This window comes from Streptomyces sp. NPDC001507, from assembly GCF_042894765.1.
In the GTDB taxonomy this organism is placed as follows: domain Bacteria; phylum Actinomycetota; class Actinomycetes; order Streptomycetales; family Streptomycetaceae; genus Streptomyces.
The window spans coordinates 226,696-454,761 of sequence record NZ_JBIAVV010000003.1 but is presented as its reverse complement, the minus strand read 5'-3'; the positions used below and the strand labels follow the sequence as shown (position 1 = coordinate 454,761).

Annotated in this window: 198 protein-coding genes, 4 tRNA genes and 3 pseudogenes (1 of these 205 only partly in view); 109 read left to right on the top strand and 96 right to left on the bottom strand. The window is 71.8% G+C overall.

The window, feature by feature from the left end:
* Positions 1–137: 137 nt before the first annotated feature.
* From ACFY0K_RS12410 to ACFY0K_RS12395, 4 genes are all read right to left on the bottom strand, one after another.
* Positions 138–1,124, bottom strand: coding sequence for an ester cyclase (locus ACFY0K_RS12410; protein ID WP_390639788.1), 987 nt, complete (start codon positions 1,122–1,124; stop codon positions 138–140).
* Positions 1,121–1,492, bottom strand: a complete 372-nt coding sequence (locus ACFY0K_RS12405; RefSeq protein ID WP_256215980.1) for a dehydrogenase — start codon at positions 1,490–1,492, stop codon at positions 1,121–1,123. Before ACFY0K_RS12405 ends, ACFY0K_RS12410 begins: the two co-directional genes overlap by 4 nt.
* Before the next feature lie 371 nt (positions 1,493–1,863).
* Positions 1,864–2,082: a MerR family transcriptional regulator gene (locus tag ACFY0K_RS12400; RefSeq protein ID WP_390639787.1), complete on the bottom strand. Its 219-nt coding sequence runs from the start codon at positions 2,080–2,082 to the stop codon at positions 1,864–1,866.
* Positions 2,079–2,708: an OvmZ protein gene (locus ACFY0K_RS12395; protein ID WP_390639786.1), complete on the bottom strand. Its 630-nt coding sequence runs from the start codon at positions 2,706–2,708 to the stop codon at positions 2,079–2,081. Before ACFY0K_RS12395 ends, ACFY0K_RS12400 begins: the two co-directional genes overlap by 4 nt.
* Before the next feature lie 399 nt (positions 2,709–3,107).
* On the opposite strand from ACFY0K_RS12395, the gene ACFY0K_RS12390 reads away from it, so the two are divergent.
* The gene (locus ACFY0K_RS12390) at positions 3,108–3,692 is read left to right on the top strand and encodes a TetR family transcriptional regulator (RefSeq protein ID WP_390639785.1); all 585 of its coding nucleotides are present in this window, start codon (positions 3,108–3,110) and stop codon (positions 3,690–3,692) included.
* Positions 3,693–3,703: 11 nt separating this feature from the next.
* Here the strand turns inward: ACFY0K_RS12390 and ACFY0K_RS12385 are convergent, their stop codons facing one another.
* Positions 3,704–4,312: a ScbR family autoregulator-binding transcription factor gene (locus ACFY0K_RS12385; RefSeq protein WP_352365628.1), complete on the bottom strand. Its 609-nt coding sequence runs from the start codon at positions 4,310–4,312 to the stop codon at positions 3,704–3,706.
* A 157-nt stretch (positions 4,313–4,469) separates the two neighbouring features.
* Complete coding sequence (locus ACFY0K_RS12380; RefSeq protein ID WP_390639784.1) at positions 4,470–5,291, bottom strand: response regulator transcription factor; 822 nt, start codon at positions 5,289–5,291, stop codon at positions 4,470–4,472.
* Between the two features lie 465 nt (positions 5,292–5,756).
* Here ACFY0K_RS12380 and ACFY0K_RS12375 point away from each other — a divergent pair, with 465 nt between their 5' ends.
* The 4 genes from ACFY0K_RS12375 to ACFY0K_RS12360 all read left to right on the top strand — a co-directional run bounded on the left by ACFY0K_RS12375 (position 5,757) and on the right by ACFY0K_RS12360 (position 9,304).
* A complete protein-coding gene (locus ACFY0K_RS12375) occupies positions 5,757–6,713 on the top strand; it encodes a ScbA/BarX family gamma-butyrolactone biosynthesis protein (protein WP_390639783.1) in 957 nt (318 codons plus the stop codon).
* Between the two features lie 27 nt (positions 6,714–6,740).
* Positions 6,741–7,670, top strand: a complete 930-nt coding sequence (locus tag ACFY0K_RS12370; protein WP_390639782.1) for an NAD-dependent epimerase/dehydratase family protein — start codon at positions 6,741–6,743, stop codon at positions 7,668–7,670.
* A 255-nt stretch (positions 7,671–7,925) separates the two neighbouring features.
* Entirely contained in the window at positions 7,926–8,897 is a 972-nt protein-coding gene (locus ACFY0K_RS12365) for a D-2-hydroxyacid dehydrogenase family protein (RefSeq protein WP_390639781.1), read from the top strand.
* Between the two features lie 122 nt (positions 8,898–9,019).
* Complete coding sequence (locus tag ACFY0K_RS12360) at positions 9,020–9,304, top strand: chaplin (protein ID WP_390639780.1); 285 nt, start codon at positions 9,020–9,022, stop codon at positions 9,302–9,304.
* Between the two features lie 64 nt (positions 9,305–9,368).
* On the opposite strand, the gene ACFY0K_RS12355 is transcribed toward ACFY0K_RS12360, so the two are convergent.
* From ACFY0K_RS12355 to ACFY0K_RS12325, 7 genes are all read right to left on the bottom strand, one after another.
* Positions 9,369–10,235 carry a tyrosinase family protein gene (locus ACFY0K_RS12355; protein ID WP_390639779.1) on the bottom strand — a complete coding sequence of 289 codons (867 nt, stop codon included), beginning with the start codon at positions 10,233–10,235 and terminating at the stop codon, positions 9,369–9,371.
* Positions 10,219–10,734 carry a tyrosinase cofactor gene (locus ACFY0K_RS12350; protein ID WP_390639778.1) on the bottom strand — a complete coding sequence of 172 codons (516 nt, stop codon included), beginning with the start codon at positions 10,732–10,734 and terminating at the stop codon, positions 10,219–10,221. The genes ACFY0K_RS12355 and ACFY0K_RS12350 overlap by 17 nt, the downstream gene beginning before the upstream one ends.
* Positions 10,735–10,858: 124 nt before the next feature.
* Positions 10,859–11,380, bottom strand: coding sequence for a hypothetical protein (locus ACFY0K_RS12345; RefSeq protein ID WP_390639777.1), 522 nt, complete (start codon positions 11,378–11,380; stop codon positions 10,859–10,861).
* A 237-nt stretch (positions 11,381–11,617) separates the two neighbouring features.
* The gene (locus tag ACFY0K_RS12340) at positions 11,618–12,202 is read right to left on the bottom strand and encodes a vitamin K epoxide reductase family protein (RefSeq protein WP_390639776.1); all 585 of its coding nucleotides are present in this window, start codon (positions 12,200–12,202) and stop codon (positions 11,618–11,620) included.
* Complete coding sequence (locus ACFY0K_RS12335; protein ID WP_390639775.1) at positions 12,202–12,702, bottom strand: DUF5949 family protein; 501 nt, start codon at positions 12,700–12,702, stop codon at positions 12,202–12,204. Before ACFY0K_RS12335 ends, ACFY0K_RS12340 begins: the two co-directional genes overlap by 1 nt.
* Positions 12,703–12,843: 141 nt before the next feature.
* The gene (locus ACFY0K_RS12330) at positions 12,844–13,134 is read right to left on the bottom strand and encodes a hypothetical protein (RefSeq protein ID WP_351959221.1); all 291 of its coding nucleotides are present in this window, start codon (positions 13,132–13,134) and stop codon (positions 12,844–12,846) included.
* 230 nt (positions 13,135–13,364) lie between these two features.
* Complete coding sequence (locus tag ACFY0K_RS12325) at positions 13,365–13,604, bottom strand: chaplin (RefSeq protein ID WP_351959102.1); 240 nt, start codon at positions 13,602–13,604, stop codon at positions 13,365–13,367.
* 259 nt (positions 13,605–13,863) lie between these two features.
* On the opposite strand from ACFY0K_RS12325, the gene ACFY0K_RS12320 reads away from it, so the two are divergent.
* The 9 genes from ACFY0K_RS12320 to ACFY0K_RS12280 are packed head-to-tail and all read left to right on the top strand — an operon-like array spanning position 13,864 to position 24,024.
* Positions 13,864–14,715, top strand: coding sequence for a DUF3344 domain-containing protein (locus tag ACFY0K_RS12320; protein WP_390639774.1), 852 nt, complete (start codon positions 13,864–13,866; stop codon positions 14,713–14,715).
* A 57-nt stretch (positions 14,716–14,772) separates the two neighbouring features.
* On the top strand, positions 14,773–15,957 hold the full coding sequence (locus tag ACFY0K_RS12315; protein WP_390639773.1) for a glycosyltransferase: 1,185 nt from the start codon (positions 14,773–14,775) through the stop codon (positions 15,955–15,957).
* On the top strand, positions 15,954–17,375 hold the full coding sequence (locus tag ACFY0K_RS12310; protein WP_390639772.1) for an exopolysaccharide biosynthesis polyprenyl glycosylphosphotransferase: 1,422 nt from the start codon (positions 15,954–15,956) through the stop codon (positions 17,373–17,375). Before ACFY0K_RS12315 ends, ACFY0K_RS12310 begins: the two co-directional genes overlap by 4 nt.
* Positions 17,376–17,377: 2 nt before the next feature.
* On the top strand, positions 17,378–18,688 hold the full coding sequence (locus ACFY0K_RS12305; protein WP_390639771.1) for an O-antigen ligase family protein: 1,311 nt from the start codon (positions 17,378–17,380) through the stop codon (positions 18,686–18,688).
* Positions 18,685–20,391 (top strand): murein biosynthesis integral membrane protein MurJ, encoded by a 1,707-nt coding sequence (gene murJ, locus ACFY0K_RS12300; protein ID WP_390639770.1) that lies wholly within the window; start codon positions 18,685–18,687, stop codon positions 20,389–20,391. Before ACFY0K_RS12305 ends, murJ begins: the two co-directional genes overlap by 4 nt.
* Positions 20,375–21,130, top strand: coding sequence for a polysaccharide deacetylase family protein (locus ACFY0K_RS12295; RefSeq protein WP_390639769.1), 756 nt, complete (start codon positions 20,375–20,377; stop codon positions 21,128–21,130). Before murJ ends, ACFY0K_RS12295 begins: the two co-directional genes overlap by 17 nt.
* A gap of 1 nt (position 21,131) precedes the next feature.
* A complete protein-coding gene (locus tag ACFY0K_RS12290; RefSeq protein WP_390639768.1) occupies positions 21,132–22,271 on the top strand; it encodes a glycosyltransferase in 1,140 nt (379 codons plus the stop codon).
* On the top strand, positions 22,268–22,909 hold the full coding sequence (locus ACFY0K_RS12285) for a lipopolysaccharide biosynthesis protein (protein WP_390639767.1): 642 nt from the start codon (positions 22,268–22,270) through the stop codon (positions 22,907–22,909). The genes ACFY0K_RS12290 and ACFY0K_RS12285 overlap by 4 nt, the downstream gene beginning before the upstream one ends.
* Positions 22,906–24,024: a GNAT family N-acetyltransferase gene (locus ACFY0K_RS12280; protein WP_390639766.1), complete on the top strand. Its 1,119-nt coding sequence runs from the start codon at positions 22,906–22,908 to the stop codon at positions 24,022–24,024. The genes ACFY0K_RS12285 and ACFY0K_RS12280 overlap by 4 nt, the downstream gene beginning before the upstream one ends.
* A gap of 23 nt (positions 24,025–24,047) precedes the next feature.
* On the opposite strand, the gene ACFY0K_RS12275 is transcribed toward ACFY0K_RS12280, so the two are convergent.
* The gene (locus ACFY0K_RS12275; protein ID WP_390639765.1) at positions 24,048–25,424 is read right to left on the bottom strand and encodes a glycoside hydrolase family 26 protein; all 1,377 of its coding nucleotides are present in this window, start codon (positions 25,422–25,424) and stop codon (positions 24,048–24,050) included.
* 173 nt (positions 25,425–25,597) lie between these two features.
* On the opposite strand from ACFY0K_RS12275, the gene ACFY0K_RS12270 reads away from it, so the two are divergent.
* Both ACFY0K_RS12270 and ACFY0K_RS12265 read left to right on the top strand, forming a co-directional pair.
* A complete protein-coding gene (locus ACFY0K_RS12270; protein WP_390639764.1) occupies positions 25,598–26,983 on the top strand; it encodes an ATP-grasp domain-containing protein in 1,386 nt (461 codons plus the stop codon).
* Complete coding sequence (locus ACFY0K_RS12265) at positions 26,983–28,239, top strand: FAD-dependent oxidoreductase (protein ID WP_390639763.1); 1,257 nt, start codon at positions 26,983–26,985, stop codon at positions 28,237–28,239. Before ACFY0K_RS12270 ends, ACFY0K_RS12265 begins: the two co-directional genes overlap by 1 nt.
* Positions 28,240–28,378: 139 nt before the next feature.
* Here the strand turns inward: ACFY0K_RS12265 and ACFY0K_RS12260 are convergent, their stop codons facing one another.
* Positions 28,379–28,630, bottom strand: coding sequence for a chaplin (locus tag ACFY0K_RS12260; protein ID WP_390639762.1), 252 nt, complete (start codon positions 28,628–28,630; stop codon positions 28,379–28,381).
* 257 nt (positions 28,631–28,887) lie between these two features.
* Positions 28,888–29,304 (bottom strand): rodlin, encoded by a 417-nt coding sequence (locus ACFY0K_RS12255; RefSeq protein WP_390639761.1) that lies wholly within the window; start codon positions 29,302–29,304, stop codon positions 28,888–28,890.
* 266 nt (positions 29,305–29,570) lie between these two features.
* On the opposite strand from ACFY0K_RS12255, the gene ACFY0K_RS12250 reads away from it, so the two are divergent.
* Both ACFY0K_RS12250 and ACFY0K_RS12245 read left to right on the top strand, forming a co-directional pair.
* Positions 29,571–29,984: a rodlin gene (locus ACFY0K_RS12250; protein ID WP_390639760.1), complete on the top strand. Its 414-nt coding sequence runs from the start codon at positions 29,571–29,573 to the stop codon at positions 29,982–29,984.
* Between the two features lie 155 nt (positions 29,985–30,139).
* Complete coding sequence (locus ACFY0K_RS12245; RefSeq protein WP_390639759.1) at positions 30,140–30,550, top strand: rodlin; 411 nt, start codon at positions 30,140–30,142, stop codon at positions 30,548–30,550.
* Positions 30,551–30,609: 59 nt separating this feature from the next.
* Here the strand turns inward: ACFY0K_RS12245 and ACFY0K_RS12240 are convergent, their stop codons facing one another.
* From ACFY0K_RS12240 to ACFY0K_RS12220, 5 genes are all read right to left on the bottom strand, one after another.
* A complete protein-coding gene (locus tag ACFY0K_RS12240) occupies positions 30,610–32,520 on the bottom strand; it encodes an AMP-dependent synthetase/ligase (protein ID WP_390639758.1) in 1,911 nt (636 codons plus the stop codon).
* 142 nt (positions 32,521–32,662) lie between these two features.
* Positions 32,663–34,162: a von Willebrand factor type A domain-containing protein gene (locus tag ACFY0K_RS12235; RefSeq protein ID WP_390639757.1), complete on the bottom strand. Its 1,500-nt coding sequence runs from the start codon at positions 34,160–34,162 to the stop codon at positions 32,663–32,665.
* A 156-nt stretch (positions 34,163–34,318) separates the two neighbouring features.
* Complete coding sequence (locus tag ACFY0K_RS12230) at positions 34,319–35,182, bottom strand: ABC transporter permease (protein WP_390639756.1); 864 nt, start codon at positions 35,180–35,182, stop codon at positions 34,319–34,321.
* Entirely contained in the window at positions 35,179–37,824 is a 2,646-nt protein-coding gene (locus ACFY0K_RS12225; RefSeq protein ID WP_390639755.1) for a CocE/NonD family hydrolase, read from the bottom strand. The genes ACFY0K_RS12230 and ACFY0K_RS12225 overlap by 4 nt, the downstream gene beginning before the upstream one ends.
* Positions 37,825–38,443: 619 nt before the next feature.
* Positions 38,444–39,844, bottom strand: coding sequence for an APC family permease (locus ACFY0K_RS12220; RefSeq protein ID WP_390639754.1), 1,401 nt, complete (start codon positions 39,842–39,844; stop codon positions 38,444–38,446).
* A gap of 349 nt (positions 39,845–40,193) precedes the next feature.
* Between ACFY0K_RS12220 and ACFY0K_RS12215 the strand changes: the two genes are divergently transcribed.
* Positions 40,194–41,024 (top strand): hypothetical protein, encoded by an 831-nt coding sequence (locus ACFY0K_RS12215; RefSeq protein WP_390639753.1) that lies wholly within the window; start codon positions 40,194–40,196, stop codon positions 41,022–41,024.
* Positions 41,025–41,079: 55 nt separating this feature from the next.
* Here the strand turns inward: ACFY0K_RS12215 and mmsA are convergent, their stop codons facing one another.
* Genes mmsA through iolC form a run of 5 tightly spaced genes read right to left on the bottom strand, consistent with a single transcriptional unit; the run spans position 41,080 to position 47,182 of the window.
* A complete protein-coding gene (gene mmsA, locus ACFY0K_RS12210; RefSeq protein ID WP_390639752.1) occupies positions 41,080–42,582 on the bottom strand; it encodes a CoA-acylating methylmalonate-semialdehyde dehydrogenase in 1,503 nt (500 codons plus the stop codon).
* A gap of 14 nt (positions 42,583–42,596) precedes the next feature.
* The gene (iolD, locus tag ACFY0K_RS12205) at positions 42,597–44,468 is read right to left on the bottom strand and encodes a 3D-(3,5/4)-trihydroxycyclohexane-1,2-dione acylhydrolase (decyclizing) (protein WP_390639751.1); all 1,872 of its coding nucleotides are present in this window, start codon (positions 44,466–44,468) and stop codon (positions 42,597–42,599) included.
* Complete coding sequence (gene iolB, locus ACFY0K_RS12200; RefSeq protein ID WP_351959078.1) at positions 44,465–45,280, bottom strand: 5-deoxy-glucuronate isomerase; 816 nt, start codon at positions 45,278–45,280, stop codon at positions 44,465–44,467. Before iolB ends, iolD begins: the two co-directional genes overlap by 4 nt.
* A 10-nt stretch (positions 45,281–45,290) precedes the next feature.
* On the bottom strand, positions 45,291–46,172 hold the full coding sequence (locus tag ACFY0K_RS12195; protein ID WP_390640000.1) for a deoxyribose-phosphate aldolase: 882 nt from the start codon (positions 46,170–46,172) through the stop codon (positions 45,291–45,293).
* 59 nt (positions 46,173–46,231) lie between these two features.
* Positions 46,232–47,182, bottom strand: coding sequence for a 5-dehydro-2-deoxygluconokinase (iolC, locus tag ACFY0K_RS12190; protein WP_351959077.1), 951 nt, complete (start codon positions 47,180–47,182; stop codon positions 46,232–46,234).
* Between the two features lie 449 nt (positions 47,183–47,631).
* On the opposite strand from iolC, the gene ACFY0K_RS12185 reads away from it, so the two are divergent.
* Positions 47,632–47,832 (top strand): AlpA family transcriptional regulator, encoded by a 201-nt coding sequence (locus ACFY0K_RS12185; RefSeq protein ID WP_037649824.1) that lies wholly within the window; start codon positions 47,632–47,634, stop codon positions 47,830–47,832.
* 17 nt (positions 47,833–47,849) lie between these two features.
* On the opposite strand, the gene ACFY0K_RS12180 is transcribed toward ACFY0K_RS12185, so the two are convergent.
* Together ACFY0K_RS12180 and ACFY0K_RS12175 are read right to left on the bottom strand one after the other, a co-directional pair.
* Complete coding sequence (locus ACFY0K_RS12180) at positions 47,850–48,893, bottom strand: zinc-dependent alcohol dehydrogenase family protein (RefSeq protein WP_390639750.1); 1,044 nt, start codon at positions 48,891–48,893, stop codon at positions 47,850–47,852.
* A gap of 233 nt (positions 48,894–49,126) precedes the next feature.
* On the bottom strand, positions 49,127–51,385 hold the full coding sequence (locus tag ACFY0K_RS12175; protein ID WP_390639749.1) for an MMPL family transporter: 2,259 nt from the start codon (positions 51,383–51,385) through the stop codon (positions 49,127–49,129).
* 198 nt (positions 51,386–51,583) lie between these two features.
* Between ACFY0K_RS12175 and ACFY0K_RS12170 the strand changes: the two genes are divergently transcribed.
* The 4 genes from ACFY0K_RS12170 to ACFY0K_RS12155 all read left to right on the top strand — a co-directional run bounded on the left by ACFY0K_RS12170 (position 51,584) and on the right by ACFY0K_RS12155 (position 56,113).
* Positions 51,584–52,264 carry a TetR/AcrR family transcriptional regulator gene (locus ACFY0K_RS12170; RefSeq protein WP_390639748.1) on the top strand — a complete coding sequence of 227 codons (681 nt, stop codon included), beginning with the start codon at positions 51,584–51,586 and terminating at the stop codon, positions 52,262–52,264.
* A 159-nt stretch (positions 52,265–52,423) separates the two neighbouring features.
* Positions 52,424–53,374: a PrsW family intramembrane metalloprotease gene (locus ACFY0K_RS12165; protein ID WP_390639747.1), complete on the top strand. Its 951-nt coding sequence runs from the start codon at positions 52,424–52,426 to the stop codon at positions 53,372–53,374.
* Between the two features lie 73 nt (positions 53,375–53,447).
* Complete coding sequence (locus ACFY0K_RS12160) at positions 53,448–53,687, top strand: heavy-metal-associated domain-containing protein (protein ID WP_093508307.1); 240 nt, start codon at positions 53,448–53,450, stop codon at positions 53,685–53,687.
* 155 nt (positions 53,688–53,842) lie between these two features.
* Positions 53,843–56,113 carry a heavy metal translocating P-type ATPase gene (locus ACFY0K_RS12155; protein WP_390639746.1) on the top strand — a complete coding sequence of 757 codons (2,271 nt, stop codon included), beginning with the start codon at positions 53,843–53,845 and terminating at the stop codon, positions 56,111–56,113.
* Between the two features lie 559 nt (positions 56,114–56,672).
* Here ACFY0K_RS12155 and ACFY0K_RS12150 read toward each other — a convergent pair.
* Positions 56,673–57,962, bottom strand: a complete 1,290-nt coding sequence (locus ACFY0K_RS12150) for a citrate synthase (protein WP_390639745.1) — start codon at positions 57,960–57,962, stop codon at positions 56,673–56,675.
* A 178-nt stretch (positions 57,963–58,140) separates the two neighbouring features.
* A complete protein-coding gene (locus ACFY0K_RS12145) occupies positions 58,141–60,429 on the bottom strand; it encodes an ATP-dependent RecD-like DNA helicase (RefSeq protein WP_390639744.1) in 2,289 nt (762 codons plus the stop codon).
* A 74-nt stretch (positions 60,430–60,503) separates the two neighbouring features.
* Between ACFY0K_RS12145 and ACFY0K_RS12140 the strand changes: the two genes are divergently transcribed.
* Both ACFY0K_RS12140 and ACFY0K_RS12135 read left to right on the top strand, forming a co-directional pair.
* A complete protein-coding gene (locus ACFY0K_RS12140) occupies positions 60,504–61,148 on the top strand; it encodes a CatB-related O-acetyltransferase (protein ID WP_390639743.1) in 645 nt (214 codons plus the stop codon).
* Positions 61,149–61,272: 124 nt separating this feature from the next.
* Entirely contained in the window at positions 61,273–61,869 is a 597-nt protein-coding gene (locus ACFY0K_RS12135) for a DUF4328 domain-containing protein (protein WP_390639742.1), read from the top strand.
* On the opposite strand, the gene ACFY0K_RS12130 is transcribed toward ACFY0K_RS12135, so the two are convergent.
* Both ACFY0K_RS12130 and ACFY0K_RS12125 read right to left on the bottom strand, forming a co-directional pair.
* Positions 61,838–62,032, bottom strand: a complete 195-nt coding sequence (locus tag ACFY0K_RS12130) for a DUF397 domain-containing protein (protein WP_390639741.1) — start codon at positions 62,030–62,032, stop codon at positions 61,838–61,840. The two genes, ACFY0K_RS12135 and ACFY0K_RS12130, sit on opposite strands and share 32 nt — an antisense overlap.
* 6 nt (positions 62,033–62,038) lie before the next feature.
* A complete protein-coding gene (locus ACFY0K_RS12125; RefSeq protein ID WP_390639740.1) occupies positions 62,039–62,878 on the bottom strand; it encodes a helix-turn-helix domain-containing protein in 840 nt (279 codons plus the stop codon).
* A gap of 180 nt (positions 62,879–63,058) precedes the next feature.
* On the opposite strand from ACFY0K_RS12125, the pseudogene ACFY0K_RS12120 reads away from it, so the two are divergent.
* Positions 63,059–63,462, top strand: a pseudogene (locus ACFY0K_RS12120) (ATP-binding protein).
* Between the two features lie 24 nt (positions 63,463–63,486).
* Positions 63,487–63,807 carry an amidohydrolase family protein gene (locus tag ACFY0K_RS12115; protein WP_390639999.1) on the top strand — a complete coding sequence of 107 codons (321 nt, stop codon included), beginning with the start codon at positions 63,487–63,489 and terminating at the stop codon, positions 63,805–63,807.
* Here the strand turns inward: ACFY0K_RS12115 and ACFY0K_RS12110 are convergent.
* Entirely contained in the window at positions 63,755–64,690 is a 936-nt protein-coding gene (locus ACFY0K_RS12110; protein ID WP_390639739.1) for a LysR family transcriptional regulator, read from the bottom strand. The two genes, ACFY0K_RS12115 and ACFY0K_RS12110, sit on opposite strands and share 53 nt — an antisense overlap.
* A gap of 140 nt (positions 64,691–64,830) precedes the next feature.
* On the opposite strand from ACFY0K_RS12110, the gene ACFY0K_RS12105 reads away from it, so the two are divergent.
* The 9 genes from ACFY0K_RS12105 to rbsD all read left to right on the top strand — a co-directional run bounded on the left by ACFY0K_RS12105 (position 64,831) and on the right by rbsD (position 74,236).
* Positions 64,831–65,208 (top strand): YybH family protein, encoded by a 378-nt coding sequence (locus tag ACFY0K_RS12105; protein WP_390639738.1) that lies wholly within the window; start codon positions 64,831–64,833, stop codon positions 65,206–65,208.
* A gap of 123 nt (positions 65,209–65,331) precedes the next feature.
* Entirely contained in the window at positions 65,332–66,114 is a 783-nt protein-coding gene (locus tag ACFY0K_RS12100) for a VOC family protein (protein WP_390639737.1), read from the top strand.
* A gap of 131 nt (positions 66,115–66,245) precedes the next feature.
* Entirely contained in the window at positions 66,246–67,139 is an 894-nt protein-coding gene (locus ACFY0K_RS12095) for an MBL fold metallo-hydrolase (protein ID WP_390639736.1), read from the top strand.
* Positions 67,140–67,212: 73 nt separating this feature from the next.
* Positions 67,213–67,980, top strand: a complete 768-nt coding sequence (locus ACFY0K_RS12090) for a DUF5995 family protein (protein WP_390639735.1) — start codon at positions 67,213–67,215, stop codon at positions 67,978–67,980.
* Between the two features lie 362 nt (positions 67,981–68,342).
* Positions 68,343–69,386, top strand: a complete 1,044-nt coding sequence (locus ACFY0K_RS12085; protein ID WP_351959055.1) for a LacI family DNA-binding transcriptional regulator — start codon at positions 68,343–68,345, stop codon at positions 69,384–69,386.
* Complete coding sequence (locus tag ACFY0K_RS12080; protein WP_390639734.1) at positions 69,383–70,918, top strand: sugar ABC transporter ATP-binding protein; 1,536 nt, start codon at positions 69,383–69,385, stop codon at positions 70,916–70,918. The genes ACFY0K_RS12085 and ACFY0K_RS12080 overlap by 4 nt, the downstream gene beginning before the upstream one ends.
* Complete coding sequence (locus ACFY0K_RS12075) at positions 70,908–72,854, top strand: substrate-binding domain-containing protein (RefSeq protein ID WP_390639733.1); 1,947 nt, start codon at positions 70,908–70,910, stop codon at positions 72,852–72,854. The genes ACFY0K_RS12080 and ACFY0K_RS12075 overlap by 11 nt, the downstream gene beginning before the upstream one ends.
* 93 nt (positions 72,855–72,947) lie before the next feature.
* Positions 72,948–73,850, top strand: a complete 903-nt coding sequence (locus tag ACFY0K_RS12070; protein ID WP_351959052.1) for a ribokinase — start codon at positions 72,948–72,950, stop codon at positions 73,848–73,850.
* Complete coding sequence (gene rbsD / locus ACFY0K_RS12065; protein ID WP_390639732.1) at positions 73,847–74,236, top strand: D-ribose pyranase; 390 nt, start codon at positions 73,847–73,849, stop codon at positions 74,234–74,236. Before ACFY0K_RS12070 ends, rbsD begins: the two co-directional genes overlap by 4 nt.
* Positions 74,237–74,337: 101 nt before the next feature.
* Here the strand turns inward: rbsD and ACFY0K_RS12060 are convergent, their stop codons facing one another.
* The 3 genes from ACFY0K_RS12060 to ACFY0K_RS12050 all read right to left on the bottom strand — a co-directional run bounded on the left by ACFY0K_RS12060 (position 74,338) and on the right by ACFY0K_RS12050 (position 76,871).
* Positions 74,338–75,201 carry a hypothetical protein gene (locus ACFY0K_RS12060; RefSeq protein WP_390639731.1) on the bottom strand — a complete coding sequence of 288 codons (864 nt, stop codon included), beginning with the start codon at positions 75,199–75,201 and terminating at the stop codon, positions 74,338–74,340.
* 112 nt (positions 75,202–75,313) lie between these two features.
* On the bottom strand, positions 75,314–75,727 hold the full coding sequence (locus ACFY0K_RS12055) for a sensor domain-containing protein (protein WP_093502760.1): 414 nt from the start codon (positions 75,725–75,727) through the stop codon (positions 75,314–75,316).
* Between the two features lie 148 nt (positions 75,728–75,875).
* On the bottom strand, positions 75,876–76,871 hold the full coding sequence (locus ACFY0K_RS12050; protein WP_390639730.1) for an ArsR/SmtB family transcription factor: 996 nt from the start codon (positions 76,869–76,871) through the stop codon (positions 75,876–75,878).
* Positions 76,872–77,386: 515 nt separating this feature from the next.
* Here ACFY0K_RS12050 and ACFY0K_RS12045 point away from each other — a divergent pair.
* Positions 77,387–79,345, top strand: coding sequence for a glycoside hydrolase family 15 protein (locus tag ACFY0K_RS12045; RefSeq protein WP_390639729.1), 1,959 nt, complete (start codon positions 77,387–77,389; stop codon positions 79,343–79,345).
* A gap of 32 nt (positions 79,346–79,377) precedes the next feature.
* Here ACFY0K_RS12045 and ACFY0K_RS12040 read toward each other — a convergent pair whose 3' ends face one another.
* From ACFY0K_RS12040 to ACFY0K_RS12005, 8 genes and pseudogenes are all read right to left on the bottom strand, one after another.
* Positions 79,378–81,486: an FUSC family protein gene (locus tag ACFY0K_RS12040; protein ID WP_390639728.1), complete on the bottom strand. Its 2,109-nt coding sequence runs from the start codon at positions 81,484–81,486 to the stop codon at positions 79,378–79,380.
* A 230-nt stretch (positions 81,487–81,716) separates the two neighbouring features.
* Positions 81,717–82,067: a hypothetical protein gene (locus ACFY0K_RS12035; RefSeq protein ID WP_390639998.1), complete on the bottom strand. Its 351-nt coding sequence runs from the start codon at positions 82,065–82,067 to the stop codon at positions 81,717–81,719.
* A gap of 238 nt (positions 82,068–82,305) precedes the next feature.
* Positions 82,306–82,698: pseudogene (locus ACFY0K_RS12030) on the bottom strand (DNA polymerase III subunit beta); the annotation flags it as partial.
* Between the two features lie 84 nt (positions 82,699–82,782).
* Positions 82,783–83,544: an HNH endonuclease gene (locus ACFY0K_RS12025; protein ID WP_390639727.1), complete on the bottom strand. Its 762-nt coding sequence runs from the start codon at positions 83,542–83,544 to the stop codon at positions 82,783–82,785.
* Positions 83,541–84,941 (bottom strand): AAA family ATPase, encoded by a 1,401-nt coding sequence (locus ACFY0K_RS12020; RefSeq protein WP_390639726.1) that lies wholly within the window; start codon positions 84,939–84,941, stop codon positions 83,541–83,543. The genes ACFY0K_RS12025 and ACFY0K_RS12020 overlap by 4 nt, the downstream gene beginning before the upstream one ends.
* 90 nt (positions 84,942–85,031) lie before the next feature.
* Positions 85,032–85,865: a sugar phosphate isomerase/epimerase family protein gene (locus ACFY0K_RS12015; protein ID WP_390639725.1), complete on the bottom strand. Its 834-nt coding sequence runs from the start codon at positions 85,863–85,865 to the stop codon at positions 85,032–85,034.
* A complete protein-coding gene (locus ACFY0K_RS12010; protein ID WP_390639724.1) occupies positions 85,862–87,013 on the bottom strand; it encodes a dihydrodipicolinate synthase family protein in 1,152 nt (383 codons plus the stop codon). Before ACFY0K_RS12010 ends, ACFY0K_RS12015 begins: the two co-directional genes overlap by 4 nt.
* Complete coding sequence (locus ACFY0K_RS12005; RefSeq protein WP_388596361.1) at positions 87,010–88,167, bottom strand: Gfo/Idh/MocA family protein; 1,158 nt, start codon at positions 88,165–88,167, stop codon at positions 87,010–87,012. The genes ACFY0K_RS12010 and ACFY0K_RS12005 overlap by 4 nt, the downstream gene beginning before the upstream one ends.
* A 251-nt stretch (positions 88,168–88,418) precedes the next feature.
* Between ACFY0K_RS12005 and ACFY0K_RS12000 the strand changes: the two genes are divergently transcribed.
* A complete protein-coding gene (locus ACFY0K_RS12000) occupies positions 88,419–89,465 on the top strand; it encodes a LacI family DNA-binding transcriptional regulator (RefSeq protein WP_390639723.1) in 1,047 nt (348 codons plus the stop codon).
* Positions 89,466–89,723: 258 nt separating this feature from the next.
* Here ACFY0K_RS12000 and ACFY0K_RS11995 read toward each other — a convergent pair whose 3' ends face one another.
* Positions 89,724–90,221 (bottom strand): hypothetical protein, encoded by a 498-nt coding sequence (locus tag ACFY0K_RS11995; protein ID WP_390639722.1) that lies wholly within the window; start codon positions 90,219–90,221, stop codon positions 89,724–89,726.
* Positions 90,222–90,615: 394 nt separating this feature from the next.
* On the opposite strand from ACFY0K_RS11995, the gene ACFY0K_RS11990 reads away from it, so the two are divergent.
* Both ACFY0K_RS11990 and ACFY0K_RS11985 read left to right on the top strand, forming a co-directional pair.
* A complete protein-coding gene (locus ACFY0K_RS11990) occupies positions 90,616–91,551 on the top strand; it encodes a GNAT family N-acetyltransferase (protein WP_390639721.1) in 936 nt (311 codons plus the stop codon).
* A 17-nt stretch (positions 91,552–91,568) separates the two neighbouring features.
* Positions 91,569–92,369 carry a sugar phosphate isomerase/epimerase family protein gene (locus ACFY0K_RS11985; RefSeq protein ID WP_390639720.1) on the top strand — a complete coding sequence of 267 codons (801 nt, stop codon included), beginning with the start codon at positions 91,569–91,571 and terminating at the stop codon, positions 92,367–92,369.
* Between the two features lie 145 nt (positions 92,370–92,514).
* On the opposite strand, the gene aroA is transcribed toward ACFY0K_RS11985, so the two are convergent.
* On the bottom strand, positions 92,515–93,765 hold the full coding sequence (aroA, locus tag ACFY0K_RS11980) for a 3-phosphoshikimate 1-carboxyvinyltransferase (protein WP_390639719.1): 1,251 nt from the start codon (positions 93,763–93,765) through the stop codon (positions 92,515–92,517).
* Positions 93,766–94,187: 422 nt separating this feature from the next.
* Between aroA and ACFY0K_RS11975 the strand changes: the two genes are divergently transcribed.
* Positions 94,188–95,981, top strand: coding sequence for a glycoside hydrolase family 3 protein (locus tag ACFY0K_RS11975; RefSeq protein ID WP_390639718.1), 1,794 nt, complete (start codon positions 94,188–94,190; stop codon positions 95,979–95,981).
* 102 nt (positions 95,982–96,083) lie between these two features.
* Positions 96,084–96,701 (top strand): hypothetical protein, encoded by a 618-nt coding sequence (locus ACFY0K_RS11970; RefSeq protein WP_390639717.1) that lies wholly within the window; start codon positions 96,084–96,086, stop codon positions 96,699–96,701.
* A 224-nt stretch (positions 96,702–96,925) separates the two neighbouring features.
* On the opposite strand, the gene ACFY0K_RS11965 is transcribed toward ACFY0K_RS11970, so the two are convergent.
* The 3 genes from ACFY0K_RS11965 to ACFY0K_RS11955 all read right to left on the bottom strand — a co-directional run bounded on the left by ACFY0K_RS11965 (position 96,926) and on the right by ACFY0K_RS11955 (position 101,991).
* The gene (locus ACFY0K_RS11965; protein WP_390639716.1) at positions 96,926–97,318 is read right to left on the bottom strand and encodes a hypothetical protein; all 393 of its coding nucleotides are present in this window, start codon (positions 97,316–97,318) and stop codon (positions 96,926–96,928) included.
* A gap of 103 nt (positions 97,319–97,421) precedes the next feature.
* Positions 97,422–101,174: an ABC transporter ATP-binding protein gene (locus ACFY0K_RS11960; RefSeq protein ID WP_390639715.1), complete on the bottom strand. Its 3,753-nt coding sequence runs from the start codon at positions 101,172–101,174 to the stop codon at positions 97,422–97,424.
* 115 nt (positions 101,175–101,289) lie between these two features.
* A complete protein-coding gene (locus ACFY0K_RS11955) occupies positions 101,290–101,991 on the bottom strand; it encodes a hypothetical protein (protein ID WP_390639714.1) in 702 nt (233 codons plus the stop codon).
* Between the two features lie 219 nt (positions 101,992–102,210).
* Here ACFY0K_RS11955 and ACFY0K_RS11950 point away from each other — a divergent pair, with 219 nt between their 5' ends.
* A complete protein-coding gene (locus tag ACFY0K_RS11950) occupies positions 102,211–103,935 on the top strand; it encodes an MOSC domain-containing protein (RefSeq protein ID WP_390639713.1) in 1,725 nt (574 codons plus the stop codon).
* Positions 103,936–104,381: 446 nt separating this feature from the next.
* On the opposite strand, the gene ACFY0K_RS11945 is transcribed toward ACFY0K_RS11950, so the two are convergent.
* A complete protein-coding gene (locus tag ACFY0K_RS11945; RefSeq protein ID WP_390639712.1) occupies positions 104,382–105,263 on the bottom strand; it encodes an NAD(P)H-binding protein in 882 nt (293 codons plus the stop codon).
* A gap of 47 nt (positions 105,264–105,310) precedes the next feature.
* On the opposite strand from ACFY0K_RS11945, the gene ACFY0K_RS11940 reads away from it, so the two are divergent.
* On the top strand, positions 105,311–105,682 hold the full coding sequence (locus ACFY0K_RS11940) for a MerR family transcriptional regulator (RefSeq protein ID WP_390639711.1): 372 nt from the start codon (positions 105,311–105,313) through the stop codon (positions 105,680–105,682).
* A 305-nt stretch (positions 105,683–105,987) separates the two neighbouring features.
* Here the strand turns inward: ACFY0K_RS11940 and ACFY0K_RS11935 are convergent, their stop codons facing one another.
* Complete coding sequence (locus ACFY0K_RS11935; RefSeq protein ID WP_390639710.1) at positions 105,988–106,470, bottom strand: hypothetical protein; 483 nt, start codon at positions 106,468–106,470, stop codon at positions 105,988–105,990.
* Between the two features lie 114 nt (positions 106,471–106,584).
* On the opposite strand from ACFY0K_RS11935, the gene ACFY0K_RS11930 reads away from it, so the two are divergent.
* The 8 genes from ACFY0K_RS11930 (at position 106,585) to ACFY0K_RS11895 (ending at position 117,628) form a co-directional block, all read left to right on the top strand.
* A complete protein-coding gene (locus tag ACFY0K_RS11930) occupies positions 106,585–107,430 on the top strand; it encodes a serine hydrolase (RefSeq protein ID WP_390639709.1) in 846 nt (281 codons plus the stop codon).
* 110 nt (positions 107,431–107,540) lie between these two features.
* On the top strand, positions 107,541–108,596 hold the full coding sequence (locus ACFY0K_RS11925) for an esterase-like activity of phytase family protein (protein ID WP_390639708.1): 1,056 nt from the start codon (positions 107,541–107,543) through the stop codon (positions 108,594–108,596).
* Between the two features lie 115 nt (positions 108,597–108,711).
* Positions 108,712–111,039 carry a glycosyltransferase family 39 protein gene (locus tag ACFY0K_RS11920; RefSeq protein ID WP_390639707.1) on the top strand — a complete coding sequence of 776 codons (2,328 nt, stop codon included), beginning with the start codon at positions 108,712–108,714 and terminating at the stop codon, positions 111,037–111,039.
* A 134-nt stretch (positions 111,040–111,173) separates the two neighbouring features.
* The gene (locus tag ACFY0K_RS11915) at positions 111,174–111,980 is read left to right on the top strand and encodes an endonuclease I family protein (protein WP_390639706.1); all 807 of its coding nucleotides are present in this window, start codon (positions 111,174–111,176) and stop codon (positions 111,978–111,980) included.
* A 125-nt stretch (positions 111,981–112,105) separates the two neighbouring features.
* On the top strand, positions 112,106–112,828 hold the full coding sequence (locus tag ACFY0K_RS11910) for a hypothetical protein (protein ID WP_390639997.1): 723 nt from the start codon (positions 112,106–112,108) through the stop codon (positions 112,826–112,828).
* Between the two features lie 9 nt (positions 112,829–112,837).
* Positions 112,838–116,767, top strand: coding sequence for a DUF6531 domain-containing protein (locus ACFY0K_RS11905; RefSeq protein WP_390639705.1), 3,930 nt, complete (start codon positions 112,838–112,840; stop codon positions 116,765–116,767).
* An 83-nt stretch (positions 116,768–116,850) separates the two neighbouring features.
* Positions 116,851–117,387 (top strand): SMI1/KNR4 family protein, encoded by a 537-nt coding sequence (locus ACFY0K_RS11900; RefSeq protein WP_390639704.1) that lies wholly within the window; start codon positions 116,851–116,853, stop codon positions 117,385–117,387.
* Positions 117,388–117,457: 70 nt separating this feature from the next.
* The gene (locus ACFY0K_RS11895) at positions 117,458–117,628 is read left to right on the top strand and encodes a hypothetical protein (RefSeq protein ID WP_390639703.1); all 171 of its coding nucleotides are present in this window, start codon (positions 117,458–117,460) and stop codon (positions 117,626–117,628) included.
* Positions 117,629–118,105: 477 nt separating this feature from the next.
* Here ACFY0K_RS11895 and ACFY0K_RS11890 read toward each other — a convergent pair whose 3' ends face one another.
* The 3 genes from ACFY0K_RS11890 to ACFY0K_RS11880 form a co-directional block, all read right to left on the bottom strand.
* Positions 118,106–119,797, bottom strand: a complete 1,692-nt coding sequence (locus tag ACFY0K_RS11890; RefSeq protein WP_390639702.1) for a thiamine pyrophosphate-binding protein — start codon at positions 119,795–119,797, stop codon at positions 118,106–118,108.
* Positions 119,794–120,762 carry an agmatinase gene (gene speB, locus ACFY0K_RS11885; protein ID WP_382721970.1) on the bottom strand — a complete coding sequence of 323 codons (969 nt, stop codon included), beginning with the start codon at positions 120,760–120,762 and terminating at the stop codon, positions 119,794–119,796. Before speB ends, ACFY0K_RS11890 begins: the two co-directional genes overlap by 4 nt.
* Before the next feature lie 67 nt (positions 120,763–120,829).
* Positions 120,830–122,287 (bottom strand): sodium:solute symporter, encoded by a 1,458-nt coding sequence (locus tag ACFY0K_RS11880; RefSeq protein WP_390639701.1) that lies wholly within the window; start codon positions 122,285–122,287, stop codon positions 120,830–120,832.
* 124 nt (positions 122,288–122,411) lie between these two features.
* Between ACFY0K_RS11880 and ACFY0K_RS11875 the strand changes: the two genes are divergently transcribed.
* A complete protein-coding gene (locus ACFY0K_RS11875) occupies positions 122,412–123,953 on the top strand; it encodes a PucR family transcriptional regulator ligand-binding domain-containing protein (protein WP_390639700.1) in 1,542 nt (513 codons plus the stop codon).
* A 65-nt stretch (positions 123,954–124,018) separates the two neighbouring features.
* Positions 124,019–124,807, top strand: coding sequence for a phosphatase (locus ACFY0K_RS11870; protein ID WP_390639699.1), 789 nt, complete (start codon positions 124,019–124,021; stop codon positions 124,805–124,807).
* A gap of 100 nt (positions 124,808–124,907) precedes the next feature.
* Here ACFY0K_RS11870 and ACFY0K_RS11865 read toward each other — a convergent pair whose 3' ends face one another.
* The 5 genes from ACFY0K_RS11865 to ACFY0K_RS11845 all read right to left on the bottom strand — a co-directional run bounded on the left by ACFY0K_RS11865 (position 124,908) and on the right by ACFY0K_RS11845 (position 129,669).
* On the bottom strand, positions 124,908–125,240 hold the full coding sequence (locus ACFY0K_RS11865; protein WP_390639698.1) for a hypothetical protein: 333 nt from the start codon (positions 125,238–125,240) through the stop codon (positions 124,908–124,910).
* 146 nt (positions 125,241–125,386) lie between these two features.
* Entirely contained in the window at positions 125,387–126,388 is a 1,002-nt protein-coding gene (locus ACFY0K_RS11860) for a cation diffusion facilitator family transporter (RefSeq protein ID WP_390639697.1), read from the bottom strand.
* A 5-nt stretch (positions 126,389–126,393) separates the two neighbouring features.
* A complete protein-coding gene (locus ACFY0K_RS11855) occupies positions 126,394–127,266 on the bottom strand; it encodes an acyl-CoA thioesterase (RefSeq protein WP_382721981.1) in 873 nt (290 codons plus the stop codon).
* Positions 127,267–127,301: 35 nt separating this feature from the next.
* Positions 127,302–128,459: an acyl-CoA dehydrogenase family protein gene (locus tag ACFY0K_RS11850; RefSeq protein ID WP_390639996.1), complete on the bottom strand. Its 1,158-nt coding sequence runs from the start codon at positions 128,457–128,459 to the stop codon at positions 127,302–127,304.
* 610 nt (positions 128,460–129,069) lie between these two features.
* Positions 129,070–129,669, bottom strand: coding sequence for a TetR/AcrR family transcriptional regulator (locus ACFY0K_RS11845; protein ID WP_390639696.1), 600 nt, complete (start codon positions 129,667–129,669; stop codon positions 129,070–129,072).
* An 87-nt stretch (positions 129,670–129,756) separates the two neighbouring features.
* On the opposite strand from ACFY0K_RS11845, the gene ACFY0K_RS11840 reads away from it, so the two are divergent.
* Genes ACFY0K_RS11840 through ACFY0K_RS11825 form a run of 4 tightly spaced genes read left to right on the top strand, consistent with a single transcriptional unit; the run spans position 129,757 to position 135,492 of the window.
* Complete coding sequence (locus tag ACFY0K_RS11840; RefSeq protein WP_382721985.1) at positions 129,757–131,373, top strand: carboxyl transferase domain-containing protein; 1,617 nt, start codon at positions 129,757–129,759, stop codon at positions 131,371–131,373.
* An 11-nt stretch (positions 131,374–131,384) separates the two neighbouring features.
* Positions 131,385–133,382: an acetyl/propionyl/methylcrotonyl-CoA carboxylase subunit alpha gene (locus ACFY0K_RS11835; protein WP_390639695.1), complete on the top strand. Its 1,998-nt coding sequence runs from the start codon at positions 131,385–131,387 to the stop codon at positions 133,380–133,382.
* Positions 133,379–134,326: a hydroxymethylglutaryl-CoA lyase gene (locus ACFY0K_RS11830; RefSeq protein WP_390639694.1), complete on the top strand. Its 948-nt coding sequence runs from the start codon at positions 133,379–133,381 to the stop codon at positions 134,324–134,326. Before ACFY0K_RS11835 ends, ACFY0K_RS11830 begins: the two co-directional genes overlap by 4 nt.
* Positions 134,327–134,331: 5 nt before the next feature.
* Complete coding sequence (locus tag ACFY0K_RS11825; protein ID WP_390639693.1) at positions 134,332–135,492, top strand: acyl-CoA dehydrogenase family protein; 1,161 nt, start codon at positions 134,332–134,334, stop codon at positions 135,490–135,492.
* Positions 135,493–135,514: 22 nt separating this feature from the next.
* Here ACFY0K_RS11825 and ACFY0K_RS11820 read toward each other — a convergent pair whose 3' ends face one another.
* A complete protein-coding gene (locus ACFY0K_RS11820) occupies positions 135,515–137,179 on the bottom strand; it encodes an MFS transporter (RefSeq protein ID WP_390639692.1) in 1,665 nt (554 codons plus the stop codon).
* Positions 137,180–137,287: 108 nt separating this feature from the next.
* Here ACFY0K_RS11820 and ACFY0K_RS11815 point away from each other — a divergent pair, with 108 nt between their 5' ends.
* From ACFY0K_RS11815 to ACFY0K_RS11795, 5 genes are all read left to right on the top strand, one after another.
* The gene (locus ACFY0K_RS11815; RefSeq protein ID WP_390639691.1) at positions 137,288–137,854 is read left to right on the top strand and encodes a winged helix-turn-helix transcriptional regulator; all 567 of its coding nucleotides are present in this window, start codon (positions 137,288–137,290) and stop codon (positions 137,852–137,854) included.
* 56 nt (positions 137,855–137,910) lie between these two features.
* The gene (locus tag ACFY0K_RS11810) at positions 137,911–138,441 is read left to right on the top strand and encodes a PaaI family thioesterase (protein WP_351958061.1); all 531 of its coding nucleotides are present in this window, start codon (positions 137,911–137,913) and stop codon (positions 138,439–138,441) included.
* 145 nt (positions 138,442–138,586) lie between these two features.
* On the top strand, positions 138,587–139,129 hold the full coding sequence (locus ACFY0K_RS11805) for a DUF4262 domain-containing protein (protein ID WP_388596317.1): 543 nt from the start codon (positions 138,587–138,589) through the stop codon (positions 139,127–139,129).
* A gap of 90 nt (positions 139,130–139,219) precedes the next feature.
* Entirely contained in the window at positions 139,220–139,909 is a 690-nt protein-coding gene (locus tag ACFY0K_RS11800; RefSeq protein WP_390639690.1) for a hypothetical protein, read from the top strand.
* A 325-nt stretch (positions 139,910–140,234) separates the two neighbouring features.
* The gene (locus ACFY0K_RS11795) at positions 140,235–141,332 is read left to right on the top strand and encodes a hypothetical protein (RefSeq protein ID WP_388711933.1); all 1,098 of its coding nucleotides are present in this window, start codon (positions 140,235–140,237) and stop codon (positions 141,330–141,332) included.
* Positions 141,333–141,470: 138 nt separating this feature from the next.
* On the opposite strand, the gene ACFY0K_RS11790 is transcribed toward ACFY0K_RS11795, so the two are convergent.
* Together ACFY0K_RS11790 and ACFY0K_RS11785 are read right to left on the bottom strand one after the other, a co-directional pair.
* Positions 141,471–141,887 carry a hypothetical protein gene (locus ACFY0K_RS11790; protein WP_390639689.1) on the bottom strand — a complete coding sequence of 139 codons (417 nt, stop codon included), beginning with the start codon at positions 141,885–141,887 and terminating at the stop codon, positions 141,471–141,473.
* Positions 141,888–142,120: 233 nt separating this feature from the next.
* Positions 142,121–142,309: a hypothetical protein gene (locus tag ACFY0K_RS11785; protein ID WP_390639688.1), complete on the bottom strand. Its 189-nt coding sequence runs from the start codon at positions 142,307–142,309 to the stop codon at positions 142,121–142,123.
* A 320-nt stretch (positions 142,310–142,629) separates the two neighbouring features.
* On the opposite strand from ACFY0K_RS11785, the gene ACFY0K_RS11780 reads away from it, so the two are divergent.
* Both ACFY0K_RS11780 and ACFY0K_RS11775 read left to right on the top strand, forming a co-directional pair.
* On the top strand, positions 142,630–143,253 hold the full coding sequence (locus tag ACFY0K_RS11780) for a DUF6000 family protein (RefSeq protein ID WP_390639687.1): 624 nt from the start codon (positions 142,630–142,632) through the stop codon (positions 143,251–143,253).
* Positions 143,254–143,328: 75 nt separating this feature from the next.
* Complete coding sequence (locus ACFY0K_RS11775) at positions 143,329–144,003, top strand: hypothetical protein (protein ID WP_390639686.1); 675 nt, start codon at positions 143,329–143,331, stop codon at positions 144,001–144,003.
* Between the two features lie 397 nt (positions 144,004–144,400).
* Here the strand turns inward: ACFY0K_RS11775 and ACFY0K_RS11770 are convergent, their stop codons facing one another.
* Positions 144,401–145,378 carry an Lrp/AsnC family transcriptional regulator gene (locus ACFY0K_RS11770; protein ID WP_390639685.1) on the bottom strand — a complete coding sequence of 326 codons (978 nt, stop codon included), beginning with the start codon at positions 145,376–145,378 and terminating at the stop codon, positions 144,401–144,403.
* A 132-nt stretch (positions 145,379–145,510) separates the two neighbouring features.
* On the opposite strand from ACFY0K_RS11770, the gene ACFY0K_RS11765 reads away from it, so the two are divergent.
* Positions 145,511–146,206 carry an SDR family oxidoreductase gene (locus ACFY0K_RS11765; RefSeq protein WP_390639684.1) on the top strand — a complete coding sequence of 232 codons (696 nt, stop codon included), beginning with the start codon at positions 145,511–145,513 and terminating at the stop codon, positions 146,204–146,206.
* A gap of 17 nt (positions 146,207–146,223) precedes the next feature.
* On the opposite strand, the gene ACFY0K_RS11760 is transcribed toward ACFY0K_RS11765, so the two are convergent.
* Complete coding sequence (locus tag ACFY0K_RS11760) at positions 146,224–146,529, bottom strand: hypothetical protein (RefSeq protein ID WP_390639683.1); 306 nt, start codon at positions 146,527–146,529, stop codon at positions 146,224–146,226.
* A 63-nt stretch (positions 146,530–146,592) separates the two neighbouring features.
* On the opposite strand from ACFY0K_RS11760, the gene ACFY0K_RS11755 reads away from it, so the two are divergent.
* Positions 146,593–147,000, top strand: coding sequence for a hypothetical protein (locus tag ACFY0K_RS11755; protein ID WP_390639682.1), 408 nt, complete (start codon positions 146,593–146,595; stop codon positions 146,998–147,000).
* Here ACFY0K_RS11755 and ACFY0K_RS11750 read toward each other — a convergent pair.
* Entirely contained in the window at positions 146,985–147,230 is a 246-nt protein-coding gene (locus ACFY0K_RS11750) for a hypothetical protein (protein ID WP_390639995.1), read from the bottom strand. The genes ACFY0K_RS11755 and ACFY0K_RS11750 overlap by 16 nt on opposite strands.
* 104 nt (positions 147,231–147,334) lie before the next feature.
* Positions 147,335–147,556: pseudogene (locus tag ACFY0K_RS11745) on the bottom strand (2'-5' RNA ligase family protein); the annotation flags it as partial.
* Between the two features lie 197 nt (positions 147,557–147,753).
* Here ACFY0K_RS11745 and ACFY0K_RS11740 point away from each other — a divergent pair.
* The 6 genes from ACFY0K_RS11740 to ACFY0K_RS11715 all read left to right on the top strand — a co-directional run bounded on the left by ACFY0K_RS11740 (position 147,754) and on the right by ACFY0K_RS11715 (position 154,847).
* Complete coding sequence (locus tag ACFY0K_RS11740) at positions 147,754–148,803, top strand: ABC transporter substrate-binding protein (RefSeq protein WP_390639681.1); 1,050 nt, start codon at positions 147,754–147,756, stop codon at positions 148,801–148,803.
* A gap of 50 nt (positions 148,804–148,853) precedes the next feature.
* Positions 148,854–149,690: a siderophore-interacting protein gene (locus ACFY0K_RS11735; RefSeq protein ID WP_390639680.1), complete on the top strand. Its 837-nt coding sequence runs from the start codon at positions 148,854–148,856 to the stop codon at positions 149,688–149,690.
* A 145-nt stretch (positions 149,691–149,835) separates the two neighbouring features.
* Complete coding sequence (gene desA / locus ACFY0K_RS11730; RefSeq protein ID WP_390639679.1) at positions 149,836–151,278, top strand: lysine decarboxylase DesA; 1,443 nt, start codon at positions 149,836–149,838, stop codon at positions 151,276–151,278.
* Positions 151,262–152,539 carry a lysine N(6)-hydroxylase/L-ornithine N(5)-oxygenase family protein gene (locus ACFY0K_RS11725; protein ID WP_390639678.1) on the top strand — a complete coding sequence of 426 codons (1,278 nt, stop codon included), beginning with the start codon at positions 151,262–151,264 and terminating at the stop codon, positions 152,537–152,539. Before desA ends, ACFY0K_RS11725 begins: the two co-directional genes overlap by 17 nt.
* Positions 152,536–153,081: a GNAT family N-acetyltransferase gene (locus ACFY0K_RS11720; protein WP_390639677.1), complete on the top strand. Its 546-nt coding sequence runs from the start codon at positions 152,536–152,538 to the stop codon at positions 153,079–153,081. The genes ACFY0K_RS11725 and ACFY0K_RS11720 overlap by 4 nt, the downstream gene beginning before the upstream one ends.
* Positions 153,078–154,847 (top strand): IucA/IucC family protein, encoded by a 1,770-nt coding sequence (locus ACFY0K_RS11715; protein WP_390639676.1) that lies wholly within the window; start codon positions 153,078–153,080, stop codon positions 154,845–154,847. Before ACFY0K_RS11720 ends, ACFY0K_RS11715 begins: the two co-directional genes overlap by 4 nt.
* Before the next feature lie 59 nt (positions 154,848–154,906).
* On the opposite strand, the gene ACFY0K_RS11710 is transcribed toward ACFY0K_RS11715, so the two are convergent.
* Positions 154,907–156,478 carry a beta-N-acetylhexosaminidase gene (locus tag ACFY0K_RS11710; protein ID WP_390639675.1) on the bottom strand — a complete coding sequence of 524 codons (1,572 nt, stop codon included), beginning with the start codon at positions 156,476–156,478 and terminating at the stop codon, positions 154,907–154,909.
* A gap of 141 nt (positions 156,479–156,619) precedes the next feature.
* On the opposite strand from ACFY0K_RS11710, the gene ACFY0K_RS11705 reads away from it, so the two are divergent.
* Positions 156,620–157,483 (top strand): DUF4429 domain-containing protein, encoded by an 864-nt coding sequence (locus tag ACFY0K_RS11705; protein ID WP_390639674.1) that lies wholly within the window; start codon positions 156,620–156,622, stop codon positions 157,481–157,483.
* A gap of 67 nt (positions 157,484–157,550) precedes the next feature.
* Here ACFY0K_RS11705 and ACFY0K_RS11700 read toward each other — a convergent pair whose 3' ends face one another.
* A complete protein-coding gene (locus tag ACFY0K_RS11700; RefSeq protein WP_390639673.1) occupies positions 157,551–159,116 on the bottom strand; it encodes a purple acid phosphatase family protein in 1,566 nt (521 codons plus the stop codon).
* A 165-nt stretch (positions 159,117–159,281) separates the two neighbouring features.
* Between ACFY0K_RS11700 and ACFY0K_RS11695 the strand changes: the two genes are divergently transcribed.
* Together ACFY0K_RS11695 and glmS are read left to right on the top strand one after the other, a co-directional pair.
* A complete protein-coding gene (locus ACFY0K_RS11695; protein ID WP_352359318.1) occupies positions 159,282–159,539 on the top strand; it encodes a hypothetical protein in 258 nt (85 codons plus the stop codon).
* A gap of 30 nt (positions 159,540–159,569) precedes the next feature.
* On the top strand, positions 159,570–161,387 hold the full coding sequence (gene glmS / locus ACFY0K_RS11690; protein ID WP_390639672.1) for a glutamine--fructose-6-phosphate transaminase (isomerizing): 1,818 nt from the start codon (positions 159,570–159,572) through the stop codon (positions 161,385–161,387).
* A 129-nt stretch (positions 161,388–161,516) separates the two neighbouring features.
* Here glmS and ACFY0K_RS11685 read toward each other — a convergent pair whose 3' ends face one another.
* A complete protein-coding gene (locus ACFY0K_RS11685; protein ID WP_390639671.1) occupies positions 161,517–162,083 on the bottom strand; it encodes a GPR1/FUN34/YaaH family transporter in 567 nt (188 codons plus the stop codon).
* 154 nt (positions 162,084–162,237) lie between these two features.
* Entirely contained in the window at positions 162,238–162,765 is a 528-nt protein-coding gene (locus tag ACFY0K_RS11680) for a universal stress protein (protein ID WP_352367381.1), read from the bottom strand.
* Between the two features lie 325 nt (positions 162,766–163,090).
* On the opposite strand from ACFY0K_RS11680, the gene ACFY0K_RS11675 reads away from it, so the two are divergent.
* The 4 genes from ACFY0K_RS11675 (at position 163,091) to ACFY0K_RS11660 (ending at position 166,174) form a co-directional block, all read left to right on the top strand.
* Positions 163,091–163,468: a hypothetical protein gene (locus ACFY0K_RS11675; protein ID WP_390639670.1), complete on the top strand. Its 378-nt coding sequence runs from the start codon at positions 163,091–163,093 to the stop codon at positions 163,466–163,468.
* A 377-nt stretch (positions 163,469–163,845) separates the two neighbouring features.
* Positions 163,846–165,018 (top strand): GlxA family transcriptional regulator, encoded by a 1,173-nt coding sequence (locus tag ACFY0K_RS11670; protein ID WP_390639669.1) that lies wholly within the window; start codon positions 163,846–163,848, stop codon positions 165,016–165,018.
* 355 nt (positions 165,019–165,373) lie between these two features.
* Positions 165,374–165,976, top strand: a complete 603-nt coding sequence (orn, locus tag ACFY0K_RS11665; RefSeq protein WP_351497616.1) for an oligoribonuclease — start codon at positions 165,374–165,376, stop codon at positions 165,974–165,976.
* A gap of 125 nt (positions 165,977–166,101) precedes the next feature.
* Positions 166,102–166,174: transfer RNA gene (locus tag ACFY0K_RS11660), tRNA-His, on the top strand.
* A gap of 158 nt (positions 166,175–166,332) precedes the next feature.
* Here ACFY0K_RS11660 and ACFY0K_RS11655 read toward each other — a convergent pair.
* The gene (locus ACFY0K_RS11655) at positions 166,333–169,344 is read right to left on the bottom strand and encodes a protease pro-enzyme activation domain-containing protein (protein WP_390639668.1); all 3,012 of its coding nucleotides are present in this window, start codon (positions 169,342–169,344) and stop codon (positions 166,333–166,335) included.
* A gap of 382 nt (positions 169,345–169,726) precedes the next feature.
* Between ACFY0K_RS11655 and ACFY0K_RS11650 the strand changes: the two genes are divergently transcribed.
* The 4 genes from ACFY0K_RS11650 (at position 169,727) to ACFY0K_RS11635 (ending at position 173,237) form a co-directional block, all read left to right on the top strand.
* Positions 169,727–170,542 carry an alpha/beta hydrolase gene (locus ACFY0K_RS11650; RefSeq protein WP_390639667.1) on the top strand — a complete coding sequence of 272 codons (816 nt, stop codon included), beginning with the start codon at positions 169,727–169,729 and terminating at the stop codon, positions 170,540–170,542.
* A complete protein-coding gene (locus ACFY0K_RS11645) occupies positions 170,539–171,366 on the top strand; it encodes an SDR family NAD(P)-dependent oxidoreductase (RefSeq protein ID WP_390639666.1) in 828 nt (275 codons plus the stop codon). The genes ACFY0K_RS11650 and ACFY0K_RS11645 overlap by 4 nt, the downstream gene beginning before the upstream one ends.
* A gap of 68 nt (positions 171,367–171,434) precedes the next feature.
* Entirely contained in the window at positions 171,435–172,268 is an 834-nt protein-coding gene (locus tag ACFY0K_RS11640; protein ID WP_390639665.1) for an alpha/beta fold hydrolase, read from the top strand.
* Positions 172,269–172,361: 93 nt separating this feature from the next.
* A complete protein-coding gene (locus tag ACFY0K_RS11635; RefSeq protein ID WP_390639664.1) occupies positions 172,362–173,237 on the top strand; it encodes an alpha/beta fold hydrolase in 876 nt (291 codons plus the stop codon).
* A gap of 4 nt (positions 173,238–173,241) precedes the next feature.
* Here the strand turns inward: ACFY0K_RS11635 and ACFY0K_RS11630 are convergent, their stop codons facing one another.
* Both ACFY0K_RS11630 and ACFY0K_RS11625 read right to left on the bottom strand, forming a co-directional pair.
* Positions 173,242–176,025, bottom strand: a complete 2,784-nt coding sequence (locus ACFY0K_RS11630; protein ID WP_390639663.1) for an AAA family ATPase — start codon at positions 176,023–176,025, stop codon at positions 173,242–173,244.
* An 85-nt stretch (positions 176,026–176,110) separates the two neighbouring features.
* Positions 176,111–178,825 carry an ATP-binding protein gene (locus ACFY0K_RS11625; RefSeq protein ID WP_390639662.1) on the bottom strand — a complete coding sequence of 905 codons (2,715 nt, stop codon included), beginning with the start codon at positions 178,823–178,825 and terminating at the stop codon, positions 176,111–176,113.
* 149 nt (positions 178,826–178,974) lie between these two features.
* Between ACFY0K_RS11625 and ACFY0K_RS11620 the strand changes: the two genes are divergently transcribed.
* Together ACFY0K_RS11620 and ACFY0K_RS11615 are read left to right on the top strand one after the other, a co-directional pair.
* Positions 178,975–179,550, top strand: a complete 576-nt coding sequence (locus ACFY0K_RS11620) for a TetR family transcriptional regulator (protein ID WP_351958089.1) — start codon at positions 178,975–178,977, stop codon at positions 179,548–179,550.
* 90 nt (positions 179,551–179,640) lie between these two features.
* Positions 179,641–180,435: an SDR family NAD(P)-dependent oxidoreductase gene (locus ACFY0K_RS11615; RefSeq protein ID WP_390639661.1), complete on the top strand. Its 795-nt coding sequence runs from the start codon at positions 179,641–179,643 to the stop codon at positions 180,433–180,435.
* A gap of 139 nt (positions 180,436–180,574) precedes the next feature.
* Here the strand turns inward: ACFY0K_RS11615 and ACFY0K_RS11610 are convergent, their stop codons facing one another.
* From ACFY0K_RS11610 to ACFY0K_RS11590, 5 genes are all read right to left on the bottom strand, one after another.
* Positions 180,575–181,630 (bottom strand): LacI family DNA-binding transcriptional regulator, encoded by a 1,056-nt coding sequence (locus ACFY0K_RS11610; RefSeq protein WP_351958091.1) that lies wholly within the window; start codon positions 181,628–181,630, stop codon positions 180,575–180,577.
* A gap of 95 nt (positions 181,631–181,725) precedes the next feature.
* Positions 181,726–183,183: a GH1 family beta-glucosidase gene (locus ACFY0K_RS11605; RefSeq protein WP_390639660.1), complete on the bottom strand. Its 1,458-nt coding sequence runs from the start codon at positions 183,181–183,183 to the stop codon at positions 181,726–181,728.
* Positions 183,184–183,374: 191 nt separating this feature from the next.
* A complete protein-coding gene (locus ACFY0K_RS11600; protein WP_390639658.1) occupies positions 183,375–184,295 on the bottom strand; it encodes a carbohydrate ABC transporter permease in 921 nt (306 codons plus the stop codon).
* A 14-nt stretch (positions 184,296–184,309) separates the two neighbouring features.
* Positions 184,310–185,302: a carbohydrate ABC transporter permease gene (locus ACFY0K_RS11595; RefSeq protein WP_093502632.1), complete on the bottom strand. Its 993-nt coding sequence runs from the start codon at positions 185,300–185,302 to the stop codon at positions 184,310–184,312.
* Between the two features lie 214 nt (positions 185,303–185,516).
* Positions 185,517–186,833, bottom strand: a complete 1,317-nt coding sequence (locus ACFY0K_RS11590; protein ID WP_390639657.1) for an extracellular solute-binding protein — start codon at positions 186,831–186,833, stop codon at positions 185,517–185,519.
* Between the two features lie 626 nt (positions 186,834–187,459).
* Here ACFY0K_RS11590 and ACFY0K_RS11585 point away from each other — a divergent pair.
* Positions 187,460–188,884 carry a GH1 family beta-glucosidase gene (locus ACFY0K_RS11585; protein ID WP_390639656.1) on the top strand — a complete coding sequence of 475 codons (1,425 nt, stop codon included), beginning with the start codon at positions 187,460–187,462 and terminating at the stop codon, positions 188,882–188,884.
* A 133-nt stretch (positions 188,885–189,017) separates the two neighbouring features.
* Positions 189,018–189,197, top strand: a complete 180-nt coding sequence (locus ACFY0K_RS11580) for a hypothetical protein (protein WP_351958096.1) — start codon at positions 189,018–189,020, stop codon at positions 189,195–189,197.
* A 30-nt stretch (positions 189,198–189,227) separates the two neighbouring features.
* Here ACFY0K_RS11580 and ACFY0K_RS11575 read toward each other — a convergent pair whose 3' ends face one another.
* The 4 genes from ACFY0K_RS11575 to ACFY0K_RS11560 all read right to left on the bottom strand — a co-directional run bounded on the left by ACFY0K_RS11575 (position 189,228) and on the right by ACFY0K_RS11560 (position 193,746).
* Entirely contained in the window at positions 189,228–189,731 is a 504-nt protein-coding gene (locus ACFY0K_RS11575) for a hypothetical protein (RefSeq protein ID WP_390639655.1), read from the bottom strand.
* A gap of 260 nt (positions 189,732–189,991) precedes the next feature.
* Entirely contained in the window at positions 189,992–191,476 is a 1,485-nt protein-coding gene (locus ACFY0K_RS11570; RefSeq protein WP_390639653.1) for a cellulose binding domain-containing protein, read from the bottom strand.
* A 132-nt stretch (positions 191,477–191,608) separates the two neighbouring features.
* Positions 191,609–193,039, bottom strand: a complete 1,431-nt coding sequence (locus ACFY0K_RS11565; protein ID WP_390639652.1) for a sensor histidine kinase — start codon at positions 193,037–193,039, stop codon at positions 191,609–191,611.
* Complete coding sequence (locus tag ACFY0K_RS11560; protein WP_390639651.1) at positions 193,036–193,746, bottom strand: response regulator transcription factor; 711 nt, start codon at positions 193,744–193,746, stop codon at positions 193,036–193,038. Before ACFY0K_RS11560 ends, ACFY0K_RS11565 begins: the two co-directional genes overlap by 4 nt.
* 98 nt (positions 193,747–193,844) lie before the next feature.
* On the opposite strand from ACFY0K_RS11560, the gene ACFY0K_RS11555 reads away from it, so the two are divergent.
* Positions 193,845–194,378, top strand: a complete 534-nt coding sequence (locus ACFY0K_RS11555) for a hypothetical protein (RefSeq protein ID WP_390639650.1) — start codon at positions 193,845–193,847, stop codon at positions 194,376–194,378.
* A gap of 172 nt (positions 194,379–194,550) precedes the next feature.
* Here ACFY0K_RS11555 and ACFY0K_RS11550 read toward each other — a convergent pair whose 3' ends face one another.
* Both ACFY0K_RS11550 and ACFY0K_RS11545 read right to left on the bottom strand, forming a co-directional pair.
* Positions 194,551–195,420, bottom strand: coding sequence for a spermidine synthase (locus tag ACFY0K_RS11550; RefSeq protein ID WP_390639649.1), 870 nt, complete (start codon positions 195,418–195,420; stop codon positions 194,551–194,553).
* Between the two features lie 36 nt (positions 195,421–195,456).
* Positions 195,457–195,837, bottom strand: a complete 381-nt coding sequence (locus ACFY0K_RS11545) for a hypothetical protein (protein ID WP_390639648.1) — start codon at positions 195,835–195,837, stop codon at positions 195,457–195,459.
* Between the two features lie 255 nt (positions 195,838–196,092).
* Between ACFY0K_RS11545 and ACFY0K_RS11540 the strand changes: the two genes are divergently transcribed.
* Complete coding sequence (locus tag ACFY0K_RS11540) at positions 196,093–197,589, top strand: hypothetical protein (RefSeq protein WP_390639647.1); 1,497 nt, start codon at positions 196,093–196,095, stop codon at positions 197,587–197,589.
* 219 nt (positions 197,590–197,808) lie between these two features.
* Here ACFY0K_RS11540 and ACFY0K_RS11535 read toward each other — a convergent pair whose 3' ends face one another.
* Positions 197,809–198,405 carry a histidine phosphatase family protein gene (locus tag ACFY0K_RS11535; protein WP_390639646.1) on the bottom strand — a complete coding sequence of 199 codons (597 nt, stop codon included), beginning with the start codon at positions 198,403–198,405 and terminating at the stop codon, positions 197,809–197,811.
* A gap of 223 nt (positions 198,406–198,628) precedes the next feature.
* Between ACFY0K_RS11535 and ACFY0K_RS11530 the strand changes: the two genes are divergently transcribed.
* The 7 genes from ACFY0K_RS11530 (at position 198,629) to ACFY0K_RS11500 (ending at position 205,133) form a co-directional block, all read left to right on the top strand.
* A complete protein-coding gene (locus ACFY0K_RS11530) occupies positions 198,629–199,582 on the top strand; it encodes a phosphatase PAP2 family protein (RefSeq protein WP_382722108.1) in 954 nt (317 codons plus the stop codon).
* Positions 199,479–200,654: a hypothetical protein gene (locus ACFY0K_RS11525; RefSeq protein ID WP_390639645.1), complete on the top strand. Its 1,176-nt coding sequence runs from the start codon at positions 199,479–199,481 to the stop codon at positions 200,652–200,654. Before ACFY0K_RS11530 ends, ACFY0K_RS11525 begins: the two co-directional genes overlap by 104 nt.
* Positions 200,645–202,234 (top strand): hypothetical protein, encoded by a 1,590-nt coding sequence (locus ACFY0K_RS11520; RefSeq protein ID WP_390639644.1) that lies wholly within the window; start codon positions 200,645–200,647, stop codon positions 202,232–202,234. The genes ACFY0K_RS11525 and ACFY0K_RS11520 overlap by 10 nt, the downstream gene beginning before the upstream one ends.
* Positions 202,231–203,568, top strand: coding sequence for an AAA domain-containing protein (locus tag ACFY0K_RS11515; protein WP_390639643.1), 1,338 nt, complete (start codon positions 202,231–202,233; stop codon positions 203,566–203,568). Before ACFY0K_RS11520 ends, ACFY0K_RS11515 begins: the two co-directional genes overlap by 4 nt.
* Before the next feature lie 408 nt (positions 203,569–203,976).
* Entirely contained in the window at positions 203,977–204,339 is a 363-nt protein-coding gene (locus ACFY0K_RS11510) for a hypothetical protein (RefSeq protein ID WP_351958108.1), read from the top strand.
* A gap of 115 nt (positions 204,340–204,454) precedes the next feature.
* Positions 204,455–205,069: a bifunctional DNA primase/polymerase gene (locus tag ACFY0K_RS11505; protein ID WP_388718383.1), complete on the top strand. Its 615-nt coding sequence runs from the start codon at positions 204,455–204,457 to the stop codon at positions 205,067–205,069.
* A tRNA-Lys gene (locus ACFY0K_RS11500) sits at positions 205,060–205,133 on the top strand. Before ACFY0K_RS11505 ends, ACFY0K_RS11500 begins: the two co-directional genes overlap by 10 nt.
* A gap of 61 nt (positions 205,134–205,194) precedes the next feature.
* On the opposite strand, the gene ACFY0K_RS11495 is transcribed toward ACFY0K_RS11500, so the two are convergent.
* Positions 205,195–206,409: a M6 family metalloprotease domain-containing protein gene (locus tag ACFY0K_RS11495; protein WP_390639994.1), complete on the bottom strand. Its 1,215-nt coding sequence runs from the start codon at positions 206,407–206,409 to the stop codon at positions 205,195–205,197.
* A 372-nt stretch (positions 206,410–206,781) separates the two neighbouring features.
* On the opposite strand from ACFY0K_RS11495, the gene ACFY0K_RS11490 reads away from it, so the two are divergent.
* Positions 206,782–208,659, top strand: a complete 1,878-nt coding sequence (locus ACFY0K_RS11490) for a putative bifunctional diguanylate cyclase/phosphodiesterase (RefSeq protein WP_390639642.1) — start codon at positions 206,782–206,784, stop codon at positions 208,657–208,659.
* On the opposite strand, the gene ACFY0K_RS11485 is transcribed toward ACFY0K_RS11490, so the two are convergent.
* From ACFY0K_RS11485 to ACFY0K_RS11475, 3 genes are all read right to left on the bottom strand, one after another.
* Positions 208,629–209,726: an LLM class flavin-dependent oxidoreductase gene (locus ACFY0K_RS11485; RefSeq protein WP_390639641.1), complete on the bottom strand. Its 1,098-nt coding sequence runs from the start codon at positions 209,724–209,726 to the stop codon at positions 208,629–208,631. The genes ACFY0K_RS11490 and ACFY0K_RS11485 overlap by 31 nt on opposite strands.
* 609 nt (positions 209,727–210,335) lie before the next feature.
* Complete coding sequence (locus ACFY0K_RS11480; protein ID WP_351958112.1) at positions 210,336–211,067, bottom strand: aspartate/glutamate racemase family protein; 732 nt, start codon at positions 211,065–211,067, stop codon at positions 210,336–210,338.
* A complete protein-coding gene (locus ACFY0K_RS11475; RefSeq protein WP_390639640.1) occupies positions 211,064–211,864 on the bottom strand; it encodes an aspartate/glutamate racemase family protein in 801 nt (266 codons plus the stop codon). Before ACFY0K_RS11475 ends, ACFY0K_RS11480 begins: the two co-directional genes overlap by 4 nt.
* A 160-nt stretch (positions 211,865–212,024) precedes the next feature.
* Between ACFY0K_RS11475 and ACFY0K_RS11470 the strand changes: the two genes are divergently transcribed.
* Both ACFY0K_RS11470 and ACFY0K_RS11465 read left to right on the top strand, forming a co-directional pair.
* Positions 212,025–212,978 (top strand): D-2-hydroxyacid dehydrogenase, encoded by a 954-nt coding sequence (locus ACFY0K_RS11470; protein ID WP_390639639.1) that lies wholly within the window; start codon positions 212,025–212,027, stop codon positions 212,976–212,978.
* Between the two features lie 20 nt (positions 212,979–212,998).
* Positions 212,999–214,405 carry an amidase gene (locus tag ACFY0K_RS11465; protein ID WP_390639638.1) on the top strand — a complete coding sequence of 469 codons (1,407 nt, stop codon included), beginning with the start codon at positions 212,999–213,001 and terminating at the stop codon, positions 214,403–214,405.
* Between the two features lie 195 nt (positions 214,406–214,600).
* On the opposite strand, the gene ACFY0K_RS11460 is transcribed toward ACFY0K_RS11465, so the two are convergent.
* A complete protein-coding gene (locus ACFY0K_RS11460; protein ID WP_351958116.1) occupies positions 214,601–215,095 on the bottom strand; it encodes a DUF3830 family protein in 495 nt (164 codons plus the stop codon).
* 47 nt (positions 215,096–215,142) lie between these two features.
* Here ACFY0K_RS11460 and ehuB point away from each other — a divergent pair, with 47 nt between their 5' ends.
* The 6 genes from ehuB to ACFY0K_RS11430 all read left to right on the top strand — a co-directional run bounded on the left by ehuB (position 215,143) and on the right by ACFY0K_RS11430 (position 219,423).
* On the top strand, positions 215,143–216,081 hold the full coding sequence (gene ehuB / locus ACFY0K_RS11455; RefSeq protein ID WP_390639637.1) for an ectoine/hydroxyectoine ABC transporter substrate-binding protein EhuB: 939 nt from the start codon (positions 215,143–215,145) through the stop codon (positions 216,079–216,081).
* Positions 216,078–216,794 carry an ectoine/hydroxyectoine ABC transporter permease subunit EhuC gene (ehuC, locus tag ACFY0K_RS11450; protein ID WP_390639636.1) on the top strand — a complete coding sequence of 239 codons (717 nt, stop codon included), beginning with the start codon at positions 216,078–216,080 and terminating at the stop codon, positions 216,792–216,794. Before ehuB ends, ehuC begins: the two co-directional genes overlap by 4 nt.
* Positions 216,791–217,441: an ectoine/hydroxyectoine ABC transporter permease subunit EhuD gene (gene ehuD, locus ACFY0K_RS11445; RefSeq protein WP_390639635.1), complete on the top strand. Its 651-nt coding sequence runs from the start codon at positions 216,791–216,793 to the stop codon at positions 217,439–217,441. Before ehuC ends, ehuD begins: the two co-directional genes overlap by 4 nt.
* A complete protein-coding gene (gene ehuA, locus ACFY0K_RS11440; protein WP_390639634.1) occupies positions 217,431–218,213 on the top strand; it encodes an ectoine/hydroxyectoine ABC transporter ATP-binding protein EhuA in 783 nt (260 codons plus the stop codon). Before ehuD ends, ehuA begins: the two co-directional genes overlap by 11 nt.
* Before the next feature lie 268 nt (positions 218,214–218,481).
* On the top strand, positions 218,482–219,240 hold the full coding sequence (locus ACFY0K_RS11435; protein ID WP_351958121.1) for an IclR family transcriptional regulator C-terminal domain-containing protein: 759 nt from the start codon (positions 218,482–218,484) through the stop codon (positions 219,238–219,240).
* Positions 219,241–219,349: 109 nt separating this feature from the next.
* Positions 219,350–219,423: transfer RNA gene (locus tag ACFY0K_RS11430), tRNA-Lys, on the top strand.
* A 55-nt stretch (positions 219,424–219,478) separates the two neighbouring features.
* Here ACFY0K_RS11430 and ACFY0K_RS11425 read toward each other — a convergent pair.
* The 6 genes from ACFY0K_RS11425 to ACFY0K_RS11400 all read right to left on the bottom strand — a co-directional run bounded on the left by ACFY0K_RS11425 (position 219,479) and on the right by ACFY0K_RS11400 (position 226,097).
* On the bottom strand, positions 219,479–220,435 hold the full coding sequence (locus ACFY0K_RS11425) for a DUF4331 family protein (protein ID WP_390639632.1): 957 nt from the start codon (positions 220,433–220,435) through the stop codon (positions 219,479–219,481).
* Between the two features lie 58 nt (positions 220,436–220,493).
* Complete coding sequence (locus ACFY0K_RS11420; RefSeq protein WP_390639631.1) at positions 220,494–222,152, bottom strand: long-chain-fatty-acid--CoA ligase; 1,659 nt, start codon at positions 222,150–222,152, stop codon at positions 220,494–220,496.
* A 106-nt stretch (positions 222,153–222,258) separates the two neighbouring features.
* Positions 222,259–222,732 (bottom strand): DUF3592 domain-containing protein, encoded by a 474-nt coding sequence (locus tag ACFY0K_RS11415; RefSeq protein ID WP_390639630.1) that lies wholly within the window; start codon positions 222,730–222,732, stop codon positions 222,259–222,261.
* A 129-nt stretch (positions 222,733–222,861) separates the two neighbouring features.
* On the bottom strand, positions 222,862–223,467 hold the full coding sequence (locus ACFY0K_RS11410) for a lytic polysaccharide monooxygenase (RefSeq protein ID WP_351958126.1): 606 nt from the start codon (positions 223,465–223,467) through the stop codon (positions 222,862–222,864).
* A gap of 139 nt (positions 223,468–223,606) precedes the next feature.
* On the bottom strand, positions 223,607–224,737 hold the full coding sequence (locus tag ACFY0K_RS11405) for an SPFH domain-containing protein (RefSeq protein ID WP_390639629.1): 1,131 nt from the start codon (positions 224,735–224,737) through the stop codon (positions 223,607–223,609).
* A gap of 64 nt (positions 224,738–224,801) precedes the next feature.
* On the bottom strand, positions 224,802–226,097 hold the full coding sequence (locus ACFY0K_RS11400; protein ID WP_390639628.1) for a peptidoglycan-binding protein: 1,296 nt from the start codon (positions 226,095–226,097) through the stop codon (positions 224,802–224,804).
* Positions 226,098–226,283: 186 nt separating this feature from the next.
* Here ACFY0K_RS11400 and ACFY0K_RS11395 point away from each other — a divergent pair.
* Both ACFY0K_RS11395 and ACFY0K_RS11390 read left to right on the top strand, forming a co-directional pair.
* Positions 226,284–226,357: transfer RNA gene (locus ACFY0K_RS11395), tRNA-Lys, on the top strand.
* A gap of 471 nt (positions 226,358–226,828) precedes the next feature.
* Positions 226,829–228,066 carry the 5' portion of a glycosyltransferase family 2 protein gene (locus tag ACFY0K_RS11390; RefSeq protein WP_390639627.1) on the top strand. The gene runs 721 nt beyond the window's last position, so 1,238 of the gene's 1,959 nt are visible here — the first part of the coding sequence; it begins with the start codon at positions 226,829–226,831; its stop codon lies off the right edge, out of view.

Genomic DNA, 228,066 nt, shown 5'->3' with positions numbered 1-228,066 from the left:
CCCGTCTTTTTTTCGGGTGCATTTTTTGTGGCGGGGGTCGTGCGTCGGCCCCCTGGTGTCGGGCGGGGGGGGGGGGGGGGCCCGCCCCCGCCCCCCCCCCCCCCGGGGGGGGGCCGCCCCCCGCGGCCGGGCGCGGCTCAGGCCGCGGGCTTGCCCGCCGGAGTCAGCGGGCCGACCGGCTTGCCGCCGGACTGGAGGAACTTCTGCAGGGCGAAGTTGTCGACGATGCCCCAGCGCTCGGCGATCCGGTCGCCCTCGAAGCGGAACCAGATGATCGCCTGGTGCTGCACCTGCAGTCCGGTCGGCTGGATGCCGATGAACGGGCCGGTGTGGCGGCCGTGCATGACCCAGCGGATGGCGGCCTTGTCGCCCATCGATATGAAGTCGAGGATCTCGTACTTGATGTCGCTGAACGCGGACTGCTGGATCCGGATGGTGTGCTTGAACGCCTCCGGGCCGCGCATGGAGTCGTCGTGGCTGCCGTGGTTGCGGAAGTCGGCGGTGAGGTAGCGGTCGGCGGCCGCCAGGTCGCCGAGGTCGAGGCCCTCGTGGAAGACCTTCTCGATCAGTTCCTTCTGCTGGTCCGCGGTGAGCGTGGTCGGCATGGGTGGGTTCTCCTTGGCTGAAGTGAGCGTGTTTCCTCGGGTGTCGAGGGTCTGCCGGTCGACCTGGGTCACTCCCCTGGGCACGGCGCCGGTCGTCCACACGATCCGCAGCCGCAGCCGCTCGAACCGCCAGCCGCCGGGGGTGCGCCGGGCCGTTCCGGTGAAGCGGCCGCCGAGCTGGAAGTACCGGGTGGGGTCCGGCGGCAGCGGCGAGCCGTGGTGCACGTGGGAGGCGATCAGGCTCCAGCTCAGTTCGGCCCGGTCGCCGTCGACGTCGACCTGGGTCTCCGAGCCGTGGTGGTGGGTACGGCCCCAGCGCGCCATGATCTCGGTGGTGAAGCCGGCCACCCCGGCGAGGCCCCGGTGGCTGCCCACCGGGAACGTCATCTCGATGTCCTCGGTGAACAGGGACCTCGCCCAGGTCTCGTCGAAGCCGCCCTCGTCGAGGCCGGCCAGATAGCGCCCGGCCAGGTCCGTGAGGCTCAGCACGTCGGTGAGCCGGGCGACCTCGGCCGTCATGACACCCGGCGCGCTTCGGTCCGGGCGTCCGTCGCGTAGATCACGACGTCGTCGGGGCCGTGCACGACGGCCTTGCCCTCGCCGGTGAGCGCGTCGCCGTCGTGCCGCGCGGTGATGTCGATCTGGATGTACGCGGCCCGGTGGCCGTTGGGGCTGATCTGGGTGACGTCGAGGTTGAAGTCCTCACGCAGGGAGAACTCCAGCGAGTCGTCGCCGGTGACGGTCCAGGCGCCGGTTCCGGTGCTCTTGCGCGTGGTGACCGAGAGCGAGCCGTCCGGGGCGAAGGCGACGGTGTACTCGTCCACCTCGCCGTCGTGCGTGACCGTACCCGTCCATTGTCCGACGGGTGTCCAGGTGGAAACAGGCATCGACCACACTTCCTCAAGTCGGGGCGGAGGGAAAACAAAAAATCCGCGCCCCGGTCGGGGCACGGATTCGGGATGGACGCCACGGGCTCGAATGCAGAAGCCCGCAGGAAGCGCCGCCGCCGTCAGGGCATGGGGGCGCCGAAAAGAGTGTGACACCTCTGTTCGGATGCGTCAACTTCCCTTTGAATGAAGCGAGTTGATAATCAGGGCGGGTAACCGAAGAAGCCCCCGCGGCCGGGGGGACGGGCCGCGGGGGCTGCTTCGCACCGGATCCCCGCACGGATCCGGTTTCTTGCGGGTGATGGTCGGTGAATTCCACGCGGCAGCGCGGAGTTACTCGAATTCACTGCGGCCGCGGGGTCTCGCGCCGGCTATTCGGTCTCGCTTCCGCGCGCCAGTGCGAACAGTTCGTCGAGGTCGTACTCGGCCCGCCGGGGGCCGCCGTGGCGGGTGAGTTTGCCGCGGCTGGCCCATTTGCGGATGGTCGCCTGGGTGACGCCCATCGCGAGGGCCGCCAGTTCCGTCGGAACCGTGCGCGGCTTCGCCGCCGCGGACGACGTCCCGCCGTCACCGTCTCCCGTGCCCGTCATGTCGTCACCGCCTCCCGCGCCCGGTTCGCGACCAGCAGCCACTGGCGCGGCGGCAGCGCGTGCCCGGCGTCGCAGGCGACCTGGTCCGGCACCCGGTCGCCGCCGTCCGCCGGCAGGATGCCGTAGAGCGTTCCGGCGCACTCCGGCCGGGTGCAGGCGCCGAGGGCGAACCGGCGTACCGGGCCGGGGCCGAGCAGGTGGCCGAAGTCGGTGAGGAGTCCGGCGAGTTCCTCGTCGAGGTCGGCGCCCGCCGGGTGCCCCGCGAACCAGGGCAGCTGCCCGCGCAGGAACCCGACCAGCGCGGGCACCCCGCGACCCGCGGGCCGGGCGCCGGTGCGCTCGTCCACGACGAGCCGCGCCCACAGCGCCATGACCTCGGCCGCCCGGGCCCGCAGGGCCAGCGCCCGCTCGTCGAGCACGATGCCGACGGTGGCACGGCTGCCGCTCACCCGCTCGCGCAGCACCGGCGCCCCGGGCGCCAGCGCCTGGTCGCTCTCCCGGTACAGGTCGAGCAGGGTGCGCAGGCCGCCGTCGATCCGGTCCAGGCAGCGGACGCAGATCCGTCCGCAGCGCCTGCGGCAGTCGCGGCTGACGTGGTCGTCCGTGAGTCGCTCCGGCTCTTCCATTCGGATCCCCCGAATCCTCGGTCCGTGTGGAACTGCGTCCAGTCTCACGGGGGCGGCCGGCCGCTTCAACGGACGGCGGTTCAGGCTTCCCACAATCCTCCGCAGCTCTGTCAGCGGAGTGTCAAACCTGTGTCAACTGGCCGGATTTGAGCCCTTTTACAAACAGACCTGTCTGATTGAGGACGCGTCCGGGACTCCGCTCACCGCGCATGTTTCCGGACATCCACCCCTGCCGCCAGGGACGTTGGGATCCTGTGGAGATCATGCGGAGGTGGACCACGACCGGGGTCCTCCCGCGAAACAGGCATGGTTGTATGATTCTTACCACCATTGGCACCGGTGCCCGCAGGGAGTGCACGTACCGGGCACACTGCTGGCAGGGAAGGCGGGTACGACCTGATGCAGGCGCGATCCGAGCACACGCGTCAGGCTCTCGTCCATGCCACCGCCGAGCTCATCGCGGACGGTCGGCTGTCCGACGCGGGACTGGTCAACATCTGCCGCCGGGCCGGGGTCAGCCGGGGGGCGCTCTACCACCACTTCGCCTCCACCACCGCGCTGACCGCGGCCGTGTACGAGGAGGCGAGAGCGCGGGTGGAGGCGCTGACCGAGGAGGCCTTCGCGGGGCCGCCGGCGGACGCGCCCAAGCGCTTCCTGTTCGCGCTCGGCGAGGCCATGCGCACCGAGAAGGTCGTCCGGGCGGGCATGCAGCTGGCCGCGGACGGCTCGGCCGGACCGCCCCGGCTGCGCGACGACCTGCTCGCCGCGGTCCACGAGCGGGTGGCGGAGGCGCAGAAGGAGTCCGCGGAGCAGGCCGAGGACCTCGCCGACCTGGCGGTGGTGATGGCCGCGGGCATCGAGACCCTCGGGCACACCGACCCCGGCTGGTGGGACGGCGAGATCACCCAGCGCCTGTGGCGGCTGCTGCGCCCGCTGTTCGACCGGGACCGGCCGCCGGGCCGGGGCGGCGAGCGCAGGATCTGAGAGCGGGCCGGTCACTCCTCGGGCGGCGTCGTGCGCAGCCGCCCGACCAGGCCCGGCGTGGCGAGTCCTGGCAGCAGGAACTTCCACAGGACGCTGGTGCGTTCGGGCAGGTCGGCGCGGCCGGTGTAGGCCTGGGACATGATCTGCAGTCCGGTGAAGGAGCCGACGATCAGGGAGCTCACCTCGCGCACGTCCACGCCCGGCAGGATCTCGTCCCGCTTCTCGGCCTCCTGGAGCAGCGTCAGGATGGTGTCCATGGACTGCTCGTACGTGGTCTGCGGCGGGCAGTCGAACGACGTCTGCTCCGTCGTCAGCCGCACGCTCGCGCGCAGCACCGCGTCGTGCTGCAGGCGCCGGGCGAACTCCAGGGTCAGGTCGATCACCGACTGCAGCCTGATCGGCCGTTCGGGCACTTGCAGGGCCTCGGCGTGGGCCTGCACCAGGGCCAGCGCGATGGCTTCCTTGGAGGGGAAGTGGTGGTAGAGGGACCCTCGGGTGAGTCCGGTGCGGGCCAGGATCTCGTTGGTGCTGGCGGCGTCGTAGCCGCGCTCGTCGAAGACCTGGGCCGCCGCCTCCAGGATCGACCGCCGTGACCGCTTGCCGCGTTCCTGCTGAGCCATGCCAGATCCTTACGCTCTCCCGCTGAATTCAACAGACTGGTCTGTATCGTAAGCCGCACAGGCGGCCTACGGTCAGTACCGCGGCGGGAGTTGTCAGAAAGCGGTTCCCAGGCCGTGCGCCGGGACCGGGCGTGACCTGGGATAACGCGGGAGAGGGCTAGGGACTGCCGATCCGGAAACCGACCCCCCGGACGGTGACGATCCAGGCACTGGAGCCCATTTTTCCGCGCAGGGTGCCCACATGGGTGTCGACCGTGCGGCCGCGCGGCGACCACGCGTCGTCCCACACCTGGGCCATGATCTGACGGCGCGGGATCACCGTGCCGGGCTGCGAGGCCAGCAGGTGGAGGAGGTCGAACTCCTTGCGGGTCAGGTCGAGGGGCCGCCCGTCGAGCATGGCCGTGCGGGCGCCCGGATCGATGCGCAGCGGCCCGTGGGTGACGACCCGGCCGGCCGCCGGCTCGTCCGCCGGCCGGACCCGCACCCGGCGCAGCACCGCCTCCATCCGGGCCAGCAGCTCCCGGAAGCCGTACGGCTTGACGAGATAGTCGTCCGCACCGGCCTGCAGGCAGAGCACGCAGTCGAGTTCCGAGCCGCGCGCGGTCACGGCGATGATCGGCAGGTCGCTGACCGCCCGGATGCCGCGGCACACCTCGAGGCCGTCGAGGTCGGGCAGGTCGAGGTCGAGCAGGACGAGGTCGGCCTCGCGGTGGCCGCGCAGCGCCTGGGCGCCGGTGGTCGCGCCGTGGGTGGCGTAGCCGTGCCGGGCCAGCCCCTGCAGGAGGGGGTCGGCGGCCCGCGGGTCGTTCTCGACGACCAGGACGTGCAGCGCTCCCGGGCGGGGCGCGCCGTACGCGGGGGCCGGGTGGGCCGGGCGTGCTGCCGAGTGGCCGGCCGGGTGACCGGCCGGGACGAGCGGGCCGTGCGAGCGGTGGCGCCGCGGCGACGGCGCCACGAGGTCCGCGTACTGGCGGTTCATCTGCTCCCCCTGAGGCACATCCACGTCATCTCGGACTGCGGGTTCACCACCAGACCGTACCAAACAGACTTGTCTGATTGTCAACTGCCCAGACCGAGAGGCGCGCCGCCCGCGCCACCCTCTAACGCCCCCGTCGTGAGCTGCGATTTCGTCGGAATACCGGACAAGTGGGAGGTCAGACTCCGTTAAGTCGCCCCACGGAAAGACTTGACCAAGAGCTACGTATCTCCGATGAACCATACAACCTTGTACGTTTCATGATGACAATACCGGCATAACGGACCGTTGACATCGATGGCAAGCCCTCAAGCCCTCCCGACTCGCCCAAGAAATGGCTTCGCCCCTTGCAGAACCGGACCGACCTGTCTGTATCTTGTGGGGCAGAACGTCGGCCACGGGGGGTGACAGCCGGCGTACGGCTTGTTGCCCCCTCCTTCCCGTCACACCGACACAGGAGCGCTGCACATGCCGCACCTCACCGACCGGGCCATCGCCCCGAAGCCCCTGCTTCCCGGACTGACCACCACTGTGCCGCGTGAGTACGTCCACCGCGCGGCGGTCTCCGAAGTCCTGCTCACCGGCTGGGAGCGCGACGAGTCCCCGGGCGCCGACGGCTTCGACGGCTTCGTCGTCCGGGCCCAATGGCCGCGCAGCCACGCGCTGTTCGCCCCCGACGGCGGATACCAGGACCCGATGCTGCTGATCGAGTCGATCCGCCAGATCGGATCCCTGCTCGCCCACGCCGAGTTCGACGTGCCGTTCGGCTACCAGTTCCTCATGTCTGACATGTCCGTGGCAGCCGAGCCCGACCTGCTCGTCGCGGACGCGGTCCCCACCGACGTCGAGATGCACGCGGTCTGCCGGGACGTCGTCCGCCGCGCCGGCCGGCTGCGGGAGATGCGCTACGACGTCACCGTGGTCCGGGAGAACGGGGCCCGCGCCACCGCCTCGGCCGCGTTCCGCTGCATGAGCCCGGACGTGTACCGGCGCATGCGCGGGGAGCGCCCCACCACCACCGACCGCACCCCGCCGCCGGCCCTCGACCCGGCCGCCGTGGGCCACGCCACCGCCCGGCACGTCGCGCTGTGCGAACCCGCGCCCGGCACCCGGGGCAGATGGGAACTGCGGGTCGACACCGCGCACCCGACCTACTTCGACCACCCGGTCGACCACATACCCGGCATGTTCCTCCTGGAGGCGGCCCGGCAGGCCGCGCACGCCCGCACCGGGGCACCCTGCGCCCTGCTGCTCGGCACCCGCAGCGAGTTCACGCGGTACGCCGAACTCGACGCGCCCTGCTGGATCACCGCCGACCCCGAACCTCACGGCGACCGGGGCGACCTGCTGGTGCGGGTGCGCGGCAGCCAGCGGCAGGAGACGGTCTTCACCGCCGAACTCGTCCTGCGGCCCCGTGTCCGCTGACCCCGACCGCTCCCCGGGAGTCTCCCCGTGCCCATCCTTCTCATCACCGGCGCGTCCGGGTTCGTCGGGGCCCACGTGACGCGCGAGGCACAGCGCCGGCGGGCCGAGCTCAGGCTCATGAGCCACCACCGGTCCCTGCCGCGGTCCTGCTCCGGGGCCCGGACCGTGCACGCCGACCTCACCGACCCCCGCTCGCTGCGCGGGGTGTGCGACGGGGTCGACGTACTCCTGCACTGCGCGGCACAGATCGGCGGCAGTGCCGCGGCCAACGAGGCGGTCAACGCGCGTGGCACGGCAGCGCTGGTCGCCGAGGCGCGGCGGGCCGGAGTGCGCCGGATCGTCCAGCTCAGCACGGCGTCGGTGTACGGCCGCGGCACCTTCCGCGGTCACCGGCCCGAGGAGCTCACCCGCAATCCGGGCTCCGTCACCTCCCGCACCCGCGCGGCGGCCGAGGACGCGGTGCTCGCGGCCGGCGGCGTGGTGCTCCGGCCCCATCTGGTCTTCGGAGCGGGGGACCTGTGGGTCGGCCCGACCCTGGCACGACTGCTGCGGGTCCTGCCGGGAGTGGTGGCCGGCTGGCTGTCACGGGCGTCGGTCATCGGCGCGCCTGACCTGGCCCGGCTGCTGGTCGCGACCGCGCTGGCGCCGGACGGGGTCCTGACCTCGCGGGTCTACCACGCCGCGGATCCGGCTCCGGTCACCGTGGGCAGTGCGCTGCGGGCGGTCGCCGGCTGTGCGGGGATCGACTGGCCGCGTGACAACCTCACCGTCGAGGGGGCCAAGGCGATCCTCGCGGCGAAGGGGGTTCCGCCGGGCACGCTCGACATCCTCACGACGGACCACTTCTTCGCGGCCGACGCGCTCTGGGCGGATCTCGGTCAGCGGCCGGGGGGTGGCTTCGAGACGTGGTTCGGCCGCGCCGAACCGTGGTACCGCTCCATCCTTGCGACGAACTGACGTTCCGCCCGGCACCCGCTGCGCCCGGTACCGGGTCCGGTGGCCCCACCCACCGGACCCTTTTGCGCCGCCCTGGTTTCCGGGCGGCGTTTTTTGTGCGAGGAATCGCTGTGCGCCAACGGGCGTGCCAGGACGCGTCGTTGGGCGGCTGCGGGTGGATTTCGGCTGGTCGCGCAGTTCCTCCCCCAGCCTTCGGCCGGGGGTACCCCCAGCGCCCCTGACGGGGCGCGTTGGAGTCGCCGGTACGGTGAAGCAATGCTTCTTCGCTGTGCTGTGATCGACGACTTTCAAGGGGTGGGCGGGGAGTTCGGGGACTGGGCCTCGCTCGCCGGTCAGGTCGAGGTGGTGTCGCTGCGGGAGCATCCCGCGGACGAGGACGAACTCGTCGCGGCTCTCGCCGGCTTCGACATCGTGGTGACCCTGCGCGAGCGCGTCGCCTTTCCCGGTTCGGTGCTCGGGCGGCTCCCCCGGCTGCGGCTCCTGATCGCCTCCGGGATGCGCAACAGCGTCATCGACTACGCGGCCGCCGAGGCACACGGGATCACGGTGTGCGGGACGCAGAGTTCCTCGGCGCCGCCGGTCGAGCTGACCTGGGCGCTGCTGCTGGGACTGGCCCGTGGGCTGGTCCAGGAGAACGCGGCGCTGCGGGGCGGCGGGCCCTGGCAGTCCACCGTCGGCGCCGATCTGCACGGGCGCCGGCTCGGGCTGCTCGGCCTGGGGAAGATCGGCGGCAAGGTCGCTCAGGTGGGGCTCGCCTTCGGCATGCACGTCAGCGCCTGGAGCCAGAACCTCAGCAAGGAGCGCGCCGAGGAGGTCGGCGTCGGTCTCGCGCCGAGCAAGGAGGACCTGCTCGCCACCAGCGACTTCGTCTCCGTCCACCTGGCGCTCGGCGACCGCACCCGGGGGCTGCTCGGCGCCGCCGAACTCGCCCTCCTCAAGCCCACCACCTACCTCGTCAACACCTCCCGCGCGGCGATCGTGGACCAGGACGCGCTGCTCGCCGCGCTGCACGAGGGCCGGATCGCGGGCGCCGGCGTCGACGTCTTCGACACGGAGCCGCTGCCCGCCGGCCACCCGATGCGCACCGCGCCCCGGCTGCTGGCCACCCCGCACCTCGGTTACGTCTCCCACGCCAACTACACGACGTACTACGGCCAGGCCGTGGAGAACATCCGGGCCTTCCTGGCCGGCGCCCCGGTACGGCGGCTGCCTCAGGGAATGTCCTGACTCCGGCCCTTGGAGTGATCGTCCGCTGATCGGCGTGACCAGCCGCAGGTCGGGGCGTTGAACGGGGAGTGCGGCGGCTGGTCCTGCCGCCGCACTCCCCGAGCAACAAGAAGGAGAACGTGATGTCTCGCATCGCGAAGGCCGCCGTCGTAGCCCTCGGCACCGGCGCTGTGGTGATCGGCGGGGCCGGCCTGGCCCTGGCCGACGCGGGTGCCAACGGCGAGGCCGTCAGCTCGGCCGGCGTAGTGTCCGGCAACGTCATCGAGGTCCCGGTCAACATCCCGGTGAACGTGTGCGGCGACACCGTCGACGTGATCGGTCTGCTGAACCCGGCGTTCGGTGGCGCCTGCGGCAACGGAGGCCACCTCAAGAGCGGTGACGGCAAGAACGGCGGCTACGGCTCCTGAGCCACCACCCGCGAGGAGCCCCGGCGCCCTGGGCGCCGGGGCTCTTCCCGTGTCCGGGGCCGGATCAGGCGTACCGGTAGATCCGGCTCACGTCCTCCAGCGACTCGGGGGTGACGTCCCACGGCGGCAGCTTCCCGCCGCGGGCGACGATCCGGTCGTGCTGCGGGTCGCCGGGGCCCGGCGGCTGCGCCGGCAGGTAGCGCCGCCCGCGGTGCCGGGACTTCCAGCGCTCCCACTGGAGGTCGACGAAGGCGTGGTGGAACCAGAAGACGGGGTCGTTGACGGAGGCGCCGCCGAGCATGGCCCCGCCGACCCAGCGGTGCACCCGGTTGTGGTTGTGCCAGGACGCCTTGCCGCTGCCGGTCCCCCAGCCCTCCAGCCGGTTGCGGAATCCCCGGGTGACCGTCGAGTCCCACGGCGGGACGTCGTAGGCGGGGTCGGCCAGCGCCCGGTCGAGTTCGGCCCGCGCGGGCAGGTCGATCGGATCGCGGGCCCGGCCCAGGTCCCGGGCGAGGAACTCGCCGTCGGTGAAGCCCTCCGTGATGGTCCAGTGCCCCGCCGCATAGGCGAACGGGCCGGTCATCACCTGCTGGTCGCGGGCCCGGCCGTTGCCACCGAGCAGATCCTTCGTCCACGGCACACCGGACGCCGAACGGTCCCTCGTCCAGTCCCAGTACGGCACCGTCACCGACCCGTCGACCCGGCGCAGGGCCTGCTCCAGGTCGAGCAGGAAGCGGCGGTGCCAGGGCAGGAAGGAGGGCGCCATGTGGGCGGCGCGCAGTCCGTCCTCGCCGTCGGGGGTGTAGTACTCGATGTGCGTCCGCACGAACTCGTCGTACTCGCCGCGCCGTTTGACCTCCAGGAACGCCTTCACGAGCCGCCCCCGCTCGGCGGCCGTCAGCCTGCTGACGTCCTTACGCACGTACGCCATGGTCTCCCCCCATGTGCATGTGGCCAGGCGCCGGATCGCGCAGCCGCTGCCCGGGACCCATCTCGTCGACGGCCCCGCGGGTCGCCGCCAGCGGGGTCGGGTACGAGCTGTAGTGGTCCACCATGCTGAGCCAGCTGCCGTCGGCCCGCCGCATCAGATGCAGCGGCCGGCCGTCCACGGTGACCTGCCACTCGCCGCCGTCGACGGCCCGCTCGGCCGCCGGTACCAGAGCACCCCGGATGCGGCGGCCCCGGTAGGTCTCGTCGAAGGAGGTGCCCGCGGGCGCCCCGGCCAGGGGCGCGGGGCGGGAGGCGGCGACGACCGGGGCGAACGCCAGGGCGGCCACGGAGGCGAACAGCCCCCGCGTCAGCTCGCGCCGCGTCCGTCTGCCCGTCCCGGCTCTGCCCGGCTGCCCGGCTCCCGGCTCCGCGCCCACCGCCACACCACCGACTCCGACTCCGACTCCGACTCCGACTCCGACTCCGACTCCGACGACCATGCCCACTCCTCGTACGGTTCACCGACCACTGTCGGTACCGGTAACCGTCCAAGGGGGCGCCCGGTCACCACCGCGCCGCCGTCCGGCGCGGGACCGGGCCGAAAGGGCCGTACCCGAGGGGGGTTTACCGGCCGGTGCCGGAGCCGGCGCCCAGCTTGCCGCCGACGACCGTCTGCAGGACCGGGGCGAGCACCCCGACCTCGGGCATCTTCAGGTGCGGCACGCCGTAGTGCTGCGGGTCGGGCGCGCTGAGGGGCGCGTCCAGCGCCAGACCGGGGGTGAGGGTGCGCAGGTCGGAGGCGGGGAGGTCGATGCCGACGTGGTCGAAGCCGGCGCCGAAGGCACGCGGGAGCGGCACGCTGAGGCCGACGCCGGGCAGCTGGCCGTTCATCGGCACCCGCGGCAGCGCGCCCTCCGGGATGAGCCGGCCCTCGACGTAGCGGGGCCCCTCGGGGACGCCGGGGATCAGCAGCGGCAGCTCCATGCCGAGCTTGGGCATCTCGATGCCGAGGGACTTCTCGACACCGTCCAGCGGCACGGGGACGGGGACCCCGTCGGTCGCGGCGGCGGGCGTGGCGGCCGCGCCCATGGCGACGGCGACGCCCGCGACGACGACGGCAAGGGTTCCTCGGGTGGTCGGCTTCATGTCAGGTACGGGCCTTTCGGGATACGAGAGGAGCGACGTCCGTACCGGGTAACGAGCCGGAATCGGCATCAGTTCACAATTCGCCCGGGTGCAGCATTAGTCGGCTGTACGCCAGTCCGCACTCGTCCGCTCCTCCGGAAATACGCCCCTCCGGTATTCCGCTCCTCCGGTATTCCGCTCCTCCGGTAGTCCGCTCCTCAGGTAGTCCGCTCCTCCGTTATTCCGGCGTTCCGTTGTTCAGCTCGTCCAGAAGTCCCACCATCGGGTCAGGACGAGCATGCCGACGACCCCGGTGTGCAGCACCGGCAGCAGCCAGGTGAACTCGCCGAGGAACTCCCGCAGCGGGCGCGGCGCGGGCAGGAACCGCCGGCGTACGGCGAAGGCGGTGACGTACCAGAACAGGACGATGGTGGCCACCCAGGCCTGGCAGCACCACAGGCACAGCGCGCCGATCCGGTACAGCGACTCGAACTGCAGCCAGGACACGAATCCGACGCCGAAGGCGCAGCCGGCGTCGAAGGTCAGCCAGTACCAGGCGGGGAAGCGGGCGCCGGCCAGCAGGCTGGTGCCGACGCAGATCACCACGGCGTAGGCCACCAGGCCCAGCATCGGGTTGGGGAACCCGAACGCCGAGGCCTGGGCACTCTTCATCACGCTGCCGCAGGACACCACCGGGTTCAGGCTGCACCCGGGCACGAAGTGCGGGTTCTCGAGGAGCTTGAACTTGTCGAGGGTGATGACCCAGGAGGCCAGCAGCCCGGCCGACCCCGCGACCAACGTCAGCAGCGCGAACCCCCGCCCGGCCCCCACGGCCTGGGCCATCAGCCGCGCAGGCTGCGGGCCGGCAGGACAACGTGCGCGGCGGCGGTCAGGGTCTCCTCGGCCCCGGCGAAGTCCCGCAGCGCCTCGGGGTCGACGGGCCTGCCGGGTTCGCCCTCGGGCCACGGGCGGGTGGTGAACACCAGGTAGGCATACCCGCGTTCGCCGACCGCGGCGAGCCACTCCGCCGGCGCGGGGCACTGGGCGTTGAGCGGGGCCAGGCTGAGGACGGCCTGGCCGGCCTCGACGAGCAGGGTGACGGGCAGGCTGGGCCGGGCGGTGCCGTCGACGAGGTCGCCGCCCACCGGCAGCCCGTTGTTCGCCAGCAGCGCCTCGACCGCGGCCGCGGTGGCCTCGGGACCGCCCTCGGCGTCACCGAGGGAGTAGGCCAGCAGATAGGGCATGTCGCCGCCGTCGGGGGCCTCACCGCTCCAGGCCAGCACGACGAGCGTGCCGAGGTCGGCGAGGCGGAGCGGGCGGGTTTCGCTTGGGGTTGAGGTCACCGCGCGACCCTACCGACGGGCCGTGCGGCGGCCGGGTGCCCGCTCACCCGGTCGGCGGACGCCCGCCGGACGGGCCACACGAACGAGGGACACCCCTCGGTGTCCCTCGAACACTCCCGGCCCGGCCCGTCCCTCGCCGGCTCAGCCCTGCAACGGCAGGCCGCCCAGCAGCGGGTTGTGCTGGTTGAGGGCCCCGGCCGCGGTCTTGACCGTGTTGAGCGGGGAGCGCTTGTTCTCGGTGTCGAGCGCGTTCGACTGGTGCCGCAGCGGCATCGCCTGGTTCAGGTCCAGGCCGTCCTTGGTGATCGTGTTCACCGCACCGTTGAGGCTGGTGGGCGTGAGGTCGGCGGTGTTGTAGGCGAACGCGGGCGCGGCGACGCCGACGAGGGCCACGGAACCTGCGGCGACGGCGACGGCCTTCAGCGACTTCATCATGTTCCTTTCTTCGGCGACTTTCGGCAACGCAAGCCGCCCGGGGGAATCCGACGTCATGTCCAACGACGTCCCGGCGGACCGGAAACCCCGTTTTCGGAAGACATATGAGATCCCGAAGGCGCCGGCCGGGCCGGGCGCGTCCGGTGGACGGCCGGGAAAAACACCGGCCGGCCGTCCGCACGCGGGGTGCGCGGGCAGACGGCCGGCCGAAGGGAACAGTCGCTGCGTCAGCCGTTGACGCAGGTGTTGGCGAAGCCGGGGTTCAGCAGGCCGATCACGTCGATGGTGTCGCCGCAGACGTTGACCGGAACGTGGATCGGAACCTCGATCACGTTGCCCGACAGCACGCCCGGGGAGTGGGCGGCGGCGCTGCTCGCGCCGCTGTCGGCGACAGCCGCAGCGGCACCGCCGGCGACGGCCGCGACGGCAGCGGTGGACAGGACCAGGCCCTTCGCGATACGCGACATGGAGAGGTCTCCTTGGGGTCGAAACAAACATACGGGCGGATGCCCAGCGCTGTGTCAACGCCTGGCGCCGCCCCGGGTTGTGCCGCCACACGAGTGATCTCCGGGGAGCCGCCTTCACGACTCCGACACACTTGCACGGTTTTGACGGATTAATACGGATAGCGACTAGAGTTGCGAACCTCCCGACTTACCCGTATTGACATCACATCAGACTGTTCCGCCCACCCCTCCGCTCCCCCCTGAAAGAACGAAGCCGGTCATGCGCAATCTCCTGGGCCCGCTGCTGTGCCGTGCGTCGGCGAGCGCGCTCGTCCTCGCCCCGGTCCGGGCACCGGGCACCGCCCGGACGACGGCCGAGCCCGCCCCCGAGGCTCCGCGCATCCCCTACGCCGAGCGCCACCACGCGCTGCCGCGCGGCGGTTTCGCCCGCGCGGGCAACGCGTCCGTCAGCTGCCGCACGACTCCCGGCGAGCCGTCCGAGCCGCCCCGCCAGGCCGCCCGGGAGGGCCAAGTCCCCTCGGTGAACGATGACTTCGACATGTCCTGCATCGGCGTCGACGGCGACCTGCCGGCCGGCGGCGCCTACGAGGAGTTGCCCGCCGGCACGGTCGTGGGCCACCGCGCGGGCGGCGGCGCCGACGCCTTCCAGGCCTCGGCGGAGGTGACCGAGCGGGTCTGTTCCAGCGGCTCAGGACTGTGGACGGTCGGCCTCCGGGACGGCTTCGACTCCCGTGACGCACGGGCCGAGGTACGGCTGAACGGGCTACACGCCCCGCGTGGCGCCGGTGGACGGGCGGGTCTCGTGGCATACAACGGCGGCCGGGGCGGCACCGGCGACTCGCTCACCTACACCACCGCCGGCCACGCACCCGTCCCGCTCCAGGACTCCGCCGACCCGGCCGACGACGTACTCAAGACCACGATCAACGAACCCGGCCCGGTACGCGCCCGGCGTGAGCCCGCGTACGCCAGCACGCTCGGCGACGACTCGGATGTGTTCGATCCAGGTACCGGTCTCGCCCACGGCGGTGACCAGCTGACCTTGCGGCTCGTTTCCCAGCGCGACGCGGCGTGGGCGGGCGCGCTCTTCGCCGCCGTGGACGCGCGGTAGTACGCCGCGTCCCCGCCCGCAATCCCGAGCGCGCCCCCGTGAGCGAGGAATCCGCGTATGCACCGATCAGTCACCGACCCTCGGCCACGGGTCCTCCACCTGGCGCAGCCCGTCGAGGGCGGAGTGGCCCGGGTCGTCCTGGATCTGACGAAGGCCCAGCTCACGGCCGGTCTGCGGGTCACGGTGGCCTGCCCCGGTGGTGAACTGGCCGAGCGCGGGCGGGCCCTGGGCGCCGAGGTGCGCGGGTGGCACGCCGACCGCTCCCCGGGCGCCGGTCTCCCGGACGAGGTACGCCGCCTCGGCCGGCTGCTCGACGAGGTACGGCCCGCACTGGTGCATGCGCACAGCGCGAAGGCGGGCCTCGCCGGACGGCTCGCCGTGCGCGGGCGCGTCCCGACCCTGTTCCAGCCGCACGCCTGGTCCTTCGAGGCCGTCGGCGGCGCCACCGCCGCGCTGGCGCTGCGGTGGGAGCGGTGGGGCGCACGCTGGGCGCACCGGGTGGTGTGCGTCAGCGAGGCCGAGCGCACGACCGGCATGCGCGCCGGGATCCGCGCCCGGTACACGGTCGTCCCGAACGGCATCGACACCGAGCACTTCACCCCGGCAGGCCCGGTCGGCCCGGCCGGCCCTGGAGAGCGGCCCGCGGGGGCTCCCCTGGTCGTCTGTGTCGGGCGGCTGTGCCGGCAGAAGGGCCAGGACGTGCTGCTGCGGGCCTGGCCCGAGGTGCTGCGCCGGGTGCCGGACGCCCGGCTGGCCCTGGTCGGCGACGGACCCGACCGGGACGCGCTCCGCCGGCTCGCAGCCTCGGTCGCCGCCCCGGTCCGCGCCGACTCGGTCGAGTTCGTGGGCCCCGTCGCGGACGTCCGCCCCTGGTACCGGGCCGCCGACCTGGTGGTGCTGCCCTCGCGCTGGGAGGGCATGGCGCTCGCCCCGCTGGAGGCGCTGGCCTGCGGGCGGCCGGTGCTGGTCACCGATGTCGACGGCGCCCGCGAGAGCCTGCCGCCCGGCCACGCGGCGCACTGCCTGGTCCCGCCGGGCCGGCCCGGCGCGCTGGCCGGGGCCGTCGCCGCGCTGCTCCTCGACCCGGAGCTGCGTGCCTCGCTCGGCGGCCGGGGTCGCCGGCACGTCCTGTCCACGCACGATGTGCGGCGCACGGCGGAGGCGGTCGCGGTGCTGTACCGCGAACTCCTCGGCGGGCGGCCGCTGGTGTCCTTCGAGCGCAGGGAGTCCATCCACTCGTGACCGCGGAAAGCACCGTCCCCTCCCCCGGCGCCAAGCCCCGGGACCACGGACTCTCGCCCGTCTCCGTGCTGCCGCCGCGCACCGCCGGCGGCTTCCGGTTCCCGCTGCGGCGGCCGCCCGTGCGGCCCGCCTCCCCGGCGCCGCTGCTCGCCGCCGACCTGGGTGCCGCGCTGCTCGGCGCGGCCGCGCTCGACGAGGCCGTCCACCGGCCCGTCCTGGTCGCCCTGCTGGTGGCCGGGGCGATACTGCTGCGCCCGCAGACCGTCCGGCGGATGACCGGGATCCTCGACGAACTCCCCGCCGTCTGCGGCCGGATCGCCGTCGTCTGGCTGGGCCTGGCCGCGGCCGTCGCCGCCTGGGACCCGGACCGTGCGCTGTCCGTCCGCGTCCTGCTGCTCGGCTTCGCCCTGCACGCGGCGGCGGCCGGCGCGGGCCGCGGCCTGGTGCACTGGCGGCGCCGCCTCGCGCTGCTGCGCCGGCCGCGCGCCGCCCTGGTCGTCGGCCCGGCCGCCACCGCCCAGCGGGTCGCCGCCGCCGTGCTGCGCCACCCGTCCTGCGGAGTGCGCCCGGTGGGCGTCGTCGCCGAACACCCCGAGGGCGCCGAGGGCCTGCCCGTGCTGACCACCGGTGAGGAGGTCGAGCGTGCCCTCATCCAGAACGGGGTCCGGGCCGTCCTCACCGTCCACCCCGCCGTCCGCACCGAACAGGGCCCGCTGCTGCGGGCGCTGGCCGAGTCCGGCTGCGTGGTCTGGGAGGTCGACGCGGACTCACCGGCGTACGAGATGCGCGACCAGCTCGCCGGCTTCTCCTGCCGCCGCCTGGAGATGGGCTCGCGGCGGCGCGGCAGCGTCGGCAAGCGGGTCCTGGACATCGCCGTCTCCGGGGCGGCGCTGGTGCTGGCCGGGCCGCTGCTGCTGGTCTGCGCGACCGTGCTGCGGATCACCGACGGGCCCGGAGTCGTCTTCCGGCAGGAGCGGATCGGCAAGGACGGCCGCCCCTTCACCCTGCTGAAGCTGCGCACCCACCGTCCGGTCGACGAGCACGAGGCCGCCACCCGCTGGAGCGTGGCCGGCGAGATCCAGATGAGCCGATTCTGCCGCTTCCTGCGCCAGACCTCCCTGGACGAGCTGCTCCAGCTGTGGAACGTGCTCTGGGGCGACATGAGCCTGGTCGGCCCGCGCCCCGAACGGCCCTTCTTCGTCGGCCAGTTCAGCCAGACCTACCCGGGCTACGCGGCCCGCCACCGGATGCAGACCGGCATCACGGGACTCGCCCAGATCAACGGACTGCGCGGCGACACCTCCATCGAGGACCGGGCCCGCTTCGACAACGCCTACATCGACAACTGGTCGCTGTGGCAGGACGTCTGCATCCTGCTGCGCACCGCGGCCGCGCTCGTGCGCTCGACGGGGAGCTGAGAATGAGCTTCGCACTGTCACCGGCCCGGCCGCTGCGGCTGCCGCCGGTGCTGGCCGCGGTCGCCGTGCTCGCGGTCCTCGCGCTGCCGCTCGCCCCGGGCGGCGAGGAGGGGGGTGCGGGGCCCGCCGACGCGGTGTCCGCCCTCGTGGTGCTGTACGCCGCGCTGCGCACGCTGCGGGAGCGGCGGCGCCCGCTGTCCGCCACGACCGTGGCGGTGCTCGGCATGCCGGTGGTGGGGCTGGCCGTCGCGGCGATGGGCGCGGCCTCGCCGGGCGCCGGGCTGACCGGCCTCGGCCGCTACCTCCAGGTGTTCGTCCTGGTCCCCGCCGCCGTGGTGCTGCTGGTCCGGGACCGTGCCGACTTCCGGCTCCTTGCCTGGTCGTTCGTGGGGCTCGCGGTCTGGCAGGGCGCGGTCGGGGTGCACCAGTACGTCACCGGCACCGGGGCGTCGTACCAGGGCGAGGAGATCCGCGCGGTCGGCACCTTCGGGCCGCAGGACGTGATGGGCATGGCCACCGTCGTGTCGTTCGGTCTGGTCTGCGCGCTCGGGCTGGCGCTCGGGCGTTCCCCGGTACGGCAGCGGGTGGCGGCGGGCGCGTGCACGCTCGGGCTGCTGCTGCCGCTGGCCGTCTCCTTCAGCCGGGGCGCCTGGATCGCCACGGTCCTGACCTGCGGTGTGCAGCTCGCCCTGGCGGGGCTGCGGCGGGCGCTGAAGGTGGCGGCGGTCGCGGTCGCGGCCGGCGTGGTGCTGGTGGGCGGCTTCGGGGTGGGTACGGCCATGCTCCAGGAGCGGCTCAGCAGCATCGGGCAGGTCACGGACGCGCCGGACCAGTCGGTGGTCGACCGGTACACGCTGTGGGCGGCGGCGACGGGCATGTGGCGGGAGCACCCGGTGACCGGCGTCGGCCTGAAGAACTTCCCCGCGTACCGGGACTCGCACGCCTCGCTGGCGCTGTCGTCCGGGAGCGACACGGAGGGGGCGGGGGCGGCGTACCGGAAGCAGCCGCTGCTGTCGCCGCACAACATGTACCTGCTGGTCCTCAGCGAGCAGGGGCTCCTCGGGCTGCTCGCCCTGGCGGGCAGCTGGCTGGCGCTGCTGGCGTGCGGGCTGCGGGGGCTGTGGCGGGCGCGCGCGGGGGACGGGCTCGACTGTGCGCTGGTGGGGTGCGGACTGCTGATCTGGCAGCTCGTCGATTTCGCGTACGCCGACATCGGGGGGCCGTCGACCGTGCTCACGGCGGTGGTGTTCGGGGCGGTGGCTTGGTGGGCGTTGGTGGGGGCGGACCATGCCGAGGAAGCGGCGGCGCGGTGACTGCGACGCCGGGGGTGGAAGGGTCGGATGTCGCCTGCGGGTCCGATGTGGCTGGTCGCGCCCACGCGGCGGAGCCGCACACGTCACAGCCCCGCGCCCCCGAACAGGGAGTTGTCGAGGCCGAGCCTGAAAGTGCGCCCCCTACGCGTGGATTCCTCGCCAAGGCCGCTTTCGGTACCGCCGCCTTCTCCGTGCTCGGGTCGCTGCTCGGGCTGATCCGCGACCAGTCGCTCGCGCGGCTCTTCGGGGCCGGGCGGGACACCGACGCGTTCCTGGTCGCGTGGACCGTGCCCGAGTTCGCGGCGACGCTGCTCATCGAGGACGGGCTGGCGTTCGCCCTCGTGCCCGCGTTCAGCGTGGCGCTGGCCCGGCGGACGCAGGGGGCGCCGGGCGATCCCGTACGGGCCCTGGTCGCCGGCACGCTGCCCAAGCTGGCCCTGGCCTTCGCCGGCGTCGGCGCCCTGCTGATCGGCGGGGCCCCGCAGCTCGTCGAGGCGCTCGCGCCGGGGCTGCGGGACCCCGGCCTCGCCGTCGGCTGCACCCGGCTCACCGGCACCTGCGTGCTGACCTTCGGGCTGGCCGGATACTGCAGCGCCGCCCTGCGCGCGCACCGGCGGTTCCTCGCCCCGGCCTCGATCTACGTCGCCTACAACGCCGGGATCATCGCGGCGATGTTCGCGCTCGGCGGCCACTGGGGGGTGCGGTCGGCGGCGTTCGGGGTGGCGGCCGGGGGCGCCCTGATGGTCGCCGTACAGGTGCCGTCGCTGCTCGGGCAGTTGCGGCGCAGGCCCAAGGCGCGGGAGGAGGGCGCGGCCGCCACCGAGGAGCGGCCGCTGAACGTGGCGCTGATGGCCACCGTGCTGCTGTTCGCGCTGTGCCGGCAGTCGCAGGTGCTGATCGAGCGGTTCCTCGCCTCGCACCTGCACTCCGGGGCCATCTCGCACCTCAACTACGCGCAGAAGGTCGCGCAGATCCCGATGACGATGTCGATGATGCTGTGCACGGTCACCTTCCCCGTGGTGGCCCGGGCGCTGGCCGAGGGCGACACCGAGCGGGCCCGGAGCCGGGTCGAGCGGGACCTGTCGGTGGCCGCGAGCGTGGTGCTGCTCGGCACCGCCGTGGTCGTGACCTGTGCGCCGCAGCTCGTCCAGCTGCTCTTCCAGCGTGGCGCGTTCACCGCCGTGGACACCGCCGCCACGGCCGCGGTGATGCGCGTCTACGCGCTCGGGCTGCTCGGGCAGACGCTGGTCGGGGTGCTGGTCCGCTCGTACTTCTCGGCGGGCCGCGCCTCCTGGTACCCGGTGGGCGCCATGGCCGCCGGGATCGTGGTGACCTCCTGGATCGGCGCCCTGACGGTCGGCGCGTACGGCGTCACCGGCATCGCCGCCGCCAACGCCGCCGGCATCACCGCCACCGCCGTGCTCCTGCTCGCCGGGACGGGCCCGCGCAGCGTCCCGATCCGTACCCGGCGGGTGCTCGCCGAACTGAGCCGGCCGGTGCGGGCGGCGGTCGCCGCGACCGCAGTCGGGCTCTTCGCCGCCGCGCGGCCGGCGGACCCGTTCACCGGTCTGGCCGCCGGCGTCACGGCCGTCACCGTCGTCTTCGTCCTGCTCGGCTGGGCCCTGGGCGCCCAGGGTTTCGCACCCGCACTCCGTTCCGTAGCCACCGTCACCCGAAGGCTCGCGCATGCCGTCTTCCATTGAGTCCGCCGCGAGGGCCGGACGCCTCACCGGCCCCGTCCCCTGGGTCGCCATGTACCACTCCGTGGGCGACTGTTCCGACGACCCGTACCGCGTCACCGTCTCCCCCGGGCGTCTGGAGAAGCAGCTCGGCTGGCTGCGCCGGCGCGGGCTGCGCGGGGTGTCGGTGGCCGGGCTGCTCGCCGCCCGGGCCCGCGGCGAGGGGCGCCGGCTGGTGGCGCTGACCTTCGACGACGGGTACGCCGACTTCCTCGACCACGCCCTGCCCCTGCTGGACCGCTGGGGCTGCGGCGCCACCCTCTTCGTGCTGCCCGGACGGCTCGGCGGCGACAACGGCTGGGACTCGCTGGGCCCGCGCAAGCCGCTGCTCACCGCGGACGGCGTCCGGCGGGCCGCCGGCAGCGGGGTGGAGATCGGCTCCCACGGGCTCACCCACGTCGACCTGACGAAGGCCGACGCGGCGACCCTGCGGGCCGAGACCGCCGACAGCCGGGCGCAGCTGGAGGAGCTGGTCCAGTCCCCCGTCGAGGGCTTCTGCTACCCCTACGGCAGCGTCGACCAGCGGGCCGTCGACGCCGTGCGGGACGCCGGATACGGCTACGGCTGCGCCATCGACCCGGGCCCGCTGGGCGGCCCGTACGCCCTGCCCCGCGTGCACGTCGGGCAGAACGACCACGCCGGGCGCCTCTTCCTGAAGTACCGGCTGCACCGGCTGCGCCGCCGTCCCGTCCAGGGGCTGTGAGATGAGGGCCCTCCACGTCATCACGGGCCTGGGGACCGGCGGCGCGGAGCAGCAACTGCGGCTGCTGCTGCGGCACCTGCCGGTGGCCTGCGACGTCGTCACGCTCACCAACCCGGGGCCGGTCGCGGCCGGGCTGGCCGCGGACGGGGTGCGGGTGGTCCACCTGGGGATGGCCGGGAACCGGGACCTGGCCGTGCTGCCCCGCCTGGTGCGGCTGATCCGCCGGGGCCGCTACGACCTCGTCCACACCCACCTCTACCGGGCCTGCCTGTACGGCCGGATCGCCGCGCGCCTCGCGGGGGTGCGGGCCGTGGTCGCCACCGAGCACTCGCTCGGCGACTCGCAGCTGGAGGGGCGCGAACTGACCGCGGGCGTGCGGGCGCTGTACCTGGCGGGTGAGCGGCTCGGGCGGTCCACGGTGGCCGTCTCGCCGACCGTCGCCGACCGGCTGCGCCGGTGGGGGGTACCAGGGCCGCGGATCGAGGTGGTCCCGAACGGCATCGACCTGGACCGGTTCCGCTTCGACGCGGACCGGCGCCGGCGTGTCCGCGACCGCCTGGGCATCCCGCAGGACGCCTGGGTCGTCGGCGCCGTCGGACGGCTCGCGCCCTGCAAGCGGTTCGGCGTCCTGGTCGAGGCCCTCGCGGCTCTCCCCGCCGACTGCAGGCTGCTGCTGGTGGGCGGCGGTCCGGAGGAGGACGCCCTGCGGCGCACCGCGCGGGCGGCCGGGGTCGCCGGCCGGGTGCTGTTCGCCGGCGAGCGGCCCTACACCTCCGACGACGCCCAGGACCCCGACCTGCCCGCCCTCACCTCCGCCATGGACGTGTTCGCCTCGCCCTCCACCGAGGAGGCCTTCGGGCTCGCGGTCGTCGAGGCGCTGGCCGCGGGGCTGCCGGTGCTCTACAACGCCTGCCCGGCCGTCGAGGACCTGCCGGCCGCCGCCGCGCCGGGCGCCCGCCGCGTCACGGGCGGCGCCGCCGCCTACGCCGCGGCGCTGGCCGCCGCCCGCGCCGCCGGACCCGGCCCGCGCGGCGCGCCGGACGCCGCCCGTCACTACAGCATCACCCGCAGCGCCGCCCAGCTCATGGACGTCTACGCGGCCGCACTCGCCACCACACCCCAGGGAGCCAGCACGCCATGACCGAGAACACCGTCCGAGCACCCCGCCCGTTCCCGCGCGCCATCCCGCCCTGGTCGCTGCTGGCGGCCGGGGTCCTGGCCGGCGGGCTGCTGGGCGGCGCCTACGGCGTGCTGACGCCGCCCAGCTACACGGCGACCGCCTATGTCATCGCCGTCACCGCCGACAAGTCCGACACCGCGTCCGCGCAGGGTTTCGCGCAGGCCTACGGCCGGGTCGCCACCCAGCTCGCGGTGCTCGGGGACGCGCAGATGTGGGCCGGGGTGCCGCTGAAGACGCTGCAGAACAGTGTGCAGGCGGAGACCTCGCCGGACGCGCCGATGGTCGCCGTCTCGGCCAGCTCGCCGCACGCCCTCCAGGCCACCGACATGGCGAACGCGGTGGCCCGCTCGCTCATCCAGCACGCCAACGACACCAAGAGCGACACCAACGTCGAACTCCTGCAGTTCTCCCGGGCGCCCAAGCCGACGGCGCCGACCTCCGCGTCCTCGAAGGTGACCGCTCTGGTGGGCGCGAGCGCGGGCGGGCTGCTGGGCGGTCTCGCGCTCCTGGTGCGCCCCAGGCGCCGGCCGGCGGAGTCCGCGCTGCAGGCCTCGGTGCCCGGTCCGGCCGTCGCCGCCGACGTACACGGCCAGCTGTGACCACGACGGCCCACCCGACGCTCGCCGCGTACACCACCGAACTCGTCACCGACGAGGACACGTTCGCCGGGCTGGCCCCGGCCTGGGGCCGCCTGTACCGGCGGTGCGGCACGGCCACCCCGTTCCAGAGCCACGCCTGGCTGCACTCCTGGTGGCGCTCCTACGGAACCCCCGGCCGGCTCCGCCTCGTCCTGGTCCGCTACGGCGGTGAGCTGGTCGGCGCGGCCCCGCTGACGCTGGTGCACCGGCCGCTGCCCACGCTGGTGCCGCTCGGCGGGGCGATCTCGGACTACGCGGACGTGCTGCTCGCCGACGCCGACGACGGCCGGGTGGCGGACGCCCTCACCCGGGAGCTGGCCGAGGCGGCCCGGACGGCGCTGATCGACTTCCGCGAGGTGCGGCCGGGCGGCGCGGCGGAGCGGGTCTACGACCGCTGGCGCGGCCCGTGCCGGAAGGTGCCGGACTCGGTCTGCCTGGAGCTGCCGGCCGTGTCGATGGACGAACTGGTCGGCAGGCTGCCGTCGAGCAAGGCCCAGCGGGTCCGCGCCAAGCTGCGCAAGCTGGGCTCGCTGGGGGTGCGCCGGGACGTCGTGCCGCCCGACGGGGTGGACGCGGCACTGCGCCGCCTGCTCGACCTGCACCGGCTCCAGTGGCAGGGGCGGAAGGTGACCACCGAGCACCTCCAGTCCCGCTTCCAGGAGCATCTGGTGCGGTCGGTGGGGCCGATGGTGCGGTCCGGGGACGCGGTGGTCACCGAGTTCCGGCTCGACGACGAGGTGGTCGCCGTCGACCTGACCCTGCTGGCGCCGAGTCTCGCCGGCGGCTACCTGTACGGGGCGCATCCCCGGCTGCGGGAGCGCAAGGCGGACGTGGCGGTGATGCTGCTGGACGCCTGCACCCAGCACACCGGCAACGGTGAGCGGGGGGCGCTGAGCCTGCTGCGCGGCGACGAGCCGTACAAGCACCACTGGCGGCCCGAGCCGGTCGTCAACCAGCGGCTGCTGCTGGCCCGGCGGCGCACCGCCCCGCTGCTGACGGCGGCGCTCTGCGACGCCGCCGCCCGGCAGCGGATCAAGGAGGTGCGGCAGCGGTGGAAGGAGCGCCGGCAGGAGTAGCGGACGCCGGGCGCACCCGTCCGTCAGTAGAGGCTGAAGCAGAGCTTCCCGCCGAGCCAGTACTCGATCCAGGCGCCCAGCTCCATCGACGTGCAGGAGGACGTGGGCGTGGCACTCGGCGTGGCGGCCGGGCTCGGGGTCGGGGACGGGGTCGGGGTCGGGGTCGGGGTCGGGGTCGGGGTCGGCCTGGGGGTCGCCGGCGTCGGGGTCGCGGTGTCAGTGCGGCCGAAGAGGGCCTCGCGGTAGACGTGCGCGGAGCGCGGGTTGACCGAGCACTGCCAGACGCCGTGCGGGCAGTAGTCGGTCAGCGTGTTGTACAGCGGCTTGTGCTGGTCCATCCAGGCGAGCATCCGACGCATGTACTCGGCGTTGTCACCGTTGCGGAAGAGGCCCCATTCCGGATAGGAGACCGGCTTTCCGTGGGCCTTCGCGAAATCGACGTGCTGCTGGAGTCCGTAGGGCTCCCGCACCTGCTGGTCGAAGGAGAGTCCGGCCGGCTGGTCGTACGAATCCATACCGATGATGTCGACCGTGTCGTCCCCGGGATAGCACTGTGTCCACGGAACGGCGTCGCGGCCCCGGCTCGACGTGAAGTCGAACCGGAACTTCTGGCCCGGCACCGCGCGCATGGTGGTGACGATCCGTCTCCAGTACGTCTTCCAGGCCTCCGGGTCCGGCCCGCAACGATGGGTGTAGGTGATGCCGTTCATCTCCCAGCCGAGCACGATGACCGTGTCCGGGACCCGCAGGTCCACCAGCCGCTCGGCCAGGGCCCGGAAGTGGTGATCGAACGCCCCGGCCGCGCCCTGCCGCAGCAGCGAGCGGACCTCGTCGTCCCCGATGCCCTCCTCGTTGCGCTCCTGCATGGGCACGTTGAGGACGAGCGTCCGGTCGGCCCTCCCCCGTCGCCAGTGCGCCCAGACGTCCAGGAAGCCGGGGGCGCCCTCGATGTCGGCCCAGCGGTTGCCGGGCAGATACGTGTGCGCGACCTTCAGTTCGGTGCCGCCGAGCCAGCTGCTCAGCTGGGCCATGCGGGCGACACCGAGCGGGCCGGAGTCGAGGAACGCCCCGAAGGCGGGGGGCGTCGCCCTGGCCGGTGCACCGACCGCCGGTGCGTCGGCGGCCGGGGTCGGGGTCGGCAGGGGTGCGGCGGATGCCGGGACGGACGTCGTGGGCGTCGGGGGGGCTGTCGTGGGTGCCGGGACGCCTGTCGCGGGTGCCGGGACGCCTGTCGCGGGTGCCGGAGCCGGTGGGCCGGTGAACCGCGCCGCCCCCGCACCCGCGGCGAATCCCGGGCCGGTCGCCAGGGTCGCCGAGGCGACGGCGACGGCGACGGCCGCCGCGGCCACGGCCGGCCGGTACCACCGGAACCGCGTTCGCTCTCGCCGTTGTGGGGTCATGCCTGCTCCTTTCTCCATCGTTGCTCGTCCGTCCACTCGTCCGTTCGCAGCACTCCTGAGTAAGCGCCAATTACTGACACTCAGTCATATCAATATGAATTCCGCCAGTGCGGCTGCGGCTTTCGGGTGCCCCGGACGACCGCACGGGTGAACCGACGCAAAGGAAATGGTCCGTGTCGCTGCTAGACATCCGGGTTCCCGCAGTTCTGCTGCGGATCGACCGGAACCCCTTCCACCACGGCACCCTGGGGGCCGTGCGCTCGCTCGGCAGAGCCGGGGTGGAGGTCCACGTGGTCGCCGACTCCGCGGGCAGCCCGGTCCGCCGGTCCCGCTTCGTACGGCGGCTGCACCCGCCGCCGGCGCCGGGCGCGTCGCCCGCCGAGATCGTCGCCGTGCTGCGCCGGGTGGCGGCGCGGATCGCCCGCCCGGCCGTGCTGATCCCGATGGACGACGCGGGCGCCGTCGCGGCCGGCCGGTTCCGCGCGGACCTCGCGCCCGCCTACCTGCTCCCGCAGCAGCCCGGCACCCTGCCCGAACGCGTCGCCGACAAGGCCGAGCTGGCCGAGGTGTGCGCGGCGGCCGGCATCCCGCACCCGCCGACGCTGGTCCCGGACAGCGCCGAGGAGACCGCCGCCGCGGTCCGGCGGCTCGGGCTGCCGGTGATCGCCAAGTGGAGCCGGCCCTGGCTGCTGCCGGCCGGGTCCGGGCTGCGCAGCACGGTCGTGGTGCGCTCGGCGCGGGAGGCGGTGGAGCTGTACCTGCGCAGCGAAGAGGCGGGCAGCAGGCTGCTGCTGCAGGAGTTCCTGCCGCCGGGCCCGGACCGCGACTGGTTCTTCCACGGCTACGCCGACCGCACCGGGCAGGTGCGCGCGGGCGGCCCCGGCCGCAAGCAGCAGGCCTGGCCGCGCGGCGCCGGACTGACCGCGGTCGGCCTGTGGACGCCCAATCCGCAGGTGCGGGCACTGGCCGAGCGGCTCATCGGCGAGCTGGGCTTCCGGGGCATCTTCGACCTGGACTTCCGGCGCTGCGGCAGCACCGGCCGCTACCACCTCCTCGACTTCAACCCCCGTCCGGGCGCCCAGTTCCGGCTCTTCGCCGACAGCGCCGGCCTGGACGTCGTACGTGCCCTGCACCTGGACCTGACGCACCGGCCGCTGCCGGACGGGGTGCCGCTGGCCGGGCGGGCGTTCGTGGTGGAGAACTACGCGCCGCTGAGCGCGCTGCGGCCGGCGCCGCGTGGGCGGGAGCTGGCCTGGTCCGCGCCGGACGACCGGGGTCCCGGCCTCGCGATGTGGGCGCTGTGGGGCCGGCACGTGGCGGGCCGGCTGCTGGACCGGCTGCGCGACGGGACCGCCGACCGGGCGCCGCACCCGCACGTACCGGTGGCCCGCCAGGCCGGGGAACCCCTGGTGCCCGCCCCCCAGGCCGCGGAGCCCCTCGTGCCCGCCGCCCGGGACGAGGAACTCACCGGGGTGGCCGGTGTCCCCGCCGCGCCCGGCGTCTCCACCCCCTCCGGTCAGCCCGACCGGTCCGACGACGAGAAGGCGAGCAGCTGCTGATGTACGACCTGCTGGTGGTGGGAGCGGGCCCGTACGGCCTGTCCATCGCGTCCCACGCCGCCGCGGCGGGCCTGAACGTGCGGGTCTTCGGCCGTCCGATGGCGTCCTGGCGCGACCACATGCCCCGCGGGATGTTCCTCAAGTCCGAGCCCTGGGCCTCCAACCTGTCGGACCCCGAGGCGCGTTGGCGGCTGGACGTGTACTGCGCGGGCCGCGGCGTGACCGCCCGGCACGGGCAGCCGATCCCGCTGGAGATGTTCGCCGAGTACGGCCTGTGGTTCGCCCGCAACGCCGCGCCTCCCGTCGACGAACGCATGGTCACCCGGGTCGCGCCGCACACCGGCGGCTTCGCGGCGACGACGGCGGACGGCGAGGTGCTGCGCGGCCGGACGGTCGCCCTCGCCGTCGGCGTGCTGCCGTTCGTGGAGATCCCCGCGGCCCTGCGCGGCCTCTCCCCCGACCTGGTCACGCACAGCAGTCACCACGCCGACCTGGGCCGCTTCCGGGGCCGGGACGTCACGGTGGTCGGCGGCGGCCAGGCGGCCCTGGAGACGGCGGCGCTCCTCGCCGAACTGGGCAGCCGGGTAAGGGTGCTGGTGCGCGCGGGCAGGCTGTTCTGGAACGAGATGCCGCCGCCCCGGCAGCGCCCCTGGTGGCAGTCGGTCCGCGCCCCGCTCAGTGGACTCGGCCCCGGCTGGCGGAACTGGTTCTACTCCGAGCGGCCCGGCCTGTACCGGCGGCTCGCGGAGCCCACCCGGACCCGGATCGCGGCGAGCGCCCTCGGCCCGGCCGGCGCCTGGTGGGTGCGGGAGCGGGTGGAGTCCGGGGTGGAGGTGCTGCTGGGCCGCGAGGTGACGGCGGCGCGCGCCTCGACGGGCGGGGTGCGCCTGGACACCGCGGTGCGCGGTGGCGGGGTGGGCACCCTGGAGACCGAACACGTCATCGCGGCAACGGGGTTCAGGGCGACTCGCGGACGGCTCGGGCTGCTCGCCGACCACCTGCGGACGACCCTGGTGACCGGGGCCGACGGGGCGCCCGAGGTGGGCCGCGACTTCGAGGCGTCGTATCCGGGGCTGTTCCTGGCCGGTCTGGTCACGGCGGCGGGCTTCGGTCCGGCGATGCGCTTCGTGCACGGCGCCGGCTTCACCGCCGGGACGCTGGTGCGCGGGGTGCGGCGGCGGCTGCGCTCGGGGCCGGCCGGCTGGGGCGTCCCGGCCGGGCGGCGGGAGTCCGCGCCGGACGCGGTGCGCGGCTGACGGGCGGGTGCCGGACCTCGCGGGCTTACGGCACCGCCCTCCTGGCCGAAGAGCCGGCCCCGGAACGCGGATGCGAAGGATCGGCGTTCCGGGGCCGGCCGTGCCACAGCCGGGAGGGCTGGTGCGCCGTGTGACGTCGTCAGCTGTTGGCGCAGACGCCGGCGAACGCCGGGTTCAGCAGCGCGATGACGTCGACGGTGTCGCCGCAGGCTTCGACCGGGACGTGCACCGGGACCTCGATCACGTTGCCGGAGACGACGCCCGGGGAGTTGGTGGCAGCGCCCTCCGCACCGGCGGAGGCGAAAGCGGGGATGGCACCGCCCAGCGCCAGGATTGCGCCGGCGACCACAGCAGCGGTCTTCTTCATGAACTTTCCCTTCTCTGCGGTCATGCCCGTATGTCGGCCGAAACCGAGCGAGCACAGCATGAACGGCTCGCACCATGACCGGCAGGCTGTAGAACGAGGAATAGACGGCGGAAGAAACTACGGAACGTACTCCTTCGATCAATTCACTCGAACGCCCGCCGCGAATTGACACGGAGAGAGGAAACGCTTCTCCTTGCGGCGGGAATTTCGGGAGCACGACGAAAGCCCGCCCGGGCGGCGCGGTCACGCGCACCGCCCGGGCGGGCTTCACAGGACCGGGGTCACTGGTTGGCGACGCCGTTGGCCGCGAGGACCGCGATGTCGTCCAGGATGTGCGACGCCGGCTCGTCACCCTTGGCCTGGGTGGAGTTCTCGGCGCACTGCTGGTTCTGCGGCGCGGACAGGACCGGGATGTCCTGGGCCACCCCGACGGCGGCGATGAGGCCGAGGATGCCCTGGGCGTTCGCCTTCGCGGGGAGGCCGACGCAGAGCTTGTTGAGCGAGCCCTGGACCAGGGTGGCCTGCGGGCTCATCTTGCCCTTGGTCACCGAGTTGCCGAACGCCTCCTTGGCGTCGTTGCCGCTCGCGGAGGTGGTGCCGTGGTCGTTGCCGGTGGCAAGCGCCTGGGGGGCTGCCGCCGCCGACACACCTACGACGGACACGGCGACCGCCGCCGCGGCCATTGCCTTCTTCAGCATTTCGCTTTTCCTTTCCCGGCACTCAGGCCAAGACGGACGTTCCTGTCCGGCATCAACCGCCCGCGTCCGGAATGGTTGCGGCACCGGGCGCCACGTCACCCGTTCGGACCGGCGGCCTCCCGGAATTCCCCGGAAAACCGGGCCTCCCCGCAAACGGGCGATTTCCCGGCGTGGGCCGTTGGAGTGAAGCGGAGCAACCAACCGGAGCTCGCGCAGTTGACCAGTGCGCTCCGGTGGACGGGGTGTCCTCAGAAGGGAACTGACAAGTGATCAAGAAGGTTCTGGCCGCCGCCGCAGTTGCAGCCTCCGTCGTCGGCGCCTCCGCTGCCGCCGCCTCGCCGGCCCTGGCCACCGGCAACGACACCGGCACCACCTCCTTCAGCGGCAACGACGCCAAGCAGGCGTTCGGCAACTCCGCCACGTTCGGCAACATGAGCCCCCAGCTGGCGCTCATCCAGGGCTCCTTCAACAAGCCCTGCATCGGCCTCCCGGCGAAGCTGAACCTCCAGGGCCTGGTCGGCCTCGGTGCCGTCGGCGTCCTGCAGGACGTGCCGATCCTGTCCGCGCCGCAGAACCAGCAGTGCGTCGAGAACTCCACCCAGGCCAAGGGCGACGAGCCGCTGTCGCACATCCTGGACGACATCTCCGCGCTGTCCGCGAACGGCACCGGCAACAAGTAGTCCGGAAGCACTCCGGGCCCCGGTTCGAGGGCACACCGGTCGACTGATCGGACTGCACTCCGCCAATCGGGGCATACCACGCAACTTGGGCGAATCCGGGTAGGTTGACGATCACGCAGCTCCTCCCCGGAGCCCGCCTCTCGAAGGGAACAATCATGAAGAAGCTGTGGGCGACCGCGGCTGTCGCCGTCACCGTCGCCGGTTTCGCGGCCACGGCCGCTCCCCAGGCCCTGGCCACCGGCAACGACACCGGCACCACCTCCTTCAGCGGCAACGACGCCAAGTCGGAGTTCGGCAACTCGGCCACCTTCGGCGACCTGAGCCCGCAGCTCTCGCTGGTCCAGGGATCGCTGAACAAGCCGTGCGTCGGCCTCCCGCTCAAGGCGAACCTGCAGGGCATCGCCGGCGCCCTCGCCCTCGGCATCGCCCAGGACGTGCCGATCCTGTCCGCGCCGCAGAACCAGCAGTGCGTGGAGAACTCCACCCAGGCCAAGGGCGACGAGCCGCTGTCGCACATCCTGGACGACATCTCCGCGCTGTCGGCGAACGGCACCGCGAACCAGTAGTCCCCGGACGCCGCGGGCGGCGGGCCACCGGTTCCCTCCGGTGACCCGCCGCCTTTTGCTCACCTGCGGTACAGCGCTTCGATCTCGGCCGCGTAGCGGGCCGTCACCGCGTGCCGCTTGACCTTCAGGGACGGCGTGAGCAGGCCGTTCTCCTCGGTGAACTCGCCCTCCACCAGGGCGAACGCGCGGATCGACTCGGCGCGGGAGACGGCCCGGTTGGCGTGGTCGACCGCCTTCTGCACCTCGGCCCGCATCCGGTCGTCGCGCACCAGCTCCGCGAGCGGGGTGTCCGGCGGGAACTTCCGTACGGCCAGCCAGTGGGCGACCGCCTCGGGGTCCAGCGTGACCAGCGCGGCGACGAACGGCCGGTTGTCGCCGACCACGAGGCACTGGCCGACGGGCGCCCGGCTGCGCAGCCGGTCCTCCAGGACGGCCGGGGAGACGTTCTTGCCGCCGGAGGTGATGAGGATGTCCTTCTTGCGGCCGGTGATGGTGAGATACCCGTCCGCGTCCAGCGCCCCGAGGTCTCCGGTCCCGAACCAGCCGTCGTCCGCCAGCACTTCGGCGGTCGCGGCCGGGTTGTTCCAGTACGACCCGAACACCACCGCACCCTTGATCAGCACCTCGCCGTCCTCGGCGATCCGGACGGCCGTCCCGGGGATCGGCTGCCCCACCGTGCCGGGCCGCGGGGCGAGCGGCGGCACGATGGTGGCGGCCGCGCTGGTCTCGGTCAGGCCGTAGCCCTCGTAGACGACGATGCCGGCCGCGTGGAAGAGCAGGTTCAGGTCGCGGTCGAGGGGCGAGCCGCCGCTGATGGCATACCGCATCCGGCCGCCGAGCTCCTTGCGGATACGGCGGTAGACCAGCAGGTCGTACAGCGCCCAGGCCGCGTACAGGCCGGGCCCCGGCCCCTTTCCCCGGCCGAGGAACTTCTCCAGGTGAGCCGCGGCGAACCGCACCCCGATCCGCTCGGCCCGGTCGAAGGACGCGGCCCGCCCGATCTTCTCCGCCGTCACCCGCCCGGTGTCGTGGATCTTCTCGAAGAGGTACGGCACCCCGACCAGGAACGTGGGCCGGAACTCCCTTAGCGCGGGCCGGAGTTCGTCCGGCCTGACGCTCGGGAAGTGGCCCATCTCGATCCGGCCCAGCAGGCAGGCGATCTGGAGCGTACGGCCCAGGATGTGGGCGAGCGGCAGGAAGAGGAGGGTGGACGCGGTCCGGCCGGTGACCGCCTGGAAGACGGGGTGCAGCAGCTCGACCGTGTTGGCCGCCTCGGCGTGCAGGTTGGCGTGGGTGAGGACACAGCCCTTGGGGCGGCCGGTGGTGCCGGAGGTGTAGCAGACCGTGGCCGTGGTGTCGGGGGTGAGGCCGCCGCGGCGCTTGGCCACCTCCTCGTCCAGGACGTCGCGGCCGAGGGTGGTCAGGTCGGCGAGTGCGCCGGCGTCCAGCTCCCAGATGCGCGGCGGGTGTGCGTGGGAGGCCGTGCCGGTGGTGACGGTGGCGGTGTTCTGCGGGGTCTCGGTGACGACGTGGCGGGCACCGGAGTCCCGGACGATCCACTCCACCTGCTCCGCGGAGGAGGTGGGGTAGACCGGGACGGTCACACCTCCGGCCGCCCAGACGGCGAAGTCGAGGACCGTCCACTCGTAGCGGGTGCGGGACATGACGGCGACGCGGGCGCCTGCGGCTAGGCCGGCGGCGATCAAGCCCTTTGCCGTGGAGGTTACTTGGGCGGCGAACTCGGCTGCCGTGACGGTGCCCTCTCGGCGGCGGATGGCTGTGGCATGGGGTTCCTCTGCCGCGTTGGTGTACGGGAGGTCGGCGAGGGAGCCGGTGGTGAGCGGGGCGGCGAGGGGCGGGCGGCGCGCCTCCCGCACGACCCCGGCCTCGTCCCTGATGACCTCGACCTTGCCGCGGTCGGCCAGGTCGGTTCGTCGACGTGCCCGTCTGAGGTCGCTGCGTACGCTCATGGGGCGTCAACTTACTCGGAAGTAAGGGGAGGTCAATGGGTGCGGACGGTTGGGTTTCGGGTGCGGGTGGGTGGGGGCTGAGCGCGCAGTTCCTCCCCCAGCCTTCGGCCGGGGGTACCCCCAGCGCCCCTGAAGGGGCGCTTCAGTCCGCGGCGCCGGAGAGTCCCGCCTCCCTGATGGCCGTGGCCAGGTCGGTCACCTGCTTGTCCTCCGTCGTCCTTGCCAACGCCGTTGCCCAGGAGCGCAGTTTCGTCGGGCTCGGTGCTCCCGGGATGTCGTACTCGCCGTCTGCCAGGGCGTCCGCGAAGTAGGCCGCCACCGCCGCCACCTGGAAGCGCGGGGAGGCCGACCAGATGTCGTCGTGCAGGGCGTCGGTCTCGATCGCGCCCGTGTTCTCGTGCGGGGTGCGGGTGTCGGGGGCGAGCCAGCGGACGGTGGCGGTCGCCAGGTGGCCGTCGGTGCCGGGGTAGGTGCGGACGGCGTAGAGGGCGGTGACCGTGTGGCCGGGGCCGACCTCGCCGCCGTCCACGGTGTCGTTGCGGAAGTCCTGGTCGGCGACCTTGCGGTCCTGGTAGCCGATCAGGTGGAACTCGGCGACCGTGTGCGGGTCGAAGGCCACCTGGGCCTTGGCGTCCCGGGCCACCAGGTCGATGTTCTGCGGGAGTTGACGGCAGAAGACGTCGGAGGCGGTCGCGGTGTCGGAGACGTACACCGTGTGGCCGTCGCCCTTGTCGGCCAGGCGTTCCATGAGGGCGTCGCCGTAGTCGCTGCCGACGCCGACGCCGAACAGGGTGATGCCGTACTCGCGGCGGTCGCCGTCGATGCGCCTGAGGATGGCGTTCGGGTCGGTCTCGCCGTCGTTGGCGAGGGCGTCGGAGATCAGGACGACGCGGTTGGTGGCGTTCTTGCGCAGGCCCTCGACGGCGGTGGCGTAGCCGGTCTCGACGCCCTCGCCGAGGTTGGTGGAGGAGAGGGGGGCGAGGCGGTCGACGGCGTCGTGGATCTCGGCGCGGTGGCCGCCGAGGCGGGTCATCGGGAGGTCCGTCTCGGCGTGCTCGCTGAAGGTGACGAGCGCGACCGAGTCGTCGTCGCGCAGCCGGTCGGTCATCGTGTCCAGGGACTTCTTGGCGAGGTCGAGGCGGCCCGGTTCGCCCATGGAGCCGGAGACGTCGATGACGAAGGTGAGGGCGGCCGGGGGGCGTTCGCCGGCGTCGTCGGCGGCGGGGCGGGTGGCGAGGCCGACGCGGACCAGGGACCAGTTGGGCCTGCTGGTGCGGGCGCCGTCGACGGTGACCGTGAAGCCGTTGTGCTCGGGGGTGCGGTAGTCCTGGCGGAAGCTGTTGACGAACTCCTCGGGCCGGACGGTCGAGGGGTCGGGGCGGCCGCCGTCGGCGAGGGTGCGGCGGGCGTAGCCGTAGGAGGCGGTGTCGACGTCGAGGGCGAAGGTGGAGAGGTGGTCGGAGGGGGCGGCGGTCTCGTCGCCCGCGGCCCGGGAGGGGGCCGGGGCCCCGGTGGCGATCGTGTGGTTCGAGTCGTTCGTGTGGTTCTCGGCCGCGCTGCAGGCGGTGAGCAGCAGGGCGCTCGCGGCGGAGGCCGCGAGGAGTGCCGCGCGCGCCCGTCGTCGGGTCCGGTGTCGGTTCATGGCTGTGCCCCCTGTGCCGGTCGGAGTCGACTTCCTGGCTTGTCGTCGACTGTGACGGCGCAGGGGGCCGGAACGTGCGCCCCGATGCGTTGCGGATGGATCTCGAAGCGGCCACGGACCAGGGGTTTCGAGGCCGGAGGGAGATCGTCCGGTGACCTAGGAGACGATGTCCTTGCGGGCGAAACCCCGGAAGGCCAGGGCGAACAGCACCAGGGCGTACGTTATCGAGACCGCCGTGCCCTGGATCATGCCGGACCACTCCAGGTGGGGTTGTACGGCGTCCGCCCAGGCGTACTGCCAGTGGGCGGGCAGGAAGTCACGCCAGTCGCCGAGGGCCGTCACCTGGTCGAGGACGTTGCCGACGATGGTCAGGCCGACCGCGCCGCCGACCGCGCCGAGGGGGGCGTCGGTCTTCGTGGAGAGCCAGAACGCCAGCCCCGCGGTGACCAGTTGGGACAGGAAGATGTACACGATCACGACCGCGAGGCGCTGGGTGGCGGTGGTGGTGTCGAGTGCGCCGCCGGTGGGGATCTGCAGGGGCCCCCAGCCGTAGGCGACCGTTCCGACGGCCAGGGCGACCAGCGGCAGCAGGACCATCGCGGCCAGGCTGAGGCCGAGCGCGACGACCAGCTTGGACCAGAGCAGCCGGGCCCTCGGCACGGGGGCGGCGAGCAGGTAGCGCAGGGAGGACCAGCTGGCCTCCGAGGCGACCGTGTCCCCGCAGAACAGGGCGACCGGGATGACCAGCAGGAAGCCCGCCGACACGAACAGGTTGACCGCGGCGAAGTTGGCGCCGGACGCGGTGGCCGTGTCCAGGAGGGTGACCTGGCCGTTCTGCCGGCCCGGCTGACCGCCGATCGCGAACGCGATCAGCAGCACGACGGGCAGTGCGGCGAGGATGCCGCCCATCACCAGGGTGCGGCGCCGCTTGAGCTGGCGGACCAGCTCGACGCGGAGCGGCAGGGTGCGGCCCGCCCGGTAGCCGGAGGCGACCGCGGCCCTCTCGGTGAGCGTGCTCACGCGGAACCTCCGATCAGGGTCAGGAAGGCGTCTTCCAGACGGCGGTGCGGGCCGACCGACGCCACCGGCACGTCGAGCCGGACGAGTTCGGCGACCAGGCGCGGGGCGCTGCCGCCGGGCTCCATGCGGACGAGGAGGCCGTCGGCCGTGCTGGTCACGGAGGCCACGCCGGGCAGCGCGGCCACCTTCTCCACGACCGGCTCCTCCACCGGGGTGCCGGTGCCGACGAGGATGGTGTCGCCGGTGCCGACGATGTCGGCGACCGGTCCGGCCTGGACGAGCCGCCCGCGGTCCATCACCACGAGGTGGGTGCAGGACTGCTCGACCTCGGCGAGGAGATGGCTGGAGACGATCACCGTGCGGCCGGCGGCCGCGTAGCGGATCATCACCTCGCGCATCTCGCGAATCTGCGGCGGGTCGAGGCCGTTGGTGGGTTCGTCGAGGATCAGCAGGTCCGGCAGGCCGAGCATGGCCTGGGCGATGGCGAGGCGCTGGCGCATGCCCTGCGAGTAGGTGCGGACCGCGCGGGCCAGCGCGTCGCCGAGGCCGGCGATCTCCAGCGCTTCGTCGATGTGGGAGTCCTCCGGCGGGCGTCCGGTCGCCTGCCAGTACAGCTCCAGGTTCTCCCGGCCCGACAGGTGCGGCAGGAAGCCGGCGCCCTCCACGAAGGCACCGACCCGGGAGAGGACGGGTGCGCCGGGGCGGATGGCGTGGCCGAAGACCCGGACCTCGCCGCCGTCCGGCTTGATCAGCCCCATCAGCATGCGCAGGGTGGTGGTCTTGCCCGCGCCGTTGGGACCGAGGAGGCCCAGCACCTGGCCCTTCTCCACGCGGAAGGACAGCTCCTTGACCGCGTACCGGTCGGTCGAGCCCTTGTAGCGCTTGCTCAGGTCCGTTATCTGGAGCGGGACTTCGGCGAGCGCCGGGTCGGCGGCGGGGCCGCCGGTGCGGCGGCGGCCGGTGAGCAGCAGGGCCAGGGCGGCCAGCGCGCCGGCCGCCGGCAGCCACCACACCCAGGCGGGCAGCGGCGCGGCGGCCGTGTCCACCTGGGGTGCCGTCGGCACGCTCAGGGGGCTCTTGAGGGAGACGGTGTAGGTGGCCGGGGCGGTCGGGGAGGCGTAGCCGAGGTCGGTGGAGGCGAGGACCAGGCGCAGCCGGTGGCCCTTCTGCACCTCGTGGTCGATGGCCGGGAGGGTGAGGGTGACGTCCTGGCCGGACTTGGCGCCCTCGACGCGGATCGAGGCGACCAGTTGGGAGGGCAGCACCTGCTGGGTGCCGTCGGGGCCGACGTCGTACACCTTGCCGAAGAGCACGGCGTCGTCGGTGGTCGAGGTGAGGTGGACGGTGGCCGTGGGGGTGCCGGTGATCTGCAGGGAGTCGGTCATCGGCGCCGAGTCGAAACGGGCGTACTGGCCGGGGAAGTCGAGGGAGACGCCGACGCCGAGGGAGGAGAGCTGGGCGAGGCCGCCACCGCCGAGGCCGGGCAGCGCGGAGACGCCGGGCGGGCTGGCGCCGGCCGGGTTGGCGACGCGCTGGGTGCCGCCCTTGAGGGCGATGTCCTTCCGGTCGCTCTCAAGGCCGGGGTAGCTGCCGGCGGTCGCGCCGCGCAGCAGGGCGGCGCCGTCGGTGGAGTCGACGCCGCCGGTGCGGGTGATCCGGAACGCCGGCCCGGTGTCCGTGTTCTTGTCGCCCTTCAGATACCGGTCGAACCACGACGTCACCCGCCCCTCGACCCGGCTGGTCTCCAGGTCGCCGCCGTCGTGGCCGCCGGCGATCCAGTCGACGTCGACGGGGGCGCCGTTGGCCTTGACGGCCTTTGCCGCGGCGTCGGACTGGGAGAGGGTGAAGAGGGAGTCGGTCTGCCCCTGGAAGAAGAGCGTCGGCACCTTGATGCGGCTGCCGACGGCCGAGGGCGACCGCTCTTCGAGCAGTTTCACGGCCGCCGCGTCCGGCTTGCCCGACTCGGCGACCCGGTTGTACATCGCGCACAGCTCGGGCTGGAAGTTGGCGCAGCCGCCGCCGGTGTTGAAGAAGATCCCGGCCCAGAGCTTCTTGAAGACGCCGTTCGGGAACAGGGCGTCCGCGAGGTTCCAGTACGTGATGGAGGGGGCGATCGCGTCGACGCGGGCGTCATATCCGGCGGCGAGGAGGGAGATCGCGCCGCCGTAGGAGCCGCCCGCCATCCCCACGCGCGGATCACCGGGCTTGTCGAGCTGGACCTGGGGCTGCTTCGCCAGCCAGTCGATGAGCCTGGAGACGTCGGCGACCTCGCCCTTCGGGTCGTTGAGGCCGATCTTCCCGGTGGACCTGCCGAAACCGCGGGCGGACCAGGTGAGGACCGCGTAGCCGTCGCGGGCGAGGTCCTCGGCCTCGGCGCGCATGTCGTCCTTGCTGCCGCCGAAGCCGTGGGCGAGGAGGACCGCGGGGCGCCGGCCGGTGCCGGACGTGGTGAAGAACGAGGTGTCCAGATGCACCCCGTCCACTGCCATGACCTTGTCGGTCCGGTGCACCGGGGGCGGGGCGTCGGAGGCGACGGCCGTCCACGTACCGGCGCCGGCGAGCACGACGACGGCGGCCGCGGCAGCCACCAGCCGCCGCGGCCGCCCGAGCAGTGCTCGCAGGCCGGGGGGTCGAAGATCCATGCTTCAACGGTACGGGCCCGCACCGGCATCCGATGCCGACGGTGGGCTGAACAGTGGGCCATCCCGGAGGAGTAGGAGTACTCCGCCATGTACTTCGAGTGCGGTACACCGCGCCAGCGGCGCCGCACCGACCGGTGCTGGTCCCGCCGCCCCACCCCATCCCGCCGCAACGGCGATCAGCCACGACGGCGGACTCCGGCGGTGCCGGACCGGACGGTGCATCCCCGCGGGCCGGTGGGGGCCGATCGCGCAGTTCCCCGCGCCCCTTGGGTCGGCCGGGCGGCCCCGCGCTCACAACCCACCGCCGCCCCACCCCATCCCGCCACAACGGCGGACTCCGGCGGTGCCGGACCGGACGGTGGGTCCCCGCGGGCCGGTGGGGGGCGGTCGCGCAGTTCCCCGCGCCCCTTAGGTCGGCCGGGCGGCCCCGCGCTCACAACCCACCGCCGCCCCACCCCATCCCGCCGCAACGGCGATCAGCCACGACGGCGGAGTTCGGCGGTGCCGGACCGGACGGTGGGTCCCCGCGGGTCGGGTGGGGGGCGGTCGCGCGGTTCCCCGCGCCCCTTGGGTCGGCCGGGCGGCCCGGCGCTCGCAAGTCGCCGCCGCTGCGGAGTTGCTAGTGGGGCGTCACGTCGTCCGGGATGGAGACGAGCCAGTGGGTTGCCTTGCGGGGGCGGAGGTAGAAGGCCCAGTAGAGGGTGGCGGCGGCGGTGATGCCGCCGGTCCAGAGGAGGTAGGTCGTCTCCTGCTGGGTGAGGATGTAGCCGAGGACGGCGATGAGGAGGATCGGCATCGTCGGCCAGAGGGGCATGCGCCAGGCGGGGGTGTGCTTGTGGTGGCCTCGGCGGGAGAGGAGGGCCGCCACGGCGACCAGGAGGTACATGCCGGTCACCGAGACGCCCGTCACGCCGTACAGGGTGTCGAGGTTGACGAAGCAGAGGAGGGCGCCGGGGACGCCGACGGCGAGGGTGGCGACCCAGGGGGAGCCGAAGCGGCCGAGGCGGGACAGGGCGCTGTTGACCGGGGCCGGCCAGGCCTTGTCGCGGGCCGAGGCGAACAGGACCCGGGAGTTCTGGATGACCATGACGATGCCCGCGTTGATGATCGCGAGGGCCACGCAGAGGCTGACGAAGGTGCCGACCGCGGAGTTGGACCAGGCGGTGACCATGGAGCTGATGTCGCCGCCGGTGAGGGCCTTGAGGTCGGTCGCGCCCATGGTGATCGCGGCGACCGGGACGAGGATGATCACCGTGGAGATCGCGAGGGTGGCGAGGACCGTACGGGCGACGTTGCGGCGCGGGTTCTCCAGTTCCTCGGAGAGGTAGACGGCCGTGGAGAAGCCCTGGGTGACGAAGAGGGCGATGGCCAGGCCCGAGACGACCAGCATGGCGGTGACCGTGGTGGTGTGGCCGCCCGTGTCCGCGACCTGCATGGAGGTGAGGCTGCCGACCCCGCGGTGGCTGTGGGAGAAGCCCAGCACCGCCACCACGCCCGCCGCGATGACCTCCAGGACGAGGAAGATGCCGGTGATCCAGGCGTTCGCACGCAGGTCCAGGAGGCCGGCGAGGGTGGCGAGGAGCATCACTCCGGCGCCGGTCATGGCCGGGTCCAGGTGGACGATCGGGGTGAGGTAGTCGGCCGTGCCCATCGCGATCACCGGCGGCACGATCATCACGACGAGGAGGGAGAGGACGAAGACCAGCCAGCCCGCGAGGCGGCCGGCCATCGTGGAGACCATCGCGTACTCGCCGCCCGCGCTGGGGATGAGGGTGCCCAGCTCGGAGTAGCAGAAGGCCACGGCGATACAGAGGAGCGAGCCGATGGCGATGGTGAGGGCGGTGGCGGTCCCGAGGGAGCCGAAGAGGTCGGGGACGACCACGAAGAGCGTGGAGGCCGGTGTGACGCAGGAGAGGGTGAGGAGGGTGCCGCCGACCACTCCGATGGAACGCTTGAGCGTCTTGGGGCTGTCGGGCGCCGTTGCGGCGGCGGTCTCGACAGGGCGGAGCGTGTCGGTCATGCGGCAGTTCCGATCGACTGGAGCGGCGAGAAGTTTCGGCCAGGAGCGCTATCGCCTCCGGCGGCTCGTCTCTTACGTCCTGCGTCCGCTCCCGGTTGCGATGCATGGAACCCCGACGAAAACCGTCACGTCAATGGCCGTTAACCTACGGAATCCGTAGATCCATTCGCTGTATTCCGCGAATACGGCGATACGAGGTAGGCCGTTCCACGCTGTCGGCCTCTACGAGAATCGCAGCGCGGGCGTCAAAAAAACGTGAGGACGTCCGGTATCCGGACCTGTCAGTGTGTCCCGTTAGAGTCATCGACAGCAGAACTCACAACCGAATCACAGCAATGGGTGGGGACTCATGAAGCTGAAGTACACCGCTGCCTGGGTGGGGTTCACGGCGGCGGCGACGGTCGCCGTGTCCGCGTGCGGCTCCGGCGGAGTGAAGACGGCCGCCTCGGCCGTGGACGGCGCGGACAAGATCATGGCGGCGCTCTCACGCGCGACCGACCGGACCGACCAGCTGGGCTCGGCGAAGGTGAGGATGAGCACCGTCATCGGCGCGGGCGCCCCGGTCACCATGAACGGCACCTTCTCCTGGGGAGACGGCCTGGCGATGGACGTCCTGATGGACACCAAGTCCGCGAAGATGGAGGCTCTCCAGCACAGCTCCACCATCCGGACCCTGTTCGTGGACGGCGCCTACTACTACGACGTCGACCCGCAGGCCTCCGGCCCGCTCAAGGGCAAGCAGTGGATGAAGATCGACGCGTCGGCCCTCTTCGGCGACAAGGGCGCCCAGGCCTTCAGCGGGAACAGCGCGGGCAACCCGGCGGCCACGCTGAAGTACCTCAAGTACGCGAAGAACGTGAAGGACTTCGGCACGGAGACCGTCGACGGGCAGCGCACGACCCACTACCAGGCCGTCGTCGACCAGGCGCAGATGGGGAAGTTCAAGGACGCCTACGGCAGTGACGGCATGACCGCGATGACCGGCGGCGGCTCGATGACGATGAATCTGTGGCTGAACGCCAAGGATCTGCCGGTCCGCCTGAAAGAGCGGATCGGCAAGATGACCGTGACCATGGACTTCGAGAAGTTCGGCGCCACCACGCCGGTGAAGGCCCCGCCGGCCGCCCAGACCGGCGACCTCACCCAGGTGATCGAGGATTACCGGAAGAAGCAGGGCTGACCCCGGACACACCGGTGCCCCGCTCCTCCCGGGAGGGGCGGGGCACCGTGCCTGGTCAGTGGTTGCGCGGGAAGCCCAGGTCGACGCCCGCAGGGGCCTCGGAGGGGTCCGGCCAGCGGGTGGTGACGACCTTGCCGCGGGTGTAGAAGTGCGTGCCGTCGTTGCCGTAGATGTGGTGGTCGCCGAAGAGCGAGTCCTTCCAGCCACCGAAGGAGTGGTAGCCGACGGGGACCGGGATCGGCACGTTGACGCCGACCATGCCGGCCTCGATCTCCAGCTGGAAGCGGCGGGCGGCGCCGCCGTCCCGGGTGAAGATCGCGGTGCCGTTGCCGAAGGGGGAGGCGTTGATCAGGGCGACACCCTCCTCGTACGTGTCCACGCGCAGGACACAGAGGACGGGGCCGAAGATCTCGTCCTGGTAGGCCTTGGCGGTGGTGGGCACCTTGTCGAGGAGCGAGATGCCGATCCAGTGGCCGTCCTCGAAGCCCTCGACCGTGTAGCCGGTGCCGTCCAGGACGACCTCGGCACCCTCGGCGGCGGCGCCGGAGACGTAGGAGGCCACCTTGTCGCGGTGGACGGCCGTGATCAGCGGGCCCATCTCAGAGGTGGGGTCGTTGCCGGGGCCGATCTTGATCTTCTCGGCGCGCTCGCGGATCTTCTCCACCAGCTCGTCGCCGATCGCGCCCACCGCGACGACCGCGGAGATGGCCATGCAGCGCTCGCCGGCCGAGCCGTAGGCGGCGGAGACGGCCGCGTCGGCCGCCGCGTCCAGGTCCGCGTCGGGGAGGACCAGCATGTGGTTCTTGGCGCCGCCGAGCGCCTGGACGCGCTTGTGGTTGGCGGAGGCGGTGGTGTGGATGTAGCGGGCGATCGGGGTCGAGCCGACGAAGGAGACCGCCTTGACGTCCGGGTGCTCCAGGAGCCGGTCGACGGCCACCTTGTCACCGTGGACCACGTTGAAGACGCCGTCGGGCAGCCCGGCCTCGGCCAGCAGCTCGGCGAGCTTGACCGACGCCGACGGGTCCTTCTCGGACGGCTTCAGCACGAAGGTGTTGCCGGTCGCGATGGCGATCGGGAACATCCACATCGGGACCATCGCCGGGAAGTTGAACGGCGTGATACCCGCGACCACGCCGAGGGGCTGGCGGATCGAGGAGACGTCCACGCGGGACGCGACCTGCGTGGACAGCTCGCCCTTCAGCTGCACGCTGATGCCGCACGCCAGGTCCACGATCTCCAGACCGCGGGCGACCTCGCCGAGGGCGTCGCTGTGCACCTTGCCGTGCTCGGCCGTGATCAGCTCGGCGATCGCGTCCCGGTTCGCGTCCAGGAGGGCGCGGAAGCGGAACAGGATCTCCGTGCGCTTGGCCAGCGAGGACTGGCCCCAGGTGACGAACGCGTCCTTGGCGGCGGCGACCGCGGCGTCGACCTCGTCGACCGACGCGAACGCGACCTTCGTGGTGACCGCGCCGGTGGCCGGGTCGGTGACCGGCCCGTAGTTGCCCGACGTGCCGTCGACGGACTTGCCGCCGATCCAGTGGTTGACGATCTTCGTCATGACCGGTTACTCCTTCACAGATGGCGGCGTCGGGTGGAGACGTGCCGTTCGTAGAGCTCACGTGCCTTGACCGCGGAGGATCGGGTCGCGGTCTCGGCCACAGGTACATCCCACCAGGCCTGCGCGGGAGGCGGGCCCGACACAGTGTCGGCCGTTTCGGTCTCCACGTAGACACATGTGGGAGTGTCGGCGGCCCGCGCCTCGGCGAGCGCCGCGCGCAGGTCCCGGACAGTCTTCGCGCGCAGGACGCGCATGCCGAGGCTGGCCGCGTTGGCGGCCAGGTCGACGGGGAGCGGGGCACCCGTGAAGGTGCCGTCGTCCGAGGTGAAGCGGTACGCGGTGCCGAACCGCTCGCCGCCCACCGACTCGGAGAGTCCGCCGATGGAGGCGTAGCCGTGGTTCTGCACCAGCAGCACCTTGATGGCGATGCCCTCCTGGACGGCGGTGACGATCTCGGTCGGCATCATCAGATACGTGCCGTCGCCGACCAGCGCCCACACGTTCCGTTCCGGTGCAGCGAGTTTCACCCCGATGGCGGCAGGTATCTCGTAGCCCATGCAGGAGTAGCCGTACTCCAGGTGGTACTGGTCCCGTGATCGCGGCCGCCACATCCGGTGCAGGTCGCCGGGGAGCGAGCCGGCCGCGTTGACCAGGACGTCCGTCTCGTCGACGAGCGCGTCCAGGGCGCCGAGGACCTGCGGCTGGGTCGGCCGGATGTCGGGCTCGTCGGCCTCGTAGCAGGCGTCGACGCGCTGCTCCCAGCGCTCCTTGTCCTCGGTGTACTCGGTGACGTACGAGTCGGCGGTCCGGTGGCCGTCCAGGGCCTTGGTCAGCTCCGTGAGGGCGCTGCGGGCGTCGGCTATCAAGGGCAGGCCGGCCAGCTTGTGGCCGTCGTACGGGGCGATGTTGAGGTTGAGGAAGCGGACGTCCGGGTTTTCGAAGAGGGTGCCGGAGGCCGTGGTGAAGTCGGTGTAGCGGGTGCCGACGCCGATCACCAGGTCGGCGGTGCGGGCGAGTTCGTCGGCGGTGGCGGTGCCGGTGTGGCCGATGCCGCCGACGTCCTGCGGGTGGTCCCAGCGGAGCGAGCCCTTGCCGGCCTGGGTCGAGGCGACCGGGATGCGCGTGGCCGCGGCGAACTCGGTGAGGACGGCCTCGGCGCGGCTGTGGTGGACCCCGCCGCCCGCGATGACCAGGGGCCTGCGCGCGTTCCTGACCGCCTGCACGGCCGCGGCCAGTTCGACGGGGTCGGCGCCCGGCCGTCGTACGGTCCACACCCGCTCGGCGAAGAACTCCTCCGGCCAGTCGTACGCCTCGGCCTGCACGTCCTGCGGGAGGGCGAGGGTGACGGCGCCGGTCTCGACGGGGTCGGTGAGGACCCGCATGGCGGCGAGGGCGGCGGGGATCAGCTGTTCGGGGCGGTTGATCCGGTCGAAGAACTTCGAGACGGGGCGGAGGGTGTCGTTGACGGACACGTCGGCCGCGTGCGGGACTTCGAGCTGCTGGAGCACCGGGTCGGCGGGCCGGGTGGCGAAGACGTCGCCGGGGAGGAGCAGGACCGGGAGGTGGTTGATGGTGGCGAGGGCGGCGCCGGTGACCAGGTTGGTGGCGCCCGGCCCGACGGAAGTCGTCACGGCGTGCGTGGCGAGACGGTTCGATTGACGCGCGTAGCCGACCGCCGCGTGCACCATGGCCTGTTCGTTACGGCCCTGGTGGTACGGCATCTCGTCCCGGTACTCGAGGAGCGCCTGGCCGAGGCCGGCCACGTTGCCGTGGCCGAAGATGCCCCAGGTGGCGCCGATCAGGCGGCGGCGCTCGCCGTCCCGCTCGGTGAACTGGACGGCGAGGAAGCGGACAAGCGCTTGCGCGACGGTCAACCGAATCGTCATCGGTAACCCTCCGTATGGTCCGGGTGGAAGCAGATCCGCCACTCCCGCGTCGCACCGGGCCCCGCCATGACGTTCAGGTAGTACATGTCGTGGCCGGGCTGCGCGATCGACGGGCCGTGCCATCCGTCGGGAACGAGCACGGCGTCGCCGGAGCGGACCTCGGCGAGGACGTCCGTACCGCCCTCACGGGAGGGGAATACGCGCTGATACCCGAATCCGTTCGCGCCGTCGATCTCGAAGTAGTAGATCTCCTCCAGCTCCGACTCCTCGCCGGGCCGGTACTCGTCGTGCTTGTGCGACGGGTACGAGGACCAGTTGCCGCCGGGGGTGACGACCTCCACGGCGATCAGCTTGTCGCAGTCGAACGCGTCCGCGGAGGCGAAGTTGCGCACCTGCCGGGCGGCGGTGCCGCTGCCGCGGTCTTCGACGGGAACCTCCGGCGCGGGGCCGTAGCGGGCGGGGAGTCGTCGCTCGCACTTCGCTCCTGCCAGGGCGAAGCGGCCTCCCGCGCCGGAGGCGATCTGGACCTGGGCGTCCCGGGGCACGTACACGAAGTCGGAGACTCCGCTGAACACGCTCTCCCGGCCCAGGATCTGGAACTCGTTTCCCTCTGTTTGCACCGTACAACCGCCCTGCAGCGGAAGCACGATCCACTCGCTGTCCCCGGTGGTGAACAAATGCGTTCCACCAGGGGGCAGTTCGACGATCCGGAGGCTGCTGTGCGCCCAGCCGGCCCGCTTGGGGTCGATGTCGAGCGCGTACTGGGCGTTCGCGGTCGAACCCTTGCCGAGATGCAGCTCGTTGGTCGTCATCTTCTCGCCCTCACAGGAGTCCGACGGCGGTGTCCACGGCGGCGGCCACGTCGCCGTCCGCCGGGTACAGCAGCGAACGGCCGACCACCAGGCCGCGCACGGTGGGGAGTTGCAGGGCGCTGCGCCACTTCTCGTACGCACCGTCCTGGTCGTCCCCGACCTCGCCGCCCAGCAGCACGGCGGGGAGGGTGGACGTCTCCATGACCCGGGCCATGTCGTCGGGGTTCTCGGTGACCGGCAGCTTCAGCCAGGTGTAGGCCGAACTGCCGCCGAGGCCCGAGGCGATGGCGATGGACCTGGTGACCGCCTCCGCGGACAGGTCGTTCCTGACCTTGCCCTCGGGGGTGCGGCGGCTGATGAACGGCTCGACGAAGACCGGCAGCCGGCGCGCGGCCATGTCGTCGACGGCGCGGGCCGTGGACTCCAGGGTGGTGAGGGAGCCCGGGTCGTCGTAGTCGATGCGCAGGAGCAGCTTGCCGGCGTCGAACCCGAGGCGCTGTATGTCCTCGGGACGGTGGCCGGTGAAGCGGTCGTCGAGCTCGAAGGAGGCGCCCTGCAGTCCGCCGCGGTTCATCGAGCCCATGACGACCTTGCCGTCGAGGGCGCCGAGCAGCAGCAGGTCGTCCAGGATGTCGGCGGTGGCGAGGACACCGTCGACGCCGGGGCGGGACAGCGCCAGGCAGAGCCGTTCCAGCAGTTCGGCCCGGTTGGCCATGGCGAGCTTGTCGCCGCCCACGCCGAGGGCGCCGCGGGCCGGGTGGTCGGCGGCCACGATCATCAGCTTGCCGTCCTCGTTGAGGAGCGGACGGCGGGAGCGCCGGGCGGCCGCCTCGGCGATCGCCTCGGGGTGGTGGGTGCGGGTGTGGACGAGGGCGGAGATGTCCACCTTCACCTGCGGGGCGGGGGCGCCTGCGCCGCCCTCGTGGTGCGCGCCCGCGACGCGGCCGGCCCTCACAGCACCGCTCCGGCGGCGAGCGCGGCGTCGATCTCGTCGCCGGTCGGCATCGCGGAGGAGCACTCCAGGCGGGAGGCGACGATGGCACCGGCCGCGTTGGCGTGCCGCATGGTCTTCTCCAGGTCCCAGCCTTCGAGGAGGCCGTGGCAGAGGGAGCCGCCGAAGGCGTCACCGGCGCCGAGGCCGTTCAGGACGTTGACGGGCAGCGGCGGGACCTCGGCGGCGTCGCCGTCGCGGCTGACGGCGAGGACGCCCTTGGGGCCCTGCTTGACGACGGCGATCTCGACCCCGGCGTCTAGGAGGGCCTGGGCGGCGGCCTGCGGCTCGCGCACTCCGGTCGCGACCTCCACCTCGTCGAGGTTGCCGACGGCGACGGTGGCGTGCTTGAGCGCCTCGGCGTAGAACGGCCGGGCGGCGTCCGGGTCCTTCCAGAACATCGGGCGCCAGTCGAGGTCGAACACGGTCGTGCCGGCCTTGGCCCGGTGGGCGAGGGCCGCGAGGGTCGCCGTGCGGCTGGGCTCCTCGCTCAGGCCGGTGCCGGTGATCCAGAAGATGCGGGCCGCGCGGACGGCGTCCAGGTCCAGCTCGTGGGCGTCGATCTCCAGGTCCGGGGCCTTGGGCTGCCGGTAGAAGTACAGCGGGAAGTCGTCCGGCGGGAAGATCTCGCAGAACGTGACCGGGGTGTTCAGGCCGGGGACCGGGGTGACCCAGCGGTCGTCCACGCCGAAGCCCTGGAGGGCCTCGTGCAGGTAGGCGCCGAAGGCGTCGTCACCGGTGCGGGTGATGACGGCGGTGCTGCGGCCGAGGCGGGCGGCCGCCACGGCCACGTTCGTCGCCGACCCGCCGAGGAACTTGCCGAAGGACGACACCTGGGCGAGCGGGACTCCGGTCTGGAGCGGATAGAGATCCACCCCGATCCGCCCCATGGTGATCAGGTCGTACGCCATCGGCTTCCCTTCGTCATTGCTCTCCCGTGGTTTGTAGTCCGGGAGAGGACGTCGTGTCAATGGTTTGTCCGGACATTCTGACGAGAAGGGGTGGTGCCGAGGTGCCCATGGGGGTGGCAGGACCCGCGAGGTGCGCGGGTGCGGGCCGGGGGTGGCCGGTCGCGCAGTTCCCCGTGCCCCCGTGGGGCGCTTCACGGCCGCGCCGATGTCAACACGCCCCGCCGATGAACCCCCGTGTTTCTGTGCCCCGGCTGTGTCACAAACTCTCCCCCCGTGTCACACATGTCGCGCGTACGCGGGCTCTCGGTCACACCCGGCCCACAGGCGCTTGCGCACAGTCACTCTCCGTCGTTCACCGGGCACAGGCTTTGTGATCGCCAGCGCAGCGCCCGGCTCCCCCGACGACCGATTCCGGTCGCCCCCGCGGCGCGCGCAGGGAGGTGCATCTCATGACCGACCGACGGCTCTGGTCATACAAGGAGATCGCGGCACACATCCGGGTGCAGCCGGACACCGTGCGCTCCTACCGCAAGCACGGGCTGCTCCCGCCGCCCGACCACGTCGAGGGCGGCAAGCCCTACTGGTACGCCGACACGGTCCGTGCCTGGGTCGCCTCCCGGCCGGGCAACCGGGGGCGCAGAGACCTCTGAGGCGGAGCGCCGCCGGGTCAGGCCCAGGGCTCGATGACCGTCACCCCGGCCGCCGGTGCCCCGTCCATCGCCGCCAGGGCCGCCGGGGCCGCGTCCAGGCTGATCGTCGAGGTGACGAGGAGGTCGGGGCGGAGGGTGCCGCCGCGGACCAGTTCGAGCATGGCGGGGTAGGTGTGGGCCGCCATGCCGTGGCTGCCGAGGAGCTCCAGCTCCAGGGCGATCACGCGGGCCATCGGCACGGGGGTGTTGCCGTCCGGGGACGGAAGCAGGCCCACCTGGACATGGCGGCCGCGCCGGCGCAGGGAGTTGACCGAGGCGGCCGAGGTGGCGGGTGAGCCGAGGGCGTCCAGGGAGAGGTGGGCGCCGCCGGAGGTCAGGTCGCGGACCGCCGCCGCGGGGTCCGCGGTGTCCGACGCGTTCACAGCGTGGGCCGCGCCGAACTTCCGTGCCAGGTCCAGGGCTTGGGGCGACACGTCGACCGCCGTCACCCGCGCCCCCGACGCCGCCGCGATCATCACCGCCGACAGGCCCACGCCCCCACAGCCGTACACCGCGACCCACTCCCCCGCCGCGACCCGGCCCTGCTGGACCACGGCACGGAAGGCGGTGGCGAAGCGGCAGCCCAGGGAGGCGGCGGTGGCGTACGACATGTCGTCCGGGATCGCCACCAGGTTCACGTCGGCGTGGTCCAGCGCCACGTACTGGGCGAAGGAGCCCCAGTGCGTGAAGCCGGGCTGGGTCTGGCGTTCGCAGACCTGCTGGTCGCCGGCCGCGCAGGACGGGCAGCTGCCGCAGGCGCAGACGAAGGGGACGGTGACCCGGTCACCGGGGCGCCAGGCGGTCACCCCGGCGCCGGTCTCCTCGACGACCCCGGCCAGTTCGTGGCCGGGGACGTGCGGGAGGGTGATGTCCGGGTCGTGGCCCTTCCAGCCGTGCCAGTCGCTCCGGCAGAGGCCGGTGGCCTCCACGCGGACGACCACGCCGTGAGGGGCCGGGCGAGGGTCGGGGACGTCCCGTACCTCGGCGGGGGTGGCGTAGTGGTCGAAGACGACGGCTCGCATCGCGCGTGCTCCTTTCGGGGGCTGCGCGAAGGGTAAGCGCTTCGCTGGGGGGCCGTGGTGTGCCAGTTGCTGTTCGCCTTTTGCCGGATGCGGATGCAGGCTGCGGATGCCGGATGCCGGATGCCGACTGCGGCGCCGTCGTGGCTGGTCGCGCAGTTCCCCGCGCCCCTTTGGGGCGCGTCCAGTTCAGGCGCGTCTGGCCGGGGCCGCGGCCGAATGGGGGCGCGGCCGGCTCAGGCGCGGCTGGCCGGGGCCGCGGTCGAATGGGGCGCGGGGGGTTCAGGCGCGGCCGAGTGGGGTGCGGACGCCGGGGGCGTCTGCGGCTCGCCCTCGCTCAGTCCGAACCGGTCGTGGAAGCGGCGCAGGAGGGCCGGGGCCCACCAGGTGGCGTTGCCGGTGAGGCGCATGATGGCCGGGACCAGGAGGCTGCGGACGACCATGGCGTCCATCAGGACCGCCAGGGCGATGCCGAGGCCGAGCATCTTGGTGTTGGTGACCCGGGAGGTGCCGATCGCCACCATCACCACCGCCAGGATGATCGCCGCCGCGGTGATCAGGCCCCCGGTGCGCTGCAGACCGAGCCGGACCGCCCGCTCGTGGTCGCCCGTCCTGTCGTACTCCTCCTTGATGCGGGAGAGCAGGAACACCCCGTAGTCCATCGAGAGGCCGAAGGCGACGCAGAACATCAGGACCGGGAGGGTGGTCTCGATCGAGCCGGGGCTGGTGAAACCGAGCAGGTCCGAGAGGTGGCCGTCCTGGAAGACCCAGACCACCGCGCCGAACATGGCCGTGAGGCTGAGCGCGTTGAGCAGGACCGCCTGTACGGGGATGAGGACGCTGCCGGTGAGGAGGAAGACCAGCAGCAGGGTGACGATCGCTATGATCGCCGCCGCCCAGGGCAGGCGCTCCCCGATGGCGTGCTTGGAGTCGACCAGGACCGCGGCCGTGCCCGTCACCTTCGTGTCGAACGGGGTGTTCAGCGCGCGCAGTTCGCCCACCAGGCGCTGGGCGCCGTCGCCCACCGACTCGCCCTCCGGCTGCACCGTGAAGTACGCCGCGTCGCCCTTGACCAGGGGTCCGGCCACCCCGGACACCTCCGGCAGGGCCGCCACCCGCTCCTTGTACGCCGCGTACTGCGCCCGGGTCGCCCCGCCCTCGGCCAGGACTTCGAGGTCGCCGCCGGGGTTGCCGGGGAAGCCGTCCCGGATGTGCTGCTGGACGACGTGGGACTCGGCGCCGACCGGGAGCTGGCGGTCGTCCGCGGTGCCGAACTTCACGCCCAGGAACGGCAGTCCGAGGACGATCAGGAAAGCCGTGGTGGCGACGGCGAAGAGCGGGGCCCGGCGCATCACCAGGGTCGCGGCGCGGGCCCAGGCCGTGCCCTCGGCGCCGGAGGGCCGGGCTTCACGGCCCCTGCGGAACAGCCGGCGCAGGTCCAGCGCGTTGACCCGGTCGCCCAGCAGGATCAGCGCGGCGGGGAGCAGGATCAGGGCGGCGGCCGCGGCCAGCAGGACCACCGCTATGCCGGCGTAGGCGAACGAGCGGAGGAAGTACTGGGGGAAGACGAGCATCGCCGCCAGGGAGACGGCCACCGTCAGGGCCGAGAACAGCACGGTGCGGCCCGCGGTGCGCAGGGTGGTGCCGACCGCCGTCAGGGGGTCGGCGCCCGTGGCCAGTTCCTCGCGGAAACGGCGGACGATGAAGAGCGCGTAGTCGATGGCGAGGCCCAGGCCGAGGGCCGTGGTCAGGTTCATCGCGAAGACCGAGACGTCCGTGAAGGACGTGATGCCGCGCAGGACCGCGTTCGTGCCGAGGATGGCGACGATGCCGATGCCCAGCGGGAGCAGGGCGGCGATCGCGCTGCCGAACACCATCACCAGCAGGACCAGGGTGACGGGCAGGGCGATCAGCTCCGCGCGGGCCAGGTCCTCCTTGATGATCGTCTGCATGTCGCTGCGGACCGCCACCATGCCGCCGACCTTCACGGTCACCGGTCCGTGCGCGCCCCGGTAGTGCGGGGCGATGCGGTCCAGGGTGTCGGCGGCCGCCTTCTCGTCACCGGTGATGCGGGCCGCGATCAGGGCCTCGTGGCCGTCCTCGGCGCGCAGGGACGGCGACTTGGTCTGCCAGTACGAGCCGACGCCTATGACGCCCTTCTCGCCGGACAGCCGGGTGACGAGGACCTTCGCCTCGGCCGCCACCGCCGGGCTGTCCACCGAGCCGCCCCGCGCGTCCACCAGGAGGAGCAGGTTGGGCTGGGAGTCCGGGAACTCGCGCTCCAGCGCCTTCGTCGCGTACGTCGACTCGGCGGCCGGGTCCTCCCAGCCGCCGCTGCCCAGCCGGTCGGCGACCCCGCTGCCGGCCAGCACGGCGAGCGCGGTGATCACGAGGGCGAGCAGCAGCGAGAGCCGTGGGCGGGCGGTCACGAACCTGGTCCAGCCCCCTGGGCGGGCCCCGCTCCCGGCCGCCGCGGGCTCGTTGACTTCGGTCATCCTGCGGTGTCCCCTTCACCCTGACCACTGCCTGCCGGTACGCATCCGATTCGTGCACAGGGCAGCATGGGTCGGCCATTGCCTTTTAGACTGGCAAACACGAGTCGTCGCTCGCGTTTCACAAGAATGCGAGCGACCGCTCGTGTTTGTCAATCGCGTTCGAAGAGCTGGGGATAACGCGTGCCCGACAAGCCCGACATGCCAGAGCAGCCCGACGGCCCCCACGGTCCCGACGGCACGACCACGGCCAAGGAACAGCCGCGCCGGCGGCAGGCCCGCGGCGAGCGGCGCATCCAGCAGCTGCTCGAAGCCGCCGCCTCGGTCTTCTGCACCTCGGGCTACACGGCCGCCAGCACCAACGCCATCGCCCGGGAGGCCGGCGTCTCGCCCGGCACGCTCTACCAGTTCTTCCCGAACAAGGAGGCGATCGCGGTCGAGCTGGGCGACCGGCTCATGCACGACCTGCGGGACACCTACGGCGAGGCGCTCGCGCCGATCGACCCCGGCACCTCGCTGACGGACGCGGTCGGCGCCACCGTGGACCGCCTCACCGCCTTCAACACCGAGCACCCCGTGTTCTTCGCGCTGATGCACGGCCCCGACGTGCCCGGCGGGATCACCGAGGCCCACGACGCCCTGCACACCAACCTGCTCGGCCGCGTCGAGGACCTGCTCGCCTCGCTCTTCCCGCCGGACGCCGACAAGGCCCACATCACGCGTACGGCACACGTCAGCCTCGGCATCTACAAGGCGGGACTCGAGCTGGTGCTCAGCCACGAGGGCGCCGAGCGCCAGGCGTACATCCAGGAGATCAAGGACGTGCTCACCCGCTACCTGGAGCCCCTGGTCGGCGACCGCCTCGGCCGCGCCGCCGACTGACCGGCCACCCGCTCGAACCCCCCAGACTGCGACATGCGGTACATCTGCCTAAAGTGCGGGTAAATCGCACCGGTCTCGCGCGGATCCCGCGCCGACACCGAGCCGATCCCGAGCCGACGAGCGCCACCCGCACCCGCAGGAGCACAAGGGGGACCCGCCGTGACCCACTCTCCGCCGCCCGGCCGCCCGCAGGCCCGGATCCCCGGTCCGCAGCAGCCGCCACCGCCGTACCCCCGGATCCGCGCCGGCCTGTGGCGGCGCTGCCTCGGCGGCGGCCTCGCCCTGTGGGCGCTGACCGCGGTGGTCACGTACACGACGAGGGACACCACCCTGCTGCCGACGCTGATCCTGCTCGGCAGCTTTCTCGTCCCGGTCGTCTTCGTGCTGTGGGCGTACGAGCGGCACGGCCGCGACCTCGGGGTCAGCGCGATCCTCGGCTGCTTCCTGACCGGCGGCACGCTCGGGGTGCTGGGCACCTCGGCGGTGGAGTCCTACCTGGTCCGCCCCTCCTGGGGGATGTTCGTCTGCGTCGGCCTGCTCGAGGAGGCGGTGAAGCTCGGCGCGCTGGTGTTCGTGCTGCGCCGGCTGCCCGGGATCCGGGGCATGCGGGCCGGGCTGGTGCTCGGCGCGGCGGTCGGCTTCGGCTTCGCGGCCCTGGAGAGCGCCGGGTACGCGTTCGACGCGGCCGTCTCCACCGAGGGCGTCGACCTGCGCGCGCTGATCGAGACGGAGATCCTGCGCGGGGTGGTGGCCCCCTTCGGGCACGGCCTGTGGACGGCGATCGCCGGCGGCGTCCTGCTCTCCTTCCGCCGCCCGAACGGCCGCTTCCGCGTCACCGCCCCCGTCGTCGCCGCGTACGTCGGGGTCGCCCTGCTGCACGCCCTGTGGGACTCCACGCACGGCATCGCGATCTGGCTGGTGGCGCATCTGGTGGGTACCGGGCTGGAGCCGCAGCTGTTCGCCGAGGGGTACATCCCGCGCCCCAGCGCGGCACAGGAGCACCTCTTCTCGGTGTTCTCGGTCGGCCTGCTGGTACTCGTCTCGCTGTTCGGCGTCGCCTGGGTGGTCTCGCTGGCGCGCCGCGATCCCTCTTGGAGAAATACCCCCTAGGGGTATAGTGTGACGAGAGTGGGGTTCCCTCGTGGGCCCCATCGGCCCCACCCGCCTCGACGAGGAGAACGACATGACCGCCCAGACCGACACACCGGGCTCCGTGACCGCCGTCTACAAGGTGACCGGCATGAGCTGCGGACACTGTGAGGGTTCCGTCTCCGCAGAGATCTCCGGCCTGCCCGGCGTCAGCTCGGTGACGGCCGTCGCGGCCAGCGGCGAGGTCACGGTCGTCTCCGCCGCCCCGCTCGACGAGGAGGCGGTCCGCGCCGCCGTCGACGAGGCGGGCTTCGAGCTCGCCGGCCGCGTCTGAGGGCCCGGCCGCACGCACCGACACGCACCACGAGCAGTACGAGCACCACGAGCACCACGAGCAGTACGTACGACGGAAACGTATCTCTCCGCCGGGCCGTGCCGACCAGCTGATACTGGCTCCGCGCGGTCCGGTCCGTTGTCTGGAGTCCGGACATGACGACCAGCACCACCACCGACACCACCGCACAGACACCGATAGCCCTGCCGCGCCCGGCCGAGGGCGAGTCCGAGGTCGAGCTGCTCATCGGCGGCATGACCTGCGCCTCGTGCGCCGCCCGGGTCGAGAAGAAGCTCAACCGCATGGACGGCGTCACCGCCACCGTGAACTACGCGACCGAGAAGGCGAAGGTCGCATACCCCCAGGGGGTCCAGGTCGCCGACCTGATCGCCACGGTCGTGAAGACGGGTTACACCGCCGAGGAGCCCGCACCCCCGCAGCCGGAGCCGGCGCAGGAGGCCGGGCCGGAGCGGGACCCCGAGCTCGCCGCCCTGCGCCACCGCCTCCTGGTCTCCGCCCTGCTCGCGGCCCCGGTCGTGCTGCTCGCGATGGTCCCGGCGCTGCAGTTCGACAACTGGCAGTGGCTGTCGCTGACGCTCGCCGCCCCGGTGGTCGTCTGGGGCGGCGCGCAGTTCCACCGGGCCGCCTGGACCAACGCCCGGCACGGCGCCGCCACCATGGACACCCTGGTCTCGGTCGGCACGCTGGCCGCGTTCGGCTGGTCGCTGTGGGCGCTGTTCCTCGGCGACGCGGGCATGCCGGGCATGCACGACGAGTTCCGGTTCACCGTCGCCCGGATGGACAGCGCGTCCACGATCTACCTGGAGGTGGCCTCCGGGGTGGTCGCGCTGATCCTGCTCGGCCGTTATCTGGAGGCACGCTCCAAGCGGCGCGCGGGCGCGGCCCTGCGGGCGCTGATGGAACTGGGCGCGAGGGACGTGGCGGTGCTGCGGGACGGGCGCGAGGTGCGGGTCCCGGTGGCGTCGCTGGCGGTCGGCGACCGGTTCGTCGTACGGCCCGGGGAGAAGGTCGCAACCGACGGGACCGTGGTCGAGGGGGCGTCCGTGGTGGACGCCTCGATGCTGACCGGCGAGTCCGTGCCGGTGGACGTGACCGTCGGCGACGCCGTCACGGGCGCGACCGTGAACGCGGGCGGGCGGCTGGTCGTCGCGGTGACCCGGGTCGGCGCCGACACGCAGCTCGCCCGGATGGCGCGGCTGGTGGAGGACGCGCAGAACGGCAAGGCCGAGGTGCAGCGGCTCGCCGACCGGATCTCGGCCGTCTTCGTGCCGGTCGTCATCCTGATCGCGCTCGGCACCTTCGGGGTCTGGCTGGGCGTCACCGGGGACACGGCCGCCGCGTTCACGGCCGCCGTCGCCGTCCTGATCATCGCCTGCCCGTGCGCTCTCGGCCTGGCCACTCCGACCGCGCTGATGGTCGGCACCGGGCGGGGCGCGCAGCTCGGCATCCTCATCAAGGGCCCGGAGGTCCTGGAGTCCACGCGCCGGGTCGACACCGTGGTCCTCGACAAGACCGGGACGGTGACCACCGGGCGGATGAGCCTGCAGGAGGTGTACGCCGTCCAGGGCACCGACGAGGACGAGGTGCTGCGGCTCGCGGGCGCCCTCGAACACGCCTCCGAGCACCCGGTGGCCCGGGCGATCGCCGCGGGGGCCGAGGAGAAGGCCGGCACGCTGCCCGCCGTCGAGGACTTCGCGAACGTCCCCGGACGGGGCGTACGAGGGCGTGTGGAGGGCCGCGAGGTGGCCGTGGGGCGCCTCTTCGACGTGGTGCCGGAGGAGTTGGCCCTGGCCCGCTCCCGGGCCGAGCGGGAGGGCCGTACCGCCGTCCTGGCCGGCTGGGACGGACAGGCCCGGGGTGTCCTCGCGGTCGCCGACGCGGTCAAGGACACCAGCGCCGAGGCGGTCCGGGAGCTGCGTGCGCTCGGGCTGACGCCGGTGCTGCTGACCGGGGACAACCGGGCGGTGGCCGAATCGGTCGCGAAGGCGGTCGGGATCACCGAGGTGGTCGCCGAGGTGCTGCCCGAGGACAAGGTGGACGTCGTACGGCGGCTGCAGCGCGAGGGGCGGACGGTCGCCATGGTCGGCGACGGCGTCAACGACGCGGCGGCGCTGGCCACCGCCGATCTGGGGCTGGCCATGGGGACCGGGACGGACGCGGCGATCGAGGCCGGCGACCTGACCCTGGTGCGCGGGGACCTGCGGGTGGCGGCCGACGCGATCCGGCTGTCCCGGCGGACCCTCGCCACCATCAAGGGCAACCTCGTGTGGGCCTTCGGCTACAACGTGGCCGCGCTCCCGCTGGCCGCCGCCGGCCTCCTCAACCCCATGATCGCGGGGGCCGCGATGGCCTTCTCGTCGGTCTTCGTGGTGACCAACAGTCTGCGGCTGCGCACCTTCCGCTGAAAGTTACCGGCGGTTCGGCTCTGTGGATGTATGAGTCCCCCTAGAGTCCAACGCGCACCTCACATAAGCTCTTCACAAGGCTCGCGCATCATCCTTACGCTTGAGCTCCGATCGCCATATCGGGGCTCTTGCGCATCTATCGGACAGATGCAAGAGACGCAGATCACAGTGATGTGAACGTAACCATCGAAGGGGTTCGAAGGTCTAAGTTGGCGATGTCAGAGATGCGTCTTGGGGGGCGCTGACCTGGCATCTGGGGATGTCTTGGGGGACTTCCTCAGAGATGCGTTGCCGGGGCACGTACGACGGGAAGCTTTGAGCGGCCCTCCCGTGCCGTACGGGTCCCGGCAGATCGCACCGCATCACTGGATGTAGTAGTACGGCGAGTTCTGCTCGTTGTGCTCAAAGCAGCGATTCAGGCGCTGCCGTACCGAGCGCCCGGCCGGATCCCGTGGGGGGAATCCGCACCGGGACACGGGAAGGCGCCCTGGTCGCCGGCCCGTGGGGGGACCGGCGCTCCAGGGCGCCTTCTGCTACGCCGGTACGGCCGCTAGCGCGTTCAGCGCTCCTCGACCGGCACGAAGTCGCGCTCGACGACGCCCGTGTAGATCTGGCGCGGGCGGCCGATGCGGGAACCGGGCTCCTTGATCATTTCCTGCCACTGGGCGATCCAGCCGGGCAGCCGGCCGAGGGCGAACAGGACCGTGAACATCTCGGTCGGGAAGCCCATGGCGCGGTAGATCAGGCCGGTGTAGAAGTCCACGTTCGGGTAGAGGTTGCGCGAGACGAAGTAGTCGTCGGAGAGCGCGTGCTCCTCCAGCTTGAGCGCGATGTCCAGCAGCTCGTCGGACTTGCCGAGGGCCGAGAGGACGTCGTGCGCCGCGGACTTGATGATCTTGGCGCGCGGGTCGAAGGACTTGTACACCCGGTGGCCGAAGCCCATCAGGCGGACGCCGTCCTCCTTGTTCTTCACCTTGGTGATGAAGGAGTCGACGTCGCCGCCGTTGGCCTGGATGCCCTCCAGCATCTCCAGCACGGACTGGTTGGCGCCGCCGTGCAGCGGGCCCCACAGCGCGGAGATACCGGCGGAGATCGACGCGAACATGTTCGCCTGCGACGAGCCGACCAGACGGACCGTCGACGTCGAACAGTTCTGCTCGTGGTCGGCGTGCAGGATCAGCAGCTTGTCCAGGGCCGAGACGACGACCGGGTCAAGCTCGTAGTCCTGCGCCGGCACCGAGAACGTCATGCGCAGGAAGTTCTCCACGTAGGAGAGGTCGTTGCGCGGGTAGACGAACGGGTGACCGACCGACTTCTTGTACGCGTACGCGGCAATCGTCGGAAGCTTGGCGATCAGCCGGATGGTGGAGAGGTCGCGCTGCTTCGCGTCGAACGGGTTGTGGCTGTCCTGGTAGAACGTGGACAGCGCGGAGACCACCGAGGACAGCATGGCCATCGGGTGGGCGTCGCGCGGGAAGCCCCGGTAGAAGTTCTTGACGTCCTCGTGCAGCAGGGTGTGCCGCGTGATCTCGTTCTTGAACGTGGTGAGCTCGTCCACGGTCGGCAGCTCACCGTTGATCAGCAGGTAGGCCACCTCCAGGAAGGTGGAGCGCTCCGCCAGCTGCTCGATCGGGTATCCGCGGTAGCGGAGGATGCCCGCCTCGCCGTCGAGGTAGGTGATGGCGGATTTATAGGCAGCGGTGTTGCCGTAGCCGCTGTCCAGGGTCACGAGACCGGTCTGGGCGCGGAGCTTCCCGATGTCGAAGCCCTTGTCGCCGACGGTGCTGTCGACCACCGGGTAGGTGTACTCGCCGTCGCCGTACCGCAGTACTACAGAGTTGTCGCTCACGTCTTCCCTCACCGACGTAGTGCCTCATCTTCGAGGTGCCCTGACTGTCTCTACCATCCCCCATTTGGCTCAGGAGAGTGCACTCGGGGTCGACCGTTGGGCCCATTGGCGGCACTCAGTGCCGCCAACCTGCTCATCCTGCCCCCTTGTCTCTCTATGTGGAAGGGCTCTGTGACCTTCACGACTCATTTGATCGATCATTTTTCCGGAGATCGCTCCGGCCGAGCCGGAAGTCCAGCGCCGTACAGCGCCGACCTGCCGACACCGTGCGTACCGCCTGGCCGATCGCCTTGCGCGAACCGACGAGGACGACCAGCTTCCTGGCCCGGGTGACCGCCGTGTAGAGCAGGTTCCGCTGCAGCATCATCCAGGCGCCGGTGGTGACCGGGATCACCACCGCCGGATATTCACTCCCCTGTGAACGGTGAATGGTCACAGCGTAGGCATGGGCCAGTTCGTCCAGTTCGTCGAATTCGTACGGCACCTCCTCGTCCTCGTCGGTCAGCACGGTGAGGCGCTGGTCGACCGGGTCGAGCGAGGTGACCACGCCCACGGTGCCGTTGAAGACGCCGTTCTCGCCCTTCTCGTAGTTGTTGCGGATCTGGGTGACCTTGTCGCCGACCCGGAACACCCGCCCGCCGAACCGCTTTTCGGGCAGCTCGGGCCGGGCCGGGGTGATGACCTGCTGGAGCAGGCCGTTGAGCACGCCGGCGCCGGCCGGTCCGCGGTGCATGGGCGCGAGCACCTGCACGTCGCGCCGCGGGTCGAGTCCGAACCTGGCCGGAATGCGCCGGGCGGCGACGTCCACGGCGAGCTTTCCCGCCTCCTCCGTCTCGTCCTCCACGAAGAGGAAGAAGTCCTTCATGCCGTCGGTGACGGGGTGCTGTCCCGCGTTGATCCGGTGCGCGTTGGTCACCACCCCCGACTGCTGGGCCTGCCGGAAGACCCGGGTGAGCCGGACGGCGGGGATCGGGCCGCCGTCGGCGAGCAGGTCCCGCAGCACCTCCCCCGCCCCGACGCTGGGCAACTGGTCCACGTCCCCCACGAAGAGGAGGTGCGCACCGGGCGGCACGGCCTTGACCAGCTTGTTGGCGAGGAGCAGATCGAGCATCGACGCCTCGTCCACCACCACCAGGTCGGCGTCCAGCGGCCGGTCCCGGTCGTAGGCCGCGTCCCCGCCGGGCTTCAGCTCGAGGAGCCGGTGCACGGTCGACGCCTCGGCCCCGGTCAGCTCGGCGAGCCGCTTGGCCGCCCGCCCGGTGGGAGCGGCGAGCACCACCTTCGCCTTCTTCGCCCGCGCCAGCTCCACGATCGACCTGACGGTGAACGACTTGCCGCAGCCGGGGCCGCCGGTCAGCACCGCGACCTTCTCCGTCAGCGCCAGCCTGACGGCCGCCTCCTGCTCGGGGGCGAGGTCGACGCCGGTGCGGTCCTTCAGCCAGGCGAGCGCCTTGTCCCAGGCGACGTCGTGGAACGACGGCATCCGGTCGTCGTCGGTGCGCAGCAGGCGCAGCAGCTGGGAGGCGAGGGCGACTTCGGCCCGGTGGAAGGGGACGAGGTAGACGGCGGTGACGGGTTCGGCGTCCGGGGCCGGGCCGGGGAGCTTCTCCCGTACGACGCCCGGGTCCTCCCCGTCCTCGGGCGGCGCCGCCAGCTCGGCGAGGCACTCGATGACGAGGCCGGTGTCGACCTGGAGGAGTTTCACGGCATCCGCGATGAGCCGCTCCTCGGGGAGGTAGCAGTGCCCCTGGTCGGCGGACTGCGACAGGGCGTACTGCAGCCCCGCCTTCACCCGCTCCGGGCTGTCGTGCGGAATTCCCACCGACTGGGCGATCTTGTCGGCGGTGAGGAAACCGATGCCCCAGACGTCCGCCGCGAGCCGGTACGGCTGGTTCTTCACGACGGAGATCGAGGCGTCCCCGTACTTCTTGTAGATCCGCACGGCGATCGACGTCGACACCTCGACGGTCTGCAGGAAGAGCATGACCTCCTTGATCGCCTTCTGCTCCTCCCAGGCGTCGGCGATCTTCTTCGTCCGCTTCGGCCCGAGCCCCGGCACCTCGACGAGCCGCTTCGGCTCCTCCTCGATGATCCGCAGGGTGTCCACCCCGAAGTGCTGGGTGATCCGGTCGGCGAACACCGGCCCGATGCCCTTGACCAGCCCCGACCCCAGATAACGCCGTATCCCCTGCACGGTGGCCGGCAGCACGGTCGTGTAGTTCTCGACGGTGAACTGCTTCCCGTACTGCGGGTGCGACCCCCACCGCCCCTCCATCCGCAGCGACTCCCCCACCTGGGCGCCGAGCAGCGCGCCGACGACCGTGAGGAGATCACCGGCGCCTCTGCCGGTGTCGACGCGGGCGACCGTGTACCCGTTCTCCTCGTTCGCGTACGTGATCCGTTCGAGCACGCCTTCGACGGTGGCGAGCCGTCGTTCGCCGGTGGGGGTCCCCGTCTGCTGAGCCATGACCCGACGGTACCGGTGCGGTCTGACAGCGATCATTGCCCTGGCCCCGGACCCCCGACCGACAAGGACGTCCCATGCCCGTACCCGCGGACCCGACGGTCCTCCACCCGATGCCCGGGCAGCTCCGGGTGGTCCTGCTCAAACCGCTGGTGAAGTCCCCGCTGATCGAGGTCGGGGAGTACTCCTACTACGACGACCCCGACCACCCGACCGACTTCGAGACCCGCAACGTCCTCTACCACCACGGGCCGGAGAAGCTCGTCATCGGCAGGTTCTGCGCGCTCGGCACGGGCGTCCGGTTCATCATGAACGGCGCCAACCACCGTATGGACGGCCCCTCCACGTTCCCCTTCCCGATCATGGGCGGGTCGTGGGCCGAGCACGTCGACCTGATCACCGGCCTGCCGGGCCGGGGCGACACGGTGGTCGGACACGACGTGTGGTTCGGCCACGGGGCCATGGTGATGCCGGGCGTCCGCATCGGAAACGGCGCGATCATCGCCTCCGGCGCCGTGGTGGTGGACGACGTCCCCGACTACGGCATCGCCGGCGGCAACCCGGCCCGCCTCATCCGCACCCGCTACGACGACCAGGACGTCGCCCGGTTGCTGGCGGCGGCCTGGTGGGACTGGCCCGCGGACCACATCACCGCGCACGTCCGGACGATCATGTCGGGCACCGTCGCCGAACTGGAGGCGGCCGCGCCGAGAGCGAAGTGACCGGCGTCGAGGGCTTGCCGGCGGGGCGTCAAAAGTCGCACACCCGTACGGCAATCGGACCTTATGATCGCTCCACCCCGGCGTCCGTCGCCGCCGCACACACCTCCGAGACAGGCCTGAGACGATGACGAGCGCCACCCGCACAGCCCCCCGCCGCCTTGCCCGCGCCGCGCAGACCGCGATCGCCGCGGCGGCCGTGACGGACGTGTTCCGCACGGTGGCGCTCCGGGACCACTATCTGCACCCCTCGGACGCGTCCCTGCGGAGGTCGGGCCTCGTCTCCATGGTCTTCGTCAATCTGATGACCCTCACGACCGTCCTGTTCCTCGTGTGGCTCGCCCGGTCCCGGCGCAACGCCCAGGAACTGTCCCCCGGGGCCGCGGTTCCGAGCCCGGGCTGGACGATCGGCGCATGGTTCATACCGGTGGTCAACCTCATCGCCCCGCGCGGTTCCGTCCTCGACATCGGGCGCGCCGCCTCCCCCTCGTGGGAGAAGCGGGACAGGACGCTGGTGAATCTGTGGTGGGCCTCCTGGGTCGGGCACGCGCTGGTGCTCACGGCGGCGAACCTGGCGGCCCCCGGCTCGCTGGCCCTCCTCGTGGTGACGGAGGCGCTCTTCCTCGCGGCAGCCGTCCTGGTGGGGCTGGTCATCGAGCGCGTCACGACACTTCAGGCCGCCGCCCTCCGCGTCACGGTTCCTGTCGCCGCCCCGCAGCCTTGATCCCCGCGACGAAGCCGGCGAAGGCCCCCACCGGGAAGGTGAGGGTGCGAGCGGACGGGGCCTTGGAGTCGCGGACGGCGGTGTGGGTGGGGGTGGTGGCTATCTCGACGCAGTTGTTGCCGTCGCCTTCGCCTGAGTAGGACGACTTGCGCCAGTTGTCCATGGGGCCTCATAGCTCTTTCAGTAGCCGGTTGATGAAGTCGCGCGAGCGACCCGGTTCGAGCGATACACCCTCCACCTTATGGAAACGTGTTCGATAGGTGCCGAGTTGGGCCTCGGAATCGAGGAAGACCGAGCCATGGGGAGCGTCGCGGGAGACCGTGTCCAGCTTGGGTACAGGACCGCCTACGTACGTCATCGTGCTGGACGCCACAGCGAAGCCATCCAGGTCGAAGGGGATGGCTCGCAAGATGATGCGCTCCGTTTCGGACAGCTCCAGGAGCCGGATGAGTTGAGCCCTCGCGGCGGCGCGGTCACCGACTCGGATGCGCAGCGCCGACTCGTGGATCACGATCTCGTGCGGGAAGTCGACTTTGGTCTGGCGGGCCATTCGGTGACTGACACGCAACTCCAGCTCCTCGCGGGTCAGTTCAGGGAGTCGGGAAGAGAAGACCGCGCGAGCGTAGTCCTCCGTCTGCAGCAGGCCCGGCACGTACAGGATGGCCACGTCCTTCTGAAACGCTGCATGGTGGTCGAGTTCCGACAGGTCCATGAACGAGGTGGGCAGCAGCCCCCGGTACTCCTCCCACCAGCCCCGCGTCCGGTCGGTGGCCATCTCGACCAGCGCTTCGACGAACTCCGTGTCCGTGCAGGCGTAATGGGACGCCAGTCGACGCACCCGTTCCTCGCTGACGCCCGTGAGCCCGAGTTCGATGTGGCTGATCTGGACCCTGTTCGCCCCGAGAAGGGCTGCCGCCTGGGCACCGGTCATGCCGGCCGCCTCACGGAGCCTGCGCAGCTCGACACCCAGGCGTACCTGACGGGCCGTCGGCTCACGCCTCTGGACCATGAGTTGCTCTCCTCTTTCGGGGGCGGATCACGCGATCAGCTTGCCACGGGTAACAGATTACCCATACCGTCGGTGACGCAACGCTCACGCAGCGGAAGTGCACCGCCCCGCCCTGCCACGGTGGTCGCGGCAACGCCACCCTGCCGGAAACTCCCCCACGACCACCGGAGTTGATGACGCATGCCCGAAGCCTGGGAGTACACGCTCACCATCCCCAACGACCTCCGCGCCGTCACCGTCAGCCGGCACACCCTCAGACTGATCCTCACCGCGCATGAGCTGACCGGCTTTCTCGCGTCGGCGAACTCCTCGCCACCGAGCTGGTCTCCAACGCCGTACGGCACACGAAGGGGCCCGCCGCACTACGGGTCCGCTGGTCGCCGCCCGGCACCCTGCGGATCGGCGCGTGGGACGCGGACCCCGAACCGCCGGAGCCACCCGTGCCGTTGGAGCGGCTCGGGGAGGTGGAGGAGGGACGGGGGCTGGCACTCGTACGGGCCTGTTCGGATCTGTGGGGGTGGCAGCCGCTGTCGCGGTTCGGGAACCGGGGGAAGTACGTGTGGTGCGAGCTGGCCGCGGCGTAAGCCAGTCCACTTTGTCAGCGTGGCCTGGACGGCGGCCTCGGTTCCCGTGACCCGCTGGAGTTCGCCACCGTCGACGGCGCCCACGCCCTGGGCCTCCCCGCCCGCACCGGCAGCCTCACGCCCGGCAAGGACGCCGACGTGATCCTGCTGCGCACCGACGGCCTCACCGTCGACGTGGACCTGCGGGCCCTGCGGACCCGCCTGCTGGAGTCCCGCGACCCGGTCGCGGCGGCCGCCGGCGTACCGCTGGACGGCACCTGGCAGCCGCAGCCGAAGTCGGTGTCACCGCAGCTCATTTCGTATCGGCATCGGCATCGGAGTCGGAATCGGAGTCGGCCAGGGTGAAGCCGGCCCGGGTGAACTCCCGTCGGCTGTGCACGAGCAGCTCGCGGACCGGCGGGTTATGCGCGCCCCGCCAGACCAGGGCCAGCAGCGCCGGTGTCTCGACGTCGTCGACGGTGCGGGCGACGAGCCGGTCGCGGTGGGCCGCGGCCATCGACTCGCTGAGCACTGCCACGCCGAGCCCGCGCGCGGCGAGGTCGACTATGGCGTCCGGGGCACTGGCCTGCAGTGCGATCGTGGGCCGGAGATTCTGCGTGGCGCAGGCCTGGTCGAACACCGCGCGCAGGCCGGTCCCGGTCGGCATGCACACGATCGGATGGCTCGTCAGGTCCCGCAGGGCGAGGCGTTCCCGGCCGGCCAGGGGGTGCCCGGCCGGGACGGCGGCGACGATCCGCTCGCTGATGACGGTCAGCGCCTCCAGTCCGTCGGGGGTGGCGCTCGCGGTCCCGACGAGCGCCAGGTCCACGGCCCCGCTGCGGACGCCGTCGACGAGCCGGTCCGAGCCGTCCTCGAGCAGCAGGAGCTCCACACCGGGATGCGCCCCGTGGAACGCGGCGAGGGCGTCGAAGAGCGGGGTGAGGGTGCAGCCGATGACCATCCCGACGGTGAGCCGGCCCCGGATCAGGCCGGTCACCTCCCCCACCGCCTGGCCGACGGCCCCGGCCGCGGTGAGCGCGGCGCGGGCGTAGTCGAGCGCGGCCTGGCCCGCGACGGTCAGGGTGACCGTGCGGGCGGACCGGTCGAACAGCTCGGCGCCGAGTTCACGTTCGAGCTGGCGGATCTGGGCGCTGACCCCGGACTGGCTGATGCGCACCCGCTCGGCCGCCCTCGTGAAGTTCCGCTCCTCGGCGACCGCGACGAAGTACTCCAGCTGCCTCAGCTCCATGACCTCAACTCCCACGACCGCACCCGCACCCGCACACTCATGACTGGAAATTCTAGTTTACAGAAGATCTATCTGTTGGACTTCTGGTACGTCGCCGACCACCCTGGAAGACACCGAAGTCCGAGCCGAGGAGGCGTCCCATGACGGAGTACGAGAAGGCCATGCGGCCCGAGGACATCACCCGCCTGTTCGTCGAGCGGTCCAACGCCGGCGACGCGGCCGGGGTCGCCGCGCTCTACGAGGAGGACGCGGTGCTGGCCTTCCCGCCCGGCGAAGTGACGGTGGGGCGGGAGGCGATCCGCGCGCTGTGGGAGAAGGTGCTGGCCGGCCGTCCCCGCTTCGAGCCGGAGCAGCCGCTGCCGACGCTGCTCAGCGGCGACATCGCCCTCACCTCGACCCCGCCGAAGGACGGGACCGGCGCACGGGCCCAGGTCGTCAGGCGCCAGCCCGACGGCAGCTGGCTGCGCCTGCTGGACCAGCCCGAGTTCGTGGCGCCGCCGCAGAGCCGGGGGGCGTGACCCGGCCGGGGACCGCCTCCCGGTGAGCGGACCGTAAAACCCCGGCCGTTCCGGTGGCGCGAACCGGCCGGGACGGTGATGGTGGGCGGCGGGGAACTTTTTCGCGCGCAGGGAGAGCTGGAGATGCCCGAAGTCACTACTCCGTACCCGACCGGAACCCCTTGCTGGGTCGATCTGATGGCGCAGGACCAGCAGGCCGCGCTGGACTTCTACCGTGACCTGTTCGGCTGGCAGGGCGAGGTCGGCGGGGCCGACTTCGGCGGGTACGCGGTCTGCACCCTGCACGGCAAGCCGGTGGCCGGCATCGGCTCGGCCATGGCACCCGAGGGGCAGCCGGAGCCGCCGACCGTCTGGACCACCTACCTGGCCAGCACTGACGCGCAGGCCACCCAGGACACGATCGTCTCGGCGGGCGGCACGCTGATCGCCCCGGTGATGGACGTCGGTGACATCGGCCGGATGCTGATCGCCGCCGATCCGCAGGGCGCGGTGTTCGGGGTGTGGCAGCCGGGCGACTTCCACGGCGCGGGGATCGTCAACGAGCCGGGCGCGCTGATCTGGAACGAGCTGAACACCAGCGACGTACCCGCCGCCACCGGCTTCTACGGCGAGTCCTTCGGGATCGAGATCCAGCCGATGGAGGGCGCCGACGGGACCTACTGGTCGCTCAACGTCGGCGGCCGGGCCGTCGGCGGGGCCGCCCAGCTCGGCGACGACCGCCCCGGCGTCCCGCCGCACTGGCTCACCTACTTCGCGGTCGACGACGTCGACTCCACCGTGGACGCCCTGGTCAAGCGCAACGGCACCGTGTTCGCACCGCCGTTCGAGATGATGGCCGGCCGCATGTCCGTGGTCGCCGACCCGCAGGGCGCGACCTTCGCGGTGTTCAAGCCGAAGGAGATGTGAGCCGCCGCGAGACACCTGCGGCAGAGCAGCCCCCTGCCGCAGGCACCAGTCCCTGACCCCCTTCCGCTTTCCGGACCGCCCGGGATACCCCTGAGGAGACCGGCGGTACGGGAACGGGAGGGGACCGGGTCATGGGAACCGAACAGGTCGGGCACGGCTGGCGGGTGGACGGGCGCTGCACCAACTGCGATGTGGCGCGGCAGCTCGCCCCGGGGCTCGTCGGGGAGGTGGCGGGACGCTCGGCCGTACTGCGCCAGCCGCGCGGCGCGGCGGAGGCGGCGGGGTTGCACGCGGCGGCGCACGCCTGCCCCACCCGGTCCGTCCGGCCACCGGGCGGGCAGCTGGACCCGGCCCGGGACCCGTTCCCGATGCCCCTGGACGACACCGGCACCGTGCTGCTGTGCGGCCACAACTCCCCGCACACCGCGGGCGCCAACTCCTACCTCCTGCGCCGTCCCGACGGCACGTCGATGATGATCGACACACCGCGTTGGAGCCCGGCGCTCGCCGCCCGTTACGAGGCGCCGGGGCCCGTCACCGACGTACTCCTCACCCACCGCGACCACGCCGCGCACGGCCGCCGGTACGCCGACCGCTTCCACGCCCGGCTCTGGATCCACGAGGGCGACCTCGACGCCGCCCCGGACGCCGACCGGGTACTGCGCGGCACCGAACCGGCCGAGATCGCCGACGGCGTCCTCGCCGTCCCCTTCCCCGGGCACACCCGGGGCAGCGTGCTCTACCTGGCCGACGAGCGGTACTGCTTCAGCGGCGACAGCTTCTACTGGTCGCGCACGACGGCGGACATCGAGGTGGCCGACAGCGTCACCTGGTACTCCATCCGCGAACTGGCCGCCTCCCTGACCCGGACCGCCGACCGGCTGCGCTTCGAGTGGCTGCTGCCGGGCCACGGCGACCGCCGCCACCTCCCCCACCAGGAAATGGCCGCGCGGATACGGCACTTGACTACCCGTGCTCGCGAACTCACGCCCCGGCCGGTGGACTTCACCGCAGTCCGCTGGTGAGTTCGGCCCCGCCAACCGCCGCTCGGTGGTAGGACGGGGCTGTGGACCGGTCTGCCGGGAAGGGGAGCTGGGCATGACGGCACAGAACATCGACGACGTGGTGGACGGACTCGCCGCGATCGTGCGGGAGGCCGAACGCACCGGTGACCGGATCGGGTACTTCGCCGCGCTGTACCGGCAGGTGACCGTCGAGATCCGTACCGCCATACACGACGGGCTGTTCGACGACGGCCCCCGCATGGACCGCTTCGACACGCTCTTCGGCAACCGCTACTTCGACGCGTACGACGCCTGGCGCCGGGACCGGAGCGGGCCGCGCTGCTGGCGTGAGACGTTCGGGCTGCTCGACGACGCCGACACCGTCATCGTCCAGCACCTGGTGCTCGGCGTGAACGCGCACATCAACCTGGACCTCGCCGTCGCCGCCGCGGGGACCGACCCGGGCACGGACATACAGGCGCTGCGGCACGACTTCCTGCTGATCAACGACATTCTCGCGCGCGTGGTGCTGACGGTGCAGGACTCCGTCGACGCCCTGTCGCCCCTGCTGTCGCTGCTGGACAAGGTCGGCGGCCGCACCGACGAGCGGATCCTCGACTTCAGCATCCGCGAGTCCCGCGCGGAGGCCTGGTACAACGCCGTCCTGCTGGCCGGCCAGAACGCGGCGGAGCGCGCCGCCACCATCGAACGGCTCGACACCAGGGCCACCGTGCTCGCCCGGCTGATCGCACGCCCCGGCGGCATCGTCCGGCCGGCCCTGGAACTGATCCGGCACACGGAGAGCACCGACGTACCGGCCGTCATCAGGCACCTGGACGGTGCCACGGCGACGACCGCCTAACGGCCCCGCGGCCCCGGCGGCGCCGTACGAGGTCCCGCACGTAGACCGCGAGGAACGCCAGGTACAGCACCGCCACCGTGACCGCCCAGGCCGGGGGGAGCTTTCCGGCGGCGATCAGGGAGCCTTCCATGAGGGCGACGAACAGCAGGAGCGCGCCCTCACGTCGTTCGCTTCGGGTCACCGTCACCGCCATGCCCGCAATCCCACAGGTCAGGCCCCAAGTGGACCAGCCTCCTCCGGCTCACTCTTCGGTCACGATTGGATTTCGGCCACCTCCAGGTCTTGCCCCAGCGCCGTGTAATCGATTCCAATCCTCGGTACACGCAGACGTGTAATCGATTCCACGAGGAGGTGGAGCGGCGATGGCGAGCATCAAGGACGTCGCCGCCGAGGCAGGCGTTTCCGTCGCCACGGTGTCCCGGGTCCTGAACGACCATCCGTCGGTCAGCGCCGACGCCCGTACCCGCGTACTGGCCGCCGTCGCGACGCTGGGCTACCGCCCGAACGCCGTCGCCCGCTCCCTGCGCACCGATCAGACCCACACCCTCGGCCTGGTCATCAGCGACGTGATGAACCCCTACTTCACCGAGCTGGCCCGCTCGGTCGAGGAGGCGGCCCGCGCCCTCGGCTACAGCGTCATCATCGGCAACGCCGACGAGCGGCCGGAGCTGCAGGACCACCACGTACGGACGCTGCTCGACCGGCGGATCGACGGCCTGCTCGTCTCCCCCACCGACGGCGGCTCGCCGCTGATGCTGGAGGCGGCGCGGGCCGGGACGCCGATGGTGTTCGTCGACCGGTGGATCCCGGGGGTGGACGTCCCCGTCGTACGGGCGGACGGGCGGGCCGCGATCCGCGATCTCGTCGCCCACCTGTGCGGGCTCGGGCACCGGCGGGTCGCGATCATCGCCGGGCCGGCGGCCACCACCACCGGCAGCGAGCGCGTCCAGGCCTTCCGCGAGGCCCTCGCCGAGTACGGCGTGCCCCTCCCGGACGCCTACATCGGCCAGGGCGACTTCCAGGCGGAGAGCGGGCGCCGGGTCACCGAGGGGTTCCTCGACCTGCCCGAGCCGCCCGAGGTCGTGTTCGCCACCGACAACCTGATGGCGCTGGGCGCGCTGGACGCGGTGCGGGCGCGGGGGCTGCGGGTGCCATGTGACATAGCACTCGCAGCCTTCGACGACATCCCGTGGTTCGTGCACACCGACCCCCCGGTCACCGCCATCGCCCAGCCCACCCGTGAACTCGGCCGCGCCGCCGTACGCGCGCTGGTCGACCGCATCGAGGGGCGGCTCCCGCAGTCCGTCACCCTCCCCGCCCGGCTCGTGGTCCGCCGCTCGTGCGGCGAGGGCCGCGTCCCCCACCCCCCGCAGTCCCCCACCCCTGTGCAAAGGAGCACGTCGTGAGCAACCCGGACGAGTTGCTGCGCATCGAGGGCATACGGAAGTCCTTCCCCGGCGTGGTCGCGCTCGACGGCGTCGACTTCGACCTGCGCCGGGGCGAGGTGCACGTACTCCTCGGTGAGAACGGCGCGGGCAAGAGCACCCTCATCAAGATGCTCTCCGGCGCCTACACCCCCGACGCGGGGCGGATCCTGGCCGGCGGCGAGGAGGTGCGCATCCATGGTGCGCAGGACTCCGAGCGGCTCGGGATCGCCACCATCTACCAGGAGTTCAACCTCGTCCCCGACCTCACGGTCGCCGAGAACATCTTCCTGGGCCGGCAGCCGCGCCGCTTCGGGATGATCGACCGCAGGCGGATGGAGGCCGATGCCGAGGTCCTGCTGAAGCGGGTCGGTGTGAACGTGTCGCCGCGGGCCCGGGTGCGTGAACTCGGTATCGCCCGGCTCCAGATGGTCGAGATCGCCAAGGCGCTCAGCCTGGACGCACGCGTGCTGATCATGGACGAGCCGACCGCCGTCCTCACCTCGGAGGAGGTGGAGAAGCTGTTCGCGATCGTGCGGCAGCTGCGGGACGACGGCGTCGGGATCGTCTTCATCACGCACCACCTGGAGGAGATCGCCGCTCTCGGGGACCGGGTCACCGTCATCCGGGACGGGAAGAGCGTGGGCCAGGTGGCCGCCGCCACCCCGCAGGAGGAGCTGGTACGCCTCATGGTCGGGCGGTCCATCGAGCAGCAGTACCCGCGCGAACGCACCGGGACGGGGGCCGCGCTGCTCTCCGTCCAGGGGCTGACCCGCGACGGGGTCTTCCACGACGTGAGCTTCGAGGTGCACGCCGGGGAGGTCGTCGGGATCGCTGGCCTGGTGGGTGCGGGCCGTACGGAGGTCGTACGGGCCGTGTTCGGGGCCGATCCGTACGACAAGGGGGCTGTGAAGGTCTCCGGTACGGCGCTGCGGCGGCACGATGTCAACGCCGCCATGTCCGCCGGGATCGGGCTCGTCCCCGAGGACCGCAAGGGACAGGGGCTGGTCCTGGACGCCTCCGTCGAGGAGAACCTCGGGCTGGTGACGATGCGCAGGGCCACCCGGGCCGGGATCGTCGACCTCAGGGGCCAGCATGTGGCCGCCGAGCGGATCGCCGGGCAGCTGGGCGTGCGGATGGCCGGGCTCGGCCAGCACGTGCGGACGCTCTCCGGCGGCAACCAGCAGAAGGTCGTCATCGGCAAGTGGCTGCTCGCCGACACCAAGGTGCTGATCCTCGACGAGCCGACGCGCGGCATCGACGTCGGTGCCAAGGTCGAGATCTACCAGCTGATCAACGAACTCACGGCAGCCGGGGCCGCCGTACTGATGATCTCCAGCGACCTGCCGGAGGTCCTCGGGATGAGCGACCGGGTGCTGGTGATGGCCCAGGGGCGGATCGCGGGCGAACTGACCGCGGACGAGGCCACCCAGGACTCCGTGATGGCACTCGCCGTCAGCGCCCCCGGCACCCCCACCACCACAACCGACAAGGAGGCCGGACGTGGCCACTGACACGCTCAAGAGCAAGAACACGGGCGCCGGTGGCGTCTCCGGCGTGCGCCGGCTGCTCCTCGACAACGGCGCCCTCACCGCGCTGATCGTTCTCGTCATCGCCATGTCGGCGCTGTCCGGGGACTTCCTCACCACCGACAACCTGCTCAACGTCGGCGTCCAGGCGGCCGTGACCGCCGTCCTGGCCTTCGGCGCGACCTTCGTGATCGTCGCGGCGGGCATCGACCTGTCGGTCGGCTCGGTGGCGGCCCTGTCGGCCACCGTGCTGGCGTGGAGCGCCACCTCGCACGGGGTGCCGGTGTTCCTGGCCGTCGTCCTCGCCGTCGCCACCGGCATCGTGGCCGGTCTCGTCAACGGCTTCCTCATCGCCTACGGCAAGCTGCCGCCGTTCATCGCGACGCTCGCGATGCTGTCGGTGGCCCGCGGCCTGGCGCTGGTGATCTCGGCGGGCTCCCCCATCGCCTTCCCCGGCTCGGTCTCGCACCTCGGTGACACCCTCGGCGGCTGGCTGCCGGTACCGGTGCTGGTCATGGTCCTCATGGGGCTGGTCGCGGCCTTCGTCCTCGGCCGGACCTACATCGGGCGCTCGATGTACGCGATCGGCGGCAACGAGGAGGCCGCCCGGCTCTCCGGGCTGCGGGTGAACAAGCAGAAGCTCGCCATCTACGCGCTGTCCGGGCTGTTCGCGGCCGTCGCCGGCATCGTGCTGGCCGCCCGGCTGTCGTCCGCGCAGCCGCAGGCCGCCAACGGCTACGAGCTGGACGCCATCGCGGCCGTCGTGATCGGCGGCGCCTCGCTGGCGGGCGGCACCGGCAAGGCGTCCGGCACGCTGATCGGCGCGCTGATCCTCGCGGTGCTGCGCAACGGCCTCAACCTGCTCAACGTGTCCGCGTTCTGGCAGCAGGTGGTCATCGGCGTCGTCATCGCGCTGGCCGTCCTCCTGGACACCGTCCGCCGCAAGGCCGGGGCCACCCCGGTGGCCGCCGGTACCGGTGGGAACAAGGGCAAGCAGGCCGGGACCTACGCGCTGGCGGCGGTCGTCACCGTCGGCCTGGTGGCCGCGACCTCGCTGCTGCACACGGGCTCGTCGTCGGGCAGCACGAAGATCGGCCTGTCCCTGTCCACGCTCAACAACCCCTTCTTCGTGCAGATCCGGGCCGGTGCCCAGGCGGAGGCGAAGAAGCAGGGCGTGGACCTGACCGTCACCGACGCCCAGAACGACGCCTCGCAGCAGGCCAACCAGCTGCAGAACTTCACCAGTTCCGGGCTCGGCGCGATCATCGTCAACCCGGTCGACTCGGACGCGGCGAGCAACTCCGTGAAGGCCGCCGGCAAGGCGCACATCCCGGTGATCGCCGTCGACCGCGGTGTGAACAACGCGCAGACGGCGACCCTGGTCGCCTCCGACAACGTCACCGGCGGCGAGCTGGCCGCCAAGACGATCGCCGAGAAGCTCGGCGGCCAGGGCAAGATCGTGATCCTGCAGGGCCAGGCCGGTACCTCCGCCGCCCGGGAACGGGCGCAGGGCTTCGCCAACGGCCTGAAGGCCTACCCCGGCATCCAGGTGGTGGCCCAGCAGCCCGCCGACTTCGACCGCACCAAGGGCCTCGACGTGATGTCGAACCTGCTCCAGGCCCACCCGGACGTCCAGGGCGTCATCGCGGCCAACGACGAGATGGCCCTCGGCGCGATCAAGGCGCTGGGCTCCAAGGCCGGTTCCTCGGTCTCGGTGATCGGCTTCGACGGCACGCCGGACGGGCTGGCCGCGGTCAAGAACGGCACGCTGTACGCGTCGGTGGCCCAGCAGCCCAGCCAGCTCGGGAAGATCGCCGTGGACAACGCCCTCAAGGCCGTCAAGGACCAGAAGATCCCCTCGGCGATCAAGGTGCCGGTGAAGGTGGTCACGAAGGACAACGTGGCCGGTTTCACGGGCTGAGACACCGGAGCGGCGGCCGGGCGGTTGAATGGGACCCCCGGCCGCCTCACTCCGTCCGCCGTTCCGTCGTTCCGTCGTTTAGGGAGTCAACTGATGCACGACTACGACCTCCTGGTCGTGGGATCGGCCAACGCCGACCTGGTGATCCGTGTCGAGCGGCGGCCGGGCGCCGGTGAGACCGTGCTCGGCGGCGATCTCGCCACCCATCCCGGCGGCAAGGGCGCCAACCAGGCGGTCGCGGCCGCCCGGCTCGGTGCCCGCACCGCCCTGCTGGCCCGGGTCGGCGACGACGCGCACGGCAGGCTGCTGCTCGACTCGCAGCTGGCGGCCGGTGTGGACACGGTGGGTGTGCTGGCGGGCGGGGCGCCGACCGGGGTCGCCCTGATCACCGTGGACCCTTCCGGCGACAACAGCATCGTCGTCTCGCCGGGCGCGAACGGCCGTCTCACGCCGGCGGACGTGCGGGCCGCGGTCAGCCTCTTCCACGCCTCCCGGGTGGTGTCCACGCAGCTGGAGATCCCGCTGGAGACGGTCCTCGAGGTCGTACGGAACCTGGCCCCCGGCAGCCGTCTCGTCCTCAACCCCTCCCCGCCGCGGCCCCTCCCCGGCGAGGTCCTGGCGGCCTGCGACCCGCTGATCGTGAACGAGCACGAGGCGCGGGTGATCCTCGGCGAGGCGTGCGTGAGCGAGGAACCGGCCGACTGGGCGCGGCTCCTGCTCGCCAAGGGCCCGAGGTCGGTGGTGGTGACGCTGGGCGCGGACGGTGCGCTGGTGGCCGACGGCGGCGGGGTCTCGCACGTCGCCTCCGTGAAGGTGGACGCGGTGGACACGACCGGCGCCGGGGACGCGTTCACGGCGGCCCTCGCGGTACGGCTCGGAGCGGGCGCGTCGCTCGCCGAGGCGGCGGCCTACGCGGCGCGGGTCGGGGCGGCGGCGGTGACCAGGCGGGGTGCGCAGGAGTCGTACCCGACGGCGGCGGAGGTCGACGCGCTGTGAAGAGGACGGGAATCCTCAACCGACATCTCGCCGGAGCGCTGGCCGAGTTGGGACACGGGCACCTGGTGCTGGTGTGCGACGCCGGGATGCCGATCCCGCAGGGCCCGCGGGTCGTGGACCTCGCGTTCCGGGCCGGGGTGCCCTCCTTCGCGGAGGTGCTGGAGGGGCTGCTGGCGGAGCTGGTCGTGGAGGGCGCGACGGCGGCCGCCGAGATACGCCGGGCCAACCCTGCCGCCGCCGCGCTGCTGGACGGTCACTTCCCCGACCTGGCCCTGGTCCCGCACGAGCACCTGAAGGACCTGTCCGCACAGGCCCGCCTCGTCGTACGAACCGGCGAGGCCCACCCGTACGCGAACGTACTGCTGCGGTGCGGCGTGTTCTTCTGAACCCCGGCCAGGTGACGCGCCCCCAAAGGGGCGCGGGGAACTGCGCGACCAGCCACGATGGCGCCGCAGACGGCAGACGGCAGACTGCGGCTCAGGCCCGGTCACGGCTCGGGAAACACCAGGGTCACCCCGTACCGCTTCTCGGCCGCCCGCAGGGCCGGGACGAGCTTCCGGCGCAGGGTGCGGATCTCGGCGGCGTGGTCCGCGAGGAAACGGGTGCGCAGGCTCAGCCGGGCGGGATCCCGGACGGCCTCGACGGGGCGCATGCAGTCCGCGTAGACGCGGCCCATGGCGCGCTCCGTGGCGGGCAGGTCGGCGGGCGCGGCGGCCTGCTGGCGGGCGTCGGCCACCCCCATGAAGGCCCTCTCGTCCTTGGCCGGGGCCCCGTGCCCGGCCAGGCAGCCGGGCAGGCCGCGCCGGGCCCGGACCGTGGCGGGGGCGCGGTCCACGGCGCCGAGTTCGCCGAACCACCGCTGTTCCAGGGGCAGATAGAGGTCGCTCAGCGCAGCCGCGGCCTTCGCGCCCTGTGCCTGGCAGCGGCGCACCTGTGCCGCGCTGCCGGCGCGGGCCGTGGTGGGAACGGTGGCGGCCGCGGGCACGTCGGCGCTGGTGCTCAGCCCGTGCCGGGCGACGAAGTCCAGGTCGGGCAGGACGAAGAAGCGGATGAACGCGAGGGGAGCCTGGGCGGGCAGGGCGAACCCGCCCTTGCGGGCGCAGTCGGCGGCGGCGACCCGGGTCACCTGCTGCCCGAACACGTACAGGCCCTGGGTCCACCGGGTCTCGGCCCCCGTCGCCGGCAGGACCATGCGCACCGGGTCGTCGGGCAGGGTGCGGCCGAGGCGGGCCGGGGCCACGGTCGCGGCGGGCGGGCCGGGCTGCCGGGCGGCGTCGGTGGAGCACGCGGTGCCGAGCAGGGCGACGGCCGCCGCGAGCGCCGCGCGCACCAGGACCGGGCGCCGGAACATCCGGACCACTCCTCTCACCTCCGTTTCCTGCGTGTCCTGCATTTCCCGCGTGTTCCGTACGCGGCGGACAGGGCCTCCGGACCCGCCGGGGACCGGAGGCCCTGGAGCCGGGTCAGTGCACGACGTGGACGGTGTCGCCGCCGTTCGCCGCACTCGCCACGGTGAACGTGGTGTTGTCGGAGACGTCGGTGCACAGCAGCTCGCTGTCGACGGCGTAGGACCCGTCGTAGAGCCAGATGTAGCCCGCGTCGCACGTCTTCCAGGTGCCGGTGGAGCTGTGGTACAGGCGGCCGGCGTAACCGTCGTAGCCGTAGACCGTCGTGTCGTTGACGTAGGTCAGGTTGAGGTCGCTGCAGCTGCTGCTGGCCGACTTCTTGACGTGGGTGCCCCCGGTGCCTTCGTACGCCGAGGTGGTGAGCGTGGACGTCACGCAGGCGTCCGGGGCGGCGGACGCGGCGGGCGCGAACACCAGACAGCCGGCGGCGGCGACGAGCGCGAACGCGCCGGCGGTGATGGCCTTCCTCATGGTTTCCCCCATCTGGTTCGGATGTGAGGTGGATCGGGCACCCGAAACGCTCGCAGAGCACGTGTCCCGCGGACCACACCCTTCGACAGGGGTCTAAAGTCCCGTGCCGGCCGCCGGAGTTCGCCGCTCCGGCGGTACGGGGGCACACTCATGTGGCTCGTGGGGCGTGCCCCGAGGTCGACCTGAGCAACGCGGCCCCGAGCGGTGTGAGGGTGTGCAGCACGGTGTTGTGGCGGCGCCGGCTGATGACCAGGCCGGCGTCGCGCAGGACGGTCGTGTGATGGGTGGCCGTGGGCGTCGAGACGCCCAGCAGGCGGGCCAGTTCGGAGGTGGTCGCGCCGGGCGCGAGGAACCGCAGGGCGGCCGCGCGGGTACGGCCGAGCAGTGCGGCGAGCGTGGCGTCGGGCGGGAGTTCGGGGACGGCGCGGCGGGCCCCGTGCACGGGGTAGACCAGGACGGGCCGCAGGGTGTCGTCCGCCATCGAGACCGGTGACTGCCAGCAGAAGTACGAGGGGACCAGGCGCAGCCCGCGGCCGGCGAGATGCAGGTCCCGGTCCTCGACGTAGTCGACCTGGAGGACCGGCGGCTGCCAGCGGACGGCGGGCGACAGACTGCGGAGCAGTCCGTCGGCCCCCGTGTCGAGGGCGTCGCGCGCCAGCAGGGCACGCTCCGCGGCGACGGCGGCGGCGACACGGCTCTCGTGGGGGGCGATCACCGCTTCGTGGTAGGTGCGCAGAAGTTTGGCCAGTTCTTCCCTGGTCTGGCGTTCCACCAGCCGGGGCGCCCAGCCGGGGGCGCCGCTGAGCCGCTCCAGCATCCGGACCTCGTGGGCGACCCGCTCGGGCGGCGTGTCCACGACGGCCGCGAGTCCGCGGTCCAGGCCGTCGGCGGCCTCGTGCGGGGTGAGGAAGTCGGGCAGGTAGCGGGCCCGGGGCAGGATCGGGATCAGGAGCCGGCTCACGGCCGCGCCGAGCGGGGTGCTGGCGAGGGTGGTCCGGGTCTCGCGGTACCAGTCGGCGTAGGCCCAGCGGCCCCGCGAGGTCTGTAATCGGTGCAGGCTGCAGGCGATCTCCCAGAGCGGGTCGGGGGTGCTCGCCACCTGGACGCGGGTCAGGTCCTGAGGCGTGAAGTGGATGCGCAGCACGGGAACCGCCCCCCGAGTCGAACAGCCGTCCGGTCAGGAGCAGCCTGGGGCACACGGCTCCCGGGAACAACTCAGGAATCGGCCGCGACGGCGCCGGGACATGTCCGGACCCGCGCGGGCAGGCCCGGACACCGCCGGGCACGCTTCGAGGGGGCCCGGTCCGTCGACCGAACCCCCTCGGCTTTTCCCCCTCCGCGCCAGAACCCCCACGATCCCCCCGGATCCCCCTCCGAAGGCCCTGACGCCAGCTATGACCGGCGGGGCGGCGCGACGGTTGTACGCCGGTCCGGGATTTTCCGTCCGGGTCACGTGTACCGCCCGGCGGGGCACCAAACCGTTCCGCAGCGTGCTCACGCGTCACTGGACGTAGCGCGCTCCCGGTCCGCCTCCGGGAGTGATGCGAACCCCTTGCCCGCCGTGCAGTCTGGAGGTGGGAGCGCGTCGTGCGACCGCGAGCGGCGTGGCCGGCAGCGGCGACGTCACCGCCGGCGCCAGACGCAAGGGGAAGAGGCCCCATGAGCGAACACCCGCTGATCGAACACCATGGAATCATCGGTGATCTGCAGACTGCCGCGCTGGTCTCCACCGAGGGAACCATCGACTGGTTCTGCAGCCCGCGATTCGACTCGCCGAGTGTCTTCGGGGCGCTGCTCGACAGTGCGGGCGGTGGTCACTGGACGATCGCGCCCCGGGCACCGACGTACGCGACGAGGCAGCTCTACTACCCGGACACCTGCGTGCTGCTCACCAGGTTCATGACCGAACAAGGCGTCGGATCGGTCGTGGATTTCATGCCACCCGCTTCGCCACGCGATCCGACGAACCGTCACCGGCTGGTCCGCATGCTGCGGTGCACACGCGGTGAGATCTCGTTCGACATCGAGATCGCCCCTCGGTTCGACTACGCCCGCCAACCGCACGAGGTCACCCCGCACCCGGGCGGCTGGCATTTCGCCGGCCGCGACACGGAGGTGACCGTCCATACGGTGGACACACCCGGCGAGGAGTGCACGGGCGACCGGAGGATTCGCCACGGCGACGTGTGCATGACCGTGAGGCTGCGCGCCGGCATGACCCGGGGCCTGGTGCTGGAGACATTCGCCGACGGCCCGCCACGCACCGTCCCACCGGAGGAGTGTGAGCGGCTCCTGGAGGACACGATCACCTTCTGGCACCACTGGCTGGCGCGTTCGCGCTACACCGGGCGGTGGCGGGAGATGGTCAACCGCTCCGCCATGACGCTCAAACTCATGACGTACGCCCCGACCGGGGCGATGGTCGCGGCTCCGACCACCAGCCTGCCGGAACAGGTCGGAGGCGAGCGCAACTGGGACTACCGCTACGCGTGGGTGCGCGATGCCTCGTTGTCCCTGCACGCGCTGCTCGGACTGGGATTCACCGAGGAAGCCGTGGCGTTCACCGAGTGGCTGGGCAACCGCGTTCAGGAGTACGCCGGTCCGGGCGAGCACCCGCTGAAGGTCATGTACCGCATCGACGGCTCCTCCGACCTGGCGGAGCAGACCCTGGGCCACTGGGAAGGCTACCGGGGCTCCGCTCCGGTACGGATCGGCAACGGTGCCGCCGACCAGTTGCAGCTCGACATCTGCGGATCGGCGCTGGAGTGCCTCCACTTCGCCGACCAGCAGGGCCTGCCGACGACCTGCCGCATCTGGCAGGCGCTGATCAACACGGTGGACTGGGTGTGCGAGAACTGGGACCGTCCCGAAGCGGGCATCTGGGAGACCCGGGGCGGTGACAAGGACTTCACCTACGGACGGCTCATGAGCTGGACCGCGCTGGACCGGGCCGTCCGCATGGCCACGCGCAGCGGCCGCCCCGCCGAGGTGCAGCGCTGGACGAAGGAACGCGACGCCATCTACTGGCAGATCCTGCGGCGCGGGTGGAGTCCGCGGCGGGCGGCGTTCACGCAGTACCTGGGCAGCGACGTCCTGGACTCCGCACTCCTGCGGATGCCCGCGGTGGGGTTCATCCCCCCACAGGATCCGCGGTGGCTCTCGACCCTGGACGCGATCAGGAAGGACCTCGTGTCCGACGGCCTCGTGTACCGGTACGACCCCGCCGCCTCACCCGACGGACTGCTCGGTTCCGAGGGCACCTTCTCCGCATGCACTTTCTGGTACGTCGAAGCGCTCGCCCGCGCCGGCCATCTGCGTGAAGGACGGCTCGTCTTCGAGAAGATGCTCACCTACGCCAATCATCTCGGCCTGTACTCCGAGGAGATCGGGCTGACCGGCGAACAACTCGGCAACTTCCCGCAGGCGTTGACCCATCTCGCCCTCGTCACCGCGGCACTGAACCTCGATGCCCATCTCGACGCCGCCAAGCCCGGCTTCCCGCCCACCTCCCCGCTTCCGGTCCCCTTCCTCTACGCCCAGCCGATGTCAGCGGCAGCCGAAGGCCCGCCTTTCACGCCGACCACGCCGTATCCGTCGGACCACGTCATCCGCAGGTGAGCACACCCCCCGGGCGGAGTTCCGGCGGCGTTTCAGGCTGCCGCGTGGCGACGGGGGCGGTGGCGGGCGGCGATGGTCGCGGTCAGGGCTTCGACGGCGTCGACGGTCGCGGTGCTCAGAGCGACGGCGCGGCCGGCCGTGACACTGCCGGAGCCGTCGGTCGTCTCGGCCGGCAGACCTGAGCGGGCGGTGAAGGAGTCGAAGACACGTCGCAGTGCCCCCGGGGCCACGGTCTCGGCTCCGGCGGCGGCGCGGGCCAGGGCGGTGAGGTGTTCGTGCAGCGGATCGACCAGTTCGGTCAGCTCCGGCACGGTGTCCTGCGGGGTGCGCGGCAGGTTCTCACCCAGCAGGGTGGCGCATCCGGCGACCGTGGACACCTGGGTCCTGATCTGTTCCAGCTGCGCACCCGACCAGGGGCAGCGGTGTTCGGCCGGCTCGGCGTGCGACTGCTCCACCGCCGCTGTCAGGTGCCCCCTGAGCTGCCGTGATCGCGTTCGCAGCGCGTCGACGGCGGCCCGGTCGGCCGCCCCGACGTCGGCGTAGCCGGTCAGCAGCTCGGGCAGCAGCCGGTCCTGCACCCGCAGCCACTCCGCGAGGAGGCCCGGCACCCGCCGGGCGGACCAGGTCGGCCAGACCAGGAAGACGAGTACGGCGAGCGCGGCACCGACCACCGTGTCGGCGGCGCGCGCCCACGCCGTGGGCCCGGGCAGCCCGCCGACGTGGTGGATCAGGAAGACGATCCAGGTGGTCAGCCACAGGTTGAGCATCAGCTGCCCGGTCCGCAGGGTGACGAAGGACGCCGTGGCCAGCACCACCGACAGGGCGGCGAGGCCACCGGGCGACCAGTGCGGCAGGGACAGCACCCAGGCGAGGACGCCGCCCAGCACGGCCCCGGCCGCCCGTCCCCAGGCGCGGGCGACGGTGTGCCCGTACTCGGGGAAGAGCACCAGCATGGTGGTCAGGGCCACCCAGAAGCCGTGCGCGGAGATGCCGAGACCGCCCCACCCGCCGATCGACCGGCCGATGACCTCGGCGACCACCACGGCGACGGCGAGCCGCACCGCATGGCGGAAGATCGGTGACTGGGGACGCAGCTGCGCCCGGATCCGCCGGGCGGTGCGCGCCACGGAAGGGGTCCCCGCGTACAGGCCCGGCACCTCGGCGTGGGGCTCCAGCACATCGCCGAGGCGGTCGTCGGTCGAGGACCGGGCCAACTGCTCGGCCTGCAGCAGCCGCGCGGCCAGGTCGCGCGGGCCGCGCACGGGCGAGGCGGCCGCCCACGACTCCAGGAGGGAGCCGGCCGAGTCGGCGGAGCGGTGCACGCGGCCGGAGGCCACCGTACGGGAGACGGTGCCCAGCACCTGCGCGGCGGCGGCCAGCGCCTCCTGGTTCCCGGCCGCCGGTTCCGTCAGCCGGACGGTGTGCAGCGCCCGGCGGATGCGCTCGGCCTCGCCCAGCAGCCCGAACAGGGCCGCCGCGGCCGGCCGGCTGAACTGGGGCAGCAGGTCCAGGGTCTGCCGGGCCGCCGTGAACGGAGCGGTTACGCCCAGGGCGGCGGGGTCGGCCGCGACCGAGGCCTCGGCGAGCGACCGGTACAGGGCGCCGAGGGCGCGGCGCTGGGCGGCGAACCGTGGACCGTACGGCGGCAGCAGCTGCACCACCACGACGAGTCCGGTCCCGACCGCGATCCACCCGGCCATCACCAGGCCGCCGTGTACGCCGGGAGCGAGATCGGCCGTGATCATCAGCCCGATGACCACGAGGCAGCCCCGGATGCCCGACGCGACGCCCAGCGTCCGCCAGAGCCCGGTGGCGAACGCCGCGACCCCGAGCAACAGCAGGAACGCCCAGGTGGTGCCGTGCACCACGGCCCCCAGCACCGCCGTCGCGCTGAAGGCCACGGCCATCCCGAACGCGTTGACCACGGGATGGCGCAACGGGCTCACCAGCGTGCCGACGCCGCAGATGAACGCACCGACACTGGCCATGGACCCGGCCACCGGGTCGTCGAGGAGCAGGCCGAGGACCGTGGCGAACAGGACCGCCAGTACGGCCCGCGCGATCGCCGACGGGGCCGCGAACGCCCGTTGGATGCGCAGCCCGTCCCGGCCGATCCTGATCAGCGACGACCACCAGCGCATGTCCGGGCCTCCTCAGCGGCACGGCGCGGGAGCAGCGCTCTCATCTTCTGCCCGCCCCGGCGCGGCCGCCACTCGCTGTACCTGGACCACTGGCGGCCATAGGATCCAGCGAACGCGCACCCGCCCCCACGACACCTGCCCCACCCCGGATCGGACGGGGTGGGGCAGGCTCTCGGGGAAGCCGGTCAGGGGAGACCGGCGTATTCAGCTTCGGCGCGCTGCGGCCGGATTCAGCGGACCGTGACGGACACGTTCTTGGAGACGGTGCTGCCGTCCTTGACGCGCAGGACCTCGACGCCCTTCTTGTCGAACTTGTCGGTGAGCTTGTAGGACGCCTTGGCGACCTTCGCGGTCGCGGGCAGCGAGACCCACTTCCTGCCGTCCTTGACCTGGAGGGTCACCCTGCTGCCCTCCCTGATGCCGTCGGCCTTGCCGGTGAAGGTGACGACATCGCCCAGCCTGACGGTGGTGGCGCTCGCCTTGACGGTGATCGAGGGGGCCGGAGCCGGGGCGGCGACGGCGGCGGTGGCACCGGCGGCGACGAGCGCGGCGGAGGCCACGGCGACGGTGGCGATACGCATGTTCACAGAGAACTCCTTGGTTTTGAATTGCCTTTTCCAACCGCAATCCAGGGCCATTTGCTCACCCTTGCGACCGACTCGAATCCTATAGACACGACCTGGCCGGACGCGGTTCCAGGCAATCCAAAAAAACATGAACTGACAGGTAAGCCACAGCAAATCGAAAAGGGCAGGCGACCGTGAACAGGGAATATAAAAAAGAGACCTGTGTGAATAAGTCCTCACAAGGATGCTGCGGTCAGTTCTCCAGCCGGACCGGCATCAGGAGCGAGCAGGTGTCCTCGTCCTCGGGCCGGCGGATCGCGATCGGCGCCGTGGGCGCGCCCAGCTCCAGAACCAGCCGGTCGCGGGCCCCGGCGGCCAGCGCGGCCAGCAGGAACTCACGGTTGACGGCGACGCGGTCCGGGTCGTCGTCGGCATCGGCACAGAGGGCCACCGCGCCGCCGTCCGCCACCCTGAGCACACTGAGGTCGGGTGCCCCGGGCTCTCCGGAGCGGACGGGACCCGTCTCCAGAGCCTGCCGGAAGGCCGCCACCTCGACGACGGTGCGGCGTCCGCCGGGCCGGGGCAGGAGCCGGCGGTAGTCGGGGAAGTCGTGGTCGAGACACCGGCCGACCGCCTGCCGCTCCCCCCAAGGCGGGCCCCACCACCCCGGCGTTGATCTTCTCCTCTGATGGCTGGGCCGCGTTCGTCGGGGCCGTGCGGGACGGGCGGATTAGTAGCTGACGCCCCGGAAGTGCAGGAAAGCGGCCCGCAGTTCGGGCTCTCGGAGGAGTTCGAGGACCTCCTCCTCGCCGATGAACAGGGCATCGGCCGCCGGATGGCCGGACTGGTGGAACATGGCGACCAGTACGTCGATGAGAGGGCGGTTCCAGGCGACCCGAACGATCCGCGCCGCCTTGTCACGGTCTCCCTTGTCCATGGCTATGCGCCACAGCTCGATGGAATCCCTGGCCGTCCAGTAGGCGTCCATGCGTCCCTTGACCAGGACCGCTCTTTCGTTGAGGCCGAACACCTCGATGCAGGCCCGTCCCCGGTCGGTCAGGCCTCGGTACGTTCCGAGCGGGAGCACCAGTCGTAGGTGGTCCAAGGGGTCCTCGGCCGTCGGGTCGACGAGCAGGGGGCTGCCGTCGGCCGCGGTGGGGAAACGGCTCCGCTTCTGGTTGCTGTTGCAGAACGAGCAGGCGAGCAGATGGTTGAGCCAGTCGAAGGTGCGCAGCGGAGCAAGGCTCTTCGGCTCGAAGTGGTCGATGTCCGTGCCCTGGCTGTCACCACAGTACATACAGCGTTCGTGGCCGGGTGCCATCTCCGCGAGCCCCATGAGAAGTGCGGGGCGGACCCGCCGACGGTTCTCCCAGAGCTCCTTCGCCCTGTCCCTGCGTTCCTTATCCGTGGCCCGCTGCCGGATGTCGTCGGTGTAGTCCCTCAGCCGTTCCGTCGCGGCCGCCGGCAGGACAGCACGCCGAAGCCGGATCACTCCGATTCGTCCTTGATCGCCTCCGCGATCCGCCGGAGGTGCGTACCCACCTCGTCCACCCGGGCCGACGGCGAGCTGGCAAGCCGCCCCTTGAGTTCCCGGTAGCGGGCGAGCGACTCCGCCGACGGCGCCCCGTCGTAGATCTCCGCTTCCAACTCGACGAACTCGGCCCTCACCTGCTCGGCCCGCTCGGAGTAGGGCGTGTCGAGACCGAAGAGGTCGGAGAGGACCGCGTCGTCGCCGCTGCCGTACACCACCCGGTCGTAGAGGTCCTGGTCGACGACCTCGGGCGGCCGCGCCTCGTCCACGCCGGGCAGCCTGACGAGGCCGCCGGGGTCGGCCGCCTGGCAGATGTAGGGGCTGTGCGTCGTGACGATGAACTGGATGCGCGGGAAGTGGGCGGTCAGCCAGGGGCCGATCCGGCGCTGCCAGGAGACGTGCAGATGGGCGTCGATCTCGTCGATAATGACAACGCCGGGTGTCATCAGCGCGATCGACCCGCCTCCGGCCTCCCATGGACCGGAGGCCCACAGGTCGTCGCCGAACACGTCGTGCAGTTGCTTGAGGATGTCGACGACGAGCGCCGCCACCGTACGGAACCCGTCACTCATCTCCCGCAGGGGGAAGCGGCTGTCGTGCCGCTCGACCCACAGCCCCTCGGAGTCGACGTCATCGATCCGGTACCCGTCCGGCAGCAATCCGTCTCCGAGCAGCGCCAGTGCGAACGTCTTGAGTCCCCGGGCACCCCCTCTGCCTTCCAGCGCACGCAGATGTTGTTCGATCAGCCAGGCGACGCCTTCGGCGAGGGAGGCGTCCTCGTGGAAGAGACTCGTGTGCCTGGCCACGGGCCCGGACGCCAGCATCAGCCGTTGCACCTCGCCCGAGCCGCCGGCCATCCGCCGGAACGGCCCGTAGGCCGCGGAGAACCAGCCCGCGGGATTGTCAGCCCAGGGACCACGGCGGGCGATACTCGTCTGCGCCTTGGTGTACCTGATCTCGTCGAGCCCGGACTGGACGCCCCGGCGGACCGGAACTCTGCCCGCCATGCCGTCGCGGGGCGTCTTCCAGCGGAGCCCGGCCCGGAAGTCGTGGGCAGGCGGACGGCCCTGCGAGAACCGGTCGTGCTGCGTGTCACGGCTGATCTCGACCTCGACCTGACCCGCCGTACGCTCTTCCGTCACCCAGTTCTCGAACTGGGGCACCAGACTGCGGGCCACCGCCGGCCCGGTCAGCGCCAGCGCCATGGCCCGCAGCAGCGTCGTCTTGCCCGAGCCGTTGCGCCCCGCGAGCACCGTCCACCCGGCGTGACTTCCGTCGGGGCGGGTCAGCGTGAGGTCGACTTCGCGGGGGCCGTGGAAGGACTTGATGTCCTTCACGATGATCCGGCTGACGTACATGGTCGTCGGCGTCCGTTCGCTCGGGTGTCACCCCGATCTTAGGGGCGTGGCCTGCCCGGCATCACGGGAAGCGGGCAGGCCACCGGCCCGTCAGTCCGCCGTGTGCGCCAGGAACCGGCTCGCCGTCTCCGCGAGCACCTCCCGCCCGTCCCTGGCCCAGAGCCCGTCGTTGAAGAGCTCCACCTCGATGGGGCCGGTGTACCCGGCCGCCTCCACGTACCCCTTCCACTCGCGCATGTCGATCGAGCCGTCGCCGAGCTGGCCGCGGCCGTTGAGGACGCCCTCGGGCAGCGGGGTGGTCCAGTCGGCGAGCTGGAAGGTGTGGATGCGGCCGCCCGCGCCGGCCCGCGCGATCTGCTCGGGCGCCCGGTCGTCCCACCAGATGTGGTACGTGTCGACCGTGACCCCCACCTGGTGGGCCGGGAAGCGTTCCGCGAGGTCCAGGGCCTGGGTGAGGGTGGAGACCACGCAGCGGTCGGAGGCGAACATCGGGTGCAGGGGCTCGATGGCCAGGCGTACGCCGTGCCGTTCGGCGTAGGGGCCCAACTCGGCGAGGGCGTCGGCGATGCGTTCGCGGGCGCCGTGCAGGTCCCTGGAGCCGGCCGGCAGGCCGCCGGAGACCAGGACCAGGGTGTCCGTGCCGAGGGTCGCGGCCTCCTCGACCGCCCGGCGGTTGTCGGCGAGCGCGGCGGCGCGCTCGTCCGGGTCGATCGCCGTGAAGAAGCCGCCCCGGCACAGAGTGGTGACCGTAAGGCCGGCCTCGCGGACCAGCTTGGCGGTCGCCTCGACGCCGTACGCCTGCACCGGCTCGCGCCACAGGCCGACGCCCGGCACGCCCAGCTCCTGGCAGGCGTCGGCCAGTTCGGGCAGCGAGAGCTGCTTGACGGTCATCTGGTTGATGGAGAAGCGCTCCAGGGACGTCATCGGGCGACTCCGTACAGGGCGAGGAGGGTCTTCATGCGGTCCTCGGCCAGCTTCGGGTCCGGGAACAGGCCCAGCCCGTCGGCGAGTTCGTAGGCGCGCGCGAAGTGCGGCAAGGAGCGTGCCGACTGGAGGCCGCCGACCATCGTGAAGTGGGTCTGGTGGCCGGCCAGCCAGGCCAGGAAGACCACGCCCGTCTTGTAGAAGCGGGTGGGGGTCTGGAAGAGGTGCCGGGAGAGCTCGACGGTGGGGTCCAGGAGGCCCCGGAAGGCAGCCGTGTCGCCCGTGTCCAGGCGCCGTACCGCCTCCGCCGCCAGCGGCCCCAGCGGGTCGAAGATGCCGAGCAGGGCGTGGCTGAAGCCCTGCTCGTCGCCCGCGATCAGCTCGGGGTAGTTGAAGTCGTCGCCGGTGTAGCAGCGGACGCCCTGCGGCAGGCGGCGGCGCAGGTCGACCTCGCGCTGCGCGTCCAGCAGGGAGACCTTGATGCCGTCGACCTTGTCGGGGTGGGCGGCGATGACCTCCAGGAAGGTCTCGGTGGCCGCGTCGAGGTCGGCCGAGCCCCAGTAGCCCGCAAGCGCCGGGTCGAACATCGGGCCGAGCCAGTGCAGGACCACCGGCTCGGCGGCCTGGCGCAGGAGATGGCCGTAGACGTCGAGGTAGTCCTCGGGGCCGGTGGCGGTGGCGGCGAGCGCGCGGGAGGCCATCAGGATGGCCTGGGCGCCGGACTCCTCGACGAGCGCGAGCTGCTCCTCGTACGCGGTCCGGATCTCGGCGAGGGTGCCGCCGGTGATCTGGTCGGTGCCCACGCCGCAGGCGATCCGGCCGCCCACCGCTCGGGCCTCGGCGGCGCTGCGGCGGATCAGCTCGGCCGCGCCCGCCCAGTCCAGGCCCATGCCGCGCTGGGCGGTGTCCATCGCCTCGGCGACACCCAGGCCGTGCGACCACAGGTGACGGCGGAAGGCGAGGGTGGCGTCCCAGTCGACGGCGGCGGGCGCGTCGGGGTTGGTGTCGGCGAACGGGTCGGCGACGACGTGCGCCGCCGAGAAGACCGTACGGGAGGTGAAGGGGGTGCCCGGGGTGACGGCGAGCGGCTCGGTGCGCGGCTCGTAGGCCCGCAACGACCCGTCCGGGGCGGGGAGGTGGATGGTCACAGCGCGATCTCCGGGACCTCGATGCGGCGGCCCTCCGTCGAGGACTTCAGGCCCAGCTCGGCGAGCTGCACGCCGCGGGCGCCGGCCAGCAGGTCCCAGTGGTAGGGGGCATCGGCGTAGACGTGCTTGAGGAACAGCTCCCACTGGGCCTTGAAGCCGTTGTCGAACTCGGTGTTGTCGGGGATCTCCTGCCACTGCTCGCGGAAGGCGTAGGTGGCCGGGATGTCCGGGTTCCAGACCGGCTTGGGGGTGGCACTGCGGTGCTGGACCCGGCAGTTCCGCAGGCCGGCGACCGCTGAGCCTTCGGTGCCGTCCACCTGGAACTCGACCAGTTCGTCGCGGTTGACGCGGACCGCCCAGGAGGAGTTGATCTGGGCGACGGCGCCGCCGTCGAGCTCGAAGATGCCGTACGCGGCGTCGTCCGCCGTCGCGTCGTAGGGCTTGCCGTTCTCGTCCCAGCGCTGCGGGATGTGGGTGGCGGTGAGGGCCTGGACGGACTTCACCCGGCCGAACAGCTCGTGCAGCACGTACTCCCAGTGCGGGAACATGTCGACGACGATGCCGCCGCCGTCCTCCGCGCGGTAGTTCCAGGACGGGCGCTGCGCCTCCTGCCAGTCGCCCTCGAAGACCCAGTAGCCGAACTCGCCGCGGACCGAGAGGATCCGGCCGAAGAAGCCGCCGTCGATGAGCCGCTTCAGCTTCAGCAGGCCGGGCAGGAAGATCTTGTCCTGGACGACGCCGGACTTGACGCCCTTGGCGTGCGCGAGCCGGGCCAGCTCCAGGGCGCCGTCGAGGCCGGTGGCCGTCGGCTTCTCGGTGTAGACGTGCTTGCCGGCCGCGACGGCCTGCTTGATGGCCTCCTCGCGGGCGGAGGTGACCTGGGAGTCGAAGTAGATGTCGATGGTGGGGTCGGCGAGCACGGCCGCCAGGTCGGTGGAGATGTGCTCGTCGGACAGGCCGTGGCGGTCGGCGATCTCGCGGAGCGCGTGCTCGCGACGGCCGACGAGGACGGGTTCCGGCCACAGCACCGTGCCCTCGCCGAGGTCGAGTCCGCCCTGTTCGCGCAGGGCGAGGATCGAGCGGACGAGGTGCTGGCGGTAGCCCATGCGCCCGGTGACGCCGTTCATGGCGATACGCACCGTCTTGCGGTTCACGTGTTTCCCTTCGTCCGCGTGCGTCTCAGCAACGCAGCAAGCGCTTTCTACATGGTCTGAAGTTAGCCTTTGACCCCTGGTCTGTACAAGACCGTGATGGGGTCGAGTTGTTCGAGGGGGCGAACAACAGGAGTGAATGGCCTTATGGTCTGCACGGCAAGGGGGCTTCCTTTGAGCAAGCTGTTGATCGCTCTGTCGATCAGGCTGGGTACGACGGCGTACGACGAGATGCGCGACCGGAGGACGACGAGATGACGGTGACCCTGGCGGACGTGGCGGCCCGCGCCCAGGTCTCGCCCGCGACGGTGTCGCGCGTACTGAACGGCAACTACCCCGTGGCGGCGTCCACGCGGGAGCGGGTGCTGCGGGCTGTGGACGAGCTGGACTACGTCCTCAACGGGCCGGCGAGCGCGCTCGCGGCGGCCACCTCCGACCTGGTCGGCATCCTCGTCAACGACATCGCCGACCCCTTCTTCGGAATCATGGCAAGCGCGATCCAGGCCGAGATCGGCGGTCCGGGCGGGCGTGCGGGCGGCGAGCGGCTCGCGGTGACCTGCAACACCGGGGGGTCGCCGGAACGGGAACTGACGTACCTGACCCTGCTGCAGCGGCAGCGGGCGGCGGCGGTGATCCTGACCGGCGGGGCCGTGGAGGACGCGCCGCACGCGGCGGCGGTGGCGGCGAAGCTGCGCAAGCTGGCGGACGCGGGGACCCGGGTGGTGCTGTGCGGGCGGCCGCCGGCGCCGGACACCGACGCGGTGGCGCTGACCTTCGACAACCGGGGCGGCGGCAAGCAGTTGACCGAGCACCTCATCGGGCTGGGCCACCGGCGCCTCGGCTACATCGCGGGGCCCGAGGAGCGGACGACCACCCGGCACCGCCTGGAGGGCCACCGGGCCGCGCTCGCCGAGGCCGACATCGAGGAGGACCCTCGCTGGACCGTGCACGGGCGCTACGACCGGCGGGCGGGGTACGAGGCGACGCTGGAGCTGCTGCGCCGGGACCCGTCGCTCACCGCGGTGGTGGCGGCGAACGACTCGGTGGCGCTGGGCGCCTGCGCGGCGCTGCGGGAGTCGGGGCTGCGGATTCCGGCGGACGTTTCGGTGGCCGGCTTCGACGACCTGCCGTTCAGCATCGACGCGGTGCCGTCGCTGACGACGGTCCGGCTGCCGCTCGCGGAGGCGGGGGCGCGGGCCGGCCGCATCGCCATGGGCCGCGAGGAGCCGCCGCCGGGCGGGATCGCCACGGTGCGGGGGGAGCTGATGGTGCGGGGGTCGTCGGGCGTGCCGCGCGGCTGACGGGCGTTCCGCCCAAGCGTTCCGCCGGGAGCGCCGCGACATGTCGTCCGGCGACTGTCGTCTGCGGCACCGTCGTGGCTAGCGCAGTTCCTCCCCCAGCTTCGGCCGGGGTACCCCAGGGCCGCTTTGGGGCGCCGTCTCACCGGGGGCACGGCTCAGATGCCCCGGACGCCCCTTGCGGCAAGAAGCTCCACGCACGGATCCGGGTGCCCGAGGGTCGGGCACCCGGATCCGTCCTTTGCTGTCAGGGAGTGTCACTCAGCGGCCGCCACCGCCACCGCCGCCGCCGTGGCCACCGCCACCGCCGCCGCCGTGACCGCCGCCGCCACCGCCACCGTGACCGCCGCCGCCATAGCCGCCGCCACCGTGACCGCCGCCGCCGTAACCGCCGCCGCCATAGCCGCCGCCACCGTAGCCGCCGTGACCACCGTGGCCGCCGTAGCCGTAGTCGTCCCAGCCACCCCAGCCGCCGTAGCCGTGGCCGCCGTAGCCACCGTGACCGCCGTAGCCGCCGCCACCGTAGCCTCCGCCGCCGTGACCGCCGCCGCCGTAGCCTCCGCCGCCATGGCCGCCACCGCCGCCGCCGTGGCCACCGCCACCGCCGCCGCCGTGACCGCCGCCGCCACCGCCACCGCCGTTGTCCTGGTAGGTGACGACGTGGTCGGGCGCCGCGTGGGTGGCCGCACTGGCGATGCCGGCTCCGGCGCCGAGCGCCAGGATGGGTGCCGAAATCGCAGCGATGGCGACCCTCTTCATACGTGTGGTGTGCGCGCGCATGGTTTCGCCCCTCTCCGAGGGTGTGGGTTGTTACGACGGCCGCCGTGTCAGAAGGGCCGACCGCCCTGCTTGCGCTCCGGAGCCTGCGCGCAGCTCCGGGCGCGCCCGCCGCCCGTGATGCCGGTTCTCCGCACCCGTCCGGGCTGTCCGGCGGACCACGTCACGTCCTCGTTGAAACGGACATAAGTGACGTTCGTGTATAAACCTACGGCGCGGGCGCGGCGAAGTCAAAAGCAGGGCCACGGCCGCGCAAAAAAGAACAAGTAAAGCCCGTGGGGCCGCCGTTCGGGCCGACGCCTTCCGGCCGGGCGGGGTGGCGGGATAGCCTCGGAGGCGCGGTATCTCTGACTCAGTCAACCATCGGGGTCCAGCCATGACCGTCCAGGACGTCCGTGCCTTCAACCGCTTCTACACCAACCTCATCGGCGCCCTCGACTACGGCCGCCACCTCTACGCCCCGTACACCCTCACCGAGGCCCGGGTGCTCTACGAGCTCGCGCATGCCACCGACACCGACGCGGCCGACCTGCGCTCCGATCTCGCACTGGACGCCGGGTACTTGAGCCGGATCCTCAACAAATTCGAGGAGGCCGGGCTGATCGAGCGCGCGCCCTCGGAGAAGGACCCGCGGCGGCGGCGCGTCTCGCTCACCCCGGGCGGCCGGTCCGCCGCCGGGCTGCTGGACGAGCGGGCCCGGGAATCGGTCGGCTCGCTGCTGGGCGCAGTCGACCCCGGCGAGCGGGCCCGCCTCGCCGAGGCGATGCGCACCATCCGCACGATCCTCGGCGACGGGCACGCCCCCGAGGGCTCCGGCGAGGTCGTGCTGCGCGAGCCGCACCCCGGCGACCTGGGCTGGATCGTGCAGCGCAACGCCGCCCTGTACGCGGCCGAGCACGGCTGGAACACCGACTACGAGGGCCTCGTCGCCCGGATCGTCGCCGACTACGCCGAGGACCACGACCCGCACCTGGAGCGGACCTGGATCGCCGAGTGGGCCGGACGGCCGGTGGGCTGCGTGATGTGCGTACGGGACGACGCCCCGGGCACCGCGCGGCTGCGGCTGCTGCTCGTGGAGCCGGAGGCCCGCGGGCTCGGCATCGGCGACCGGCTGGTCACCGCCGTGACCGACTTCGCGCGCGGGGTCGGCTACCGGGAGCTGGTCCTGTGGACCAACGACGTGCTGTCCGCCGCCCGCCGCATCTACCAGCGGCACGGCTTCGTCCTCACCGCCGAGAAACCGCACCGCTCCTTCGGCAAGGACCTGGTCGGCCAGGACTGGCGGCTGGACCTGCACGGAACCGGTGAGTGAGAAGTAGGTTGGTGGACATGAAGTTCGCCTTCTCCACCCTCGGGGTTCCCGGTCTGCCGGTGCCCGACGTCCTCGCGCTCGCCACGGCCAACGGCTACCACGGCGTGGAGCTGCGCGCCCATCCGGAGGAGCCCGTCCATCCCGGCCTCGGCCCGGCCGCGCGGTCCGACGTGGCCGCCGAGTTCAAGGCGACCGGGGTGGAGGTCCTGGGCGTCGCCGGGTACGCGCGCCTCGCGGCGCCGGGCGACGACGCACCGGTCCTCGACGAGACCCGCCAACTCCTCCAGCTCGCCCACGACCTGGGCGCCTCCTACGTCCGCGTCTTCCCGGGCGCCGACCCGGACCTGCCGGCCGCCGAGTCCGACGCGATCGCCGCCCGGCGGCTCGGCACGGTCGCCGAGGACGCCGCCGCGCTCGGCGTACGGGTCCTGCTCGAGACCCACGACTCGCACCCCACCGGCGCCGCCGCGATCCGTGTCCTCGGGCCGGTCGGGCACCGCATGGTCGGCTCGCTCTGGGACGTCATGCACACCTGGCTGGGCGGCGAGCAGCCCGCCGAGAGCTACGCGGCGCTCGCCCCGCACCTCGGCTACGTCCAGGTCAAGGACATCGCCTCGGCCGACGACACCACCCCGTTGCCGCTCGGCGCCGGGGTCCTCCCCCTCTCCGAGTGCGTGGAGGTGCTCTCCCGGCACGGCTGGGACGGCTGGCTGTGCTGGGAGTACGAGAAGCGCTGGTACGAGGAGGCGGCCCCGCTGCCCGGACTGCTGGCGGCGGGCCGTGAGCACCTGTCCCGGCTGCTCAACGAGTCGGCCTGACCTCCGCAATCACGCGCCGCCGACCGAGATCCCGGATCACACCCGGCCGACCAGGACCCCGGATCACACCCCGCCGACCAGGACCCCGGGGCACACCCGGCCAGCCAAGACCCCGGATCACGCCCGGCCGACCAGGATCCCCGGATCACACCCCGGCGACCGGGATCCCCCACCCCTCGGCCAGCTCCCCGAACGCCTCGTGGAAGCCCGGGAACGTCTTCTTCACGCATCCCGGGTCGTCGAAGGAGATCCCGGGCGTGCGCAGGCCGGTCACCGCGAAGGACATCACGACGCGGTGGTCGCCGAAGGTCTTGATCTCGGCCGGGGCGGGGGTGCCGGGCCGGATCTCGATCCAGTCGTCCCCGGTGGCGGCCTCGATCCCCAGCCGGCGCAGGTTCTCCGCGCAGGCGTCGAGCCGGTCGCACTCCTTCACCCGGGTGTTCGCCACGTCCTCGATGCGGACGGGACCGCTCGCGAAGGGGGCGATGGCCGCGAGGGTCGGCATGGTGTCGGAGATGTCCCGCATGGCGACGGTGAGGCCGCGGAGCGTGCCGGTGCCCCGCACGGTCGTCCGGTCCTCGGCGATCTCGACGTCCGCGCCCATCCGCCGCAGGACGTCCACGAACCCAAGGTCGCCCTGGAGGGCGCCCCGCCCGAGCCCCGGCACGGTGACCTCACGGCCCGTCACGGCCGCCGCGGCGAAGAAGTAGCCGGCGGTGGAGGCGTCGGGCTCGATCGCGTAGGTGGTGGCCCGGTAGCCGCCCGGCGGGACGACGAAGACCTCGCCCTCCCGTGCCACCTCCACCCCGAACGACCGCATCATCGCGATCGTGATCTCCACGTACGGCGCGGACACCAGGTCCGTCACCCGGATCCGCAGGCCCTTGCGGGTGAGCGGGCCGAGCAGCAGCAGGGCGGTGAGGTACTGCGAGGACTGCCCGGCGTCGAGCGTCACCTCGCCGCCCTCGACCCCGGCCGCCTCGATGCGCAGCGGGTGGTGGCCCTCGGCGGCCTCGTGGCGCAGGTCGACGCCGAGGTCGCGCAGGGCGCGGGTGAGCGGGGCGAGGGGGCGGCGGCGCATCTGCTCGGAGGCGTCGAAGCGGTAGCTGCCGTGGCCGGCCGCGGCGAGGGTGGGCAGGAAGCGGGCGGTGGTGGCGCCGTCCCGGCAGTAGACCTCGGCCTCGGGGAGGGCGGGGCCCTGCGGGCGGCCGTCCACCTGCCAGGTGTCGGGGGTGCGGCCGACGCGGTAGCCGAGCCGGGCCAGGCCCTCGGCGAAACCCTCGGTGTCGTCGGAGCGGAGGGGGCGGACGAGGGTGGTGACTCCGTCGGCGGCGGCCGCGAGGAAGAGGGCGCGGGCGGTGACGGACTTGGAACCGGGGATCGCGACGAGGGGCATGGGCCGATGATCTCTGGTTTCCCTGGGGTGCGGGGGCGTTTGTCCATGGGGTGGAACAGGCCTTCGGTGCGCGCGGGCCGGTGGGGGCTGTTCGCGCCGTTCCTCCCCCAGCCTTCGGCCGGGGGTACCCCCGGCGCCCCTTTCAGGGGCGCTTCACCGACGTATCTGCAGTCCCACCGCTCCCGACTTCCGGGAATTCCCGTGTGCGTGGGAACCCGGTCCCTCCCCCGCCCGTCCAACACGCAGGCTGCCGGAAGAGTCTCCGTGGTGTGGTGTCGGCCCTCGCTGCTGGCTGCGATCGCTGACCTACCCTCTCCGCCGCACCGCGGCCGTCGGCCCGCCGCCATCGACGTGCCCCCCTCCAATGCGCCGATGGCGGCCCCTTTCTGGTTACTGTGCATTCCCCACCCAAAGGAGCGCACGTGCCCTCCAGACGCACCGTTCTCGCCGCGACCGCGGGCGTCACCGCGGGACTGGCCGTCGGCACCGGCACGGATGCCTTCGGCGCCGACGACAAGAAGCTCCGGGCGCTCGTCGCGCGGATGACGATCGAGGAGAAGGTCGGCCAGCTGTTCGTGATGCGGGTCTACGGGCACTCGGCCACCGACCCCGACCAGGCCGACATCGACGCCAACCTCAAGGAGATCGGCGTCCGCACCGCCGCCGAGCTGATCGCGAAGTACCGGGTCGGCGGGATCATCTACTTCACCTGGACGCACAACACCCGCGACCCGCGGCAGATCGCCGAGCTGTCGAACGGGATCCAGCGGGCCTCGCTGGCACAGCCGCGCGGCCTGCCCGTCCTCATCGCCACCGACCAGGAGCACGGCGCCGTCTGCCGGATCGGCAGGCCCGCCACCCTCTTCCCCGGCGCCATGGCCATGGGGGCGGGCGGCTCCCGCACCGACGCCCGCACCCTCGGCCGCATCTCCGGCGCGGAGCTGCGCGCGATGGGCGTCCGGCAGGACTACTCCCCCGACGCCGACGTCAACGTGAACCCGGCCAACCCGATCATCGGCGTACGGTCCTTCGGGGCCGGTCCGGACGCGGTCGGGGCCCTGGTCGCCGCCGAGGTCCAGGGGTACCGGGACGCGGGCGTGGCGGCCACCGTCAAGCACTTCCCGGGGCACGGCGACACCGCCGTCGACAGCCACACCGGCTTCCCGGTGATCACGCACAGCCGGGAGCTGTGGGAGAAGCTGGACGCGGTCCCGTTCCGCGCGGCGATCGCGGCCGGCGTCGACTCGGTCATGACCGCGCACATCCAGTTCCCGGCCCTGGACGGCTCCGGCGACCCGGCCACCCTGTCCCACCCCGTCCTCACCGGCATCCTGCGCGGCGAACTCGGCTACGACGGGGTCGTGGTGACCGACTCCCTCGGCATGGCGGGGGTCCGCACGAAGTACGGCGACGCCCGGGTGCCCGTGCTCGCCCTGCGGGCCGGTGTGGACCAGCTCCTCGACCCGCCCAAGCCGGACGTCGCCTGGCACGCCGTCCTGAAGGCCGTACAGGACGGCGAACTGACCGAGTCCCGGCTGGACGAGTCGATCCTCCGGATCCTGCGGCTGAAGTCCCGGCTGGGGCTGCTCGACCGGCCGTACGTGCACGAGAAGGACGTGGGACGGGTGGTCGGCACGGGGCAGCACCTCGCCGCCGCCGACCGCATCGCCGAGCGCACCACCACCCTGCTGGTCAACGAGGGCGGCCTGCTCCCGCTGTCCCGCGGTACGCACGGCACGGTGCTGGTCGTCGGCGCCGACCCGGCCTCCCCGTCCGGTACGACGGGACCGCCGACCGGCGTGCTCGCCGCCGCCCTCACCGAACTCGGCTTCGCCGCGACCGCGTTGTCCACGGGCACGGACCCCTCCGCCGCCGACGTGGACGAGGCGGTCGCGGCGGCCCGGGGAGCGGACGCGGTGGTCGTCGGGACGTACAACGTGACGGCGGACAGCGGACAGCAGCGGCTGGTGGAACGGCTGGTCGCGACCGGCGTCCCCGTGGTGGCGGTGGCGGTGCGCAATCCGTACGATGTCGCCCAACTCCCCTCCGTCAAGGCCTGCTTGGCGACCTACTCCTGGACCGACGTCGAACTGCGGGCCGCGGCACGGGTGATCGCGGGCGAGGTGGCACCGCGGGGCAGTCTGCCGGTGCCGGTGCAGCGGGCGGACGATCCGGCCCGGGTGCTGTATCCGATCGGCCACGGACTGACGTACTAGACGTACGCCACCGAACCGGGCGTAATGCCCCCAAAAGGCGGAAAGCCTCCCGTACAGCTGACGCGGACCGTGATCGCGGGCCACGCTGGCAGGGGGGTCACTATGCGGAACAGGCGTTGTGCGGGGGTACTGGTTGCGGTGGCCGTCGTGCTGCTGCCGGCCGGTTGCCGGACGTCGTCGTCCGGGGCGCCGGCGGGCAGCGCGCGGTCGACGGCGAGCCCGGCGCCGGCCGGGTACGGCGCGCAGTTCCTCGCGGTCGGCGAGTGCAGCTCGTTCGGGACCGCCAGCTTCACCGAGGTGCCCTGCACCGGGGAACGCGCGGCGGCCCGGGTGATCGCCCGGTACGACGGCACCGTGGCCGACGGGCCGCTGTGCCCGCCCACCACCGACTTCGTTCTCCACATAGGCGCCCAGCGCACGGGCGGCGGCGAGGACGGCGACGGAACGATCCCGCAGGGCTACGCCTGCATGCGCAACCTGGAGCCGCCGCACCCCGGTGACCCGGGCGGGGGCGGCGGGCCGCGCACCGTCGTCGGCGACTGCGTCTACGGCTCGGGCCACGGCCAGGTCCGCGAGACCGCCTGCGACGGCTCGGGGAAACGGAAACCGCAGTACCGGGTGGTCGGGGCGGTGACCTCGCGGGACGCCTGCCCGGCGTCCACCGCCCTGTACGTCCAGCTGGGCGGGGAGCAACCGGTGGGCTGCGCCCGGCGGTTGTGAACGCCCGTGTCGGCCTGGACCGGGGCGTGCGGGGCCCGGGCCGGGAAGCCGGCGGGCGTCGCGGTCATCCTGCGGACACCACCAGGGTCACCATGACTCGGCCTGCCGGAACAGCGCGACCGCCGCCGCGAAGAACCAGACGCAGAACACCAGACACGCACCCCACAGCGCCCACAGGACCCACCGGACCTCTCGTCGTACGCGCACCGGCGGTTCGTCCTCCCTCAGCAAAGGATCCAGCCCGAGCTCACCGAGCTCCCCCCGACCGTGCCCCGCACCCACACGCAGCGGTGTCCCGCGTGGACCGTGACCGGGCCGGCGCGGTGGCTGTACTTGCCCTTGTCGACGACCGGGCGGTTGCCGCGGGCCTGGACGCTGACGGACATCGTCCGCCTGCCGCCGGAGTTCTTGGGCAGGGTGATCGCGCAGACGTAGCCGCCCTGCCGGTAGACGTGCACGGTGCCGGCGGCGAAGGACAGGGTCCGCACCTCGCGTCCGGCGCAGTTCGTGGCCGTCGCGGCCTGCGCCTCGGCCGGCGCCACGAGCGCGAGCGCCCCGGAGGCGGCCAGCACGGCCGTACCGAGCGCCAGACGCCGGCGTATCGCACCACTGTCCACAGTCGTTCCCTCCCGTACCGCAGCCGTGCCCCCACCATGACCGTACTGATGTACGGACGCCCGACATGTGTCGGATGGTTGCACGGCCGTCAGGGAGGCGAGCTCACCGGGTCGCGCCCACCGGCTCCTCCGGCTCCTCCTCGGGCCGGCCGATGAAGGTGCGCCACAGTTCGGCGTACCGGCCGTCGAGGGCCAGCAGTTCGTCGTGGGTGCCGTCCTCGGCGACCCGGCCGTGGTCCATGACCACCACCCGGTCGGCGCGGGCCGCGGTGGTCAGCCGGTGGGCGACCACGAGGGTGGTACGACGGCCCGTCAGCCGGTCGGTGGCCATGTTGACCTGGGCCTCGGTCGCCAGGTCCAGGGCCGCCGTCGCCTCGTCGAGGAGCAGCACGTCGGGGTCGACCAGCTCCGCGCGCGCGAGGGCGATGAGCTGGCGCTGGCCCGCGGAGAGGTTGCGGCCGCGCTCGGCCACCTCGTGGAGGTAGCCGCCGTCGAGGGTGGCGATCATCTCGTGGGCGCCGACCGCGCGGGCCGCCGCCTCCACCTGGGCGTCGGTCGCGTCCGGGCGCCCGTAGGCGATGGCGTCCCGGACGGTCCCGGGGAAGAGGTACGCCTCCTGCGGGACGACCCCGAGCCGGTGGCGGTACGAGGTGAGGTCGAGGTCGCGCAGGTCCGTGCCGTCGACCGTCACCCGGCCGCCCGTCGGGTCGTAGAACCGCGCGACCAGCTTGACCAGGGTCGACTTGCCCGCGCCGGTCTCGCCGACGAAGGCGACGGTCTGCCCGGCGGGGATGGCCAGGTCGATGCCGCCGAGTGCCGCGTCGCCCTCGTCGGCGGCCCCGTAGGCGAAGTGCACGTTCTCGAAGGCGATGTCGCCGTGGAGCGACCGCACCTCCCGCGGTCGCTCCGCCGACTTGGTGGAGGTCGGCTCGCGCAGGAGTTCCTGGATGCGGCCGAGGGAGACGGTCGCCTGCTGGTATCCGTCGAAGACCTGGGAGAGCTGCTGGACGGGGGCGAAGAACAGGTCGATGTAGAGGAGGTAGGCGACCAGGGCGCCGGTGGTGAGGGTGGCCGCCTCGACCCGGTGGGCGCCCGACATCAGCACGCTCGCCGCGGCCACCGACGACAGCAGCTGGACGAACGGGAAGTAGAGCGATATCAGCAACTGGCCCCGGATACGGGCACGTCGGTAGCTCTCGCTGCGCTCGGTGTAGCGGTGGCGGCTGTCCCGCTCGCGCCGGAAGGCCTGCACGATCCGCAGGCCGGACACCGACTCCTGGAGGTCGGCGTTGACCACCGACACCCGCTCCCGGGCGAGTTCGTACGCCTTCACGCTCGCCCGGCGGAAGAAGAAGGTCGCCACGACCAGCGGGGGCAGGGTGAGGAAGACGACCAGCGCGAGCTGCACGTCGATCACCAGCAGGGCGACCATGATGCCGAAGAAGGTGACGACGGAGACGAAGGCGGTGACCAGGCCGGTCTGGAGGAAGGTGGAGAGGGCGTCGACGTCCGTCGTCATCCGCGTCATGATGCGGCCGGTCAGCTCCCGCTCGTAGTAGTCGAGTCCGAGCCGCTGGAGCTGGGCGAAGATCTTCAGGCGGAGGGAGTAGAGGACCCGTTCGCCGGTACGGCCGGTCATCCGGGTCTCGCCGATCTGGGCCGCCCACTGGGCGAGCACCGCGAACAGGCCGAGCAGCGCGGCCGCCCAGACCGCGCCGAGCGCCAGTTTACTGACGCCCTGGTCGATGCCGTGCCGGATCAGCACCGGGAGCAGCAGGCCCATGCCGGCGTCCACGGCGACCAGCGCGAGGCTGACCAGCAGGGGCGCGCCGAAGCCGCGCAGCAGGCGGCGCAGGCCGTAGGAGTCCTCGGGGCGGACGGCACCGGCCTCGTCGATGTCGGGGACGTCGGTCGCCGGGGGCAGCGCCTCGACCTGGGCGAGCAGTTCGGGAGTGGCCGGGGTGCCGGCGAGGGCGTGGTCGCGGGGCGTGCGGTCGCCGGTCCACAGCCGCGGGGTCACGCCGCGCTCGGCGTCGAACTCGGCGTCCAGCTCGTCCCGTACGGAGGTGTCCTCGCGCGGTTCGAGGGGGAGCGCGTGCCCCGGGGAGACCCCGCCGAGCTCGTCGGGGTCGGTGAGGAGCCTGCGGTACAGGGCGCACCGCTGCTGGAGCTCCTCGTCGGTGCCGATGTCGGTGAGCCGGCCGCCGTCGAGGACGGCGATGCGGTCGGCGAGGTTGAGGGTGGAGCGGCGGTGCGCGATGAGGAGCGTGGTGCGCCCCCGCATCACGTGCGCGAGGGCCTCGTGGATCTCGTGCTCCACGCGGGCGTCGACGGCCGAGGTGGCGTCGTCGAGGACGAGGAGCCGGGGGTCGGTGAGCAGGGCACGGGCGAGGGCGATGCGCTGGCGCTGGCCACCGGAGAGGGTGAGGCCCTGTTCGCCGACCTTGGTGTCGTAGCCGTCGGGCAGCTCGGCGATGAACCGGTCGGCCTGGGCGGCGCGGGCGGCGGCGAGGATCTCGTCCTCGGTCGCCTCGGGACGGCCGTAGGCGACGTTGTTGCGGACCGTGTCGGAGAAGAGGAACGAGTCCTCGGGGACCAGGCCGATCGCGGCCCTGAGCGAGTCGTGGGTCAGCTCGCGGACGTCGTGGCCGCCGATCAGGACGGCGCCGTGGGTGACGTCGTAGAAGCGCGGCAGGAGGAGGGAGACCGTGGACTTGCCGGAGCCGGAGGAGCCGACGACGGCGAGGGTCTCGCCCGGCCGGATCTCGAAGCTGAGCCCCTTCAGGACCGGGCGCTCGTCGTCGTACCCGAACGACACGTCGTCGAACTCGACGGTCGCGGGCGCGTCGGCGGGGAGGGTCTTGGTGCCCTCCTTCATGGTGGGCTCGGTGTCGATCAGTTCGAGCACCCGCTCGGTGCCCGCGCGGGCCTGCTGGCCGACGGTGAGGACCACGGCGAGCATCCGGACCGGGCCGACCAGCTGGGCGAGGTAGGAGGAGAAGGCGACGAAGGTGCCGAGGGTGATGTGACCGCGGACGGCGAGCCAGCCGCCGAGCGCGAGCATGGCGACCTGGCCGAGGGCCGGGACGGCCTGGAGGGCCGGGGTGAACCTGCTGTTCAGCCGAATCGTGCGCAGCCGCCCGGCGAAGAGCCTGCGCCCGACCTCCTTCAGCTTCCCGGTCTCCTGCTCCTCCTGCCCGAACCCCTTCACCACCCGCACGCCGCTCACCGCGCCGTCGACCACCCCGGCCACGGCCGCGGCCTGGGCCTGGGCGTACCAGGTGGCGGGGTGCAGCTTGCTGCGGCTGCGCTTGGCGATCCAGTACAGGGCCGGGGCGACGGCGAGGGCGACCAGGGTGAGCGGCGGCGACAGCCAGGCCATGATCGCGAGGGAGATCAGGAAGAGGAGGACGTTGCCGATGGTCATCGGCAGCATGAAGAGGAGCCCCTGGATGAGCTGGAGGTCGCTGGTGGCGCGTCCCACCACCTGGCCCGTGGACAGCTCGTCCTGCCGCCGTCCGTCGAGCCGGGTGAGGGTGTCGTACATCTCGGTCCGCAGGTCGTGCTGGACGTCGAGGGCGAGCCGGCCGCCGTAGTAGCGGCGCACGAAGGTGGCCGCGTAGACGAGGACGGCGGCACCGACCAGGGCACCGGCCCAGGGCCCCATGGACCGGCTGTGGTCGCCGATCACGTCGTCGATGATCACCTTGGTGATCAGGGGTACGACGGCGAGCACCGCCATACCGGCCAGCGAGGACCCGAGCGCGAGCACGACGTCCCGGGGATGCCGCCAGGCATACCCCGCCAGCCTGCGCGCCCAGCCGCCCTGCTGCCGTTCCCCCTGTTGCGCTGCCACGCGGGTGCCCTCCGTTCGCCCTGTTCTTCCACAAGGTCACAACACGGACCGAAGCGGATTTCATCCTTCCGCAACAAAACGGGGGGCGGGGCGCAGGAGGGCTCACCGCGGACGCCTACTCGTGGGCGCTGATCACACCGCCCGCGCTGAGCACGATGTACACGCCGTTGGCGTCGAGCCCGGCGTCCTGCTGGTTCGCCTCCAGCGTGCCGTCCACCGAGCCGTCGTTGCCGATGATCTGCGCGCGGTACCTGAGCTCGCCCGTCTTCGTGACCTTGGCCGTCCAGCCGCCCGCGAGCCTGAAGGTGCCCGGTCCGGTGTGTCCGCCGCCCAGCCACGAGTGGACCTCGCCGCCCAGGGTGAGCACGACGAACATGTCGTTGGCGTCGAGTCCGGCGTCCGTCCCGGCGGTCTCCATCGTGGCCAGGACCTCGCCACGGCTGACGATCCTGGCACGGTAGTGCTCGGCGCCGAGCCGGTAGATCTCGGCCTTGCTGCCGTCCGCCAGGGTCTGGGTACGGGCCGGTGCCGCCGCCTTGGCCGTGGTGGCCGGTGCGGTGGTGCGGGACGGGGCGAGCGTCCGGGTCCGCACGTCGGCCGCGCTCTTGCCGGAGGCGGCCGGCGTGGAGCCGCCGGCCGCGGTGGCGTGGGGGGTCCCGGCGGCGGCGCGGGTCGCGGAGGCCTTCTGCTCCGGGCCGGCGGCGCCGTCCTTGCCCGTTCCTCCCTGGCAGGCGGTCAGCGAGAACGCCGCAGCGGCGGCGACTGCCACCAGGGCGGCGGAACGGGCGGTACGGCGGGCACGGCGCGTGGTCGTCATCGGGATCCCCCATCGGTTGTCAGGACGCTCTGTCCTGCGCCCGGTGAGACGGCACCCGGGCGGGGGGTTGTTCACCGGGTTCCGTCCGGGTTCGGTAACAGAGGAACGGCCGTCCCGGTGCACGGAGAGCCGGCCGTCTGCGTTCGCGGAATCCCGGCGGAGGCATCAGGATGCGTGTTCAGGGGAGCATGGTGGTGCCGGCCCCCGCAGGAGGTCCGCATGGCGAGGTTGCTGTCCGTCAACGTGGGGATGCCCGAGGACGTCCCCTGGCAGGGCAGGACCGTGCGCACCGGGGCGTGGAAGTCCCCCGTGGACGGCAGCCGCATGGTGCGGCGGCTGAACGTCGAGGGGGACGGCCAGGGCGACCTGGCCGGGCACGGCGGTGAGATCCGGGCCGTCCTCGTCTACCAGCTGGAGTCCTACCGGTACTGGCAAAAGCAGCTCGGCCGCGACGACCTCGCCTTCGGGATGTTCGGGGAGAACTTCACCGTCGACGGCCTGCCCGACGACGAGGTGTGCATCGGCGACCGGTACCGCATCGGCGAGGCCGAGTTCGAGGTGACCCAGCCCCGCGTCACCTGCTACCGCGTCGGCATGCGCCTGGGCGAACCCGCCATGGCCTCGCTCCTGGTCGCCCACCACCGTCCGGGCTTCTACCTGCGGGTGATCACCGAGGGCCGGGTCCGGGCCGGTGACGAGATCACCCGCACCCGCCGGGGCCCGGAGGAGCTCAGCGTCGCCGACACCGACGCGCTGCTCTACCTGCCCGGCCGTGACCCCGCGAAGCTGCGGGCCGCCCTGCGCATTCCCGCCCTCAGTCCCGGGTGGCAGCAGTCCTTCCGTGAACTCGCCGCCGCCGGGCAGTCCGGCCGGCCCGAGGCTCCCGCGCCGGGGACACCGGGCTTCAGGCCCATGCGCGTGGCCCGCATCGTCCCCGAGACCCCCGACGTCTCCTCCGTGCACCTCGCCACCACCGACGGCACCACGCCGCCCGCGGGCCGCCCCGGCCAGTACCTCTCGCTGCGCCTCGCCGTCGACGGCACCGCCAGGACCGTACGCAGCTACTCCCTGTCCTGCACGCCCACCGCCGACGCCTACCGCATCAGCGTCAAGCACGAGGCGCACGGGAAGGTCAGCGGCTACATCCACGCCCGGCTCCGCACCGGGGACCTCGTGGACGTCGCCGGTCCGCGCGGAACGTTCGTCCTCGAAGAGGGCACCGGTCCGGTCGTCCTCCTCTCGGCGGGCATCGGTGTCACGCCCGTGCTCGCCATGCTGCACCGGCTGGCGGCCGTACGGGACCCACGCCCCCTCTGGTGGATCCACACCGCCCACGACCGCGCCCACCACGCCTTCGCGGACGAGGCCCACGCCCTGCTCGGGCGGCTCCCGCACGCCCGCGAGCACATCCACTACACCGCGGAGCCACCGCCGCCCGGCGACGACCGGATCACCCGGGGCCGCCCAACCACCGTCACGCTCACCGCGCTGGGCGTCCCCGCCGACGCCGACGCCTACCTCTGCGGGCCGACCGCCTTCATGGACGACCTCTCCGGCCACCTGCGCGAGCTCGGCCTGCGCCCCGAGCGGATCCGCACGGAGCGGTTCGGCGCGCTCGGCGCCGTCAACCCCGGCGTCAGCCCCACCGCCCCGGTACGCCCGCACCAGCCGCCCGGCCCGCCGGGCACCGGCCCCCTCGTCACCTTCACCCGCAGCGGCATCACCACCCCCTGGTCCCCCGCCCACGCCTCGCTCCTCGAACTCGCCGAGGCCTGCTCCATCCCCACCCGCTGGTCCTGCCGCACCGGCGTCTGCCACACCTGCGTCACCCCCCTCCTGACCGGTGACGTCACCTACACCACCCCACCCCTCGACCTCCCCGAGCCCGGCACGACCCTGGTCTGCTGCACCACACCGGCGACGGAGGTCGTCCTCGATCTCTAGCGGGTGGCTTTCACAGCCGCGACGCACGGGACCCGTGCGGCGGGCGCGAAGATCACGGCGGGGCGGTGGGGTGCTTGGAGTCCCGGACGGGGCGCCAGCCGATGAGTATGGCGGCGTGTTCGAGATCGTTCGGTCAGTCACGGTGTTCGTTGTCCTTCGCAGCGGACCTGAGGAGGGCGATCAACGCCATCAAGGGCACGGCCTCGCTGGTCCTCGAACCACATCAACGTGGTCACGCCTCCCGTCAGCGGGTGGAACCCTGCCGCAAATGGAAGGTCACGAAGGCCGATCTGCGTTTCCTGGTGGCTCGGACGAGAGAGGCGCCGACCGACGTGCTGCGGATCGCCGAGAGCCGCGCCACACCCGACCGGCCCACCCGAGTCGGCGGCCGGCCACCCGTGCGACGCGCAGTCCATAAGGATCTGCGGGGCTTGGCGCGGTTTCCGTCAGCTGAACTCGGCCGCGTGGTCGACGGCCCACCTCGCGAAGGTGCCGGCCGGTCGGCCGGTAAGGCGCTCAACATGATCGGTGGTCCCGTTCGACTCTGGTCGCCGCCGCGACGCGGCGATCAGCGCTTCCACCAGCGGCTCGGGGCGGCCGTCTTCGAGCATGTGTGATCGCGCGAGGTCAGCGGGGAGCGCCTGAAAGCGCAGACGGCGCCGGAGAGCAGCACCGAGTCGGGCGACCTGGTCGGCGCGGCTGAGGACCTCTGGTCCCGTCAGCATGTAGACGTCTTGTTCCAGCTGGTCGTGATGTGCGAGCAACACGGCTGACGCCGCATCGGCGACATCTCGCTCGTCGACCACCGCTGTGCGCGCCGTGCCCACGCCCGACACCACGTCGCCCGCCCGCAACTGCTTTGCCCAGCCAAGGGTGTTGGATGCCAATGTGTCGCTGCGCAGTACCACGGGTCGCAGATCGGCGTCGCGGAGCAGGGCTTCCATGTCCGCGTGCACCTGGACGATGGGATCACTCTGGCAGGCGGCTTCGTCGTCTACAGCGGTGGTGGACAGGTAGACGACAGGGATTGCCGCAGTGCTGAGTTCCGCGACCAGGTCGTGGGCAGGGGAGGAATCGAGCAGTGGCCAGAGGAGAAAGACAGCGTCGACGCCCACGAGCGCCTCGCGGACCGCAGCGGGGTCTGTGAGGTCGCCGAGCACCGACTCGGCTCCGGGGCGCGGACCGTTCTGACGGCGTACGAGGCTTCGCACGCGCGCGCCGTGCGCTTGGAGACGGTTGACGACCTCACGGCCGAGGTTGCCGGTCGCGCCGGTGACCAGGATCGACGAATGATGGCGGGCGCCCGTGAAGCGACTGGAATCAAGCATGATCGAGACGCTAGGGGTTCAGGTCGACATGAAGGCAAGGTCGAGTGGTGAAGACGATCGGCGAAGTAGCCACAGAACTCGGAATCGAAGCCCACGTGCTGCGGCACTGGGAAGACGCTGGGGCACTCAGCGTGCGTCGCGATGGCAACGGCTACCGCGTCTACGACGACGATGCCGTGGAGGAGGCGCGCACCGTGCTGAAACTGCGGCGGGTTGGGCTCTCGCTGCCCGAGGTCATCGCCGCTGTGTCGCCGACGAAATCGACGGCGCAAGCGGTTGTACGGGCGAAGATCGCGGCACTCGAAAGTGAAGTCGCCCAGAGGCAGCGCGCGATCACTTTCCTGCAGCACACCGTCGAGTGCCGGCACCGATATCTCGACGACTGTCCGGACTGCGCGACCTTCGTACGTGAAGCCTAGTGCTGTGACCGTGTGGACCCCTGGGCGTCCAAGTCGTCGCGGGGCGCAGGGACGTGGTGCGCGCTGGCCGAGCAGGTCAGTGGTCAGGCGCCGGCGAAGGCGGACAGGAGGGTGTCGGTGCGGAGCCGAGGCTGTCGGGTGCTTCGTCGTTGGTGTCCTGGGCGCCGGCTTCGATGGCCCCAGTCGGTTTCGTCCAAGGCGTGTCCGGCGTAGCGGGACAGGGAAGGCGGTCTGTTCGTCGAAGAGCCTGCGGTGCTGGAGGCAGCTTCCGAGGGGCACAGACCGTTTCCTTCAGGACCCGAAGGTCAACTGCCGGACACGTCCTGGCGTCCGACCGTGATCGCCCACCGCACGCCCGCCGACGCCGTCACCCGCACCGTGCCCGGCGTATGGGGGCGCTTCAAGTTGAACTCGTTGTCGATGGTGTCGACCCGGTCGGCGGCACAGGCGAACGGGAAGCTCACGCCCAGCGGTTCGACGGTGACGGTCAGTCTGCCCTTGCCTTCGCAGTTCACCTGGACGGAGAGGATGCCGCTGCCGACGCCGCCCTTGATCTCCATCTCCCGGCCGCCGTCGGCGTTCGCCGCCTGGGCGACGACCTCGCCTTCGAGCAACACCGGCGCCTTGGTGACGGAGGCGTACTTCTTGTCGACGGAGGCCGACACACTCGGCACCGGAGTGGGCGACGAGGTCGCGGGGGCGGGCGCGGCGTGGCCGGTGCAGCCGGCGGCGAACAGCGCGACCGTGGCCACGGATATCGCCGTGACCAGCACACTCAGGCTTCTCATGGGCCCCATTCTCGGGCACGGGTGCGGCGGGGCGGCACGCGGCCCAGGTGACGGTTGCCTAACGCCCTGACCGTTCGTACAACCATTCGCGCGAATCCGTGTGTCAACGGGGGTATGACTCACAGACGAAGGAGAGGGCTGGTCGCCACCGCGCTCGGCACCGGGTTTCTCATAGCCGGCGTGGCCGCCGCCGCGCCCGCCTCCGCCGCCGCGCCCGCCGTCAGCTGTACGTCCGCCAAGGCGGCTCTCGCCACGAAGCTGCAGAAGGACATCACCGCGGCCATCGCGAACCGCACGGGGACGATCGCCGTCGGCCTGTACGACCGTTCGACGAAGACGACCTGCACCCTGCGCTCCACCACCCGCTACGACTCGGCCAGCACGGTCAAGGTGACCGTCCTCGCCACGCTGCTGTGGGACGCGAAGAAGCACAACCGGTATCTGACCACCACCGAGCAGACGCTCACCAAGGCCATGATCACCAAGTCGGACAACGACGCGACCACCAGGCTGTGGAAGCAGCTCGGCCTGACGAAGATCAAGGGCTTCCTGAGCGCCGCCGGGATGACGCAGACCACTCCGGGTGCCAACGGCTACTGGGGCCTGACCCAGATCGACGTGCACGACGAGCAGCGGCTGCTCGCGCTCGTCACCGCCAAGAACACCGTGCTGAGCGACAATTCGCGGGCCTACATCCTGAAGCTGATGGGGCAGGTCATCTCGTCCCAGCGCTGGGGCACCCCGTACGGCGCCCCGTCCGGCGTCTCCGTGCACGTCAAGAACGGCTGGCTGCAGCGCGCCACGCACGGCTGGCGGGTGCACAGCCTCGGCACGTTCACCGGCGGCGGCCACGACTACCAGATGACCGTCCTGACCCAGGACAACAGCACCATGAGCTACGGCATCAACACCATCCAGGCCGTCGCGAAGGTCGTCCACAAGGACCTCGCGGCCTCCTGAGGCGCGGCGGCGGTTCGCGCGGCGAAGTGCGGTCCCGGCGGCCGGAAATCGGCCCTTTCCTTCACGGGGCGGTCTCCACCCCGTCACCGGTTCCCCCTACGGTGACCGCCATGCGCCTGCGAACCGTACTCGCCACCGTCACCGCCGGCCTGGCGGCGGCCACCTGCCTGTCCGCCGCCGGGTCCGCCAACGCCGTCGCGACCCGCACCGACGCGGCCGACACCGCCTCCGCCCACGCGTGTTCGTCCTCGGTCTCCCTCGACAGCTTCTCCGACGCCCTCGACAAGACGACCTTCGGCGGCTACTTCGTCGGCAACCTCTCCGCGCTCGCCGTGGACAAGGACGGCTCGCTCGCCGCCCTCGCCGACCGGTCGTACCTCTTCGACCTGGACGCGAGGACCCTCGCGCCGAAGAAGGTCGTCGGGCTCGCCGACGAGAACGGCGCCGCGCTCGACTCCGAGGGCCTGGTCGTGGACCGGGACGGCACCCGGCTGATCACCTCCGAGACCGAGCCGTCCGTCCGCCGCTACTCGGCGGACGGCAGGATCCTGGACCGCCTCCCCGTGCCGTCCTCGCTCCTCGTCTCCCCGGCCGGGCGGGCCACCACCAACCAGACCTTCGAGGGCCTGACCCTCCTGAACGGCGGCCGCACCCTGCTGGCCTCCATGGAGTACGCCCTCTCCGGCGACACCGCCGGGATCGTCCGCTTCCAGACCTGGACCCGGACCGAGGACGACCACTTCAAGCCGTCGGCCCAGTACGCCTACCGCACCGACGACCCGATCCTCGGCGTCCCCGAGGTGCAGGCGCTCCCCGACGGCCGGCTCCTCGTCCTGGAGCGCGGCTTCACCTCAGGCGTCGGCAACACCGTCCGCCTCTACCTGGCCGACCCGCACCGCGCCACGGACACCAGCCGCATCGAGAACCTCACCGGGCAGGCCGGCGTACGGCTGATCAGGAAGACCCTGCTCACGGACATCGCCACCTGCCCGACGCTCGGCGCCACGGCCAAGCAGCCGCAGCCCAACCCGCTCCTCGACAACATCGAGGGCATGGCCGTCACCGGCCGCGCGAAGGGCGCATACCAGGTGCTCCTGGTCAGCGACGACAACCAGAACGCCGTGCAGACGACGCGGTTCTACCGGCTGTCGGTCCGGGTGCGCTGACCCCCTCGTGGAGGGCGGTCGCGGCGGCCGCCCTCTTACCGACATCTCATCCACCCACAGCCTGCACCCAGGATCAGCACAGCCCTCGCCCATCGGCCGCCTTCATGGTGGCGTGGTGACATCTGCCACCGATCCCACCCCCCACATGCCCGTGTCCCCCGACTGGGGCCCGCCCACGGCGACCCCCGCGCCGACCTCCGCGGCTCCCCTGCCGGGCAAGGCGCCGCGCTGGTCGCTCCCCGCGCTGATCGCGATCCTGATCCTGGCGGCGGTGCTCTACTCCTGGAACCTCTCCGGTTCCGACATGAACACCTTCTACAGCGGTGCCGTCTGGGCCGGTACGAAGAGCTGGAAGGCCTGGTTCTTCGGTTCGCTCGACCCCGGCAACTTCCTGACCGTCGACAAACCGCCGTTCGCGCTCATGGTCATGGGCCTGTCCTGCCGCATCTTCGGCTTCGGCACCTGGCAGATGATGGCGCCCGAGATCGTGGTCGCGCTCGCCACGATCTGGATCCTGCACTCCACCGTGAAGCGGGTGTGGGGGCACGGCGCGGCGACCGTCGCCGCGCTGGTCCTGGCGCTGACCCCGATCACCGTCGCCATCAACCGCGACAACAACCCGGACACCATCCTCGTCTTCCTGATGGTGTCGGGCGCGGCGCTCGCGTTCCGCGCCACCCGTGACGAGAAGCTGCTGCCGCTGCTCGGCTCGGCGGCGTGCTTCGGTCTCGCCTTCAACACCAAGCTGCTCGCGGGCTGGATCGCGCTCCCTGCCGTCTTCGCGCTCTACCTCTACGCGTCGAAGGCGACGTGGGCGAAGCGCGCCGTCAACCTGGCCCTTGCGGCGGTCGTCCTGGCCGTCTCCAGCTTCTGGTGGGCGGTCGCCGTCTCCCTGGTCCCGGCCTCCGACCGGCCCTACATCGGCGGCTCCACGGACGGCTCCGCCTGGAACCTGATCATGGGGTACGACGGTCTCGGCCGCGTCTTCGGCGGTGAGGGCAACGGCGGGGCCGGCGGCGGTGGCGGCGGCTTCTCCGGCTCCGCGGGCCTCGGCCGGATGTTCAACGACATCCTCGGCGGCCAGATCTCCTGGCTGCTCCCCTTCGCGGGCATCGCCCTGGTCGGCGGCCTGGTGCTGTGCGGCCGCGCCCCGCGCACGGACCTGAGGCGGATGGCGCTGGTCCTGTGGGGCGGCTGGACCCTGCTGCACTACGTGATCTTCGCGACCGCGCAGGGCACCATGCACCCCTACTACACGACCGCGCTCGCCCCGGGCATCGCGGTGCTGTGCGGCGGCGGTGGCGCGATGCTGCTGCAGGCGTTCCGCACCGACAAGCGCTGGATCTGGGTCCTCCCGGCCGCCTTCGGCGTCACCGGCATCTGGGCGATCGTGCTGCTGCGCCGCGCCTCGGGCTGGAACACCTGGCTGTGGCCGACGGTCGGCGTGCTGACCGTGGCCGGCATCGTGGGCATGATCCTCTTCCGGTCCGGCAACAAGGCCCGGCTGCTGGCGGCCTCGCTGGCGGCGGCCGTGGTCGCGGCGCTCGCGGGTCCGACGGCGTACGCGGCGACCCTGCCGTTCGGCAGCGCCAGCGGCGGCGGCATGCGCGGCGGCACCAACCCGACCGCGGGCCCCTCGACGGGCAGCGGCTTCGGCGGCGGGCCGGGCGGCGGCGGCAACCGGGGCGGCTTCCCGGGCGGCGGCGAACTGCCGGGCGCAGGCCGGCAGGGTGGCGGCCAGAACAGCCAGGCCGGCGGCGAGACGGGCGGCGGCTTCCCGGGCGGTGCGAACGGCGAGGCCCCGACCGGCGGCACGAACGGCCAGGCTCCCGGCGGCGGCAACGGTCAGATGACACCCGGCGGCGGCAACGGCGAGCTGCCGAGCGGCGGCTTCGGCGGCGGGGCTCCCGGTGGCACGGGTACCGGCGCCGGCAGCGGCACCGGTCGGCCCGGCGGTCGCACGGGGGGCGGCGGCTTCGGCGGCGGCGGAATGGGCGGCAGCGTGAGCAGCGACCTCATCGCCTACCTGAAGAAGCACAAGGACGGCGCGACCTGGCTGCTCGCGGTCTCCAACTCCCAGTCCGCGTCACAGATCGAGCTGAGCTCGAACGAACCCGTCATCTCCATGTGGGGCTTCACCGGCCAGGACAACGCGATGACCGTCGCCAAGCTGAAGGAACTGGTGAAGGCGGGCAAGCTGCACTACATCCAGCTCGGCGGCGGCTTCGGCGGCGGCCAGGGCGGCACCGACAGCCTCAGCTCCCAGGTCACCTCCTGGGTGGAGAAGAACGGCACGGCGGTGAAGGAGAGCGAGTACAGCAAGAGCTCGAGTTCGAGCTCCTCCTCGACGGGCTCGTCCTCGAACTCGTCGTCGAGCTCCACCTCTTCGACGCAGTCGACCACCTCGTCCCTCTACCGGCTGGACCCGTCCGACGTCAGCTGACGCACCGGCAGCACCGAGGCCCCCGACCACGCGGTCGGGGGCCTCTTTTTACGTCCCGTTCACCTACGCGTCCTCATGTTCATGTCACCCTCCTTCTTGCCGCCTCGTCAACCCGCGTAGATGGGAAGCTCTTTATGCTGGCGACACACATCCGGCGCTGGAAGTCGGTGGCCCTGACGACCGCCGCCGTCCTGGTGGGCCTCACCGCCCCCGCGCTGACGGCGACTCCGGCCGCCGCGACCACGACCGCGTACGACTCGACGTACTACAAGAACGCGATCGGCAAGACGGGGACGAGCCTCAAGTCGTCCCTGCACACGATCATCAGCGCGAACGTCACCAAGCTGTCGTACTCGGCCCTGTGGGACGCCCTGAAGAAGACCGACCAGGACCCGAACAACAGCAGCAACGTGATCCTGCTGTACTCGGGCATCTCGCGCAGCAAGTCCCTCAACGGCGGTGACAGCGGCGACTGGAACCGTGAGCACGTGTGGGCGATCTCGCACGGCGACCTCACCACGTCCACCGGCCCCGGCACGGACCTGCACCACATCCGGCCCGAGGACGTGGCGGTCAACGGCAAGCGCGGCAACCTCGACTTCGACGAGGGCGGCTCCACCTTCACCAACAGCGGCGGCAGCAAGGTCGACTCGGACTCCTTCGAGCCGCGCGACGCGGTCAAGGGCGACGTGGCCCGCATGATCCTCTACATGGCCGTCCGCTACGAGGGCGACGACGGGTTCGCGAACCTGGAGCCCGACGACAAGGTCGACAACGGCTCCAACCCGTACATCGGCAAGCTGTCCGTCCTCAAGCAGTGGAACGACGAGGACCCGCCGGACTCCTTCGAGGAGAACCGCAACGACGTCATCTACACCACCTACCAGCACAACCGGAACCCGTTCATCGACCACCCGGAGTGGGTGGACGCGATCTGGTAAAGGGTCCGTACGGCAGGCGTCAACAGCCGGCCAAATCCCCTGTACTGAACACCAGTTCCCGTTCGCACATTTGTATGGTCTTCGGGCGTCAGGAGAAGTCTGCGGACCATACGGGGGTGTGGCGGATGTCGATCAATCTGCCGCATTGGCTGACCGAGGTGGTGAACATCCTCGGCTTCAACTGGCCCGAGATAGACGAGGACCAGCTGCGCGAGGCGGCCAAGGAGCTGCGGAAGTACGCCCATCACTGCGAGGAGTCGCACAACATCACGCACGGCATCGTGACGAAGGATCTCCAGGAGGTCTACGCGGCCCAGTCCTACACGGCGCTGGTCCAGGTGTGGGGCGGCCAGACGCAGAAGCACATGCAGGAGCTCATCGAGGCCTGCCGGCTGCTCGCGGACGGACTGGACACGGCCGCGCTCGGCGTGGAGGGGATGAAGGACGCATGCATCGTTCAACTCGGCATCGCAGCAGCCGAGTTGATCGGTGATCAGGCGGCGGCGGTGGTCACCCTCGGGCTGTCCGAGGCAGCCGCGGTCGCTGAGATCGAGGTGCAGAACAAGATCCTGGACGGCATTCTCCAGCGTTTCGAACAAGAGGTCATAGGCGAGTTGGTGGGCCGTCTGATCGGACCGTTGACGGAACGGATCGACCATGCGGTGAGCAAGCTGGTGCTGACAGAAGCCGTCGGTGCCGTGGTCGGCAAGGAGCCGGGTCTGAAGCTCGACACCGAGACGATGCGCGGCCATGCCAACCGGATGAAGGAACAGGGGCGCGCCAATCTGGAGGGTGGACGCTCCTTCGGCCGCGCGGTGTCCGCGCTGACCTTCACCACCGGGGGCTGAGGCGCCGCGGTGAGTATCGTTCGCAAGCTGGTCGAGCCCACCGTCGAGATCCTCGACCACATCGCCCGCAAGGTGCCGCAGGCTCTGGGCAAGGGCCATCACCGCATGGGCGAGCACGTCCACGACGCCGCCGACCGCTTCGACAGGCTCGAGGAGGAGCTGGCGCAGCAGGCCCGCCGCGACGGACACCATCACCCCGCTTCCCGGCACGAGCCGGGAACCCCGGCCGGCCCGGCCCGTGCGGAGCAGGGCGGTGACACGCCGGGCATCCGCCCGCACGACGCCGACCGTTCGTCCATCCCCGGCGAGGAGAAGCACTGCGAGACCGACCCGGTGGACGTCGCCACCGGCGACATGCTGCTGCCGGTCACCGACGTCGCCCTGCCCGGCGCGCTGCCGCTCCTGCTGGAGCGCACGCACATCTCGTCCTACCGGGACGGGCTCCGGTTCGGCCCGACCTGGGCCTCCACGCTGGACCAGCGCCTCCAACTGGACGCGAACGGCGTCGTGTTCGCCACCTCGGACGGCATGCTCCTCGCCTATCCCGCGCCGACCCCCGAGGCCCCGGCACTGCCGGTGCGCGGCCCGCGCCGCCCCCTGACCTGGGACGGCGAGCCCAACAGCCCGATGTACGTGCACGATCCGGCGACCGGCCGGACGCTCACCTTCCACCGCCCCCGCCCGGCCCCCGGCCGTCCGGGCGCGGTCGTGCTCCACCTGGTCGCCGTCGGCGACCGCAACGGCCGCCGCATCGACATCGCCTACGGCGACGACGACACCCCCACGCTGATCACCCACCACGGCGGCTACCGCGTCGCCGTCGACCACCACCCCACCCTGCCCCGGATAGCGGGTTTCCGCCTGCTCGACACCGACGGTCCCGGCACGGCGACGACCCTGGCCCGCTTCGGATACGACGAAGCCGGCGACCTGACGGAGGTCTACAACTCCTCCGGTCTTCCGCTGCGCCTGCGCTACGACGCCCGGCACCGCATCACCGGCTGGACCGACCGCACCGGCACCGACTACGGCTACGCGTACGACACGGCGGGCAGAGTCGTGCGCACCACGGGCTCCGACGGCATCATGTCGTCCACCTTCACCTACGACGACGAACGCCGCACCACGCGCTTCACCGACTCCCTCGGCCACACGAAGACCTACGTGCACAACGCGGCCTACCGGCTGGTGCGTTCCGTCGACCCCCTCGGGCACACCACCCTCCAGGAGTGGGACGAGGACAACCGGCACCTCACCAAGGTCACCGACCCCCTCGGACGCGTGTCACGCTTCACGTACGACAGCTCCGGGAGCATCACCGCCGTCACCTACCCGGACGGCACGGTCGTCGCCGTCACCTACGACGAGCAAGGCCTGCCGACGGAGCTGACCGACGGTGCGGGACGCAGCCGGCGCAGCGAGTACGACACGCGGGGCAACCGCCTCGCGACCGTCGACCCCATGGGCGTGCGCACCGAGTACGCCTACGACGAGTCCGGAAACCTCGTCTCGATCACCGACGGGCTCGGTGCCCGTCAGCACGTCACCTGCGACGCGGCAGGTCTGCCCCTGTCGGTCACGGACGCGCTCGGCCGGACGACCACGGCGCGGCGCGACGCCTTCGGCCGGATCGTGGAGATGACGGACGCGGGCGGCCACACCGTGCGGGTCGGCTGGACGGTCGAGGGACAGGTCACCTGGTGCGAGCGCGCCGACGGCAGGCGGGAGACCTGGGAGTACGACCCGGAGGGCAGCCCCGTCGTCCACACCGACGCCGGAGACCGCACGACCACCCGCAGGGGCGGGCGCTTCGACCTCAGGTCCGGTATCGCCGACGCGGAAGGCGCACAGCACACCTTCGGCTACGACACGGAGCGGCGGCTCACCAAGGTCACCAACTCCGAAGGACTGGAGTGGACCTACACGTACGATCCGCTGGGCCGGCTCGTCCGGGAGACGGACTTCGCCGGACGCACCCTGACCTACGGCTACGACCCGGCCGGACAACTCGTCTCCCGCACCAACGGAGCCGGCCAGACCGTCACCTACCGGCGCGACGTCCTCGGCCGCCTGGTGGAACACAGCGACGGCACGCGGACGACCACGTACGCGTACGACGACGCGGGCAACATGCTGCGCTCCGCCAATGAACACGCCGAGACGGTGCGCGAGCACGACGCGAGCGGCCGGGTGCTCGCCGAGACGACCGACGGACGACGGCTGACGTACGCCTACGACCGCGTGGGCCGCCTCACCGGGCGCACGACGCCCGCGGGCGTCGTGTCGTCCTGGAGTTACGACCCGTCCGGTCTGCCCCGGGAACTGGTGGTGGCCGGCCACCGGACCGAGTTCTCCTACGACGAACTCGGGCGTGAGGTCACGCGTCTCTTCGGGACCGGGCTCTCCCTGTCCCAGGCCTGGGACAGCACCGGCCGCCTGACCGAGCAGTCCGTCACGGCCTCCGCCCCGGCCGGACCCCGGCCGATCCAGCAGCGCGCCTACTCCTACCGGGACGACGACTACCTGACCGAACTGTCCGAACTCGGCGCGGGCAGCCGCCGGTTCAGCCTGGACGCCACCGGCCGGGTGACCGGCGTGCGGGCCCGCGGCTGGACCGAGAGCTACGCCTACGACGCCCTCGGCAACCTCACCCTGGCCGACACCCCGCCGACCCGTTCCGACGGGCCGGACCTGGAGTACTCCGGCGCACGACTCAGGCGTGCCGGACGCACCACCTACGAACACGACGCCCAGGGCCGCGTCGTCCGCACCGCCAGACGCCTGCTCAGCGGGCAGACCCGGGTGCGCACCTTCGAGTGGGACGCGTACGACCGGCTCGCCGCCGCGGTCACCCCCGAAGGCGTCCGCTGGACCTACCTCTACGACCCGGCCGGCCGACGCATCGCCAAGCGACGTCTGGCGCCGGACGGCGGCATCGCCGAGGAGATCCGGTTCACCTGGGCGGGCACCCGCCTCGCCGAACAGACCACCTCCGCCGGCCGCACGACCACGTGGGAGTACGGCATCGGGCATCGCCCCGTCGCCCAGGTGGACCACGGCTCCGCGACGACGGAGACCGACCGGCGGTTCTACGCGATCGTCACGGATCTCGTCGGGACGCCCACCGAACTCATCGCCCCGGACGGCCGGGTCGCGTGGCAGCAGCGCACGACCCTCTGGGGGATACCGGTCACCGACCCCGCCGACGACAGCGCGACCTGCCCCCTGCGCTTCCCGGGTCAGTACGCCGACCCCGAAACCGGGTGGCACTTCAACTACCTGCGCCACTACGACCCGGAGACCGCCCGCTACGTCACGCCCGACCCGCTCGGCCTCTATCCGTCCCCGAATCCCTCGGCCTACGTGTCCCACCCGCACACCTCGGCGGACCCGCTGGGCCTCAGGGCCGACTGGGAACCCCCGGACATCACCTGGGGCGGCCGCGTACAGTACGGCCCGCTCGACGCGGACCGCGGCAACCGCGCCACCGGGGTGCACGCCAGGATCCAGCAGGACATGCTGGGCGGGTACACGGATGCCCAGGTCGACCCTGCCGGGTGGGGGGACGAGTCCGCCGGCTGGGATCCGGAGAAGAAGTACAACCGAGGCCATCTGCTCGGTGCTCTGCTCGGCGGATCGAACGAGGATCCCCGGAATTTCGTCACCATGCACGAGTTCGCGAACTCGCCCGTCATGCGTCATTACGAGTTGCAGATCCAGCAGGCGGTACGGAACGGCGACACCGTTCATCTCCGGGTAACTCCGCACTATCGCGGCGACAGCGACACGATCCCCGTCGGATTCACGCTGGAAGCACACAGTGAGAACGGCTTCAAGTTCTACGAGTACGCCAAGGATCCGAAACAGCGGCGCGCCATCCGGGCCCAGGGCGGCACATTCAATTCCGTGACGCTGCTGAATGTTCCGAAGTGCTCCTGAGCAGGGAGGACTTCGCCTTTCGGGCTGTTGGTATCGTGGGGCGGCCCCGATGAGACCCGCGCCATCTCCTGGAGGACCGATCGATGAACACGTCGCTCAGGGAACTGCTCGACCTCTACGGTCTGTCCCCCAGAGGAACGCGCAAGGACTGGAATCCCGTCGAGGAACGGCTGGGAACCGAAGTGCCCCAGGACTACAAGGAGTTGGTCGAGGCTTTCGGCGCCGGGCGGTTCGACGCGCACATCTGGCTGCTGGAACCGCAGTGCCCGAATCAGGCCTACGACCTCGAGTTCGACAACGACGGCCGCATGGACGATCTCGAGGACTTCTGGGAGATGGGCGAGGAGAAGCCCGCGGAGTTGGACGAGGCCGGCAGCAGGCTCGTCTCCTGGGGGAGCACGCCCAGCGGTGAGGTCCTGTACTGGCTCGTGCGCCCGCACCAGGATCCGGACCGCTGGACCGTCATGGTCAACGAGTCCCGCGGGCCTCGCTGGGAACACTTCGAGACGAACTGCACGGAATTCCTCTCCGGCGTCCTGACCGGCCGGCTGCGCTCCAGGATCCTCGCGTCGCGACTCCCCGCCGCGGAGCACGAGTTCCGTCCCGTCGCAGCCGACTGAGTCATCCGTTCCGGTCTCGCGCTTCACTCACCGCAGCTGGGAGTGGACGTCCCGCAGCGGCTACCGCGACATGCCGTCCTTCCTCCACGACCACGTCGGCTCGGCCGTCTCCTCCACCCGCGCCTGTTTCGTCAACTGGAGCCCCGTCGAGAAGCGCGACGTCTTCAACGGCGACTGGCGCGCCCGCTACCTGGGGGGCTTTGGGGGGCGGATCGACGGGGTGGGGGCGGGCGCATGCTGAGCCCCTGCCGGACCGCGTACGGGCTCCCGAGGTGCCCGCGATCGGCAGGCGCTGGCGCCGCGTTCAGTCCCGCCCCGCTCGGTCGCCCGTCTCGTAAGTGCCGGCCCCGCGCGCCATCAGGAGCCGCCGCGCGATCTGAGGCCCAGCGCGCATAGGAGTTGAGGACACGGTGAGTACGTTCGACTTGCCGGAGGCGTTGGCCCCGAAAATACCGATCAGAGGGAAGACGGAGACGGATCCGCCGTCGGCAAGATCCACCCGGTTCGCCGATCCGCCCTGTTCGTCACCATGCGCGACGAAGGACAGCTACTGCTCGTCTCGCAGGGACCGTACATTCGCAACGCGGAACCGCAGCAGCACACTGTCCTCCTCTCCGCGCTATGAGTAATGGCCGCTTCTGACGTCGGCCCGGCCGGGACGCCTGCGACCTCACGGAAGGTATCCCGTGCAGGCCACCGCGGACAGCCGATCGGGTGATCAATCCGAACCCAGATGCGTCGGCGCGAACATTTTCAGCAGCGCCGGGAGCACGACCACCGAGGGGCCCGGTTCGGCGAGGGCCTTCGCCAGGTCCGTCTCCAGGGTCTCCGGGGAGGTGCGGATCCCCGGGACGCCGAAGGACTCGGCGAGGGCCACGTAGTCGGGGCGGGTCAGTTCGGTCGCGGTGGGCTCGCCGAAGGCGTCGGTCATGTACTCGCGGAGGATGCCGTAGCCGCCGTCGTCGACGATGAGCCAGGTGACCGGGAGGTCGTGCTGCCTCGCGGTCGCCAGTTCGGCGATGGAGTAGAGGGCGCCGCCGTCGCCGGAGACCGCCAGGACCGGGCGGCTCGGGTCGGCGGCGGCCGCGCCGAGGGCCGCAGGGAAGCCGTAGCCGAGGCCGCCGGCGCCCTGGGCGGAGTGCATGAGGTTCGGGGCGTGGGCGTCGAAGGCCGACCAGGCCCAGTACGCCAGGATCGTCATGTCCCAGAAGGACGGGGAACCGGCGGGGAGCGCGCGGCGGACCGACGCCAGCACCTCCTGTTCCAGGGTGAGTTCCTGGACGGCGATGCGGTCGGAGACCTGCGCGAGCAGTGTTCGTACGCGCTCCGGTGCCGTCGGGTCCTCGCGTTCGGAAACCGTCTCCAGGAGGGCCTGGAGCGCGAGCCGGGCGTCGGCGTGGATGCCGAGGGCCGGGTGGTTGGACTCCAGCTTGCCGAGGTCCGCCTCGATCTGGATCACGCGGCCGCGCGGCTTGAACGTGTGGTAGTTGGAGGAGAGTTCACCGAGGCCCGAGCCGACCACGAGAAGAACGTCGGCGTCCTCGAGGAAGTCCGTGGTGTGCCGGTCCTCCAGCCAGGACTGGAGGGACAGGGGGTGGTGCCAGGGGAACGCGCCCTTGCCGCCGTACGTGGTGACGACCGGAGCGTTCAGCGTCTCCGCCAGCTGCCGGAGCTTGCCGGACGCGTCCGCCCGTACGACTCCGCCGCCCGCGATGACCGCCGGGCGGGCCGCGCGGGAGAGCAGGTCGGCCGCGACCGCGGTCAGTTCGGGGCGCGGGGGGAGTTCGTCGGGGGTCGCGTCGACCGCCGTCACCACGGGCAGCGAGGTCTCCGCGAGGAGCACGTCCTGCGGGATCTCCACCCACACCGGGCCGTGCGGGGCGGTCAGCGCCGACTGCCAGGCGGCCGCGATCGCGGACGGGATCTGCGACTGGGTGCGGACGGTGTGGACCGACTTCACCACGCCCCGGAAGGAGGCCGCCTGGTCCGGGAGTTCGTGCAGGTAGCCGTGACGTCCGCCGCCCAGGCCCGCGGTGGGGATCTGGCTGCTGATCGCGAGGACGGGCGCCGACGCCGAGGCCGCCTCGTGCAGCGCGGCCAGCGAGGTCAGCGCGCCGGGACCGGTGGAGAGGAGCAGCGGGGCCGCCTCGCCGGTGATCCTGCCGTACGCGTCCGCCGCGAAACCCGCGTTGTTCTCCACCCGCAGGCCGACATAGCGCAGCGAGGAGCGGCGCAGGGCGTCGAACATGCCGAGGGCGTGCTGGCCGGGCAGCCCGAAGACGGTGGTCGCGCCGAGCCCGGCCAGGGTCTCCACGACCAGGTCCCCGCCGTTGCGGCCGGCGGGCGGGTTCAGGGCTGCGGCCGTCTGCGCCTCGGTCGGGCGGAGCACCAGGTCGTGGTCGTGCGTCACTTCGAACGAGCCTCGGCAATCTGTCGGGTCATGATCGTGGTCAGTTCGTACGCCGTGTGCGAGGCCGCCACCGAGGTGATCTCGGCGTGGTCGTACGCGGGGGCCACCTCGACGACGTCCGCCGAGACGAGGTTGCACGTGGCCAGGCCGCGCAGGATCTCCAGCAGCTCCCTGGACGTCATACCACCTGCCTCGGGCGTGCCGGTGCCCGGGGCGTGAGCGGGGTCCAGACAGTCGATGTCGATCGAGATGTAGAGCGGCCGGTCACCGATGCGCTGCCGCAGCTGGTCGGCCACCTCGTCGGCGCCCCGGCGGTAGATGTCCGCCGAGGTGACGATGCCGAAGCCCATCTTCTCGTCGTCGGTGAGGTCCTGCTTGCCGTAGAGCGGGCCGCGGGTGCCGACGTGCGAGAGGGCCGAGGTGTCCAGGATGCCCTCCTCCACCGCCCGCCGGAACGGGGTGCCGTGCGTGTACTCGGCGCCGAAGTAGGTGTCCCAGGTGTCGAGGTGGGCGTCGAAGTGGAGGAGCGCGACCGGGCCGTGCTTCTTCGCGACGCTGCGCAGCAGGGGGAGCGCGATGGTGTGGTCGCCGCCGAGGGTCATCAGGCGGGCGCCGGTGCCGAGGAGCTCGTCGGCGGCGGCCTCGATCGTCTCGACCGCCTCGTTGATGTTGAAGGGGTTGACGGCTATGTCACCGCCGTCCGCGACCTGCGCGAGGGCGAAGGGGGAGGCGTCCTGCGCGGGGTTGTAGGGGCGCAGCAGCCGGGACGCCTCGCGGATGGCGTTGCCGCCGAAGCGGGCGCCGGGCCGGTACGAGACGCCCGAGTCGAACGGCACGCCCACCACGGCGACGTCGGCACGGCCGACCTCGTCGAGGCGGGGCAGCCGGGCGAAGGTCGCGGGACCGGCGTACCGCGGTATGCGGGAGGAGTCGACGGGGCCGCGGGGCGTCTCGTTGCTGCTCATGGGGTGCTGCCTTCTTTCCTACGCTTCATCGCGTACGTACCGCTATGCACTGCTTTCTCGTACGACTTTACTGGTGGGCCGGAACCGGCTCGGACGCGAGTTCGGGAACGCCCCGGCCCGCGAGCCGTTCCCGCCAGTTCGCCAGCACCGCCGCGTCGGTCGGCCTCGTCGCCAGGGAGACGGCGACGTACGCGACGAGGGAGGAGAGCAGGCCGTAGTAGACGGGTTCGTTGGCGAGGATGCCGTAGCCCGCCATCAGGCCGATCACCGCGAGGCCGCCGACGGTCACGGCGGCCAGGGCGCCCTGGACCGTGCCGCGCTTCCACAGCAGCCCGCCGAGGATCGGGACGAGGAGGCCGCCGACGAGCAGGTTGTAGGCCACGGTCAGCGCCTCGACCACATCGTTGAGGGCGATGGCCGTGCCGATCACGCCGAGCCCCATGACCAGGATGAAGACCCGGTTGCCGCGCACCTCGTCATGGTCGGCGCTCCTCGCCCGCCCCCGCAGCCGCGACCAGATGTCGTTGTTGGCAACGGTCGCGCAGGCGATCAGCGCGCCGGAGGACGTGGACATCACCGCGGCCAGGGCCGCCGCCAGCACCAGCCCCCGCACCCCGACCGGGAGTTCGTCCTTGACGATGGTCGCGAAGGCGTCGTCCGGGCTGCCCAGCTTCGGGTACAGCACCTTGGCCGCCGTCCCGATCACCGCCCCGGCGAGGGCGTAGACCAGGCAGTAGGTGCCGGCCACCGTGCCGCCCCACTTCGCCGTCCGGTCGCCGCGCGCCGTGAAGACCCGCTGCCAGATGTCCTGCCCGATGAGCATGCCGAAGGTGTAGATCAGCACGTACGTGAAGATGGTCTCGCCGCCGATACCCAGCGGGTCGAAGTACGTCGTGGGCAGCTTCGCCCTCATCTCGCCGAAGCCGCCCGCCTTCACGACCGCGATGGGCAGCAGGAGCAGCAGCACGCCGATCGTCTTCACCACGAACTGGACCATGTCGGTCAGCGTGATCGACCACATGCCGCCGAGCGTCGAGTAGGCGACGACGATCGAGCCGCCCAGGATGATCGCGACGGTCCGGTTCATGTCGAAGAGGACGTCGAAGATCGTGGCGTACGCGATGGTCGAGGTGACGGCGAGCATGAGCGTGTACGCCCACATCACGACACCCGAGATCACGCCCGCCCGGCCGCCGTACCGGAGGTCCAGCATCTCGGAGACGGTGTACACCTTGAGGCGGGCGATCCGGGCGGAGAAGAAGACGGAGAGGGCGAGCAGTCCGAGGCCGATGGTGAAGACCATCCAGGCGCCGGACAGCCCGTACTGGTAGCCCAGGCCGACCCCGCCGATGGTGGACGCGCCGCCGAGGACGATCGCGGCCATGGTGCCGGAGTACATGACGGGCCCGAGCCGGCGCCCGGCGACCAGGAAGTCGCTCTTCGACCTGGCCCGGCGCATGCCCCACCAGCCCATGGCCAGCATGCCGGCGAGGTACAGGACGATCACGGTGTAGTCGACGGCCACAGGGCCCTCCTTCGCTGGGGATCTCGCCGGGGGGTGACGTGCCTCGACATTAGGTGGCCGGAAAGGGGCTGCGAAGTGTACGTTTCATCCATTCGAGCCGTACCGGATGGAGGAAACGCACACCATGCCGGACCCCGCGGTTCCCCCCACGCCACCCGTGCCCCTCGCCGCCCTGCTGGCCCGCGAGGACCTCGCCCTGCGCCGGATCGCCGGTCCTTGCGACCCCTCCCTGGTCATCCACGCGGCGCACACCTCGGAGATGGCCGACCCGTACCCGTACCTGCTGGGCGGCGAGCTGCTGCTGACGGCGGGCGTGCACATCCCGGACGCGGCGGGCTCGGGCACCTACTTCGACGACTACGTCTCGCGGATCGTCGCGGCGGGCGGCGCCGCCCTCGGCTTCGGGCTGGCCCCCGTGCACGACACGGTCCCGCGCGCCCTGGTCGAGGCCTGCGACAGCCACGGGCTCCCGCTCCTGGAGGTCCCGCCGCAGACCCCTTTCACCGCCGTCGCCCGCGCGGTCTGGCAGTTGCTGGCCCAGGCCCGCCTGGCCGAACTGCGCCGCGTCACGGAGGCCCAGCAGAGCCTGGCCGCCGCCGCGGCCCGCCCCGACCCGGTGCCGTCGGTCCTGCGGCAGCTGGCCCAGCGGACGGGCGGCTGGACGGCCCTGTACGGCCCGGAGGGCACGGAGATCGCGTCGGCGGGCCGGCGCCCTGAGCCACCGGTGACCACGTCCCTGGCCGAGCTCGCGGAGGTGGTCCGACCCTCCGGGCCCGGCACCCCCACCTCCGCCACCCACGCCACCGCCGGCACCCACCTCGCCGCCTACACCCTCAGCACCGGCTTCGCACTCGGCATGGCCACCCCCACCCGCGAACCGGGCGACCACACCATCGCCTCGGTCGCCGCGGTCCTGCTCACCCTCCTCACCGGCGAACAGCAGAGCGGCTCGGGCGCGGCCCGCACCTCGGCCCTGGTACGGCTCCTGCTGGGCGGCACGGCGGAGGAGGTGGCGCCGCTGCTGGGAGGAGGGGACACCTGGCTGGTCGTACACGCCTCGCCGATCGGCCAACGGGACCGTCACGCCCCGTCAGGGGCGCGGGACCCGGCCGACATGCGGCTCCGCCGCGGGGCGCGACCAGCCCCCACGCACCCGCCCGACCTCCTGTCCGCCACCGCCCTGGGCGCCGCACTCGGCTCGCCCCTCATCGACCCCGTAGGGGACATCGTCCAAGTCCTCGTCCCCGCCGACCGAACCCTTCAGCCACAGCCCGGCTGGACCCTCGGCGTCAGCGCTCCCGTACCCGCACAACAGCTGGCCCTCGCCGGTACCCAAGCGGCACGCGCAATGGCCCGCGCCCGGGCGACCCGCACCTCGCTGCTGAGGCACGGCAGCCGCCCCGGCCTGGCCGAACTCGTCCCGAGGGACGAAGCTCAGGCCCACGCCCGCACCCTCCTCGGCCCCCTCACCGAGCACCCGGCCCTCGTCGACACCCTGCGCACCTGGCTCTCCCTGCACGGCAGCTGGGACCGCACGGCGGTGGCCCTCGCCGTCCACCGCAACACCGTGCGGCAGCGCATCGCGCGGTGCGCGGCACTGCTCGGTGCCGAAATCGACGACCCGGACGTCCGGATGGAGCTGTGGTTCGCCCTCCGCCAGGAGTGAGTGACGCGCGTCCCAGCGGTCGATACGCAGGGCGGACGCGCGGCGCCCTGCCTCACAATGGAGCCATGCCGATATCCGGGACGCCCAGCCGCGCCGAGCTCGTAGAGCACCTTGTGAAGACCCGTATCGCGGGCGATGTCGCCACCCCCCGCGAGAACAACCTGCTCCACTACCGCAAGCTGGCCAACGGCGAGCGCAACTGGTGGCTGGGACTGGAACTCGGCGACCGCTGGACCGACGAGCAGGACGTGCTGGCCGTGATGGCCGAGCGGGTCGGGGTGAACGACGACCCCGAGTACCGGTACGGCCAGGACACCATCGACCCGGAGCTGACCGTGGACGGCCTGGACCGGCTGGCGGCGCGGCTGCGCAAGGCGGCCGAGGGGCGCCAGCGGGTGCTGTTCGCGACCGGTCACCCGGGCGGTCTGCTGGACGTGCACCGGGCGACCGCGGCCGCGCTGCGCGGCGCCGGCTGCGAGATCGTGGTCGTCCCGGACGGTCTGCAGACCGACGAGGGATACGTCATGCAGTTCGCCGACGTGGCCGTCCTCGAACACGGCGCGACGCTGTGGCACACGCACTCCGGGGAGCCGATGAAGGCCGTCCTGGGCGGCCTGGAGCGCGAGGGGCGGCCGCAGCCCGACCTGGTCGTCGCCGACCACGGCTGGGCCGGTTACGCGGCGCAGGCGGGCCTGGACTCGGTCGGGTACGCGGACTGCAACGACCCGGCGCTGTTCCTCGCCGAGGCGGAGGGCACCCTCCAGGTGGCCGTACCGCTGGACGACCATGTGCTCAGCCCGCGGTACTACGACCCGATGACCGCGTACCTGCTGGCCGGGGCGGGGCTCGCCTGACCTGCCGATGTGCGGCCCCCGGCAGCGGGAGCCGCACATCGTGGCCTGGCCCTAGACCCTGACTGAGACCCTGGGTTCCTGGTCCGCTGGCGTCGGTCGGTCAGAACCCGAGTCCGCCGAAGCCGAGACCACCGAAGCCACCGAACCCGGCGGTGTAGCCGACGCCGACGACAGGGACGACCGCGACGGGGACGACCGCGACAGTGGCGGGGTAGTACCCGTAGCCGTAGCCGCCGTATCCGTATCGGCAGTTGTTGAAGCCGCCGCCCCGGAAGCCGTTGCAGCCGCCGAAGCTGCCGCCGGTGACGACGGACTGGTGAGTGGAGGCGGGAGCCGCCGAAGCGGTACCCGCGGCGCCGATCGCGGCACCACCGGCCAGCAACAGGCCGGCGGCGGACATCGCGGCGAGACGCCTCGCGCGCTGTACTCGCATGGGAAATACCTTTCTGCCGGACTTACGTCCGCTACGCGGCACGTCCGCTATGCGGCACATGCATGGTGCGGCATTTCACTCATAGAGCTTAATTCGGGATAAAGGCGACGGCACCTCGGGCGGTCACCGCCCGTCATCGGCCCAGCTCACCGTCCCGGAACCGGACCCTGGGCCGACTCCGCGGCCGACCGGGCGGCAGGCCCGGGAGTGGGGTCCAGATACACCCGGCCGATCGCGGGGAACGCGGCCCGCAGCCGCTGCTCGGCCCGCTCGCAGGCCCACTCGATCTCGGCCGCCGTCGACACGTCCCGGAAGTCCACCTTGGCGGCGACCAGTGCCTCGTCCGGGCCCTGCACCAGGGTGGTCAGCTCCAGTACGGCCACGATGTGCTCGGACTTCAGCAGCTCCGCCCGGATCCGCTCCCGCACGGGCCTCGGCAGCGGCCGCCCGACGAGGAGCTCGGCGTTGGACCGGCCCAGCACCCAGGCGACGTACAGCAGGAGCAGGCCGATGAGGAGGGAGGCGAGGCCGTCCCAGACGCCGGAGCCGGTGAGCCGGCCGCCGAGCAGGCCGCCGGCCGCGAGCACCAGCCCGACGAGCGCGGCCGAGTCCTCCATCACCACGGCCTTCACCGCGGTGTCGGGGGTGTGCCGGAGGTACAGCCTGAACGGCGCCCTCAAACGGGCGGCCTCCCCGCGCGCCTGCCGCAGCCCGGTCCGCAGCGAGAGGCCCTCCAGCACGAAGGCGACGGCGAGCACGATGTACGACACCAGCGGGTTGCCCGGCTTCTCCCCCACGGCCAGGGTGTGGGCGCCGTCGTAGAGGGAGAAGACCGCGCCGCCGACGAAGGTGGCGACGGCGGCGAGCATGGCCCAGATGTACCGCTCGGGGCCGTAGCCCAGCGGATGCTCCTCGTCGGCGGGCATCTCACTGCGCTTGAGGGCGGTGAGCAGCAGTAGTTCGGTGACGGTGTCGGCGACCGAGTGCGCCGCCTCGGAGAGCATCGCGCTGGAGCCGCTGATGACTCCGGCGACCGCCTTGGCGAGCGCGATCCCGAGATTGGCGACGGCGGCGACGATCACCGTGAAGGTGCTCTCGCCGCCGCCGTGCTGTGTCCTCGGCGTCTGCCGCGTCTCCGCTTGCGTCACGCCCGTCAGTCTGCCCTGGGGACGCGGACCACACCCTCCTGGATCACGGAAATGGCGAGGGAACCGTCCTGCGTGTAGATCCGGGCCTGGCCGAGCCCGCGGCCGCCGTGCGCGGACGGCGACTCCTGGTCGTAGAGCAGCCACTCGTCGGCTCGGAACGGCCGGTGGAACCACATGGCGTGGTCGAGCGAGGCGCCCACCACGTCCCCGACCGCCCAGCCGCCGCGACCGTGCGCGAGCAGGACGGAGTCGAGGAGGGTCATGTCGGAGACGTACGTCGCGAGGACGACGTGCAGCAGCGGGTCGTCGTCGAGCTTGCCGTTCGTCCGGAACCACACCTGGCTGTGCGGTTCGCGGGGCTCGCCGAACTTGCCGAACGGCGGCTCCTCGACGTAGCGCAGGTCGATCGCCTCGCGGGCCTCCAGGAACTTCTCCACGACGGCCGGGTCGAGGTGGCCGTAGCCGCGGAAGCGGTCCGCCGAGGTGGGCAGGGTCGCCGGGTCGGGTGCGGCGGGCATCGGGGCCTGGTGGTCGAGGCCCTCCTCGTCGAGCTGGAAGGAGGCCGACAGGGCGAAGATCGGCCGGCCGTGCTGGACGGCGACCGCTCGCCGGGTGGTGAAGGAGCGGCCGTCGCGGATGCGCTCGACGGTGTAGACGATGGGCGCGCCCGGGTCGCCGGGGCGCAGGAAGTACGCGTGCAGCGAGTGGGCGTGCCGGTCCGCCGGGACGGTGCGCCCGGCGGCGACCAGCGCCTGGGCCGCCACCTGTCCGCCGAAGACGCGCGGGACGACGGCGGACCGGGACTGGCCGCGGAAGATGTTCTCCTCGATCTGCTCCAGGTCGAGCAGGTCGAGGAGATCACTTAGTGCCTGGTTCATGGCACCTTTTCTACTGGCGGGTTGTTGCGGCAGCCCTACAGGCCCATGTCCTTCGCGATGATCGTCTTCATGATCTCGCTGGTGCCGCCGTAGATGCGGTTGACGCGGTTGTCCGCGTACAGGCGGGCGATCGGGTATTCGTTCATGAAGCCGTAGCCGCCGTGCAGCTGGAGGCAGCGGTCGATCACGCGGTGCGCGACCTCGGTGGTGAACAGCTTGGCGCTGGCGGCCTCGGCCGGGGTCAGCTCACCGGCGTCCAGCGCCTCCGTCGCGCGGTCCACGACGGCCTCGGCCGCGTCCACCTCGGCCTGGCAGGCGGCCAGCTCGAACTTGGTGTTCTGGAAGGCGGCGACGGGCTGGCCGAAGACCACCCGCTCCTGCACGTACTGCTTGGCGAACCGGACGGCGGCCTTGGCCTGCGCGTAGGCGCCGAAGGCGATGCCCCAGCGCTCGGAGGCGAGGTTGTGGCCGAGGTAGTAGAAGCCCTTGTTCTCCTCGCCGAGGAGGTCCTCGACGGGGACCTTCACGTCGACGAACGCCAGCTCGGCGGTGTCGGAGGTCTTGAGCCCCAGCTTGTCGAGCTTCCGCCCGACCGAATACCCCTCCGCCTTCGTGTCGACCACGAAGAGCGAGATCCCGTGCCGGCGGTCTTCCTTGGTCGGCGCGGAGGTCCGGGCACACACGATCATCCGGTCGGCGTGCACGCCGCCCGTGATGAAGGTCTTGGCGCCGTTGAGGACGTAGTGCGTGCCGTCCTCGCTGAGCTTGGCGGTGGTCTTCATGCCCGCGAGGTCGGAGCCGGTGCCCGGCTCGGTCATCGCGATGGCCCACATCTCCTCGCCGGAGACGAACTTCGGCAGGTACCGCTTCTTCTGCTCGTCCGTCGCCAGCAGCTTTATGTACGGCAGGCCGAGCAGCACGTGCACGCCGGAACCGCCGAAGGCGACGCCCGCACGGGCGGTCTCCTCGTACAGGACGGCCTCGAACTTGTAGGAGTCGATGCCGGCGCCGCCGTACTCCTCGTCGACGCGGATGCCGAAGACGCCCAGCTCGGCGAGCTTGTAGTAGAACTCGCGGGGAGCCTGGCCGGCGGCGAACCACTCGTCGTACACCGGTACGACCTCAGCCTCGATGAAGGCGCGGATGGTCTCCCGGAACGCCTCGTGATCCTCGTCGAACAACGTACGGCGCACGGCCGCCACCTCCACGGACTTCGGCATGTCTAAGCGCTTGCTCAGACCCCAAGGTACCGGCGGGTAGGGGGGCGGGTCCAGGGTGGAGGGGGGAGCGAAGGGGGTAACGCTCGTCACGCCACCGCCCACCCGGGGGATGCACCGCCGCCCGCCCGGCGGGATGCGCCGCCGTCCGCCCGGTGGGATGCGCCGCCGTCCGCCCGGCGGGATGCGCCGCCGCCCGCCCGGCGGGATGCGCCGCCGCCCGCCCGGCGGGATGCGCCGCCCCCTAACCTGCCGCCCACCACATGCCTGCACCCGCCCTCACCTGCCGCCCACCACATGCCTGCACCCGCCCTCACCTCCCGCCCGCCAGACGACTTCGCAAGACCCGCCGCGCCCCTCCCACCCCGCTCATCGGAGACCCGCCGTCACGCCCCTCCGACCGCGGCCCTCAAAAATCCGCCGCGACGGCGATCAGCCACAACGGCGCAGCCCGGCGGCGCCGAACCGGCCCGAGGCGGCGCGGCACCGCCGGGCACCGTCGTCGTGGCTGATCGCCGTCGCGGCGGATCCAAGAGGTCGCCTGCAGCGCAGCGGGCGCGGTGAGGCGGGCGGCGCGGAGCGGTGGTTACTCCGCCGCGGCTGCCTCGAAGGCGCCCCTCGCCATCCGGTGCAGCAGGACCGCCGTCGCTCCGCGGCCCGGGAGGGAACCCGGTCGGCCCAAATGCGGGGTGGAGTTCAGGAGGCCGAAGACGGAGTGGACCGCGGAGCGGGCGGCCGGCTCCGGGAGCGCCGGGTAGACGCCGCGGACCACCTCCACCCACAGCTCGACGTACTGCCGCTGCAGCTGCCGCACCAGCTTGCGGTCGCTGTCGCGCAAGCGGTCCAGCTCCCGGTCGTGCAGGGTGATCAGTGGACGGTCGTCGAGGGCGAAGTCGATGTGGCCCTCGATGAGGGAGTCCAGGACCGCCGAGGGCCCGGTGTCCCCGTCGGCCTCCGCCAGGCGGCGCTTGGCCCCCGTCAGCAACTGCCCGCTGATCCCCACCAGCAGCTCCGCGAGCATCGCGTCCTTGCCCGCGAAGTGCCGGTAGAGACCGGGCCCGCTGATGCCGACCGCGGCCCCTATCTCGTCCACGCCGACACCGTGGAAGCCGCGCTCGGCGAAGAGCCGGGCGGCCTCCTTGAGGATCTGCTCGCGGCGCGTCGGGGCGTCGGTTCTCGTGACCATGAAGGCAATTCTAGACAGGGAGGTTAGCGGTCGTTAACCTGGAGGAAATGCGTTAACGCTCATTAACAAGAATGAGGGGTTCGCGGCATGGACCAGGCACCGGAGCTGACGAGCGCGGCGGACCCCGCGTCGGAGGCCTTTCGGGCCAACGAGGAGGCGCATCGCATCCTCGTCGAGGAGCTGCGCGGCAAGCTCGCCGCGGCCGCGCTCGGCGGGGGCGAGAAGGCGCGGGCCCGGCACACCGCGCGCGGCAAGCTGCTGCCCAGGGACCGGGTGGACACCCTCCTCGACCCCGGCTCCCCCTTCCTGGAGCTGGCTCCCCTGGCCGCCGACGGGATGTACGACGGAGCGGCCCCGGCGGCCGGCGTGATCGCCGGGATCGGCCGGGTCAGCGGCCGCGAGTGCGTGATCGTCGCCAACGACGCCACGGTCAAGGGCGGCACGTACTACCCGATGACCGTGAAGAAGCACCTGCGGGCACAGGAGGTGGCCCTCGACAACCGGCTGCCGTGCGTGTACCTGGTCGACTCCGGCGGCGCCTTCCTCCCCATGCAGGACGAGGTCTTCCCGGACCGCGACCACTTCGGGCGGATCTTCTACAACCAGGCCCGGATGTCGGGTGCGGGCATCCCGCAGATCGCCGCCGTCCTCGGATCCTGCACGGCGGGCGGGGCGTACGTCCCGGCGATGAGCGACGAGGCGGTCATCGTCCGGAACCAGGGGACGATCTTCCTGGGCGGCCCCCCGCTGGTGAAGGCGGCCACCGGTGAGGTCGTCACCGCCGAGGAGCTGGGCGGCGGCGAGGTGCACTCCCGCGTCTCCGGCGTCACCGACCACCTCGCCGAGGACGACGCGCACGCGCTCAGGATCGTCCGGAACATCGCCGCCACCCTCCCGGCCCGGCGCGCGCTTCCCTGGGAGGTCGCGCCCGTCACCGAGCCCAAGGTCGACCCCTACGGCCTCTACGGCGCCGTCCCCGTCGACTCCCGCACCCCCTACGACGTCCGCGAGATCATCGCCCGGGTCGTCGACGGCTCCCGGTTCGCCGAGTTCAAGGCCGAGTTCGGGCAGACCCTGGTCACCGGCTTCGCCCGCATCCACGGCCACCCGGTCGGCATCGTCGCCAACAACGGCATCCTCTTCTCCGAGTCCGCCCAGAAGGGCGCCCACTTCATCGAGCTGTGCGACCAGCGCGGCATCCCGCTCGTCTTCCTGCAGAACATCTCCGGCTTCATGGTCGGCAAGGACTACGAGGCCGGCGGCATCGCCAAGCACGGCGCGAAGATGGTCACGGCGGTGGCGTGCACCCGGGTGCCGAAGCTGACGGTGGTGGTCGGCGGGTCGTACGGCGCCGGGAACTACTCCATGTGCGGCCGGGCCTACTCCCCCCGCTTCCTGTGGATGTGGCCCAACGCCAAGATCTCCGTCATGGGCGGCGAGCAGGCCGCGTCCGTGCTGGCGACCGTCAAGCGGGACCAGCTGGAGGCCCGGGGAGAGTCCTGGGCCGCCGAGGACGAGGAGGCCTTCAAGGCTCCCGTCCGCGCCCAGTACGAGCGGCAGGGCAACGCCTACTACGCGACCGCCCGCCTGTGGGACGACGGGGTCATCGACCCCCTCGACACCCGGCAGGTGCTGGGACTGGCCCTGACGGCCTGTGGCAACGCGCCGCTGGGTGAACCCCGGTTCGGCGTCTTCCGGATGTGAGGAGGGGACTCGTGTTCGACACCGTACTCGTGGCCAACCGGGGCGAGATCGCCGTCCGGGTCATCCGTACGCTGCGGTCGCTGGGCGTGCGCTCGGTGGCCGTGTACTCCGACGCCGACGCGGACGCACGGCACGTCCGGGAGGCCGACACCGCGGTCCGGATCGGTCCGGCGCCGGCGAGCGAGAGCTATCTGTCCGTGGCGCGGCTGCTGGAGGCGGCCGCGGCCGGCGGTGCCCAGGCGGTCCACCCGGGGTACGGCTTCCTCGCCGAGAACGCGGCCTTCGCCCGGGCCTGCGAGGAGGCCGGGCTGGTCTTCATCGGCCCGCCCGCGGATGCCATCGCGCTGATGGGCGACAAGATCCGCGCCAAGGAGACGGTGGCCGCGGCCGGGGTGCCGGTGGTGCCCGGCGGCCGTGATCCCGAACTCGCCGAGGCCGCGCGCGCGTTGGGGGCACCCGTGCTCCTCAAGCCGTCCGCGGGCGGCGGCGGCAAGGGCATGCGGCTGGTGCGCGACCTGACCCTTCTGGACGAGGAGATCGCCGCCGCCCGCCGCGAGGCCCGCGCCTCCTTCGGCGACGACACCCTCCTCGTCGAGCGGTGGGTCGACCGGCCCCGGCACATCGAGATCCAGGTCCTGGCCGACGGCCACGGCAACGTCGTCCACCTCGGCGAGCGCGAGTGCTCGCTCCAGCGCCGCCACCAGAAGGTGATCGAGGAGGCGCCCAGCGTGCTCCTCGACGAGGCGACGCGGGCGGCGATGGGCGAGGCCGCGGTGCAGGCGGCGCGCTCGTGCGGGTACGTCGGCGCGGGCACGGTGGAGTTCATCGTGCCGGGCGGCGACCCTTCGTCGTACTACTTCATGGAGATGAACACCCGCCTCCAGGTGGAGCACCCCGTCACCGAGCTCGTCACCGGCCTCGACCTGGTGGAGTGGCAGCTGCGGGTGGCGGCCGGGGAGCGGCTCGGGTTCGCGCAGGAGGACGTCCGCCTGACCGGGCACGCGGTCGAGGCCCGGATCTGCGCCGAGGACCCGGCGCGCGGCTTCCTGCCCACCGGCGGCACGGTGCTGCTGCTGCGCGAACCGCAGGGCGACGGCGTCCGCACCGACTCCGGGCTCAGCGAGGGCTCCGAGGTCGGCAGCCTGTACGACCCGATGCTGTCCAAGGTGATCGCGTACGGCCCGGACCGGGAGACCGCGCTCCGGAAGCTGCGCGGGGCCCTCGCGGAGACGGTCACCCTCGGCGTGCAGACCAATGCGGGTTTCCTGCGCCGCCTCCTTGCCCATCCGGCGGTGGTGGCGGGCGAGTTGGACACCGGCCTGGTCGAGCGGGTGGTGGACGGCCTGGTCACCGGCGACGTACCGGACGAGGTGTACGAGGCGGCGGCGGCCGTACGCCTGGAGGCGCTGCGGCCGGTCACGGCGAACGGCGTCGCGGCGACCGGCACCGGCACCGGCACCGGCACCGGCACCGGCACCGGGGCGAACGGCGGCGCGGCGGACGGGCGCTGGACGGACCCCTTCTCGGTGCCCAGCGGCTGGCGCCTCGGCGGTACTCCCAAGCCGGTCGGCTTCCACCTCCGGGTGCATGACCCGGTGGAGTACGCCCCGCGCGGCACGCACACCGTCACCGCCGACCGCGTGTCGGTCACCCTGGACGGCGTCCGGCACACCTTCCACCGCGCCGCAGACTGGCTCGGCCGCGACGGCGACGCCTGGCAGGTCCGTGACCACGACCCGGTCGCCGCCTCGCTGAACCGCACCGCGCATGCCGGCGCCGACTCCCTCACCGCGCCCATGCCCGGCACGGTGACCGTCGTGAAGGTCGCCGTCGGGGACGAGGTCACCGCCGGGCAGAGCCTGCTGGTGGTGGAGGCGATGAAGATGGAGCACGTCATCTCCGCCCCGCACGCCGGCACGGTCGCCGAACTCGACGTGAAGCCCGGCGCCACGGTCGCCATGGACCAGGTGCTGGCCGTGATCGCCCCGCACGAGGAGGAGACGGCATGACCGCCCCGGAGAGCGCCCTCCCCATGGTCGTACCGGCCACCGACCTGCCCGCCCGGGTCCGGATCCACGAGGTCGGCGCCCGCGACGGCCTGCAGAACGAGAAGACGGCCGTACCGACCGCGGTGAAGGCCGAGTTCGTGCACCGCCTGGCCGACGCGGGCCTGACGACGATCGAGGCGACCAGCTTCGTGCACCCGAAGTGGGTGCCCCAACTGGCGGACGCGGAGGACCTGTTCCCGCAGCTCGCCGATCTCCGGGGCGTCGCCCTCCCGGTCCTCGTCCCCAACCAGCGGGGCCTGGACCGGGCCCTGACCCTCGGCGCCCGCCGGGTCGCCGTCTTCGCCAGCGCCACCGAGTCCTTCGCCAAGGCCAACCTCAACCGCTCGCTGGACGAGTCGCTGGCCGTCTTCGACCCGGTCGTCCGGCAGGCGAAGGACGCGGACGTGCACGTCCGCGGCTACGTGTCGATGTGCTTCGGCGACCCCTGGGAGGGCGCCGTCCCGTTCCACCAGGTGGTCCGGGTCTGCAAGGCGCTGCGCGACATGGGCTGCGACGAGCTGAGCCTCGGCGACACGATCGGGGTCGCCACTCCGGGCCATGTCCTGGAGTTGCTGTCCCTGCTCAACGAGGAGGGCGTGCCGACGAACGTCATCGGCGTGCACTTCCACGACACCTACGGCCAGGCGCTCGCCAACACCTACGCGGCCCTGGAACACGGCGTGACGACGATCGACGCGTCCGCCGGCGGACTCGGCGGCTGCCCGTACGCCAAGTCCGCCACCGGCAACCTCGCCACCGAGGACCTGGTCTGGATGCTCCGGGGCCTCGGCATCGAGACCGGAGTAGACCTCGGCAAACTCACCGCCACCAGCGTGTGGATGGCCGAACAACTGGGCCGACCCAGCCCGTCCCGTACCGTCCGCGCCCTCTCCCACCAGGAGTGACGACCATGGACCACCGCCTCTCCCCCGAACTGGAAGAACTCCGCCGTACGGTGGAGGAGTTCGCGCACGACGTCGTGGCGCCGAAGATCGGCGACTTCTACGAGCGACACGAGTTCCCGTACGAGATCGTCCGCGAGATGGGCCGCATGGGCCTGTTCGGCCTGCCGTTCCCCGAGGAGTACGGCGGCATGGGCGGCGACTACCTGGCCCTCGGCATCGCCCTGGAGGAGCTGGCCCGCGTCGACTCGTCGGTGGCGATCACGCTGGAGGCCGGGGTCTCCCTGGGCGCCATGCCGATCCACCTCTTCGGGACGGAGGAGCAGAAGCGCGAGTGGCTGCCGAGGCTCTGTGCCGGGGAGATCCTGGGCGCGTTCGGGCTGACGGAACCGGACGGCGGCAGCGACGCCGGCGCCACCCGTACGACGGCCCGCCTCGACCCGGCCACCGGCGAGTGGGTGATCAACGGCAGCAAGTGCTTCATCACCAACTCGGGTACGGACATCACGGGGCTGGTGACGGTCACCGCGGTCACCGGCCGCAAGCCCGACGGCAAGCCGCAGATCTCGTCGATCATCGTCCCCGCCGGCACCCCGGGCTTCACGGTCGCCGCCCCCTACTCCAAGGTCGGCTGGAACGCCTCCGACACCCGCGAGCTGTCCTTCGCCGACGTCCGGGTCCCGGCCGCCAACCTGCTCGGCGCGGAGGGCCGCGGCTACGCCCAGTTCCTGCGCATCCTCGACGAGGGCCGCATCGCCATCGCGGCCCTGGCCACCGGCCTGGCCCAGGGCTGCGTCGACGAGTCGGTGAAGTACGCGAAGGAGCGGCACGCGTTCGGCAGGCCCATCGGCGCCAACCAGGCCATCCAGTTCAAGATCGCCGACATGGAGATGAAGGCCCACACGGCCCGCCTGGCCTGGCGCGACGCGGCCTCCCGCCTGGTGGCCGGCGAGCCCTTCAAGAAGGAGGCGGCCCTCGCCAAGCTGTACTCCTCGACGGTAGCCGTCGACAACGCCCGCGACGCCACCCAGGTCCACGGCGGCTACGGCTTCATGAACGAGTACCCGGTGGCCCGCATGTGGCGCGACTCCAAGATCCTGGAGATCGGGGAGGGGACGAGCGAGGTGCAGCGGATGCTGATCGCGCGGGAGCTGGGGCTGGTGAGCTGAGGCCGGCGAATCCGCGCGCGCGTCAGTTCGCGGTGGTGGTGCCGGTGCCAGTGCCGGTGCCCGTGACGTGGTGCGGCCGGTTGCGTATCAGCAGGGCCGAGGCCACGGCCGCGCACAGGAACACGGCGGCGACGACGGCCATGCCGACGTGGACGCCGGAGGTGAAGGCGTCGCCGACCGCGGCGGTCACGTCGGGCGGGGTCGCCCCGTGACCGCCGGTGCCCGTGGAGACGGCGTGCTCGACGGCGGGCCAGGCCGCCCGGGGGACGTGGTGCGCGTCGAGCCGGTCGGGCAGCCGGGACCGCAGCCGGCTCGCGAGCAGGGCGCCGAGCAGGGCGGAACCGGTGACGGAGCCGATCTGGCGGAAGGCGTTGACGGCTCCGGAGGCCATGCCGGCGTGTTCGTGGGAGACGCTGACCAGGGCGGCGGCGGTGCTCGGCGCGGCCACCATCCCGGACGCGGCGCCGAAGAGCACGTACAGCCACCACACCCGGGCGTAGGAGGTGGCCGGGTCCAGCGTGGTGGCGAACCCGGCCGTGGCCGCGGCCCCGACGAGGAAGCCCACGGTGAGCGGGAGCTTGAAGCCGGTACGGCGGATCACGCGCCCGGTCGCATAGGCGACGACGACGTAGACGCCGAAGAAGGCCAGCAGCCGCCAGCCCACGTCGAGGGCGGAGAGCTGCTGGACGCGCTCGTAGAAGAGCACCGAGAGGATGGCCACCCCGGTGAAGCCGAACAGGGAGACGGCCGCGACGAACATGACGGCGCTGAACGACGCCGACCGGAACAGGCTCATGTCCAGCATGGGGGTGCGGGCGGCCCGCTCGACGAGGACGAAGCCGCTCAGGGCCGCGGCCGCGACGACCCAGGCGACGATGATCCGGGGGCTGGTGTAGCCGTCGTGGCCGCCTTCGATGAGGGCGTAGACGAGGGCGGCGACGCCCAGGGCGGCCAGGATCTGGCCAGGGATGTCGAGCTTGCCGGCGGGGCCGCGCGACTCGGCGACGAAGACGGCGGCGGCCATGGTGACGACCGCGAGGGCGGCGGTCGACAGGAAGACCGTGTTCCAGTGGAAGTGGTCCAGCAGGGTGCCCGCGATCAGCGGTCCGGCGGCGAGTCCGATGCCGGAGGCGGCCGCCCAGGCGGTGACGACCTCGGTGCGCCGGTGGGGGTCCGGGAAGGCGGCGCCCAGGATGGCCAGGCTGTTGGGCAGGATGAGGGCGCCGCCGAGGCCGGAGACGAGCTGGCCGGCGATGACGCCCGCCGTCGACCCCGAGGTGTAGACGGCGAGCGACCCGGCGATCATGACCGCGGCCCCGGCCAGGAACGCGCGCTTACGGCCGTAGAGGTTGCCGATGGTGCCCGCGGACATCACCAGGCTGGCCACGAGCAGGGTGTACGCGGAGGGGATCCAGACGAGGCCGGTCGGGGAGACGTGCAGGTCGTCCTGGATGGCCGACAGTGCCGACACCGATGCGGTGATCAGCAGGAAGGTCGTCATGGCGCCCAGGCACATCGCGACGAGGGTGAGCGCCGCCGCCCGCCGGGAGGGCTGGTCCTGGCGGGAGTTCTGGTGGGAGTTCTGGCGGGAGTTCTGGCGGGAGTTCTGGCGGGAGGGGAGCCGGTCGCCGGGTTGCCGGTCGGTCGGCTTGAGCCGGCCCGGGGCGGGGGAAGGGGTGGAAGCCATCGAGTCCTCGTCTCGGCCGAGCTGCGGGCAGCGGGCGGCAGCGCCCGTGACGACCCGAGCTGACTTATGATTGCAGAAGTCAGCCGTGACGCTATAGGCTGACTTCGCATGAGGCAAGTCAGATGGAGGGTGGAGGTCGGAGAGATGACGGACCTGCTGCGGGAACGGGACGCCTGGTCCATGGCCAACTGCTCCGTCGCCCGGACTCTGGAGGTCGCCGGCAACAGGACGGCGATGCTGATCATGCGCGAGGCGTTCTTCGGCACCCGCCGGTTCGACGACTTCGCCAGGCGGGTGGGCATCGGCGAGCCCGCCGCCTCGGCGCGCCTGAAGGAACTCACCGCCGCCGGGCTCCTGGAACGCGTGCCCTACCAGGAACCCGGCCAGCGGACCCGGTACGCCTACCGGCTGACCGAGAAGGGACGGGACTTCCTGCCCGTCCTCACGGCGTTGCGGCAGTGGGGCGACACCTGGGCCACGGACGAACAGGGCCCACCGGTGGTCGTACGCCACCGCGACTGCGGCGCCGCGGTACACGCGGTGCTGCGCTGCGACGACGGCCACGACGTGCAGCTCGGCGAATCGCTCGTCGACGCCGGCCCGGGCCTCATCCGCGTAGCCCCGCCCGCCCCCGCCCCTGCCCCCGACCCCGACGCCGCCCCCGACGGCGACTGAGACACCGGCGGGACGGCCACGGTGGCGCCCGCGCTCACCCACCACGAGGAGTTGCCTTGACGCTCGACTTCCATCCCGGGCAGGACCCCAGGTCGCGTACGTTCGGCTGGGAGGACCCCGCGATATCCGCCGGCGCCGTCCCGGACCACAGCGGTCTCGGCTTCCTGCGCGAGATCCTGGCCGGCCGCCTGCCCGCCCCGCCGATCGCCGCCACCCTCGGTTTCAGCCTCGAAGAGGCCGAGTACGGCCGGGCGGTCTTCGCCATGGTGCCGGGCGAGGAGCACTACAACCCGATCGGCAGCGTCCACGGCGGCGTCTACGCCACGCTCCTCGACTCGGCGGCCGGCTGCGCGGTCCAGTCCGTACTCCCCCAGGGCACCGGCTACACCTCCATCGACCTGACCCTGAAGTTCCTGCGCCCGGTCACCGTCGACACCGGCAAGGTCCGCGCCATCGGCACCGTCCTCAACAGCGGCCGCCGCACCGCCCTCGCCCAGGCGGAACTCCGCGACTCCGAGGACCGGTTGCTGGCCCATGCGACCAGCAGCTGCATGCTCTTTCCGGTGCGGGGGAGCCAGGGCACCTGAGTCCGGCAAGCGGCACCGGGCCGCGGCGGTCAATGCCACGAGCCGGGCCGGGACCGCCGTCGACGCGATCTCCACCCGCCGCTCGGCCCGTTGGCGAGCGGCCCCTCGGAAGATCCCGGCCCCCGGATTGATCTACCCTCTCCGGATGGACGACTCCCCCTGCCGCTGCATCCTCTGCGAACCGCCCGCGGACGGCCCGGCCTTCGAAGAACGGGACAGCCGGACAGCGCGGAGTGTCACCGACTTCGGCTGGCACGTCATGGGTGTGGGCGCCGGCGGCGACGCGCCTGCGGACTGGGCGTACTCCATCGGGCTGTGGCACACGCTGCGCAGTCCCGAGGTCTGTGTCTTCGGCCTGCGGACGGATGTCGCCATGCCGGTCGTGAACGCGGCCGGAGCCGGAATCCGCGGTGGTCTTCCGCTGGAGCCGGACCAGCGCAGGGACGACGTCCTCAACGGCTACGACGTCGCCGTCCGGCCTGTCCACCCCAGCTGGTACCGGGACTTCTTCGGTGCCGGCATCGACTTCTGCCAGGCCCCTCCGTGGCCCGTCACGCAGCTGTTCTGGCCCGACAAGTCCGGATGCTTCCCCTGGGAGGACGGGGTGACCGACTACTGCCGCACGAGCCAACCACTGCTCTGGATCCCGAAGTCCGATACGGAGGGCCCGTGGTCGCAGGTCGCTTGAGGGCCATCTGTGCTGCCTCCGGCACGCATCGCTTGGCGGACTTCGGTGCTGTAGCTCATGCGCGGTGGCTGGGGGCGACATGCGGTCCTCATGGCATCCGAGGGAGACATTGTGGAGCGGTTGTGGCCGCTCGTCGAGATCCATCGAGGTCGTCGGCAGGCAGCTGTTCGATTCCGTCCGGCGACTTGGCGCCCCTGGCTGGAACCGCATGGGGCGACTCAGGCCCTCGAGCTCGGTGCGTTGGACACGGCTTCGACTTCAGGCGAACGGCTCATCAGCCGCGATGACCTTGCTGCGGCGCGGCAGGCGCTCAGCGACGACCCGGAGGGGCTCCGTGACCTGTTCGTCGCCGTCATGATCTGGGGAGCAGGGACGACGAACGGGCGAGCACCGCGCTATACCAGTGCCGCCCTGGGGGACACCCGTATGCCACGCGCGCTGGAGGCGACGCGCAGTGCTGTCCGTGTCGGCGAGCTGACCCGGGCGTATACCGAGTTCACCCTGCGGGGAGTGAGAAGGTCGTTCTTCACCAAGTGGCTTGCCACTGTCGATGACCGGGATGCAGAGTGCGAGCGTGCCTTGATCCTGGATGATCGAGTCTTCCGATCCCTCAATGCGCTCGGCTGGTCCAGCAGGGAAGCCGCGGGCACACGACGTTGGTCAGCTCGGTACGCCGCGTATACAGGCGCCATGCACGAATGGGCCGGCTCCTTGGGCGTGACGGCACCCTGGCTGGAGTGGCTGCTGTTCGACCTGAACGGTCACGTAGAGGCCCAGTGACCTCAGCTCGGGAGGCCGCGATGGTTTGACACGGGTCCGAGTGCTGACCTGCACGAACGGGCCGGATGAAGCCCAGCAGGTCTCGGCGCTGCTCCCCGTGGTCCCCCGCTGTTGCCCGCTCGATCTGGTGCGGTTGTGGCGCGAGTCCCGGTCACGTCCGCCGTACCTGGGTCTTGGCAGGTCGCTGTCACCGAGTAGCCCGTGAAGCTGATGCCTGGTCGGCTCTCCGGGACACTTACCCAGGCTGCCTACGTGAGGTCAGAGGCTGTTTGAGGCTCCTTGACCGACTGGGCAAACAGCTTCGTCGCAAAGGCCTGGTCCGGGCATGATTACCAGCGTGCGTGAGGACTGGGACCATCGCAGGCACGGGCGGTACAGGCTGACGGAGACGGAGCGCGGCGACGTCTGGGGCGTGTGCGCCGCAGTAGACGGACTCTTTGGGAAGCCCCGGCGCGGGACGTATGAACTGTTCGGTTGGGTGCCGGAAGGTGCCCAAGTCGGGGGCTGGGTCGGCAGCCGGGTGTGGATGGTGCCGGACGACGATGCACTTGAGCCCTGGCTGCTGGAGGACGCGGAGATCCCAGGACAGCTCTTGGGGACCGGAAGTCTCGTGCTCACCGGCCTGGACGACTACGAAGGTCCGCCTGAGGGACACATGGGTCGTGTCCGACTGCACGACGGGCACCGGTGGCTGGGCTCCTGTCGGGAGTTCACCCGCGTCCTGCCGGCCGAGCAAGCCGCGCCCCTGCTCGTCCTGCGGGGACTTGCCCAGACCGATCAGCTGCGAGCTGCATTGATGAAGGGCACCCGGCGGGCGCTGGACCTGGAGGAGGCCGCCCTGGAGATACAGGACGCCCAGGGCGAGCCGCTCACCGATCGGCTGCTGTGGACCGAAGTCCGCTCCTGGCACCCATCCTCCTACGGGACAGATCTGATCGACCTGGAGCTCAACGGGCAACTCTTCACCCCTGTTCCCGAATTCGCCCGGCCCATCTGGGAGCGGTGGCTCGTCGGGCCGCCGGACACCCTGGGTGCCTGGGCGGGCCTCGACACTCGGCGCCGCGGGGCCTGGCTCGATCTCGTCCGTGAGCGGGCATGCCGACGCTCTCACCGCGACCGACCGGCTGGTCATGCCTACGAACTCGACGGCCGACACATCACCGACGAACCGGGCCTCTATCTGGCGCTTGGGGAGGCGGTGAACGGGCCGGGCGGCTACTTCGGCGGCTGTCCGGCCGCCCTCGACGACTGCCTGCGCGGCACCTTCGGTTACACCGCCCCCGCAACCCTGCTCTGGCGGAACGCAGGGACCGCACGCACGTACCTGTCCCGGACCCTGACCCCAGACGGCCAGCCCTACGACCTATTCTCCGATGTCCTCAATGACCTGGCCGAGGGCGGCATGCACGTCACCCTGGCGTGATCCCGTCCGAACATCCACCCAGTCCTGGTGGCGTCCCCGTCAGGATTCGCACTGCGACCCCGCTTTTCTGCCGCCCCCGCCGCTGTTGATGTCGGCGGTGGATGTCAGCTCCTGAGTATGGGCACGCCATGTGGGATCTCAGTGGGGCGAGATGCTCGGCGAGGCTCCGTCCAGGCAGTGATCGTATGCAGCTTTCATGGAGGAATACGACGCGCTCAGGGCGATCCTCCTGCCCGGAGCATCGTCTTCGCAGACATATCCCCCTGAGCCCGAAGCCGTCTCGACGTGCAGCACTACTTCGTAGGAGGAGATGTGCACGGAGCGATGTGCCCCCGCCGGGATGACTCCAAGGCTGTGCTCCTCCGCGCATTCGTTGTCCCCGTCGCCGGCACACCAGAAGACGCGCACTGGGTTCGATGTGCTGTTCACCAGAGCGATCGGATCGACGTTCTCGGGGTCGGTCGGATCAGGGTTGCAACTGGCCAGAGCGAGTACAGCCAAGCTCAGCAGGATCATGGTCGCAAAGCGGGCAACACGGCTGTTCAGCACATCCACTTGCTCTCCGAGGGGGCGTCATATGAAGCCCGCACCGTATCGCAAGACCGCCGCCCCAGGACCTCAGCTTGGGAAGCAGCGATCATTTGTGGCCGGGTTGGGCACTGACCTGGGCGAACGGGCACGGAACGGCCTCGTAGTGCTCGGCCACTTTTACCGTGGTTCCCCGCTGTTCCCCGCTCGATCTGGTGCGCCTGTGCTGGGCGCCGTTGTGGTCCAGTACTCGGTCCTGCCTATCGTTTCTGCGCTCGGTAGCGCTTCATCAGCCCGGTGATCCGCGCTTGGTCCGCCTGACCATTGAGCTCGGCCAGGAGATCGTCAGGGCACAACTCGTAGAGATCGCCCCACCATCGGCGTCCCCGGTTATCCCAGATTCGGTAGCCGCCCGGCACAACCCTGGCAACGTAGCGTCTCCTGCTCACCGTCCCCCTGCTCCCGGCACAGCTCGCGCCGTCACCGAACCTCGTCCCCGGCGCAGACCATACGCAAGCTGGGGCCGTCCGGCGAGGCAGTACGCGGCAGCCGGCCCACACGCTTTCCAACTGTGGTGGTGGGGTGCCGGGCTACGTGCGGGGGGGTTCACCTGCGTTCATGGGCGGCTGGCCGTCGGTGTGGTGACGGCTCGGGGTCTCGGTTGAACGGCCGTGAACGGGGCTGACTGAGACGGATGGGCACCCAGGGCTGAGGCGCCCGACCTGCCGATTCGCTGGTCTGCCAGCTTCGTCCATACGAGGATGCTGCCATGCGCCGCGCAGACGAAGAGGAAGAGCCGCTCAAGTTGATCCGCCGGTACGTCACGCCTGACCGGCGATACCTCAAACTGGGCGGCAACCTCCTCGGGATGAGCGGACGCGACCGAACCAAGTTCCTCCGGAAGCTGGGCCAGGCTGCCGGTGAGATCAGTCCTCGAGAACTGGACACGCTGTTTGACCGAGGGTGGCGCGAGCGGAAGACGGCAGCCTGGCTCGTCGCTGTGGCCGGCAGATCCGAGTTCCGGGATCGTCTCGGCGAACTCCTGCTCGCTAGTGAAGGGCCCTACGCGGGGATGGCGTACTGCGTCGCTCTGGCCACCTTTGGCACCCGAGCTGACGCTGACCTCCTGGTCGTTTACCTCGACCGCTACCTGCGGCGCCCCGACCTCTACTACGACCAGGAAGCCGCCCTCGGTGCACTTCTGTTGCTCGACGCCAAGCTCGATGCCGACTACGCGGCCCGGTTCCTTGCGCCTGATGGACTCTGGCAGCAGTGGATCGACGGGCCGCCCAGCAAGGAAGGGGAGGTACCCGACAGCTACCGAGAATTCATCGGCAAACTCTGCGCTTTCGCTGATGAGGCTGCCAAGCAAGGCCCCAACAGGCTGACATGAGTTCCTCGTGTTCTCTTGGCCTCTACTCCCATAGGCTGTGGCTCACGGCACTCCGCCGTCATGGCTAGGGGGAGCATGATGGAGCAGCTTCGGAAGCTCGTTGTCCGCTACGGCGATTGCGAACAGAAGCCCGTTCGCTTTCGCCCAGAAACGTGGCGCTCGCGGTTGGAGCCGCACGGAGCGGCGCATGTACTCGATATCGGCGTTGGATGTGCGAGCGGGTCGAGCGGTGACCGTCTCATCAGTCGGGGCGACCTGGCCCATCTCCGTGACCGCGTTGGTGACGATGATCCCGACGGTCTGCGTGACCTCTTCGTGGCCGTCATGATCTGGGGCTCGGGCACCACGAACGGACGTGGGCCGCGGTACACGGAAGCGGCTCTGTCCGACGCGCGCATGCCCACTGTCCTCCGGACCACGTGTAAAGCGGTCCGAGACGGCGACATGAGCGACGCCTACCGGCAATTCGCCCTCAAGGGGGTGGGGCGGTCCTTCTTCACCAAGTGGTTCGCGGCCGTTGACGACCGCGAAGCCCCATGCAACCGGGCCTTGATCCTCGACAACCGGGTCTTTCGTTCGCTCAATGCCCTCGGGTGGACCAGTTGGAAGGTGGCCGGCACACGCCACTGGCCCACCCGATACGCCGCCTACGTGAGCTCCATGCACGGCTGGGCCTCGTCTCTGGGAGTCACGGCGGACTGGCTTGAGTGGCTTCTCTTCCATCTGAACGGTCGCTTAGACGAGCCCTGAGCTTGGGAAGCCAAGCGCATCTAGGGCTTGCTCCGGAGCTGACCTGCGGCGGAGCGGTGTCGGTGCCCGGTGGGCGGTCGACTGGGTCCCCGGTGTTCCCCGTGGTTCCCCGCGCGATCTGGCACACACTGGCATGTACGACCACCAAGAGGTCGTCTCAGTTGGTGGGGTGCGGATCGGTATCGACGATGAGCCGGGTCATCTTCTGCCATAGCCGCCACAAGCTGGGGTCGTCTGCTTCGTCGGGCTCCGGCAGGACCTGTTCCAGGTCGGAGAGCAGTAGCTGACGCCGCCACCGCCGCCAACCCCCGAGTACGCAGATTGCGGACGGCCAAAGAATCACTCGCAGAACGCGGATGTTCCAGCCTCACGACCTGAACCGGCCGCAGGCCCGGGGTCAGGTGGGGACGAGCCGGTTGTCGTGGAGGCGGGTGCCGCCCTGTTTGAGGCGGTGGAGAACCGGGACGATCTCGGCCTGGTGGACGCCGGGGAGGGCGCCGATTCGGGTGGTGACGTAGGCGTAGAGGTCGGAGTCGGTGCGGCAGGTGGTGGTGACCAGGAGGTTGGCGGTGCCGGTGACGGCGGCTGCGAAGGTCGTCTCGGGGTGCAGGGACGCCTCGGTGCCCGTGGCGGCGAGGTGCCTGGGGGCGACGGTCAGCCACAGGTAGGCCGAGGTGTGGTAGCCGAACTGGGCGGGAGAGAGGTCGGTCTTGACCTGGAGCGTGCCGGTGGACAGCAGGGCGTCCAGGCGGGTGGAGACGCGGGACTGGGGCCATCCGGTGGCGCGGGCCAGCGCGGCGACGCCGGCGCGGCCGTCACGGGCGAGCTCGGCGAGCAGGGGTGCGTCGTCGGGGTGGAGCGGGTGAGGGGGTGATGTGGGGTGAGGGCGTGCGCCCGCCTGGAGGGCTGCCGTCTGGGCGGGGGTGAGCGGGTCGTCCAGGGTGAGCCAGCGGGTGCCGCTGCCGGTGTGGACGTGCAGGACGGTGAAGGCGGTGAAGGCCAGGACCTGGCTGGTGCGGGGCAGGCGCCGCAGGATGGAGCCGCCGCCCTGGTCGGCGGCGCCCCGGGCGAGGCAGATGATCTCCGAGCCGCCGGAGGTGATGCTGACCCAGGACACGTCGTCACGGGCGGCCAGCGCCTCGGCCAGCGAGGAGGCGGAGTCCGGGCGGCACTGCATCCGGACGAACCAGGACCGCTGGCCGGTGGCCCGGGCGTCGGGGCGTACCTGGACCCGCACCGCCCCGGCCTCCCTCAGTCGCTGGAGGCGGCGCGCGACCGTCTGCTCGGAGACCTCCAGGACGTCGGCGATGCGGCGCAGCGAGGCGCGGCCGTCCTGGAGCAGGCAGTGGACGAGCTGCCTGTCGGTGCGATCCATGGTGGAGTTATACCCGATGCTCGGCATCACACATGGAGGATCGAAGATCGAATTCACGGGGCTGTGGAGGTTTTTCTGGCCAGTCTCGATCTGCTTGGGCTTCGGGTCGGACCCGAACCGATGATGGGAGGCATGACCATTTCATTGATCACCGGGGCCAACAAGGGCCTCGGATACGAGACCGCCCGCCGCCTCATCGAGCTCGGGCACACCGTTTACGTCGGCGCCCGCGACCCGGAGCGCGGCAGGGAGGCCGCCGAGCGGCTCGGCGCCCGGTTCGTCCGGATCGACGTCACCGACCAGGCCTCGGTGGACGCCGCAGTGGAGACGATCCGCCAGGCCGAGGGCCGCCTCGACGTGCTGGTGAACAACGCCGGCATCTCCGGTGCGTTCATTCCCGCGCCCCAGATCGGGGCCGCGGAGATGCAGCGTGTCTACGGCACGAACGTGTTCGGCGTCGTCCGCGTCACCGAAGCGTTCATCCCGCTGCTTGAGGCGTCGGACCATCCGGTGATCGTGAACATCGGCAGCGGCACCGGGTCGATGGGCATCGTCACCGACCCGGCGCGAATGGAGTCCAAGCTCCCCGCCCTGTCCTACGGGTCGTCGAAGGCGGCCGTCACCATGCTCACGATCCAATACGCGAAGGCGCTGCCCCGCTTCAAGGTCAACGTCGTCGAGCCCGGCTTCACCGCCACCGACCTCAACGGCCACCGCGGCCACCAGACCGTCGCCGAGGGCGCCGAGGCGATCGTCGCGATGGCCACGGTCGGCCCGGACGGCCCGACCGGCACCTTCCAGGACCGCAACGGCTCCGTCCCGTGGTGATGCCCCAAGAGGTCCGCTCAGTTGGTGGGGTACGGACCGGTATCGACGATGAGCCGGGTCATCTCGTGCCAGAGCCGCCACAAGCCGGGGTTGTCTGCTTCGTCGAGCTCCGGCAGGACCTGTTCCAGGTCGGAGAGCTTCCGGCATAGGATCCCGAGCCGCCGTGCGTCGAGGGAACCGCCGTTGCTCAGCCAGGTCGTCACGCACCCGGCGAGGTCGGCATCGAGCATCACAAGGTCGATGCCTGCCCGTTCGGCGGTGTTGAGCCGGGCAGGCCACGTCTCGCCTCGGAGTTCGTGAAAGAGGTGGGCCACCACGGCCACGGGTGCATCAGTTCCTGGCACGCCGTGCATCATCGAGGAGCCGCCTGCGGAAAGTCACCCGGGTTGCACCGTCCCCTTCCGCTGGCCACCGGGGTCGCCGATGTCGTGCTGGACGTGTTCGCCCCGCGGAACCCGGCCGAGTTCCACCGGGTGCTCCGCCCGACCGGGCGGCTGATCGTGGTCCGCCCCACCGGGCGCCACCTGGCCGAACTGCGCGAGCGACTGCCTGCGACGGTGACCGTCGATCCGGCCAAGGAGCGGCGCCTGCACCGGGCACTGGATCCCTTCTTCGCCGTCGCCGCCACCGGACAGGTGGAGTACGGCGCGGCCCTGGCCAGGGAGGAGGCCCTCGACCTGTTGGCGATGACTCCGAGCGCACGCCACCTGACCCGGGCGGACCTGAGCGGCGAGGCCCCGCTGCCCGACCGGGTCACCGTCTCCGTGCTGGCCACCGCCTACCGGCCCAGGTGACCGCGCAAGGCCTGACCCAGCGGGAAGGAGGCCCGCCGTTCCCAGCGCCTCCCGTCGTGGACCAGCAGGTCGACCGTCGACACCCGCGCCACGACGGGGAGGCTGGTCAGCAGGCTCGCTTCGGCCCTCGCCATGACGGACTCGTCCTGGCCTTGGGCGACGGTGAGGTGCGGGACGATGTCGTCGAACGCGCCGCCGAACGGCGGGTTCTCCGGCCACCGTTCGGCGATCGCCTCCGTGAGGCGTCCGAAGCGGGTGGCCGGTTCGGGGCCGGGGCCAGATACAGCACTCCGGGGAACCGGCCGCAGCGGTCGAAGCGGGCCTCGAACGGCCGGTGGTGAGAGAGCAGGTCGCCCAGCGCGGCGTGGACACCGCCGTCGATCAGGCCCGCGTCGAGGAACGGGAAGAGCACGGTGACGTGGGCCGGAACACCGGCGCGGGCCGCGGGGTCGAGGCGGTCACGCCACGCTCCCACCGCGGGCTCCGCCTCCGGGACCCTCACGATCAGCCCGGAACGACCCGCCCGGGACGCATCCGCCTGTACGTCGTCCGCCATCGCACCTGTCTATCAGCAGGTCCCGGCCCCGAGGAGCGCTGGGGCCCAACGAGACGTGGCTGTGCGGGAGTTGGCCAGGGGTGGATCGAACTCGGGCGGAACGCCGGGGGCTGGAACTGGACGTGATCTGAGGTTAGGCTAACCTAAGCTTCATCCCGTCCGGCGGTGTTTCCGCACGTCCGAAAGCAGCCACGCCTATGTCCAACGTCAGAGCAGCCCACCTCACCCGCCGCGGCATCCTCGCCGCCGGTGGCGCCCTCGGTCTCGGCGCCGTGCTTGCCGCCTGCGGGGACGGCGGCAAAAGTGGTGGCTCCTCCGACAAGGAGACGACGGCAGCCGCCAAGTCCGGTCCCTGGACGTTCAAGGACGACCGGGGCACGACGGTGAAGCTGGACAAGGTTCCGGCGAACATCGTCGCGTTCGTCGGCGTCGCCGCCGCCCTGTACGACTACGGCGTCAGCGTCAAGGGCGTCTTCGGGCCCACGAAGACCAAGGCCGGCAAGGCCGACGTCCAGGCCGGCGACATGGACGTCAGCAAGCTGACCGTCCTCGGCAACGAGTGGGGCCAGTTCAACGTCGAGAAGTACGCGGCGCTCGCCCCGGACGTCCTCATCACCACCATGTTCGACGGCGCCGGCACCCTCTGGTACGTCCCGGAGGAGTCCAAGGACAAGATCGCCAAGCTCGCCCCGAGCGTCGGCATCTCGGCCTACGACCGCCGGCTGACCGTCCCGCTCCAGCGCGTCTGGGCCCTCGCGGAGTCGCTCGGCGCGGACATGACGGCGAGCAAGGTGACCGACGCGAAGAAGCGGTTCGAGGAGGCCTCGTCCCGGCTGCGCGCCGCGGCCAAGGCGCACCCCGACATCAAGGTGCTGGCCGGTTCCGCCGCCCAGGACATCTTCTACGTGTCCGGCTCCGACCTCTCCGTGGACCTGGAGTACTTCAAGGCCCTCGGCGTGAACCTCGTCGAGCCCCCGGCCTCCGTACTGAAGGCGAGCGGCGGCTGGTACGAGTCGCTGAGCTGGGAGAACGTCGACAAGTACCAGGCCGACATCATCATGATGGACGACCGTACGGCGACCATCCAGCCCGCCGACATCACCCAGCCCACCTGGAAGAAGCTCCCCGCGGTCAAGGCCGGCCAGGTCATCGCCCGCTCCCCCGAGCCGATCTTCTCGTACGACAAGTGCGTCGCGATGCTGGAGAACCTCGCCAAGGCGATCGAGACGGCCAAGAAGGTCGGCTGACCCGCGAGCAGGAGCACGTCCACACAACTTCCTGAGTCTCAGGAGCTCATATGACGACGGCCGTAGCCGCCCCGTTCCGTTTCTTCTCCCTCCAGGTCGTACGGACGAGGCGGCTCGGTCCGTCTCTGGTCCGGGTCACCTTCGCCGGTGCCGATCTGGCGCACTTCCACTCCCACGGACGCGACCAGTCGCTCTCCCTGTTCATCCCGGCCGAGGGGTGCGCCGTGCCCGTCGTACCGATCGAGCTCGGCGAGGGGTGGTGGCAGGGGTGGCGCGACCTGCCGGACGGCGTGCGGGCCGTGATGCGGTCGTACACGCTGCGGGAACTGCGCCGGGATCCCGACGAGGTCGACATCGACTTCGTGCTGCACGGGGTCGGGCCGGGGGCCGCCACCCCCGCCGGGCCCGCCTCCCGGTGGGCGTCGCGGGCCGCCGCCGGGGACCGGGTGATCCTGCTGGGACCCGCCGTCGCCGACAACCGGGCGATCCGGTTCCGGCCGCCCGAGGACACCGACCTGGTGGTGATGTGGGGCGACGAGACCGCCGTACCCGCCGCGACCGCCATCCTCCAATCGCTGCCCGCCGGCACCCGCGTGCGCGCCTGGCTGGAGGTGCCGTGCGCCGGGGACGTCCAGGACGTGGTCACCGCGGCGGACGCGGAGATCACCTGGCTGGTGGGCGGCCACGACGCCGTCGCGGAGATCCGCGCCGCGCACCTGCCCTCCCACGCGCACCCGTACGCCTGGATCGCCGGGGAGTCCGGGCGGGTGAAGGAGCTGCGCCGGCACCTCGTCGGCGAGCGCGGGATCGACCGGCGGCGGGTCACCTTCGTCGGGTACTGGCGGCGGGGCCTGACGGAGGAGCAACTCCGGGCGGCCGGCGAGTAGTTACGGCCACCCGGTGGTCGCGGCCGTCGACGTGACGGCCGTCACGGGAGGGCAGCGTTTCACTCGCGTTACTTAGGTTAGGCTAACCTAAGTGGAGAGCGGATCGCTCCCTTCCCCCGCACGGATCGTCCCGGAGGACCCCCTCATGCGCTCGCACCTGCTCAATGACCTCACCGCGGAGCAGTACCGCCGCTCCGTGACCGAAGGAGTAGAGCGAGTGGCGGCCAAACTCGCCACTGCCGACCGTCCGTTCACGGGTGTCACCGTCGACGCCCTCTCCCTCCGCATCGACGGCATCGACCTCGACCGCCCGCTGCACGACACCACCGCGGTGCTCGACGAGCTGGAGGACGTCTACCTCCGCGACGCCGTCTACTTCCACCACCCGCGCTACCTCGCCCACCTCAACTGCCCGGTGGTCATCCCGGCGGTGCTCGGCGAGGCGGTGCTCTCCGCCGTCAACTCCTCCCTGGACACCTGGGACCAGTCGGCGGGCGGCACCCTCATCGAGCGGAAACTGATCGACTGGACGACCGCCCGCATCGGCTTCGGTGCCGCGGCCGACGGAGTGTTCACCTCGGGCGGCACCCAGTCCAACCTCCAGGCGCTGCTCCTTGCGCGGGAGGAGGCCAAGACCGAGAACCTCGCCGACCTGCGGATCTTCGCCTCCGAGGTCAGCCACTTCAGCGTGCGGAAGTCGGCGAAACTGCTCGGCCTCGGCCCGGACGCGGTGGTCTCCGTCCCCGTCGGCGCCGACAAGCGGATGCAGACCGTCGCCCTCGCCCGTGAGCTGGAGCGGTGCCGGAACGACGGCCTGGTGCCCATGGCGGTCGTCGCCACCGCCGGCACCACCGACTTCGGCTCCATCGACCCGCTCCCCGAGATCGCCGGGCTGTGCGAGCAGTACGGCGTGTGGATGCACGTCGACGCGGCCTACGGCTGCGGTCTGCTCGCCTCGCTGAAGCACCGGGACCGGCTCGCCGGCATCGAGCGCGCCGACTCGGTCACCGTGGACTACCACAAGTCCTTCTTCCAGCCGGTGAGTTCGTCCGCGGTGCTGGTCAGGGACGCGTCGACGCTGTGCCATGTCACATACCACGCCGACTACCTCAACCCCCGCCGCACGGTCACCGAACGCATCCCCAACCAGGTCGACAAGTCCCTCCAGACCACCCGCCGCTTCGACGCCCTCAAGCTGTGGATGACCCTGCGGACCATGGGCGCCGACGGCATCGGCGAACTCTTCGACGAGGTCTGCGAGCTGGCGCAGGAGGGCTGGAAGCTGCTCGTGGCCGACCCCCGCTACGACGTCGTCGTCGAGCCGTCCCTCTCCACCCTCGTCTTCCGCTGCATCCCGGCGGCCGTCACCGACCAGGCCGAGATCGACCGCGCCAACCTGTACGCCCGCAAGGCCCTGTTCGCCTCCGGCGACGCGGTGGTCGCGGGCACCAAGGTCGGCGGCCGCCACTACCTCAAGTTCACCCTGCTCAACCCCGAGACCACGACGGCCGACATCGCCGCCGTCCTCGACCTGATCGCCGGCCACGTCGAGCAGTACCTGGGAGAGTCCCTTGACCGCGCGTCCTGAACACCCGACCAAGACCTACGACTTCGTGGGGATCGGGCTCGGGCCCTTCAACCTCGGCCTCGCCTGCCTGACCGAGCCGATCACCGGACTCGACGGCGTCTTCCTCGACTCGAAGCCCGACTTCGAGTGGCACGCCGGCATGTTCCTGGACGGCGCGCACCTCCAGACGCCGTTCATGTCGGACCTGGTCACCCTCGCCGACCCCACCTCGCCGTACTCCTTCCTCAACTACCTGAAGGAGAAGGGCAGGCTGTACCCGTTCTACATCCGCGAGAACTTCTATCCGCTGCGGGTCGAGTACGACGACTACTGCCGCTGGGCCGCGCACAGACTGACCAACGTCCGCTTCGGCACCACCGTGACGGAGGTCCGGTACGAGGCGGAGCACTACCTGGTCGCGACGGCGGCGGGCGAGACGTACCGCGCCCGGCACCTGGTCCTCGGCACCGGCACCCCGCCGCACGTCCCCGAGGCCTGCCGGGACCTGGGCGGCGACTTCATCCACAACTCGCGCTACCTGCGGCACAAGCAGGAACTCCAGTCCAAGGAGTCGATCACGCTGGTCGGCAGCGGCCAGTCCGCCGCCGAGATCTACCACGACCTGCTCGGTGAGATCGACGTCCACGGCTACCGCCTGAACTGGGTGACCCGTTCCCCCCGCTTCTTCCCGCTCGAATACACCAAGCTCACGCTGGAGATGACCAGCCCGGAGTACGTCGACTACTACCACGCCCTGCCCGAGGCGACCCGCTACCGGCTCACCGCCGAGCAGAAGGGCCTCTTCAAGGGCATCGACGGCGACCTGATCAACGAGATCTTCGACCTGCTCTACCAGAAGAGCCTCGGCGGCCCGGTCCCCACCAGATTGCTGACCAACTCCTCCCTGAACGCGGCCGCCTACGACAACGGCACGTACACGCTGAAGCTCCGCCAGGAGGAGCAGGGCAAGGACTACGAGATCGAGAGCCAGGGCCTGATCCTGGCCACCGGCTACCGGTACGCGGAACCGGAGTTCCTGAAGCCCGTCCGCGACCGGCTGCGCTACGACACGCACGGCAACTTCGACGTCGCCCGCAACTACGCGATCGACGTCACCGGCCGGGGCGTCTTCCTGCAGAACGCCGGCGTCCACACCCACAGCATCACCAGCCCCGACCTGGGCATGGGCCCCTACCGGAACGCGTACATCATCCGCGAGCTGCTCGGCTCGGAGTACTACCCGGTGGAGAAGACGATCGCCTTCCAGGAGTTCGCCATATGAGCACGATGTCCATGACCTTCACCTTCCGCCCCCTGGACCCCCTCCAGGACGCCGGGCTGCTGCACCGCTGGGTCACCCACCCCAAGGCGGCCTACTGGATGATGCAGGACGCGAAACTGGAGGACGTCGAGCGGGCGTACATGGAGATCGCGGCCGACGAGCACCACCACGCGCTGCTCGGCCTCGGCGAGGACGGCGAGCCCGCCTTCCTCATGGAGTACTACGACCCGGCCCACCGGGAGCTGGCCGGGCTGTACGAGCCCGAGCCGGGCGACGTCGGGATGCACTTCCTCACCCCCGCCACGGACACCCCCGTGCACGGCTTCACCAGGGCCGTCATCACGGCCGTGGTGGCCCGTCTCTTCGCGGACCCGGCGACCCGCCGCATCGTCGTCGAGCCGGACGTCGGCAACAAGGCCGTGCAGGCGCTGAACGAGGCCGTCGGCTTCGTGCCCGTACGGGAGATCCAGAAGCCGGAGAAGAAGGCGTTGCTGAGCTTCTGCACCCGGGAGCGGTTCGAGACGGCGGTGGCCGCCGTATGACCCTCGCCGACGCCGTGGCCCACCTCTCCCCCGAGCGCTGGGAGAAGGCCAACCGGCTGCTCATACGCAAGGCCCTCGCCGAGTTCGCCCACGAGCGCCTCATCACCCCGGAGCGGGACGGGGAGTCGTACGTCGTCCGCAGCGACGACGGGCTCACCCGCTACCGCTTCACCGCCGTCCGCCGCGCCCTGGACCACTGGCAGGTGGACCCGGACTCCATCACCCGTACCCGGGACGGCGCCGGACTCCCGCTCGCCGCGCTGGACTTCTTCATCGAGCTGCAGAAGTCACTGGGGCTGAGCGAGGAGATCCTGCCGGTCTACCTGGAGGAGATCTCCTCCACCCTCTCCGGCACCTGCTACAAGCTCACCAAGCCGCAGATCCCGGCCGCCGAGCTCGCCGGAAGCGGCTTCCAGGCGATCGAGACCGGCATGACCGAGGGCCACCCCTGCTTCGTCGCCAACAACGGGCGGCTCGGCTTCGGTGTCCACGAGTACCTGTCGTACGCGCCCGAGACCGCGAGCCCGGTCCGGCTGGTGTGGCTGGCGGCCCACCGGTCGCGGGCCGCGTTCACCGCGGGGTCCGGGATCGAGTACGAGTCGTTCGTGCGGGACGAGTTGGGCGAGGCGACCGTCGAGCGCTTCGACGGCGTCCTGCGCGAGCGGGGCCTGGACCCCGCCGACTACCTCCTCATCCCGGTGCACCCCTGGCAGTGGTGGAACAAGCTCACCGTCACCTTCGCCGCCGAGGTCGCCCGCGGTTACCTGGTCTGCCTGGGCGAGGGCGACGACGAGTACCTGGCCCAGCAGTCCATCCGGACCTTCTTCAACAGCTCGCACCCCGGGAAGCACTACGTGAAGACCGCGCTCTCGGTCCTCAACATGGGCTTCATGCGCGGGCTCTCGGCCGCCTACATGGAGGCCACCCCGGCCATCAACGACTGGCTCGCCCAGCTCATCGACAACGACCCGGTGCTCACCTCCACCGGCCTGTCGATCATCCGGGAGCGGGCGGCCGTCGGTTACCGGCACCTGGAGTACGAGCGGGCGACCGACCGCTACTCGCCGTACCGGAAGATGCTGGCCGCGCTGTGGCGGGAGAGCCCGGTCCCGTCCCTGCGGGAGGGCGAGTCCCTGGCCACCATGGCCTCCCTGCTGCACGTGGACCACGAGGGCGCCTCCTTCGCGGCCGCGCTGATCGAGCGGAGCGGGCTGCCGGCGAAGGAGTGGCTGCGCGCCTACCTCCGGGCCTACTTCACGCCCCTCCTGCACAGCTTCTACGCCTACGACCTGGTGTTCATGCCGCACGGCGAGAACGTCATCCTGGTGCTGGAGGACGGGGTGGTACGGCGGGCGGTCTACAAGGACATCGCCGAGGAGATCGCGGTCATGGACCCGGACGCGGTGCTGCCGCCGGCGGTGGAGCGGCTGCGGGTGGAGGTCCCGGAGGAGAAGAAGCTCCTGTCGATCTTCACGGACGTCTTCGACTGCTTCTTCCGCTTCCTCGCCGCGAACCTCGCGGCCGAGGGGGTCCTGGCCGAGGACGACTTCTGGCGGACGGTCGCCGAGGTCACCCGCGAGTACCAGGCGTCGGCGCCCGAACTCGCCGACAGGTTCGCGCGGTACGACATGTTCGCGCCCGAGTTCGCGCTGTCCTGCCTGAACCGGCTCCAGCTGCGCGACAACCGGCAGATGGTGGACCTGGCGGACCCGTCGGGCGCCCTCCAGCTGGTCGGAACCCTGGAAAATCCCGTCGCGGGGTTCTGATCCGGGCCGGCGGGCTCCCCCGAGTACGGTCCTCGGGGGAGCCCGCCGGTCATGTCACCCTAGGCTGCGGGCCAGGGCACCTGGGGCGAGCGGTAGTAGGGGATGCCGAGGGCGTCCCAGCGCGGGGCCTGGGCGGCGAGCCGCACCTTGTAGGCGTCCCAGGAGTGGGTGGCGGCCGGCGACCAGCCCAGCTCCGCCACTCCCGGCAGCCTCGGGAAGGCCATGTAGTCGATGTCGGCGTCCGTGACGATCGTCTCGGTCCACAGCGGCGCCTCGACGCCCCTGACGGCCGAGGCGGGGGTGCCGGCCAGGTAGCTGCCCGGGTCCCAGTCGTAGGACCGCCGCACCTCCACCAGTCCGGCCCAGTCCTGGCCCAGCGGGGTGTCCTCGGTGTACTTCATGTCGAGGTACACCCGGTCGGCGGGCGAGAGGATCAGCCCGGTGCCGTTGCGGGCGGCGTTCACGACCTGGGCCTTCTCGTCGGCGCCGGTGTCGTCCAGGCCCCAGTACTGCGCCAGGGCTCCCCGCGCCGGGTGGGCGCCGGTCAGCTGGTGCCAGCCGATCACGGTCTTGCCGTACTTCGCGACGATCGGCTGGACCCGGTCCATGAACGCGACGTAGTCCGCGTGGCCGGTGGAGTGCGCCTCGTCGCCGCCGATGTGGAGGTAGCGACCGGGGGTGAGGGCGGCCAGTTCGCGGATGACGTCGTCCACGAAGTCGTACGTCACCTCCTTGCCGACGCACAGCGAGCTGAAGCCGACCTCCGTGCCGGTGTACAGCGGCGGCGCCGTGCCGTCGCAGTTGAGGCCGGCGTAGGAGGCGAGGGCGGCGTTGGTGTGGCCGGGCATGTCGATCTCGGGGACGACTTCGAGGTAGCGGGAGGCGGCGTACCGGACGATCTCCCGGTACTCGGCCTTGGTGTAGTAGCCGCCCTTGCCGCCGCCGACCTGGGTCGAGCCGCCGTAGCCCGCCAGGCGTGGCCAGGAGTCGATCGCGAGGCGCCAGCCCTGGTCGTCGCTGAGGTGCAGATGCAGCTCGTTGATCTTGTAGAGGGCCAGCTGGTCGATGTAGCGCTCGACCTGGGCCACGGTGAAGAAGTGCCGGGAGACGTCGAGCATCGCGCCCCGGTAGGCGTAGCGCGGGCGGTCGGTGACGGTCCCGCCCGCGACCAGCCACGGGCCGGGCTGCACGGTGTCCTTCTCGACGGCCGCCGGGAGGAGCTGGCGCAGGGTCTGGACGCCGTGGAAGAGGCCGGCGGGCTCGGCTGCGGTGATCGTGACGCCGCCGCGGCCGCTGTCGAGCCGGTAGCCCTCGGCGCCGAACGGGCCGTGGGACAGGACGAGCCGGATACCCGCCGCGCCGTGGGTGGTCACGGGCAGCCGGTAGCCGGTCGACGGGCGCAGCAGGTCCGCGAGGTACTCGGCGACCCGCCGGGCGGCCCCGGAGCCGTCGACGCGGATCGCGGTGGAGCGGGTGATGCGGTACGGCGTGCCGCCGGGGGTGACCGAGGCGGGCGCCGGGACGACCCGGCCGAGCGGGGCCGGCCCGGTCGCGGCGGACGCCGGGGCGGCGCCGGCCGTGAAGGCGCCGGCCGCCGCGACGAGCAGCAGGGACCCTAGGACGCGGCCCATACGGGGGGTTCGGGGAGTCGTTCTGTGGTGCGATCGCACATGCGCTCCCTTCAGCGGGGGTCGAGACCGACCAGGATTGGTCGAGACGGACCAGGATTGGTCGAGACCACTCTCCCGCACTTCCGGTGGAACAATCCCCGGGTGGCGGAAATCATCCAGAAGGACGGCACTTGGGTCTTCGACGGCGCCGCGCTGCGGCTGACTTCCGGGCGGGACAAGAACGTCGGGGTGCTGCGCCGGGCCCTGGGTGAACTGGTCGTCCCGCTGGGCGCGCTGGCGGGGATCTCGTTCGAGCAGGGCCGCAGGCAGGGGCGGCTGAGGCTGCGGCTGCGGGACGGCGCCGATCCGCTGCTGCACGCCACCGGCGGCCGCCTCGCCGAACCCCACGATCCCTATCGGCTGACCGTCGAGCCGGACCGGTACGGGGTCGCCGAGTACCTCACGGACGAGGTGCGCGACGCGCTGCTCCTGGCGGGGGTGCCGGGGACGCCGGTGAGCGGGTACCTGCTGCCCGGGCCGCCGCTGCCGCTGTCGGTCTCCGCCGGGGACGGCACGGCGTCGTTCGACGGGGAGCGGGTGCGCCTGGAGTGGAACTGGAAGACGGAGGACGCCAAGGCCGCCGCGGGTCCGCGCACGCTGGCCCTGGCGGACATCCTCGGCGTGGAGTGGCAGCCGTCCGCCGGGCTTGAGAACGGCCATCTGAGGTTCCGGGTGACCGGCGCGCCGGTCCGGGAACGGGCCAAGTACGACCCGAACGCGGTGGAGCTGTGGGGGTTCCGGCGGGATCCGCTGATGGCGCTGGTCGCGGCGGCGGTGCAGGCCCGGCTGCCGCATCCTTCGGCGGCCGCCGCGGCGGAGGCGTCCCGGGAGCCGGACGCGCCGGCCGGGGACGACCACGACGCGCTGCTGCGCCGGCTGCGCGAGCTGGGTGAACTGCACCGCGCGGGCGTGCTCACCGACGAGGAGTTCACGAGGGCCAAACAGGCGGTCCTCAGACGCTTGTGAGGACCGCCTGCGGATGCCGTGCGCCCTGCCTCCGGCGCACGGCCTTGCCGCTTGCTCCCGCCGGGCCCTACTTGGCCTTGCGGGCCACCGTGAAGTGGTCGATGCGGTCGCCGGTCTCGGCGATGCCCGACACCTTCAGCTTGGCGTACTGGCCGCGCGGGGCGGGCTCGACGTCCACGCGCAGGAAGGAGTAGTTGAGGTAGCGCACCCGGGACCAGGCGACGGTCTCGTTGACCTTGCCGTCCTTGGTGTTGATGAAGGAGGCGACGGAGTCGACCTCGTTCAGGTGGCCCTCGTAGGAGTCCGGGGCGGTGAACGCGTAGAGGCTGCGGCCGGCCGCGCCCGCGGTGACGTAGACGACACCCTCGGTCTCGGAGTAGGCCGTCTCGCCGATCGGGAGCTTCTTGACGACGGTGTTGCCCTTGATGACGTCGGTGCGCTCGTACTGGTGGTTGTGGCCGTTGATGACCAGGTCCACCGTGTACTTCTCGAACAGCGGCACCCACTCCTGTCGCACGCCCCCCTCCGAGGCGTGCGCCGTGGAGGTGCAGTAGGCGCAGTGGTGGAAGAAGACGACGATGAAGTCGATGTCCTTCGAGGCGCGGAACTTCTTGAGCTGCGCCTCGAACCACTTGGTCTGGGTACCACCCGAGATGCCCAGGTTCGCCGGGATCTCGAAGGAGACGTCGTTCGGGTCGAGCGAGATGATCGCCGTGTTGCCGTGGACGAAGGAGTAGACGCCCGGCAGGTGGTTCTTGTCCGGCCCGTTGTCGGGCAGGCTGAAGCGGGCCTCCTCGCCGCCGTAGCCGTTCGGCGAGTACCAGGCCTCCATGTCGTGGTTGCCGTACGACACCATCCACGGCACGGACTTGGCGACCGACTCGGTCTGGGCCAGGAACTGGTCCCACACGCGGGAGTCGAAGCCGGTGTCCGCGCTCTTGCCCTGGCCGGCCGGGTCGGCGTAGGCGATGTCACCGGCGTGCAGGTGGAAGCTCGGGTTCTGGCCGAGGATCAGGCTGTCGTTGGCCAGGCCGTGGTAGCTGACGCCCTGGTCGCCGAAGGCCGTGAAGGTGAACGGCTCCTTGTTGCGGGGGGCGGTGGTGAAGGTGCCTATGGTGCCGGCGAACTTCGGCGAGGCCGGGTCGAAGCCGTCGTGGCCGACGCCGTAGAAGTAGGTGCGGCCGGGCTTGAGGTTGGCCAGCTTGGCGTGCACGTAGTACTGGGTGTGGTCGCCGCTGGCGCCGATGCCGGCCGGGGTGTACAGGGTGCGGATCTCGGCGTCGATCTTCACCGAGAGGTGGGAGGCGTGGGTGCCGATGCGGACGAACGGCTTCTTGACCGCGACCGGGACCTGCCAGGAGATCGTCATCTCCGTGCTGGCGTCGTTGCCGAAGGCCAGGTGGCGGCCGAACGGGGCGACGTAGGCGCCGTCGACGTACTGGGTGGCGGGAGCGGAGGACTGGGTGGGGACGGCGGCCTGGGCGGTGCCGCCCAGGACGAACGAGCCGCCCGTGACGGCGCCGAGGGTCACGGCACCGCCTCTGATCATGGAGCGCCGGGAGAACTTGGCGCGGAGGTACTCGTGCTGCTCGGCCATGCTCATGCGCTCGGCGAGCTCATCGGGTACGCCCATACGAGGAATGTCCATGGCGTCTGAAAATCGTCTCCACAAGCGACGTGGCGCAAGACACAGGATGGACAGGCTGCGAACAGCACCCCATAAGAGATTCAACAGACCGTTGCCCGGAATCGGGCAGGATTCTTGCGAAACCGGCGCCGGTACCCGAGGATCTACCGGGTGCACGACGAACTCGTTGATCATCTGATGCGGTCCTCGCCCCTGAGCCGGGGCGAGGCGCTGCGGGTGATCCAGGACGTGCTCGCCTACTTCGACGAGACGACCGCGGACTTCGTCCGTCGCCGCCACCGCGAGCTCCAGGCGGAAGGCCTGGTCAACGCGGAGATCTTCGACCGGATCGCGGCGGATCTGAAGTACCGGGCGGTCGCCCCGCCGGAGCTCACCCTCCGGCAGCTTCGTCGCATGGTCTACGGATGACTACGGCCTAGGGATACGGAACACCTATACATGTGCGGAATTGTCGGATACATCGGCAGGCGCGACGTCGCCCCCCTCCTCCTCGAAGGTCTGCAGCGGCTGGAATACCGCGGTTACGACTCGGCGGGCATCGTCGTGTCGGCCCCGAAGACGGCCGGTCTGAAGATGGTGAAGGCCAAGGGCCGGGTCCGCGACCTGGAGGCCAAGGTCCCGGCGCGCTTCAAGGGCACCACCGGCATCGCCCACACCCGCTGGGCCACCCACGGCGCCCCGTCCGACGTGAACGCCCACCCGCACATGTCGGCCGACCAGAAGGTCGCCGTCGTCCACAACGGGATCATCGACAACGCCGCCGAGCTGCGCCGCAAGCTGGAGGCGGACGGTGTGGTGTTCCTCTCGGAGACCGACACCGAGGTCCTCACCCACCTGATCGCCCGCTCCCAGGCGGAGACCCTGGAGGAGAAGGTCCGCCAGGCGCTGCACGTGATCGAGGGCACCTACGGCATCGCGGTGATGCACGCCGACTTCCCCGAGCGGATCGTCGTCGCCCGCAACGGCTCCCCGGTGGTCCTCGGCATCGGCGACAAGGAGATGTTCGTCGCCTCCGACATCGCGGCCCTGGTCACCCACACCCGCCAGATAGTGACCCTCGACGACGGCGAGATGGCCACTCTCAAGGCCGACGACTTCCGCACCTACACCACCGAGGGCACCCGGACGACGGCCGAACCGACCACCGTGGAGTGGGAGGCAGAGTCGTACGACATGGGCGGCCACGACACCTACATGCACAAGGAGATCTTCGAGCAGCCCGACGCGGTCGACCGCGTGCTGCGCGGCCGCATCGACGACCGCTTCTCCACCGTGCACCTCGGCGGCCTCAACCTGGACGCCCGCGACGCGCGTGCCGTGCGCCGGGTGAAGATCCTCGGCTGCGGCACCTCGTACCACGCGGGCATGATCGGCGCCCAGATGATCGAGGAGCTGGCCCGCATCCCCGCGGACGCCGAGCCCGCCTCCGAGTTCCGCTACCGCAACCCGGTCGTCGACCCCGACACCCTGTACATCGCGGTCTCCCAGTCCGGTGAGACGTACGACGTGCTCGCCGCCGTCCAGGAGCTGAAGCGCAAGGGCGCGCGGGTGCTGGGCGTGGTGAACGTGGTGGGCTCGGCGATCGCGCGGGAGGCGGACGGCGGCACGTACGTGCACGCGGGCCCGGAGGTCTGCGTGGTCTCGACGAAGTGCTTCACGAACACGACGGTCGCCTTCGCCCTCCTCGCCCTGCACCTCGGCCGCATCCGCGACCTCTCGGTCCGGGACGGCAAGCGGATCATCGACGGCCTGCGCAAGCTGCCGGCCCAGATCTCGGAGATCCTCGCCCAGGAGGCGGAGATCGAGAAGATGGCCGCGGAGTACGCCGAGGCCCGCTCGATGCTCTTCATCGGCCGCGTCCGGGGCTATCCGGTGGCCCGGGAGGCCTCCCTGAAGCTCAAGGAGGTCTCCTACATCCACGCGGAGGCGTACCCGGCGTCCGAGCTCAAGCACGGGCCGCTGGCCCTCATCGAGCCGGCCCTCCCCACGGTGGCGATCGTCCCCGACGACGACCTCCTGGAGAAGAACCGCGCGGCCCTGGAGGAGATCAAGGCCCGCAGCGGCAAGATCCTCGCGGTGGCCCACCAGGAGCAGGAGAAGGCCGACCGCACGATCGTCGTCCCCAAGAACGAGGACGAACTCGACCCGATCCTGATGGGCATCCCGCTCCAGCTCCTCGCGTACCACACGGCGAAGGCCCTGGGCCGCGACATCGACAAGCCCAGGAACCTCGCCAAGTCGGTGACGGTGGAGTAGGGGTCATCCGGTCGCGCGGACTGTGCGGGGCGACGAACCCGAACGGACCCCCGCGTGTGCCGAATGCCACGCAGGGGTCCGCTCATTGGATCGCCGGGGACGCCCAACTCCCCGGCGTCGGCTGCCATATCAGCCGTGGGCCGTCACCCCCCGACCGGCAGCCCGCCCCGGCAGCACCGTCGGCCAGTGCGCGAGCGCGGCCGTCGCGGCGTACCAGGCCACCGCCCCCGCCGCCACCGCAACCCAGCCGCCGACCTTGGTCAGTGACGAGCTGTCGGCGAACTGGGCGACGGCGAGCAGGAGCATCGCCAGGAACAGCAGACCGTGCATGCCCTGTCCGAGCTGGTCGCCGCCCGCGAGGGTCAACGACAGGGCCACGAGGGCGAAGAGGAGCAGGAAGAGCCCGGCGCCGTTGGCCGAGGTGTGGCCACCGGACGAGACGGCCCAGGTGAACCAGAGGGCGCCGAGGGCCACATAGCCCGTGCCGCTCGCTGCGTCACGGTCACGGAAGGCCAGCAGGCCGACGAGGAAGAGGGCGACTCCGCCCACGTAGTGGGCGATTGACACGGCGTCGGAGGTGGTGACGCCGTCGATGACACCGGTGGTACCGAGTCCGAACGCCAACAGGGTGATTCCCAGGGCGAGTCGGCCGGCCACGGTGGTGGTTCCGCTTCCCGCAGAGACGTCGTTGTCCACGGCGGGCTCCCTTCATGCTTTGTGCAGTTGTGCGCGGTGACCGATATATGCCCTTCACAAGGGCACAAACACCTCTGCACGCCAGGAATTTCAGGCATCGCACGAAGAGAGCCGGACCGTTCCCACGGCACATCTCACCTGGGAGAACGTGGAGTTACGGAATGACAACGACAGGCCGCTTGGCCCGCTTGGCGAGCCGCCCGGCGACGGAGCCGAAGATCCGCCCGACGAGCCCGTGGGTCGACCCCACGACGATCGCGTCGGCCTCGTACTCCCGCCCCACCTCTTCGAGTTCGTGGCAGATGTCACCGCCGCGCTCGACGAGGATCCAGGGCACTTCGGCCAGGTAGTCCGCGCAGGCGAGTTCGAGACCGAGCACCTCGGTGCGGTGGTCCGGGACGTCGACGAAGACGGGTGGCTCGCAGCCGGCCCACACGGTGGTCGGCAGTCGGTTGGCGACGTGGACGATGATCAGCCCTGCGCGGGAGCGGTGTGCCATCCCGATCGCATAGGCGAGGGCGCGCTCACTGGAGGTGGAACCGTCGAAGCCGACGACCACTCCGTGCTTGAAGGCGGGATCGCAGGAAGGGCGTGACTCTTCCGCCGCCAGCGCATCGGCCGCCGTGGGGTCGGCGACCGGCCGCTTGCGGTCCGCTGGATCGAAGAATTCGTGACCGGCCATGGCTGTCTCGGCGTTGTGATCCTTGTGTGGGAGGGACGGTGTGCGGCGAGCTCGTGTCCGGGAAACATCTTCCCAACCCCATACCCCCAAGGGTACGGCGGCACGCCTCCTCAGCCCAGATCCCGCGCACTCTCCGTAGGGGACCTTCCCCGGAGTCGGTTAGGGGTTCCAGGGAGCATGCACGAGCCGCGCCCGTAACGCAATGGTTGCTGCCCCGTACAGGCGGTTTGCACAGGATTCGGACAGCACCGGGGCCCACGCACGGTGACCGACCGCTCGAACGCGCGTTGATCCCGGTACGAGTGCGTCATGAGGGAGTACCACCATGTCCGGACCGCGCCGCACCACCCCCGCCCCGCACCGCGCCCCCACCTCGCGCCGCGCCCCCGCCCCGCGCCGTACCGCCGACCCGCGCCGCACCCCCGCCCCGCACCGCGCCCCCGACCAGCACCGTGCTCCGGACAGCGCCGGCGACGTGGTCCGCTGGGCCGCGTTCTCCTGCGTGCTCGTGCCCGTGGTGCTGCTCTGGTACGGCAGCTCGGCGGTCGGCGCGGCCGGCACCGCCCTCGGCCTCGCCGCCGTCACCGCCGCGTGCCGCTTCCTGCTGCGCCGCTCGGAACTCGGTGCGAGGCTCGACGCGGAGCGCGGGACGGCCCCCCGGGGAGGCGGACGTCACACCCGCAGCACTACACCGGTCGACTGACCGGTTTCCGCGCACGCCAACGCTTGTTTTCAGCCAACTTGGCGGACCTGTGCAAGAGGGGCACCAACCACCCCCCAACCCCCGTTCCACCTGCACGGAAAGGGTCCGCAGGCCCCTCCGCACCCTACGCGGTTTGGCCACTGCGACGAGGCGCACTTCCCTGCACGGCCCGTGAGTGCAACCCTTCGTGATCGAATGCTTCACGCCAAGTTGTCATGTCGACAATCGACGGCGTGTCGAACTGGTCAACGCAACACCGCGGAAACCAGTAGATTCGATCTTGACGTCTTACGGCGGGGGACTCGTGCAGGACCGAGGGGAAACGTGCAGGAGCGACACAACCGAGGAGCCGCGACCACCGAGGGGGGCTTAGCAGGATGAGCCACGACTCCACTGCCGCGCCGGAAACCGCGGCCCGGAAACTGTCCGGGCGACGCCGCAAGGAGATCGTCGCGGTGCTGCTGTTCAGCGGCGGCCCCATCTTCGAGAGTTCCATACCGCTGTCGGTGTTCGGGATAGACCGCCAGGACGCCGGCGTACCGCGCTACCGACTACTGGTGTGCGGTGGCGAGGAAGGCCCGCTGCGGACCACAGGGGGCCTGGAACTCACCGCGCCGCATGGCCTGGAAGCGATCTCACGCGCCGGCACGGTCGTCGTACCGGCCTGGCGCTCGATCACCGCGCCGCCACCGGAGGAGGCACTGGACGCGCTGCGGCGCGCCCATGAAGAGGGGGCCCGCATCGTCGGGCTGTGCACGGGCGCGTTCGTGCTGGCCGCCGCAGGCCTGCTGGACGGCCGCCCGGCCACCACCCACTGGATGTACGCGCCGACGCTGGCCAAGCGCTATCCGTCGGTGCACGTCGACCCACGGGAACTCTTCGTGGACGACGGCGACGTCCTCACGTCCGCCGGTACGGCGGCCGGAATCGATCTCTGTCTCCACATCGTGCGGACGGACCACGGCAACGAGGCGGCCGGCGCGCTCGCCCGCCGCCTGGTGGTCCCGCCGCGCCGCTCGGGCGGTCAGGAGCGCTACCTCGATCGATCTTTACCAGAGGAGATCGGCGCCGACCCGCTCGCCGAGGTCGTCGCCTGGGCGCTGGAGCACCTCCACGAGCAGTTCGACGTGGAGACGCTGGCGGCTCGCGCGTACATGAGCCGCCGCACCTTCGACCGCCGCTTCCGTTCCCTGACCGGGTCGGCGCCGCTCCAGTGGCTGATCACGCAACGGGTCCTCCAGGCGCAGCGCCTCCTGGAGACGTCGGACTACTCGGTGGACGAGGTGGCGGGCCGCTGCGGCTTCCGCTCCCCCGTCGCCCTGCGTGGTCACTTCCGCCGCCAGCTGGGCTCGTCCCCGGCGGCGTACCGGGCCGCGTACCGGGCACGCCGTCCGCAGTCCGAGCGCCCCGAGGCCCCGGAACCGTCCCCGCTGCCGCCCACGGGCCCGCTTCCGGTCCAGTACCCCGAGGGCGTACTGCCGATGCAGACCCGCAGGACGGCAGCGGTGGGCCTGTCCCCCAGCCTCCCGGGCCCCCGCACGGGCAGCTGACCCACCCCGGCCCACCCGAGACCCTCGGGTGGGCCGGAGCCCACCATGCCGCGAGGCAGGCCACGACGTGACGCCCCCTGTGACGACGAGGACGCGCGGCCCTCTCTCAGCCCGTCCGGCGTTTGAGGACAACGCCACAGCGGCAGCCACAGCGCCCGAGGACAACGGCGATCATCCACCCTCCAGCCGACCGGCACCCGATGACGACCACGCTCAGCCACCCACCCAGCCCGTCCGGCGTTCGAGGACGAGGCCGTAGGCCGATGATGCGGGGGTACGGGGGCGGCAGCCCCCGGAGACGTCGGCGTCGTACCGGGGGGCACCCAAACGCCGACGTCAGCTTTAGGGTGGTCGCATGAACGATCGCATGGTGTGGATCGACTGCGAGATGACCGGCCTCTCGCTGTCCGACGACGCGCTCATCGAGGTGGCCGCACTGGTCACCGACTCCGAGCTGAACGTGCTCGGCGAGGGCGTGGACATCGTCATCCGTCCGCCGGCCAAGGCACTGGAGACGATGCCGGAGGTGGTGCGGCAGATGCACACCACGTCCGGCCTGCTCGACGAGCTGGCCGGCGGCACGACGCTCGCCGAGGCCGAGGAGCAGGTCCTGGCCTATGTACGGGAGCACGTGAAGGAGCCCGGCAAGGCCCCGCTGTGCGGAAACTCCGTCGGCACCGACCGCGGCTTCCTGGCCCGGGACATGGCGGCCCTGGAGGGATACCTCCACTACCGGATCGTCGACGTGTCCAGCGTCAAGGAGCTGGCCCGGCGCTGGTACCCGCGGGCTTACTTCAACAGCCCGGAGAAGAACGGCAACCACCGCGCCCTCGCCGACATCCGCGAGTCCATCGCCGAACTGCGCTACTACCGCGAGGCCATCTTCGTACCGCAGCCCGGCCCGGACTCGGACACCGCGCGGACGATCGCGGCCAAGCACGTCCTGCCTGCGGAATAGGCCGCGGGGAGGCCTCCGGGAGGCCCCGGCAGCGGCTCCCGGAAAGCCGTGCGCGAGCACCCCTTCGGACCCTGTACACTTTTTCTCGGCCGGTCGGAGAAACCACAAAGTCACCGCCGGTCGTGGTGGGTGTAGCTCAGCTGGTAGAGCACCTGGTTGTGGTCCAGGATGTCGCGGGTTCGAGTCCCGTCACTCACCCTTGGATGAAAGGCCGCCGGCCCGCGGAAACGCGGGCCGGCGGCCTTTCTGTCACCTGCTCCCCCGCCCGCGCCGGTGTCCCGGAGGTCGAGGTACGCAACGATGCCCCGTCGGCCGGTGTGGTCGACGGGGCATCGCGGTCATGTCGTCGGTGGGCGTCAGCCGATGTAGCCGGCCACGTCCGCGAGCACGTTGGTGGTGCTGCTCGTGTAGAAGTCCACCTTGCCGTCGGAGCCGACGGGCACCATGACCTGGTTGGCGATCGTCTTCCCGGACGCCCAGTTCAGGTTGGAGGCCGTCGGACGGCTGCCGCCGTCGGCCCAGGCACTGAGGTATCCACTGCCCGTGGTGCCGGTGACGGTGACGGTCAGCACGACCGCCTTGACGCCGGTGGACGGGATGCCGTCGCGCCCCGAGATCTGCAGGGCCAGCGTCTTGCCGGAGCCCAGCGCCGTCGTCTGACGGGTGTCCAGCAGGCGCAGCGGGGTGACCGTGTCGAAGGCCGAGCCGCTGGTGGAGAAGTAGCCGGAGACGTCGGCGATCACGTGGCTGGTGCCGTGGACATAGATGCTGACGTTGCCGTCGCTGCCGATCGGCACGACCACCAGGTTGGGGATGGTGGTCCCGGTGGCCGACCAGTTGACGTTGGACGCGGTCGGGCGGGTGGCGCCTTCGGGGTAGGCCTCCAGGTAACCGCCGCCGACGGTCTGGGTGGCCGTCAGGTTGAGCACCACGGAGGAGGCGGCGGTGGGCACGCCCCCATGGCCGCGGACCTTGAGGCTGATCACCGCGTTGGAGATCTTGCTGGTGGTGGAGATGCCGACCTTGGAGCGGGTGTCCAGCAGGCGGGCCGGGGCCAGCGCCGTGTACTTCGAGCCGGTGGTGCCGCTGGTGTAGTAGCCCTGGACATCGGCGATCAGGTGGGTGGTGCTGCTCGTGTAGAGGTCCACCACGCCGTCGCCTGCCACCTTGACGGTCGCCGAGGCGGCGACGGTCTGGCTCGCGCCGGTCCAGTTGAGGTTGCTGGTCGACGGCTTGCTGGTGCCGTCGGCCCAGGCGATCACCGAACCCGCGCCGGTGGTGCCGGTGACCGTGAGGTTGAGCACGACAGCGGTCACGCCGCTGCTGGGGATCCCGCCGGCTCCCTCGATCTTGACCGGGGCGGTGCCGCCCGCGACCAGGGGCTTCGTGGCCGGGATGGAACTGAGGCCCCAGCCGGTGCCGTTGCGGGTGTCCAGCAGGCGCTTGGGGCTGCTGAGCGGGTGGAACGTGGAGGCGCCCGTGGCGGCCGTACCCTTGGCCGCGCACAGTGCGGCGGTCAGGCCGGCCTCCTTGGGCGAGCCCAGGCCGGTCACCTCGTCGTAGCCGGCCGCCGCCGTGTAGCCGGTGGCGTATACGGAGTTGTTGCCGCTGGTGACGTCCCAGAAGTTCGTCGGGTAGCTGCTCCGTGCGGCCTTGTAGAGGGCGTTGTTGAGGAAACCGACCGGGCCGTTGGTCTGGCAGGCCGTGCCGGCGTTGGCCTGGACGATCGCGGCGGCCCAGGTCGGGGCCGCCCCGCTGGTGCCGCCGACGAGGCCGGGGACGGGGCTGGAGGACTGGCTGTCGTCCTGGTAGTAGACCGGATACCCGTCGGCCGGGTCCGCCAGAGCGGAGACGTCCGGAACGGCACGCTTGGTGGTGGTGGCGACACCGCCCTGGTAGACGACGGGAGCCCAGCGCGAGGAGACGCCGCCACCGGTGCCGCCGGAGGCGTTGCCCCACGTCGTCTGGGTCGTGGTGCTGCCCGAGGTGGTCATCGTGGTGCCGCCGACCCCGGTGACGTAGGGCTGGCTCGCGGGGTCGTCGACGGCCTTGGCCGTGGAGCCGGTCGCGCGGTAGCAGTCGCTGGAACCGTCGTCGCCCGAGGCGGCGACGACGCTCTGGCCCTGCGCGGCGGCCTCCGCGAAGACGGTGTTCTCGGCGTTCGCGGTCGCGCTGCTCTCGACCGCCTCGCATTCACCCCAGCTGGTGGAGATGACCTGCGCCTGGTCGTCGGTGACCATCCGCTGGTAGACGTCGAGCACGTTCTGGTCGGTCGCGGACGCGGCGTCCGGTCCCTGGTAGTCGATGACGGCGGCGCCGGGCACCAGGCCTATCAGGTCCTCGATGTCGAGCGCGGACTCCACGCCGACCGATCCGTCGGTGGCCGGCGCACCCGCCCCTGCCGTCGTGTCGACGTACACGTGGGACACCGAGGTGCTGGTACCGACGCAGGACTGGTACGCGGCGATGCTGCCGTCGTCGACGTTCTCCAGCTCGAACACGGCCACGGTCTGCCCGGCGCCGGCGGTGGCGGAGCTGGTCATCCCGTAGGCGCCGGCCAGCTTGCCGGGGCTGTAGTAGTCGGTGCCGTCGGTCAGGCCCGACCCGGTGAAGTCGGCGCAGAGTGCCGGGGTGTACGTGTGCGGTGTCACCGTGCGCGAACCGCGTCCGGAGACGGCGGCCGCAGAACCGTTCCTGCTCGCGCGACGCACCGCGGAGTGGTGGCTGCTGACGGTGTTGATGCTGCTCAGGCCGACGATCCCGGTCACCGCGGACGCCACGTCCGCGGGCAGCGAGGGGGCCGAGGTGTTGAGGTAGTCGGTGGTGCCGTCCTTGAGCCGGACGTTGCGAAAGCCGGTGCCGAAGGCGTGGGAGGCCTGCGCGGCGGTGGCGGTGACCGGGATGGACAGGCCGTCCGGGCTGACCTTGCCGGGAGAGAGACCGGCTGCCTTCAACGCCCGTGAGACTCCCGCGATGGTGGCCCGCGTAGGACCGAAGACCGCGGCGAACTGGCCCTTGGCCAGGTAACGGTGGTACTGGGCGTTCCCCGGTGTGGACACCGCGGTGACGAAGTCCGCCAGCGCCTGCGGGTCACGCGGAGCCAGGTTTACGCTGAGGTGCAGCCTGGTCCCCGAAGCGGTCGCGCCGGTCATCGTCGCACCGGCCGGGACCCGCGGGGCCGCCCCTATTCGCTTGGGTGCGCCCGATCCGGCCGTTCCCCCCTGGCCGACCGCTCCAACGGCGGTCCCGGTGGCTGCGATGAGGGCGACGGCGACGGTGGAGGCCGCGGCGATCGCCCTGGCCCGTCTGCCTGTCTTGGCGGCCGCGCGCCCGGGACGTCCCGGCGCGGCGTGGGCCTTCTTGGCCATGCAGAAATCTCCTATGAACTGACACACCGTCACGTCCATGACCGTGACGGTGGTCGAAGCGTCACTCGGGCCGACAAGTGCATCCACGTCGCGAGGCGCGCAGGAGCTATCCCTCTTAGCCAAAGTGTGCGCATTTCTTATCAGATCACGACCGTTACTGTCCCTGTTCATGCGTGAACCATGAACGGATCTTTACGCCACCGCGGCAGGACAAGCCTGTGCGCCACATCGTCGATGCGTCGACCGCGCGGCCGCGGGACACCGCCGGCCGTTCGGCGTCACCCCTGAACGACTGGGGTGGAACCCCGGTGCGAGAGCGCCGGGGTTCCTGGTCTCGTGTGCACATGCCGGGTCAGGACACCCACACACGAGAGGCCCAGCCATGACCGTCCCCCTTCCTCTTCCCGTGGTCTTCATCCACGGACTCTGGCTGCACAGCACCTCCTGGCAGCCGTGGATCGACCTGTTCCGTGCCGAGGGCTACGACCCGTCCGCACCCGGGTGGCCCGGCGACCCCGACACCGTCGCGGAGGCGCGCCAGAACCCCGAGAGCATCGCCGACCACGGCATCGACGACGTCGTCGCCCACTACGCGGCGCTGCTCGAGACGCTGCCCGTGCGGCCCGTCCTGATCGGCCACTCGTTCGGCGGGATGATCGCGCAGAAGCTGCTCGGCCAGGACCGCGCCGCCGCGGCGGTCGCGATCGACGCCGCGCAGATCAAGGGCGTACTGCCGCTGCCGCTGTCCGCGCTGAAGGCGACGCTGCCGGTCTTCAGGAACCCGGCCAACAGGCACCGGTCGGTCTCGCTGAGCGCGGAGCAGTTCCGGTTCGCCTTCGGCAACGCCGTCGCGGAGGAGGAGTCGGCGGCCCTGTACGAGCGCTGGACCATCCCCGCGCCGGGCAAGCCGCTGTACGAGGCCGCCGCCGCCAACTTCAACCCGCATTCGCCGGCGAAGGTCGACACGGACAACAGCGGGCGCGGCCCGCTGCTGCTCGTCTCGGGCGGCAAGGACCACACGGTGCCAGAGGTCGTCACCCGGGCCACCCTCAAGCAGTACCGGCACTCCGAGGCGGTCACCGACATCATCAACTTCCCCGACCGCGGGCACTCGCTGACGATCGACGGCGGCTGGCGCGAGGTCGCGGACACCGTTCTCACCTGGCTGCGGCAGCAGAACCTGGGGGCCGGGCGATGAACTCCCGTGCCGGGGCCCCCGGAACGTCCGGCGGCGACGCGGGCCCGGCCGGGCGGACCGTCGTGGTCACCGGCGCCGGGCGCGGCATCGGGCTGGCCGTCGTCGAGGCCTTCCTCGCGGCCGGTTCCCGCGTCGTCGCGGGTTCCAGGGAACGCACCGATGCCCTCGAGGAGCACGTGAAGCGCGGGGCCGAGCTCACCGTCGTGGAGGTCGACCTCGCGACGCCCGACGGCCCGGCCGCACTGGTCGCCGAGGCGGTGGCCGTCCATGGCGGTGTCGACGTGCTGGTGAACAACGTCGGTGCGGTGCGGCCGCGGGTGGACGGTTTCCTGGGCGTGACGGACGAGGACTGGGAGTGGACGTTCACGGTCAACTTCATGGCCGCCGTCCGCGCCACCCGGGCCGCCCTGCCGCACCTGCTCGCCGCCGGCGCGGGGCGGATCGTCACCGTCTCCTCGGTCAACGCCCGGCTGCCGGACCCGCTGGTCATCGACTACGGGGCGGCGAAGGCAGCGCTGACCAACTTCTGCAAGGCCCTGTCCAAGGAGGTGGGACCCCGCGGTGTGCTGGTGAACACCGTCGGTCCCGGACCGGTGGAGACGGCACTGTGGCAAGGCGCCGGCGGCGTCGCCGACACGGTCGGCCGGTCCCGGGGCGTCGACCCCCGGGAGGTGGCCCGCGGCGCGGCCGGCCAGTCGGTGACCGGCCGCTTCACCCGGCCGTCGGAGGTCGCCGACCTCGTGGTCTACCTCGCCGGTCCCCGCGCGGCGAACATCACCGGCGCCGACTTCGTCATCGACGGCGGCCTCGTCGAATCCCTCTGACCCGCCGTCACGGCGCGACGTCCGTCCCACCGCCCCCGTTTCCGCCGAACCCACGAAGGGAAACCGACATGCCGTACATCACCGTCGGCCAGGAGAACTCCGCCGGCATCGAGCTGTACTACGAGGACCACGGGAGCGGGCAGCCCGTCGTGCTGATCCACGGCTATCCGCTGGACGGCCACTCCTGGGAGAAGCAGCTCCCGGCCCTGCTCGACGCGGGCCACCGGGTCGTCACGTACGACCGGCGCGGCTTCGGCCGGTCCTCGCAGCCGACGACGGGTTACGACTACGACACCTTCGCCGCCGATCTCGACGCGGTGCTGACCGAGCTGGACCTCACCGACGCGGTACTCGTCGGCTTCTCCATGGGCACCGGGGAAGTCGGCCGTTACCTGGGGACGTACGGATCGCAGCGCGTGGCCAAGGCCGCCTTCCTGGCTTCCCTCGAACCGTTCCTGCTCAAGACCGACGACAACCCGGACGGCGTCGACCGGTCCGTCTTCGACGGCATCCTGGAGGCGGTCACGAAGGACCGCTACGCCTACTTCACCAGCTTCTACGAGGCGTTCTACAACCTCGACGAGACGCTCGGCAGCCGGATCGGCGAAGAGGCGGTGCGGGCGAGCTGGAACGTGGCGGCGAGCGCCTCGGCGTACGCGTCGGTGGCCTGCGTGCCCACCTGGCTCACCGACTTCCGCGCCGACGTCGCCAGGATCGACGTACCGGCGCTGATCCTGCACGGCACCGCCGACCGGATCCTGCCGGTCGACGCCACCGGGCGGCCGTTCCACGCGCTGCTGCCCTCGGCCGAGTACGTCGAGATCGAGGGGGCCCCGCACGGCCTGCTGTGGACCCACGCCGACGAGGTCAACGCCGCGCTGCTGGCCTTCCTGGCCAAGTAGCCGACGGGTGCGGAATTCGACCCGCCGGCGCGGTCGACGCCGGCGGGAGGCAGACGTGAGGAGGCGGCGATGACGGGATCCGGAGCGTCGAGGATGACGGATCACGACGGCGTCCCGCTCGTCCACGGCGGGCCCCGGGTCAACGGGGTCGATCTGCACTGTGCGACGGGCGGCAGCGGCGACCCGGTCGTCCTGATCCACGGGGTGCCGAAGACGATGTTCTTCTGGCGCCACGTCATCCCGCTGCTCACCCCGCACCACACGGTCGTCGCGGTGGACCTGCGGGGGTTCGGCGGCTCCGGACGTCCGGTGTCCGGGTACGACACGCGGACGCTGGCCGCCGACGTCGCCGCGCTGATGGCGGCACTGGGACACGACCGGTACCGGGTGGTGGGCGAGGACTGGGGTGCGGCCGTCGCCTACGCCGTGGCGGCCTTCCACCGCCCGGAGGTCGTCCAACTCGTCTTCCAGGAGACCCGACTGCCCGGCCTGCCGGTTCCCCGCCTCGGGGCGCTCGCCGCCGAGGATCCCCGCACCGGCTGGCACCGCTCGCTGTTCGGCCTCCCGCACTACCCCGAACTGCTCATCGCCGGCCGTGAGCGTGCCTTCTGGACGTACTTCATGCGGCGGATCATGTGGGACCCGAGCGCGTACACGGACGCCGACGAGGACGAATACACCCGAGGACTCGAAGAACCCGGCGGCAACCACGCGGTGTTCGAGCTGTACCGGGCGACCGGGACCGACGCCGACCAGAACCGGCCGCAGTTCGCGGTCCCGCTGGAGTGCCCGGTGCTGGCCGTCGGAGGCCGCGCCTACCTCGCCGCGGAGCCCGGGGAGCAGATGGCCCAGGTCGCGGTGGACGTCACACCCGTCGTGATCGAGCAGGCGGGGCACAACATCCCGTTGGAGGCACCCGCCGAACTCGCGCGCCGGTACCTCGACTTCTTCGCGTCCGCGCGGACATGACGGCTCAGCTCCCGCCCGCCGGGTCCGGTTCGCCGATCCGGCGGGGGATCTGCCTCCGGGAGGTGATGCCGAGCTTGCGGAACACCTTGTTCAGATGGAACTCGACGGTCGAGGGGGTGACGAACAACCGTGTCGCGATCTCCCCGTTGGTCAGCCCCGTGGCGGCCATGGCGGCCACCTGCCGCTCCCGCGGGGTGAGGTCGAACCTGGTCTCCTCGGTCCGCCTGCGGGCCGTCTCGCCGGTGGCCAGCAGCTCGGTCCGGGCCCGCTCGGCGTAGGGCGCCGCGCCGAAGGCGCCGAAGCTCTCGTACGCGGCGCGCAGCTGCCTCCGGGCATCGAAGCGCCGCTTGCGGCGGCGGAGCCACTCGCCGAACAGCAGCCGGGCGCGGGCCCGTTCCAGGGCCAGCGGACCCTGCCCCAGCAGTTCGACCGCCTCCTGGTAGAGCTTCTCGGCGTCGTCGCCCCGGGCCGCCAGTGCCCGGCCGAGGGCCAGGGTGCCCAGGGCCCACGGGGTACCGGCCAGCGGCGCCCGTTCCTCCAGCCGGCGCAGGGCCCGCGCCACGCCGTCCCGGTCACCGGTGCGGACACCGGCCTCGACGAGCAGCGGCAGGACCAGGTTGCCGCAGGTCGGCGGGTCCTGCTCGAAGACCGCCGACGCGTGCTGCAGCGCCTGCCGGTAGTGGCCCTGCCCCAGCTCGAACAGGGTCAGCGCGTGCTGCGCCATCAGCTGGAGCACACCGTGGCCCATGCTCCGCATCCCCGCGGTCCGCCGCACCGCCGCCCGCAGCTCGGCCTCCCGGCCGGTCAGGGCGAGCAGGTGGAGCCTGTTGATGTCCCCGCCGCCGGGGAAACCGGTGACAGCCGCGATGTCGTCGGACTCGGCGTAGCGGGCCTCCGCCGCCGTGAACCGTCCGTCCAGGAGGTCGTAGCGCGCCTCGACGAGCAGGGTGATGCTCAGTGCGTACAACGCGCCGGCGTCGCGGTCCGCCGCCGCCAGCCGGCCGGCGAGTTCCCGCCCGGCCCGGACGTCCCACAGATCGTCGCAGGCCATCGACAGCATCACCGCGAACGGACTGTGCGCGCCCTCGATCCCACGTCCGCCCAGCAGCCCGTCCAGCGCGGCACGCAGCACGGGCGCGCCGTGCTCGTACCCCTCGGCCACGCGCCGCGCCAGGCCCTCCATGAGCAGGTCCCGGCCGCCCGCCGCGGAGTCCGGTTCACGGCGCGCGGCGACGACGGCCGCCCCGACCTCGGCCGGCGTCGTGCCCCGTACGGCGTCGTGGGCGACCAGCGCGGCGTGCAGTGCCTCACAGAGCAACTCCGAGGTCAGCCGCGGGTCCCGCGCTCCGAGCCGCGTCACGGCGTCCATCAGCATCGCCGGGACGTCGGCGACGGCGAGCCGGAACATCTGCGTGGTCGCGCGCATCCGCAGCTCGCGGGTGCGCATCACCGGGTCCCGGATGTCGGCGCCCGCCCGTTCCAGCGCGGCCCCTGCCGCCGGTGCGTCGCCGGACATCAGATGGGCCTGCGCCGCGTCCAGCAGCCGCTCGGCCCGTCGGTCCGGGTCGCCGGTGAAATCGGCGGCGCGCGACAGGAACAGGGCCTGCTGGGAGTGGCCGCCGCGGGAGCGGGCTCGCTCGGAGGCGGCCTCCAGGTCGTCGGCGACGCCGTCGGCCACGCCCTCGGCGGCCTCGGCCCGGTGCCAGGCGCGGCGGTCGGCGTCCGTCACGGGGTCGCAGGCGGCGGCCAGTGCGGCGTGTGCGCGGCGGCGCTCGCCGGGTTCGGCGGCGGCGTAGACGGTCGAGCGGATCAGGGGATGCCGGAAGTCCGACGGCGTGTCCGGGGCGAGGATTCCCGCGGCGACCGCCGGCTCGACGGCACGGGCCGCGAGGCCCAGCCGCCCGGCGGCCCGCCACACCGTTCCCGTGTCGTCCGAGGGGGCCGCCGCGAGCAGCAGCAACAGGGCTCCGGTGGCCGGCGGCAGGGAGCGGACCAGGCGCCGGAAGTGTTCCTCCAGCAGCCGGCCCACCGGCAGCGGATCCGGCAACGGGGCGACGCCGGAGAGCTGTTCGGCGGCGAGGGTGCCGGCCAGTTCCAGCAGCGCGAGCGGATTGCCGCCCGCACCGGCGACGATCCGTTCGGCCACCGCCGGGTCCACCCACCGGTCGCCGATGGCGAGCAGGGCCTTGGCCTCCGGCTCCGGCAGACCGGTCACGGTGTGCACGCTGAGCGCGTCGAACAGGGCGTGGTCATCGAGCCCGTCGCGGACGGCGATGATCAGGCCCAGGGAGTCGGCGTGCAGCCGGCGGGCGGTGAACGCCAGCGCGTCGGCCGACTCCCGGTCCAGCCACTGCGCGTCGTCGAGCAGAATCAGCAGCGGCTGCTCGGCTGCGGCCTCGGACAGCAATGACAGCGTCGCCTGCCCGACCAGGCAGCGGTCCGCGGACGGTCCCGAGACGAGGCCGAGCGCCGCCTCCAGCGCGGCCCGCTGGGGTCCGGGCAGCAGGCCCGTCCGGTTCAGGAACGGCCGCAACAGCCGGTACAGGGCGCCGAAGCCGAGACCGGTCTCCGGCTCGACCGCGGTCAGCCGGACCACGCGGAGTTCCGCGGCCCGGGCCGCGGCGTACCCGAGGAGCCGGGTCTTGCCGATCCCAGGTTCGCCGGTCAGGACCAGAGCTCCGCCGAGGCCGTCGCGCACCGTGTCGAGCAGTCGCCCGATGGCCTCGCGTTCGGGGTGGCGGCCCACCAGCGGCGGCTCGGACGCCGGCTGGACGCCGTTCCACCCCATGGGACCGCTCCCCTCTTGCCGATGTCCTGACATGGGGAACGCTAGGAACGCCGCGCCGCCGGAAGCGAGCGTCATGTGACGGTGGTCAGCGCAGTGCGCCGACCACCGTCCGCAGCTCGGCGCGGGAGGACACGCCGAGCTTGGGGAAGATCCGGTGGAGGTGCGAGCTGACGGTGCGGTGTGAGAGGTAGAGCCGCTGGCCTATCTCGCGGTTGGTCAGCCCGTCCGCGGCGAGCCGGACGATCTGCAGTTCGTGGGCGGTCAGCTGGTCCCGGGCGTCCGGGGCCCGGCGGCGGCTGGTCTCGCCGGCCGCGCGCAGTTCCTGGCGGGCCCGCTCGCCCCAGGGGATCGCGCCGAGCGCGTCGAACATGTCGCGGGCGGCACGGAGGTGGTCGCGGGACTCGACCCTGCGCCGCCGGCGCCGCAGCCATTCGCCGTGGGCCAGGTGGGTACGGGCCCTGATCAGCGGCCACGCGCCGAGGTCGGCGCCCAGCGCGTCCGCGAAGAGCGGGTCGGCGTCCTCGTCGGCGGCCAGCAGCGCCCGGACCAGACGGAGTTCGGCGTGCAGCACCGGGGCGGGGGTCACCTTGGCGACCTCCTCCAGCTCCGTCACGGCCGGGATTACGTCCGTCGCCCGCCCGCAGTGCGTCGCCGCGTCGACGAGGTCGCCCACGGCCGTCAGCCGCAGGGCGATCTGGAACGCGGGGTCCGCCGGATCGTGCAGCCTGCGGAAATGGCCGAAGGCCTCCTCGAACCGGCCCGCGCCCAACGCGGCCAGCCCGCGTGCCGTGGTCGCGGTGGCCAGCACCGGGCGGGCCCCGGCCGGCAGCCCGATCCGCTCCGCCTCCTCGGCCAGCCCCAGGGCGGTGTCGGTCTCACCGCGCAGCGCGGCCAGCTTGGCCGCGGTGGCCGTCATCAACGCGTACATCATCGTCTGGCTGGTCTCGCGCGCCAGCCTTCGCGACTCCGCGGTCGCGGCGATCGCCGCGCCGAGATCGCCGACCACGAGAGCGCTCCACGCGTCCGCGCCGACCGTCCGGGCCAGCAGCCCCAGGCGTCCCTGGGCACGCAGCGGTGCGCCGCCGGCCGCCGAGAACGCCCGCGCCAGGTGGAAGCCGCCGACGAGAAGCGAGGCGGTGCTGAGCATGCGGTAGGCGCGGCCGTCGTCGCCCTCCTTGGGGGCGGCGCGCCGGGCACGGTCCAGGACGTAGGCGCCGCGGTCGACCGGCGCGGCGTAGGCGCAGATGGCCAGGCGCCACGGGTCGAGTTCGTCGAGCTCCAGCCGCTCCACGGCCTGCAGAACCGTGCGGCGGACCGCGGGGCCAGGATCGGTCCAGAAGCACAACTGTGCGGCGCTCCACAGGATCCGCAGTGCCAGCGCACGGTCCTCCGCGGCCATCTCCGCGGCGAGTGCCGTCAGCGAGTTGGCGCCGGAGGAGTGGCTGAGCAGTCCCTCGTCGAAGCTGCCGCGGAGCCAGACGACCGTGGCGTGCTGCCGTCGCGACAGCGGCCCGGTGAGCGCCTGGTCCAGCAGCCGGGTCACGGTCTCGGGCCGGCCGAGCTCGACGGCGAAGTCGGCGGCCCTGAGCAGCCGTTCCGCCCGGCGGTCGGCGTCCTCGCTGAGCGCGGCGGCCTGTTCGAGGGCCGTGACGGCCGCGGCGATGCCGCCGCGGTGGGCGGCCCGGTGCGCGGCGTCCTCCAACGCGGCGGCGACCGTCTCCTGAGGGGCGTGGGCGGCCGCGGCCCGGTGCCGTAGCTGCCGGTCCGGGTGTTCGCCGAGCACGGCGGCGAGTGCGGCGTGCACGGTGTGACGGACGCCGACGGGCATGGTCTGGTGGATCGCCGACCGCATCAGCGGATGCCCGAACCGCACTTCGGTACCGACGACCTGGACGAGCCGGGCGCGCACGGCCGGCTCGAGTTCCGCGGGGCCTGCCGTCACGCCGGTGAGCCGCCGGGCCGCCCGGCAGATCTCGGTGAGCGACGGGCTGTCGTCGAGAGCCGCGACCCGCAGCATGCTGCGGGTGATGTCGGGCAGGGTCTCCAGGCGGTCGGTGAAGGCCCGTTGGAGCCGTTCGGTGAGCGGCAGCCGGGGCAGGTGCGGATCGGCCGACGCGCCGAGGGTGCGGGAGAGCTCCGTCAGGGCCAGGGGGTTGCCTGCGGCCTCGGCCAGCAGCCGGTGGTGTGCGGTCGGCCGCAGCTCCGGGGCGCGTGCCGCGAGGAGTTCCGCGGCCTGGCCGTCCGTGAGCGGGCCCAGCGTCACGGAGGTGAGTTCGTCGGAGTCCAGACGCGAACGGTAGCCGTCGCGTGCGGCTCCCACCACGACCACCGGCTCGGTGCCGACCCTGCGGGCCACGAAGGCCAGGACGCTGGCGGTGGCGTCGTCGAGCCACTGGACGTCGTCGACAAGGACCAGCACCGGCGCTGTCGCGGCCGCGTCGGCCAGGAGGTTGAGGACGGCCAGGCCGACCAGGAAGACGTCGGCGACACCTGCCTCGGCGTGCCCGAGAGCGGTGTCCAGTGCCTGCCGGTGCGGCGCGGCCAGCTCAGCGGCTCCCGCGGCCAGCGGGCGCAGGACGAGCTGCAGACCGGCATAGGGGATGTCGCTCTCGGCCTCGGCACCGCTGGTGCGCAGGACCCGGTAGCCGAGGCCCTCGGCGAGGGCGGCGGCCTCGGCGAGCAGCGCCGTCTTCCCGATGCCGGGGGCGCCGCGGACCAGTACCGCACTCCGGTGGCCCCGCGGCTCGGCCAGCAGCCGGCGCAGCAGATCCAGCTGGTCGTCCCGGCCGATGAGCTCCACGTTCCCCCCACCAGCCGGGTCCCCGGACTCGGTCTTCCAGAAGGTCAGGTTACTGCGCCCCGGCCGGTGCGCCGCAACGGGAAACCGGAGCCCGAGCCGGGCCTCCGATTATGGATTGACTAATCCAGAAAGTGGGCTACTCTTTGGGCATGGCTCGCACCAGGGAGTTCGACATAGACCAGGCGACAGACCGCGCCATGGACCTGTTCTGGCGCCGCGGCTACGCCGAGACGTCCCTGCAGGACCTGCTGCAGGAGCTGGCCATCGGCAGCGGCAGCTTCTACGCGGCGTTCGGCTCGAAGGAACAGCTCTACGTCCGCGCCCTGGAGCGCTACACCTCGCTCCAGGGCGGCGACCTGGAGCAAGCCCTCGACGGGGCGGCCGAGATCCGGCCCGCGATCCGCAAGGTGCTCAGCTCCATGATCGAGGCGGACCTGACCGACCCCACCCGCGGCTGCCTCGTGGTCAGCGCGTCGACGCACTGCGCCGAGCAGCCCGCGGCGGCGGACCGGGTCACCGCCGCCATCCGGCAGGTCGAGTCCCTCCTCGCCGGCGCCCTGGAGCAGGCGCAGGCGCGGGGCGAGATCACCCCGGACAAGGATCCGAGGAAGCTGGCCCGGTTCCTCACCACGTTCATCCAGGGGATCCGCGTCGTCGGCCAGGCGCGCACGGGCAGGGAGTTCACGGAGGACGCCCTGGACACCGCGATGCGCGCACTGGACTGACCACCACGGGGCCGGCTCCGCCTTCGCGGCGCCCACCCGACCGCCATTCATACCGTAATTATGTATTGATCAATCCAGAAAGAGATCGTCATGGAACTGCACCTCAAGGACAAGGTCGCCGTCGTCACCGGAGCCAGCAAGGGCATCGGCCTGGCCGTCGTCGAGAAGCTGGCCGGCGAAGGCGTCAAGGTCGTGGCCGGCAGCCGCTCCTCCACTCCCGAGCTGGACGCCCTGGCGGCCGAGCACGACGTCACGTTCGTACCGGTCGACCTGTCCACCACGGCGGGCGCCGAGTCCCTGATCCAGCGGGCGCTGGAGCGCCACCAGCGCCTGGACATCCTGGTCAACAACGTCGGCGCCGCCGAACCGCGCGAGTCGTTCCTCAAGGTCGACGACGCCGGCTGGCAGCGGATCTTCGACCTGACCTTCTTCAGCGCCGTCCGCACCAGCCGCGCCGCCCTCCCCCATCTGATCGCGGCGGGCGACGCGGCCATCGTCAACATCAGCTCGATCAACGCCCGGCTGCCCTTCCCCATGGTGGTCGACTACTCGGCGGCCAAGGCCGCGCTGACCAACCTCAACAAGTCCCTCTCCGAGGAGTTCGCGCCGCAGGGCGTGCGCGTCAACGCCATCGCCCCGGGCCCGGTCCGCACGCCGTTCTGGACCGCGCCGGGCCGCTTCGCCGACGCCACCGCCGCGGCCGCCGGGACCACCGCGCAGGAGGCGCTGGACGTCATCGTGCCGCAGAGCATGGGCATCACGTCCGGACGCATCAGCGAGGCGCACGAAGTCGCCGACCTCGCCCTGTTCCTCGCCTCCCCCCTGGCCGCCAACATCACCGGCACGGAGACCCTCGTCGACGGCGGCCAGACCAAGACGCTCTGAGGCCCACGCGAACCAAAAGGATCACGTTCGGCTTGCCACCCAAGTGGAGCTCCGGACCGCCGGCTTCGCCAAGGTGGAGGCCCGGCACCTCATCGGCGGCTGCACCGCGGCCTACGCCACCACGTGACCCGCGGCGGAACTAGGAGGACTCCCGGGCCACCAGTGCCGTCGGCAGTACCGCGTGGTGGCGCTCCAGCCCCCGGGCGGCGGCCGGACGCCGGTCGGCGATCTCGGCCAGCAGCAGGTCGATCATCGCGCGGCCCATCCCCTCGATCGGCTGGCGAACGCTCGTGAGCGGCGGGTCCATGTGGCGGGCGATGGCCGAGTCGTCGTACCCGACCAGCGCCACGTCCTCGGGGATACGGCGGCCCGCCACGCGCAGCACCTGGCGGGCGCCCGCCGCCATCACGTCGGAGCCGGCGAACACGGCGTCGAGGCCGGGCTCGCGCTCCAGCAGCCGGGCCATCGCCCGCCGACCGCCCTCCTCGGTGAAGTCGCCCGGCTCGATGAGGAGTTCGTCCGCCGTACGGCCGGCGTCACGCAGGGCGTCGCGGTAGCCGTCGACGCGGCGCTGGGCTCCGTACACGTCGAGCCGGCCGGTGATGTGGGCGATCGTGCGGCGGCCACGGGCCAGCAGGTGCTCCACGGCCGAACGGGCGCCGCCGTAGTTGTCGGAGTCCACCGAGGTCAGCGTCTCTTCCGCCGAGCGCGGGCCACTGATCACGGCCGGGATCTCCAGCTGGGCGAGCAGGTCGGGCAACGGATCGTCGGCGTGCACGGACACCAGCAGCACCCCGTCCACCCGGTGCGCGGCCAGGTACTGGGCGAGCCGGCGCCGCTCGCGGTCGCTGCCCGCGAAGATCAGCAGCAACTGCATCTCGGTTTCGGAGAGTTCGGCACCGACACCGCTGAGCATGTCGGAGAAGTACGGCTCCGCGAAGAACCGGGTCTCCGGCTCCGGAACGACCAGCGCGATCGCGTCCGTGCGGTTGGCGGCCAGCGCGCGGGCGGCGGGGTTGGGGACGTAGCCGAGTTCGTTGACGGCCGCCTCCACGGCCGCGCGGGTCGCGTCGCTGACCCGGGGCGAGCCGTTGATCACGCGCGACACCGTGCCGCGGCCCACCCCGGCGCGGGCGGCGACCTCCTCCAGGGTCGGCCGCCGAGTACCTCGGCCCCGCTCACCCTTGACCGTCATCGTCGCCGCCTTCCGTTCGCAGCCTTCAGGCCAGGAAATGTAACAGCCGTGACCCGGCAGCTCCGGGCCCCGTCGCCCCGCGGGGCCGTACCGGGTCAGCCCTGCTCGCCGGCGCCCGGCAGGGCGTTCCGGCGGATCACCTCCGCGTACCAGTGTGCGCTGGCCTTGGGGATGCGGCGCTGGGTGCCGTAGTCGACGTAGACGGCTCCGAAGCGCTTGGAGTAGCCGTAGGACCATTCGAAGTTGTCCAGCAGCGACCACAGGAAGTAACCACGTACGTCCGCCCCGTCGGCGACCGCCTGCCGGACGGCTTCCAGGTGGGAATGGAGGTAGGCGATCCGCTGCGGGTCGTTCACCCGGCCCTCGGGCGAGACGTAGTCGTCGAAGGCGGCGCCGTTCTCGGTGACCATCAGCGGCAGCCCCGGGTGCGAGGCCGCCAGTCCGGTCAGCAGGGTGTGCAGTCCGCTCGCGTCGATGGCCCAGTTCATCGCGGTGAGCTGGTCGTTGGCCAGGTGGAAGGCGACGTCGTCGGCGCCCGTCCACGGCGAGTGGGCACTCGCGCCGTGCCCGTCGTCGCGGGTACTGGCGCCGTCCCCTGCGGCCGCGGAGACCACGGTCGGGGAGTAGTAGTTGACGCCGAGCAGGTCGAGGGGACGGGAGATCTCGGCCAGGTCGCCGTCGTGCACCAGCTCCGCCCAGTCCACGAGGTGCGCGGTGTCGGCGAGCAGGTCCTCGGGGTAGGCACCGTCCAGGATCGGGCCCGTGAAGATCCGGTTGCCGACCGCGTCGATCCGGCGGGCGGCGTCGGCGTCCGCGGCGCTGTCGGTCAGCGGGCGCACCTGGTGCAGGTTGAGCGTGACGGAGGTCTGCGCGGTCGACGGCAGGTGCTCCCGCAGCGCCCCGATCGCCAGACCGTGTGCCAGGTTCAGGTGGTGTGCCGCGCGCAGGGTGGCGGCCGGATCGGTGCGCCCCGGGGCGTGCACGCCGGAGCCGTAGCCCAGGAAGGCGCTGCACCACGGCTCGTTGAGGGTGGTCCACACCCCGACCCGGTCGCCCAGGGCACGGGCCGTGATCTCGGCGTAGTCGGCGAAGCGGTGCGCGGTGTCCCGCTGCGGCCAGCCGCCCGCGTCCTCCAGTTCCTGTGGCAGGTCCCAGTGGTAGAGGGTGGCGACGGGGGTGATGCCCGCTTCGAGGAGTTCGTCGGTGAGCCGCCGGTAGAAGTCCAGGCCGCGCTCGACCGCGGGCCCCCGTCCGGTGGGCTGCACCCGGGACCAGGAGACGGAGAACCGGTAGGCCTTGAGGCCGAGGTCCTTCATCAACGCCACGTCGTCCTTGTACCGGTGGTAGTGGTCGGCGGCGATGTCACCCGTGTCGCCGTTGCGGACCCTGCCCGGGGTGTGGCTGAAGGTGTCCCAGATGGACGGCGTCCGACCGTCCTCGGCGGCGGCGCCCTCCACCTGGTACGCGGCGGTGGCGGCCCCCCAGACGAAGCCGGGCGGGAAGGAGGTGTCTGAGGCCGACTGGGCAGTGGCCTCGGTTCGTACGGCGGTCATGGTGAGAACGCTCCCGAAGTGGCGTGGTGAAGGGGGGAAGAGGGAAGGGGGCCCGGCACGGTGCTGCTGCGGGGAGGGCGGCCGGGACGCGTGCGGGCGCCCGGGCCGGGTACGGGCCCCGCCCGGGCCGCCCCGTACGGGACGGAGGTCGCGCGGGGCGCCGGACCGCGAGTGGGGCGGCCTGCCAGGCGTCAGCCCTTGACGGCGCCCGCCATGATGCCTCCGACGATCTGCTTGCCGAAGATCACGAAGACCAGCAGCAGCGGCAGGGTGCTGATCAGCGCGCCGGCCATGACGATGCTCTGGTCGGGGGTGTAGGAGGCGCTGAGCTGCCCGAGCGCGACCTGGAGGGTGGGGTTGTCCTGGTTCAGGGCGAGGAAGGGCCAGAAGAAGTCGTTCCACGCCTGGACGAAGGTGAGCATGCCGAGCACCATCATCGCGGGCCGGGCCGCGGGCAGGACCACGTTCCACACGATGCGGATGTTGGTCGCCCCGTCCACCTTGGCGGCCTCGATGAGCTCGTAGGGCAGGGCCTCCAGCAGGTACTGGCGCATGAAGAAGACACCGAAGGCGCCGACCAGGGTCGGGAAGATCACCGACTCCAGTTTTCCGCCCCATCCGATGTCCGCCATCATCATGAACAGCGGGACCACGCTGAGTTGCGGCGGGATCGTGAGGGTGGCGATGACGGCGGTCATCAGGGCGCCCCGGCCGCGGAACCGCATCTTGGCGAAGGCGTAGCCGGCCAGGGTGCAGAAGAACAGGGTGGCCGCGGTGATGCAGCCCGCCACGATCACGCTGTTGACGATGGCCTTGCCCAGATGGGCCTGTTCCCAGGCGGCCTGGAGGTTGCTCCACAGCCTGCCGCCCGGCAGCAGCGGCGGCGGGCTGTCGAGGACGCGCTGCTGGTCGTGCGAGGCGGCCACCAGCGTCCAGTACAGCGGGAAGACCGAGCCCAGGCCGACGACGACCAGGGCGAGGTAGGTGAGGGGGCCGCCCTTGAGCTGCTGCCCGGCGCCCAGCTTCAGACGGACGCGGTTCCTGGCCGGGGAGGCGGCCGGCGGCACCGGGTCGAGGCCCGGCGCGGTGTTGGTGGGGCTGGTCGTGGTCATCGATATCGCTCCCGTCAGACCGCGCTCTTGCGCAGGAACCGGCCGACGATCAGGTTGATCAGGGCGATGAGCAGCAGCAGGGCGAGCATGGCCCAGGCCACCGCCGCGGCCGGACCCAGATGCCCCAGCTTCCAGCCGTAGTTGTAGAGGTAGATGCTGAGGGTTTCGTACTGGTGCTCGTTGCCGCCGGTGGAGCCGAGCGTGCCGCCCTGGAGCAGCAGCGGCTCACCGAACAGCTGCATGGACCCGATCGTCGAGATGACGATGGTGAACAGGATCGTCGGCCGCAGCGAGGGGATGGTCACCTTGCGGAACTGCTGCCAGCGCGTCGCCCCGTCGATGGACGCGGCTTCGTACAGATCGGTGGGCACGGCCTGCATGGCCGCCAGGTAGATCAGCGCGTTGTAGCCGGTCCAGCGCCAGATCACGATGACCGAGATGGCGATCTTGGAGGTCCATTCGCCGTTGCCCCAGTCGGTGTTGCCGATGCCCACGAAGTGCAGCACCCAGTTGAGGATGCCGCCGTCGGCCCGGAACACCAGGGCGAAGACCAGGGCCGCGGTCGCCACCGAGGTGGCGTAGGGGGTGAGGACGACCGTCCGCCAGAACGTGCTGGCGCGCAGTTTGTAGTTGAGCAGGTGGGCGAGGCCCAGGGCCACGAGCAGCTGCGGGACGGTCGAGATGACGCCGATCAGGAAGGTGTTCGTGACGGCCGTCCAGAACTCCGAGTCCTGGAGGATCTTCGTGAAGTTGTCGAAGCCGACCCACTCCGAGGTGCTGAGGCTCGTCATCTCCACCCGGTGCAGGGCGATCCAGCCCGTGTAGAGGAGCGGGTAGAGCCCGAAGGCACCGAAGACGAGGAAGAACGGGGCGATGTATGCGTACGGGGACGCGAGGTCGTCGAAGCGCCACAGCCGGCTGCGCCAGGCGCCGCGTCCGTTCGGTACGGCACCGGAGCCGCCGGCGGGCGGGGTGGGGGCACCCCGTGTGGGTGTCGTCGTTGCCACGGGGGATTTCCTTCCTGGGGGATTCGGCCGGGGAACAGGGGCGGGACAGGGCGGGGCCGGACGGCGCCGTCGGGGTCCCACCGCACCGGACCCCCGGCCGGGGGACGCGGCGCGCCGGTGACCGGCGCGCCCTGCCCACGCGCCGGGCACCGGAACCTCGTACGGCACGGCGCGCGGTGCGGGCGGCCCAGGGGACCGCCCGCACCGCGGGTCGTCAGCCGATCACCTTGTCGATCGCGTCGGTCGCGGCCTTCCACGCGTCGGCGGGCTTGGTGCCCCGCTGCTCCATGTTGTTGATCTGCGTGGAGATGGTGTCCTTGATCGTCGCGTCCTTCGGGCCGAGCACCGCCTCGGGGATGGTCTTGGCCTCGTCGGCGTAGATCTGGCCGATCGGCGCGTTGTCGAAGTACGGGAGCGTCGCGTTCTTCACGCCGGGCAGGTCATAGGCGCCCTTGTTCGACGGGAAGACACCGATCGCCTTGAACACCTCGGCCTGCTGCTCCGGAGCGGTCAGCCACTTCACCAGTTCAGCGGCCTCCTTGGCGTGCTTGCCGCTCTTGGGCACGGCCAGGAAGGAGCCGCCCCAGTTGGCCGCGGTCGAGCCGGGGGCCTTGGCTATGTCCCACTTGCCCTTGAAGGCGTCACCGGAGTTGGTGGAGATCTGGCCGGCCATCCAGGCGGGGCAGGCCACGGTCGCCACGCTGCCCTTGCGCAGCGCCGCCGTCCAGGCGTCGGTGAACTGCGCCAGACCCTGGGTCAGCTTCTTCGACGCGGCCTCGGCGGCCAGGTTCCAGCCCTGCTGCACGGAGGGGCTGTCCTTGTAGATCGGCTTGCCGGAGGCGTCGTAGTACTGCTGCGCGGAGGAGCTGACGACCGCGTTGTACATGGCGCTCGCGGAGTCCATGAAGTAAGTGCCGGACGGCGCCTTCTTCTTGTACTGCTCGCCGAGCTTGAGGTAGTCCTCCCAGCCGCCCGCGACGGCCTTGGCGACCGCGTCGCGGTCGGAGGGCAGACCCGCCTTCTCGAAGAGGTCCTTGCGGTAGCACAGGGACATCGGGCCGATGTCGGTGCCGGCGCCGATGACCGTGCCGTCCGAGGCGGTGGCCTGCTTCTCCTTCCAGGAGACCCAGTCGCCCACGTTGATCGTCTTGCTCAGGTCGGTGAACTTGGCCGCCTGGGTGTCGACGACCTCCTTGATGCGGCCCACTTCGATGCCGGTGACGTCCGCCAGGCCACTGCCCGTGTTCAGCTGCTGAAGGAGCTTGGGGTAGTAGTCCTGCTCGTTGGCGGTGGTCTCCTCCTTCACCGTGATCTTCGGGTGCAGCTTGTGGTACTTCGCGAACAGGTCGGCCTCCTTGTAGCCGAACTGCCCGAAGTCCGCCACCGTGAGAGTGATGTTCCCGTTGGAGTCCGAGGCGTCCGAGCCGCTGTCGCTGCTGCAACCGGTCAGCAGCAGGGCCGAGGCGGTCAGGACCGTTGTGGTCAGGGCCGCCGCTCTGCGGCCGCGGCGACCGGTACGGGTGATGCGCATTCCACTACTCCTTGTTCCAGTGGGGAACGGGATCTCAGGAATCAGACCGCCGGGGACCGGCGATCCGGACCTGCCCTCTCGGTGCGAGCAGCGGCCAGCCCACAGCACTCGATGTGCGGTGAAAAGGTGCTGGTCAACGAGGTGCGGTGACAACAGAGGGAAAGGCCATGGGGTGGTTCGCTCCACACGGGAGGGACTCCCCGGCTGCCCGTGGAACCGCTCCCACGCGGCATGCCGGAAGACTGGTTCCTGCCGGGCCGACTGTCAAGACTTGAAGACGGCGTTGTTGCCTAAGCGTGTTCCGCACGTCACGGGAACGTGTCGCACCGGCGGGTTTCACCGATCGGACATCAGCCTGCCTCTTCCAGGAATCACGCAGGTCACAGCCGCGATGCCGGTCGCCGGTCCGGGAGTTGCGCCGCACACCGCGGAGCGAAAGGGGTTTCCGGGACCAGAACGCACCACCCGCGGAACGGGCGCCGAGAGGTGAACGATGCGCGAGCCGGAGCCAACTCCGGCGGACCACGCCTCCCGCATACCCGGCCCGGCCGTGAGGTCGGCACCCCTCTTTGCCATGGGAGCGCTCCCATGCATAATGGCGCCAAGCCGACCATGGGAGCGCTTCCATGCCTGATCCGCTGACCGAGAGATTTCCTCCCGCCTTCCTCTGGGGCGCGGCGACCTCCGCGTACCAGATCGAGGGGGCGGTGCGGGAGGACGGCCGCACCCCCTCGATCTGGGACACCTTCAGCCACACGCCGGGCAGGACGGCCGGCGGCGAGACCGGTGACATCGCTGTCGACCACTACCACCGCTACCGCGACGACGTGGCACTGATGGCGGACCTCGGCCTGAACGCCTACCGGTTCTCGGTCTCCTGGTCGCGGGTCCAGCCGACCGGCCGCGGCCCGGCCGTCCAGGTCGGCCTCGACTTCTACCGCCGCCTGGTGGACGAACTGCTGGCCAAGGGCATCAAACCCGCGATCACCCTCTACCACTGGGACCTGCCGCAGGAACTGGAGGACGCGGGCGGCTGGCCGGAGCGGGACACGGCGTACCGGTTCGCCGAGTACGCGAAGATCGTCGGCGAGGCGCTCGGCGACCGGGTGGAGCAGTGGATCACCCTCAACGAGCCCTGGTGCAGCGCCTTCCTGGGCTACGGCTCCGGCGTGCACGCCCCCGGCCGTACCGACCCGGCGGCCACCCTGCGCGCCGCCCACCACCTCAACCTCGCGCACGGCCTGGGCACTTCGGCGCTCCGCTCGGTGATGCCGGCCCGCAACCAGGTGGCGATCAGCCTCAACTCCTCTGTGGTACGCCCGCTTTCGCAGGACCCGGCGGACCTGGTGGCGGTCCGCACCATCGACGACCTGGCCAACGGCGTCTTCCACGGCCCGATCCTGCACGGCACCTACCCGCGGACCCTGTTCGCGGCGACGGAGTCGGTGACGGACTGGTCGCACGTCCGCGACGGCGACCTCACCGCCGTCCACCAGCCGCTGGACGCCCTCGGCCTGAACTACTACACGCCCACCCTGGTGTCGGCCCCGTCCGGCACCGCCGACGGCCCACGTGCGGACGGCCACGGCGGCGGCGCCCACTCCCCCTGGCCAGGCGCCGAAGACGTCACCTTCCACCAGACGCCGGGCGAGCGCACCGAGATGGGCTGGACGATCGACCCGACGGGCCTGCACGAGCTGATCATGCGCTACACCCGCGAGGCGCCGGGCCTGCCGCTCTACATCACCGAGAACGGCGCGGCCTACGACGACAAGCCCGACCCGGACGGCCGGGTCCACGACCCGGAGCGCATCGCCTACCTTCACGGCCACCTCTCGGCGGTGCGGCGCGCGATCACCGACGGCGCGGACGTGCGCGGCTACTACCTGTGGTCCCTGATGGACAACTTCGAGTGGGCGTACGGGTACGAGAAGCGGTTCGGCGCGGTGTACGTCGACTACGCGACGCTCGCGCGGACGCCGAAGTCGAGTGCCCGGTGGTACGGGGAGGCGGCCCGCACGGGGACGTTGCCTCCGGCGGGGGTGGCCTGACCGCTGTTGTTCGGCCGCGGCACCGTCGGGGCTGGTCGCGCAGTTCCTCCCCCAGCCTTCGGCCGGGGGTACCCCCCAGCGCCCCTTCGGGGCCGCTGCCGAGCGGGGCGCGAGTGCCGCGGCCGGTCAGCAGGTGACGGTGAACGGCCGGACGTACACGTCCTCGGACCGGCCGGGCGCGGGCACCGCGGGCTTCGGCGGCATGCTCCTGGCGGACGCCCTCTTGGACGGCTTCCACCACCACGGCCCGCCGATGGGCGGGCCGTGCGGCTTCGGGGGGGGCGGCGGACCGGGCGGGCCCGGCGGCTTCTGAGCGGGGCTCCGGAGGACCGGCCCCTCACCCTCACTCGTCCGCGAACAGTTCCTGGGCGCTCGTGGCGGTGACGGCCCGGTCGAACCAGGTGCCCAAGGTGCCGAGGTCCGCGCATGCCGTGATGCGCTCACGGTCCGCCTCGGCCACCTCGACACCCCGGAGATCGAGGATGCGCAGGATGTCCTCGGCGCGCCCCTTGGCGCGCCCCTTGGACTCGCCTTCGATGAGGGTCTCCTCGATGAGCGTGCCACTGCCGGGGAATCGGGGAGTGTACGTGGCCATCAGGTGCCTCCACAGTGCACGGGCCCGGGTGTCTCCCAGACCGATCTCGGTGAACTCCGCCCAGCGTTTCCCTGATCCGTCGCCGGCGTTGACCACTGCCGCCGCCAGTGCATCCAGTATCGCAGGGAGTACCGGATCCTTGGCGTGCGCGAGCGCCGTGAAGACGGCGAGCGGCAGGTCCTCGGCGGCCTGGTCCGGGTCGGTGACCACGGGAACGTTGCCCGGGCCCAGGACGAGCGGGAAGACCATCATGCTGGTGTGGGCGGACAGTCCGACCCTGATCGGCTCCGCCGCCCAGGCCTCGGTGGCCTTCTCCTTGCAGACGACCAGCAGGATCGGTGGCAGCGTGTACTTGGCATAGAGATGCGCGAGATAGTACGTCCAGCTGCTCCGAACTGACCATGTGCGGGAACGCAGCCGGACGGCGGCGCGCGACGAGGCCGGAGGCAGTGGGTTCAGCCATGTGGGTGAACATGCCTCCGGCCTATGCCGTGCGGTGCCGACGGGGCAGGTCAGCCGATCGACGCGAAGGCCTTCGAGAAGGCGTACTTGTCCTGGGTGACGGAGCTGCAGGTGGCGTCGGCGGTGGACTTGGCGCCGCCGGCGCACTGCTGGTCGCGGGTGGCCGACCACATGGAGAGCCAGCCGATCCCCTTGGACTTGGCGAAGTCGACGAGCTGGGTGGCGTCGTCGACCTTGAAGACCTCGGAGGAGACGTCGTTGACGCCGATCATCGGGGTGACGGCGACCGCCTTCCAGGCGGCGGAGTCGGAGAGGCCGAGGACGCTCTTGATCTGGGCCTGGGTGGCGGTGGCGGCCTGGGTGGCGTAGGTGCCCATGTCGCCGTTGTACGAGGCGCCGTAGTCCATCGCCATGATGTTGACGGCGCTGATCTTCACGCCGTTGGCCTTGGCGTCGGAGAGCAGATTCACGCCGTCCTGGGTGAGGCCCTCCGGCATCACCGGGAGGGTGAAGGAGACGTCCAGGTTCGGGTGGGCGGCCTGGAGCTTGGCGATGGCCTTGGCGCGGTTGGTGTTCGCCGTGGTGTTGGGCAGCGCGCCGCCCTCCACGTCGAAGTCGACCTTGGTCAGGCTGTACGCGTCCACGACCTTGCCGTACGCCGCCGCGAGCGCGTCCGCCGAGGAGCAGGTGGTGGCGAGTTCGGAGCCGGACGCGCCGCCGAAGGAGACCCGGACGTCCCCGCCCTTGGCGCGCAGGGCGCCGATCTGGGAGGCCACGCCGTCGCTCGCCAGGTCCGTCACGCCGCCCCACTTGGGCGTGCAGCCGCCGCCGTCGGTGACGAAGGCGAGGTTGTAGTTCTTCACTCCGGTGGCGTTGGCGGCCGCGAGGAGGTCGAACGCCGGGTAGAGCGAGGTGTCGACGTAGGGGGCGAAGCCGGCGGAGGTGGTGGTGCCGGATCCGGTGCCGGTGGTCTGGGTCGGGGTGGGCGTCGCGGTGGGGGTGGCGGGCGTGGACGCCGTGGCCGTGGGGGTCGCGGTCCGGGTCGGGGTCGCCGTCGCGGTGGGGGTGGCGGACTGTGTCGGGCGGCCGCTCGGCTCCGGGGTCGCCGTGCCGTCCGCCGAACAGCTCGCGTTGTCGATACGGCAGCCGGTCGGGTCCCCGCTGCCGTTGACCACGAAGCCGACGGTGTCCGACTCGCCGGCCGCGAGACCGTCCGTGTCCCACTTCGGCGGCTTCACGGTGACGTGCTGGCCGCTGACGGTGTACTCGGCGTTCCACAGCGAGCTGAGCTTCGCGCCGGCCGGCAGGTCGAATTCCAGCGTCCAGTCCTGCTCCCTGGCCCCGCTGTTGTTCGTGACGACGTACTGCGCGGTGTACCCGGTCGACCAGTCGCTGGTCTTCGTGTAGGCGGCGCCGACCCCGGCCGCCTGCGCGATCCCGGTGAACAGGATCGCCCCGCCACCGACCACGGCCGCGGCGACCAGACCGCCTATCGCCTTGTTCCTGCCACTGATTCTGCGCCGGTGCGTGCTCATGCCGTGCCTGCCTTCGCCTGCCAAAGGGGGTGGGGTGCGGCAGCACGCTAGCGGCCGGGAATCGGACAAACGGCCTGATAGGGACGGCTGTTGAGGATCTTAGGGTGCGCTTAAGGAAGGCATCGGGACCGATTAAAGGTCGAGACCAATTCTGCCGGTGGTGCCCCCTGTTCCCCGCCTGCCCGGGTCCCCCGGTGGCCTGCGCGAACGGTGTCTGCGCACCGTTCCCCGGTGTCCCGTGCGCTCCGGCTTCCGGCCGTCCAGCTGGATCCAGATCCGCACCTCCGTCCCGCCCAGCACCGACGACCCGATCCGCACGTCACCGCCGGTCGACTCGGCGAGCCGGCGCACGATGTCCAGTCCGAGCCCGGTCGACCCGGCCGCCCCCGAACCCCGCCCGCGGGCCATCGCCGCCTCCGGATCGGGGATGCCGTGTCCCGCGTCCGAGACCAGCACGATCACCGCGTCCTCCGCGTTGTGCACGTCGACCGCGAAGGCGGTGCCCTCCGCGGTGTGCCGGAAGACGTTGCCGAGCAGCGCGTCGAGCGCGGCAGCCAGGTCGGCGCGGGCCACGGGTATGCGCACCGGCCGGTCCACGCCGGCCACCCGCCACTTGCGCCCCTCGTCCTCCGCGAGCGCCGACCAGAACCCCATCCGCTCCCGCACCACCTCGGCCGCGTCGCAGCCGGCACCCGGCCCGACGGCCGCCGTCTGCGGCTTGGCCTCGCGCGCGGTCCTGATGATGGTGTCGACCTCGCGCTCCAACTGCGCCACCGCGGCCCGGGTCTGCTCGGCGGCGGTCCCGTCCCCGAGCGAGGCCGCGTTCAGCCGCAGCACGGTGAGCGGAGTGCGCAGCCGGTGCGACAGATCGGCGGCCAGCTCCCGCTCGTTCGCCAGCAGTTGCACGACCTGGTCGGCCATCGAGTTGAACGCGACCGCCGCCAGCCGCAGTTCGATCGGCCCCTCCTCGGGCACCCGCGCCCCCAGCTTGCCCTCCCCCAGTTCGTGCGCGCCCTCGACCAGTCGCTGGGCGGGCTGCACCATCCGTACGCCCAGCCGGTCGGCGACCGCGACCGAGCCGACGATCAGCGCCAGGCCGACGGCGGCGAGCACCGCCCAGGCCGTGCCGACCCCGTTGGTCACCTCGGACTCGGGCACGTACACCTCGACGACCGCGATGGCACCGGAGCTCAGCGCGACGGGCTGCAGCAGGGTCGACCCGCCGGCCACCCCGGTGGTGGAGGCCCGCCCCAGCTTCCGTACGGCCGCGATGTCCCGGTCGGCGGCACGCTGGCGCCCGATGTCGAGGCCGGCCTGGCCGCCGGCCGCCGGTATGTGCACGGCCATGCCCCGGTCGGCGCCGGCGGAGGCCACCACCCGCTCCAGCTTGTCCCGGTCGGTGGTGATGGACAGGGCCGGGGCGACCGCGGCTGCCTCCCGCTCGGCGTTGGAGAACGCCCGGTCACGGGCCAGCTCCTTGACGACCAGGCCGAGCGGGACGGCGAAGGCGACCACGACCATCGCGGTGACCGCCAGACAGACCTTGACCAGAGCCCATCTCATCCGACCGGCCTCGCTTCCCCGCCGGGCGGCTCCAGCTTCACGCCGACGCCCCGCAGTGTGTGCAGATACCGCGGCCGGGCCGCCGTCTCGCCCAGCTTCCGCCGCAGCCACGACAGATGGACGTCGATGGTCTGGTCGTCCCCATAGGACTGCTGCCACACCTCCGCCAGCAGCTCCTTGCGCGGCACCACGACCCCCGGCCGCCCGGCGAGGAAGGCCAGCAGGTCGAACTCCCGCCGGGTGAGGTCGAGCCGCACCCCGTCCAACTCGGCGTGCCTGCGCAGTGGATCGACGGCCAGCCCGCCGACCCGCAGCACGCTCGACGGCGCCGGCTCACCACCGCCCGACCGCGCCCGGCGCAGCACGGCGGCCATCCGCGCCGACAGGTGCTCGACGGAGAACGGCTTGGTCAGATAGTCGTCCGCCCCCGCGTTGAGCAGCCGGACGATCTCCGTCTCGTCGTCCCGGGCGGTGGCGATGATGACGGGCACGTCGGTGATGCCGCGCAGCATCTTCAGCGCCTCGGAGCCGTCCAGGTCCGGCAGTCCGAGGTCCAGCACGACGACGTCGAAACGGAAATGGGCGACCTCGCGCAGCGCCTCCAGTGCCGTGCCCACGCTGCGCACGGTGTGCGAGGCGTCGGTGAGCTGCCGGATGAGCGCCGAGCGGACGAACTGGTCGTCCTCGACCACGAGCACACTTGCCATGCGCCGCACCGTACGCCATGCCGCAGGCGCCGGTCGGAGCCTGTGGATAACTCGGGTCGAGTGCGCAGGGCGGTACCCCTGAGGCAGTATGGCCCGCGATGCGCAGAGGACTCGTACACGTAATGGCCTGGCTGCTCGCCACGGGCGCGGCGGTCACGCTGTCGTGGTGGGGCGTCCACACGGTGATGGCGGCCACGGCCTACGACCCGCCCCGCGCGCTTCCCGTCACGGCGGCGGACGACGACCCGACGCCCCAGGGCGCCAAGTCGCCTGCGTCGTCCGCGTCCCGCGCCCCGAGCCCGTCGCACACCGCTTCCCCGCGCCCGTCGGCGACTCCCGCACCGACGCCGTCCCGGACTCCGGCCACCACCCCGAACCCGACCGGCACCGCCGGTTCGGCTTCCGCCTCGGGCCAGGTCAAGGCCTACGACACCGATGGCGGCCGGGCGGTCTTCGACCTCGGCGACACCAGCGCGACCCTGGTGTCGGCGACGCCGGGTACGGGCTGGTCGATGCAGGTCTGGAAGACGGAGACGTGGATCCGCATCGAGTTCAGCAAGAGCACGGACCGCGTGTCGGTGTTCTGCACGTGGCACGACAGCGCGCCGCAGGTGCAGGTGGAGACGTACTGACCGTCGGCCGGTGTGAGGGTGGGGACGCTCACCGGCGCTTGCCGGGCGCCGCCCGCGCCCACCCGTGCCGCCCCAGCGGCACGACTGCCCGCGGCTGAATGAGACACGGCTGGGCAGCGCGCCCCAAAGGGGCGCGGGGAACTGCGCGAGCAACCCCCACGCACCCGCAGAGTCAGCGAAACACCGAAGGCGGCGGGGAAGGTGAAGCCACGGCCACCGCGTCCGTCACGGCGATCGCACCGCCGGTGAAGTCCCGCAAAGAACGCCCGTGTTCGACCCGCCCAGGGTGCGGATCGGATGCGCAACGCCGGGTCAGTTCAGCGACAGGGAGCTGTACGTCGGCCGCCACCAGCACCGCGTTGCCGAACCGCCTCCCCCGCCACACCGTGGGATCCGCGACCACCGCGACCTCCGCGAACCGCGCCCCCACGGTGGCGATCTGACCCCTCAGGTGGGCCAACGGCGGCCCGTCCGCGAGGTTCGCGGCATACATTCCCCCCGGCCGCAGCACCCTCCGCACGGCATCCAGGAACTCCGTGGACGTCAGGTGCGCCGGCGTGCGCGCCCCGCTGAACACATCCGCTATGACCAGGTCCGCCCACGCCTCCGGAACCTTGCCCAGGCCGTCCCGGGCATCCACGGACCGCACCCGTATCCGCGCGTTCGCGTCCAGCGGCAGCTCGCGCCGCACCAGCTGGACGAGGGCCGCGTCCCGCTCCACGACCTGCTGGGTGGACCGGGGCCGGGTCGCGGCGACGTACCGCGCCAGCGTGAGCGCGCCGCCGCCGAGGTGCACGACCTGCACGGGCCTGCCCGGCGGTGCGACCAGGTCGATGACATGGCCGAGCCGGCGCTGGTACTCGAAGGACAGGTACGCAGGGTCGTCGAGGTCGACGTGCGACTGCGGGGCACCGTCGATGAGCAGCGTCCAGGCCCGGCCGCGGTCGGGGTCCGGGATGAGCTGGGCGAGGCCGCCGTCGACGGCCTCGACCACAGCCTCGGCGGCGGCCGGCCGTCGACGTGAGTTCCTGGACTTGCCCATTCCGCCATCTTCCCAGGCGGCGGCCGTCCGGGAAATTCAGCGGCAGCTGTCCGCCGCCTCGATCATCCGGGCCGCCTCCCCCAGCGCCCGCCGCAGCACCGCCGGATCGGTCGCCAGCTCGGCCTCGCCGGGCGGCAGCAGCCAGTCGGAGCCCTCGACCGGCGGCTCAGGACTGAACCGCAGCCCGCGCCCCTCGGTCTCGGTACAGGTGCTGCCGGGTACGTCCCAGCCCGCCGCCGTACCGGCCGGCACCACGAAGCCGAGGGTGCCGCCCCCGTCGTCGTGGAGCACGGGACCCACCGCCTCTCCGGCCCCCCTGCGCAGGATGTCGACCGCCTCCAGGCCCTGCCGGGCCGGCACCGTCACGAGGTCGCATCCCGCATCGTCACAAGGATCGTTGCCCTGGCTGGTCTCCATCCCGGCCTCCACCGCGCAGCCCTCTTGCAGTCCATGAGGTCCAACGCGCCACCGCGTCAACGGCTACGGCGGAAGTCAGCCGCAAAGGATGGCAGTTCATGGCAGATCGTGCATGAGATATCCGGTTTGTAGCCAAACCCTGCGTCACGAGTCCGACACAGCAGGTACGTTCTTGCCCGCCGGAATCAAGGGTCCACTCGGACAACTCACTACGAGTCCGGCATGGTTCGACGGTTCGCACGAGAGGACCCGGCCATGGCGTCGTCAACCACGACCTCGTCGCAGCCCGATCGGCCGGTACGGCCGAACCTCGCCTTCCGGCAGGTACGCGGCCGGCACTCGCCGGCCGAGTTCGCCGCGCTCGTTCGGCGCGCCGCCCGCGAGATCGGCGAGCGGGTGAGCTGTGACGCGCGCTACATCGGCCGGGTCGAGGCGGGTGAGATCCGCTGCCCGAACTACGCCTACGAACGGGTGTTCCTGCATATGTTCCCCGGCCGCACGCTCGCCGACCTCGGTTTCGCGCCCCGCTCGTCCGTCCGCGGACGCGCGGCGCGGCCGCCGGGCGACCTGCCCCTGGTGCTCACCCCGGGTGAGAACCAGGAGGGCGTCGAGCCGTATGAACCGCAGGACCAGTACCACCCGCAGGACGAGTACCACCCGCAAGACCGGCATGACCGGCGCGAGACGCGGAACCCGCAGGACCCGTACGAGACGCACGACAACTACGAGGAGAGCGACGTGCTGCGTCGCCTATTCATGACCGGCGGAGGCGCCACCGTGGCCGCCGCCACCCTGGGCCCGCTGGGGTTCACCATCGACGCCGTGGCGGCGGACCGGCCGGTGCGCCGTGCCGGGTCCTCGCACGCGGCCGCCCTGGAGGAGGCCGTACGCCGGATCCGGTTGCTGGACGACCGGCACGGCGCGGACGGACTGTACCGGCGCGCGGCGGCTCCGCTGCGCGCGGCGTACGCGCTCCTCGACGCGGGCGCGACCCGGCAGACGACCGCCGAGCGGTTGCACTCGGGCGCCGGTGAACTGGCCATCTCGGTGGGCTGGCTGGCCCATGACTCCGGCCGCTTCGACGACGCCCGCTCGCACTACGCGGAGGCGCTGGCGACGGCACGGATGACCGGGGACGCCGGGCTGGAGGCGCACGCCTTCTGCAACACCGCGTTCCTGGCGCGGGACGCCGGACGGCCCCGGGAGGCGGTACGGGCGGCCCAGGCCGCGCAGCGGGTCGGCCGGCCGCTCGGCTCGGCCCGCCTCATGTCCCTGCTCGCGCTGCGCGAGGCGGGCGGCTGGGCGGGGCTCGCCGACCGCACCGGCACCGAACAGGCGCTGGCCCGCGCACAGGCCCTCTTCGAGCGGGGCCGCTCGGACGCCGACCCCGAGTGGATGAGCTTCTACGGAGAGGCCGAGCTGGAAGGCCTGGAGGCGCAGTGCTGGTCCATGCTGGGCGACTGGCGGCGCGCCGCACGCCACGCGCACCGGGCGGCCGATCTGCAGGACCCGCACTTCACGCGGAACATCGCGCTGTACACGGCGGAACTCGCCGACGACCTCGCCCGCGGCGGGCGTCCCGACGAGGCGGCGACGGCGGGCATGCGGGTGCTGGACCTGCTGGACCAGGTCCAGTCGTCCCGGATCCAGGGGATGCTGGCGGGCACGGCACGGGTGCTGCTGCCGCACCGCCGGGCGAGCGGAGTCCAGGAGTTCCTGGACCGTCACGCGTCCACGCCGAGGGTTGTGTAGGGCCGACAGGGGTGGACCTGTAGTTCGTACGGCTGCGGGTGAGTGGGGGCCGGCCGCGCAGTTCCCCGCGCCCCTAACGGGGCGCTTCCCAGCCGCGTCCTGCATACCTAGCTGCGGGCAGGCGTGCCGCAGGGCGGCACGGGTGGGCGCTGGGGTCCCCCCGGCCGAAGGCTGGGGGAGGCACCCGGCAAGCGCCGGTAAGCGCCCCCACCCCGGCCCTCACCCCGCCAAGTGCCCCAAGTCGTTCCAGCTCTCGATGGCGGGCTCCCCGTAGGCCCACCCCAGCACCGACAGTGACGTCGGGTTCAGCCGGATCCGGGCCGCGAAGTCCAGCGGCAGCCCCAGCCACCGCGCCCCGATCGACCGCAGGATGTGCCCGTGGGCGAAGACCAGCACGTCGCGGTCGGCCGAGCGCGCCCAGGCCACCGCCTCGTCGGCCCGCGCGGTGACCTCCGCGAGGGACTCGCCTCCGGGGACGCCGTCCCGCCAGATCAGCCAGCCCGGCCGGGACGCCTGGATCTCCGCCGGGGTCAGGCCCTCGTACGCCCCGTAGTCCCACTCCATCAGCGTGTCCCAGCGGGCGGCGCGGTCGCCGAAGCCGGCGAGTTCGCAGGTCTCCCGCGCGCGTGCCAGCGGGCTGGTGCGGATCTCGGCGTCGGCGAGGCCGTCGAACGGCGGCCGGTGCAGGCGCTCGCCGAGCAGCTTGGCCCCCCGCCGGCCCTCCTCCAGGAGCGGTACGTCGGTCCTGCCGGTGTGCTTGCCGGACAGCGACCACTCCGTCTGTCCGTGCCGGGCCAGCAGGATGCGCGGTGCCATGGGGAGAGAACCTTCCGGGAGAAATTCGGGAGCGGGACACCTCCATCATCGCCCAGGCTGGGAACACGCAGGGAACGGGCTGGGGACCGGGCAACCCGGCGCGCGCTCTCCGCGTCTTTGAGTGCTGAGCGCCCCGCATGGGCGGGAGTACGCGCAACGTAAAGTGTCACGGTCGGCCCGCCGGGAGCCGCGCGGACAGGGACGAGAAGGGGGAGGCAGTCGGATGCCGCAGACCGAGAAACCGGGCACCGAGGTGGCTGCACGAACCCGGCTGCGCTGGTGGACCGAGCTGCCGCTGATCCTGCTGGTGTACGGCTGCTACTCCGCCGGCCGCCTGCTCGCGCGCGGGGACACGGGCACCGCCGTCGACCACGGCCTGGCGATCCTGCGCATCGAGAAGGCCCTGCACCTCAACGCCGAGCACCCGCTCAACCGCCTGTTCACACGTGAGGCGTGGCTCGGCATACCGGCGGACTTCTGGTACGCCTCACTGCACTACCTGGTCACTCCGCTGATCCTGGTCTTCCTGTTCCGCAAGCGCGCCGAGGTCTACCGGCGGGCCCGCACCTGGCTGATGACGTCCACGTTCATCGGGCTGATCGGCTTCACCCTGCTGCCCACCTGCCCGCCCCGGCTGCTGGACGTGAAGTACGGGTTCGTCGACACGATGGCCCAGTACAGCTCGTACGGCTGGTGGGGCGGCGACGCCAGTGCGCCGCGCGGCCTCGGCGGCATGACCAACCAGTACGCGGCGATGCCGAGCCTGCACTGCGGCTGGGCGCTGTGGTGCGGGGTGATGCTGTGGCGCCACGGCGGCAACCGCGTCACCAAGGTGCTCGGTGTGGCCTACCCGCTGCTGACCGCGATCGTGGTGATGGGCACCGCCAACCACTACTTCCTGGACGCGGTCGCGGGCGTGTTCGTGATGGGCGTGGGTTACCTGCTGGCGCCGTACGTGATGCGGCTGGCGAATCTCGTCCGGGTGCGGATCACCCCGGGCGCCTCCCTCGTCGCAGCGCGCTCGGACGGCGCAGGCTCCCCGATTGTCAGTGCCGGATGCCAGACTTCGGCGGGTGAGCGAATTCCATCGCAGCGCGAGTCCCGGCTCGCCGCCGCAGCCGAGCCGGACGCTTCCCCCACAGACGCGGGGGACAGCGCTCCGGCACCGGCTCGCTGAGCTGCGCGGCCCCGCCGTCCCGGCCAAGGCCCTCGACGCGCGTGCCCTCGCGGCGCTCGCCGCGAACCCGGGGTGCCGACGGCGGGCGATCCTGGACGGCGCCGGTGTGGACAAGACGGCACTGGCGAGCGCCCTCGGCACGCCGTCGGCCTTCGGCCAGTCGCAGTTCGCGCTGACCCGGGGCAACGCCTTCGAGGCGAAAGTGAAGGCGGACGGCGGCGCCGAGCTGCTGCGGCTGGTCCGCACCCATCTCGACCCGGGCGCCGAGCCGGCCGAGCGGGCCGCCGTACCCGACCTGTCCGCGATCGGGCCCGAGGGGCGTACGGCCCGTACGGCGCTGGCCCTGCGCGAGGCCGTCGAGGCGGGCGGCTGGGCGCTGTTCGACCATCCGATGCTGGCCCTCGAAGTGGCCGGCTCGCCCGCCTTCCTGGAGCCGGACGCGGTCGTGGTGCACCCGGACGGCAGCTGGACGGTCGTGGAGATCAAGTCCTTCCCGATGCTGGACGGCTCCGCCGACCCGGCGAAGGTGGGCGCCGCCGCCCGGCAGGCCGCGGTGTACGTGCTGGCCCTGGAGGAGGTCGCGGCCCGGCTCACCCCGGCCCCGCGGGTCCGCCACGAGGTGCTGCTCGTCTGCCCCAAGGACTTCGCCAACCTGCCGACCGCCGCCGCGGTGGACGTCCGCAAGCAGCGCGCGGTCACCGCCCGCCAGCTGGCCCGGCTCACCCGCGTCCAGGACATCGCCGACACCCTGCCCGAGGGCACCTGCTTCGCCCCGGACCTGCCCAAAGAGCAGCTCACGGCGGCCGTGGACGCCGTCCCCGCGACGTACGCGCCCGAGTGCCTCTCCGCCTGCGAGCTGGCCTTCCACTGCCGGCAGCGGTCCCGGGCGGCCGACGAGGTGACCGCGCTGGGCCGCGCGGCCCGCGCCGAGCTGGGCGGGCTGAGCACGGTCGAGGAGGTGCTGTCGGCGGCGCGCGGCGAGAGCGGCGACCCGGCCGACCCGGCGGTGGCGGCCCTGCGCCGGGCGGCGGCCCTGCGGGTGGAAGCACTTCAGGGGGCCGCGTGTCACTGATCACCACCCTCGCCCGCCTCGAAGCCGTCAGCTCGGGCACCGCGCAGCCCGCCGCGACCGTCCGCCACCGGCACCTCTCCGACCGCCCTCTGGTCTTCGTGCCGCTCACCACCGCCGGTGAGGCCGGTGCCCCGCTGGGCGCCCTGGTCGGCACCGACCGGGACGCCCCGCGGCTGCTGGTCGTACCCCAGCCGCGCGACCGCGACCTGCGGTTCGCCTTCCTCGCCGAGCTCGCCGACGTCGTCCTGCCCTACCTGGACTCCTACGCCGACAGCGTCGAGGCGGCCGAGCGCACCGAGACCGACCCGGAGACCGGCAAGCGGGTCAAGGTCGAGGTCGAACTGTGCGCGGACGCACCCCAGTTGATCGTCCCGGGCCGCGCGGGCATCGAGTACGTACGGCTGCTGGGCCGCTCGATGCGGTTCCGGCGCACGGCGGAGCAGGACCCCGAGGCGCCCTACCCGGCGCCGCCCCGGGTGCCGCTGCTCGGCCGCTGGCTCACCCACTTCGGCGAGCGCGCCCGGGTCCCCGGCTCCTCCCTCCTCCTCGCCATGACGGACCTGCTGTCCCGGCACTGGGCGACCGGCCAGTCCGGTGTCGAGGACCAGCACCTGGGCGCGCTGCTCGCCTGGATCGCCCCGCCGGAGGGCAGCACCGGCGCGCAGGCCGCGCGGGTCGCCGAGCTGGCGCGGGACTCCGACGGCCAGTTGCTGTGCCCGCCGGCCGGGCCCGCCACCGACCCGGCCTTCGACAACAAGCTGCTGGCCCCCGCCTTCGACCGCTACGACCGGGCCCGCACCGCTCTCGCCGAGGCCGAGGACGGTCTCCAGGCCGACGACCGGCTGATGATCCTCACCGCCGCCGAGCGGGAGATCCGCGCCCTGGTGGAGAGCCGTACCCGGCCCACCTGGGACGCGGTCTGGCAGGGCCTGGACCTGCTGCGCGGGCTGCCGGAGGGGGCCAGGGTCGAGGAGCGGTGGACGCGCGACCGCTGGTCGTTCACCGGTCACCGCGACCGGGTACTGGCCGGTGAGCCGCCGCAGCCGCGCCGGGACGACGCGGTGACCGCCGCCAACAAGCTGGCCACGCGCGAGCGCGAACAGGCCCGCCTCGACGCCCAGGAAGCCCTCGACGACCCGCTGGTGATGGCGGGGCGGCGGCTGTCCGGGGAGGCGTTCGCGGGCGAGGTCCTCGACGTCGTCATGGCGTACAGCGAGGGCAAGCGGCCCAGCCCGCGCCCGCTGCTGACCGTGCGCACGGAGGACCGGCCGCAGCTGGGCGAGCGCGCCAAGGCGTACCGCTCGCTGGGCGGCAAGCCGCAGTCGGCGGAGTTCGTCGGCCACGAGGCGGAGGGGGTGCTGGTGCTGCGCGTCCTGGACAAGATGGGCCGCGGCAAGGAACCCGAACCGGGTTCGGTCCCCGAGAAGGGCGACCGGCTCGTCTTCACCCTGTTCGAACACGAGCAGCGCGGCGGCGCCAAGCTGCCCGACCCGGAGGACACCCCGTGGACGCACGGCGGCCCGCCGGGCGAGGCGGCGCCCGAGGCGGCCGACACCGCGACGCCGGAGGACATCCTGTGACCACCACGGACTTCGATCCCGGTACGGCCGCAGCACAGGCCACCGCCGCGATCCTGCACGACACCCTGCACGGCACCGAGCGGGGTGTGGTCGTGGACTCCCCGCCGGGCGCCGGCAAGTCCACGCTGGTGGTGCGGGCGGCGCTCGAACTCGCCGACGCCGGCCGCCCGCTGATGGTGGTCGCGCAGACGAACGCGCAGGTCGACGACCTGGTCCTGCGGCTCGCCGAGAAGAACCCCGAGCTGCCCGTCGGCCGCCTGCACAGCAGTGACGCGGACCCGTACGACAAGGCGCTGGACGACCTGCCGAGCGTCCGCAAGTCGGCGAAGGCGGCCGATTTGAAGGACGCGCAGGTCGTGCTCTCCACCGCCGCGAAGTGGGCGCACGTGAAGGCGGACGAGCCCTGGCGGCACGCGATCGTCGACGAGGCGTACCAGATGCGCTCGGACTCCCTGCTCGCCGTGGCCGGCCTGTTCGAACGGGCGCTGTTCGTGGGCGACCCCGGCCAGCTGGACCCGTTCGCGATCGTGGGCAGTGAGCAGTGGGCGGGCCTGTCGTACGACCCGTCGGCGTCCGCCGTCTCCACCCTCCTCGCCCACAACCCGGGCCTGCCCCAGCACCGCCTCCCGGTCTCCTGGCGGCTGCCGGCGTCGGCCGCGCCCCTCGTCTCCGGCGCGTTCTACCCGTACACCCCCTTCCGCAGCGGCACGGGCCACGGCGACCGGCGTCTCACCTTCGCCGTCCCCTCCGACGGCTCCGGGCCCGACCGGGTGATCGACGAGGCGGCGGAGTCCGGCTGGGGCCTGCTGGAACTGCCCGCCCGGCACACCCCGCGCACCGACCCGGAGGCGGTCCGCGCGGTGGCCACGGTGGTACGGCGGCTGCTCGACCGCGGCGGCGCGGCTCTCTCGGAACGCTCCCCCGCCCCCGCCCCCCTCACGGCCGACCGGATCGCCGTCGGCACCGCCCACCGGGACCAGGCGGCCGCTGTCCGCGCGGCGCTGGCGGAACTGGGCGCGGCCGACGTCACCGTCGACACGGCGAACCGGCTCCAGGGCCGCGAGTACGACGTGACGGTGGTCCTCCACCCGCTCTCCGGCCGCCCCGACGCCACCGCCTTCCACCTGGAGACGGGCCGCCTCTGCGTCCTCGCCTCCCGCCACCGCCACGCCTGCATCATGATCTGCCGCGCAGGCGTGACCGACCTCCTGGACGACTACCCGTCCGCGGAACCGGTCCAGCTGGGAACCCTCGTCAAATTCCCCGACGGCTGGGAGGCGAACCACGCGGTGCTGGCGCACCTGGGCGAGCACCGGGTGACCTGGCGGCCATGACAGACACCGACACCGACCCCACCCACCCGCCGGACGGAGTCCGGCACGCCGCCGGAGGCGGCCAACGGATGCAGCCCCCGACGGCTGGGAGGCGAACCACGCGGTGCTGGCGCACCTGGGCGAGCACCGGGTGACCTGGCGGCCATGACAGACACCGACACCGACCCCACCCACCCGCCGGACGGAGTCCGGCACGCCGCCGGAGGCGTCCAACGGATACAGCCCCCGACGGCTGGGAGGCGAACCACACGGTGCCGGCGCACCTGGGCGAGCACCGGGTGACCTGGCGGTCTTGAGCGGGCGAGCGGAGAGTCAGCCACCGGCCTCGGGGTGCCCTTGCGCGGGCGCGGGACAATGGACGGTGGTCATCGGACCGTAGTCATCGACACCGTACGAGGAGGACCAGACATGGCGGAGCCCACGCCGCGTCGGAACGAACCGCGGCTACGCCCCGCGCCCCTGCTCTTCGAGCCTGTGGAAGCGGTCGCCGACCCCGAGCACTTCTTCGGCCTGGAGTCGGTCGACGACCCCGGGGCGCTGCTGAGCCGTGCGACCGAGCTGGTCCAGGCGTTCCGGGTGGCCACCGACCGGGCGGTGGAGTTCCAGGCCATGGCCGCCGCCCAGCTCGCCGACCCGCGCCGCTTCGACCGGCTGACCCCGGCCGACATCGCCGAGCGGGCCGAGTGGACCGAGGACTACGCGAAGAAGATGGTCGAGTTCGGCCGGGATCTGCTGAAGGGGAGGGAGGGCCAGGGGCCCGAGCAGATCTAGGCGGACCCGGCTGATGGCATATGCCGGGTGGGCAAGATACGCCTCTCCGTTCGCTCCTGTCCGGGTTTCCCGCAACTGACGGCGAGCGGGTGTTCACGAGGGGTATCAATTCCCCATGAGCCGCACACCGCACGAGACCTTCCCGGGCGACCTCGCCGAGCTCGGCGACGCGGCCGGGGTCACCCCGGACGGAGCCGCCTGGCTGGCCTCCGCAGGAACGTATCCGCGGAGCACGCTCGCGTTCTGGGAGGAGCGGCCGGACGCCCCGGTCGTCCTGCCCTGCGGGACCGTGTTCGACGTGGTGAACGCCCCGGCGATCTTCGGCCGCCGCATGCTGGACCGGCTGTGGGACGAGGGGCCGGGCTCCGGGCCGGTCGCGGTCTTCCGGGGCCGGATGCTCCTGTTCGCCGCCCCCGGCACCGCCGCCCGGCTGCCGTCGCTGCTGGGCTGGGAGGAGTGGGGCGGCCGCGGCGGCACCGTGCCGCCACTGCTGTGCCACGGCACCGGCGACGCGGTGACCGTACCGGCTCCGGCACCGCGCGGCGCCCCCTCCCCCGCCCCGGCCGGCACCCGCTGGCTGGTCGCCCCGGACACCCGGCACCCGTGGCTTCCCGGCCCGGAGATCCTGCTCTGGGCGGCCGTCCGCGCGGCCCGCTCGACCGTCCGCATATCGATTTTTCCTCCCGCCGATCAGGATGCTAAGGTCTACGACGTCAGCAGGCGCCGCTAGCTCAGTTGGTTAGAGCAGCTGACTCTTAATCAGCGGGTCCGGGGTTCGAGTCCCTGGCGGCGCACGCGAAGTAGCCGAAGGCCAAGCTCATGTGAGCTTGGCCTTCGGCTTTTCGTCGGCGCGGTTCAGTCCGGCTTCGCCGGCGTGATCTTCACGTTCCAGGCGCCGGACGCCGTCCGCCCCTCCACCGCCACCTGCACGCCGTCGCCGGGCACGGTGAAGCTCTCACCGAGGGCGACCGGGGCGTCGGCCAGCGGCGGGTAGACCGAGTTCTCCCAACAGGCCTCGGTGCGCGGATGGGCGTCGATCACCTGGACCGGCCCGTTGCCGGAGGCCGTCTCGTCGCGGACCCGGTAGACGAGGATGCCCTGCCGGCAGGCCGCGCTGTCGTTGCCGGACGCGTCCCGCGCCTCGAAGGCCAGCGCGGTGTCGGGCCCGGTGCGCACCACCGCCAGCTTGGTGCCGTCGCCGAGCCCGAAGGCCGGTGCGCCCGCGGCGCCCCGCGCGGGCCCGCCCGGCCCGGCGGAGAGCGGTTCCAGGGTCAGCCGGGTCGGCGCGGTCCCCCGGACGCACACCACCTGGCGTGGATCCAGCCATCCGAGCTTCCACTTGTGCCAGGCGAAGAGGTCCGGGGAGAGCCCGAACTGGCTGCCCATCAGGTCCCAGTCGCCGACGTACGTGTCCCAGTCGCCCTTGCCGTCCACCGGGCGGTGGTAGAGGTCGGGGAGGTCGAAGACGTGCCCGGTCTCATGGGCGAGAACCAGCCGGTCCGGGGGATGCTTCTCGAAGACCGTGACGACCCGGCGGACGTCGGTGCCGTCCACGTGCACCGGGGTGTCGAGGTTGACCACCTTCGTGGCGTCGGAGTCGACGCCGGGCGCGTCCGGGTCGGCCACGAGGTACACGATGTCGTAGCGCGAGAAGTCGACCTCGGGATCGGCCGCCGCGAACGCGTCCCGCAGGTAGGCGGCCCGCAGCGGGATGCTCCAGTCGCGTCGCATGCCGTAGGCGGCCGAGGGCCGGGGCATCCGCAGCCAGTGGGCGAGCGGGTGCGGGTGGATGGTGAACTTCCCGTAGGAGGCCTGCTCGTAGTACCGGCTGGTGGCCGGGAAGTGGTCGGCGACCAGCTCCGCGGGCGTGGTCTGCGGGACCGCGTCCGGGAAGGAGAGGAACACCATCACGGCCGAAAGCGGGTGGGTGGGACGCGTGTAGTCGGGGTTCCAGGTGTCGACGCCCTCGGAGTGGTGCGCGTCGGTGCGGTGCAGGGCGCAGGGGGCCGTGGAGAACGGCTCGGCGGACGACGGCCCGGTCAGGATCGTCGTGGCGACGAGCGCCGACATCGTGGTGAACACGGCGGCGGAGCTGCGCAGCAGGAGACGCGGCACGGAAGGACCTCCGGGGGCGGTTCGCGGGACACCGCACCCAGCCTCTGTGAGTTTGTCACCTTATGACCTGTTTATCTGCACCAGAAGGGTGAGGGACCACCTGCCCGTCACGGGCAGACCCGAACGGCCGACACCCCGGCACGCTAACGGAACGTCACAAGTGGTCGGGCGCCCCAAGAACCCGTCCAGGTGCGGGCAGAAACGATCTGTCAGAATCCCCGGTTCATCGGGGACACTGGACAGTGGCTGGAAGGCCCTCGGGCCAGCCTCTATGATCGGCACACTTTCCTGCACGGACAGAGATCGAGTGCACTGCGGGAGCGAGCGGTGAGCGGAACGTCCGAAGGGCCGACGCCCGCGGCAGACCTCGACCGGTCCGCCGTCACAGAGAGTGACAATACTTACCGGAAGTCGTACGAGAAGACAGACGAAACGACAGGCGAAACGACAGACGCGCGGTCAGCGCCGACGACCTACGAACACGCCTTCGCGGCCGCCGCGCTGCCCATGGCCGTGGTCGACCGCGACGGGCTGGTCACTGCCGCCAACGAGGCGCTCGCCACCCTGATCGGCGCCGACCAGGCCGGGCTGCCCGGACGGATCGCCGCGGACCTGGTGGACCTGGCCTCCGACGCCCGTACCTGGCACGCGTACCGCGAGGTACTGCGCGGCCGGCAGGCGAGGCTGCGCTGCACCCGCCGGCTGAAGCACCCCGACGGGCACTCGGTCTGGGTCCAGGTCACCATCGCCCCGCTGGCCAAGGACGTGCCGGGCGTGCTGATCTCGGTCTCCGACATCAGCGACCGCCGCGAACTCCAGGCCCGGCTGCGGCACTTGCAGATGCACGATCCGGTGACCCGGCTGCCCAACCGGACGCTGTTCTTCGAGCGGCTGTCGGCCGCGCTGGAGGCGGAGTCGTACGAGCAGAGCGGCACCGGCCGGATCGGCCTGTGCTACCTGGACCTGGACGGCTTCAAGGCCGTCAACGACACCCTCGGCCATCGGGTCGGCGACCGTCTGCTGGCCGCCGTCGCCGAACGGCTGACCCGGGTCGCCGACGAGGCCGGCTTCGCGCGGGCCGGCGCCCCGCTGGTGGCCCGGCTCGGCGGCGACGAGTTCGCCCTCCTGGTCGAGGACTCCACGGGCACGGAGCAGCTGGCCGACCTCGCGGAGTCCGCCCTCGCGGCCCTTCAGGCACCGTTCGACCTGGCCGGCCAGCGGCTGTCGTTGTCGGCGTCGATCGGGGTGGTGGAGCGGCACGCCGCCGGCACCACCGCCACCGGTCTGATGCAGGCCGCCGACACGACGCTTTACTGGGCGAAGGCCGACGGCAAGTCCCGCTGGACGCTGTTCGATCCGGAGCGCAACGCCCACCTGGTGACCCGGCAGGCGCTCTCCTCCACCCTCCGCCCGGCCATCGAGCGCGGCGAGTTCGTGCTGGAGTACCAGCCGCTGGTGGGCATGGGGGACGGACGGCTCAGCGGGGTCGAAGCCCTTGTCCGCTGGCACCACCCGGAGTTCGGCACACTGACGCCGAATCGGTTCATCGGATTGGCGGAGGAGGACGGCTCGATCGTCCCGCTCGGCCGCTGGGCCCTGACCACCGCCTGCCGGCAGGCCCGCCGCTGGCAGCTGGACCACCCCGGCGAGCCGCCGATCTTCGTCAGCGTGAACGTGGCGGTCCGCCAGGTCTGGGACTCCGACCTGGTCGCGGACGTGGCGGAGACGCTGGCCGAGACCGGCCTGGCCCCGCACCTGCTCCAGCTGGAGCTGACGGAGTCGGCGGTCATGGGCTCGGCGGGCCGCCCGCTGCAGGCCCTCCAGGCCCTCAGCGACATGGGCGTCCGCATCGCCATCGACGACTTCGGCACCGGCTACTCGAACCTGGCGTACCTGAGCCGGCTTCCCGTCTCGGTCCTCAAACTGGACGGTTCCTTCGTCCGGGGCTTCCAGTACGACGACCCGGGCGACCGCCCCAACCCGGCCGACGAGGTGGTGGTGGAGGCGATGATCCAGCTGGCCCACCGCCTGGGCCTCACCGTCACTGCCGAATGCGTCGAGACCTCGGCGCAGGCCTCCCGGCTCCGCCACATCGGCTGCGACACCGGCCAGGGGTGGCTCTACTCCCGGCCGGTGACGGCGGATCGTATCTCCGAGCTGCTGGACACCAGGACCTACGCGGACGCCCCGGCCGGCAAACCGTAGGCGTCGGCGACCAGTTCGTAGGAGCGCAGGCGCAGCTCGCCGCGGTGGGCGTGGGTGGTGAGCATCAGCTCGTCGGCGCCGGTGCGCTTCTGCAGGTCGTCGAGGCCTGCGCGGACCTCGTCGGCGGTGCCGTGCACGATGTTGGCGGTCCAGGAGTGCACGAACTCCTCCTCCATCGGGGAGAACTCGTGCTTCTCGACGTCGTCGGGGTCGGGGAACAGGCCGGGCCGCCCGGTGCGCAGCCGCAGCATGTTCACCGCACCGGCCCGCACCTGCCGCCGCGCCTCGCGCTCCTCGTCCACGGCGAGGACGGAGACGCCGATGAGGGCGTAGGGCTCGTCGAGGACGGCGGACGGGCTGAAGGTCTCGCGGTACAGGTCGAGGGCCGGGACGGTGTTCTGCGCGGAGAAGTGGTGCGCGAAGGCGAACGGCAGCCCGAGCATGCCGGCCAGCCGGGCGCTGAACCCGGAGGAGCCGAGCAGCCAGACGGGCGGCCGGTGCGGCGACTGGACCCCGCCGGGGGTCGTGCTCTGCACCGGCCCCGGGATCGCGTGGATCCTCCGGTACGGATGCCCGTCCGGGAAGTCGTCGTCCAGGAACCGGATCAGCTCGGCGAGCTGCTGGGGGAAGTCGTCGGCGCCCTCGTTGAGGGTCTGGGTCCGGCGCAGGGCGGCGGCGGTGGCGCCATCGGTCCCCGGCGCCCGCCCGAGGCCGAGGTCGACCCGCCCCGGCGCCAGCGCCTCCAGCGTGCCGAACTGCTCCGCGATCACGAGCGGCGCGTGGTTGGGCAGCATCACACCGCCGGACCCGAGCCGGATCCGCTCGGTGTGGGCGGCGAGGTTCGCGAGGATCACGGCGGGTGAGGAGGAGGCCACACCGGGCATCGAGTGGTGCTCGGCGACCCAGTACCGGTGGAAGCCGCGCGACTCGGTGAGCCGCGCGAGCGAGGCGCTGGTGCGCAGGGCGTCGGTGGCCGTACTGCCGGTGCCGACGGTCACCAGGTCCAGTACGGAGAGGGGGACGGGGGCGGTCCCGTGCGTGATGCCCCGGATCTCGTCTGCCGACACGGTGAGAGCCTCCTGAATCGCGGCCGTGAGCTTGTAAGGGTGGGTAACAGGAGGAGGTCTCCGTTTATTCCGTGCGGGTGAGTGGGGGCCGGGGGTGGGGACGCTCACCGGCGCTTGCGGGGTGCCGCCGCGCCCACCCGTGCCGCCCCAGCGGCACGACTGCCCGCAGCTGAGTAGCTGCGTGGCTGCGTGGCCGAGGGCTGCGTGGCTGAGGGCTGCGTGGCTGAGTAGCTACGTGGCTGGGTAGCCGTGTGGCCGAGTAGGCGCGTGGCTGCGTGGCTGCATAGCTGCGTGGCCGAGTAGGCGCGTGGCTGCGTGGCTGCATAGCTGCGCGGCCGAGTAGGCGCGTGGCTGGGTAGCTGCGTAGCTGCGTGACTGCATAGCTGCGCGGCCGAGTAGGCGCGTGGCTGGTCAGCTGCATAGCTGAGTAGCTGCGTGGCCGAGTAGGCGCGTAGCTGCGTGGCTGTGGCGACTGCCGCCGACGGGGGGCCGGTGGGCGGTGGGCGTGGTCTTGGGGGTTTTCGGTTCCCTTTTTCCTACCGAGTCGGGTGGTGGGTGGGCGAGGGTTTTGGGGGTCCAGGGGGCGGAGCCCCCTGGTACGGGGCGTTGTCAGGCCTGGACGATCGGTTCGCGGGTGAAGAGGGTGCCGAGGGACGGGGCGTTGACCCGGCGGTCGGCCAGGCGGAGGCCCTCCCAGACGGTCACCTGGTTCGCCGTGAGCACCGGCTTGGAGAGGGCCTTCTCCAGGAGGGACACGTGGGCCGCCGTGTGCAGTGCCGTGTCCGGAAGCAGAACCGCCTCGGCCTCCCCCGCGTCCGCGGCCCGCGCCAGGGTCAGGACCTCCTCCTCCCCCCACGTCCCCACCTCCGCCGCCGTCACGATCCCCGAGGACCGCACTCCGGTCACCTCCAGGCCCCCGGCGCGAAGGAAGTCGGCGAAGAGGGACGCCACGTCGTCGGGATAGGTCGCGCCGACCGCCACCCGCCGTACCCCGAGCTCCCGCGCCGCGTGCACGAACGCGAAGGACGTGGACGACGCGGGCATCCCGGCCGCCCGGGCGAGCGCCCGGACCTGCTGCTGGGCGCCCTCCCAGCCGTACACGAAGCTGCCGCTGGTGCATGCCCACACCACCGCGTCCGCACCCGCGAGCCGCAGCTCCGCCACCCCGGCGGCCAGCCGTTCCTCGGCCCCCATCTCGCGGAGCGCGTCCACCCGGTGCGCGTCCTCGCCGATGTCGGTGTGGACGACGTCCACCCGGATGTCGCTGCCGAGGAGCTGTTCGATACGGGGGTAGTCGTCCTCCGCCGAGTGTCCCGGATAGAGGAGTCCGAGCGCTGTCATGTCCACCCTTCCTGCTGTTCTTCCGGCAGTACGGGCCAGTCACGCGCCGCCGCCGGTTCGTCCAGGTGACGGATCAGCGCCTGATAAGGGCCCACCGCTCGGGTACCCAGACTGCGCAGCGCCGCCCACATCGTGACCTGGTTGGCCGACAGGACCGGTATGCGCAGTTCGGCCTCCAGCTGGGGGATGACGTCATAGGTGGGGAGGTTGGTGCAGGAGATGAACAGGGCGTCGGCGGCCCCGGGCCGTACCGCCTGCCGGGCCATGGCCACCACGTCCCGGTACGGCACCTGCCAGATGTGACTGGTCAGCCCCATGAACGCGCAGCCGGCGACCCGCACGCCCGCCTCCGCCACGTACTCCTCCAGCACCCGGGTCACCGAGACCGTGTACGGCGTGACCAGCGCCAGCCGTCGTACGCCCAGCTCGGTCAGCGCGTCGAGGAGCGCCCCGGAGGTGGTGAGGGCGGGCACCGCGCCGGAGCGGGTCATCGCCTCGCACATCGCCCGCTCGCCCGCGATGCCGCCGACGAAGCTGCCGGAGGTGCAGGCGTAGGCGACGACCTCGGGCGCGACCGCGGTCAGCGCGCGTACCGCCTCGCCGAGCGTCTCGTGCTCGCTGACCAGCCGGGCCAGGTCCAGGCTGACCTCGACCGGCACGAACGGTGTCCTGGTCAGGTGCAGGGAGACGTCGTCCGGCACCCATCGCCACAGCTCGCGGTCGAGCGCGAAGTCGAAGGGCGCCACGACGCCGACACCGCGCTGCGGACGAGGTCCGCCCAGAAAGGAGACGTCCATGGGAAGTCACCGGCCTCAGGTGGGAGAGCGAGGGGCAACGGTCGACGGATACGCCCGTGTTGACGAAGGTAGGTTCGGGTGCCAGCGTGGTCAATCCGCACATCCGAGACGTTCCATCCGCCCATGTCAGACACTGTCGGACACCGGGAGACCGCCCCGAATGACATCGCCCGTGCCCACTCTGCTGGTCCTCGACGCCGACCCGCCCCCGCGGCTCGGCCGGCTCACCGGCCGCGCCCGGATCGTGCACACCGACGCGAAGGGACTGGCGGCCCGGCTGCCGGCGGCGGACGTCCTCCTCGTCTGGGACTTCGCCTCGCCCGCCGTCCGCGAGGCCTGGCCGGGCGAGGGGCCACGGCCGGGCTGGGTGCACACGGCGAGCGCGGGCGTCGACCACCTGATGTGCCCGGAGCTGGCCGCGTCCGACACGGTCGTCACCAACGCGCGCGGGGTCTTCGACGCGCCCATCGCCGAGTACGTGGCGGCGCTGGTGCTGGCCGTCGCCAAGGACCTGCCCGGGACCCTCGACCTCCAGCGGGAACGGACCTGGCGGCACCGCGAGGCGCGCCGGGTGGCCGGCACGCGCGCGTGCGTGGTCGGTTCCGGGCCGATCGGCAGGGCGATCGTCCGCACCCTCAAGGCGCTCGGCATCACCACGGCCCTCGTCGGCCGCGTCCCGCGCACCGGCATCCACGGCCCGGAGGACCTGGACCGGCTCATGTCCCGCGCGGACTGGGTGATCGCGGCCGCTCCGCTGACCGAGCAGACGTACGGCATGTTCGACGCGCACCGCTTCGGCGTGATGCAGCCGTCGGCCTGCTTCATCAACGTCGGCCGGGGCGGGCTGGTCGACGAGGAGGCCCTGGTCCGGGCGCTGACCAGGCGCTGGATCGCCGCCGCGGCCCTGGACGTCTTCGCCACCGAGCCGCTGCCCGCCGACAGCCCGTTGTGGAACGTGCCGGGCCTGCTGGTCTCGCCCCACATGAGCGGGGACACGGTGGGCTGGCGGGACGAACTGGGCTCCCAGTTCGTGGAGTTGTACGAACGGTGGGCGGCGGGCAGGTCTCTGCTGAACGTGGTGGACAAGAAGCGCGGATACGTACGCGGTCACTGACTCCCGGGAGGGTGCCCCTCATGCAGCTCACCGACCTCACCGCGCGGCAGCTCCTCGACGGTTACCGCAAGGGCGAGTTCGGCCCGGTGGCGGCGGTCCGGGCGGTCCTGGAACGGGCGGCGCGGATCCAGCCGGAGGTCAACGCCTTCGTCCGGCTCACCGAGGAGGACGCCCTGGCGCAGGCGCGGGCGTCGGAGGAGCGGTGGCGGCGGGGCGAGCCGCGGGGCCTGCTCGACGGCGTGCCGGTGACGGTCAAGGACATCCTCCTGATGCGCGGCCACCCGACCCTGCGCGGCTCGAAGACGATCTCGGCGGCCGGGAGTTGGGACGAGGACGCGCCGTCCGTCGCCCGGCTGCGCGAGCACGGCGCGGTGTTCGTCGGGAAGACCACCACGCCCGAGTTCGGCTGGAAGGGCGTGACCGACTCCCCGCTCTCCGGGATCACCCGCAACCCGTACGACCCCTCCCGCACCGCGGGCGGTTCGAGTGGCGGCAGTGCGGCGGCGGTGGCTCTGGGGGCCGGTCCGCTCTCCCTCGGCACGGACGGCGGCGGCAGCGTGCGCATCCCGGCCGCGTTCTGCGGCATCTTCGGCCTGAAACCGACGTACGGCCGTGTCCCCCTCTACCCCGCGAGCGCCTTCGGCACGCTGTCCCATGTGGGCCCGATGACCCGGGACGCGGCCGACGCGGCACTGATGCTGGACGTGATCGGGACGCCGGACGCCCGCGACTGGTCCGCCCTCGGCCCGGCACCGGGCTCCTTCGTGGCGGCCCTGGCCGGTGGCGTCCGCGGCCTCCGGGTGGCCTTCTCGCCCACGCTCGGCGGCCAGGTCGCGGTGCAGCCGGCGGTCGCGGCGGCGGTACGGCGGGCGGTGTCGGGGCTCGCGGAACTCGGGGCGTACGTCGAGGAGACCGACCCGGACTTCAGCGACCCGGTGGAGGCCTTCCACGCGCTGTGGTTCGCCGGGGCCGCCCGGGTGACGCAGCGGCTCTCACCCGGGCAGCGGGAGTCGCTCGACCCGGGACTGCGGGAGATCTGCGGGACCGGCTCCCGCCTGTCCGCGCTGGACTACCTCGCCGCGGTGGACGTCCGGATGGACCTGGGCCGCCGGATGGGCCGCTTCCACGAGTCCTACGACCTCCTCGTCACCCCGACCCTCCCCCGCACGGCGTTCGAGGCGGGCCTGGAGGCGCCGAAGGGCTCGGGCCACCGACGCTGGACGGGCTGGACCCCCTTCACCTACCCGTTCAACCTCACCCAGCAGCCGGCAGCGACAGTCCCGGTCGGCACGGACCCCGACGGACTCCCGGTCGGCCTCCAACTCGTGGCCGCCCGCCACCGCGACGACCTGGCCCTGCGCGCGGCCCACGCCCTGTACGAGGCGGGTGTGGCCTCGGCACCGCCGGGCACCGCCGTCGTGGCCTAGCACCGTCGCGGCGGAAAGGAAGCACCCGCGGCTCGCAGGAGAGGACCGGGCAGCACCGCGCGGGAACGCGAGCGGTGCAACGGCCGCGGTGGGTTCGGCACCGCCGGACGGCACCGTCGTGGCTGAGCGCCGTCGCGGCGGGTATCAGAGTGAGCGGCGGCCGAAGGCACGGGTAGCGGACGTCGGGGACCCCGGTCAGAGCGCCCGGAACGCCAGTTGTTCCCCCGCCGCGCCGTTGCGCCACAGGTCGTTGCAGGCCTCGGCCAGGTCCGGCAGGCCCTCCACCACCTCGCCCCAGACGATGCCCGGGACCCAGCCCACGTCGCCGTTGAGCAGGAGGTTGTTGCGTTCGTAGAAGAGGGCGAGGTCGACCAGGGTGGTGCCTGGGCGTACCTCGCGGTCGTAGCCGTAGGCCTTGGTGGCCAGTTCCGTGCCGGCGAAGGAGAAGTAGCAGAGGTCGCCGGGGATGGGGGTGACCGTCGGGTTCTCCAGGGGCGGTTCCGTCGGCGTGAACGGCGGGAAAAGGGCGTAGATCTCATTGCGGGCGTACTTGGCGTGGTACACGTCGCCGGACAGCGGCAGGGCCTCCCAGACGGCGGCGCAGGTGACGGGGGCGCGATCGTCCAGGAGCCTGGCCTTGGCGGTGACACCGCGGCTGACCAGCGAGACTTCGATGAATCGTTGGGTCATGCCTTCCATGGTGCATAAGTCGGTTGGGGTCGGGTAGCCGCGCCGCCATGGCTCCACCACTCGGGAACAAATCAGGCACATCAGGCCATGAATCCAGACACAGTCGGCGAGCCGTGCTCGCGGGTGCCGCCGCGTTCGGCGCACTCGGCGCGTTCGGCGCCGCCGGCTGCACGCGCGTGGCCGACGCGGCCGGTACCGACGGCGGTGATCTGCTGCAACGGCTGCGCGCCCAGGGTGTCGTACGGCTCGGCATAGCCGGTGAGATCCCCTTCGGGTACATCGACAAGGACGGGCACCTGACCGGTGAGGCGCCGGAGCTGGCGAAGGCGATCTTCAAGCGGCTCGGGGTGGACCGGGTCCAGCCGGTGCCGACCGAGTTCGGTTCGCTGATCCCCGGGCTCAACTCCCAGCAGTTCGACGTCGTGGCAGCCGGGATGTACGTCAATCCGGAGCGCTGCGCGCAGGTGATCTTCGCGGATCCCGACTACCAGATGCTCGACTCGTTCGTCGTGCGGAAGGGCAATCCCAAGGGGTTGCACGACTACAAGGACGTCGTCGCGAAGAAGGCGAAGTTCGCCACGGGGACGGGCTACGCGGAGATCCAGTACGCGGTCGAGGCCGGGTACAAGGAGAGCGACATCCTGATCGTTCCCGACCAGGTCGCCGGGCTGAACGCGGTGGAGGCGGGGCGCGTGGACGTGTTCGCCGGTACGGCCGTCACCACCCGTGCGGTGGTCAAGAAGTCGGCGAAGGCGGAGGCCACCAAGCCCTTCGCGCCGCTCGTGGGCGGTAAGCCGCACGTGGACGGGGGCGCGTTCGCGTTCCGGTCGGCGGAGACGAGGCTGCGGGACGCCTTCAACGTGGAGCTGCACAAGCTGAAGAGGAACGGCGAACTGGCGCGGATCCTGCGCCCGTTCGGGTTCACCGAGGCCGAGATGACCGACCTGACGGCGAAGGAGCTGTGCGGGGGAGGGAAGAGCGGATGACCTCGGGACTGTGGGACCTCGTGCTCAAGGGGGCCTGGACGACCATCCAACTGCTCGTGCTCAGCGGGCTGTTGATGACGGCCGTGGCGCTGGTGGTGGGGGTGGCCCGGACGCACCGGCTCTGGATCGTCCGGTTCCTCGCCGGTCTCTACACCGAGGTGTTCCGCGGCACCTCGGCGCTGGTGATGATCTTCTGGGTGTTCTTCGTGCTGCCGGTCGCCTTCGGCTGGCAGCTGGTGCCGCTGTGGGCGGGGACGCTCGCGCTCGGCCTGACCTACGGCGCGTACGGCGCGGAGATCGTGCGCGGGGCGCTGAACGCGGTCGACCCGGCGCAGAAGGAGGGCGGGATCGCGCTCAGCTTCACGCCCTGGCAGCGGCTGCGGCTGATCCTGCTGCCGCAGGCGGTGCCGGAGATGATCCCGTCCTACTGCAACCTGCTCGTGGAACTGCTCAAGGGCACCGCGCTGGTGTCCATCACGGGCATGGGCGACCTTGCCTTCAGCGGGAACCTGGTGCGGCTGGCGTTGCAGGAGAGCGCGCACATCTACACGTACCTGCTGCTCATCTACTTCGTGATCGCGTTCGTCATCACCCGGCTGATGCGCGGTCTGGAGAAGCGGCTGAAGGCCGGCATCGGCAAGGCCCCGGGGAGCGAACGTGAGGCGCGTGCGGTGAAGCGCAGGGAGACGACCGGGGTCGGTGGTGTCGCGTGACGTGGGACTGGAGTGCCGTACGCGAGTTCATGCCGTACTTCTGGGACGGCCTGCGGGTCACCCTGGAGGCGCTGGCGCTCGGTTCGCTGATCTCGTTCTCGCTGGGGCTGGTGTGGACGCTGCTGATGCGGACGCCCACGCGCTGGGTGCGCTGGCCGGTCGGCGCGGTGACCGAGTTCGTGCGCAACACCCCGCTGCTGGTGCAGCTGTTCTTCCTGTTCTACGTGCTGCCCGAGTGGGGGCTGACGTTCTCCGCGCTGACCACCGGGGTCTTCGCGATCGGCCTGCACTACTCGACGTACACCATGCAGGTCTACCGGGCCGGTATCGAGGCCGTCCCGGCCGGGCAGTGGGAGGCCGCCACCGCGCTCAGCCTGCCGGCCCGGCGGACCTGGTTCGCGGTGATCCTGCCGCAGGCGGTGCGCCGGGTGGTGCCGCCGCTCGGCAACTACGTGATCTCGATGCTCAAGGACACGCCGATCCTGATGTCGATCACCGTGCTGGAGATGCTCGGCCAGGCCCGGCTCTTCTCCCAGCAGCACTTCCAGTTCACCGAGCCGGTGACGGTGATCGGTGTCGCCTTCATCGTCATCTCCTACCTCGCCTCCCTTCTCCTGCGCACCCTGGAGCGTCGCCTTGTCCGTTGACACCAGCAAGCAGCCGAGTACCGCCGGCACCGCGTCCGACGACCTGATCCGCATCGAGGGGGTGACCAAGCGGTTCGGTGACAACACCGTCCTCGACGGGCTCGACCTCGCCGTGCAGGCGGGCCGGCACGTCACCCTGATCGGTCCCTCCGGCTCCGGCAAGACCACGATCCTGCGGCTGCTGATGACCCTGACCAAGCCGGACACCGGCACCATCACGGTCGACGGGCAGCGGCTCTTCCCGGCGTCCGAGAAGGAGCGGCGGGAGGCCCGCAAGCAGATCGGGATGGTGTTCCAGCAGTTCAACCTGTTCCCGAACATGACCGTGCTGCGCAACGTCACCGAGGCCCCGGTGACCGTGCTCGGCATGTCCAAGGACGAGGCGGAGACGCGCGCCCGGGACCTGCTCGACCTGGTGGGTCTCGCCGACAAGGCCGACGAGCGGCCGACCCGGCTCTCCGGCGGCCAGCAGCAGCGGGTGGCGATCGCGCGGGCGCTGGCCATGCGGCCGAAGGTGCTGCTCCTCGACGAGGTGACCTCGGCGCTCGACCCGGAGCTGGTCGCGGGCGTCCTCGACGTGCTCAGGGACATCGCGCGCAGCACCGACATCACCATGCTCTGCGTGACCCACGAGATGAACTTCGCGCGGGACATCTCCGACCAGGTCCTGATGTTCGACTCGGGCCGGGTCATCGAGGCGGGCCCGCCGGAGCGGATCTTCAGCGAGCCCGAGCACGAGCGGACCCGGGAGTTCCTCGGCGCGGTGCTGTAGATAATTGCACCGCCGGTGCCGTAAAGGTTTTCCCGCGCCGCGCCATGACTACAGGAAGTGAACGCTCGATCACCCGAGGTCCGGCGGACGGGCCATTCCGCTGGCATATGCCGGAGGGTCTTTTCCGCAGTTGGGAGGGCCAGAATCTCGCCAACACCCCCTCCGTTTCCGGCGCTTGCCCGTTATCGTGGAGAGGATCCGCCGTCCGGATCGCGGCCCAAGCAGTGCAGCCGAAGCAGTATCGCCGAGCGAGCGCAGGGGGACCACCGTGGCGCTGATGCACGAGCCGACCGCCCCGTACCACTCCGCCCAGGACGCCCTCCGGGTCCTGGAGACGGTGGCGGGGCACGCCACCGGCGTCACCGACACCGAACTGGCCCGGCGGACCGGCCTGGACCCCGAGCGGCTGACCGCGCTGCTGCGCATGCTGCGCCGCGAGGGCTACGTCGAGCAGGTGACCGACGGCGCGTACGTGACCGGCGAGACCCTGCGCCGGCTCGGCTCCGCGCAGGAGCGGGAGCAGGCCCTCGGCGAGCAGCTCCAGCAGACCCTCGACCGGCTGCGCGACTCGGTCGGCGCCGCCGTCTACCTGAGCCGGTACATCGACGGCGAGGTACGGATCGGGCAGTACGCGGACGGCCCGACCACCCCCGCGGTCAACGAGTGGGTGGACTTCCGCTCCTCCGCGCACGCCACCGCGATCGGCAAGAGCCTGCTCACCCAGCTCGACCACAACGCCCGCCGCGACCACCTCTCCCGGCACAAGATGGCCCGCCTCACCTCGCGCACCATCACCAGCGACAAGCTGCTGCTCTCCCGCCTGGAGGCACAGCCGCCGACGGTCCCCGTCCTGGATCTCCAGGAGTACGCCATAGGCACGGTGTGCGCGGCGGTCCCGATCACCGCGGGCTCGGCCGTGGGCTGCCTCGCCCTCTCCCTGCCGGTCGAGCACGCCCACCGGCTCCGCCAGGCCGCCGACACCCTGAACCGCGGCGCCGCTCCGCTGCTGCTCTCGCTGGCGATCTAGGCCGGGCCCGGCGGTGGTCGGAAGCACCCCGCCGGACCAGGTACTATTTTCTTCGTCGCCAGCCGCGAGAGGCCGTCGAAAGACGGTTCGAACGGTCGGCGTGAGTCATGCGCCGCTAGCTCAGTTGGTTAGAGCAGCTGACTCTTAATCAGCGGGTCCGGGGTTCGAGTCCCTGGCGGCGCACCTGTGATGACCTGGGGTTTCACCACCCCAGGTCATTTTTTTGGTCCGGCAGGCCCTAGTGCGGCTCCCCCAGGAAGGGGAAATCGGAGCTCAGGTCGGCATGCGGCCGCAGTCCGTCGTGCGGCGCCGCACCGTTGGTCAGCAGGGCGATCCCCAGGTTGATGACGTCGTCGGTGAGATTGCGGCCGTTCGGGAAGCCCGCGGCGCTCGAGTAGTCGTAGGTCACGAGGTCGGGGAGCAGGCCCTCCGCGAGGGTGACCGCCTCGTCCGCGGGGTAGCCCCCGTGCTCGAAGACGTGCGCGAACTTGCCGAGGAAGAGCTCCCGGTCCTTGTCCGGCTCCTGCTGGTTCCATATGCGCTTGTCGTCGTCGCTGTGGTTGAAGTTGTTGTCGATCCCGGGCCGTCCCGCCCGGTCGCCCTGGACCAGGCGGCCGTCGTGCGGAACCAGGACCCGGGCCCAGACGCCGACCTGCGGATCCGGGCCGAGCACGGTGTTCGGGACCTCCAGCACGATGGCGAACACGTTCTTGTCGGCGAAGAAGTCCTGGCCGGTCCACTGGAAGTCGTTCCCGGCCCCGATCGGGTCGGCGAAGAACGGGTCGCTGCGGAGCCCGGCGAAGAACCGGAAGTCGCCGGCCGTGGCGATCTCGGGCTTCGCACCGAAGGTGACCGGGGCGTCCGCCACGATCGTCTCCCCGGCGCCGACATCGGCCGCCGGGCCCCGGCCGACCGCCAGCTGCACACTCGCGCTCTGCGACTCCGCCGCCACCGGCGAGAAGCGCACCCGGAAGGCGACGTCGTTGACCGCGTCGCCGTCGTTGTCCACACCGAACTCGTACACGGACTCGGAGTCGACGGCGTCGGCGGTGACCGGCGAGTGCGGGTTGATGCACATCACCAGGATCGTCCGGTCCGCGTCACCGGGTTTCCGGAACACGTAGAGATCGGTGATGTGACTCCTGGGGTCCATGCTCGTCGGACTGATGCCCAGGCCAGAGACGTGATGCGCCATGCCGGTGGCTCCTCTCGGGTGGCCGTGCAGGTCGATCTGCGCGCACGCTAGCACGGGGTCAATTGCCCAAGTGTCCACGTATGAACGGCCGTTCGGGCAGTCCGTCGGCGCCCCGCGGCGGACGCCACGCTTCCGCCTCCTCCGGGGTCAGCCTGCGGTACGTCCGCTCCCCCGGCGGCCGCCACCACACCGGGTCGGCACACCGCACGCCCTCTTTCCGCAGCGCCGCCCGCCGGATCTTGTTGGTCGCCGTCACCGGCATCCGCTCCACCACCCGCACGAACCTGGGCGCCATCTTCGTCCCCAGGTCGGGCTGGGCCAGCAGGAACTCGGCGAAGTCCAGCGGCTCGAACCGCCCGGCGATCGTCGCCATCACCTGGTCCCCGGTCACCGGGTCCGGCACCCCGTACACGGCGACGGCCTCCGCGCCCTCGTACCGGGCCACGATGTTCTCGATCACCGCGGCGGCCAGGTTCTCCCCGTCGACCCGGATCCGGTCGTCGGTGCGCCCCGCGAAGTACAGGTATCCCGCCGCGTCCCGGTAGAAGAGATCCCCGGTCCAGTACCAGCCGCCCCTGCGCCGCTCCGCCTCGGCCGCCGCGTTCCGCCAGTACCCCTCGAACGGGTTCGGCGCCCGGTTCACCAACTCACCTATCGCCGCTTCCCCGTTCAGCAGCCGCCCCCCGGAGTCGAACACGGCGGCCGGGCACTCCTGACCCGACTCCTGGTCGAGTACGACGAGCCCCGGCGCCGCCCGCCCCACCGCCCCGGCCGGCGTCCCCGGCGACCACTGGATCGCCGCCCCGCCCTCCGAGGACCCGTACCCCTCGACCAGCCGCACCCCGAACCGCTCCTCGAAGGCCGCCGCGTCCACGGCCCCGGCCTCCGTCCCGAACCCGAGCCGCAGCGGGTTGTCCCGGTCGTCGGGGCGCGGCTCGGTGGCGAGTATGTACTGCACCGCCCGGCCGACGTAGGTGAAGTAGGTGGCCCGGTAGCGCCGTACGTCGCAGAGGAACCCCGACGCCGAGAACCGCCGCCGCAACGCCACCCCGGCGCCGGCGACCAGCGCGGGCGCCCAGTCGGCGATCACGGCGTTGCCGTGGAACATCGGCATGCAGACGTAGTGCACGTCGTCGGGGCGGACCCCGAACTGCCCGGCGAGCGACCGCCCGGCCGCCGCGAGCCGCCCCTGCGAGCAGAGCGCGGCCTTCGGGGCACCGGTCGAACCGGACGTGAAGTAGAGCAGGATCCGGTCGGTGGGGGCGGCCCGCGAGGCGTCGGGAAAGGCGCCGAGGTAAGGGGCGAGAAGAGCGCCGTACTCCGGTTCGTCGGTGACGAGGAGTCGGACGCCGGGCAGTTCGAGCCCGGCGAGCAGCGGCAGGTGAGCCCGCTCGGTGACGAGCACCGGGCACTCGGTGTGCAGGATGTCCCGGGCGAGCTCGGCCCCCCGCCGCGTGGGATTCACCCCTGCGACAGCGGCCCCGGCGAGCGCGGCCGCCCCCAGCCAGAGTGGAAACTCGGGTGTGTTGTCGAGCAGCACCCCGACATGCGGCACGGCACCGGCAGGCAGCAGATCGGCCAGCAGCGCGGCCCGGGCAGCGGCCCCGGCCGCCACTACGTGGTGCGTCAGCACCTGCTCCTCGAACCACAGCCCCGGCCGGTGGTCGCCCCACCGGGCAGCGACGGCCTCAGCAACGGTGCGCCCATCGACGGCCATGGAGAAGCAGATTAACTGACACTCCGTCAGATCAACACCCTTGGGGCGCGGGGAACTGCGCGACCAGCCCCCACCGGCCCGCGGAGGCCCACGGCCTCACCGGCACTCACGGAGCGAAGCCGTCCGCCGCCGAGAAGGCGAAGTGCGCCCCGACGATGAAGGCCAGCGCGAACCCGATGAACACCACGAAGAACGCCACCGAGCACCCGGTCCCCACCGCCAGACTCCCCTGTGCGGGCGGGCGGGACATCGCCCCCTCGGGGTGCTCCGGCAGGTAGTAGACCGTCACGAAGTCGCCCTCGACCACGGTCGACCGCCCGCTCGGCTCGTCGAAGCGGACGACCCGCCCCTCGGCCGTCGTGAACTCGTAGACGTGGTGCAGCGTGGTCGTCACGAACGTGTCCCCGCCACCGCCGCTGGTCCTCGCGTACGACCGCAGACAGCGCGCCTCGGCGGTACGCCCGTGACGCCACGTCCGGCTGATCTGGCTCGACCGCTTCAGTGTCTTGTAGAGCCCGAGGACACCGCCGACGACGAAGATGCCGGGAATGATGTAGAAGAACGCTTCCAACAGGCCCATGAGAGTCCCCCGCCTCCGAACACCGGTCCGATTGACCGGTGTGGCGGGAACGTACCCCCGCGGCCCGCGGCGGGTCCTCAAGCGAAGCTCAGATCAGCCGGGTGTTACCCGCTTGTCGAACGACGCAGGTCAGAACGTGACGTCCGAGCAGGCGTAGAACGCGTTGCCCGTGTCGGCGATCGTCCAGACCGCCAGGATCACGTGGTGACCGCTCAGCCCCGACGGCAGGGTGCCGCTGTGGCTGAGGGTGGCCGGCGGGCGCTGGCCGTTGTAGGGGACGGTGAGGAACGGGGTGGTGTTCAGGTCCGAACGGGCGAGGGCGTGGTTCTGGTTCCAGCCCTGCTTGGTGACGTAGTACTTGAAGTCGGTCGTGGCGTGCATCGCCGTGAACTGCCAGCGGAACGTGTACGTCTGGCCGCCCGTCACCTTGGTCGTCGGCCAGGCGCCGCCCGACGGCGTGGTCGGCGAGCTGAGCTGGGCGAACCTGCTCAGTCCGCCGTTGCAGATCTGGCCGTCGGCGGGACCGGCCGCCGGGAAGCCCTTCGGGCCCTCGACGCTCTGCGGCTCGTACTGGATGTCGCCGCAGTTGGTCACCGTGCCGTTGGCACAGAGCTTCTGCCGGCTGATGGGGAGGTCGGTGTAGCCGTGCCCGCTGGCGCCGCCGGTGGAGAGTGCGAAGGCTCCGGCGGTCGCCACGCCGAGCACGACGGCCGAGATCTTGGTCCGTTTACGCATGCTGCCGCTCCTGGAGAACGTGGGGGAGGTTCGGTGAGCCGTGCAGGTCTAGACCAAGTCTCAGATTATTGCCGCTTGTTGAACATGTCCATACCAAAAGGGGTACCGGTACCCGCCCCTGCACCGGTGCCCCTCCCCCTCACGGCACGGGCTCGGTGCGCCCCGAGCAGAACGCCACCGTCAGGTCCCGCACCAGCACCTTGCGCTCGTAGTCGTCGAGTTCGACGAGTCCGCGCATGGTCAGCCGGGTCACCGTGTCCTCGACCGAGTCCACGACCGAGGTGAGCATGGTGGCCCGCTGCCGGGCGTCGAGCGCGGCGATCCGGCGCCGCTGCATGGCCCCGGCGACCTCCGGGGCGTACTCCACCCGGACCGGCTGGACGGCGAACACCTCCAGGCCGATGCCCGCCGCGTCCGCCGAGACCAGCCGGGTCAGCGCGTCCGTGGCCATCTCCACCGAGCCCCGGGCGGTGCCCGGCGGCTCCACCGGCACCCGGGCCAGCGCGGCCTCCACGCACTCGCGCAGATACGTCTCGTGGTCCTCGACGCCGAGCACCGCCCGCGCGGTGTCCCGCACCCGCCACACCACCAGGACGACGACCCTGAGCGCGACCCCGTTGCCGTCCGCCGCCGGCATCTCCTCGCTGCGCCAGTGCCGCAGCCGGACGTCGACCCGGCGGCGCAGCAGCAGCGGGTTGACCCAGAGCAGGCCGGTGCGCCGTACCGTCCCCCGGTAGCGGCCGAACAGGCCGAGCACCCAGGCCCGCCCGGTCGTCCCGCGGGCGAGCCCCGCGAAGCCGGCCACGCCGAGCGCACCGGCCCCGGCGTACGCCGCCCACTGCGCCGGGCCGAGCCCCGCGCCCCCGTACGCCGGCAGGTGCAGCGCGTGCGCCGCGAGCGTCGGCAGCGCCCCCGCCCACCAGGAGGTGGCGAGCCCCCCGGCCGCTCCGGCGAGCCCGGCGCACACACCGGCCGCGCCCGGCAGCACCCGGGCCGGACGCTCCACCAGGTCGGGGTCGACGGCGGCGACCGGACGGGGCTTGGCCGGGAGCGGCCGGCGCAGCCGGGGCTGTTCGCCGGTGCCCTGCCGGCGGCCGACCACGGCGGGCCGCAGCGGTACCGAGACCGGGTCGGGGTCGTCGCGGAACAGCAGGTGGACGGGGATCTCGGTGGTGATCTCGTTCTGGATGAGCCGGGGGGTCGGGCGGGTCGGCGGCCCGCCGTCCGGGGGGTCGTCCGAACCGGGGGTGTGTTCGGTGGTCGTACTCATGCCTGCCTCCAGCCTCCGCGCCAGATGCTCCAGGTGTTGCTCAGGGGGGTCGCAGTCGGGGTCGTCACAGGAACAGGCGGCGCCAGGTCTCCGGCCCCGGGTAGCCGTCGGCCGCGCCACCGCGCCAGCCCTGGGCGCGCTGGAACGCCTCGACGGCCCTGCGGTCCGCCTCGCCCCAGGCGGCATGCGGCCCGTTCGGGTAGAACCGGCCGTACCCCTTCTCGACCAGCCGCCTGCCGAGCCGGGCGACGTAGTCATTGGCGGCGCCGGGACGGAAGAAGTTCTTGCCGGGGTAGCCCGGGACCCCGTGCGAGGCCGGGGCGGACGGGACCGCGGTGGCGGACTCGATGTTCCTGCCCCTGCCGGTGGCGAGGAGTTCCCAGGTGCGCGGTCCGGGCAGGCCGTCGGCGGCGGCGCCGGTCCAGCCCTGGGCCTGCTGGAACGCCTGGGTGGCCCGCTGGTCCGCCGGCCCCCAGTCCGGACCCGGGCCCTTCGGGTAGTGGGCCCCCCGCGCGATCAGCAGCTGCCCGAGGAGGGTGACGTACTTGTTGTGGGCGCCGGGCCCGAAGTAGGCGGCGCCCGGGAACGCCACCGCCGTCTTCGCGGCCTGCGCGCCGGGGGCGGCCGGGTCCGCGATCAGGCCCTTGTAGCGGTAGGGGACGTACTTGGAGGAGTTGCTCCAGTAGGCGTAGGGGGTGGGCTGGCTGCGGGCGTGCGGGGGTGTCTGCTCGTACACCGTGTAGGAGGTGTGCGTGTAGTCCGTCCAGCCGCCGAAGATCACGACGTGGGAGCCCTTCTCGGGGTCGTCCGGGTTGTGGAAGAGCAGGATGTCGCCGGGCTGGAGCTCCTCCTTGGTGATCTTCGTGCCGAACTGGTCGAGGCTCCCGGTCCACTCGTTGCCGGTCAGCCCCCAGGCCATGGAGACGTAGCCGGAGCAGTCCTGCCGGTAGCCGTCCGTCCAGTAGAGGGACATGCTGTACGGCACCTTGGCGGTGACCCAGGTCTTGGCCCGGTTGATGATCTGCGTGCGGGTGATGGGGGGCGTGGTGACCGGGCCTTTGACGGGCTTGCCGTGCGGCCCGTGCAGGGGGGACCTGGCGCCCTGCGGGGTCTGGGGCTCGGGGTCCGCGGGGGCGGCGGACCGGTGCGGGGCGGGCGGGGTGCTGTGGGCGGCGGCGCCGGGGGCGCCCGCGGCGAGGGCGGCGGTCGTGGCCGCGGCCACGACCAGGACGCCGCGGGCCGCCGGGTGCCCGCCGAAGCGGCCGGGCAGCGGGGAGGGGCTCACCCGCCGCCAGTGGACGCAGCCGGGGCATTCGCAGGTGGTCGCGGGGTCGAATTCCTGGAAGACCGGGGCCGGCATGCGATTCCCCTCACACTTCATGTTGATATGTCCGGGACTGTACACGTTGATCAGTTTCCCAACTGTGGCCCCGGTGCGCATGCTGACGGTCCGAATGATGTACGGCAGAGGGCGGACGGGGGTCGCCCTGGTGGCCGATGGTCAGGAGCACGGTTCCCGGTCGGGTAGAGTTCTCGATGTCAGCAGGCGCCGCTAGCTCAGTTGGTTAGAGCAGCTGACTCTTAATCAGCGGGTCCGGGGTTCGAGTCCCTGGCGGCGCACAGACACCGGGAAGGCCCTCCGCATCAGCGGGGGGCCTTCCGGCGTACACCCTGCCGGTCGCACGGGGCCGCTTCGACATCCCTTGCCTCTCCTTGCCCCTTTATGTCAACAACCGACACGGCCGGTCCACACAACCCCCACACGCTCCCCAATGAACGCGTATGCCCGGTAAACACGGCGTTTCGCCCTTGCGATCATGCTGAGCACCGTAGAACCCTGGTTGTCCAAAGTGCCGGTGTTTCGCGGCACTTGGGGGGTAGATAGCCGGTTGCCAGATCTGCGGGGTTGAGGGGCCCCGGTCATCAATCGGTGCCGAGGGGGGCACCATGCAACCGGCCGGTGACGGTCCGTGTCCATTTTCGTGGGACGACTGTGCCCCGCCTTTGACGCGCCCGGCAGGGTCGAGGGGGATCCGAGCGGGCTCCGGGACCGATGAAACACGCGCTGATCTGCGTGTGGGGGGATGACTCATGACGTCGACGCCGATGGGCGCCCGGCAGGAACAGGAATACGACCCGTCACAGACCGCACAGCTCCGGGTGCCCGCGCACCGCACCGCCGCCGGCGCCCTGGGCCGCATCAAGAAGACCCTGCCCAGATACGACTACGAGCACTACAGCCGGCTCGCGGGCCCGCTCACCCAGCCCGACCCGACCCGGCCGTACACCGTGCAGTACCGCTCGCTGCTCTCCCAGGAGCCGCACCGCGTCCGCGCCGCGCTGATGCTGGGCGCCGCCCCGCTGCTCTCGCTGGTCCTGCTGGCCTGGCTGCTGCAGCCCGAGCACTGGACCCAGCGGGACTACCCGGCGTACGACTTCCTGCCGGCCCTCGACATCGTGATGCTGGTGTCGATCGGCCTGATCGAGTTCTTCCGCTGCATGAACGTGCTGTCCAACGCGCACGCCACCCTGGTCGCCCGCGACCCGGTCCCGGTGGTGCCGGAGACCGGCACCCGGGTCGCCTTCATCACCACGTTCGTGCCCGGCAAGGAACCCCTGGACATGGTCACGCGGACCCTTCAGGCGGCGGTCCGGCTGCGCCACCGGGGCCTGCTGCACGTCTGGCTGCTCGACGAGGGCGACGACCCGGAGGTGAAGGAGGTCTGCGCGCGCCTGGGCGTGCACCACTTCACCCGCAAGGGCGTCGCGAAATGGAACCAGCCGAAGGGCCCGCACCGCGCGAAGACCAAGCACGGCAACTACAACGCCTGGCTGGAGGCGCACGGCGACGAGTACGACTTCTTCGCCTCCGTCGACACCGACCACGTCCCGCTCCCCAACTACCTGGAGCGGATGCTCGGTTACTTCCGCGACCCGGACGTCGGCTTCGTCATCGGCCCGCAGGTGTACGGCAACTACGACACGTTCGTCACCAAGGCCGCCGAGTCCCAGCAGTTCCTCTTCCACGCCCTGATCCAGCGCGCCGGCAACCGCTACGGCGCCCCCATGTTCGTCGGCACCTCCAACGCCGTACGCATCAGGGCGCTCCAGCAGATCGGCGGCCTGTACGACTCGATCACCGAGGACATGGCCACCGGCTTCGAGATCCACCGCACCAGGAACCCGGCGACGGGCCGGAAATGGCGCTCGGTGTACACCCCGGACGTGCTCGCGGTCGGCGAGGGCCCGAACGCCTGGACCGACTTCTTCACCCAGCAGCTGCGCTGGTCCCGGGGCACGTACGAGACGATCCTCAAGCAGTACTGGAA

Coding starts and splice junctions, on each gene's coding strand:
- ACFY0K_RS12410 (WP_390639788.1), bottom strand. CDS start 1,124: ATGACGGCCGAGGTCGCCCGGCTCACCGACGTGCTGAGCCTCACGGAC.
- ACFY0K_RS12405 (WP_256215980.1), bottom strand. CDS start 1,492: ATGCCTGTTTCCACCTGGACACCCGTCGGACAATGGACGGGTACGGTC.
- ACFY0K_RS12400 (WP_390639787.1), bottom strand. CDS start 2,082: ATGACGGGCACGGGAGACGGTGACGGCGGGACGTCGTCCGCGGCGGCG.
- ACFY0K_RS12395 (WP_390639786.1), bottom strand. CDS start 2,708: ATGGAAGAGCCGGAGCGACTCACGGACGACCACGTCAGCCGCGACTGC.
- ACFY0K_RS12390 (WP_390639785.1), top strand. CDS start 3,108: ATGCAGGCGCGATCCGAGCACACGCGTCAGGCTCTCGTCCATGCCACC.
- ACFY0K_RS12385 (WP_352365628.1), bottom strand. CDS start 4,312: ATGGCTCAGCAGGAACGCGGCAAGCGGTCACGGCGGTCGATCCTGGAG.
- ACFY0K_RS12380 (WP_390639784.1), bottom strand. CDS start 5,291: ATGAACCGCCAGTACGCGGACCTCGTGGCGCCGTCGCCGCGGCGCCAC.
- ACFY0K_RS12375 (WP_390639783.1), top strand. CDS start 5,757: ATGCCGCACCTCACCGACCGGGCCATCGCCCCGAAGCCCCTGCTTCCC.
- ACFY0K_RS12365 (WP_390639781.1), top strand. CDS start 7,926: ATGCTTCTTCGCTGTGCTGTGATCGACGACTTTCAAGGGGTGGGCGGG.
- ACFY0K_RS12360 (WP_390639780.1), top strand. CDS start 9,020: ATGTCTCGCATCGCGAAGGCCGCCGTCGTAGCCCTCGGCACCGGCGCT.
- ACFY0K_RS12355 (WP_390639779.1), bottom strand. CDS start 10,235: ATGGCGTACGTGCGTAAGGACGTCAGCAGGCTGACGGCCGCCGAGCGG.
- ACFY0K_RS12350 (WP_390639778.1), bottom strand. CDS start 10,734: ATGGTCGTCGGAGTCGGAGTCGGAGTCGGAGTCGGAGTCGGAGTCGGA.
- ACFY0K_RS12345 (WP_390639777.1), bottom strand. CDS start 11,380: ATGAAGCCGACCACCCGAGGAACCCTTGCCGTCGTCGTCGCGGGCGTC.
- ACFY0K_RS12340 (WP_390639776.1), bottom strand. CDS start 12,202: ATGGCCCAGGCCGTGGGGGCCGGGCGGGGGTTCGCGCTGCTGACGTTG.
- ACFY0K_RS12330 (WP_351959221.1), bottom strand. CDS start 13,134: ATGAAGTCGCTGAAGGCCGTCGCCGTCGCCGCAGGTTCCGTGGCCCTC.
- ACFY0K_RS12325 (WP_351959102.1), bottom strand. CDS start 13,604: ATGTCGCGTATCGCGAAGGGCCTGGTCCTGTCCACCGCTGCCGTCGCG.
- ACFY0K_RS12320 (WP_390639774.1), top strand. CDS start 13,864: ATGCGCAATCTCCTGGGCCCGCTGCTGTGCCGTGCGTCGGCGAGCGCG.
- ACFY0K_RS12315 (WP_390639773.1), top strand. CDS start 14,773: ATGCACCGATCAGTCACCGACCCTCGGCCACGGGTCCTCCACCTGGCG.
- ACFY0K_RS12305 (WP_390639771.1), top strand. CDS start 17,378: ATGAGCTTCGCACTGTCACCGGCCCGGCCGCTGCGGCTGCCGCCGGTG.
- ACFY0K_RS12295 (WP_390639769.1), top strand. CDS start 20,375: ATGCCGTCTTCCATTGAGTCCGCCGCGAGGGCCGGACGCCTCACCGGC.
- ACFY0K_RS12290 (WP_390639768.1), top strand. CDS start 21,132: ATGAGGGCCCTCCACGTCATCACGGGCCTGGGGACCGGCGGCGCGGAG.
- ACFY0K_RS12285 (WP_390639767.1), top strand. CDS start 22,268: ATGACCGAGAACACCGTCCGAGCACCCCGCCCGTTCCCGCGCGCCATC.
- ACFY0K_RS12275 (WP_390639765.1), bottom strand. CDS start 25,424: ATGACCCCACAACGGCGAGAGCGAACGCGGTTCCGGTGGTACCGGCCG.
- ACFY0K_RS12265 (WP_390639763.1), top strand. CDS start 26,983: ATGTACGACCTGCTGGTGGTGGGAGCGGGCCCGTACGGCCTGTCCATC.
- ACFY0K_RS12260 (WP_390639762.1), bottom strand. CDS start 28,630: ATGACCGCAGAGAAGGGAAAGTTCATGAAGAAGACCGCTGCTGTGGTC.
- ACFY0K_RS12255 (WP_390639761.1), bottom strand. CDS start 29,304: ATGCTGAAGAAGGCAATGGCCGCGGCGGCGGTCGCCGTGTCCGTCGTA.
- ACFY0K_RS12245 (WP_390639759.1), top strand. CDS start 30,140: ATGAAGAAGCTGTGGGCGACCGCGGCTGTCGCCGTCACCGTCGCCGGT.
- ACFY0K_RS12240 (WP_390639758.1), bottom strand. CDS start 32,520: ATGAGCGTACGCAGCGACCTCAGACGGGCACGTCGACGAACCGACCTG.
- ACFY0K_RS12235 (WP_390639757.1), bottom strand. CDS start 34,162: ATGAACCGACACCGGACCCGACGACGGGCGCGCGCGGCACTCCTCGCG.
- ACFY0K_RS12225 (WP_390639755.1), bottom strand. CDS start 37,824: ATGGATCTTCGACCCCCCGGCCTGCGAGCACTGCTCGGGCGGCCGCGG.
- ACFY0K_RS12220 (WP_390639754.1), bottom strand. CDS start 39,844: ATGACCGACACGCTCCGCCCTGTCGAGACCGCCGCCGCAACGGCGCCC.
- ACFY0K_RS12215 (WP_390639753.1), top strand. CDS start 40,194: ATGAAGCTGAAGTACACCGCTGCCTGGGTGGGGTTCACGGCGGCGGCG.
- mmsA (WP_390639752.1), bottom strand. CDS start 42,582: ATGACGAAGATCGTCAACCACTGGATCGGCGGCAAGTCCGTCGACGGC.
- iolD (WP_390639751.1), bottom strand. CDS start 44,468: ATGACGATTCGGTTGACCGTCGCGCAAGCGCTTGTCCGCTTCCTCGCC.
- iolB (WP_351959078.1), bottom strand. CDS start 45,280: ATGACGACCAACGAGCTGCATCTCGGCAAGGGTTCGACCGCGAACGCC.
- iolC (WP_351959077.1), bottom strand. CDS start 47,182: ATGGCGTACGACCTGATCACCATGGGGCGGATCGGGGTGGATCTCTAT.
- ACFY0K_RS12185 (WP_037649824.1), top strand. CDS start 47,632: ATGACCGACCGACGGCTCTGGTCATACAAGGAGATCGCGGCACACATC.
- ACFY0K_RS12180 (WP_390639750.1), bottom strand. CDS start 48,893: ATGCGAGCCGTCGTCTTCGACCACTACGCCACCCCCGCCGAGGTACGG.
- ACFY0K_RS12175 (WP_390639749.1), bottom strand. CDS start 51,385: ATGACCGAAGTCAACGAGCCCGCGGCGGCCGGGAGCGGGGCCCGCCCA.
- ACFY0K_RS12170 (WP_390639748.1), top strand. CDS start 51,584: ATGCCAGAGCAGCCCGACGGCCCCCACGGTCCCGACGGCACGACCACG.
- ACFY0K_RS12160 (WP_093508307.1), top strand. CDS start 53,448: ATGACCGCCCAGACCGACACACCGGGCTCCGTGACCGCCGTCTACAAG.
- ACFY0K_RS12155 (WP_390639746.1), top strand. CDS start 53,843: ATGACGACCAGCACCACCACCGACACCACCGCACAGACACCGATAGCC.
- ACFY0K_RS12145 (WP_390639744.1), bottom strand. CDS start 60,429: ATGGCTCAGCAGACGGGGACCCCCACCGGCGAACGACGGCTCGCCACC.
- ACFY0K_RS12140 (WP_390639743.1), top strand. CDS start 60,504: ATGCCCGTACCCGCGGACCCGACGGTCCTCCACCCGATGCCCGGGCAG.
- ACFY0K_RS12135 (WP_390639742.1), top strand. CDS start 61,273: ATGACGAGCGCCACCCGCACAGCCCCCCGCCGCCTTGCCCGCGCCGCG.
- ACFY0K_RS12130 (WP_390639741.1), bottom strand. CDS start 62,032: ATGGACAACTGGCGCAAGTCGTCCTACTCAGGCGAAGGCGACGGCAAC.
- ACFY0K_RS12125 (WP_390639740.1), bottom strand. CDS start 62,878: ATGGTCCAGAGGCGTGAGCCGACGGCCCGTCAGGTACGCCTGGGTGTC.
- ACFY0K_RS12110 (WP_390639739.1), bottom strand. CDS start 64,690: ATGGAGCTGAGGCAGCTGGAGTACTTCGTCGCGGTCGCCGAGGAGCGG.
- ACFY0K_RS12105 (WP_390639738.1), top strand. CDS start 64,831: ATGACGGAGTACGAGAAGGCCATGCGGCCCGAGGACATCACCCGCCTG.
- ACFY0K_RS12100 (WP_390639737.1), top strand. CDS start 65,332: ATGCCCGAAGTCACTACTCCGTACCCGACCGGAACCCCTTGCTGGGTC.
- ACFY0K_RS12095 (WP_390639736.1), top strand. CDS start 66,246: ATGGGAACCGAACAGGTCGGGCACGGCTGGCGGGTGGACGGGCGCTGC.
- ACFY0K_RS12090 (WP_390639735.1), top strand. CDS start 67,213: ATGACGGCACAGAACATCGACGACGTGGTGGACGGACTCGCCGCGATC.
- ACFY0K_RS12085 (WP_351959055.1), top strand. CDS start 68,343: ATGGCGAGCATCAAGGACGTCGCCGCCGAGGCAGGCGTTTCCGTCGCC.
- ACFY0K_RS12070 (WP_351959052.1), top strand. CDS start 72,948: ATGCACGACTACGACCTCCTGGTCGTGGGATCGGCCAACGCCGACCTG.
- ACFY0K_RS12060 (WP_390639731.1), bottom strand. CDS start 75,201: ATGTTCCGGCGCCCGGTCCTGGTGCGCGCGGCGCTCGCGGCGGCCGTC.
- ACFY0K_RS12055 (WP_093502760.1), bottom strand. CDS start 75,727: ATGAGGAAGGCCATCACCGCCGGCGCGTTCGCGCTCGTCGCCGCCGCC.
- ACFY0K_RS12045 (WP_390639729.1), top strand. CDS start 77,387: ATGAGCGAACACCCGCTGATCGAACACCATGGAATCATCGGTGATCTG.
- ACFY0K_RS12040 (WP_390639728.1), bottom strand. CDS start 81,486: ATGCGCTGGTGGTCGTCGCTGATCAGGATCGGCCGGGACGGGCTGCGC.
- ACFY0K_RS12035 (WP_390639998.1), bottom strand. CDS start 82,067: ATGCGTATCGCCACCGTCGCCGTGGCCTCCGCCGCGCTCGTCGCCGCC.
- ACFY0K_RS12020 (WP_390639726.1), bottom strand. CDS start 84,941: ATGTACGTCAGCCGGATCATCGTGAAGGACATCAAGTCCTTCCACGGC.
- ACFY0K_RS12015 (WP_390639725.1), bottom strand. CDS start 85,865: ATGACGTCCCTGGAGCGCTTCTCCATCAACCAGATGACCGTCAAGCAG.
- ACFY0K_RS12000 (WP_390639723.1), top strand. CDS start 88,419: ATGACGGTGACCCTGGCGGACGTGGCGGCCCGCGCCCAGGTCTCGCCC.
- ACFY0K_RS11995 (WP_390639722.1), bottom strand. CDS start 90,221: ATGAAGAGGGTCGCCATCGCTGCGATTTCGGCACCCATCCTGGCGCTC.
- ACFY0K_RS11990 (WP_390639721.1), top strand. CDS start 90,616: ATGACCGTCCAGGACGTCCGTGCCTTCAACCGCTTCTACACCAACCTC.
- ACFY0K_RS11985 (WP_390639720.1), top strand. CDS start 91,569: ATGAAGTTCGCCTTCTCCACCCTCGGGGTTCCCGGTCTGCCGGTGCCC.
- aroA (WP_390639719.1), bottom strand. CDS start 93,765: ATGCCCCTCGTCGCGATCCCCGGTTCCAAGTCCGTCACCGCCCGCGCC.
- ACFY0K_RS11970 (WP_390639717.1), top strand. CDS start 96,084: ATGCGGAACAGGCGTTGTGCGGGGGTACTGGTTGCGGTGGCCGTCGTG.
- ACFY0K_RS11955 (WP_390639714.1), bottom strand. CDS start 101,991: ATGACGACCACGCGCCGTGCCCGCCGTACCGCCCGTTCCGCCGCCCTG.
- ACFY0K_RS11950 (WP_390639713.1), top strand. CDS start 102,211: ATGGCGAGGTTGCTGTCCGTCAACGTGGGGATGCCCGAGGACGTCCCC.
- ACFY0K_RS11945 (WP_390639712.1), bottom strand. CDS start 105,263: ATGCTTGATTCCAGTCGCTTCACGGGCGCCCGCCATCATTCGTCGATC.
- ACFY0K_RS11935 (WP_390639710.1), bottom strand. CDS start 106,470: ATGAGAAGCCTGAGTGTGCTGGTCACGGCGATATCCGTGGCCACGGTC.
- ACFY0K_RS11930 (WP_390639709.1), top strand. CDS start 106,585: ATGACTCACAGACGAAGGAGAGGGCTGGTCGCCACCGCGCTCGGCACC.
- ACFY0K_RS11925 (WP_390639708.1), top strand. CDS start 107,541: ATGCGCCTGCGAACCGTACTCGCCACCGTCACCGCCGGCCTGGCGGCG.
- ACFY0K_RS11915 (WP_390639706.1), top strand. CDS start 111,174: ATGCTGGCGACACACATCCGGCGCTGGAAGTCGGTGGCCCTGACGACC.
- ACFY0K_RS11910 (WP_390639997.1), top strand. CDS start 112,106: ATGTCGATCAATCTGCCGCATTGGCTGACCGAGGTGGTGAACATCCTC.
- ACFY0K_RS11900 (WP_390639704.1), top strand. CDS start 116,851: ATGAACACGTCGCTCAGGGAACTGCTCGACCTCTACGGTCTGTCCCCC.
- ACFY0K_RS11895 (WP_390639703.1), top strand. CDS start 117,458: ATGCCGTCCTTCCTCCACGACCACGTCGGCTCGGCCGTCTCCTCCACC.
- speB (WP_382721970.1), bottom strand. CDS start 120,762: ATGAGCAGCAACGAGACGCCCCGCGGCCCCGTCGACTCCTCCCGCATA.
- ACFY0K_RS11875 (WP_390639700.1), top strand. CDS start 122,412: ATGCCGGACCCCGCGGTTCCCCCCACGCCACCCGTGCCCCTCGCCGCC.
- ACFY0K_RS11870 (WP_390639699.1), top strand. CDS start 124,019: ATGCCGATATCCGGGACGCCCAGCCGCGCCGAGCTCGTAGAGCACCTT.
- ACFY0K_RS11865 (WP_390639698.1), bottom strand. CDS start 125,240: ATGCGAGTACAGCGCGCGAGGCGTCTCGCCGCGATGTCCGCCGCCGGC.
- ACFY0K_RS11855 (WP_382721981.1), bottom strand. CDS start 127,266: ATGAACCAGGCACTAAGTGATCTCCTCGACCTGCTCGACCTGGAGCAG.
- ACFY0K_RS11845 (WP_390639696.1), bottom strand. CDS start 129,669: ATGGTCACGAGAACCGACGCCCCGACGCGCCGCGAGCAGATCCTCAAG.
- ACFY0K_RS11840 (WP_382721985.1), top strand. CDS start 129,757: ATGGACCAGGCACCGGAGCTGACGAGCGCGGCGGACCCCGCGTCGGAG.
- ACFY0K_RS11830 (WP_390639694.1), top strand. CDS start 133,379: ATGACCGCCCCGGAGAGCGCCCTCCCCATGGTCGTACCGGCCACCGAC.
- ACFY0K_RS11825 (WP_390639693.1), top strand. CDS start 134,332: ATGGACCACCGCCTCTCCCCCGAACTGGAAGAACTCCGCCGTACGGTG.
- ACFY0K_RS11820 (WP_390639692.1), bottom strand. CDS start 137,179: ATGGCTTCCACCCCTTCCCCCGCCCCGGGCCGGCTCAAGCCGACCGAC.
- ACFY0K_RS11815 (WP_390639691.1), top strand. CDS start 137,288: ATGAGGCAAGTCAGATGGAGGGTGGAGGTCGGAGAGATGACGGACCTG.
- ACFY0K_RS11805 (WP_388596317.1), top strand. CDS start 138,587: ATGGACGACTCCCCCTGCCGCTGCATCCTCTGCGAACCGCCCGCGGAC.
- ACFY0K_RS11800 (WP_390639690.1), top strand. CDS start 139,220: ATGGCATCCGAGGGAGACATTGTGGAGCGGTTGTGGCCGCTCGTCGAG.
- ACFY0K_RS11795 (WP_388711933.1), top strand. CDS start 140,235: ATGATTACCAGCGTGCGTGAGGACTGGGACCATCGCAGGCACGGGCGG.
- ACFY0K_RS11780 (WP_390639687.1), top strand. CDS start 142,630: ATGCGCCGCGCAGACGAAGAGGAAGAGCCGCTCAAGTTGATCCGCCGG.
- ACFY0K_RS11775 (WP_390639686.1), top strand. CDS start 143,329: ATGATGGAGCAGCTTCGGAAGCTCGTTGTCCGCTACGGCGATTGCGAA.
- ACFY0K_RS11770 (WP_390639685.1), bottom strand. CDS start 145,378: ATGGATCGCACCGACAGGCAGCTCGTCCACTGCCTGCTCCAGGACGGC.
- ACFY0K_RS11765 (WP_390639684.1), top strand. CDS start 145,511: ATGACCATTTCATTGATCACCGGGGCCAACAAGGGCCTCGGATACGAG.
- ACFY0K_RS11740 (WP_390639681.1), top strand. CDS start 147,754: ATGTCCAACGTCAGAGCAGCCCACCTCACCCGCCGCGGCATCCTCGCC.
- ACFY0K_RS11735 (WP_390639680.1), top strand. CDS start 148,854: ATGACGACGGCCGTAGCCGCCCCGTTCCGTTTCTTCTCCCTCCAGGTC.
- desA (WP_390639679.1), top strand. CDS start 149,836: ATGCGCTCGCACCTGCTCAATGACCTCACCGCGGAGCAGTACCGCCGC.
- ACFY0K_RS11720 (WP_390639677.1), top strand. CDS start 152,536: ATGAGCACGATGTCCATGACCTTCACCTTCCGCCCCCTGGACCCCCTC.
- ACFY0K_RS11715 (WP_390639676.1), top strand. CDS start 153,078: ATGACCCTCGCCGACGCCGTGGCCCACCTCTCCCCCGAGCGCTGGGAG.
- ACFY0K_RS11710 (WP_390639675.1), bottom strand. CDS start 156,478: ATGGGCCGCGTCCTAGGGTCCCTGCTGCTCGTCGCGGCGGCCGGCGCC.
- ACFY0K_RS11700 (WP_390639673.1), bottom strand. CDS start 159,116: ATGGGCGTACCCGATGAGCTCGCCGAGCGCATGAGCATGGCCGAGCAG.
- glmS (WP_390639672.1), top strand. CDS start 159,570: ATGTGCGGAATTGTCGGATACATCGGCAGGCGCGACGTCGCCCCCCTC.
- ACFY0K_RS11680 (WP_352367381.1), bottom strand. CDS start 162,765: ATGGCCGGTCACGAATTCTTCGATCCAGCGGACCGCAAGCGGCCGGTC.
- ACFY0K_RS11675 (WP_390639670.1), top strand. CDS start 163,091: ATGTCCGGACCGCGCCGCACCACCCCCGCCCCGCACCGCGCCCCCACC.
- ACFY0K_RS11670 (WP_390639669.1), top strand. CDS start 163,846: ATGAGCCACGACTCCACTGCCGCGCCGGAAACCGCGGCCCGGAAACTG.
- orn (WP_351497616.1), top strand. CDS start 165,374: ATGAACGATCGCATGGTGTGGATCGACTGCGAGATGACCGGCCTCTCG.
- ACFY0K_RS11655 (WP_390639668.1), bottom strand. CDS start 169,344: ATGGCCAAGAAGGCCCACGCCGCGCCGGGACGTCCCGGGCGCGCGGCC.
- ACFY0K_RS11650 (WP_390639667.1), top strand. CDS start 169,727: ATGACCGTCCCCCTTCCTCTTCCCGTGGTCTTCATCCACGGACTCTGG.
- ACFY0K_RS11645 (WP_390639666.1), top strand. CDS start 170,539: ATGAACTCCCGTGCCGGGGCCCCCGGAACGTCCGGCGGCGACGCGGGC.
- ACFY0K_RS11640 (WP_390639665.1), top strand. CDS start 171,435: ATGCCGTACATCACCGTCGGCCAGGAGAACTCCGCCGGCATCGAGCTG.
- ACFY0K_RS11635 (WP_390639664.1), top strand. CDS start 172,362: ATGACGGATCACGACGGCGTCCCGCTCGTCCACGGCGGGCCCCGGGTC.
- ACFY0K_RS11630 (WP_390639663.1), bottom strand. CDS start 176,025: ATGGGGTGGAACGGCGTCCAGCCGGCGTCCGAGCCGCCGCTGGTGGGC.
- ACFY0K_RS11620 (WP_351958089.1), top strand. CDS start 178,975: ATGGCTCGCACCAGGGAGTTCGACATAGACCAGGCGACAGACCGCGCC.
- ACFY0K_RS11615 (WP_390639661.1), top strand. CDS start 179,641: ATGGAACTGCACCTCAAGGACAAGGTCGCCGTCGTCACCGGAGCCAGC.
- ACFY0K_RS11610 (WP_351958091.1), bottom strand. CDS start 181,630: ATGACGGTCAAGGGTGAGCGGGGCCGAGGTACTCGGCGGCCGACCCTG.
- ACFY0K_RS11605 (WP_390639660.1), bottom strand. CDS start 183,183: ATGACCGCCGTACGAACCGAGGCCACTGCCCAGTCGGCCTCAGACACC.
- ACFY0K_RS11600 (WP_390639658.1), bottom strand. CDS start 184,295: ATGACCACGACCAGCCCCACCAACACCGCGCCGGGCCTCGACCCGGTG.
- ACFY0K_RS11590 (WP_390639657.1), bottom strand. CDS start 186,833: ATGCGCATCACCCGTACCGGTCGCCGCGGCCGCAGAGCGGCGGCCCTG.
- ACFY0K_RS11585 (WP_390639656.1), top strand. CDS start 187,460: ATGCCTGATCCGCTGACCGAGAGATTTCCTCCCGCCTTCCTCTGGGGC.
- ACFY0K_RS11575 (WP_390639655.1), bottom strand. CDS start 189,731: ATGATGGTCTTCCCGCTCGTCCTGGGCCCGGGCAACGTTCCCGTGGTC.
- ACFY0K_RS11570 (WP_390639653.1), bottom strand. CDS start 191,476: ATGAGCACGCACCGGCGCAGAATCAGTGGCAGGAACAAGGCGATAGGC.
- ACFY0K_RS11565 (WP_390639652.1), bottom strand. CDS start 193,039: ATGAGATGGGCTCTGGTCAAGGTCTGTCTGGCGGTCACCGCGATGGTC.
- ACFY0K_RS11560 (WP_390639651.1), bottom strand. CDS start 193,746: ATGGCAAGTGTGCTCGTGGTCGAGGACGACCAGTTCGTCCGCTCGGCG.
- ACFY0K_RS11555 (WP_390639650.1), top strand. CDS start 193,845: ATGCGCAGAGGACTCGTACACGTAATGGCCTGGCTGCTCGCCACGGGC.
- ACFY0K_RS11550 (WP_390639649.1), bottom strand. CDS start 195,420: ATGGGCAAGTCCAGGAACTCACGTCGACGGCCGGCCGCCGCCGAGGCT.
- ACFY0K_RS11545 (WP_390639648.1), bottom strand. CDS start 195,837: ATGGAGACCAGCCAGGGCAACGATCCTTGTGACGATGCGGGATGCGAC.
- ACFY0K_RS11540 (WP_390639647.1), top strand. CDS start 196,093: ATGGCGTCGTCAACCACGACCTCGTCGCAGCCCGATCGGCCGGTACGG.
- ACFY0K_RS11535 (WP_390639646.1), bottom strand. CDS start 198,405: ATGGCACCGCGCATCCTGCTGGCCCGGCACGGACAGACGGAGTGGTCG.
- ACFY0K_RS11530 (WP_382722108.1), top strand. CDS start 198,629: ATGCCGCAGACCGAGAAACCGGGCACCGAGGTGGCTGCACGAACCCGG.
- ACFY0K_RS11510 (WP_351958108.1), top strand. CDS start 203,977: ATGGCGGAGCCCACGCCGCGTCGGAACGAACCGCGGCTACGCCCCGCG.
- ACFY0K_RS11505 (WP_388718383.1), top strand. CDS start 204,455: ATGAGCCGCACACCGCACGAGACCTTCCCGGGCGACCTCGCCGAGCTC.
- ACFY0K_RS11495 (WP_390639994.1), bottom strand. CDS start 206,409: ATGTCGGCGCTCGTCGCCACGACGATCCTGACCGGGCCGTCGTCCGCC.
- ACFY0K_RS11480 (WP_351958112.1), bottom strand. CDS start 211,067: ATGACAGCGCTCGGACTCCTCTATCCGGGACACTCGGCGGAGGACGAC.
- ACFY0K_RS11475 (WP_390639640.1), bottom strand. CDS start 211,864: ATGGACGTCTCCTTTCTGGGCGGACCTCGTCCGCAGCGCGGTGTCGGC.
- ACFY0K_RS11470 (WP_390639639.1), top strand. CDS start 212,025: ATGACATCGCCCGTGCCCACTCTGCTGGTCCTCGACGCCGACCCGCCC.
- ACFY0K_RS11465 (WP_390639638.1), top strand. CDS start 212,999: ATGCAGCTCACCGACCTCACCGCGCGGCAGCTCCTCGACGGTTACCGC.
- ACFY0K_RS11460 (WP_351958116.1), bottom strand. CDS start 215,095: ATGACCCAACGATTCATCGAAGTCTCGCTGGTCAGCCGCGGTGTCACC.
- ehuB (WP_390639637.1), top strand. CDS start 215,143: ATGGCTCCACCACTCGGGAACAAATCAGGCACATCAGGCCATGAATCC.
- ehuC (WP_390639636.1), top strand. CDS start 216,078: ATGACCTCGGGACTGTGGGACCTCGTGCTCAAGGGGGCCTGGACGACC.
- ACFY0K_RS11425 (WP_390639632.1), bottom strand. CDS start 220,435: ATGGCGCATCACGTCTCTGGCCTGGGCATCAGTCCGACGAGCATGGAC.
- ACFY0K_RS11420 (WP_390639631.1), bottom strand. CDS start 222,152: ATGGCCGTCGATGGGCGCACCGTTGCTGAGGCCGTCGCTGCCCGGTGG.
- ACFY0K_RS11415 (WP_390639630.1), bottom strand. CDS start 222,732: ATGGGCCTGTTGGAAGCGTTCTTCTACATCATTCCCGGCATCTTCGTC.
- ACFY0K_RS11410 (WP_351958126.1), bottom strand. CDS start 223,467: ATGCGTAAACGGACCAAGATCTCGGCCGTCGTGCTCGGCGTGGCGACC.
- ACFY0K_RS11405 (WP_390639629.1), bottom strand. CDS start 224,737: ATGAGTACGACCACCGAACACACCCCCGGTTCGGACGACCCCCCGGAC.
- ACFY0K_RS11400 (WP_390639628.1), bottom strand. CDS start 226,097: ATGCCGGCCCCGGTCTTCCAGGAATTCGACCCCGCGACCACCTGCGAA.